General features: G+C 45.2%; 206 protein-coding genes, 4 pseudogenes and 1 riboswitch (1 of these 211 cut by a window edge). Of the genes and pseudogenes, 81 read left to right on the top strand and 129 right to left on the bottom strand.

Annotation, left to right across the window (positions count from 1 at the left end):
• Nucleotides 1-1,373: the 5' portion of a methyl-accepting chemotaxis protein gene (locus CTT30_RS16650; RefSeq protein ID WP_252037173.1), read on the bottom strand. The gene continues 58 nt to the left of window position 1, outside the view; only the first 1,373 of its 1,431 coding nucleotides appear in the window; its start codon is at nucleotides 1,371-1,373; its stop codon lies off the left edge, out of view.
• 276 nt (nucleotides 1,374-1,649) lie between these two features.
• Between CTT30_RS16650 and CTT30_RS16645 the strand changes: the two genes are divergently transcribed.
• On the top strand, nucleotides 1,650-2,114 hold the full coding sequence (locus CTT30_RS16645; RefSeq protein ID WP_252037172.1) for a GNAT family N-acetyltransferase: 465 nt from the start codon (nucleotides 1,650-1,652) through the stop codon (nucleotides 2,112-2,114).
• Here CTT30_RS16645 and CTT30_RS16640 read toward each other — a convergent pair.
• A complete protein-coding gene (locus CTT30_RS16640; RefSeq protein ID WP_239835935.1) occupies nucleotides 2,111-3,013 on the bottom strand; it encodes a DMT family transporter in 903 nt (300 codons plus the stop codon). The genes CTT30_RS16645 and CTT30_RS16640 overlap by 4 nt on opposite strands.
• A 219-nt stretch (nucleotides 3,014-3,232) precedes the next feature.
• Between CTT30_RS16640 and CTT30_RS16635 the strand changes: the two genes are divergently transcribed.
• Nucleotides 3,233-3,589, top strand: coding sequence for an acyl-CoA synthetase (locus tag CTT30_RS16635; RefSeq protein ID WP_239874949.1), 357 nt, complete (start codon nucleotides 3,233-3,235; stop codon nucleotides 3,587-3,589).
• A gap of 37 nt (nucleotides 3,590-3,626) precedes the next feature.
• On the opposite strand, the gene CTT30_RS16630 is transcribed toward CTT30_RS16635, so the two are convergent.
• Nucleotides 3,627-4,778, bottom strand: a complete 1,152-nt coding sequence (locus CTT30_RS16630; protein ID WP_252037171.1) for a tetratricopeptide repeat protein — start codon at nucleotides 4,776-4,778, stop codon at nucleotides 3,627-3,629.
• Nucleotides 4,779-5,129: 351 nt separating this feature from the next.
• Between CTT30_RS16630 and nagB the strand changes: the two genes are divergently transcribed.
• Entirely contained in the window at nucleotides 5,130-5,930 is an 801-nt protein-coding gene (nagB, locus tag CTT30_RS16625; protein ID WP_239835932.1) for a glucosamine-6-phosphate deaminase, read from the top strand.
• 61 nt (nucleotides 5,931-5,991) lie between these two features.
• On the opposite strand, the gene CTT30_RS16620 is transcribed toward nagB, so the two are convergent.
• Nucleotides 5,992-6,771 carry a PilZ domain-containing protein gene (locus tag CTT30_RS16620; RefSeq protein ID WP_252037170.1) on the bottom strand — a complete coding sequence of 260 codons (780 nt, stop codon included), beginning with the start codon at nucleotides 6,769-6,771 and terminating at the stop codon, nucleotides 5,992-5,994.
• Between the two features lie 365 nt (nucleotides 6,772-7,136).
• Between CTT30_RS16620 and rsgA the strand changes: the two genes are divergently transcribed.
• The 4 genes from rsgA (at nucleotide 7,137) to CTT30_RS16600 (ending at nucleotide 11,450) form a co-directional block, all read left to right on the top strand.
• A complete protein-coding gene (rsgA, locus tag CTT30_RS16615; protein ID WP_252037169.1) occupies nucleotides 7,137-8,192 on the top strand; it encodes a ribosome small subunit-dependent GTPase A in 1,056 nt (351 codons plus the stop codon).
• 208 nt (nucleotides 8,193-8,400) lie between these two features.
• A complete protein-coding gene (gene sstT, locus CTT30_RS16610; RefSeq protein ID WP_239835929.1) occupies nucleotides 8,401-9,618 on the top strand; it encodes a serine/threonine transporter SstT in 1,218 nt (405 codons plus the stop codon).
• Nucleotides 9,619-9,853: 235 nt separating this feature from the next.
• A complete protein-coding gene (locus CTT30_RS16605) occupies nucleotides 9,854-10,336 on the top strand; it encodes a putative pterin-binding protein (protein WP_252037168.1) in 483 nt (160 codons plus the stop codon).
• The gene (locus CTT30_RS16600) at nucleotides 10,320-11,450 is read left to right on the top strand and encodes a GGDEF domain-containing protein (protein WP_252037167.1); all 1,131 of its coding nucleotides are present in this window, start codon (nucleotides 10,320-10,322) and stop codon (nucleotides 11,448-11,450) included. The genes CTT30_RS16605 and CTT30_RS16600 overlap by 17 nt, the downstream gene beginning before the upstream one ends.
• Nucleotides 11,451-11,553: 103 nt before the next feature.
• Here CTT30_RS16600 and pstB read toward each other — a convergent pair whose 3' ends face one another.
• The 4 genes from pstB to CTT30_RS16580 all read right to left on the bottom strand — a co-directional run bounded on the left by pstB (nucleotide 11,554) and on the right by CTT30_RS16580 (nucleotide 15,093).
• Nucleotides 11,554-12,303, bottom strand: a complete 750-nt coding sequence (gene pstB, locus CTT30_RS16595) for a phosphate ABC transporter ATP-binding protein PstB (protein ID WP_239874953.1) — start codon at nucleotides 12,301-12,303, stop codon at nucleotides 11,554-11,556.
• A gap of 56 nt (nucleotides 12,304-12,359) precedes the next feature.
• Nucleotides 12,360-13,223 (bottom strand): phosphate ABC transporter permease PstA, encoded by an 864-nt coding sequence (gene pstA / locus CTT30_RS16590; protein ID WP_239835925.1) that lies wholly within the window; start codon nucleotides 13,221-13,223, stop codon nucleotides 12,360-12,362.
• A 21-nt stretch (nucleotides 13,224-13,244) separates the two neighbouring features.
• Complete coding sequence (gene pstC / locus CTT30_RS16585; protein WP_239835924.1) at nucleotides 13,245-14,177, bottom strand: phosphate ABC transporter permease subunit PstC; 933 nt, start codon at nucleotides 14,175-14,177, stop codon at nucleotides 13,245-13,247.
• Nucleotides 14,178-14,271: 94 nt separating this feature from the next.
• Nucleotides 14,272-15,093, bottom strand: a complete 822-nt coding sequence (locus CTT30_RS16580; protein ID WP_239863612.1) for a phosphate ABC transporter substrate-binding protein — start codon at nucleotides 15,091-15,093, stop codon at nucleotides 14,272-14,274.
• A 372-nt stretch (nucleotides 15,094-15,465) separates the two neighbouring features.
• On the opposite strand from CTT30_RS16580, the gene CTT30_RS16575 reads away from it, so the two are divergent.
• Complete coding sequence (locus CTT30_RS16575) at nucleotides 15,466-17,109, top strand: methyl-accepting chemotaxis protein (protein WP_252037166.1); 1,644 nt, start codon at nucleotides 15,466-15,468, stop codon at nucleotides 17,107-17,109.
• Nucleotides 17,110-17,223: 114 nt separating this feature from the next.
• Here CTT30_RS16575 and CTT30_RS16570 read toward each other — a convergent pair whose 3' ends face one another.
• The 20 genes from CTT30_RS16570 to CTT30_RS16475 are packed head-to-tail and all read right to left on the bottom strand — an operon-like array spanning nucleotide 17,224 to nucleotide 38,783.
• On the bottom strand, nucleotides 17,224-18,660 hold the full coding sequence (locus CTT30_RS16570) for a coniferyl aldehyde dehydrogenase (RefSeq protein WP_252037165.1): 1,437 nt from the start codon (nucleotides 18,658-18,660) through the stop codon (nucleotides 17,224-17,226).
• Nucleotides 18,638-18,769 (bottom strand): hypothetical protein, encoded by a 132-nt coding sequence (locus tag CTT30_RS16565; protein WP_255906777.1) that lies wholly within the window; start codon nucleotides 18,767-18,769, stop codon nucleotides 18,638-18,640. Before CTT30_RS16565 ends, CTT30_RS16570 begins: the two co-directional genes overlap by 23 nt.
• A 19-nt stretch (nucleotides 18,770-18,788) precedes the next feature.
• Nucleotides 18,789-20,528 (bottom strand): protein-disulfide reductase DsbD, encoded by a 1,740-nt coding sequence (locus CTT30_RS16560; RefSeq protein WP_252037575.1) that lies wholly within the window; start codon nucleotides 20,526-20,528, stop codon nucleotides 18,789-18,791.
• Entirely contained in the window at nucleotides 20,528-21,409 is an 882-nt protein-coding gene (locus tag CTT30_RS16555; protein WP_252037164.1) for an FAD:protein FMN transferase, read from the bottom strand. The genes CTT30_RS16560 and CTT30_RS16555 overlap by 1 nt, the downstream gene beginning before the upstream one ends.
• Nucleotides 21,399-22,622, bottom strand: a complete 1,224-nt coding sequence (locus CTT30_RS16550; protein ID WP_252037163.1) for a DUF3570 domain-containing protein — start codon at nucleotides 22,620-22,622, stop codon at nucleotides 21,399-21,401. The genes CTT30_RS16555 and CTT30_RS16550 overlap by 11 nt, the downstream gene beginning before the upstream one ends.
• A 19-nt stretch (nucleotides 22,623-22,641) precedes the next feature.
• Complete coding sequence (locus CTT30_RS16545) at nucleotides 22,642-23,106, bottom strand: DUF4266 domain-containing protein (RefSeq protein ID WP_099607987.1); 465 nt, start codon at nucleotides 23,104-23,106, stop codon at nucleotides 22,642-22,644.
• On the bottom strand, nucleotides 23,103-23,567 hold the full coding sequence (locus CTT30_RS16540) for a TlpA family protein disulfide reductase (RefSeq protein ID WP_006961597.1): 465 nt from the start codon (nucleotides 23,565-23,567) through the stop codon (nucleotides 23,103-23,105). Before CTT30_RS16540 ends, CTT30_RS16545 begins: the two co-directional genes overlap by 4 nt.
• Before the next feature lie 24 nt (nucleotides 23,568-23,591).
• Nucleotides 23,592-24,785, bottom strand: a complete 1,194-nt coding sequence (locus tag CTT30_RS16535) for a vWA domain-containing protein (protein ID WP_252037162.1) — start codon at nucleotides 24,783-24,785, stop codon at nucleotides 23,592-23,594.
• Nucleotides 24,778-25,347 carry a tight adherence pilus pseudopilin TadF gene (gene tadF / locus CTT30_RS16530; protein ID WP_252037161.1) on the bottom strand — a complete coding sequence of 190 codons (570 nt, stop codon included), beginning with the start codon at nucleotides 25,345-25,347 and terminating at the stop codon, nucleotides 24,778-24,780. The genes CTT30_RS16535 and tadF overlap by 8 nt, the downstream gene beginning before the upstream one ends.
• Nucleotides 25,337-25,771: a TadE/TadG family type IV pilus assembly protein gene (locus CTT30_RS16525; protein ID WP_043009857.1), complete on the bottom strand. Its 435-nt coding sequence runs from the start codon at nucleotides 25,769-25,771 to the stop codon at nucleotides 25,337-25,339. The genes tadF and CTT30_RS16525 overlap by 11 nt, the downstream gene beginning before the upstream one ends.
• A complete protein-coding gene (locus CTT30_RS16520) occupies nucleotides 25,765-26,499 on the bottom strand; it encodes a tetratricopeptide repeat protein (protein WP_252037160.1) in 735 nt (244 codons plus the stop codon). The genes CTT30_RS16525 and CTT30_RS16520 overlap by 7 nt, the downstream gene beginning before the upstream one ends.
• Nucleotides 26,496-27,350 carry a type II secretion system F family protein gene (locus CTT30_RS16515; RefSeq protein ID WP_252037159.1) on the bottom strand — a complete coding sequence of 285 codons (855 nt, stop codon included), beginning with the start codon at nucleotides 27,348-27,350 and terminating at the stop codon, nucleotides 26,496-26,498. Before CTT30_RS16515 ends, CTT30_RS16520 begins: the two co-directional genes overlap by 4 nt.
• Nucleotides 27,347-28,252: a type II secretion system F family protein gene (locus CTT30_RS16510; protein ID WP_239863602.1), complete on the bottom strand. Its 906-nt coding sequence runs from the start codon at nucleotides 28,250-28,252 to the stop codon at nucleotides 27,347-27,349. Before CTT30_RS16510 ends, CTT30_RS16515 begins: the two co-directional genes overlap by 4 nt.
• Nucleotides 28,249-29,586: a TadA family conjugal transfer-associated ATPase gene (locus tag CTT30_RS16505; RefSeq protein WP_252037158.1), complete on the bottom strand. Its 1,338-nt coding sequence runs from the start codon at nucleotides 29,584-29,586 to the stop codon at nucleotides 28,249-28,251. Before CTT30_RS16505 ends, CTT30_RS16510 begins: the two co-directional genes overlap by 4 nt.
• A complete protein-coding gene (locus tag CTT30_RS16500) occupies nucleotides 29,586-30,749 on the bottom strand; it encodes a CpaE/TadZ family protein (RefSeq protein ID WP_252037157.1) in 1,164 nt (387 codons plus the stop codon). The genes CTT30_RS16505 and CTT30_RS16500 overlap by 1 nt, the downstream gene beginning before the upstream one ends.
• A 2-nt stretch (nucleotides 30,750-30,751) precedes the next feature.
• Nucleotides 30,752-31,378, bottom strand: coding sequence for a CpaD family pilus assembly lipoprotein (locus CTT30_RS16495; protein WP_252037156.1), 627 nt, complete (start codon nucleotides 31,376-31,378; stop codon nucleotides 30,752-30,754).
• Between the two features lie 7 nt (nucleotides 31,379-31,385).
• On the bottom strand, nucleotides 31,386-32,795 hold the full coding sequence (locus tag CTT30_RS16490) for a type II and III secretion system protein family protein (protein WP_252037155.1): 1,410 nt from the start codon (nucleotides 32,793-32,795) through the stop codon (nucleotides 31,386-31,388).
• Nucleotides 32,796-32,813: 18 nt separating this feature from the next.
• Nucleotides 32,814-33,653: a Flp pilus assembly protein CpaB gene (gene cpaB, locus CTT30_RS16485; protein ID WP_252037154.1), complete on the bottom strand. Its 840-nt coding sequence runs from the start codon at nucleotides 33,651-33,653 to the stop codon at nucleotides 32,814-32,816.
• 24 nt (nucleotides 33,654-33,677) lie between these two features.
• Nucleotides 33,678-33,860 (bottom strand): Flp family type IVb pilin, encoded by a 183-nt coding sequence (locus CTT30_RS16480; RefSeq protein WP_006961609.1) that lies wholly within the window; start codon nucleotides 33,858-33,860, stop codon nucleotides 33,678-33,680.
• A 57-nt stretch (nucleotides 33,861-33,917) separates the two neighbouring features.
• Complete coding sequence (locus tag CTT30_RS16475) at nucleotides 33,918-38,783, bottom strand: Lcl C-terminal domain-containing protein (protein WP_252037573.1); 4,866 nt, start codon at nucleotides 38,781-38,783, stop codon at nucleotides 33,918-33,920.
• A 172-nt stretch (nucleotides 38,784-38,955) separates the two neighbouring features.
• Between CTT30_RS16475 and CTT30_RS16470 the strand changes: the two genes are divergently transcribed.
• The gene (locus CTT30_RS16470; protein ID WP_252037153.1) at nucleotides 38,956-41,007 is read left to right on the top strand and encodes a hypothetical protein; all 2,052 of its coding nucleotides are present in this window, start codon (nucleotides 38,956-38,958) and stop codon (nucleotides 41,005-41,007) included.
• 40 nt (nucleotides 41,008-41,047) lie between these two features.
• On the opposite strand, the gene CTT30_RS16465 is transcribed toward CTT30_RS16470, so the two are convergent.
• Nucleotides 41,048-41,941: a LysR family transcriptional regulator gene (locus tag CTT30_RS16465; protein ID WP_252037152.1), complete on the bottom strand. Its 894-nt coding sequence runs from the start codon at nucleotides 41,939-41,941 to the stop codon at nucleotides 41,048-41,050.
• Between the two features lie 115 nt (nucleotides 41,942-42,056).
• On the opposite strand from CTT30_RS16465, the gene CTT30_RS16460 reads away from it, so the two are divergent.
• Nucleotides 42,057-42,578, top strand: a complete 522-nt coding sequence (locus tag CTT30_RS16460) for an NADPH-dependent FMN reductase (RefSeq protein WP_239863589.1) — start codon at nucleotides 42,057-42,059, stop codon at nucleotides 42,576-42,578.
• Nucleotides 42,579-42,758: 180 nt separating this feature from the next.
• Here the strand turns inward: CTT30_RS16460 and CTT30_RS16455 are convergent, their stop codons facing one another.
• Nucleotides 42,759-43,400: a MarC family protein gene (locus CTT30_RS16455; protein WP_239835905.1), complete on the bottom strand. Its 642-nt coding sequence runs from the start codon at nucleotides 43,398-43,400 to the stop codon at nucleotides 42,759-42,761.
• A gap of 157 nt (nucleotides 43,401-43,557) precedes the next feature.
• Here CTT30_RS16455 and nfsA point away from each other — a divergent pair, with 157 nt between their 5' ends.
• From nfsA to CTT30_RS16385, 15 genes and pseudogenes are all read left to right on the top strand, one after another.
• Complete coding sequence (gene nfsA, locus CTT30_RS16450; protein WP_239863587.1) at nucleotides 43,558-44,280, top strand: oxygen-insensitive NADPH nitroreductase; 723 nt, start codon at nucleotides 43,558-43,560, stop codon at nucleotides 44,278-44,280.
• A 427-nt stretch (nucleotides 44,281-44,707) separates the two neighbouring features.
• Nucleotides 44,708-46,489 (top strand): SgrR family transcriptional regulator, encoded by a 1,782-nt coding sequence (locus CTT30_RS16445; RefSeq protein ID WP_252037151.1) that lies wholly within the window; start codon nucleotides 44,708-44,710, stop codon nucleotides 46,487-46,489.
• 163 nt (nucleotides 46,490-46,652) lie between these two features.
• Nucleotides 46,653-47,651, top strand: coding sequence for an ABC transporter substrate-binding protein (locus CTT30_RS16440; protein WP_239835902.1), 999 nt, complete (start codon nucleotides 46,653-46,655; stop codon nucleotides 47,649-47,651).
• Nucleotides 47,652-47,724: 73 nt separating this feature from the next.
• Nucleotides 47,725-48,624, top strand: coding sequence for an ABC transporter permease (locus tag CTT30_RS16435; protein WP_239836382.1), 900 nt, complete (start codon nucleotides 47,725-47,727; stop codon nucleotides 48,622-48,624).
• Nucleotides 48,617-49,840: a quaternary amine ABC transporter ATP-binding protein gene (locus CTT30_RS16430; RefSeq protein ID WP_239835901.1), complete on the top strand. Its 1,224-nt coding sequence runs from the start codon at nucleotides 48,617-48,619 to the stop codon at nucleotides 49,838-49,840. Before CTT30_RS16435 ends, CTT30_RS16430 begins: the two co-directional genes overlap by 8 nt.
• A gap of 250 nt (nucleotides 49,841-50,090) precedes the next feature.
• Nucleotides 50,091-51,038 (top strand): hypothetical protein, encoded by a 948-nt coding sequence (locus CTT30_RS16425; RefSeq protein WP_252037150.1) that lies wholly within the window; start codon nucleotides 50,091-50,093, stop codon nucleotides 51,036-51,038.
• Between the two features lie 127 nt (nucleotides 51,039-51,165).
• Nucleotides 51,166-52,128: an alpha/beta hydrolase gene (locus CTT30_RS16420; protein ID WP_252037149.1), complete on the top strand. Its 963-nt coding sequence runs from the start codon at nucleotides 51,166-51,168 to the stop codon at nucleotides 52,126-52,128.
• Nucleotides 52,121-52,411 (top strand): hypothetical protein, encoded by a 291-nt coding sequence (locus CTT30_RS16415; protein ID WP_252037148.1) that lies wholly within the window; start codon nucleotides 52,121-52,123, stop codon nucleotides 52,409-52,411. Before CTT30_RS16420 ends, CTT30_RS16415 begins: the two co-directional genes overlap by 8 nt.
• A 239-nt stretch (nucleotides 52,412-52,650) precedes the next feature.
• Nucleotides 52,651-53,022 carry a zf-TFIIB domain-containing protein gene (locus tag CTT30_RS16410; RefSeq protein WP_252037147.1) on the top strand — a complete coding sequence of 124 codons (372 nt, stop codon included), beginning with the start codon at nucleotides 52,651-52,653 and terminating at the stop codon, nucleotides 53,020-53,022.
• A gap of 167 nt (nucleotides 53,023-53,189) precedes the next feature.
• Nucleotides 53,190-53,537, top strand: coding sequence for a DUF4144 family protein (locus CTT30_RS16405; protein ID WP_252037146.1), 348 nt, complete (start codon nucleotides 53,190-53,192; stop codon nucleotides 53,535-53,537).
• 90 nt (nucleotides 53,538-53,627) lie between these two features.
• Nucleotides 53,628-54,335, top strand: coding sequence for a class I SAM-dependent DNA methyltransferase (locus CTT30_RS16400; protein ID WP_252037145.1), 708 nt, complete (start codon nucleotides 53,628-53,630; stop codon nucleotides 54,333-54,335).
• A 24-nt stretch (nucleotides 54,336-54,359) separates the two neighbouring features.
• Nucleotides 54,360-54,764, top strand: coding sequence for a fosfomycin resistance glutathione transferase (gene fos / locus CTT30_RS16395; RefSeq protein ID WP_252037144.1), 405 nt, complete (start codon nucleotides 54,360-54,362; stop codon nucleotides 54,762-54,764).
• 107 nt (nucleotides 54,765-54,871) lie between these two features.
• Nucleotides 54,872-55,024, top strand: a pseudogene (locus tag CTT30_RS23390) (GDCCVxC domain-containing (seleno)protein); the annotation flags it as partial.
• A gap of 38 nt (nucleotides 55,025-55,062) precedes the next feature.
• A complete protein-coding gene (locus CTT30_RS16390) occupies nucleotides 55,063-55,827 on the top strand; it encodes a carbon-nitrogen hydrolase family protein (protein WP_252037143.1) in 765 nt (254 codons plus the stop codon).
• A 91-nt stretch (nucleotides 55,828-55,918) separates the two neighbouring features.
• Nucleotides 55,919-56,353 (top strand): GNAT family N-acetyltransferase, encoded by a 435-nt coding sequence (locus CTT30_RS16385; RefSeq protein WP_252037142.1) that lies wholly within the window; start codon nucleotides 55,919-55,921, stop codon nucleotides 56,351-56,353.
• Nucleotides 56,354-56,476: 123 nt separating this feature from the next.
• On the opposite strand, the gene CTT30_RS16380 is transcribed toward CTT30_RS16385, so the two are convergent.
• The gene (locus CTT30_RS16380; protein WP_252037141.1) at nucleotides 56,477-59,974 is read right to left on the bottom strand and encodes an ATP-binding protein; all 3,498 of its coding nucleotides are present in this window, start codon (nucleotides 59,972-59,974) and stop codon (nucleotides 56,477-56,479) included.
• A gap of 419 nt (nucleotides 59,975-60,393) precedes the next feature.
• On the opposite strand from CTT30_RS16380, the gene CTT30_RS16375 reads away from it, so the two are divergent.
• Nucleotides 60,394-61,986, top strand: coding sequence for a BCCT family transporter (locus tag CTT30_RS16375; RefSeq protein ID WP_239863572.1), 1,593 nt, complete (start codon nucleotides 60,394-60,396; stop codon nucleotides 61,984-61,986).
• Nucleotides 61,987-62,171: 185 nt separating this feature from the next.
• Here CTT30_RS16375 and CTT30_RS16370 read toward each other — a convergent pair whose 3' ends face one another.
• Both CTT30_RS16370 and accD read right to left on the bottom strand, forming a co-directional pair.
• Nucleotides 62,172-62,903 (bottom strand): siderophore ferric iron reductase, encoded by a 732-nt coding sequence (locus CTT30_RS16370; protein ID WP_252037140.1) that lies wholly within the window; start codon nucleotides 62,901-62,903, stop codon nucleotides 62,172-62,174.
• Nucleotides 62,904-63,032: 129 nt separating this feature from the next.
• Nucleotides 63,033-63,908, bottom strand: coding sequence for an acetyl-CoA carboxylase, carboxyltransferase subunit beta (gene accD, locus CTT30_RS16365; RefSeq protein WP_252037139.1), 876 nt, complete (start codon nucleotides 63,906-63,908; stop codon nucleotides 63,033-63,035).
• A 101-nt stretch (nucleotides 63,909-64,009) separates the two neighbouring features.
• On the opposite strand from accD, the gene CTT30_RS16360 reads away from it, so the two are divergent.
• Both CTT30_RS16360 and CTT30_RS16355 read left to right on the top strand, forming a co-directional pair.
• Entirely contained in the window at nucleotides 64,010-64,915 is a 906-nt protein-coding gene (locus CTT30_RS16360; protein ID WP_252037138.1) for a LysR family transcriptional regulator, read from the top strand.
• A gap of 220 nt (nucleotides 64,916-65,135) precedes the next feature.
• The gene (locus CTT30_RS16355; protein WP_286037078.1) at nucleotides 65,136-65,690 is read left to right on the top strand and encodes a prepilin-type N-terminal cleavage/methylation domain-containing protein; all 555 of its coding nucleotides are present in this window, start codon (nucleotides 65,136-65,138) and stop codon (nucleotides 65,688-65,690) included.
• Nucleotides 65,691-65,791: 101 nt separating this feature from the next.
• Here the strand turns inward: CTT30_RS16355 and CTT30_RS16350 are convergent.
• Both CTT30_RS16350 and CTT30_RS23435 read right to left on the bottom strand, forming a co-directional pair.
• Nucleotides 65,792-66,230 (bottom strand): annotated as a pseudogene (locus tag CTT30_RS16350) (IS4 family transposase); the annotation flags it as partial.
• A complete protein-coding gene (locus CTT30_RS23435) occupies nucleotides 66,155-66,409 on the bottom strand; it encodes a transposase domain-containing protein (protein WP_252037136.1) in 255 nt (84 codons plus the stop codon). The gene CTT30_RS23435 and the pseudogene CTT30_RS16350, both read right to left, overlap by 76 nt.
• A gap of 415 nt (nucleotides 66,410-66,824) precedes the next feature.
• Between CTT30_RS23435 and CTT30_RS16345 the strand changes: the two genes are divergently transcribed.
• The 8 genes from CTT30_RS16345 (at nucleotide 66,825) to CTT30_RS16310 (ending at nucleotide 74,391) form a co-directional block, all read left to right on the top strand.
• A complete protein-coding gene (locus CTT30_RS16345) occupies nucleotides 66,825-67,760 on the top strand; it encodes a bile acid:sodium symporter family protein (protein ID WP_252037135.1) in 936 nt (311 codons plus the stop codon).
• Between the two features lie 193 nt (nucleotides 67,761-67,953).
• Nucleotides 67,954-68,487, top strand: coding sequence for a MepB family protein (locus CTT30_RS16340; RefSeq protein ID WP_252046727.1), 534 nt, complete (start codon nucleotides 67,954-67,956; stop codon nucleotides 68,485-68,487).
• Nucleotides 68,488-68,874: 387 nt separating this feature from the next.
• On the top strand, nucleotides 68,875-69,738 hold the full coding sequence (locus CTT30_RS16335; RefSeq protein ID WP_252037133.1) for a beta-keto acid cleavage family enzyme: 864 nt from the start codon (nucleotides 68,875-68,877) through the stop codon (nucleotides 69,736-69,738).
• Between the two features lie 25 nt (nucleotides 69,739-69,763).
• Nucleotides 69,764-70,441: an alpha/beta hydrolase gene (locus CTT30_RS16330; RefSeq protein WP_252037132.1), complete on the top strand. Its 678-nt coding sequence runs from the start codon at nucleotides 69,764-69,766 to the stop codon at nucleotides 70,439-70,441.
• A complete protein-coding gene (gene pcaF, locus CTT30_RS16325; RefSeq protein WP_252037131.1) occupies nucleotides 70,434-71,636 on the top strand; it encodes a 3-oxoadipyl-CoA thiolase in 1,203 nt (400 codons plus the stop codon). Before CTT30_RS16330 ends, pcaF begins: the two co-directional genes overlap by 8 nt.
• An 83-nt stretch (nucleotides 71,637-71,719) precedes the next feature.
• Complete coding sequence (gene hemB, locus CTT30_RS16320) at nucleotides 71,720-72,745, top strand: porphobilinogen synthase (protein WP_353505753.1); 1,026 nt, start codon at nucleotides 71,720-71,722, stop codon at nucleotides 72,743-72,745.
• A 3-nt stretch (nucleotides 72,746-72,748) separates the two neighbouring features.
• Complete coding sequence (locus CTT30_RS16315; RefSeq protein ID WP_252037130.1) at nucleotides 72,749-73,639, top strand: EamA family transporter; 891 nt, start codon at nucleotides 72,749-72,751, stop codon at nucleotides 73,637-73,639.
• Nucleotides 73,640-73,662: 23 nt separating this feature from the next.
• Complete coding sequence (locus tag CTT30_RS16310; RefSeq protein ID WP_255906773.1) at nucleotides 73,663-74,391, top strand: ester cyclase; 729 nt, start codon at nucleotides 73,663-73,665, stop codon at nucleotides 74,389-74,391.
• A 355-nt stretch (nucleotides 74,392-74,746) separates the two neighbouring features.
• Here CTT30_RS16310 and CTT30_RS16305 read toward each other — a convergent pair.
• From CTT30_RS16305 to CTT30_RS16285, 5 genes and pseudogenes are all read right to left on the bottom strand, one after another.
• A pseudogene (locus tag CTT30_RS16305) lies at nucleotides 74,747-74,917 on the bottom strand (IS4 family transposase); the annotation flags it as partial.
• Nucleotides 74,918-75,047: 130 nt separating this feature from the next.
• Nucleotides 75,048-75,644: a fructose PTS transporter subunit IIA gene (locus CTT30_RS16300; RefSeq protein WP_252037128.1), complete on the bottom strand. Its 597-nt coding sequence runs from the start codon at nucleotides 75,642-75,644 to the stop codon at nucleotides 75,048-75,050.
• 10 nt (nucleotides 75,645-75,654) lie between these two features.
• Nucleotides 75,655-77,346 (bottom strand): alpha-amylase family glycosyl hydrolase, encoded by a 1,692-nt coding sequence (locus CTT30_RS16295; RefSeq protein WP_252037127.1) that lies wholly within the window; start codon nucleotides 77,344-77,346, stop codon nucleotides 75,655-75,657.
• 15 nt (nucleotides 77,347-77,361) lie between these two features.
• Nucleotides 77,362-79,983, bottom strand: coding sequence for a glycoside hydrolase family 38 N-terminal domain-containing protein (locus tag CTT30_RS16290; RefSeq protein WP_252037126.1), 2,622 nt, complete (start codon nucleotides 79,981-79,983; stop codon nucleotides 77,362-77,364).
• An 80-nt stretch (nucleotides 79,984-80,063) separates the two neighbouring features.
• A complete protein-coding gene (locus CTT30_RS16285) occupies nucleotides 80,064-81,467 on the bottom strand; it encodes a PTS fructose transporter subunit IIC (protein ID WP_252037125.1) in 1,404 nt (467 codons plus the stop codon).
• A gap of 171 nt (nucleotides 81,468-81,638) precedes the next feature.
• Here CTT30_RS16285 and CTT30_RS16280 point away from each other — a divergent pair, with 171 nt between their 5' ends.
• The 3 genes from CTT30_RS16280 (at nucleotide 81,639) to CTT30_RS16270 (ending at nucleotide 83,562) form a co-directional block, all read left to right on the top strand.
• The gene (locus CTT30_RS16280; RefSeq protein ID WP_252037124.1) at nucleotides 81,639-82,286 is read left to right on the top strand and encodes a MurR/RpiR family transcriptional regulator; all 648 of its coding nucleotides are present in this window, start codon (nucleotides 81,639-81,641) and stop codon (nucleotides 82,284-82,286) included.
• A 294-nt stretch (nucleotides 82,287-82,580) separates the two neighbouring features.
• The gene (locus tag CTT30_RS16275) at nucleotides 82,581-83,240 is read left to right on the top strand and encodes a nitroreductase family protein (RefSeq protein ID WP_095571113.1); all 660 of its coding nucleotides are present in this window, start codon (nucleotides 82,581-82,583) and stop codon (nucleotides 83,238-83,240) included.
• A 31-nt stretch (nucleotides 83,241-83,271) separates the two neighbouring features.
• On the top strand, nucleotides 83,272-83,562 hold the full coding sequence (locus CTT30_RS16270) for a putative quinol monooxygenase (protein WP_252037123.1): 291 nt from the start codon (nucleotides 83,272-83,274) through the stop codon (nucleotides 83,560-83,562).
• Between the two features lie 82 nt (nucleotides 83,563-83,644).
• On the opposite strand, the gene CTT30_RS16265 is transcribed toward CTT30_RS16270, so the two are convergent.
• The 5 genes from CTT30_RS16265 to CTT30_RS16245 form a co-directional block, all read right to left on the bottom strand.
• Nucleotides 83,645-85,069 carry an aspartate kinase gene (locus tag CTT30_RS16265; protein WP_239835839.1) on the bottom strand — a complete coding sequence of 475 codons (1,425 nt, stop codon included), beginning with the start codon at nucleotides 85,067-85,069 and terminating at the stop codon, nucleotides 83,645-83,647.
• A gap of 65 nt (nucleotides 85,070-85,134) precedes the next feature.
• A complete protein-coding gene (locus CTT30_RS16260) occupies nucleotides 85,135-85,521 on the bottom strand; it encodes an ectoine synthase (protein ID WP_239835838.1) in 387 nt (128 codons plus the stop codon).
• A gap of 14 nt (nucleotides 85,522-85,535) precedes the next feature.
• A complete protein-coding gene (gene ectB, locus CTT30_RS16255; protein WP_239863552.1) occupies nucleotides 85,536-86,804 on the bottom strand; it encodes a diaminobutyrate--2-oxoglutarate transaminase in 1,269 nt (422 codons plus the stop codon).
• Nucleotides 86,805-86,819: 15 nt separating this feature from the next.
• Nucleotides 86,820-87,371 carry a diaminobutyrate acetyltransferase gene (gene ectA, locus CTT30_RS16250; protein ID WP_239865314.1) on the bottom strand — a complete coding sequence of 184 codons (552 nt, stop codon included), beginning with the start codon at nucleotides 87,369-87,371 and terminating at the stop codon, nucleotides 86,820-86,822.
• Nucleotides 87,372-88,016: 645 nt separating this feature from the next.
• Nucleotides 88,017-88,406 carry a winged helix-turn-helix transcriptional regulator gene (locus tag CTT30_RS16245; RefSeq protein ID WP_239835833.1) on the bottom strand — a complete coding sequence of 130 codons (390 nt, stop codon included), beginning with the start codon at nucleotides 88,404-88,406 and terminating at the stop codon, nucleotides 88,017-88,019.
• 148 nt (nucleotides 88,407-88,554) lie between these two features.
• Between CTT30_RS16245 and CTT30_RS16240 the strand changes: the two genes are divergently transcribed.
• Nucleotides 88,555-89,097 (top strand): nuclear transport factor 2 family protein, encoded by a 543-nt coding sequence (locus CTT30_RS16240; RefSeq protein WP_239835831.1) that lies wholly within the window; start codon nucleotides 88,555-88,557, stop codon nucleotides 89,095-89,097.
• Between the two features lie 74 nt (nucleotides 89,098-89,171).
• Here the strand turns inward: CTT30_RS16240 and CTT30_RS16235 are convergent, their stop codons facing one another.
• Entirely contained in the window at nucleotides 89,172-89,852 is a 681-nt protein-coding gene (locus CTT30_RS16235; protein ID WP_252037122.1) for a DUF1826 domain-containing protein, read from the bottom strand.
• A 405-nt stretch (nucleotides 89,853-90,257) separates the two neighbouring features.
• On the opposite strand from CTT30_RS16235, the gene CTT30_RS16230 reads away from it, so the two are divergent.
• From CTT30_RS16230 to CTT30_RS16215, 4 genes are all read left to right on the top strand, one after another.
• A complete protein-coding gene (locus CTT30_RS16230) occupies nucleotides 90,258-91,232 on the top strand; it encodes a DUF1852 domain-containing protein (protein WP_252037121.1) in 975 nt (324 codons plus the stop codon).
• 29 nt (nucleotides 91,233-91,261) lie between these two features.
• Entirely contained in the window at nucleotides 91,262-92,290 is a 1,029-nt protein-coding gene (locus tag CTT30_RS16225) for a methionine synthase (RefSeq protein ID WP_239863549.1), read from the top strand.
• Nucleotides 92,291-92,781: 491 nt separating this feature from the next.
• A complete protein-coding gene (locus tag CTT30_RS16220) occupies nucleotides 92,782-94,323 on the top strand; it encodes an ABC-F family ATP-binding cassette domain-containing protein (protein WP_252037120.1) in 1,542 nt (513 codons plus the stop codon).
• A 19-nt stretch (nucleotides 94,324-94,342) separates the two neighbouring features.
• Nucleotides 94,343-95,494 (top strand): MFS transporter, encoded by a 1,152-nt coding sequence (locus tag CTT30_RS16215; protein WP_252037568.1) that lies wholly within the window; start codon nucleotides 94,343-94,345, stop codon nucleotides 95,492-95,494.
• Between the two features lie 130 nt (nucleotides 95,495-95,624).
• On the opposite strand, the gene CTT30_RS16210 is transcribed toward CTT30_RS16215, so the two are convergent.
• Together CTT30_RS16210 and CTT30_RS16205 are read right to left on the bottom strand one after the other, a co-directional pair.
• Nucleotides 95,625-98,219, bottom strand: coding sequence for a cellulose-binding domain-containing protein (locus tag CTT30_RS16210; RefSeq protein ID WP_252037119.1), 2,595 nt, complete (start codon nucleotides 98,217-98,219; stop codon nucleotides 95,625-95,627).
• Nucleotides 98,220-98,588: 369 nt separating this feature from the next.
• Entirely contained in the window at nucleotides 98,589-99,284 is a 696-nt protein-coding gene (locus CTT30_RS16205) for a VC0807 family protein (RefSeq protein WP_239835821.1), read from the bottom strand.
• Nucleotides 99,285-99,657: 373 nt separating this feature from the next.
• Between CTT30_RS16205 and CTT30_RS16200 the strand changes: the two genes are divergently transcribed.
• A complete protein-coding gene (locus CTT30_RS16200; protein WP_252037118.1) occupies nucleotides 99,658-100,455 on the top strand; it encodes a Cof-type HAD-IIB family hydrolase in 798 nt (265 codons plus the stop codon).
• A 21-nt stretch (nucleotides 100,456-100,476) separates the two neighbouring features.
• Here the strand turns inward: CTT30_RS16200 and CTT30_RS16195 are convergent, their stop codons facing one another.
• From CTT30_RS16195 to CTT30_RS16160, 8 genes are read right to left on the bottom strand one after another with little or no spacing between them, the layout of a single operon-like run.
• Nucleotides 100,477-101,079: a hypothetical protein gene (locus CTT30_RS16195; RefSeq protein WP_252037117.1), complete on the bottom strand. Its 603-nt coding sequence runs from the start codon at nucleotides 101,077-101,079 to the stop codon at nucleotides 100,477-100,479.
• Between the two features lie 40 nt (nucleotides 101,080-101,119).
• A complete protein-coding gene (locus CTT30_RS16190; protein WP_252037116.1) occupies nucleotides 101,120-102,892 on the bottom strand; it encodes a bifunctional lysophospholipid acyltransferase family protein/GNAT family N-acetyltransferase in 1,773 nt (590 codons plus the stop codon).
• Nucleotide 102,893: 1 nt separating this feature from the next.
• A complete protein-coding gene (locus CTT30_RS16185) occupies nucleotides 102,894-103,346 on the bottom strand; it encodes a hypothetical protein (RefSeq protein WP_038160379.1) in 453 nt (150 codons plus the stop codon).
• 15 nt (nucleotides 103,347-103,361) lie between these two features.
• Nucleotides 103,362-103,799 (bottom strand): YHS domain-containing (seleno)protein, encoded by a 438-nt coding sequence (locus CTT30_RS16180; protein WP_006961785.1) that lies wholly within the window; start codon nucleotides 103,797-103,799, stop codon nucleotides 103,362-103,364.
• Nucleotides 103,796-104,542, bottom strand: a complete 747-nt coding sequence (locus tag CTT30_RS16175) for an NRDE family protein (protein ID WP_252037115.1) — start codon at nucleotides 104,540-104,542, stop codon at nucleotides 103,796-103,798. The genes CTT30_RS16180 and CTT30_RS16175 overlap by 4 nt, the downstream gene beginning before the upstream one ends.
• A gap of 3 nt (nucleotides 104,543-104,545) precedes the next feature.
• Nucleotides 104,546-105,094 carry a hypothetical protein gene (locus CTT30_RS16170; protein ID WP_019276287.1) on the bottom strand — a complete coding sequence of 183 codons (549 nt, stop codon included), beginning with the start codon at nucleotides 105,092-105,094 and terminating at the stop codon, nucleotides 104,546-104,548.
• 24 nt (nucleotides 105,095-105,118) lie between these two features.
• Nucleotides 105,119-106,249, bottom strand: coding sequence for a D-alanine--D-alanine ligase (locus tag CTT30_RS16165; protein ID WP_252037114.1), 1,131 nt, complete (start codon nucleotides 106,247-106,249; stop codon nucleotides 105,119-105,121).
• Nucleotides 106,233-106,832, bottom strand: a complete 600-nt coding sequence (locus CTT30_RS16160) for a DedA family protein (protein WP_252037113.1) — start codon at nucleotides 106,830-106,832, stop codon at nucleotides 106,233-106,235. Before CTT30_RS16160 ends, CTT30_RS16165 begins: the two co-directional genes overlap by 17 nt.
• Before the next feature lie 377 nt (nucleotides 106,833-107,209).
• Between CTT30_RS16160 and CTT30_RS16155 the strand changes: the two genes are divergently transcribed.
• Nucleotides 107,210-107,932, top strand: coding sequence for a glycerophosphodiester phosphodiesterase family protein (locus CTT30_RS16155; RefSeq protein ID WP_252037112.1), 723 nt, complete (start codon nucleotides 107,210-107,212; stop codon nucleotides 107,930-107,932).
• 21 nt (nucleotides 107,933-107,953) lie between these two features.
• Here CTT30_RS16155 and CTT30_RS16150 read toward each other — a convergent pair whose 3' ends face one another.
• On the bottom strand, nucleotides 107,954-108,715 hold the full coding sequence (locus CTT30_RS16150) for an IS5 family transposase (protein ID WP_012126577.1): 762 nt from the start codon (nucleotides 108,713-108,715) through the stop codon (nucleotides 107,954-107,956).
• 132 nt (nucleotides 108,716-108,847) lie between these two features.
• Between CTT30_RS16150 and CTT30_RS16145 the strand changes: the two genes are divergently transcribed.
• The gene (locus CTT30_RS16145) at nucleotides 108,848-109,054 is read left to right on the top strand and encodes a DUF4996 domain-containing protein (protein WP_252037111.1); all 207 of its coding nucleotides are present in this window, start codon (nucleotides 108,848-108,850) and stop codon (nucleotides 109,052-109,054) included.
• Nucleotides 109,055-109,285: 231 nt separating this feature from the next.
• Here the strand turns inward: CTT30_RS16145 and CTT30_RS16140 are convergent, their stop codons facing one another.
• The 3 genes from CTT30_RS16140 to CTT30_RS16130 form a co-directional block, all read right to left on the bottom strand.
• A complete protein-coding gene (locus tag CTT30_RS16140) occupies nucleotides 109,286-109,711 on the bottom strand; it encodes a VOC family protein (RefSeq protein ID WP_239875001.1) in 426 nt (141 codons plus the stop codon).
• A gap of 237 nt (nucleotides 109,712-109,948) precedes the next feature.
• Nucleotides 109,949-111,181, bottom strand: a complete 1,233-nt coding sequence (locus CTT30_RS16135) for an exo-beta-N-acetylmuramidase NamZ family protein (RefSeq protein WP_239863529.1) — start codon at nucleotides 111,179-111,181, stop codon at nucleotides 109,949-109,951.
• A 94-nt stretch (nucleotides 111,182-111,275) separates the two neighbouring features.
• Nucleotides 111,276-113,303, bottom strand: a complete 2,028-nt coding sequence (locus CTT30_RS16130; RefSeq protein WP_252037110.1) for a glycoside hydrolase family 3 protein — start codon at nucleotides 113,301-113,303, stop codon at nucleotides 111,276-111,278.
• Between the two features lie 545 nt (nucleotides 113,304-113,848).
• Here CTT30_RS16130 and CTT30_RS16125 point away from each other — a divergent pair.
• Nucleotides 113,849-115,795, top strand: coding sequence for a metallophosphoesterase family protein (locus tag CTT30_RS16125; protein WP_252037109.1), 1,947 nt, complete (start codon nucleotides 113,849-113,851; stop codon nucleotides 115,793-115,795).
• Between the two features lie 137 nt (nucleotides 115,796-115,932).
• On the opposite strand, the gene CTT30_RS16120 is transcribed toward CTT30_RS16125, so the two are convergent.
• The 5 genes from CTT30_RS16120 to CTT30_RS16100 all read right to left on the bottom strand — a co-directional run bounded on the left by CTT30_RS16120 (nucleotide 115,933) and on the right by CTT30_RS16100 (nucleotide 125,828).
• Nucleotides 115,933-117,090, bottom strand: a complete 1,158-nt coding sequence (locus CTT30_RS16120; protein WP_252037565.1) for a DUF1501 domain-containing protein — start codon at nucleotides 117,088-117,090, stop codon at nucleotides 115,933-115,935.
• Between the two features lie 11 nt (nucleotides 117,091-117,101).
• Nucleotides 117,102-118,460, bottom strand: a complete 1,359-nt coding sequence (locus tag CTT30_RS16115) for a DUF1800 domain-containing protein (protein ID WP_252037108.1) — start codon at nucleotides 118,458-118,460, stop codon at nucleotides 117,102-117,104.
• 198 nt (nucleotides 118,461-118,658) lie between these two features.
• Nucleotides 118,659-120,839 carry a 1,4-alpha-glucan branching protein GlgB gene (glgB, locus tag CTT30_RS16110; protein WP_252037107.1) on the bottom strand — a complete coding sequence of 727 codons (2,181 nt, stop codon included), beginning with the start codon at nucleotides 120,837-120,839 and terminating at the stop codon, nucleotides 118,659-118,661.
• Between the two features lie 254 nt (nucleotides 120,840-121,093).
• Complete coding sequence (malQ, locus tag CTT30_RS16105) at nucleotides 121,094-123,274, bottom strand: 4-alpha-glucanotransferase (protein ID WP_252037106.1); 2,181 nt, start codon at nucleotides 123,272-123,274, stop codon at nucleotides 121,094-121,096.
• 100 nt (nucleotides 123,275-123,374) lie between these two features.
• On the bottom strand, nucleotides 123,375-125,828 hold the full coding sequence (locus tag CTT30_RS16100; RefSeq protein WP_239869609.1) for a glycogen/starch/alpha-glucan phosphorylase: 2,454 nt from the start codon (nucleotides 125,826-125,828) through the stop codon (nucleotides 123,375-123,377).
• Between the two features lie 557 nt (nucleotides 125,829-126,385).
• Between CTT30_RS16100 and malT the strand changes: the two genes are divergently transcribed.
• Together malT and CTT30_RS16090 are read left to right on the top strand one after the other, a co-directional pair.
• Nucleotides 126,386-129,094: an HTH-type transcriptional regulator MalT gene (gene malT / locus CTT30_RS16095; protein WP_252037105.1), complete on the top strand. Its 2,709-nt coding sequence runs from the start codon at nucleotides 126,386-126,388 to the stop codon at nucleotides 129,092-129,094.
• A 124-nt stretch (nucleotides 129,095-129,218) separates the two neighbouring features.
• Entirely contained in the window at nucleotides 129,219-130,556 is a 1,338-nt protein-coding gene (locus CTT30_RS16090) for an IS4 family transposase (RefSeq protein ID WP_252040115.1), read from the top strand.
• 27 nt (nucleotides 130,557-130,583) lie between these two features.
• On the opposite strand, the gene CTT30_RS16085 is transcribed toward CTT30_RS16090, so the two are convergent.
• Together CTT30_RS16085 and CTT30_RS16080 are read right to left on the bottom strand one after the other, a co-directional pair.
• The gene (locus CTT30_RS16085) at nucleotides 130,584-131,507 is read right to left on the bottom strand and encodes a LysR family transcriptional regulator (protein WP_252037104.1); all 924 of its coding nucleotides are present in this window, start codon (nucleotides 131,505-131,507) and stop codon (nucleotides 130,584-130,586) included.
• Between the two features lie 15 nt (nucleotides 131,508-131,522).
• Nucleotides 131,523-132,014, bottom strand: a complete 492-nt coding sequence (locus CTT30_RS16080; protein WP_239875009.1) for a GNAT family N-acetyltransferase — start codon at nucleotides 132,012-132,014, stop codon at nucleotides 131,523-131,525.
• A 322-nt stretch (nucleotides 132,015-132,336) separates the two neighbouring features.
• Between CTT30_RS16080 and CTT30_RS16075 the strand changes: the two genes are divergently transcribed.
• On the top strand, nucleotides 132,337-135,213 hold the full coding sequence (locus CTT30_RS16075) for an alkaline phosphatase family protein (RefSeq protein WP_252037103.1): 2,877 nt from the start codon (nucleotides 132,337-132,339) through the stop codon (nucleotides 135,211-135,213).
• A gap of 52 nt (nucleotides 135,214-135,265) precedes the next feature.
• Here CTT30_RS16075 and CTT30_RS16070 read toward each other — a convergent pair whose 3' ends face one another.
• A complete protein-coding gene (locus CTT30_RS16070) occupies nucleotides 135,266-135,622 on the bottom strand; it encodes a YibL family ribosome-associated protein (protein WP_239835792.1) in 357 nt (118 codons plus the stop codon).
• A 272-nt stretch (nucleotides 135,623-135,894) separates the two neighbouring features.
• Here CTT30_RS16070 and CTT30_RS16065 point away from each other — a divergent pair, with 272 nt between their 5' ends.
• From CTT30_RS16065 to CTT30_RS16045, 5 genes are all read left to right on the top strand, one after another.
• Nucleotides 135,895-136,680: a DUF4344 domain-containing metallopeptidase gene (locus tag CTT30_RS16065; RefSeq protein WP_252037102.1), complete on the top strand. Its 786-nt coding sequence runs from the start codon at nucleotides 135,895-135,897 to the stop codon at nucleotides 136,678-136,680.
• A 38-nt stretch (nucleotides 136,681-136,718) separates the two neighbouring features.
• Nucleotides 136,719-137,105, top strand: a complete 387-nt coding sequence (locus tag CTT30_RS16060) for a thiol-disulfide oxidoreductase DCC family protein (RefSeq protein ID WP_239835791.1) — start codon at nucleotides 136,719-136,721, stop codon at nucleotides 137,103-137,105.
• Nucleotides 137,106-137,338: 233 nt separating this feature from the next.
• Nucleotides 137,339-139,000, top strand: coding sequence for a methyl-accepting chemotaxis protein (locus CTT30_RS16055; protein WP_252037101.1), 1,662 nt, complete (start codon nucleotides 137,339-137,341; stop codon nucleotides 138,998-139,000).
• Nucleotides 139,001-139,431: 431 nt separating this feature from the next.
• Entirely contained in the window at nucleotides 139,432-141,012 is a 1,581-nt protein-coding gene (locus tag CTT30_RS16050; protein ID WP_252037100.1) for a S8 family peptidase, read from the top strand.
• Between the two features lie 224 nt (nucleotides 141,013-141,236).
• Nucleotides 141,237-142,667 (top strand): amidohydrolase family protein, encoded by a 1,431-nt coding sequence (locus CTT30_RS16045; protein WP_252037099.1) that lies wholly within the window; start codon nucleotides 141,237-141,239, stop codon nucleotides 142,665-142,667.
• A 51-nt stretch (nucleotides 142,668-142,718) separates the two neighbouring features.
• On the opposite strand, the gene CTT30_RS16040 is transcribed toward CTT30_RS16045, so the two are convergent.
• Nucleotides 142,719-143,249, bottom strand: coding sequence for an AAA family ATPase (locus CTT30_RS16040; protein ID WP_239875013.1), 531 nt, complete (start codon nucleotides 143,247-143,249; stop codon nucleotides 142,719-142,721).
• A gap of 203 nt (nucleotides 143,250-143,452) precedes the next feature.
• Here CTT30_RS16040 and CTT30_RS16035 point away from each other — a divergent pair, with 203 nt between their 5' ends.
• From CTT30_RS16035 to guaD, 5 genes are all read left to right on the top strand, one after another.
• The gene (locus CTT30_RS16035) at nucleotides 143,453-144,184 is read left to right on the top strand and encodes a GntR family transcriptional regulator (RefSeq protein WP_239869569.1); all 732 of its coding nucleotides are present in this window, start codon (nucleotides 143,453-143,455) and stop codon (nucleotides 144,182-144,184) included.
• 312 nt (nucleotides 144,185-144,496) lie between these two features.
• A complete protein-coding gene (gene xdhA / locus CTT30_RS16030) occupies nucleotides 144,497-145,942 on the top strand; it encodes a xanthine dehydrogenase small subunit (protein WP_255906770.1) in 1,446 nt (481 codons plus the stop codon).
• Nucleotides 145,935-148,325, top strand: coding sequence for a xanthine dehydrogenase molybdopterin binding subunit (gene xdhB / locus CTT30_RS16025; RefSeq protein WP_252037098.1), 2,391 nt, complete (start codon nucleotides 145,935-145,937; stop codon nucleotides 148,323-148,325). The genes xdhA and xdhB overlap by 8 nt, the downstream gene beginning before the upstream one ends.
• Nucleotides 148,326-148,362: 37 nt before the next feature.
• On the top strand, nucleotides 148,363-149,214 hold the full coding sequence (xdhC, locus tag CTT30_RS16020; protein ID WP_006961843.1) for a xanthine dehydrogenase accessory protein XdhC: 852 nt from the start codon (nucleotides 148,363-148,365) through the stop codon (nucleotides 149,212-149,214).
• 30 nt (nucleotides 149,215-149,244) lie between these two features.
• Nucleotides 149,245-150,582 carry a guanine deaminase gene (gene guaD, locus CTT30_RS16015; protein WP_252037097.1) on the top strand — a complete coding sequence of 446 codons (1,338 nt, stop codon included), beginning with the start codon at nucleotides 149,245-149,247 and terminating at the stop codon, nucleotides 150,580-150,582.
• A gap of 39 nt (nucleotides 150,583-150,621) precedes the next feature.
• Here guaD and CTT30_RS16010 read toward each other — a convergent pair whose 3' ends face one another.
• The 4 genes from CTT30_RS16010 to CTT30_RS15995 all read right to left on the bottom strand — a co-directional run bounded on the left by CTT30_RS16010 (nucleotide 150,622) and on the right by CTT30_RS15995 (nucleotide 156,665).
• Nucleotides 150,622-152,727: an ATP-binding protein gene (locus CTT30_RS16010; RefSeq protein ID WP_252037096.1), complete on the bottom strand. Its 2,106-nt coding sequence runs from the start codon at nucleotides 152,725-152,727 to the stop codon at nucleotides 150,622-150,624.
• Nucleotides 152,728-152,732: 5 nt separating this feature from the next.
• Nucleotides 152,733-153,233, bottom strand: coding sequence for a putative pterin-binding protein (locus CTT30_RS16005; RefSeq protein WP_252037095.1), 501 nt, complete (start codon nucleotides 153,231-153,233; stop codon nucleotides 152,733-152,735).
• A gap of 235 nt (nucleotides 153,234-153,468) precedes the next feature.
• Complete coding sequence (locus tag CTT30_RS16000) at nucleotides 153,469-155,592, bottom strand: TonB-dependent siderophore receptor (RefSeq protein WP_252037094.1); 2,124 nt, start codon at nucleotides 155,590-155,592, stop codon at nucleotides 153,469-153,471.
• A gap of 140 nt (nucleotides 155,593-155,732) precedes the next feature.
• The gene (locus CTT30_RS15995; protein WP_252037093.1) at nucleotides 155,733-156,665 is read right to left on the bottom strand and encodes an AraC family transcriptional regulator; all 933 of its coding nucleotides are present in this window, start codon (nucleotides 156,663-156,665) and stop codon (nucleotides 155,733-155,735) included.
• 419 nt (nucleotides 156,666-157,084) lie between these two features.
• Here CTT30_RS15995 and CTT30_RS15990 point away from each other — a divergent pair, with 419 nt between their 5' ends.
• Nucleotides 157,085-158,242, top strand: a complete 1,158-nt coding sequence (locus tag CTT30_RS15990) for a hypothetical protein (protein ID WP_252037092.1) — start codon at nucleotides 157,085-157,087, stop codon at nucleotides 158,240-158,242.
• 187 nt (nucleotides 158,243-158,429) lie between these two features.
• The gene (gene nhaD / locus CTT30_RS15985) at nucleotides 158,430-159,863 is read left to right on the top strand and encodes a sodium:proton antiporter NhaD (protein WP_252037091.1); all 1,434 of its coding nucleotides are present in this window, start codon (nucleotides 158,430-158,432) and stop codon (nucleotides 159,861-159,863) included.
• Nucleotides 159,864-159,925: 62 nt separating this feature from the next.
• Here nhaD and CTT30_RS15980 read toward each other — a convergent pair whose 3' ends face one another.
• From CTT30_RS15980 to CTT30_RS15970, 3 genes are read right to left on the bottom strand one after another with little or no spacing between them, the layout of a single operon-like run.
• Nucleotides 159,926-160,255 (bottom strand): hypothetical protein, encoded by a 330-nt coding sequence (locus CTT30_RS15980; protein ID WP_370689727.1) that lies wholly within the window; start codon nucleotides 160,253-160,255, stop codon nucleotides 159,926-159,928.
• 26 nt (nucleotides 160,256-160,281) lie between these two features.
• Nucleotides 160,282-160,773 carry a methylated-DNA--[protein]-cysteine S-methyltransferase gene (locus CTT30_RS15975; protein WP_239869479.1) on the bottom strand — a complete coding sequence of 164 codons (492 nt, stop codon included), beginning with the start codon at nucleotides 160,771-160,773 and terminating at the stop codon, nucleotides 160,282-160,284.
• Complete coding sequence (locus CTT30_RS15970) at nucleotides 160,770-162,134, bottom strand: DNA-3-methyladenine glycosylase 2 family protein (protein ID WP_252037090.1); 1,365 nt, start codon at nucleotides 162,132-162,134, stop codon at nucleotides 160,770-160,772. Before CTT30_RS15970 ends, CTT30_RS15975 begins: the two co-directional genes overlap by 4 nt.
• A 154-nt stretch (nucleotides 162,135-162,288) precedes the next feature.
• On the opposite strand from CTT30_RS15970, the gene CTT30_RS15965 reads away from it, so the two are divergent.
• Complete coding sequence (locus CTT30_RS15965; RefSeq protein ID WP_239835774.1) at nucleotides 162,289-162,492, top strand: hypothetical protein; 204 nt, start codon at nucleotides 162,289-162,291, stop codon at nucleotides 162,490-162,492.
• Nucleotides 162,493-162,550: 58 nt separating this feature from the next.
• Here the strand turns inward: CTT30_RS15965 and CTT30_RS15960 are convergent, their stop codons facing one another.
• Together CTT30_RS15960 and CTT30_RS15955 are read right to left on the bottom strand one after the other, a co-directional pair.
• The gene (locus CTT30_RS15960; RefSeq protein ID WP_252040114.1) at nucleotides 162,551-163,888 is read right to left on the bottom strand and encodes an IS4 family transposase; all 1,338 of its coding nucleotides are present in this window, start codon (nucleotides 163,886-163,888) and stop codon (nucleotides 162,551-162,553) included.
• Between the two features lie 105 nt (nucleotides 163,889-163,993).
• Nucleotides 163,994-164,887 carry a LysR family transcriptional regulator gene (locus CTT30_RS15955; protein ID WP_252037089.1) on the bottom strand — a complete coding sequence of 298 codons (894 nt, stop codon included), beginning with the start codon at nucleotides 164,885-164,887 and terminating at the stop codon, nucleotides 163,994-163,996.
• 192 nt (nucleotides 164,888-165,079) lie between these two features.
• Here CTT30_RS15955 and maoP point away from each other — a divergent pair, with 192 nt between their 5' ends.
• On the top strand, nucleotides 165,080-165,436 hold the full coding sequence (maoP, locus tag CTT30_RS15950; RefSeq protein ID WP_239835772.1) for a MaoP family protein: 357 nt from the start codon (nucleotides 165,080-165,082) through the stop codon (nucleotides 165,434-165,436).
• Nucleotides 165,437-165,483: 47 nt separating this feature from the next.
• Here the strand turns inward: maoP and CTT30_RS15945 are convergent, their stop codons facing one another.
• Nucleotides 165,484-165,735, bottom strand: a complete 252-nt coding sequence (locus CTT30_RS15945; RefSeq protein WP_019277322.1) for a DUF3081 domain-containing protein — start codon at nucleotides 165,733-165,735, stop codon at nucleotides 165,484-165,486.
• Between the two features lie 242 nt (nucleotides 165,736-165,977).
• On the opposite strand from CTT30_RS15945, the gene CTT30_RS15940 reads away from it, so the two are divergent.
• The 3 genes from CTT30_RS15940 to CTT30_RS15930 all read left to right on the top strand — a co-directional run bounded on the left by CTT30_RS15940 (nucleotide 165,978) and on the right by CTT30_RS15930 (nucleotide 166,713).
• Complete coding sequence (locus CTT30_RS15940; RefSeq protein WP_252037088.1) at nucleotides 165,978-166,115, top strand: hypothetical protein; 138 nt, start codon at nucleotides 165,978-165,980, stop codon at nucleotides 166,113-166,115.
• Nucleotides 166,116-166,227: 112 nt separating this feature from the next.
• Nucleotides 166,228-166,374 carry a hypothetical protein gene (locus CTT30_RS15935; protein ID WP_252037087.1) on the top strand — a complete coding sequence of 49 codons (147 nt, stop codon included), beginning with the start codon at nucleotides 166,228-166,230 and terminating at the stop codon, nucleotides 166,372-166,374.
• The gene (locus tag CTT30_RS15930; RefSeq protein ID WP_252037086.1) at nucleotides 166,375-166,713 is read left to right on the top strand and encodes a sensor histidine kinase; all 339 of its coding nucleotides are present in this window, start codon (nucleotides 166,375-166,377) and stop codon (nucleotides 166,711-166,713) included.
• A gap of 66 nt (nucleotides 166,714-166,779) precedes the next feature.
• Here CTT30_RS15930 and ahcY read toward each other — a convergent pair whose 3' ends face one another.
• From ahcY to CTT30_RS15885, 9 genes are all read right to left on the bottom strand, one after another.
• Entirely contained in the window at nucleotides 166,780-168,063 is a 1,284-nt protein-coding gene (gene ahcY / locus CTT30_RS15925) for an adenosylhomocysteinase (protein WP_252037085.1), read from the bottom strand.
• A gap of 8 nt (nucleotides 168,064-168,071) precedes the next feature.
• The gene (locus tag CTT30_RS15920; protein WP_252037084.1) at nucleotides 168,072-169,256 is read right to left on the bottom strand and encodes a multidrug effflux MFS transporter; all 1,185 of its coding nucleotides are present in this window, start codon (nucleotides 169,254-169,256) and stop codon (nucleotides 168,072-168,074) included.
• The gene (locus tag CTT30_RS15915; RefSeq protein WP_252037083.1) at nucleotides 169,253-169,759 is read right to left on the bottom strand and encodes a cupin domain-containing protein; all 507 of its coding nucleotides are present in this window, start codon (nucleotides 169,757-169,759) and stop codon (nucleotides 169,253-169,255) included. The genes CTT30_RS15920 and CTT30_RS15915 overlap by 4 nt, the downstream gene beginning before the upstream one ends.
• A 531-nt stretch (nucleotides 169,760-170,290) precedes the next feature.
• A complete protein-coding gene (locus tag CTT30_RS15910; RefSeq protein WP_252040113.1) occupies nucleotides 170,291-171,679 on the bottom strand; it encodes an SLC13 family permease in 1,389 nt (462 codons plus the stop codon).
• A 161-nt stretch (nucleotides 171,680-171,840) separates the two neighbouring features.
• Complete coding sequence (locus CTT30_RS15905; protein ID WP_252037082.1) at nucleotides 171,841-172,689, bottom strand: alpha/beta hydrolase; 849 nt, start codon at nucleotides 172,687-172,689, stop codon at nucleotides 171,841-171,843.
• Between the two features lie 116 nt (nucleotides 172,690-172,805).
• Nucleotides 172,806-173,393, bottom strand: coding sequence for a TetR/AcrR family transcriptional regulator (locus CTT30_RS15900; RefSeq protein ID WP_171747777.1), 588 nt, complete (start codon nucleotides 173,391-173,393; stop codon nucleotides 172,806-172,808).
• A gap of 230 nt (nucleotides 173,394-173,623) precedes the next feature.
• A complete protein-coding gene (locus CTT30_RS15895; protein WP_252037561.1) occupies nucleotides 173,624-174,148 on the bottom strand; it encodes a DNA mismatch repair protein in 525 nt (174 codons plus the stop codon).
• The gene (locus CTT30_RS15890) at nucleotides 174,148-174,534 is read right to left on the bottom strand and encodes an MAPEG family protein (protein ID WP_239875024.1); all 387 of its coding nucleotides are present in this window, start codon (nucleotides 174,532-174,534) and stop codon (nucleotides 174,148-174,150) included. The genes CTT30_RS15895 and CTT30_RS15890 overlap by 1 nt, the downstream gene beginning before the upstream one ends.
• 97 nt (nucleotides 174,535-174,631) lie before the next feature.
• Nucleotides 174,632-174,943, bottom strand: coding sequence for an ArsR/SmtB family transcription factor (locus CTT30_RS15885; protein WP_239869435.1), 312 nt, complete (start codon nucleotides 174,941-174,943; stop codon nucleotides 174,632-174,634).
• 242 nt (nucleotides 174,944-175,185) lie between these two features.
• Here CTT30_RS15885 and CTT30_RS15880 point away from each other — a divergent pair, with 242 nt between their 5' ends.
• On the top strand, nucleotides 175,186-175,326 hold the full coding sequence (locus CTT30_RS15880) for an entericidin EcnAB (protein ID WP_239835760.1): 141 nt from the start codon (nucleotides 175,186-175,188) through the stop codon (nucleotides 175,324-175,326).
• Nucleotides 175,327-175,402: 76 nt separating this feature from the next.
• On the opposite strand, the gene CTT30_RS15875 is transcribed toward CTT30_RS15880, so the two are convergent.
• Nucleotides 175,403-176,308 carry an EamA family transporter gene (locus CTT30_RS15875; protein ID WP_252037081.1) on the bottom strand — a complete coding sequence of 302 codons (906 nt, stop codon included), beginning with the start codon at nucleotides 176,306-176,308 and terminating at the stop codon, nucleotides 175,403-175,405.
• A gap of 549 nt (nucleotides 176,309-176,857) precedes the next feature.
• On the opposite strand from CTT30_RS15875, the gene CTT30_RS15870 reads away from it, so the two are divergent.
• Complete coding sequence (locus tag CTT30_RS15870; protein ID WP_252037080.1) at nucleotides 176,858-178,123, top strand: RidA family protein; 1,266 nt, start codon at nucleotides 176,858-176,860, stop codon at nucleotides 178,121-178,123.
• Between the two features lie 60 nt (nucleotides 178,124-178,183).
• Here CTT30_RS15870 and CTT30_RS15865 read toward each other — a convergent pair whose 3' ends face one another.
• Nucleotides 178,184-179,128, bottom strand: a complete 945-nt coding sequence (locus CTT30_RS15865) for an NADP-dependent oxidoreductase (protein WP_252037079.1) — start codon at nucleotides 179,126-179,128, stop codon at nucleotides 178,184-178,186.
• Nucleotides 179,129-179,234: 106 nt separating this feature from the next.
• Here CTT30_RS15865 and CTT30_RS15860 point away from each other — a divergent pair, with 106 nt between their 5' ends.
• Nucleotides 179,235-180,167, top strand: coding sequence for a LysR family transcriptional regulator (locus tag CTT30_RS15860; RefSeq protein ID WP_252037078.1), 933 nt, complete (start codon nucleotides 179,235-179,237; stop codon nucleotides 180,165-180,167).
• A 68-nt stretch (nucleotides 180,168-180,235) separates the two neighbouring features.
• Here the strand turns inward: CTT30_RS15860 and CTT30_RS15855 are convergent, their stop codons facing one another.
• Nucleotides 180,236-180,607 (bottom strand): YybH family protein, encoded by a 372-nt coding sequence (locus CTT30_RS15855; RefSeq protein WP_252037077.1) that lies wholly within the window; start codon nucleotides 180,605-180,607, stop codon nucleotides 180,236-180,238.
• Nucleotides 180,608-180,707: 100 nt separating this feature from the next.
• Between CTT30_RS15855 and CTT30_RS15850 the strand changes: the two genes are divergently transcribed.
• The 3 genes from CTT30_RS15850 to CTT30_RS15840 all read left to right on the top strand — a co-directional run bounded on the left by CTT30_RS15850 (nucleotide 180,708) and on the right by CTT30_RS15840 (nucleotide 182,130).
• A complete protein-coding gene (locus CTT30_RS15850; protein ID WP_252037076.1) occupies nucleotides 180,708-181,574 on the top strand; it encodes a LysR family transcriptional regulator in 867 nt (288 codons plus the stop codon).
• Nucleotides 181,575-181,677: 103 nt separating this feature from the next.
• On the top strand, nucleotides 181,678-181,968 hold the full coding sequence (locus CTT30_RS15845; RefSeq protein WP_239835753.1) for a hypothetical protein: 291 nt from the start codon (nucleotides 181,678-181,680) through the stop codon (nucleotides 181,966-181,968).
• A gap of 24 nt (nucleotides 181,969-181,992) precedes the next feature.
• The gene (locus CTT30_RS15840) at nucleotides 181,993-182,130 is read left to right on the top strand and encodes a hypothetical protein (RefSeq protein WP_239875032.1); all 138 of its coding nucleotides are present in this window, start codon (nucleotides 181,993-181,995) and stop codon (nucleotides 182,128-182,130) included.
• Between the two features lie 81 nt (nucleotides 182,131-182,211).
• On the opposite strand, the gene CTT30_RS15835 is transcribed toward CTT30_RS15840, so the two are convergent.
• The 3 genes from CTT30_RS15835 to CTT30_RS15825 form a co-directional block, all read right to left on the bottom strand.
• A complete protein-coding gene (locus CTT30_RS15835) occupies nucleotides 182,212-183,456 on the bottom strand; it encodes a hypothetical protein (RefSeq protein WP_239875033.1) in 1,245 nt (414 codons plus the stop codon).
• Between the two features lie 236 nt (nucleotides 183,457-183,692).
• Complete coding sequence (locus CTT30_RS15830; protein ID WP_252037075.1) at nucleotides 183,693-184,436, bottom strand: phosphatase PAP2 family protein; 744 nt, start codon at nucleotides 184,434-184,436, stop codon at nucleotides 183,693-183,695.
• A gap of 489 nt (nucleotides 184,437-184,925) precedes the next feature.
• Nucleotides 184,926-185,774 (bottom strand): SDR family oxidoreductase, encoded by an 849-nt coding sequence (locus CTT30_RS15825; protein ID WP_239835749.1) that lies wholly within the window; start codon nucleotides 185,772-185,774, stop codon nucleotides 184,926-184,928.
• A gap of 98 nt (nucleotides 185,775-185,872) precedes the next feature.
• Here CTT30_RS15825 and CTT30_RS15820 point away from each other — a divergent pair, with 98 nt between their 5' ends.
• Nucleotides 185,873-186,784 carry a LysR family transcriptional regulator gene (locus tag CTT30_RS15820; RefSeq protein WP_239875035.1) on the top strand — a complete coding sequence of 304 codons (912 nt, stop codon included), beginning with the start codon at nucleotides 185,873-185,875 and terminating at the stop codon, nucleotides 186,782-186,784.
• A 69-nt stretch (nucleotides 186,785-186,853) separates the two neighbouring features.
• Here CTT30_RS15820 and CTT30_RS15815 read toward each other — a convergent pair whose 3' ends face one another.
• Complete coding sequence (locus CTT30_RS15815) at nucleotides 186,854-187,666, bottom strand: AraC family transcriptional regulator (RefSeq protein ID WP_239869314.1); 813 nt, start codon at nucleotides 187,664-187,666, stop codon at nucleotides 186,854-186,856.
• Nucleotides 187,667-187,771: 105 nt separating this feature from the next.
• Between CTT30_RS15815 and CTT30_RS15805 the strand changes: the two are divergent.
• Nucleotides 187,772-188,577, top strand: a pseudogene (locus CTT30_RS15805) (sulfite exporter TauE/SafE family protein).
• A gap of 366 nt (nucleotides 188,578-188,943) precedes the next feature.
• Here the strand turns inward: CTT30_RS15805 and CTT30_RS15800 are convergent.
• From CTT30_RS15800 to CTT30_RS15785, 4 genes are all read right to left on the bottom strand, one after another.
• Nucleotides 188,944-189,558: a YopT-type cysteine protease domain-containing protein gene (locus CTT30_RS15800; protein WP_252037073.1), complete on the bottom strand. Its 615-nt coding sequence runs from the start codon at nucleotides 189,556-189,558 to the stop codon at nucleotides 188,944-188,946.
• Between the two features lie 151 nt (nucleotides 189,559-189,709).
• On the bottom strand, nucleotides 189,710-190,372 hold the full coding sequence (gene tenA, locus CTT30_RS15795) for a thiaminase II (protein WP_252037072.1): 663 nt from the start codon (nucleotides 190,370-190,372) through the stop codon (nucleotides 189,710-189,712).
• Between the two features lie 36 nt (nucleotides 190,373-190,408).
• Nucleotides 190,409-191,239: a bifunctional hydroxymethylpyrimidine kinase/phosphomethylpyrimidine kinase gene (gene thiD / locus CTT30_RS15790; RefSeq protein ID WP_239875036.1), complete on the bottom strand. Its 831-nt coding sequence runs from the start codon at nucleotides 191,237-191,239 to the stop codon at nucleotides 190,409-190,411.
• 103 nt (nucleotides 191,240-191,342) lie between these two features.
• Nucleotides 191,343-191,440: riboswitch (TPP riboswitch) on the bottom strand.
• 98 nt (nucleotides 191,441-191,538) lie between these two features.
• Nucleotides 191,539-192,042, bottom strand: coding sequence for a lactoylglutathione lyase family protein (locus tag CTT30_RS15785; RefSeq protein WP_239835743.1), 504 nt, complete (start codon nucleotides 192,040-192,042; stop codon nucleotides 191,539-191,541).
• Nucleotides 192,043-192,256: 214 nt separating this feature from the next.
• Here CTT30_RS15785 and CTT30_RS15780 point away from each other — a divergent pair, with 214 nt between their 5' ends.
• Nucleotides 192,257-193,087 (top strand): HDOD domain-containing protein, encoded by an 831-nt coding sequence (locus CTT30_RS15780; RefSeq protein ID WP_252037071.1) that lies wholly within the window; start codon nucleotides 192,257-192,259, stop codon nucleotides 193,085-193,087.
• Between the two features lie 105 nt (nucleotides 193,088-193,192).
• Nucleotides 193,193-194,086 (top strand): LysR family transcriptional regulator, encoded by an 894-nt coding sequence (locus tag CTT30_RS15775; protein ID WP_252037070.1) that lies wholly within the window; start codon nucleotides 193,193-193,195, stop codon nucleotides 194,084-194,086.
• On the opposite strand, the gene CTT30_RS15770 is transcribed toward CTT30_RS15775, so the two are convergent.
• The 6 genes from CTT30_RS15770 to CTT30_RS15745 form a co-directional block, all read right to left on the bottom strand.
• Nucleotides 194,083-194,601 carry a VCBS domain-containing protein gene (locus CTT30_RS15770; protein WP_252037069.1) on the bottom strand — a complete coding sequence of 173 codons (519 nt, stop codon included), beginning with the start codon at nucleotides 194,599-194,601 and terminating at the stop codon, nucleotides 194,083-194,085. The genes CTT30_RS15775 and CTT30_RS15770 overlap by 4 nt on opposite strands.
• 362 nt (nucleotides 194,602-194,963) lie before the next feature.
• Entirely contained in the window at nucleotides 194,964-195,122 is a 159-nt protein-coding gene (locus CTT30_RS15765; protein WP_239869667.1) for a hypothetical protein, read from the bottom strand.
• Between the two features lie 395 nt (nucleotides 195,123-195,517).
• Nucleotides 195,518-197,395, bottom strand: a complete 1,878-nt coding sequence (locus CTT30_RS15760) for a PhoX family protein (RefSeq protein WP_252037068.1) — start codon at nucleotides 197,393-197,395, stop codon at nucleotides 195,518-195,520.
• 651 nt (nucleotides 197,396-198,046) lie between these two features.
• Nucleotides 198,047-198,874, bottom strand: coding sequence for an arginase family protein (locus tag CTT30_RS15755; RefSeq protein ID WP_252037067.1), 828 nt, complete (start codon nucleotides 198,872-198,874; stop codon nucleotides 198,047-198,049).
• Between the two features lie 7 nt (nucleotides 198,875-198,881).
• On the bottom strand, nucleotides 198,882-199,607 hold the full coding sequence (locus CTT30_RS15750; protein WP_275667359.1) for an IclR family transcriptional regulator: 726 nt from the start codon (nucleotides 199,605-199,607) through the stop codon (nucleotides 198,882-198,884).
• A 189-nt stretch (nucleotides 199,608-199,796) separates the two neighbouring features.
• Nucleotides 199,797-201,188 (bottom strand): glycoside hydrolase family 1 protein, encoded by a 1,392-nt coding sequence (locus CTT30_RS15745; protein ID WP_252037640.1) that lies wholly within the window; start codon nucleotides 201,186-201,188, stop codon nucleotides 199,797-199,799.
• A gap of 212 nt (nucleotides 201,189-201,400) precedes the next feature.
• Here CTT30_RS15745 and CTT30_RS15740 point away from each other — a divergent pair, with 212 nt between their 5' ends.
• Nucleotides 201,401-201,826 carry a universal stress protein gene (locus CTT30_RS15740; protein WP_252037066.1) on the top strand — a complete coding sequence of 142 codons (426 nt, stop codon included), beginning with the start codon at nucleotides 201,401-201,403 and terminating at the stop codon, nucleotides 201,824-201,826.
• 62 nt (nucleotides 201,827-201,888) lie between these two features.
• On the opposite strand, the gene CTT30_RS15735 is transcribed toward CTT30_RS15740, so the two are convergent.
• The 8 genes from CTT30_RS15735 to CTT30_RS15700 all read right to left on the bottom strand — a co-directional run bounded on the left by CTT30_RS15735 (nucleotide 201,889) and on the right by CTT30_RS15700 (nucleotide 209,775).
• Nucleotides 201,889-203,016: an ABC transporter ATP-binding protein gene (locus tag CTT30_RS15735; RefSeq protein WP_239835735.1), complete on the bottom strand. Its 1,128-nt coding sequence runs from the start codon at nucleotides 203,014-203,016 to the stop codon at nucleotides 201,889-201,891.
• Between the two features lie 9 nt (nucleotides 203,017-203,025).
• Nucleotides 203,026-203,760, bottom strand: a complete 735-nt coding sequence (locus tag CTT30_RS15730; RefSeq protein WP_239836368.1) for an HAD family hydrolase — start codon at nucleotides 203,758-203,760, stop codon at nucleotides 203,026-203,028.
• The gene (locus CTT30_RS15725; protein WP_252037065.1) at nucleotides 203,750-205,171 is read right to left on the bottom strand and encodes a CehA/McbA family metallohydrolase; all 1,422 of its coding nucleotides are present in this window, start codon (nucleotides 205,169-205,171) and stop codon (nucleotides 203,750-203,752) included. Before CTT30_RS15725 ends, CTT30_RS15730 begins: the two co-directional genes overlap by 11 nt.
• Before the next feature lie 64 nt (nucleotides 205,172-205,235).
• A complete protein-coding gene (locus CTT30_RS15720; protein WP_239875048.1) occupies nucleotides 205,236-206,516 on the bottom strand; it encodes an extracellular solute-binding protein in 1,281 nt (426 codons plus the stop codon).
• Between the two features lie 6 nt (nucleotides 206,517-206,522).
• Nucleotides 206,523-207,470, bottom strand: a complete 948-nt coding sequence (locus CTT30_RS15715) for a carbohydrate ABC transporter permease (protein ID WP_252037064.1) — start codon at nucleotides 207,468-207,470, stop codon at nucleotides 206,523-206,525.
• A 10-nt stretch (nucleotides 207,471-207,480) separates the two neighbouring features.
• Entirely contained in the window at nucleotides 207,481-208,365 is an 885-nt protein-coding gene (locus CTT30_RS15710) for a carbohydrate ABC transporter permease (protein WP_252037063.1), read from the bottom strand.
• Between the two features lie 106 nt (nucleotides 208,366-208,471).
• Complete coding sequence (locus tag CTT30_RS15705) at nucleotides 208,472-209,356, bottom strand: LysR substrate-binding domain-containing protein (RefSeq protein WP_239869159.1); 885 nt, start codon at nucleotides 209,354-209,356, stop codon at nucleotides 208,472-208,474.
• 74 nt (nucleotides 209,357-209,430) lie between these two features.
• The gene (locus CTT30_RS15700) at nucleotides 209,431-209,775 is read right to left on the bottom strand and encodes a DMT family transporter (protein WP_252037062.1); all 345 of its coding nucleotides are present in this window, start codon (nucleotides 209,773-209,775) and stop codon (nucleotides 209,431-209,433) included.
• Nucleotides 209,776-209,989: 214 nt separating this feature from the next.
• Between CTT30_RS15700 and CTT30_RS15695 the strand changes: the two genes are divergently transcribed.
• The gene (locus CTT30_RS15695) at nucleotides 209,990-210,637 is read left to right on the top strand and encodes a recombinase family protein (RefSeq protein ID WP_252037061.1); all 648 of its coding nucleotides are present in this window, start codon (nucleotides 209,990-209,992) and stop codon (nucleotides 210,635-210,637) included.
• Entirely contained in the window at nucleotides 210,630-211,832 is a 1,203-nt protein-coding gene (locus CTT30_RS15690) for a multidrug effflux MFS transporter (protein ID WP_252037638.1), read from the top strand. The genes CTT30_RS15695 and CTT30_RS15690 overlap by 8 nt, the downstream gene beginning before the upstream one ends.
• A gap of 84 nt (nucleotides 211,833-211,916) precedes the next feature.
• On the opposite strand, the gene CTT30_RS15685 is transcribed toward CTT30_RS15690, so the two are convergent.
• The 16 genes from CTT30_RS15685 to CTT30_RS15610 all read right to left on the bottom strand — a co-directional run bounded on the left by CTT30_RS15685 (nucleotide 211,917) and on the right by CTT30_RS15610 (nucleotide 230,503).
• Nucleotides 211,917-213,590: a flagellar assembly protein A gene (locus tag CTT30_RS15685; protein WP_252037060.1), complete on the bottom strand. Its 1,674-nt coding sequence runs from the start codon at nucleotides 213,588-213,590 to the stop codon at nucleotides 211,917-211,919.
• Between the two features lie 123 nt (nucleotides 213,591-213,713).
• On the bottom strand, nucleotides 213,714-215,411 hold the full coding sequence (locus CTT30_RS15680; protein WP_252037059.1) for an ATP-binding SpoIIE family protein phosphatase: 1,698 nt from the start codon (nucleotides 215,409-215,411) through the stop codon (nucleotides 213,714-213,716).
• A 17-nt stretch (nucleotides 215,412-215,428) separates the two neighbouring features.
• On the bottom strand, nucleotides 215,429-215,728 hold the full coding sequence (locus tag CTT30_RS15675; protein ID WP_239835725.1) for an STAS domain-containing protein: 300 nt from the start codon (nucleotides 215,726-215,728) through the stop codon (nucleotides 215,429-215,431).
• Between the two features lie 59 nt (nucleotides 215,729-215,787).
• Entirely contained in the window at nucleotides 215,788-216,957 is a 1,170-nt protein-coding gene (locus tag CTT30_RS15670) for a methyl-accepting chemotaxis protein (RefSeq protein ID WP_239869140.1), read from the bottom strand.
• A gap of 25 nt (nucleotides 216,958-216,982) precedes the next feature.
• On the bottom strand, nucleotides 216,983-218,029 hold the full coding sequence (gene cheB / locus CTT30_RS15665; RefSeq protein ID WP_252037058.1) for a protein-glutamate methylesterase/protein-glutamine glutaminase: 1,047 nt from the start codon (nucleotides 218,027-218,029) through the stop codon (nucleotides 216,983-216,985).
• On the bottom strand, nucleotides 218,026-218,673 hold the full coding sequence (locus tag CTT30_RS15660; protein ID WP_252037057.1) for a chemotaxis protein CheD: 648 nt from the start codon (nucleotides 218,671-218,673) through the stop codon (nucleotides 218,026-218,028). The genes cheB and CTT30_RS15660 overlap by 4 nt, the downstream gene beginning before the upstream one ends.
• An 8-nt stretch (nucleotides 218,674-218,681) precedes the next feature.
• Complete coding sequence (locus CTT30_RS15655; RefSeq protein ID WP_252037056.1) at nucleotides 218,682-219,536, bottom strand: CheR family methyltransferase; 855 nt, start codon at nucleotides 219,534-219,536, stop codon at nucleotides 218,682-218,684.
• Nucleotides 219,521-221,923: an aerotaxis transducer Aer2 gene (aer2, locus tag CTT30_RS15650; protein WP_239875058.1), complete on the bottom strand. Its 2,403-nt coding sequence runs from the start codon at nucleotides 221,921-221,923 to the stop codon at nucleotides 219,521-219,523. The genes CTT30_RS15655 and aer2 overlap by 16 nt, the downstream gene beginning before the upstream one ends.
• 34 nt (nucleotides 221,924-221,957) lie before the next feature.
• Entirely contained in the window at nucleotides 221,958-222,428 is a 471-nt protein-coding gene (locus CTT30_RS15645; protein ID WP_239835719.1) for a chemotaxis protein CheW, read from the bottom strand.
• Nucleotides 222,425-222,976: a chemotaxis protein CheW gene (locus tag CTT30_RS15640; protein ID WP_239835718.1), complete on the bottom strand. Its 552-nt coding sequence runs from the start codon at nucleotides 222,974-222,976 to the stop codon at nucleotides 222,425-222,427. The genes CTT30_RS15645 and CTT30_RS15640 overlap by 4 nt, the downstream gene beginning before the upstream one ends.
• A 9-nt stretch (nucleotides 222,977-222,985) precedes the next feature.
• Nucleotides 222,986-225,058 (bottom strand): chemotaxis protein CheA, encoded by a 2,073-nt coding sequence (locus CTT30_RS15635; protein WP_252037055.1) that lies wholly within the window; start codon nucleotides 225,056-225,058, stop codon nucleotides 222,986-222,988.
• Nucleotides 225,059-225,113: 55 nt separating this feature from the next.
• Nucleotides 225,114-225,473, bottom strand: coding sequence for a response regulator (locus tag CTT30_RS15630; RefSeq protein WP_239869118.1), 360 nt, complete (start codon nucleotides 225,471-225,473; stop codon nucleotides 225,114-225,116).
• Nucleotides 225,466-225,759, bottom strand: coding sequence for an STAS domain-containing protein (locus tag CTT30_RS15625; protein ID WP_239869116.1), 294 nt, complete (start codon nucleotides 225,757-225,759; stop codon nucleotides 225,466-225,468). The genes CTT30_RS15630 and CTT30_RS15625 overlap by 8 nt, the downstream gene beginning before the upstream one ends.
• Nucleotides 225,760-226,205: 446 nt before the next feature.
• Nucleotides 226,206-228,200: a tRNA(Met) cytidine acetyltransferase TmcA gene (locus CTT30_RS15620; protein ID WP_252037054.1), complete on the bottom strand. Its 1,995-nt coding sequence runs from the start codon at nucleotides 228,198-228,200 to the stop codon at nucleotides 226,206-226,208.
• A gap of 106 nt (nucleotides 228,201-228,306) precedes the next feature.
• Nucleotides 228,307-229,278 (bottom strand): ParB/RepB/Spo0J family partition protein, encoded by a 972-nt coding sequence (locus CTT30_RS15615; protein WP_239875063.1) that lies wholly within the window; start codon nucleotides 229,276-229,278, stop codon nucleotides 228,307-228,309.
• A 7-nt stretch (nucleotides 229,279-229,285) separates the two neighbouring features.
• A complete protein-coding gene (locus CTT30_RS15610; RefSeq protein WP_252037053.1) occupies nucleotides 229,286-230,503 on the bottom strand; it encodes a ParA family protein in 1,218 nt (405 codons plus the stop codon).
• Nucleotides 230,504-230,686 lie beyond the last annotated feature (183 nt).

Here is a 230,686-nt window from a genome sequence, read left to right as displayed (position 1 = left end):
GCTACGCCTTGAGACGACTTCTCCGCCACACTACGGATAGTATTAGACTGGGTACGTATATCACTCAGTTCTGAAGCGATATCGTTCGCAACAGCACTTTGCTCTTCTGCAGAGGTGGAGATCTGGATACTCATATCCATGATACCTCGCGCAGACTCCGAAATTGAGTTTACATCCTTCCCAATGTCTTCAATTAGCTCACTACTGGTTTGTGCTTGCTCAACCGTTTGTTGAGTAATGGAGGCGATGTTCTGGCTCTCCGACTGCAGTTTTTCGATCATAGACTGGATCTCCACCGTCGCCGCCTGAGTACGGCTGGCTAGAGTACGTACTTCATCTGCCACAACGGCAAAACCTCGACCTTGCTCACCGGCACGCGCTGCCTCAATCGCTGCGTTCAGCGCCAACAAGTTAGTTTGCTCAGAGATAGCATTGATTGTGGTTATCACTTCATTAATCTGAGTGGTATTGTCATTCAGAGTCGAAACTGAGCTAGACGCCTGCTCAATGTAACTAGACAGTTTTTCAATCTCGTTGATCGCGGACTGAACACGCTTGTAACTACCATCGATATGCTGAGAATCTTGCTCTGCTTGATCTGTCGCCTGCTGAGAAATATTCGACACCTCTTTCGCTGAAGCTGTCATTTCTTCCATCGCGGTCGCAACCGAATCTAAAGAGGTGTACTGGTTGGTGATCTGAGATTCACTCAATCGCATTTCTTGTTCAAAAGACGCAGACGTTTCACTCATTGTCTTCGCATTCTCTTTTACGTTGTTGACCAAATCGGTCAAGGTATCCATTGCTTTATCAAGCGCACACCCAATAGTGCCAAACTCATCTCGACCTGGGTGGAAGCCAAGGCGAGACGTCAGATCACCCTCACCAATTTTCTGAGTCGTGGTATACAACACCCAAAGAGCCCCACCAATAAAGGTAGCGACCCAGTAACAAAACACCGCAAACGGAACAGCCCAGACAAAGCTAAAGAAAAAAGTGGATAAAGCCTGAGAGCGTGCTTGCTGATCTTGTGCCTGATTGTTCATGGTCAGTTGGTAAACATTGCCATCTTTACCCGTTTGAGAAACCGTCACAATCCCATTGTTATACGTCGGTTCATCGACACTAGACACTTTGCTAATATTAGCTTGGCCCACTATCGATGCTTCAGTACCTGCACTCATCACACCGTCAAGTCGATGAACCGCAGCTGAGATCGCCGAACTTTCAATGTATTTTATTTTAGAGTAATAGTTTCCGCCTGCTATGCTGCCTACAGCGACAAGAAACAAGGCAAAAATCACCCACATTTTGTCATTAATAGACATCTTAATAAAAAGCTTGTCTATCGTTCTGAACTCTACTTCTTTCATGTTAACTCTGCCTCCTCTAACAATGGCTCCATGCCTGGGTGTTGGCTATATAAAATTATCGGCCTATAAGAGTAATTTATGAGACACGAATCAAGTAACAATGAAATGTAATACTAATGAAATGTCATTTATGAGATCCAAAACCCACTTATATAGGCCAACGTCCCGCAACAAATCGTTACATCCACAATTTTTGAGCAACTCATGGATGAATTGCGATTGAAAAAACCACCCTACAGAATTAGATTATTTTAAACCCATCGACAAGGAGGAGTGATGGATATTAAAACCGATCAACTTGATCATCCTGAAGTGATCAAACTACTCAAGGAACACCTCGCAGACATGAATGCAACCTCACCACCAGAAAGTGTCCACGCTTTGGACACTTCGGCACTGAAAGCAACGAATGTCACATTTTGGACCTGCTGGAAAGATGAGCAACTGCTAGGTTGCGCAGCCATCAAAGCGCTTTCCGCAACACATGCGGAGTTGAAATCAATGCGTACCACACCAGCGGCTCGCAATCAGGGCATTGCTTCAAGTTTACTGTCATTTGCCATCGATCAAGCAAAGCTTAGGGGTTATCAACGCATCAGCCTTGAAACCGGTTCTATGTCTTTCTTCAAACCTGCCAGGGAGCTGTATACGAAATTCGGCTTTGAGTATTGCTCCCCTTTTGCAGACTATCAGCCAGATCCCAATAGTCGCTTCATGACCTTAGAGTTAAGTAAAGTTTAGCTAGAAACCTGCTCGGCAAGCCGAGACCGTTTCAACAGTCGGGCAGGAGAGAAACCAGTGACGAGCATGGTGCCAACTAATACGAGCACTGTGCCAGCAAAGGTATTTAGGCCAATAGGCTCATCAAGAATCAAAGCTCCCCATAGAATTCCAAATACTGGGATCAAAAACGTCACAGAAAGCGCAGACGCCGCACCTTCATCCGCAACTAAACGGAAATAGAGTAAATATGCAATACCAGTACAAAGTACGCCTAGTGCTACAACCGATAGCATTTCATAGCTACTCGGCTCTCCCTGCATCGGAACAAATGGTAACAGGGGGAGAATCCACAAAACAGCCGCCCACATATTGCCGTGTGCATTTTCAAATGATGCCACTTTGGGTGCGGTTTTGGTGTAGTTAGTGGCAATACCATAACAGCATGCTGCCATCACACTTGCCACGATAGGTAGCGCCGCACTGATACCAATGTTAACCGCATCCCACCCCACTAAGATCCCAACACCTGTGACACCAAGCAACATACCAAACACGGCTTTTCTTGTCAGAATTGACTTATGCCAGACAGCACCAATCAAAGCTCCCCAGATCACAGAGGTTGAATTGAGCACCGATAATGTTGATGCGTTCAAAGTTTGCGCAGCATACGCAAATAACAAAAATGGTAGAGCGGTATTAAATAACCCGATTATCATAAAATGCTGGAAATGCTGTCTAAACGCCAATTTCTTACGTAGATAAAGAGAGATAAGAAACAAACTCAGCGCAGCAAATCCTACTCGAAACTCAATCAAATATGCCGGTCCAAAAGTATTGGCCGCTATTTTCATAAATAGAAACGACCCGCCCCAGATAGCCGCAAGACAGATTAGACGTAAAAAGCTGGCAGTAGACATGAATTATCCCTCTTATTGTTTGCGCCTAATGTGAATCAATTGTTAACTAGAATCAATCATAAAATGAGTTACATTTCCGAAAGTGGCGAATAAAAATAGAGAACTAAACACACAGATATGACACTTTCCTCATCTACTGAGAAGTCATCACATTGATCCGCTCGCTTATTAGATAAGTTGCCCTTAACTTAATTCCTTTCTCTCTGATTGAAATCTAGTATGAACTTAATCGTCAATATTAATCGGCATGTTAGAGAATATGGGTTTGAAATGGCCACAAGGCAAGCATGGCGCTGTGGTGTGAAAGCCAACCTAGTCCAACGTATTATTGGGGTTGCTAAGGGGCAGGTTGTCTGTGTCATTGAAGGGGTGAGAGCTGAATTGTCAACGCCTATGAACAACCCTCTCCACCATGAGGAAATACAAGGACGCTATATTTTTGTAGGAGGTATTGTCTGGCAACCAAACGATATCCTTGCCCCAGCTTTCCCCGAATTCATGTTCATGCATTTAAGAAATATCAGTAATAAACATAAATACATGACAGATGAACAACTGCAGGTAAATTTAGCGTAGCAAGTAACAAGAAGCCCCTGAAATCAAGGGGCTTAGTTTAGGCTTTATCGATATTGGATTGCGAGAAATCCAACTTTTCTTTCACTTCCGATTCGCTGGGTACGGCTTCAACCGATTCTTCTACAATAGGCGGCACTTCACTCACTAAATCTAACTCGATCTCCTCCTCACCTAACACATCCTGTTCTTGAAGCGGGATATTACGCTTGTATAACTTATTGAGCGCCTTGATAACCGCATGCTTACTTACCTTGTTATCGCGAATTTTTTTCAAAATCGGTTTCGACAATGACTGCAGGCCAACAACGGTATCGACTCCAATACTAAGTGCAACCTGATCTCGCAATATGCGAGCCTGCTCATGCCCTAGTTGCCCCGCTAGAAATAGCCATATATACGCAATGGAATTGCCATTAGGCCGTTGATCCATCCAAGCTTCGCCTGCGCTATACATTGCATCGGTATACCCTTTCTCAGCTGCTCGCTCTAACCAATAACAGCCTCGTGAAAAATTCGCAGTCACGCCAATTCCACGGATGTAATTAAGCCCAAGCTTCATACGACCCTCATTACTTCTCTGAGATGCCGCTTGCTGGTAATACTCCGTAGACAAGCGTGGGTTAGGCTCAGGGTTGTGAGGCGATGCAAACCAGTCACCCAAGAATATCAGTGCATCAAGGTAGTTTTGTTCCGCCGCCTGCTTCATGACTTGAATTGCTTTGCCAATATTTTGCTCAGTACCTCGACCATAAAATAAGGCCAATGCCATTTCGAATTTATGAGGAATGCTGCCTTCCATTGCAGGAATACAGGTCTGCCAAAATTTGGCTTCTTCTCTCAAAACTAGGTCCTGATTCATTTTATTACTGATACGTACAACACCGTACATACCATTGACATTATCCAGTCTTGCCGCTTTGTTGTACCAATACAGAGCTTCTTTAGGCCTTGAACGTTCTGCCTCTTTAGCCAAAAAAAGGATGGTCGGAACATGGCCATTTTCAGCTTTATAAACTCGCTCTTCCTGCTCTTGCTTGCGATTTTTTTCCATTGCTTTCCGGTAAGCAACTTCACGCTCTTTACGCTCTTGTTCCAGTCGCTTCTTACGAAGCTGCAATGCAAGCATCCACATGAACAAACAAAGCAGCAGTAAACCAGTCGCGCCAATGGCGATCCCTATAACATTCATCTATATCTTTTCTTCACCTTCAACTGGCGTTGCCATCTAAAATGCTTGTCGGCCAGTCACAACAAAAGTTAAGGAGTTATGCCTCCTTTTGTTTAAGTGTACCTCACTCCCACGATTAGTTGATGAATAAAATACAAAATATGCCACAGGAGCATATATTTGTGGCCTTAATTTTCATGATGAATTTTTTCGTTAAAAATCACGAGATGATCACTTGGCTTGAGATGATATAAAGCAGTTTGGCAAAGAAAAGGCAAAAATTGACCGAAAACAATAGCCGCCACCACAAACTTATTTTATAATGCAAATTAATGTTTCAGAGCATCACAATTCCAACATTAGGGGCAACCAATGAGACTAATCCCGTTAAACAAAGCAGCGCAGGTCGGTAAATGGGCTGCAGCACATATCGCTAAACGCATTAATAACTTCCAACCAACGGCTGAACGTCCTTTTGTATTAGGTTTGCCAACAGGTGGGACTCCTCTAGCCACTTATAAAGCGCTGATAGAGCTTTATCAGGCAGGTGAAGTCAGCTTTAAACACGTAGTGACATTTAATATGGATGAGTACATTGGCATTCCAGCCGACCACCCCGAGTCATACCGCTCTTTCATGTATAACAACTTTTTCAACCACATCGATATTCAGGAAGAGAACATCAACTTGTTAGATGGCAATGCGGTGGATCACGAAGCCGAGTGCCAGCGTTACGAAGACAAAATTAAATCATACGGCCGCATTAACTTGTTTATGGGCGGTGTAGGTAATGATGGGCACATTGCATTCAACGAACCCGCCTCTTCTTTATCTTCTCGTACGCGTATCAAAACCCTGACCGAAGACACTCGTATCGCCAACTCACGCTTCTTTGATGGTGACATCAGTCAAGTACCTAAGTATGCACTCACTATCGGCGTAGGTACATTGCTTGATTCTGAAGAAATAATGATTCTGGTCACTGGTCATAATAAAGCTCTTGCACTTGAAGCGGCTGTTGAAGGGAGTGTGAACCATTTGTGGACAGTATCTGCGCTTCAGCTTCATCCTAAATCTGTCATCGTATGTGATGCACCTTCCACTCAAGAGTTGAAAGTTAAGACAGTCAAGTATTTTACTGAACTGGAAGCAGAGAACATCAAAGGCTTCTAGGCCATTTATTCGGATAACAACTCAAAAAGGCCTAGTCTACCGGCTAGGCCTTCCTATGAAGCTAAATAGTAAATTTCTGACTCATTTGGCAAAAGTGCAAACGCTCGATCAAACTGGCAACAGAATCAATACTGTCCTTCTCAAATTGCACACCAAGCTTACCGTAGCGGCTAGTCATCTTGATATTTCTCACTACAGCTTCGAGTATCTGTGGCTCAATCACTTTATCGCTTTCGGTTTCTAAAATATTGAGGGAAATTAAATCGCCTACTTTATGGTTAGTCAGGTGGCGCTCAACCACGATCAAGCAGCCAGTACTCGAAATATCTCGGATCTGGCACTGAACATTTTGGGACTGGGGCGAAAGCACACCGTCCAAAGCCAGCTCCAAGCGAGCACTTTCTCTCAATCCGGCAGCGACCTGAGTTGCCGCTGGCAAGGTGATTAAGAACAAGCTATTACCACCAGCATCAATCACATACTCAAGCTTACTCTTGAAATATATCCTCGCCCCTTCTCCTGACTCCGAAATGACACATGCTTTAATCGCATAGCCTCGTTGAAAAAACACCGCCATTTCTTTAGGTGATGCTTTGGGTACCTCTAGCAGCATGAGATTATTCGAATGAAGGCCAATATACTTGGTTTTTCCTTTAAGATTTTTACCCGTTGGGGTAGTGATCAGAAAGGCAACCTCACTTAATGGTTTGACGTCATAAAATGCATCTTCACCATACTTAATGTTATCGGGCAACGGCTTAGAGGGCTGTTTTTTTTGTTCCGGCTCAACAGAAGAGAGTTCTATCGCTTCCGCAGTCTCACTTTGGGTCGCTTCAGTCATTACGCAGTGATATCCATATAAACCAACTCACATAAACAGTTTATAAACAACCACTCGGTATCGGCAAGAAAAGTTACTGTCTGATTGACAACTATTGATATAAAGTTCAAAAAAATAGCCTAGTAGAAAAGTATTGACGATAATCAATCAGGCTGAGTATGATCGCTTTGTAACCAAGGTAAACAAGCACTTTTAGGAGGATATGATGATTGTAGCAAGAACCCACCCGGCAGAATTAGTGAAGAAGCCTAGGTAATCATCCGTTACCCCTTCCCTTCTCTTTGCCCGGTGTATTAAAACCGGGGTCTCAAGACCCTAGCTGACTTTACAAATGCAGAAGTCTTTCTGCAAGTCTGGGGTACACAATGAATATCAATCCCAAACAGCTATTGAGCTTGCCTCAACTCGGCTGGAACAACTTATTTCAACAACAACTTACACTTGAAGAACTGGAACATAGCCTTATTACACGTGTCACAGAGCATCACCGTAGTGGCTACAAACTGGTCAGCGATCAAGGTGAAATAACTTTACCGATCCGTAAATCACTACCCATGATGACTGTCGGTGACTGGTTGTTACTGAACCAAGAGCATGGCTTCGAGCGCCTGTTAGAGCGCCAATCTTTATTTGCTCGAAAAGCAGCAGGCAGTAAAGTAGCAGAGCAGTTAATTGCGGCCAATGTTTCAACCGTATTTATCGTTTGTGCACTGAATGATGACTTTAACTTGAGCCGTATTGAACGCTATCTTGCCACTGCAAACGAGTCTGGAGTCGAGCCAGTGATTGTCTTAACAAAAGCGGATTTAGTTGCTGATGCTGAAGCTAAACGTCAACAAGTTCAGCAGCTCGACCCTTTACTTATAGTAGAGATGATCAACGCACTTGATGCTAACCAATACACACCGCTTACGCATTGGTGTAAAACAGGCTCCACTATTGCATTCATAGGATCATCGGGTGTTGGAAAATCAACGCTAGTCAATGGGCTACTTGGCGCATCTGTCCAGCTAACTGGCGGTATTCGTGAGAGTGACAGCAAAGGGCGGCATACCACTACAGGCCGTTCGATGCACTTTCTTCCCACAGGCGGGGTATTAATCGACACGCCGGGAATGAGAGAATTACAGCTGTTTGACTGTGCCGAAGGGGTTTCTGAAACCTTTGCAGACATCGAGGCATTAGCCACCCAATGTCGATTCTCTGATTGCCATCACGAAAGCGAGCCTGGATGTGCCGTTACTCATGCGATTAAAACTGGTCAACTTGAGCATCGTCGGCTGAATAACTATCTCAAGTTAATGCGGGAGCAACAGCGTAACGGAGCGACGCTCGCTGAGCGTCGTGCTGCCTACAAACAGCAGACAAAGATGTATAAGAACATACAAACGGCCAGCCGGAGCCGAAAACAAACTTCGTAAAGCAACAAGGGGCTACTCGCCCCTTTTTTAGTACAACAACGACAACATATATAACACAATATTCACATTTTAACATTTCTAATAAATGTTCATGCTAAAAATCAATTAATTCTAGACACATTATTTCAACACGCTAGTATTGTCCCACTCAGTTACCAATAACTGAAATTACTAGAAGTTCATAAAATAATTCATTGCAGGGATAACTATGCAACACAACTCTATTTTTGCCCGCTTTGCGCGCGGAAATCTGGTATTACAGATCCTAGCCGGTATCGTTCTCGGTGTCGGTTTAGCCACTGTATCACCGGAGTATGCACAAAGTGTCGGCTTACTTGGAAGCTTATTTGTCGGCGCACTAAAGGCCGTCGCCCCTATTCTTGTTTTTATTCTGGTCGCTGCATCTATTGCCAACCAGAAGAAAAACCAACACACCTACATGCGTCCTATTGTGGTTCTGTATCTTTTCGGCACCTTAACTGCAGCTTTGACGGCAGTAGTGCTTAGTTTCATGTTCCCAACCACATTAACACTGGTTTCCGGTGCTGAAGGGGCAACACCGCCTCAGGGCATTGGTGAAGTCATGAACACCCTACTGTTCAAGATTGTTGATAACCCAGTTAGTGCGCTGATGAATGCTAACTACATTGGTATTCTGGCGTGGGCTATTGGCCTTGGTTTAGCACTGCATCATGCCTCTGGAACAACAAAAGCGGTATTTGAAGATCTCAGCCACGGCGTATCTCAAATTGTTCGCTTTATTATCCGCCTAGCACCATTTGGTATTTTTGGTCTGGTGTCCTCTACATTAGCAACCACTGGTTTCGATGCTCTGGCTGGCTACGCTCAACTTCTGGGCGTTTTATTAAGTTCGATGTTGTTTATTGCGCTTGTTGTGAATCCAATCATTGTCCTTGTTAAGACAGGTGAGAACCCATACCCGTTGGTATTCCAATGCCTACGTGAAAGTGGTGTTACTGCCTTCTTTACACGCTCAAGCGCAGCAAATATTCCAGTAAACATGGCACTTTGTGAAAAGCTTAAGCTTGATGAAGATACATACTCAGTATCTATTCCGCTTGGCGCAACCATCAACATGGCTGGCGCAGCAATTACCATTACGACACTGACGCTAGCAGCAGTCCACACTATGGGCATTGAGGTCGACCTCATGACTGCATTGCTCTTAAGCGTGGTAGCAGCTGTCTCTGCCTGTGGTGCTTCTGGTGTTGCTGGCGGTTCACTGCTGCTGATTCCACTGGCTTGTGGCCTATTTGGTATTCCAAATGAAATCGCAATGCAAGTTGTCGCGGTTGGCTTCATTATTGGTGTTGTACAAGATTCTGCCGAAACCGCACTGAACAGCTCGACTGACGTCGTGTTTACTGCCGCGGTTTGTAAAGCAAAGCAAAAACAAGACATGTAACCATCAGATATTTAAATTAAAAATATTTGACAGAGGCCCGGCTAAATTAGCCGGGCTTTTTTATTGAAGTCTCATATAGCAATCGCCTGTATGCAGACCAAGCATTTCCCTTTGTCACCCAAACAGTGACGTCAAACCAAACCAACTTAATTGGCAAATTAATTTCCATGATGGATATCTGCACATATACTTAATAACATAACAGTCATTAGCGAATCATCATTAAGGAAGTTTTATGAGAGGTGTTGTTCTCGCCTTTTTACTTCTGGTAAGTCTGCCCACTCTTGGTGCTGACTTAGTCGTCCGTTTTGAAAACAGCCAACCAAAGACTTTGGCTTATGAACAATTGATTTCGCAATACCCTCCAACCTCCTTTAAAACCAAGCTTCCATGGTATCCGGATGCCAATAAATTCACAGGCTTTAGAGTCTCAGACATGTTAGCGAACTTAGTAGAAGAGGAAACAATGGCCGTATCTTTCATTGCCCTTAATGACTACGCAGCCAGTACAACGATAGAAAACATTATTAAATACGATCCGATTATCGCCTACAAAATGAATGGTAAAAAAATGAAAGTGCGAAATAAAGGGCCATATTGGTTGGTCTTTAATCTAGACAAATACCCTGAGATTGATAATGCTGCTTTTCATTCTCAAATGGTGTGGCAAATTGACGAGATCATGATTCATCAAAAAAACAATGAGAATACTGACTAGAGTACGTGGATTTAATCAAGTTTTATCAAGAGCGAAAGTACTGCTGATCTTTCTCTCTGCAATACTGATTGTGGCAAACTTATACCTTCTCTCGGCAACTCGCGACTTAGCTCGTTCCTACAACGAGCAACAAAACCAAGCCACTTGGTATCTTTTTCAACTAACTAAAGAGTTTTCTGAGCTAAAGTCCACAACCCTATTGGCTGAAAAAGATCACAATTACATAGATAAGGTATTGTTAAAATATGAACTAACCTGGAGCCGCTTTGATCTACTGCTCAACAACCGTGAAAGTGAATCGCTGATCTCATTACCCGGGGCCGAGTCATTTTTTGAATCACTTTTTCATCAATTTCAAACTTTAGAGCCCAAATTAAAACAATTCCAAGAGAGTGGCGATCCTGCGTTGAACCTGAGTCAGGATTTTGAACATCAGTACATGCTGATGATTCACTACATTAATACCAACTTTCGTGTTAAAAGCCCACTTTACCAATCTCAAATGCAGCTGGCTCAGGCACTGACACATGCTCAGTTTGTATTAATGATATTACTGTTTGCGTGTGTTGGTATCGTCAGTTATATCATTCATAAAGAAGCCGTGTTCCATAAGCAAGCCTCTGTCACCGACTCACTCACAGGCATACCCAATCGCCTCTCTTTTATGTATCAATTAACAGAATACATTGAAGAGAAGACCAGTTTCTCTTTGATATTGCTTGATCTCGATGGGTTTAAAAAGATCAATGACTCACATGGGCATCAAGCCGGTGATTTAGCCCTGCGAATCGTTTCAGCCCGCTTAATTGAGCTAATGAGCCAATACCAACTCTCTATTTATAGAATTGGCGGAGATGAATTCTCGGTCTTAACCACGCAAACTGACAAACAAGAAATAGACGCTCTTATCCAAACAATTAATCGCTGCTTTGATAAGAGTATCACTTTGCAAAACCAGACAGTTCAGCTTTCTGCTAGCATAGGGGTCGCCAGCTATCCTTATGATACGACTAGTCTCAATCAGTTGATTTCCATGGCTGACCAGAACATGTATAACGAAAAATTCTCAACTAAATCCGATGAAGGTAACGTCTTCAACTTAAAAAAACGATAAACCAAGATAACAATTCGGCATCAAGAAAAAAGCCCCTCATGAAGAGGGGCAAAGTACCATCGCTTATTGTTATAGTGATAATGCCAGTAAAACGACTCAGTGATTAACCAAAATCACCATTTACGTATCCTTTTGTACGATCATCTTTGGGATCATTAAAGATAACTTGAGTGTCATCATGCTCAACCAACTCTCCCATTAGGAAGAAGGCCGTACGGTCCGAAATTCGGCGTGCTTGCTGCATAGAGTGAGTCACGATAACAATGGTGTAGTTTTTCTTTAATTCTTCCATTAACTCTTCAATTTTGTGCGTCGCAATTGGATCAAGCGCCGACGTAGGCTCATCCATCAAGATGACATCCGGTTCCATCGCAATGGTACGGGCAATACATAAACGCTGCTGCTGACCACCTGATAGCCCAAACGCATGGGACTTCAAACGATCTTTTACTTCATCCCATAGAGCTGCGCCACGCAGTGAACGTTCCACAACTTCATCAATGTGTTTCTTGTCTTTGATGCCCTGAGCACGTAAGCCATAAGCCACGTTTTCATAAATGCTCATTGGGAAGGGGTTAGGCTTCTGGAATACCATCCCAACCTTGATACGCAAGTCTGCGACATCAATGTTGCCATAGATGTCCGTGCCATCCATGTCCAGCTTACCTGTAATCTTTACACCTTCAATCAAATCGTTCATACGATTCAGACAACGCAGTAACGTTGATTTACCACAGCCAGAAGGACCAATCAATGCCGTGACTTGACGTACTGGAATAGGAAGGTTAATCGCTTTCAATGCTTGGTTTTCACCATAAAACAGATCTAGGTTTTCAATATCAAATTTGTTCATTGTCTCAATCTCTTAAATCTAAAATTCGTGTCTGTGCTTTCAATTAAAGTCGCAGGTTAATAATTCGCAGTATTGAAGCGACTTGCGATGAGTTTGGTGATCATGTTGATCAAGAGAACAACGACAATCAGCACGGTAGCTGTACCATAAGCTTGGTTCCACTCTTCAATAGTGAACAGCTCAGTAGTCAGCTTATAAAGGTGAACTGTCAGCGTACGTCCTGAATCCAGTAACGAATCAGGAATACGTGCCACCATGCCCGCTGTCAGGAAGACAGGAGCCGATTCACCAATTACACGACCAATACTTAGAATGACCGAGGTTAAGATACCTGGCATTGCGCTAGGCAAGATCAAACGCCAGATAGTGTAGATTTTTGAAGCGCCCAAACCATATGAGCCTTCACGATAAGTTTGCGGTACTGCCATCAGAGCTTCTTCCGTGGTACGGATGATCACTGGCAGTATTAGAATACTGAGAGTCAACGCGCCTGAAAGAATCGAGAATCCCAAGCCTAAGATTGCGACGAAGAAAGTCATACCAAATAGACCGAATATGATTGACGGGATCCCCGCCAACGATTCAGTACAGAAGCGGATAACCTTAACCAGTCTACTGCCCACTTTAGCGTATTCAGTCAGATAAATCGCCGTCATAATGCCAAGCGGTGCCGCCACGGCGATGGACGCGATTACCATATAAATAGTGGCTACAATCATCGGGAAGATACCGTGTTCTTCGCCAGTACGGGTGTAATTATCAGTAATGAAATTCCAGTCTACGTGCTGCAAACCGTTCGACAAGATGTACCAGATAATCCAGAACAAAAAACCGACCGTCAGTGCTGCTGCAGCCCAGATAAAGCCGTTAAAGATATTGTCTTTAAACTGGCGTGCTTTTTTTAATTTTGCGCGATCCATAGTCATCACCTTTAAACCACTTTACTTCGCTTTTTCGCGGTTGAGATAAAGCAGGGCTGCGTTAAGCATCATGATAAACACCAGCAGAACAACACCTGTAGCGTAGAGAGCATTAGCATGCACGCCGCTTGCGTAAGACATTTCAATAGCAATGTTCGCAGTTAGCGTACGGGCTGAATCTAGGATGCCCTGAGGCATTGCAGGGGCGTTACCCATCACCATGATGATCGCCATGGTTTCTCCTAGAGCGCGACCAATACCCAGAATCACACCGGTCATGATGCCCGAGCGTGCTGCCGGAACCAGCAGCTTAAAGATAGTGAAAATCTTTGATGCGCCCAAAGCCAGTGAACCTTCTTTGTACGTTCGAGGCACAGCGCGAATCGAGGTTTCTGATACCGTGATCACGGTAGGCAGAATCATCACACCCAAAACAATAATACCGGCCAGAATTGTATTACCTGCTGGGACTGCGAAAATATCCTGAATCAGGGGAACAATGATAACTAATCCAAAGAAGCCGTATACAACCGAAGGTATACCTGCTAGCAATTCAACGGCAGGACGGATGATGTCTGCGAGGCGCTTAGGTGCGATTTCAGCAATGAAAATCGCCGTTAAAACACCCACTGGTACCCCAACGATAACCGCACCAAATGTCGATACGATGGAAGCAACAATCATGGTTGCAACACCGTAAAGTGCAGGAGGTAGCCAGTCTTGGCCTAATACGATGCCAGAAACACCCGCTTCTTGAAACGCAGGGATAGATTCTTTAACGATGAAATAGGCGATGACCGCCAGAGACACAATGCCAATAACTGCACTGGTAAGGAATAAGCCATGGAAAATACGCTCTTTCCAGTCAACACGCTTGCTCGCGCGTAGGCTAGGCTTAGAAACTTGAGTCGCTTCAGTATTCATAAGCTCGTCACTATTTGTTGCGATGGTCATAAAATTCTTACCGTTCTCACGAACTTGGTTCGTTTGAAGTCAAGAAAAGGCTCAGCCCAAAGTGGGCTGAGCAATTAAGGAGTTTTACTAGATATTAGTTAACTGAGATGTAGCCGTTGCTGTCAACTAGACCTTGTGCTTCATCAGAAACCATCCAGTCTAGGAACTTCTGAGTTTCTGCAGAAGGCTTACCTTCTTTGTATAGAACAAGGAATGGACGAGCAACTTTGTAAGAACCGTTCTTCACGTTGTCTACGTTTGCTTCAACGCCATCAATTGGTAGAGCGTTTACAGAGTTATCTACTGTACCTAGAGAAATATAACCAATTGCGTATGGGTTAGACGCAACCATAGTTTTCAGAGCACCGTTACCGTTTGCCACTTGTGCACGTTGAGAGATAGCCGATACTTTCTTGCCAGAGATTTTTTGCTTCAGCTTCATGATGTCTTCAAATGCACCACGAGTACCAGAAGCAGTATCGCGAGTGATCGCAACGATTGGCTTATCTGCACCACCAACTTCTTTCCAGTTTGTGATTTCACCTTTGTAGATTGCAGTTACTTGCTCTGCAGTCAGTGCTTTAAGGTCGTTCTTAGGGTTAACAACAACAGCGATACCGTCTAGTGCAACCGTTAGCTCTTTAAGAGCAGGTTCTTTTTCAGAATCTTTCAAGTTACGAGAAGACATACCTAAGTCAGCAGAACCGTTTTTCGCTGCTTTTACACCAGCAGAAGAACCAGGACCCTGAACTTCGATAAATACGTTCGAGTTAGTCTTCATGTATGTTTCAGAGAAAACTTCCATCAGTGGAGTTACGCTGCTAGAGCCCACTGCAGAGATAGTTTCTTTAGCAGAAACTGAAGTCACTGCCATTGCGCCTAGAAGTGCGATTGCACCGATAACTGTCTTTTTCATCACAATTTCCTTAGTTGGCAACATTGCCGTTATATTTCACTTGAACGGTGCTCACTTTAGGACTCAATTATGACAATTGTGTTTCACTTCGTTGAAGCCTATATGACAGGTGAGATTTGCTAGGAATTTTTGATGACGTTTTACTGATAAGTCCAACAGCGATGTAACAAACTGTGAAAACCAAACGAACAGATAACAAACTAGAACAATAACACTATGACTTAAAAGGAAAATAATTAAGCCACTTTTAGTGGTTATTTTATAAAATTATCATTTTCTGGATTGAATTATACCTAGGAAAACTTAGAATCATTCCTCTTAATTATAAAAACAATAACAGACAATTCATCACAATATAGAAGAGGACAATCGATGCGCCAATTACTCAGCGGGCTTTCCATTAAGCTCCAAGTAGTGGTTCCTGTCATATTCACTTTACTACTACTCGTAGTCGGGATTATTTACAGTACAACCAATCTTAAAAATGCTTTTCATCACGTTACCGTCTCAACAGAGAATGTCATTAATCATAAAGACTCGCTCTCTCAGATCATTGATAACACCTATGGTATGCGAATTAAAGCCATCTATAGCCTGTTTCGTGCTGAAGATGTTAAACAGCTAGCAACACATTTGCGGAACAAACAGCAAGAAAACCGCCAACTTCTGCATTCACTCGCCACTGTCAAAGGTCTCGAGCAAGAAATCACGGACATGAACCACGCCATTGATCATTATGTGAACTACTCAATTAACGTCATGGTCCCATTGCTTAATATTCGTCACAGTAACGACCTTCCCCCTTCTAATTTTCAAACCAAGTATGATCGTGCGGCAAGTGACTACCGAACCGCAGGCAACCAAATGGTTGAGGCAATCGATAGACTTTCGAAGAAGTTAAATACACTGGCTCTTGATGAAGTGCAGGCAAACGACAGCACCCACTCGAAAGTAATGAACAGCAGTATTGTTGGACTCTTGTTGATATTAGCGGCAGCACTCACGATTAGCTGGATGCTCGCTGGCATCATAGTGACACCGATTAAGAAACTGCAACTCGCGATGAAAGAGCTCGCACAAGGCAACCTGTTAGTCTCGGTAAAAGAAGAAGGGAACAATGAAGTCACCGCTCTATCTCGTGATTTCAACAGCACTGTAAGCCAGTTGAAAAGCACAGTTGATTCCCTAGTCAGAATCAGTGTGGACGTCGCCTCAGCTTCTACTGAACTTGCCGCAGTCATGACACAATCAAGCGCCAACTCAGATCAGGAAAAAAATGAAGTTGAGCAAGTTGCATCCGCCATCAACCAAATGGAAAGTACTGCCACGGAAGTAACCCAAAATGCCAACAACGCGGACTCTGCATCTATTAACGCAGATAAGCTCGCTCGAGAAAGTTTAGAAACATTCGAACAAAATACGCGAGCCAGTGAGAAAATGGCGCATCAGTTGTCCCAGGCGGCTGGCGTGGTCAATTCTCTGAAAGAGCAGTCAGAACAAATTGGTAAAGTGATCGAAGTGATTGAGAGCATTTCAGAACAAACCAACCTACTGGCGCTTAACGCGGCCATTGAAGCGGCACGAGCGGGAGAAAGCGGCCGTGGATTCGCGGTTGTCGCCGATGAAGTGAGAATGCTTGCAGCTAGAACTCAGGAGTCGACAAAAGAGATCCAAGTGATCATTGAAGAGTTACAACGCCAATCAGGTGTCGCTAATGATAGCATGAACTCTAGTCTAGAGATGATTAGCCATAACCAGCTTCAAGCCGCAAAGGTAAGCGAAGCGCTTGGCCACATCAGCACTTCCATTTCAGAATTGACCAGCATTAATGCGCAAGTTGCAGTCGCCTCTGAGGAGCAAGGACAAGTAACTTCCGACGTCAACAGCAACCTCAGTAATATCTATGAACTGGTGAGCCAGAACGTGACTGGAATTACCCAAGCAGCTGCCGCAAGTCATGAATTGTCTACTCTAGCGGAAAAACAAAAACAGCAGCTGGGCTTTTTCAAAGTCTAGACAAGCCAATATCGACCATGTGGTCACATTATCCAGAGGCCAGAAAAATCTGGCCTCTGGCATTACCAACTCCTAAGCAACTCAGATTAAGTAGTGTAAGCACTCGGTCTGCGGCTAGCGGATAAATAAGCGACTCAAGCCTTTCTCAGCCACTTTCCTGAAACGCAGCAGAAGGCGACTTCTCGGCAACCAAGCAGGTGAACGCAAAACCGTTTTCGCTTTAGAAAATGTTTGAAAACCTTCGAAGCCATGGTAGTGACCAATACCAGATTCCCCTATCCCGCCAAACGGTGCATCTTCCGCCGCCACATGTAACAGAGTATCGTTAATCGCAACACCGCCGCTGTGGGTCTGCTCGATAATTTGCCGCTGAAGGAGGCGATCTGTCGACATCAGATACAAAGCCAGCGGTCTTGGTTTAACGTTAATGTAATTGAGCGCCTCATTCAGATGGCGATAGCCAATCACGGGTAGCAGTGGACCGAATATCTCTTCCTGCATCACCTGCATGTTTTCTGTAACCCCTGTAATCAAATGCGGCAGCATCTGACGCTCATCCAACGTCACATCCTCTATGGTGTAAATGCAGGCACCATGGTCTTTTGCGTCCTCTAACATCGCGTGAAGACGGTCATACTGCCGTTCATTGATGATGTGGGTTACCGTTGGTGCTTTATCGCCATCTATATACAGCGCCTTATAACGTTTCAGATACAGGTTGATGAATAGCAGCTCTTTTCCTTGAGGCAGCAGAACATAGTCTGGTGCAACACAAATTTGCCCGGCATTGACTGACTTGCCAAGTAACACGGCATCAACCGCTGCTCGAAGATCAATGTCATTATCAATCACGACAGGCGACTTACCACCGAGCTCCAACGTCACAGGGGTAAGGTTTTTCGCCGCCGCCTGAGCGACGAGCTTCCCGACTGGCGTCGACCCCGTAAAGATAAGGTGATCAAAGGGGAGTTGAGAAAAATAGCTGGCGATATCCGCTTCACCCTCAATGGGGTAAATGTGTCGGTCTAAGCGAGACAAGATCTGGCTGAGTACCTGATTGGTATGATGGGTATGCTCACTCAACTTAACCATGACTCGGTTTCCCGCCGCAATCGCCGTCACGATAGGTGCAATGCTCAGCACGATTGGAAAATTCCAAGGGACAATAACTCCGACCACACCGAGTGGTTGATACTCGACTGTGATTGAAGAGGGAGACAGCAATAAGCCCGCTTTACGTCGACTTGGTTTCATCCATTTTTTTAGATGCTTGATGGTGTAATTGATGTGAGAGACCGCGGGTAGAATGTCGCAAATCATGCTGTCGAAACGGCTACGCGCACCATAGTCCTTTTGCAGAGCCTCAACCAACTCTTCCTTGTGTTCAAGTAAAGCTTGCTTGAGGATCTTTAGCCGTTTTATCCGAACGTTGTAGCCAGAAAATGGCTCACTTAAATAAAAAGCCCGGACTTCAGCATAGAGATGAAGTAACTCTTGCTGCGTTCTGATGTGTTCTTTTTGCCAACGATTAAGATCTACGACGCCTTCCATGTGCCATCATTGCCTGATTGGTTATTCTTTGCCCATAAGTATAGTAGCCAGATTCGACAGCAATGTCTTGGCTTGCACGCCCATAACGTGCATAAGATAAAGGCGACATAAATGCCGCCTTCTGTTAATTACTGCAATTGGGTCATCACAGATTGAAAATGCTCAAGCCCTGTGGCCCCAACAATTCTCTGCTGAGCAATTTCCGCTCCTTTGGTATCAAAGAAAAATACCGCCGGTGGACCAAACACATTGCGCTCTGCCAGCCACGCCATCTGCTCAGGGGTACTCTCTGTGACATCAAACTTAATCGTATTCCAGTCAGCAAACTGCTTTTGTACAGATTCATGACCAAACACTTCTTTCTCAATGACCTTACACGAGACACACCAGTCGGCATAAAGGTCAATCAGTACCGGTTTACCTTGCTGCTTCGCGAGTACTAATTGTTGATCCAAGACTTCAACAGAGCTGACTTTCTCAAATGGTAAAACTGTGGATAGTTTGTCTGATGAAACCTGCGCAACATTAAGTGGCTTAAGAGGATCGTTTGAGCCTGTCAACATGCCGACAAATAAGATCAATCCGTAGAACAAAGACATAAATGCGGCCAGTTTATGGGTCCTCGCCCAACCTGGTTGCGCTGAATCCAGCGCGCCAAAATGAATACCGCTTCCAATGGCAAGTACCGCCCACAAGAGCATCGTCAGCCAACTTGGAATAAAACGGCTCAACAACACAATCGCGACCGCCAGCAGCAACACACCGAACAGTTGTTTCACAACAATCATCCAAGGGCCGCTTTGGGGGAGCAATTTACCGCCACTCATACCAATCAGAATCAGTGGCACACCCATACCCAGAGCCATCACAAACAGAGTGACGCCGCCCAAGACCCAATCTTGCGTGGTGGAAACATAGAGTAACGCCCCAGCCAATGGCGCACTCACACAAGGTGACACCACCAACGCCGACACAGCGCCCATCACCAACACACTCGCCACTTTACCGCCGCCCAGTTTGTCTGAGCTTGCATTTAGTTTCTGTTGAATAGATGCCGGCAATTGCAGCTCGTAGAAGCCAAACATCGCTAAAGCAAGCAAGACAAACACCACCGCAAATATCGATAGCAGCCAAGGCTGCTGCATCGCCGCTTGCAGGTTAACGCCTTTAGCCAGGGTTGTGACTAAGATCCCCGTTAGCGCATAACTGGAAGCCATACCCAATACATAGGACGTCGACAAAACTAGACCTTTCCGGCCTGTCATTTTTGCGTCACCACCAATGATGCTCGACAAAATAGGCACCATAGGCAACACACAGGGTGTCAGTGACAGCCCTAACCCAAGTAGGAAAAAGATGAGGAGAGCCTGAGTTTTGGACGCACTGCCTAAGAGCTCAGACAGGCCCGCCGTGTCTTCCGCCAAACCGCCAACTTTATCCCAAATTGAGGAGCTGCTGTCATTAAGTGTATTGGCGGGCAAGTCGAGTTTGATCGTCTGAGGTAAGTAGCACAGACCTTTTTCTGAGCAGCCTTGATAACGAACCTTCAGTTGACCTTCGCCATCATAAGGTACCAGCACAGTTACTGGCTTATCGAAAACGACGACTTCGCCAAAGTACTTGTCTTGTTTCTGTTTTCCCGGTGAAGAAAATTGAGGGTCAGTCAATTCAACGCCGCTATCTGCTGAAAACTTAAATCGGCCTTTATAGAGATAATATTCAGGCTGAGTCGCGAAATGGATCTGCACACCTTGTTCACTGACCGACCATTGATAAGGAAATGCCTCTTCGACGGGCAAAAAGTCAGGCTCCTGCGCAGACGTAAAGGCAGAGATAAACAGTAGTAATGGCAGGATGAAAATTCTGATCACGCTACAAACTCCGTATCTTGATGAATAGCTAATTGATCATCGATAAATACAACGCCGACTTGTTCAGGGACTGGTAAAGTCGGCTCTAATGTCAATGCCGTACTGAGGGCGCCGGCTTCCAGTGTTGTTGGAGCTAAGACGCTGACAGAGAGCACTTGGGGATGTGTCCCACGTTGCGACAATATGTGTGAGCTTTCCTCATCGCCAAATTGGAAGCTTCGCTCGTAATGAGCGGATGTCGTCAAAGCGGCATCAGCCAGTGGCAATGAAAAAAATGGCTCATGCTTATTCTTCGGATTAAGCACCGCCACATTGAAAGGTGAACCATCTGGCTTAGTGCCAAGCGCTCGAATGTCTCCACCAAAATTCACCAGCGCAGAAGAAACACCAAATGTCTCTGCGATCATCACCGCCTGATCGACCGCAAACTCTTTAATCACTCCACCCAAGTCAAATTGAGTCTCTGCGTGAGGGATAGAGAGCGTTTTATCTGATAGAGACCAAGCATCAACGCCCATAAACGCTTTAGCACCTTCATAAGCCGCATTTCTGTCCAATTGAGGCGTGCTGGCCATCATTGACTTCACAGTACCGACCGTTGGGTCAAAAACACCTTTCGTACCGTCAACCAAACGCTTCAACACTTCAAATACAGCGTAGCTTTCATCATCCAAAACCACAGATGATGACTGACGTTGATTCACTTGCTGATTGAGCCAAGATTGAGAATCATAAAAGTTAAATTTCTGCTCTAATCTCAGAGTATTAGACTCAATCAAAGCCGCGATATCTGCGGCTTTCTCTGAGTGATACAACTGAACTTCACAAGGAACCGTCATCGCCTGAAGTCGGTGAACAAACGGCGGATTAAAACTCATAGGTTGCCCCTACTGCCCACCACTGCGCTTCAAAACCATTGGACTGCTCGTAATAAGCACCAAGCAGATTGAAGCGCAGTTTCTTGTGTACTTTAAAGCTTGCGCCTAATTCATAGGCATTGGCCGTAAAATCACCAAGACGTAAATCAGAGGTCGCATAGCCCGATGAAGCAAACGTAGGATCGCTGCCATTAGGGTCACGGTAGAAATCAGCTGAACTTTGGGTATACCAAAAATAACCCGGCGCTAAAGTTAACCAGTTATTGACCGTCCAAGAAAGTTTACCTCCAAGCTGATGAGAGGCCACTCCCCAGTCATCCTGAAACCATTTGTAACGAGGACGAACCACTAGATTTTCGGACATTGACCAGAACGCCTGAATATTCACGCCACCTGACAAACGAGTATCCGGGCGTGAGTCCTGACCAAGAAAGACTTCGTCAGTACCGATCGAACCATCGCCATCAATATCCACCTCACGCAACACCGTCAAATAGTGATTGCTAAGATAGCCAGAACGATAACCCGCATAGCCGGTGAAGACCATGTAGTAATTTGGCGAGAAGGTTTGTGAAAGCCCAGCCTCAACATTCCCTGTAAAGATGTCTTCCCAAGATTGTGGATTGGTCGAAGTTTGATATTTGCCAAACGTCATCGTTTCATCAAACAGGGTAGAAAACCCTAAACTGTATGAGCGGTTTTTCTGTGCGTCGGCGTAAATTAGCCCTTTACCATTTAAGCCAATACTGCGGTAATCCTCTTCTTTGGAAAAGTTAGCGCCGAAAGTCCACTCGTTACGCAACTCGTCTCGGTAAGTCGCGCTGCCATTGATCGATTTACGGGTATCTTCCAGCTCATATTTCTGAATTTTGTAGCCACTGCTGTGGGGATCGTAGCCAGCACGGATCACCTGATCCGTCATATTTTGAGCCTGTTGAGTTTTCGTCGCACGGTTGACCGCATCCGCTGCACTGCCAATTGGCGTAGTTGGCCCCCAAGACGGTGACGCACCAGAAACCGTGTCGTAGCCCAATTCAAGATTGATGGTCCAATCGAGACCAAAACTCTTTTCGATAGAAACAACGCTGTCGCCTGCTTCCACTTTATCGTCGTACTCTTCGTAATTTAGATAGTGAACAGAGATATGGTCTTCTGCTAGCGCACTATTCGCCACTGCCGCTGCGCTCAGCAGCGTTAAAGGTAGTTTTTTCATTCTGATTTATTTTTAGTATTTAGTTACAACCACAGCCGCCGCCACCGACGCCACTGCCACCCACTGAACCTTGCTTGTATGAGAAGACTTTCTCCGAAAATAAGTCGAACTCAGGCACCGGCCCTCCGGGTTTCATCTCTTTCTTAGCCAGCGTGCCTTTTTCCCACGGCTTAACGGGTTCGATACCCAATGCTTCGTCGACAAAAGCGAGTGCTGACTTTTCATTTGCGACGGCTTTTGGCTTATTCAGCGTTAAATCCTTAGCCTGAGGTTTGACTAATTCAACGTTGCGACGAGCACCGATTTCAGAACTGCCACTGGTGTAGACCTGACCAGAAATCACCTCTTCTTCAATGCTGGAACCACTGACAGATGTTTCCGTAGCTTGGGAAGTTTTTTTCCCTAACTGACTTAAATCCACTTTGGGTGCAGCAACGCTCAGCGCCGGAAAGCAGAGAGCAAATACAAGAACGACTGGCTTCATAGCTGCACTCCCATATCAGCCAGATCAGTGAGAATAACGTTACGGATATCGTTGATGGCGCCAAACCGAACTTTGAGTACTTGGCCCTGATAGATGTAATAGAGCGCTGGCATACCAATCGGCTTGAACTCGGCGATCAACTGTTGCTTTGGATCGTTGACGACAGGAAAGGTCAAACCTAACGATTTTTGAAACTCAAGGCCAACTTCGACCTCTTCATCGACATCCACGCCGACAACCGTCACGCCTGTCCCTTCCAGCTCACGGTAGAGCTGATTAACCAAAGGCAGTTCATGGCGACATGAAACACACCACTCCGCAAAGAAATCCACTATCGTTAGCTGGCTTTGATCCAGCTTGAGTCCCGTTGACGCTGAATCTGTGATGGTGTCTCCTTCTTTAAACGCAGATGCTGAGAAGGAAGCACATAAGGCGAATAGCACAACCAATTGTTTAATCATTATTTTCTCCATAATTTTGTTGTTTTATTTCTGTCCGAAGTTAAGCGTGGTGTCATACTGAACTTCCAATATCTTTGAAAAGTATTCATCGAGTTTCTCGGTGTTGGTTGCAGAGAAAACCTGCCCCTTGATTCCGTCTGTATTTGCGGCGTTGATGCAGCTCTGAAACTGAGCTAGGCGGCTGTCTTGGACATTGAAACCAATAAAATTGAGCTCAATAGCAAATTCATTGGCTAAACGGTCACAAAGGCCAGCATCAATCAGATCATCCAACACATAACCGCTGTCAGCCCCGTCAGTCATCAGAACCAGCTTTTGCTTAGGTGAGAGCGAATAAGGGTTGTATCCCCATTCATGGCGCCATCTGGGAATCAGTTGACGAGCTCCCCAGATAACCCCTTGATACGAGCGAGTGCCACCTGTCGTCGTCAGGGCATTAATTGCTGTTTTCACTTCGCTCATATTGTCGGTAAGCGGGACAAGGGTGGCAGAGGCACTGCAATCTGCGAGAAACTCGTCCGGTGCACGATGATTAACCGCCTTCTCGGAATGGATTCGGTCTAGGTTTTGAACGGTTTCATTCACCAATACAGAGCCGCCAGATTCTTTGGTCAGCCCATCGATACAAAAGACGCCTTTGTCATCTAACCAATCGGCATTGCGGGCAGATACCCCATCAGAAAAAGGCACGATAGAGATGCTAATTGCTCGCCTTCCATCGATTTGTACATTGTCTTGTTCAATGCGCTCTATTGCTCGGGTAAGGATGCTCTTTAATGTGTCGATTGACCCTGTCATGGAGCTGGAAATGTCCAACACTAGAGTCATTTCCGTTGGTGTCACACTGGCCGACTGATTGACGTGCGCTTGCTCCACGGAACCTGATTGTGCTGAATACGAGGCCTGTGCAAATTTCAATGATGAGAATAGCCCTGTCAGTTGATACCCCATGTTCAGCTCGCAGCCTGAAGCACTGTATATCTCGCTTTTCACCAGTTTTACGTTGGGCTGGTAATACTCCAAATAAACCTGATTAACGCTAGGATCGGAGTAGTCGGCAAATGCACACGCCAAGGAAGCCGCGTCTACGGCTTGCATCGCACGGCTGCTCAGTTGTATCTGAAAACCAATCATGATGGTCGCAGCAGACAGCACCACCAAAGGAATCAGCAGAGCTAAGAAGGATAAGGAGACGGAGCCTGTGTGTTGCTTAAGCACTGTAGCGCCTCCCTATCATGGCAGCTTGGCTGCGCATGGATGTTGGAAGCGGTAACGGCAGCCAATTGAAAATGGCACTATCCGACTCCAACGGCTCGGAGACACATAGCGTTACCTGATACAGGCTCGCAGTTTTACCACTTAACGAGGCGATCGAACTTCGGCTGACTGGGGCGAGTGTAGAAAGAGCATCTATCGTTTGTTCTACCTCGCAGTCACTGCCTGCTTTTTGGGTGACGAGCTCTGTGAGTCCAGCAGTCACAGTTCGAATTTCAAGCACCAGTCCGATACGTTCTGCTTCAAAGCCTGAGGGTAAAGAACGCTGTGCAACACTCAACAGTTGATTAGCGCTCGCATCGTCATAGGCTTTGGCGCTACCTTGTGGCACTAACGCTCTAGCAGCAGCACTCGCCATCGAATACGCCGTACTATCGACACGACTTTGAAGGTAGAGCAGCTTGTACACTGCGAACAGCCCCAAAACGATGGTTAGAATTCCGAGCACAACAAACGGAAACTCGATCACGGTTGCGCCATTTTGCTTTGACACACTACGCATCATGACTCACCAATACGGTTCGGCTTAAAGACGCCACTGAAGGAAACGTTTCAGACAGGGCTGGCACCAATAAAAAGGTAAAGCGATATCGAATGTGGTACTCGGCCATCACCGCAGTTAGAGACGTGGTCGTTCTCCCCAATGCTAAAGACTGAACGCTATCGCTATAACGTGGAGGGTCAATGTCGATCTTCTCTAGATCGAGCAATGGAAACGAGGCGATGCGATCGCGGATTTGACTGTCCAAAGTCGTGGAAGGTGGCAGTGTTCTTACATCCCTAACCGCAGCATTGACGGCAGATTCAAAGATCATGGTGACCCACATCAGGCGAGCAAATTCAAATGCCGCCAGTAGCACAATCATCAGGGGAACAATTACCATTGCAAACTCTATCGTCTGGCTCCCAGAATGACGCTTCATCACCATGCGCTAGCTCCCAGCTCAGCAAGATGCTGGTAATACGCTAAGTTGTTCTCTAACTCCGCTTTGGTCAGATCGCCCATCGCGATCGTTCGTGCAGCATCGACCTCACCTTGCAACGCATAAGATAATGCTAGATTAAGCCGCAGCTTAGTTGTCGCTTCTCCGCGTTGGTAAATTGGGTAAAGAATCCGAATACTTTGACCTGGCTGACCATCTAGCATCCAGCTCAACGCGAGGTTGTTTCGGTACTCTAAACTGTCCGGCCTAATGTTAATCGCCTGCTGAAATGCATCACGAGCATCCGTATAGTTTTTTTGCAGTGAGTAACTCACACCAAGACTGTTTAGCGCCACTTCGTCTTTCTCGTTTCCTTCCACCGCTCTGCGCAGTGATTCCGTCGCTAAACGAACATTTCCTAATGCTAAGTGCGCGCGACCTAATTCACGATCAAACTGTGGGGAGGGCTTAAGTGCACTGCCCTTTTTGAGATAATGCAGCGCTTCATCGTAACGAGCGGCTTGATTACTGGCACTGCCCGCCAGAAACAAAAGCTGGGGATCATCTGGAGTCATCTCCAGTTTCTGCTTATAGATGTTAAGCGCATTATCCGCATGACCGTTTGTCAGTGCGGTTTCAGCTAGTTGAAAATCGGATTGCTCAACCTGATTGTCCGTAGACTGGCAACCAAGAACCAATAGACAAAAACAGGCAGAAATGAATGGTTTAATCATAGTGTGTCCAAGGTATTAAACAGACTGAGAACAACAGGGGCGACAATCATGACCACGACTGGAAGCATGATGAACACCACAAGTGGGAAAGACATTTTGGCTGGAATTTTTCCTACCCATTCTTCGAGAGCGAGCAACTGGTATTGACGACTATCAGACGCAATCAGGCTCAATGCCTGCGAGAGAGGCGTACCAAACTGAAGCGCTTGAGACATGGTCACAACCATGTTGTTGATATCTGGCAATTCCAATCTCTGATCCAGATTCAGCAAAGCTTGCTGCGGAGAATCCAACACTGACATTTCCGTTGCGGTCAGTGCCCATTCTCGGGCTAAAGCCGGAGAAACTGACGTCATTTCTTCACCGACAACACGAAAAGTATTTTCCAGTGTCAGCCCAGAAGCGACGCAGACCACCATAAGATCGAGTGCATCGGGTGCCACTTTGGAGATTTCCTGACGAACCTGGTTAACACGCCATTCGAGCAGTCGATCAACCGCAATACCGCATGCGATTGCCACCGCTATATCCTGAGCAATATCCACCGCTGACCAACCTAAAGAGCGGCTAAAATGCCACAAGCCAGCGCCGCAAAGCATCAAGACAAAGCGAATCAACACAAACTGGGTTTCTGCATGATTTTGGCTAAAGCCAATTAATGCCAATTGTTTTTGACGAGCAGGGTTCGACTTCCATCGCCATTTTTCGCCTAGTGAGCGAGTGTGCAGTGTCGAAATACTGACCTGTTTCAAGCGGCGATGGATGACGTCCTGCTGACGTGCAAGCTGAAAGCAAACCACGGAGCTAATGACGCCCACCACAATCAGCAAGGTCGCAATCATAGATATCATGAGAACTTCCTATTTTTAGTCAGCGAATGGAGCGTGAAGCCGCCAAAAGCAATACTGGCTGCACAATAAATCAAAATCGACTGACCGCTTTCGGTGTAGACCAGTAACTCGAACAATGACACATCGATCCATGCAACAACGGCCACCAGTAACAAAGGCAGCAATGAAAGAAATTTTGCCGTCATTCTCGGTTCCGCGGTCATACTTTTTACCTTCTTGAGCATGGCTCGATTGTCATGCATGGTGCGGCTCAGATTGTGGAGGATTTCCCTCAACTGGCCACCGTTACTCTGATTAAGAATCAGAGCGACAGAAAAATAACGAAAAGTACGGTAAGGAAGGCGAGTACAGGCTTCATCAAGTGTTTGACGCAGTGAAATACCTAACGCCAAATTGTCTGTAATAAGCGCAAATTCCCGCCCTAATAACCCTGTTTGAGAGTTCGCCACTTGCTCGATGGCTTGAGGAACAGAAAGTCCGGCGGACACCGCACGACTAACAAGCCCCAACACCTGAACGATATTGGTATCAAACTCTTCAATTTGCTTTTTACGACGCACAACAAACAGCGTGCAGAACAAGACACCAAAACACACTAAAACAACAGCGGTTTGCCAATACCATGCCAGCGCTTGCAACCAGAATATCGTGCCAAGCGGTAAAGCGAATGCTGACAAAGCAAGCAGTAGTTTGTCCTGACGTGGCAACAAGGCGTCAGTACGATACAAGAACTCGCGCACTCTCCCGCCAGACTGGCGCGATTTAACAATCGAGCTCAAATGACTCGTACCCGCCTCAGGGATGTACTTCGATAAGCGTCGCTTTACATTACGACGCTGGCTGTAGTAATGAAGGGAAAACGCTACGGTCAGGCACCAAATCACGACCAGAGCAAGGATCATAAGTCGAGCTCCATGGCCGAACGTAATTGGCTATCAAGTTGGTAATATTGCGCTTTGGATGCAAAAGCAGGCAAGCTTCTGGCACTCATGTACTTGCCCAGCAGTTGACCCTGATGATCTTCGCCCTGAACCTCAAAGCGGTAGAGGTCGTTGGTGACATACTGCTCGCCTTCCAAGCCGATAACCTCTGTGATAGCGACGACACGACGCTTGCCATCACGCATTCTCTCTACCTGAACCACCACATCAATCGTATCAGCCACTTGTCGACGCAATGCAAACAATGGCAAGGTGGATTGCGCCATCATCAGCATGTTTTCAATTCGAACCAATGCATCTAACGAAGAGTTCGCGTGTAAGGTCGACAAAGAACCTTCGTGGCCAGTGTTCATGGCCTGCATCATTTCAAAGGCTTCGTCACCACGCACCTCTCCAAGGATTATGCGATCAGGGCGCATCCTTAATGCGTTCTTAACCAGCTCTCGCTGACTGACAGCAGCGAGCCCTTCTGCGTTTGCAGGTCTGGTTTCAGCCCGAACCACGTGCGGCTGTTGAAGCTGAAGCTCTGCGGCATCTTCAATGGTGATAATCCGCTCATGAGGCGAAATACTGAATGACATCGCATTGAGCAGCGTCGTTTTACCTGCACCGGTTCCACCCGCAATCAAGACGTTCAACCGACAACGAACAATGATGTCCAGTAAGCGCACCATACTGTCTGACATGGCGCCATTTTGCGCCATCTGATTGAGAGACAGTTTTTCCTGATTGAATTTACGAATTGAAATACACGTGCCATCCAATGCAAGCGGAGGAATCATGACATTGACCCTGCTGCCATCTTCTAAACGCGCATCAACCAGTGGAGAGCTTTCATCAATTCGACGGCCTACTTTGCTGACGATTCGACGGGCTAAGTTGAGCAACTGCTCTTCACTGCGAAACTCGACCGACGTCTTTTGCAATTTACCCAACTTCTCGATGTAAACCTCATTGGGGCCATTCACCATGATGTCACTTACCATGGGATCATCGATCAAGGGTTGCAGCGGCCCCAAACCTAATAGCTCATCTACCAGCTGTTTGACCACTAACGCGACTTCACGATTGCCCAGCGGTAGCTGATGAGTCGAAACCACGTCTGTCACCAGCAGTAAAATCCTCGCTTCTAATTCCTGAGGACTCAGCTTGATGACAACACTGGCTTCAATCGCGTTCACCACCTGAGAGTGGATCAGGTGATAATGTTCACGAATAGGATCCGATTGCGCTGCTACGGCACTGTGTGCGTGACTTACCGCTAATGGCTCTTTCGCTCTTGTCGACTTAAACATTACGCCCCTCGCTTCCAGAATCTGAATGAGCGTGATTGCTGTGTGCCTTCAACTTTATCCGCTAGGTCAGAAAACGCTTGGCTGACCTTGCGATTCCCTTTGATGGCAGACTGCCCCAATGACTCTTTAGCTAAGAAGTGATTCGGTGCAAAAGGCACTGAAACATCAATATCAACACCCAGTGCACGGTGAACGTCATTCAATGCAATCAAGGAGGCTTTGTTCGATTTTGTGTGATTGACGACTAAAAGGTTTTCTTTAGCGAGGCCAGCTTCTGCCCCAGCAGAAAGGAAGCTAAAGATTTGCCCAGCATTGCGAATTGACGACAAAGTTGGTTCAACGACGATAACGCGCACATCTGCACTTTTTAGCACGCTCATACCAACCTGATCTCTCAGAGAGAACGAGGGAATATCGAAGATAAGGTTATCAGCGTGCTCCAGGCAGTATTTACTGAAATGCTCTAACGCGTTTTTGTCCGGCCAAAACGGGTCCGTATCCAGAGGTAAATAGCCCGTGAACAAGGTTAAGTCTGGCTGAACCGCAATGCCACTTCGTTCAAAGACTACTGGCTCTAGGCGCTCTGGGTACTGCAACATTTCAACCAAAGCGGTATTGCCTTGAACATCGAAGTGTAAATCCAGATCCCCTGAGGCAAAATCAAGGTCAGCCACTGCCGTCGACTGGCCACGACTGTTCATCATTCGTGCGAGATTCGCAACGACAGTGGAAGTGCCAACGCCACCTTTAGTACCCACCACAGAGATACGTTTCCCATTTTGGTTTCCATTGTGATGGTGACCAAAATCGAAAGACGCGAACGCATCCGGTGCAATAGGGTTCACCAGATATTCGAGGGCTCCGGCCGATAGCAAACTGCGGTAATAAGTGATTTTCTCATCATCACCAATTGCGATGACCTTGCAGCCTGTACGATGAACAAGGTTACTCACAAGACTTTGAGCCTCTTCGATTGACAAACCAATCACATCTAGCGCAATAACGCTGTGGTTATGGATCAATGCCTGCTTAATGATCTGCTCACGCTCTAAAGAAACCTGGGTAAGCTGAGTGATCCCTTGCTCTGCAAATGCAAGGCTTAGATGGTAGCTGTCCAGCACCGGAGAACTTGCCACCAATACTGAAAGGTTCTGATTTTTCATTATTAGTTGCCCCCCGTATTAATCGAAATCACCGAGCCGTTATCCTGACTATTTTCATTGGTGCTTGCTGGAGCAACATAAGCATCAATGGCCGCGACGGCTTTTGCCCCATTCGTTGGACCGAGCTTTTCACCCACAACCAAATCCTTCGGGTTAGCGACCATTTGCGCTAAGGCCGCAGCATTACTGCAGCCGTATGCCTGATGGGTTTTATATTGGTTGAAGATGACCGGCTGTGATTTATCGGTACCACACCCAGGCACTTTGGCACGAAACGACTCAACGATGACCTGCACATCACCAGATTGAGTTCCGGTCGCACGTTCCGTCATAATCTGGTGCTTTGCAAGCCCCTGTCCGAGCAACAGGTTTGAAATAGGCTTAACCTGAGACTGTCCTTTAGGCGAATAGCTCACCAATTTCACTCTTAGGCTATAGGGGTTTCCACGCTGAACGATGAAGGATCGGATATCCTGTTGCTGCTGCGGAGTGAGCGATTTCTTTTCGACCGCAAGAGTAAGCTTATTGGTTACGGAGACCACATCAATGGCAGGTTGACGCGCTATTTGATCAGAAGCACAGCCACTCAGGACGAGCAAAACAGGCAAAAGTAACGATTGTAATTTCATGCGCACCTCAGTAGTAAAATCCGTTGTCGCCCAGTAAACGAGGCTTGCGGTTGTCGGTGTAAGTTGCTTTGCCACTGGTTCCGACGAAATCCTCGTCAGGCAGCGCCAACAGTCTCTCCAGATCGCTTTGTGGAATCAGAGCATCGGTAGGAATCGGCAAGTTATCGCTTCGTGTTGGCTCGACAAGGTAAGCGGTCGCGATAATGATCAGTTCTGTTTCACGGCGTTGATACTCGTTAGAACGGAAAAGGCCACCTAGAATTGGAATATCCCCCATACCCGGCAGTTTTTGCAGTTGCTCAATTTCGCTGCTTTGCAGCAAACCGCCAAGTGCAAAGCTCTGCCCGCTAGCCAGTTCAATCGTTGTTGACGCTCTACGTGACGTGAAGGAAGGCAGCACATTGCCATTTAAAACCGCTTGATTATCAACAGAGACACTGCTCACCTCAGGCTCAACTTTTAAGCTGATTCTATCTGGGCCAAGCACAACAGGTTTGAAGTTTAGATTGACACCAAATGGCTTGTACTCAACCGTCGCAGTGTCTCCTTGAATCAGAGGAATTGGCACTTCACCACCGACTAGGAAATTGGCTTCTTCACCAGACATTGCGGTCAGGTTTGGCTCTGCCAGAATCGACATATCACCAGTAGAAGCCAGCGCATCAACCAGCGCACTTAGGTTAGGTTTGCCCCAACTGCTTACATCCCAAGGTTTATTGTAAAGAAAGCTACCGACCGTATTCTCAACGGTGCTGCCATTGGTGACCAGAGAGCCCCACTTAATGCCGAGTTTATTCGATACATTGCGTGAGACTTCTGCAATTCGAATACGGATGTTAACTTGCGTTGGCATCGTCACGACCAACTGGTTAATCAGCTCGTCGCCATTCGAGTTTTGCTGGTTTTCAAAGTTACTCTCCGATGAATTACTGCTTTTTGAAGAGTCATTGTTATTGCTCTCTTGCGGAGCGACGATTGGAGACAAATACCCTTTCGCCACATTAACGATACTGTGCGCCATTGCCGGAGTCGGTACAGACCCTTTAAGCCACAGCTTGCCACCGAGTGACTCAGAATTCACAGAAGCATCAGGGAACTGAGCTTTGATTAGTTCATCCAACTCTTGTGTATCGTGGACTACACGAATTTTGTTGCTGTAAATCACTCGTTCCTGCTCATTAAGAACAGTGATCGTGGCAGTGCCAGCCTGCATACCAAACACCATGATTTTGGTATTGGTCATAGGTTGGTAGTCCGCGATGTGTGTATTGGAAATAAAAATCGACTTTGCCTTTTCTGACAGGCGAATCATTTTTGCTTCATTTATGTTTACTTCGAGGGCATTTGCCCATGTTGGAAGCGCAAAAAGCCAACCGGGAAGCAGCAACAAGCTCCACCAGCGCAGTAATGTGTTCATTGTTTCGTCCTGAAGTTGTTAGTTTTTGTCGCTGTTTGGTCGTAACTGAATCAGGTCTACGTCCGGAGCAATCAATTTGCTTTCCGGATTCAGCTGAGTCGTTGTGATGGTATGGCTTTGCGGTAATGAAAAGTCTGTTTCACCCGAACCACGCAATGAAAGAGTCAAGCGGCCTAACTGGTTAGCAAGCACAATTTGTGTTGCCTGCTCTGGCGTCACTTCAAGTGATACAGAGCTGTTATCCGGTATTTTCGCCCCGTAGTCATGACGCTTTTCCTGGAACCCTTCAGATGATGAGAGATTATTGAAAGCAAGAATACGAACGTTGGTTGCAATAGTGCTGACGTAAAGGCCTTCAACCACATTATCGTACTTCTTCAACTCGCTGACCTTAGAACCCAGCAGCAAAATATCGACTTTATCACCCGGTTGAACAAAGCCAGAATTGGCAGTCACCTGATCAACAGGCACCGATACTGCTCTATACCCAGCTCTGACTTTCAAGGCCAATGAAGCCCCACCCTGTGGTGGTATCAAGTCAGCAACAGCGATAACTTGCCCTTGTTTAATTGCAATATGTGCAATACCACTCGCTAGGTTAATGGAAGTGATCTCATCTTCCGTCACGTAGTCGACGTAATCAGAAAGCTGCTCCTCACTCAGAGATTGCCAACGAAACATATTGGGCGTGTAGACATCGCCGACACCGATATCCTGACCCGAAACCAGCACTCGCTGGAACACTTGTTCAGGTTGCTCTTTCGTCTGATGTTCTGAGTTATCTTGCCCAAGCAGCAGCAACCCTATGCCTACACTAGACAATAAGATAGACAACATCATCAATCGCTTAGCCGTCATGATTATTCCTTCAGCCTTGTCGGTTTAGTTACCAGAATCCTGAGTTTGCTCCAGTGATTCGATCACTGTCTCGTAGGCACCCACAATGGCTTTGGTTAACTTGCCATCACTACCCCCAACAAATGAAAGAAGAACAACAGACATTGCCGCTGCCAAAATCGCGTATTCAATCGCAGCTGCGCCACGTTGCTTATTTTTATTTAACATGAATAGACTCCTGAAAAAGAGAAGGTTCAGCCCCAATAAAAGGGCTGAAAGTTATTATTATTTTGAGATAAATCGGTATAGGTAAAGGCTTTGGTCTAGGACGCTTGATCTTCTGACAGCGCCATGTTCACCCGTTCCAGTATCAATAAAGTCATACTGCTTATCCGTTATCCTGTTGGTCAGATATCTTCTGGTTGTGCCAAAGTTATTCACCGCATTGTATTTGAACAACTGTGCATCGACTGGTAGTAAACCCAGTAACTCCTCTTGCGATGGAAGCCTCCAGTTGTTCAACCCGCACACATGAGACGAGCGGTGTGCAGCAAGTGCTTCATTTACCTCTCGATAGTTAACAGTGCGGGAACTGGAGTTGTCGTCTTGAAATATCTGCCAAACGGCTCCGGTAGATTCATTTCTTGCACACGATGCTTGTTCTCTACTTTGAACCACATCGCCATTGTGCGCGAGATAGGTCCAGTTAACCTGTTGAACCGTTTCACGAACTAAACGCGCTAACGTGACATCTTGGTCAGAGTAATGGCTGTGTGAGAAGCTCTCCGTCTTACCTATGCTCGCTTGACTGGAATAGTGATAAGCCATCTGCTTGTCAGCACTGTCTTCAGCACCTGACCAGTAGTAAAATGTGGCCGTTTTCTGGTCTTGATTCTTAGGATGATGGGGAAAAGCAACCAGATCTAAAGTCGCCTCTTTACCATCTAGCATGGTAGCTGTCGCTAATCCTTTTAACTGAGGTAAACTCGGTACTTGCCAGTCACTGAATCCGCAAAAAGAACGGTCGTTTCTCGCTTCTAAGTAACCACCAGCACCTAGCAAGGTTTTTATGTCAGCGCCTGCTGCATTGAAAGAGACGTGGTCGACACCACCCATTTGACCATCTTGGAGTAGAGTCCATGTTCTCTTCTTATCACCAGAACTCACATCCAATACACAACGCCAGCCCTGAGCGTATGTCGCACTTGCCGGCAAGAAACGACCAAGTGAGTCCAACTTGGCAAACCGTCCCAATACGGTCGCTTCACCCTGACTGACAACATACCCAGCGTCATGCGCTCGATTTAATCCGTCTACAATTGTGACTTTCAGAGCCGAAATATCCTGAAGTGAAGAAGCGTGTGCAACTTCCTCCGTAAGAGGGGTAATTAACAAACCAAGTGTCTTAAAGCGATCCGGAAGAGCCGCTAAATTCGTATCTAATAGTTGCTTCAAAATCGCAAGTGATTGGATTTCACTTTCCGTTTGAGCGACTAAATCGCTCAATGCCAATGACGAAGAATGAATATCACTGCCTAGACTTGCTGCCAATAAACGATCTTTTTCAGAAACAAGCTCACTATCTAGTGTATGTATTTTCGCTATTTGTTTTGCGGCTTGCAGAAGCTCTTTTGTTACGACTAAAGCATTTATGTTTTCACGAATGGTAGAAAGCTTAGTCTCAAGGCTTTTTACGTTGACCAGGAAACTAATGCTCGCCGTGTCAGTGTTGTAGCGCAGGAAGTTGGACTGTTGTTTAAAATCTTTTAACACTGATTCAAATTGCACTAATTGAGAACTGGATGGCATGATGGCCTTGTTCACAGTCTCCAGTTGATCTGAAGCGTCAGTAAGTAATATTCGAGACGTTTTGGTTTGATTCTTGAGTGCAGTAAACCAGTTAGATAAAAAATTCTCAGACTCTGTCGTTAAGGTATTTTGGTCAGATAATAGCTTTTCTGCACTAGCTAACTGAATGATTGAGTCGGCGAGCAACCTATCGCTAGATATGGTTTCCCATTTCGCATAAGCATAGTTGAGAAGCATGCCAGGCTCTTTTTCTATACCTTTTGCATAGGTCACGGGTACGCCGGACTTGTTGGCCCAAATGGACGAAGAAGCATCACTGATCATGTTGCCTCGCACTGTTGAAGGCAAAGAATCACTGTTTCTCTTCGACAGTAATGCAACTTCCTCAGCTGTAGGCAAAGTCCATTGACTGATACCGCAGTTGTTTAGTTCAGATATCACGCTCATTACTTCATCTGAAGTCGAGATAGAAACAGCAGTTGACCAGAAGATAGGTGTACCTTTACCTTCAGTATCATATTCAGCAATACATTTAACATTGCTACCTACCCAGCCATTGTAATCCGCATAACTTGGTACTTGCAGCATTGACACCATCGGAAGATACTGAATCGCAACAAACTTACCTTCCAAACTGGATGCCCAAAGAATCTCACTCGCCGGGTGTTCCAAACCTGGGAATACGCTCTTTTTAACACGCAGACCGACGTTACTCTTCGCATAAGCTTGTGTACCGATAAACTGAGGAACCGATGTAACAGGTTTCCAGCTAGCACCTTGGTCGACCGTAAATTCATAATACTCAGGCTTATCAAAGGTGACGGCTTTATCCGCAATGGTGGTCGAGAGGAAGTTCCAAGAGATTAAGTTGGGGTGTTTGGTGTTAGCTCGGTCACTACCTATAACGATGTTTCCACCTGTCAGTGCTGGTAATTTTGGCAGCTCTGTGAATACAGTATCATTACTGGCTTGTGCGCCCGCTGGCATGCCGTTTTCACCATTAGCACGAACGCGTACTTGAACCTGACCGATACTTTTGGCGACATCTCCCACTGCTACAGGTTTTTCTAGCACTGGAGCCCAATCAGTTCCCTGATTCATTGACCATTCATAGTCGGACAATGAGGTAAATCCAGTGACAAAGGTCCAGTCCAAGGTATCAGCGGCGTCATCCACTACCACACCTGTTGGCGCTGCTGGCGCATCCGGTTGCTTTGTCAGAGCCTTGGTGTTTGACAAAACAGGACTAGCAAGGCGTCCTGTGACGGGATCATACTTAACACGGATCTCTAAACTACCAACGGCATAAACTTTGTCTTCAAGTTGAAGAGGTTTGCTCTGTACGGTTGCCCAAGCTGCACCGTCGACGCGATATTCATAATCACTATCCGAATTAAAACCATCGACCCAATCCCAATTGAAGGTATTTAACGCATCATTAACCAGCCCATTCGTTGGCGCACTTGGCGTACTTGGAGTGACAGTGAATACCTTGTCTGAACACAAGTTTTCACCGACAGCATCATCGTCTGATGCTTTGATACGTACACAGACTTGTCCCACTTTTAATGCTTCATCAGGAATAGCCTGAGGCTTTGATGTTACTGGGCTATAGCTGATTCCACTATCAAGTGAGTATTCGTATTGCTCCGCGTTCGGATAACCGTCAACGTTCGTCCAGTTCAGAAGGTTGTCAGCATCGTTGATGACTGGAAGCGTCGGTGCAACAGGCTTGTTCAACACTTTGTTAAACGCGCTGCTCACCACCAGACTTTTACCAGCCGGACGGCCATTAATCGGATTCGCTTTCACTCTCAGTTGAATGGTGTTGGCTGGAATGTTTACATTGCCAATTTGGTAAGGGTTCGCTGACGCATCTTGCCATCCGCTGCCGAGATTGATTTCATAATCAGCCGCGTTATCAAAACCAGACACGTTTTCCCAAGCAAGGATATCTGAATCATCATTCGCAGAGATTAAAACCGGAGCGACAGGTGCATCAGGAGTGACCGTCATCGCGGTCTCTGATTTCACCACCAGTCCAGCAGGACGGCCTGAATTTGGGTCAGCTTTAACTCTGAGCTTCAAGTCTCCGACTGGAATCGCAATATCAGCGATGTTTTGTGGTTTGCTCACTACATCGTGCCAATTTTTGCCACCATCCAGTGTGTACTCATAGTGAGAGATAAGTTGAAAATCTGCCGAGTGTTTCCAGTCAAAGCTATTGTCAGCGTCATTGAGTGTCAAAGATGTCGGCGCTGCAGGTACAAGCGTCGCAGTGAACGCTTGAGTCGATAAAAGCGCCATACCCGATGCCAAAGATCTCGCTGGCTTTGCCATGATACGTACCTGAACATCACCAACACTTCTTGCCGCAGCACCAACATTAATGGGCTTTGACGTTGCTGGTTGCCAGCTTTGGCCTCTATCTAACGAGAATTCGTAAGCGTTAACCTCTGTGAAACCCGGAACAAATTGCCAATCAAACGTGTCAGCAGCGTCATTGACGACCCCGCCGCGTGGTGCTCTCGGTCTGGTTAGGATTTTGTCGCCATCTAAGTCTTCTGGCTTAATTTTAAGATGCTCATAGTAATCAGAACCGATCTGAGCTAACGCGTCTTCCGTATTGCTCGCGCCATGAGATAATTGATCGGTACGCATCTTTAATTGAGCAACATCTAAATTTGCGAGTCTTTGAATCGATCCTTTTCTTGCCGCTTCCTGACTCACACCATCATTGATAGAGCTTTCCTGTGCGGACTGAAGTACACGAGTAATCCCACGCGCCAGCATGTGTATATCTCGGCTTGCCTGAGAGTCGCCTGAGATATAATCAGACTTAAGCACATCGGCAGAAACACTTAGCTCGCTAGCAAGGCTTTCAGCAGACTCATCAAATGCCACTCCAGAGCTGGAGGATAAGCTAGCAATCATTGATGTCATCGGGCTAATAATGTGAGGTTGTGATGACAGCGTTTCCAGAGTGAAACCTTTAGTGACAGCTTGATTGGGGTTATCCATGTCAACCGTCACATTGGCAATGGCTTCTACCAGCAACTTGTAATTTTCGACGTTGCCTTCAAAAGGCAATGTGTACTGACCCGACTTGTCCGTCTGAACCGTTGTACCATCTCCACTATCACAGACCGCATTGTTGTTTTTATCCAGACAAACATTCGCTTTGTAAAGATAACCATCGAGTACCACACCAGATAATACTGAGCCAGAGTTGCCTGTTGCAGGCGTCTCATTTGAAGTCAGTTTTGGGTCAGATTCATTTCCTCCGCCACAGCCGAAAAGCGCCACAGAAATCGCACCGACACTGAGCTTTTTGGTCAGCATTTTCACCGCTGGATACTCCTTAAATTTGTAGGTCTAATTTAAATTTCGGCGGCGATAGTAATTTAAATGATATTTATTATCAATATCATTTGATCTTTTATTTCACATAGTGATTAAATAACAGGGATAAATGCTAGGTATTATTTTTAATTAACAAAACTATTGGTCAAACATGCTTAAAAATACAACAATATGCAGCGTAGCCCTTGCTGTATCTAGTGCTATAGCTCTAACCGCATGCGGTGGTGGCGGAGAGTCAGGCAGTTCATCATCCACTGCTATTGCCAGCACTTACAGCTATCAAAACATCGCCTCATGCGCAGATACCGACCTAGATGGCAGTTGTAGTGACTATGAAAAACATGTCGCGCTGACAAGCGGTTATTCAAGAATGCTCAATGCCAATGGCGCCATACTAACCTCTCCAGCAGAATTGAGTATCATCTCTCCGTTCACAACCTTGCTCCACAGTGAGATGCTATACAATCCAGTGACCGGTGGTAATATTGAAAAATCAAAGGCTTACTTACAAACCGTACTGGGCCAATACGTCGATGTTGACTTCACATCGGTGGACGTCAGCCATGGCCCTCAGCAAGCGACAAATCTTCTGATGGCATCGCTGAAACAAGCTCAGACCCAGGGCTCAAGCAGTTCGCCAATGGTGAATATTGCCCAAGCTCTTGATGCAATGATTGAACACAAGACGCTTGATCTTTCCTCAATAAATCTGGCAACTCAAACATCACGTCACGTCAGTTTTGATGGTTCACTGTTAATTCATGGATCACAAAGCGATGCTGGCTTGGCCGCTATGAAATCGATCGCCCTTAACCCTGCCAATAGCAGAATAATCTACGTTGATGCACGCGATAATGTCCGAGAGCTGGATACGGCCACAAAACAATCGGTTGCTATCGGCGCATCAAGTGCCTTTCGTTCTCACAGCATTACTGCTTATGACGATCACGACCACGACCACGACCACGACCACGACCACGACCATGACCATTATGGCGGCAATGCCAACAGACTTCCTGGATATCAGCAAGACACCTCCAACACATTGAAAGAAGTGATTCCAGCCCTTAACAGTATTCAATCCTATAAATTGTACGAGCCCAATGGAATTCGGAACCAAAGTTTTGTCTGCAACACCACTGGTGGTAACGGTATTTTCCTAACTAGCCTTCAGGATAAGACCGGCAACCCTAATACCAACGTCGCTAGCAAAACTGCATCAAGAAAATTGAAAATTGATGCTTATGGAGGCGCTTCTGGTAGCGATCTTCCCGTGACTCTACCAAGTACACCTCCCACCATTCCACTGTCCGCTTCTTCTTGCTACAACGACAACTTTGAATGGATGCATGCTCTTTATCAGCAGGGAATTATCATAGCGAAACTAGACGATGGCCTGAATGCAGATGGAGACCAGTTGCGCCGCTTAGACGCTACTACACTCAATATGGAGCCCATCACCTACACATTACGCTCTGACGAAAAAACCATTATCTTCTCTAAAGATGATAATGAAATTCTGATTATTTCTGATAACCGCCAGTCTCCCCCTAAACTTGTTGACACTAAGACTCTCACGGAAAGGCTAGCGCTGAATGTTACCGATGTTTTAAATGCTAGCTTCGCTGCAGGCGGACAAATAGTGATGGCGCTAGCCTCAGAGAACAAAGTTATTTGGACAGATAAAAGCCCAAATACTCAGCAACTCGACTCAATAAACCTTGATGGCCAAGCCAAGCTGATGGACTCGTCTCCCAACGGTAAATTCACTGTAGTCATTACTGCCACCAGCGTCTACCTGCTAGACAATATTAAGCGAGAAGTGACCAAACAAATCAGTTTCGATGCGAGTCAGACAACCAATCTGTTTGTCCAAAATGACAAAGCCATCACTGTTAATCGGAGTGGGGTAGATTACTTCCAATTCGCCAATATCTCAGGCCCGAAGTTAAAGGTTGCTTCGCAGTTGGTGACCAAAGAGCTGCTTGAGGAATGGGAAAAAACGTCCACCTCTCACTGGAACTCAACCAGCTTAGGATATGTGCTCACTCAAACCGGAACACCAGCCAGTGCTGCTCAGGCATTTCATGGTGTTACGCTGGACTGGAGCCCTTCAACGGCCACACAAGCCAGCCAGATCACAGGAGTCTATATAAGCGGAACTAACCGCGGCGACAGAGTTCAACTTTACAAAGCTCTATGACCAAGGGAGGCTTGGCCTCCCTACATTCATTTGTCTAGATTTAAGTGAAATGCTCTGCCATAAAATCAATAAAGGTCCTAACCTTCGCCGACATATGCTTACGGCTCGGATAGACAAGGCAAAGGTCGATTTTATTTTTGGGAAGATCGCTGAACAGCTCAACCAATCGGCCTGTCGCAACTGCATCCCGAGCATGTTCTTCTGGTAAGCGAGTGATACCAACACCTTCGAGGCACATGCTCATTTCCATATCAGGGCTATTTGCAGAAAAAACGCTATTGACTTCGACTTTGATGGCTTCTCCATCAGCGTCAATGTACTCCCATAAATTAGGATTCTTTTGGTAGCTATAAGTAATAGCTTTGTGTTGGGACAACTCTATAGGAGACTTTGGTGTTCCATGGGCTCGAAGGTAACTTGGCGCTGCTACCGTCACAGAACCTGTGGTTTTTATCCGTCGACTGATTAAACTTGAATCCTCGGCTCTGTGTACGGCACGCACCGCAACATCAATCCCTTCAGCGACAAGATCAACTCTGCGATCGCTTAAGTTTACTTCAAAAGTCACTTTCGGGTATTGAGCCATAAATTTGACTAACATCGGGCTCAATTCCACCACCCCCAAACTAACTGGGCAACTGATTCTTAAATGCCCTTGGGGCTCACTTTGTTTGCCACCTAATGCGTTTTCTATATCTTCTGCGCTTTCGACCAACTGCTTACAGCTTTCATAATACAGCTCGCCTTCAGGAGTTAGGCTCAGGGTACGGGTGGTGCGATGCATCAACCTAACCCCAAGACGCTCTTCTAACTTAGAGATTTCTTTACTGATGTAAGAAGTCGAATGGCCAGTGTTCTGAGCAGCCTGAGTGAAACTTCCTGTGTCCACAACGTAAACAAAGATCACCATTCCATCCAGCAGATTCGTTTTCATTTTACACCTTAATTACAAGTCATATGGAAATAATAATTACACATTTACCCTATTAATCAATTAAAGGAATCAAACTATAGTTAACTCAACACCAAGAGTAAGTGAGGACATGAAGATGAAAGTATTAGCCTTTGGCGCAAGCAGCAGCAAACATTCTATTAACCAAAAATTGGCATTCTACGCGGCGAAACAGATAGAAGGCGCAGACATTTCACTTATAGACATCAACGACTATGAAATGCCTATTTTTAGTGAGGACAGAGAAAAAGAACTCGGCTCCCCACAACAGGCACAACTATTTTTTAAAGCCATTGGAGAGGCTGATATCGTGGTTATTTCCTTTGCTGAGCACAACGGGTCTTACACCGCAGCGTATAAAAACCTGTTTGATTGGACTTCACGTATCAATATGAAAGTATTCCAAAACAAGCCTGTCATTCTCTTAGCAACCTCTCCAGGTGCTGGCGGTGCAAGCAGTGTTCTGAACACAGCTCAAGGTTCGGCTCCCTACTTCGCTGCTGATGTAAAAGGTGCACTGTCACTACCAAACTTTTACGACAATTTCGACATTGAGGAAGGCGTAGTAACTAACCAAGCGTTCAACCAACAGTTATTAGCTATCGTCCAAGCCTTATAATGATTCAGCTGCAGCAAGGCTCAGCTTATCATGCAGCCAACCTACCAAACATAAAAGAGTTATATCCCGATGGCTGCTGCGTTAACTCTTAAATGGGAATATAGTAAGAGCTCAATGAAAAAGAGCTTAATGAAAGAAGCCACCCTTACTGGGTGGCCTTAGTTTTATAACTCAAACAACTTAAGCCAAAACGGTTTTGTAGGCTTCGACTAGACCTTCTATTAACGTTTGAGTACCAATCACTGCCAAGATCAAACCCATCATTTTGGTGACTACATTCAATGCACTCGGACCCACCGCTTTTACCAGTTTATTACCAAACAAGAACAATACATAAGTAATGGCACACAATACACCAAAGGCTACAATGGTAATAATGGTCTGATCAAAGCCACCAGCTGTCGCGAAGTTCATCGCCGTAGCAATCGTTCCTGGCCCAGCCAGTATCGGGGTCGCTAAAGGAGACACAGCCACACTCAAAGCCGCTTGCTGCTGCTCTGGCGAATAGGCTTTTTCCTTCGTTTTGTAATGAGTTGAGTTTCCTTGCAGCATATTGAAACCAATAAGGAAAACCAAGATACCACCAGTGATACGCAATGCGTACAAGGTAATACCAAACAAATCGAAAATTAATTTTCCGGAGATCACAAAGACAAAAACTATCCCGAAAGCGATTAAGACTGAGCGTAAGGCTATCGACTTTACTGTCTGGCGATCCTCATCACTGGTCAGCCCAAGGAAAATTGGAATATTAGCAATCGGGTTCATGATAGCGAAAAAACCCATAAATACAGTCACTGTATGTAGCACTAACTCTTTCATAACCCCTTCTTATTTCTATTCATTTTCAAAACTTCATCCAGATGTGAACAATAGCTGTGAAACAGAAAAGTAACAACTCCATGATCTCTACTCGACTTTCAATAAGATACTAGATATGTTGCACATGCAACTTATATAAAGAACAAAGGACTCAGCCATGACACCAACGATAGACACCATTTTGTCTCACCGTTCTATCCGTAAATTTACCGATCAGGCCATTGACTCATCTCAGCTCAATATCATTATTCAATCTGGCCTTGCTGCTTCGTCTTCCAGCATGTTGCAAGTCGTGTCTATTATCCGTGTGACGGATAACGAAAAGCGTCAAGCTTTAGCGCATTTAGCAGGAGATCAACCATACGTAGCAAGCGCTGCTGAGTTCCTTGTATTCTGTATTGACTATCAGAGGCATTTTGAGATAAACCCGAAGGTAAAGCCTGAATTTACTGAACTCACACTGATTGGTGCAGTAGATTGCGGCATTATGGCTCAAAATTGCTTGCTTGCTGCAGAATCTCTGGGCTTAGGGGGTGTTTACATCGGTGGACTAAGAAGCTGCGCTCAAGAAGTGGATGACGTGCTTAACTTGCCGGCCAATAGCGCTGTTTTATTTGGATTATGCTTAGGTCATCCCGATCAGGATCCTGAAATCAAACCCCGCCTACCTGCGCACGTAATCGTACATGAGAATGAATACCAGCCTCTCAACCTGCAAGATATTGAAGACTACGATACGACGATGCAAACTTACTATGCCGCTCGAAGCAGCAACCAGAAACAGAGCACATGGTCTGAACAAGTGACGGGGAAGCTGGCCGGAGAATGCCGTCCACACATCAAGCCTTACCTCAATGGTAAGGGGTTAGCGATAAAGTAAATATATCCATCACAAGAGGTAATCGCTTACGTAAGGTATAAAAAGAGCAGCACGGCCAATCATGTTCGTGGGGGTTTTTGGAGCATGTTGCTTGGCTGTGCTGCTGTCTTTAGCCACTTACCAATGGCAAAGATGTATTAAAGCCAAAATAGCGGAACGTTCCAGCCAAGAGTCCGCTTTTTCCAATCTCTCATAGTAATAACAGACTAGTGGCTTCTGTTTGCTGTAATTCATCTTTTCTCTCTTAATCCTGTGTTGACCTGCTTATTATTTCTCTATAATAGGAACAGAAAAACCGAGAACTTTTATTTAATCACTTCCCTATAAAGTCATTCACAGCCTTAAATGAAACGAAAATTCACTTTTATTATTAAAATAGGGAAATGATTATTTTGTATTGTGCTTATTTTTACTATCTGGAGCCCTTGTGTCAGATTTAACCTTGTTGCGCTACTACTCCCGACTCGAGCCATTAGGAGTGGGTGAAGAAATCAAAATAGCCCTACCTCAAGTGGCTGAACTCCTGTTCACTAGCCCTCGTCATGCAAGAAATTTAATCAACCAGATGCAACAGCTTGAGTGGTTGGAGTGGGCTCCAAAGGTGGGCCGAAACCAACGCTCCAGTTTATTACTCAATCATCCACTGAATGAGCTGAAATCACAGCTGGCGGCGAAGCGCATATTGGAAGGAAAGTATGAAAAGGCCTTGGGTATTCTCGATAACGATGAAACTGCATTTGGGCGTCTGTTACAGAGCACATCAGGGGCCTCACTTAGAGAAGGCCTGCTCCATATCCAATTAACCTACAAACGCTCTTTTGAACGACTCGTTCCCCATCAACTACAGCGTTCCAGCGAGCGATACTTATTACGCCAAATCTACTGTTGCTTGGTCAGCAGTGATGCCGAAGGTAACCTTGAACCTCAGCTTGCTCATCATTGGCACTATGATGAAACACATTACCAATGGACGTTTTATCTTCGACCTTCACTCACTTTCCATAACGGGGCAGCCATAGATGCAGACAGTATTGTTAGCCTGTTTGCTAAACTTTCAACACTGGCCAATTATCAAAGTGAACTAGCCCATTTAGTCAGCGTGACGTCTCCAATGGCGAACAAGGTGATCTTCCAGCTTTCACAGCCTGATCAAGGGTTTGGGGGCCTGATCTCAGGTGTCAAATATTCGATTCAACCCACCAGCCAAGTCAATAATGCCCACAGCTATGCTGTGATTGGTTCCGGGCCTTTTCAAGTAAGTGAACATTCACGGACCCGCCTTTGTTTGGAAGCATTCGAGCGATTTTACGGGTGTCGAGCACTCACGGATCAAGTGACTATCTGGAAGCTAGATGAAAGTGAATTAACGAACAAACAGATTCAGACTAATCAGCCAGGTGCACAGGAAAGCCGCGAGTGTCATTATTACCTTTCTCATGCTGTCGACATTAAGGTCCGCAATGATACTCAGCAGTCACGTATCGAAGACGGCTGTATGTTCATACTGTTCAATCAAATAGCCTCCACCACACTGAATGATGCTCAGCGACGCTATCTATCTTCACACTTGAGTTCTGTGCGTGTGTTTGAACAGCTCAAATCAAATCAGACATTATTTGGCTGTGAAATAGCACACAATATGTTACCGATGTGGCATCCAGTTATTCGACCCGAGGCACCCAGTGTTGAATTGCCAAAACAACTCGACATTGCTGTTTACGACTATACAGTGCTAAGAAACTGTGCTTTTGCCGTCAAAGCGATTCTCGCTGAGCTAGGAGTCGATGTTCAAGTTCAAACCTACTCCTACCGACAGCTCAATGAACTGGCTCAAAATCAACAACTCAACCAGTCTATGATCATTACGAATATCAACTTAGATGACAATCGACACGCTTCCGCTTTTAGCAGCCTGTACCATAATCCGGTTCTACAAAGCTGTATTGGCCAAGACTCAAAACAATGGCTCACTCAATCGCTCAATACACTTCGTTCAAAAACGCCTCTAAATCAATATCTTGATGCTTTGGAGCCCATAGCTTCCGCATTGATCAATCAATACTGGTTAACACCACTTTTCCATCACCGCCAAACCTTGCGCTTTCATGGTGTTCTTAAGGATGTCGAGCTCACCAATTGGGGCTGGCCGGATATCCGTAATGTATGGTCAACGGATGACTCAGTAAGTGATTCGCACACTTATATTTAGTACTCTAATAGAGGGTTTTATTTAAAACCTTCATTTTATCTACAAAACCTGAAAATTAGCCATTAAACCAACATCTCACTTCTTGACATTCACAAATTAATCATTTGAACACTAATTAATTTTTTACTACTCTGTGCTTGTATACTTCAGAAAGGAATTTGAAATGAAATACGCAACTGCAGTGTTAGCCCTCATTGCCACCAACGCCGCTTTTATCTCTCATGCTTCTGCCAATGAATGTGGCAAGGTCACCATCGCTGATATGAACTGGAACTCTGCCAGCCTAATTGCCAACATTGACCGCTTTATTCTTGAACACGGTTACGATTGTGAAGCCGAGCTTATTCCAGGCGATACGATGCCAACGGGCACATCTATGATCGAAAAAGGTCAACCAGATGTCGCACCTGAGCTATGGAGTAACAGCCTTAAAGATGCTCTAGATAAAGGTGTTGAAGAGAAGCGGCTGCGCTATGCAGGGCGCTCACTGGTTGATGGCGGTGAAGAAGGGTTTTGGATTCCGTCTTATTTGGTGAAACAGTACCCTGAAATGAAAACCATTGAAGGTGTTAAAAAGCACGCGAACTTATTTGAGCATCCTGAAGATCCTGATAAATCAGCATTCTATAGCTGTCCTGCCGGTTGGAACTGTCAAATTAGCGCTGGCAACCTATTTAAAGCACTGAAACTCGATAACTCTGGCTTCGTCATTGTTGACCCCGGTTCAAGTGCGGGCCTATCAGGCGCCATAGCAAAAGCTTATGAGCGAAAAGAACCATGGTTTGGTTACTACTGGGCACCAACAGCTGTTCTCGGTAAATATGACATGGTTAAAGTTGATTTTGGTAGTGGTGTCGATGAAAAAGAGTTTATCTCTTGTACCACCAACGCCGACTGCGATGCACCTAAAGCCACAATGTACCCACCATCACCAGTACACACGATTACAACCGAAGCCTTCGCTAATCGTGCACCAGACGCTTATCAATACTTTACCAAACGAGGCTTCACTAATGCTGACATGAACCAGTTACTAGCGTGGATGGAAGACAACCAAGCGGATGGTGAAGAAACCATGTATTACTTCTTGGAAGATTACCCGCAAATCTGGACTAAATGGGTTTCTCAAGACGTCGCTAACAAAGTAAAAAGCGCGCTTTAACAAGACGTTATCACTGATATGAAGTACTCCAAAGCCAGCCTTGTCTGGCTTTGGTTTTAAAAGGAATTAAATGATGTCTACAGAAAACTGGCTGAACAGCTTTCCTGAAATGGAACGTTCTGATTTAAGAGCGATTAGAAAAACACTCGATGGTGCTTATCGAGAATTCTCTCGAGAATACGGAGAATTCATTGAATCTCTCTTTGACCCGCTCCTCTCTTTTCTCATCTGGTTTGAGAAACTGCTTCTTTCAACACCTTGGGTCATTATTCTTGCTATTTGTACCGGTCTTGTATTCCTCGCCAGCCGCTCCTGGAAACTAACACTCGGCTGTTTCGTGTCGCTGATACTCATCGGTTACTTCGGTATGTGGGAAGACACCATGCGTACGCTGAGTATTATCACCGTCTGTACACTGCTTTCCATCGCCCTCGGAATCCCTATTGGTATCGCAATGGCACGTTCCGATCGTATTCAGTCAGCGGTGACTCCCCTGCTGGATATCATGCAAACCATGCCAGCATTCGTCTATCTAATCCCCGTGGTCATGCTGTTGGGTATTGGTAAAATTCCGGGGCTGATCGCCGTCGTAATTTACGCTATTCCTCCCGTTATTCGTCTCACTAACCTTGGCATCCGGTTGGTCGATAAAGAAGTACTCGAAGCAGCCACGGCCTTTGGAGCCAGCGCCAAGCAAAGACTATGGGGCGTTCAACTTCCACTTGCCATGCCAACCATTATGGCAGGGATCAACCAAACCATTATGATGTCTCTATCGATGGTCGTTATCGCATCGATGATCGGGGTAAAAGGTCTAGGACAACCTGTACTTAAATCTATTACCAACCAATACTTTACCCTAGGCCTGCTCAATGGCTTTGCTATCGTGGCCTTAGCGATTCTGTTTGACCGAGCATCGCAAGCCTACGCAAAACGTACTCAAGCTCACCTAGGAGACATGAAACATGACTAAACCTCTTATTGAAATTAGTGGCTTGTATAAAGTTTTCGGACGCAAACCTGAGTCGGTTATGGAACGGGTAAAAGCCGGCGACAGCAAAGAGGAAGTACTTGCAGATACTGGGCATACCGTCGGCCTCAAGGATATCAACCTTAAAATCAACAAAGGTGAAATCTTCGTCATTATGGGTCTCTCAGGTTCAGGTAAGTCGACATTAATCCGTCACTTTAATCGCCTCATCGACCCAACTGAAGGACAGATTCTGGTTGAAGGCACAGACGTTATGCAACTCAATCAGAAGCAATTGGAAGAGTTTCGTCGCCATAAGATGTCGATGGTGTTTCAACGCTTCGGTTTGTTACCACACAGAACTGTCGTGGAAAACGTATCTTACGGCCTTGAAGTTCAAGGCGTAGAGAAAACCCAGAGGCGGACCAAAGCCGAGCAATGGTTAGAAACGGTTGGTTTGAAAGGATACGAGAACCAATACCCTGCGCAATTATCCGGTGGCCAACAGCAACGGGTGGGTCTTGCACGAGCACTGTGCACTGACGCCGAAATCTTATTGATGGATGAGGCCTTTTCAGCGCTCGACCCTTTGATTCGCAGTGAAATGCAAGACCAACTCATTGAGTTACAGGAGAAGTTGCATAAAACCATTGTGTTCATCACTCACGATCTTGATGAAGCTCTTCGTCTCGGGGATCGCATTGCCATTCTGAAGGATGGCTTATTGGTTCAACAAGGAACACCTGACGAAATCCTGCTCCACCCAGCAGATGAATACGTTGAGGCCTTCGTGAAAGATGTCAACCGTGCACGAGCTCTGACCGTAGAAACGGTAATGCAGCCTCCAGCATATCGCATTACTGCGACTAGCATTCAAGAAGCTATCAAACAAATGAAAGGCATCAAGCAAGACTACGCCTATCATGTGACCGAAGAAGGCTATCAGGGTATCGTCACCAAAGAGAGCTTACTAGATGCGGCAAAGGACACATCAAGCAAAGAGTTCAATGAAGAGATCTACGAAGAAGTACCAGCCATTTCTCCAGATGCTGCCATTGAAGAAGTCCTGATGGAAAGTATCTCTTGTGATTACTCACTCCCTGTGGTCGATGAAGAAGGCAATTTACAAGGGGAGCTGGAAAGAAGCGCAGTAGCAGAGATCTTCTCCGATCAAACGGAGGAAGACACCCCGTCCCCAAAGTTGGATAAGGTGTCCTAAATCTGCATAAAGCCGCTTTAGACATCTAGCTCAAATCTAAACTCCACACATTATCGTGTGGAGTTTTATTTTGAAGTAACCACAAAACGTAAAATCAGAATTCTCATCATTCATACAAATTCCGCCTCGGTATGATCAACTTTCTATCTTTATCCCAAACTTTGAACATAATCACGCTGTTGCATTTGAAATCGAAAATTTAGTCCGTATCTTGTATTGGGAAACACAAAATTACTGTATGGATAAACAGGTGTTAGCAAGCAAATTTCAGGTGCATTATTATTTTGATGATCATTCGCATTCCATGGATGCAATGGTACGTAATCAGTGTGAGTGTGAGATCATTGCCATACTGTTGGAAATTGCTAACGCACTAGAAGAGAATATTCTGATAGAAAGTGAAGCTCATCAGGAAGGCGGTTTGCGCGATATCTGGAAGGTAGCTAATGCCAATGCTGGCATGCTTTCAGTGATCGTCGGTATTGCCTCACTGGCCCTCCCTCTTCTCCCAAAATCAGACTCTGAGCTTGAACGCCTCCAGAAAGAAGAGCTACGTTTAAGCATTGAAGAGCGCAAGTTGAGAATCGAAAAGCTCAAAGCTGAAGTAAAGTCTGACAATGTCACACCTGAAACCATTTCTAAAGTTGCAGAAGTTGTTAACGAAAACTACAAGGTGATTACTCGTCGCTCGAACCTGTTTAAGCACTTAGACAATTATCCGAAAGTGATCCAATTAGGCGTCAACAGTCTCACTGAATCCGGAGAGGAAGCTTTGCCCGAATCTCACATCAGCCGATCCGCCTTTAAGCAATATGTTTTACCTACTCACCGCCTACCGATGCAAACCATAGATGATGCAGTGATAGAAATAGTTTCGCCAGTATTAAGGCAAGGCAACTATCAATGGAAAGGCATCTGGCAAGGGCAAAACATCAGCTTTACGATGAAAGATATCAGCTTCAAACAAGATGTTCTGAGCAAACAAATCAGCTTCCAACATGGCTCTTCTATCCGCTGCGTCATGAATATTCGCTCTAAGCTAGACCACATTGGTGAAATCGTGATCACCAGCTTTTCCGTGGAGACGGTTCTGGAACATGGTCATGGCGTTGATTCTCATGAAACTCCGCAGGGTAGCGCCTATCATCATCGACGAAGTTTGGAGGCGGCTCAGGGCGATCTGTTTGAAACCTCTTGAGAGCTGAGATTACTTTGCCTTTACTCACCTAAGGCTTTTCTCTCCCAAAAGCCGAACTGTATGTATATACATATTAAATTTATAAAATTAGAATCATGACTATGCAATCTAGCAGTAAGGAATAATAATGATTGAACACTTGGAGTCAGGTATCCGAGAACTGGTTGAAGGATTCATTGACGCTGGAAAACCTTGTCCTTCAGAGCAACCTGTTGAAGCAAGGCGTGTCGGTTATCAATCAACAGTTGAGCTGGCAGGCAAAGGCCCTGAGATGGCGCAGGCGTATATCGATATCGTTAACGGGCTTACGCTCAAAATTTTCAGACCCAGCGACGCTTCTCACTTGCCGATAACGATTTACTTTCACGGAGGTTGCTTTATCAGTGGAGGCTTTGACACCCATGAACAGCAGTTGCGTCAACTCGCGGCCGAATCCAACAATGTGGTGATCTGCGTTCAATACCGATTGGCGCCAGAGCACACTTATCCTGCCGCTCACGATGATGCCTACAATGCCGTTGTCGCAATCCGAGAAATGGGCTCGAAATATGGTGGTGATACTGAACGTATCTCCTTGGTAGGAGATAGTGCTGGCGGCCATCTCGCATTAGTGACAACAATGCGCCTTAAGCAAAGACAAAACTGGCTCCCTGAGCGCCAGATTCTTATTTACCCAATGCTTGATCCACATGGTTCATCGGCCAGCTACAAAGCCAATGCAACCGACTACATCATTACCGACAAAATGCTGCTATCTGGCTTTGATATGTATCTTGGTGATAAAAGTCCAGAGCACATTGATGCAAACCCTGAACTCAACCCGCTGCTATGTGGTGACTTTCGAGGTTTACCTCCAACTTCTATTATCACAGCAGAATTTGATCCATTAAGAGACGAAGGTGAGCAGCTTTACCGCCTGCTGTTGAAACATGGTGTAGAAGCGTATTGTGAGCGATATTTAGGCGTCATACATGGCTTTTATCAGCTTTCTGCTGTCAGTCAATCAGCAGTACGTTGTATTAGTCATATTGCCGCCGAGCTGGCTAGCTCGACTCCAAGTACATTAAAAAGAGGTCAGCGACATGATTGAATTGGATTACCTCGTTCAAGTCACTAAGCTACCGAACGATCTAAAGAGCGCTTCTGGGGATGTGAATCACCATCTGTACGACACCTATGAAATTTACCAACGTGTCATCGATTCTAACTTGCTGTGGCGCGTCTGGTTATTCGACGAATACGATCAGGTGTGGCTTGAAGTCAATTTCATCAACTCTGAAGGTGAGGCAGAGTTTCACACCATTAAGATCGATGAAGGCACCTACCACAAAGTGGACTTTGATCGTTACCAAGCGCTAGATAATCTTGAGTAGTTCCAGTGCAAGATTGAATCTCTGAGCTTCAAACCCTCAATTGTCCAATTACTCATTTTGATGCACACATACTCGTTTGCATTCTTACTGTTTGATATAATGGTGAATTATACAATAAACACTGAGATTCCCGAGAATTATGCCTAGAGTGTATTTCCATCGCACATAGCGACTTCGCGGGTAATCAAAGACAACAATAATCAGCAAAACGATATTCAGATTGGATACAAGGTAAAAACATGAAATGCCCAAAATGTGACTCTAACTTTGAGCAACTTCAGACACCGCTAGGTGATGTGGAAAGATGTATTGATTGTAAAGGGCTTTGGTTAGATGCCCATGAAATCGAAGCGATGAAGCCACTTGCAGATGTCATCGACAATGGTGATGAGGAAATTGGCAAAGCGTACAACGCAATCGATCGTATTCAATGCCCAATTTGCCCAAACAACCAAATGTTGAGACTCGTCGACCCAAAACAGCCACATATTTGGTTTGAAAGTTGCCCTACTTGTAAAGGTCGTTTCTATGATGCCGGTGAATTCAAGGATCTTGCGACCATTGACCTATCGGATTTCTTCAAAAAGTTTGTGATATCTGAGCGCGTCTAACACTCTCGCTCAATCAACAGATAAAAAGCGCCCCACCCAAGCAGTGGTGCGCTTTTTACTTTTAAGGTATAACGCGATAATTAGGCCACGTTAAGCTAACACCAGCAATAGTTTACTTGCCCTCTTGTTTTTAATTTGTCTAGACCAGTCAATCAAAGGAATTCATTTTGATAGATACCATCAACCACGAAAACAATGAAATCCAATGGCCCGCTTTTCTTAAGCTCGAAGGTGATAACGAACTCGTTTACCTCGCTTCACAAGATATGCTTTTTCGAGAGCTAGAATCACTGATACTCGACACCAACGATTTGGTCATCGATTCTGCTGGAAGGTGTTTCCAACTAGCGTCAGACTCTGAAACAATCGGGTTAAACATGACGCCAAAAAAATACGACTTGACCGAAATAACCGAACTAATTCAGGTACATGCATTTAGCAAAGCTCAAGTTTGTATTATAAAGATTCAATTTGATTCCATTCACGCCGCGATCGATTCATTACGCGATCAATAAAAGATCAACATTTGTTCACGCCGGACATTCGCGCTTACAATACGCTTCTCTCCTATAGCGGATTCGCTGCTCACACAAAAGGTCTCGATCATGTCTGAAATGTACACCAAACACGCTAAACAGTACGATGCTGTCGTCAAGGACAACATTTACAACGCCTTGCTCGAGCGCCCTTCAACCATGGCGCTTCTCGATGACCTTTCAGGTGCTGATGTTGTTGACATGGGCTGCGGTTCCGGCGTGTATGCTGAGTGGTTTATCAGCCAATCGGTGAAGCACCTGACTTGTGTTGATGCGTCTAGCGATATGATCGATCTTGTACAAGCCAAACTGGGCGATCAAGTCAGCGCTTACGTACAGGATATTGCGAAAGGCCTGCCTCATGAGTCAGACAGTAGCGCCGACGTCATCGTCTGCCCTCTAGTGTTGCACTATATCGAAGATCTCACACCAGTCTTCTCAGATGTGTATCGAGTTCTTAAACCCGGTGGTTACATCGTATTTTCAACCCACCACCCTTTTGCAGATTTTGAATGTTCAACCTCGGGCAATTACTTTGAACGCGAATACATCGAAGAAGAGTGGAACACGGTCGGTACGCCGGTAAAAGTAGGCTTCTATCGACGCTCTCTAATGGAAGTCAGTGAGGCAATTAGTGCGTCTGGGCTAAAGATATCTCGTATCACCGAAGGTAATCTGGATGAAAAAGTGAAATCCGCTTGTGAAGCTACCTATCAGCGTTTGAAGAACAACCCTAATTTCATTTTCTTCCGTTGTGAAAAGCCAAGCGCAGACTAATCAAATAAAACCTGTGGGGTAACGATGATAACCGGACTCAACCACATCACTCTCGCGGTAAGTAACGTAGAACGTTCGTTGGACTTCTATACTCGCGTTCTTGGCTTTGAAGGAGAGGTCATATGGGAGAAAGGCGCTTACCTCTCGATAGGAGAATTGTGGTTGTGCTTATCTCTAGACTCACCTTGCCCTAAAACCGATTACAGTCACATCGCATTTAATATCGCTGAGGAAGACTTCGCTACCTTATGCGAGCACCTGAAGGAACACAACGTTGAACAATGGAAAAGTAACCAAAGTGAAGGTTCCTCTGTCTATATTCTCGACCCCGATGGGCACAAACTGGAGGTTCACTGTGGAAGTTTGGCAAGCCGCTTAAAAAGCTTAAAATCAAAACCTTACCATGGTTTAAAGTGGTTGAAGCCCTAGTCTGATATTCGCACCTATGCTTAAATAGTGCAAACGGTGGAGGTGCAACCATGGAGGTAGTAACAGAATCCAAACTGACTTGCCCTAAGTGAGGTTTTTCAAGCCTAGAATCTATGCCAGATAACACCTGCGTTTACTTCTATGAATGTAAAAGCTGTGGCGAACTACTTAAGCCACTGGCAGGAGACTGCTGTGTATTTTGCTCTTATGGCACGGTTCCCTGTCCACCTATTCAGATTTCAGGCAAATGTTGCCAATAGCCTAGCGGCAAGCTACTAAAGAAAAGGCGTCACTTAAGATGGAACAAACACTTATCATTGGTTTGGCTCAGGCTCCAGCCAAGCGAGGAGACATTAAAGCCAATTTGCGCACTCACCTTATGCATGTGGAGCAATCTTCTCAGCTTGGTGCAAATCTCGTTGTGTTTCCCGAACTGTCTTTAACAGGGTACGAGCTGGATCTAGCCGACGAGCTTGCCTTTGACCTATCAACTCCTGCGATTAATGCACTTTCGTCCGCAGCTACTGCACATAATATTACGATCATTGCGGGCTGTCCGCTTGCAGTGCCAGACTCAAAACCACATATTGCCGCGGTTATTTGCTTTCCAAACGGAGAGATCGAGTTCTACTCCAAACAGTACCTGCATGACGGTGAAGGCACTTATTGCGCTGCAGGAAAAACCAATTACGTGCTCAACATTAATAATAAGTGCATTGCGCTCGCCGTATGTGCTGATTTTACTGAACCTGAGCACGCCCAAGGCGCAGCCGACAACAAAGCAGACCTTTATCTTGTTAGTGCCCTGATCTCACCAACTGGTTTCACCCCTGATGCTAATATTTTGTCTGGCATTGCTCGTAACCATGCGTTCCCAGTCCTCCTTTGCAATCACATATCGAAAACAGGTGGATGGGATACTTGCGGCAAGAACAGTGCTTGGAATGCTCAAGGGGAATTAGCAGGTACATCCGACAATGCTCAGCAAGGCTTACTTATTTGTACAATGAGTAAAAACCACCTTTCAGCGCAGTTTCATTCTCTTCAGGAAAGCGGCTATTAGGCGCCAATTTTGACAAAGCGGTAACTTATTGATAGTTATTGACTTAAAACATTTTTACGTCCAACATCATCTGCTTAGCAAGGAGGCTAAATTGGTGACCATCCGCCCAATGACAATCGAAGATTACGACGCCGTAATCCGGTTGTGGCTTCAGACTGAAGGCATGTCCGTAAGAGATGCCGATTCTCGTGAGCACATCGCACTCTACCTCGACAGAAACCCCAATTTAAGCTTCGTAGCGATCAGTGAAGGTCACATTATCGGCGCTGTTTTGGTTGGCACCGATGGTAGGCGGGGCTATATGCAACACCTAGCTGTCTTACCTCAGTTTCGCGGTCAGAGAATTGGCTATCAGTTGATAAGCCAATCCATTAACGCGCTAGCCAATATCGGCATTGCTAAAACTCATCTGTTTGTCCACGACGACAACCTCAATGCACAAAAATTCTATGAGAAACTGGGCTGGTTCCCTAGAGATAACATCAGGATGTATTCGTATAATTCTTCTCGTAATTCCAACGTCTGAATCAACGCAAAGAACAGAAATGCTATACAATTAAAGGTGGTTGGGTTTGCGTCGCGTACCACCTTATATCGTATATGACCATTAATAATACAGGCATTAAATCAAGCGATTCTAGCCCGCATACTACGCAAGGTAGGCATCAATTTCCCTGCGTAAACGGATATCTGAATACAGTACTTTTTTATAGATTTCAGAGATATAATTTATATTCATGCCTTCTGTTTTACGGGCTTCACTTTCAATTTTGCTAAAGAGTTCTCTTAGCTTATCAGCTCCTATATCGCCACAAACGGCTTTTAACTTGTGACTCCATTCAAATATCTCTTGTGAATTACCTTCCTTAATAGATTGACCTAATGCTTCAATATGCTCTGATGCCGTTTCTCTAAAAATCTCAACAATAGTGTGCAAAAGCTCATGGTCCCCACGCATTCTTACAAGAGCATTATCTTTATCCCATTCAGGCTCACCACCTTCTACCATCTCTTCGGAAAAACCCTCTGCTTGATTCATGGAAAGCACCTCATCAGGCAACCCCACCCACTGCTCAACTTTCTTGATGAGAAGCTCTGCATCAACGGGTTTGGAAATAAAATCGTTCATTCCATAGGAAATACATTTCTCTCGCTCACCAGAGAAAGCGTTCGCCGTCATGGCGATAATTGGCAGCTTGCCACTGCCATATGTCTGGCTGTTGTACCTTAATTGACGGGAGCAGTCGTATCCATTCATCACTGGCATCTGACAGTCCAATAAGATGCAATCGAAAGGTACCCCTTTCATAAACGACTTCTTAACAACTTCAAGACACTGCTCGCCATCATGAGCAAAAAAGACTAACGCACCGACTCGCTCCAGATAACCGCGAGCCACTTCCCTATTTATCTCGTTATCGTCGACAACCAACACTCGGGTACCGGACAGATCGATATCAATAGAGGAGGCTTCATTTTCTATGATCTCAACGTTGACATCTTTTGTTTGCTCCCCTCTAAAGGCAACCAAAAAGTCCAAATAAGTACTTGGCTTCGATATCCTAAAAGAATTAGGGTAATGCCCCGAAGCTTGGTTTAAGTGTGCGCACAGTTCAATCGCATGTAGCGGGCTATCTGTTTTAGCTCTGGCTTTAACCATTGAGATTATCTCTTGTCGCAACGGGTGAGCATCATCAAAAATTACCCTATCAGACTGTTTCAGGCTCTCTGAGGCAGTGTCTGTTATGTGCAAGACCTCTCCCCCTAATGAATGAACCGTGCGAGTAACCGATTCTAATAGAGATTCATTATTGAGTGCGATTGCCACTGCTTGTCCCGACAAAATCAACGCTTTTTCTTCCTGCTCGCACTGGCTCTCATCAAAATCAACGAAGAACTTAAAATGGCTGCCTTTATCTTTTTCAGATTCAAACTCAATCTCGCCATTCATCAGTTTGCACAACTGTCGACATATCGATAACCCCAGCCCAGTGCCACCATATTGCTCTGAAACTTCAGACTTTTCTTGAGAGAATGGTTGGAAAAGACGATGCTGATTCTCTTTCGCAATCCCTATTCCCGTATCGTAAACATCCACAACCAACCTCACCACACTGGGCTCTTGTTGAGTCACTGAGACCAGAACCTTGACTTCTCCCTCATTGGTGAACTTGATCGCGTTATTGATCAGGTTACTCGCAATTTGCTTTATTCTATTTGGGTCACCAAACACCTTTTTGTAGTCGATATCTACTGTATCTAAAATCACCTCGAGCCCCTTTTCTCGGGCTTTGACCGCACAAGTTTGCACTAGAGTTTCTAGCACATCTCTTGGTGAAAAAAGGATGTGATTAATTTCCAACTTCCCGGATTCAATTTTCGATAAATCGAGAATATCGTTAATCAATACAGCAAGCGTGTTGACACTATTTTCAGCCATAGTGAGGTAGTTACTTTGCACCGCGCTCAGGCCACCGGTCTTAATTAAACTCAACATCCCCATCATCCCATTGAGAGGAGTACGCATTTCGTGACTAATAGTGGCAATAAATTTACTTTTAGCCTGACTGGCTTCTAGCGCCTTTTCATGGGCGTCTTCTAGCTGAAAACTATACGCCTGCAACTCTTCTGTCCGCTGGGAAACTTTTTCTTCTAGCTCAGAGTTATAATTTTCTAATGCTTCTTGCGCTTTTACAGCGCCAGTGATGTTACGAATATTCACTACCAAGGAGTTACTTCTTCGCTGGCCATCAGAAACAATAGGGGCAACACTTACCTCAATAAATACTGTATCATCCGTCGTGATTTGGTCTTCTATGAGCTGTATCGCTTGTGTATTTTTAGCCCGCTCTAATACTTCGGATAAATCATGCTCAGATAATGTAACAATACTCGATAGAGGTTTATTAATCACATAGTGCTCAGCTTGGCCAAATAGCTTTTCAGCAGATCGGTTCCAAGTGGTAATGGCTCCAGAAGCATCAAGGCAGATAATCGCATCAGAAGCGTTTTCAATAACCGTTTTCGATCGAGAGTTCATTTGATTGAGTTGTAGGCTTGACTGGTATGAACGGTAGAACAATGCAAGAGCAACAAGAGCAAACACAAGAACAAACCCCACCACTAACCATAACTCGGTGAGCTCCTCTTGAACGATGTTTTGTACCGTTAGCTGATTAATCACACTATAGAGGGTAAGCTGCTTTGAAATATTGTTACCAAGATAAACCTCTTCCTTGGTTGCTAGCCAACTTCCGCTTCCAGCTTTCGACGTAATTTCAAAATATCCATTTTCGACCTCTCGAATATCGTATAGCAGATGGATATTTGCGGATGGCTCCAACTGGCGTGTAAATTGTTTTTTTTCGTTCTTGGCAGTAATGAAGTACCCATCACTATCTACCAGCCAGTTATCGTCCGCCAAAACATGTGCCTGGGTCAGATAGGTTAATAAAGAACTCGCATCGATATTAATTTTCAGCGCACCAAAGCGCTTCCCAGATTCATAAAAAATCGGCATAAAAATCCGATAAGTTGGTTGAAAAGGAAACGCTACTCGACCATGTTCACGATTCAAGTTAATCGGGGTGATGTAGATTTCGTTGAAATTAAGCGTTTTGAGCGCACCGTAGTAGGATTCTTTACTCTTACTCTGTAATTGATTGTCAGGCAAGATAAGTACTTTCCCCTGAATGCGATCAACTCGAATAAACTCTTGTCCTGACTCATCTGCCACTATCACACTCAACTGCATGACATCTGGGTTGTTCTCTATCATCCCTTTAAAAATAATACTCAGACGCGCTTTCCATTGTTCCAATGTGGTGCCATCAGCTACATCTAAACCATCATTACTGAGCGCTCTCGTGATCCCTGAAATAGGTGGTGTCGAGTGAAGAAATTTAGCAGCGGCGATGTTTCTTTCTATATGCTCACGAAAGTAGTCAGCCTTGGTCATCGCCTCCACTTGCAAAGCGTCTTTTACTTGAGAGAGACTTTTTTCTGTATTTTTGGTCACAAAGTAGTAGATCGCCAACGCACCCAGTAAGGCAAATACTAGGAAAAAAAACCATTTAGCTAGCCTTCGTTTTATTGCCATACCATCCCCATCGACTACATTAGTAACGTACTGATAATAGTAGACCATATGCGTATCTTTAGAGGCCAAGTCCAGCATTTAAAACGCTAGAATAAGGGGACTTTCACACCTTTAGGCTGTCCTTATACTTTCACCTAGCATTTTGTTAAACAGATGGCTCAACTTAGGATCGCATAAACACGGTGAAACTGGCTTGACTCATCCCTATAACATGATGTTTTGTTCCCTCTCCCAGCCAAGATAATTCAGGACGCTCAACCATAAAGAATTGCAACATGTATCACTCGCATTACGGCAAGAAACAACATCATATGGCTTACCCTATATTTAGTTAGACCTCTACTAAATACCTCCTCCACTATTTACTTAACTATTTTTAATAAACCTGATTTTCTTTAGTTTTACCAAGTATTCTGGTAACCTCTGCACGAATTTTACTTCGAGCTCTAAATAATTAGTGAGGATTAATGAGTAGTACTAAGGATAGATATAGTATTGAAAATACCGATTATACCGTCGGTCAAGACAACGTTCAGAAATGGGGGTTTGACGTACATAACCCTGTTTTTGGAGCCAGCGCGGGCCTGATCATTGTCTTTCTTGTCGCCCTTCTTATCGCCGATCCCACCGTTGCAAAATCCACTATTGATGGCGTAAAGCTGCAAATCATCGAGTCTTTTGACACGCTGTTTATGTGGTCTGGAAATGTATTCCTAATTTTCTGTATTGGCCTAGTTTTATCACCTTATGGCAAAATTCGCATTGGTGGTGTCGATGCCAAACCTGAGCATTCCAACCTTTCGTGGATTGCCATGCTGTTCGCTGCGGGTATGGGTATCGGCTTAATGTTCTGGGGCGTTGCAGAACCTGTTGCTTACTTCACTGGTTGGTTTGAAACTCCGCTGGGTGTCGAGCCATACACTGAAGAAGCAGCTAAAGTGGCACTCGGTGCAACCATGTTCCACTGGGGTCTTCACCCTTGGGCAATTTACGCAGTCGTAGCTCTGGCAATGGCCTTCTTTGCCTTCAATAAAGGCCTACCTTTATCGATCCGTTCAGTTTTTTATCCTATTTTGGGCGACCGTACTTGGGGCTGGTTTGGTCACATCATTGATGTGCTTGCAGTTCTCGCTACCTTGTTTGGTCTCGCGACCTCACTTGGGCTTGGCGCTCAACAAGCCGCCAGTGGTATCAGCCATGTTTTTGGTATCGAGAGTGGACTCGGCCTTCAACTTGGTGTGATCGCTTTTGTTACCAGCCTAGCCATTATCTCCGTTATTCGCGGCATTGATGGCGGGGTCAAAGTACTGAGTAACACCAACTTACTTGTGGCTTTTGCGCTGCTAATGTTCGTTATCATTGCTGGTTTTGCAACGGCACTCGGCACTATTCCAACTACCATCGCCGGTTACGTTGAAAATATGCTGCCACTGAGTAACCCATATGGTCGCGAAGACGAAGCTTGGATGCATGGCTGGACCGTCTTCTACTGGGCTTGGTGGGTATCATGGTCACCATGTGTCGGTATGTTTATTGCTCGTATTTCCAAAGGCCGAACAGTAAGAGAATTCCTGACGGCCGTGATTCTGATACCAACCGCTATCACTCTTGTCTGGATGTCAGCCTTTGGGGGAATCGCAATCGAACAGGTCATCAATCAGGTTGGTGAGTTAGGTCAAAATGGCCTTACAGATATTACTTTGTCACTGTTCTATGCCTTTGACGCTATGCCGATGGGGACAGTGCTTTCTGTAATTTCTATTATATTAATCATGGTGTTCTTTATCACCTCATCTGACTCTGCTTCACTGGTTGTCGACAGCATAACTTCAGGCGGAAAAGTGGATGCACCGATTCCACAACGCATTTTCTGGGCATCAGTAGAAGGCGCTATAGCGGCAATGTTGCTTTGGATTGGTGGCACAGAAGCCATTCAAGCGCTGCAAGCAGGAACCATCTCAACTGGCTTACCATTTACTGTGATTCTGCTGACCATGTGTGTCAGTCTGTTGATGGGCATGCGCACCGAGCTGCAACATCACAAGCTCAGCTACGCTTAAGTGATACCGATACCACTCGTTTAAGTCACTTAAACAATCTTGAATCCCCACTAACTTTGTTAGTGGGGATTTTTTTATAACAAGAAAACGACAAAAGGGGCTTTACTCAGTTGTATTGGCCTTTCCGCGATCATCCTCACCATCGCGCTGAAACAACCTAGCGCCGGAACGTTAGGAACGCAGACCTAGGCTTTATTTTCTGGATGTCGCGGACAATCCTCGCAGAGTTTACGTCCGTGACACTTGTATACCAAACAACAACTGGTACGCACCAGTTTCAACTCTTCACTTTGTTCATCCACGGTCAGTGTTTTAGCCAATTTAGCTGGCAACCCACACGCATCCAACCAAAGTGAAGCCTGTTCAAGCAAATAGTCATTCGGAATATCAGGGGCAAACTTACTCAGCTTGACCAGACAACCCAGCACACCATCAGCGAACAAGTGGTTGGTAAAGCCCGGACGAATCCGCGTCCACTGGCTCATTTCTTCGCGGAAAAAAGCAAACAAGGTCTGCAGTTGAATACCAGCTTTTGCTACTAACTCCGCCTCTGTGCCATGAACATGCTCTGTAGATTCGAATTGAAAGCCTGCTACAAACTCCGACTGCACTTTTTGTCCAATACGAGTGAGATCAGGCAAACCATGCAACGCATAGATCGAGATGAATGAAAGGTAAACTGGTTGCCAACAAATCAGATCCCACGTTCGGGTTAGCCAATAGGCAGAGCCAGCTTCAGGATGAGCCGCCTTAAGGCGTTCATACAAATCCTGGATATTTTCACTGCACGGATGATCGACGTGGATGATGTCTTGCTGAGGCGCATCTTCGGGGATCGGTGCAATCACACCAGCCAGATAAGGCGTTACTTGTTGCGCGTATTCGAATAGGTGATCGAAGAAAGCGTCTGAGCTCATAGTGGCGATATTTATAGAATCAAAATCAACTTGTTAGGATAGTGATAACATGAGGTTAATGCAATTGATTCTTATTACTTTGAAAAATAAGCAACTAGCCTTGCTTTGAAGAGTGCTTTGCCGGGCAAACTAGACCGCATTAGCATCATCAAGCAGTGTCGTATTGGTCATTTTCGCGATTAATCCACTGACACGCTGTCGCATCTCACGCCGATCAATAATCATATCGATGGCTCCGTGTTCTAACAGAAACTCGCTACGCTGGAAGTTCTCAGGCAGTTGTTCACGCACGGTCTGCTCTATAACTCGGCGACCAGCAAAACCAATAATCGCTCTAGGTTCACCAATATTAATATCTCCAAGCATGGCTAAGCTAGCGGACACGCCGCCAAATGTCTGGTCAGTCAGCACCGAAACATAAGGTAACCCACAACGGGACAATTGGTTGAGCGCTGCACTGGCCTTGGACATTTGCATTAAAGACATGAGTGATTCTTGCATACGGGCACCACCACAAGCAGAAAAGCACACTAATCCACAATTACCCTCAATCGCTACTTCAACCGCTTTCACAAATCGAGCGCCGACCACAGCCCCCATAGAGCCCGCCATGAAAGCAAACTCGAATGCGCATGCGACGACTGGCATCCCGCACAGAGCCCCCTTCATGGCCACCAAAGCATCGGTTTCGCCTGTCGTCTTTTGAGCAAGCGAGATACGATCTTTATATAGCTTCAGATCTTTGAAATTGAGTAAATCTTTCGGCATAAGATCACTGGCAATTTCCTCTCGATTCTCCTTATCCAAGAAGCTGTCTAATCGGTGACGCGCCTTCATTCTCATATGATGATCGCACTTTGGGCAAACCTCTAGGTTCTCTTCTAACGCCAAACGATAGAGGATTTGCTCACAAGAAGAGCATTTGGTCCAGATGCCTTCTGGGATCGATGCTTTACGAGCACTGATTTTGTTTTTTCTATTAAAGAGGTTTTCTAACCAATCCATGAGAGCCCTTTCAATAACTTGCAGAGCCAACATTGTATAAGCCAGTTATTGGTAATAAAGTGGGTAAAATGGGTTTTATAATCCAATATTTTGGGATAAATATGTTAGATAGAATTGACCAACAATGGCTCAAAAGTTTTCACTGTGTTTACGAAAACAACAGTTTCAAAAGAGCGGCAGAATTTCTCGATCTACCAACCTCCAATGTCAGTCGCCATATCGCTTTACTGGAGGAGCGCCTTGATGTTCGACTGTTTGACCGGACAACACGCAGAATCAACCCAACAGATGCAGGGGAGCACCTTTACGTCAGAACTCAATCTCTTTTAGACAAACTCAATGACGCCCTCGAAGAAGTGACCCAGCACTCTCATGAAGTTAAAGGACAGCTAAAAGTGCTGATGCCAGACTCACCCGTCTTAGCCCAAGCGGTCGTTTCATTCTGTCTGGAGCACCCTTCAATTTCATTATGCTGTGACACAAGCATTAATCCAAAGGACGATCCATTAGATGGGTTTGATATTGTTATCAGTTTTCACCGTGGCAAACTCGATGACTACAACTGGGTAGCTAAAGAGATCATGCGATGGCCCAGTGCTGTTGTTGCCTCTCCCAAATGGCTACAAACCCACCCAACTCCGTATCAAATTACCGACCTCAACTATATTCCCTGCATCACCAGTTACACAATTTTAAATGGCAGCCCATGGGTGTTTAGAAGCGCTGAGGGCGAGTTAGTGACTCAAAAGGTCAGTTCCACCTTCAAGGTCAACAGTGGCTATCTCGCCAAAACAGCAGCATTAGCTGGACTCGGCGCAGCCCTATTGCCAATTGAGAGTTGTCGACATGAGTTAGCGACTGGTGAGCTGGCCATGATAGACATGGAGCATCAGCCTGCAGACTTGGTTTTGTATGCTTTTTACGCGTCTAGAAAACATTTAGCCAAAAAGATCCCGATGTTTATTCAACATCTGAAAAATCAGTCAAGAGAAGAAACTTCTATCTAAATAAGGCATAAGAGCATTTCACCTGTGGATTGTGTATTCCTAATAAATATCTCAATATTTCAGTGGCTTTTTTGGTTTTCAATTATTAATCTTAGTAATGTAATTAGGGATTAGGCTCTGTTGTAATCAATTATTTATAGTCATAATTGCCCCCTTCTTTATAAACATTTGCATGCAGGTAACCCTGCCATGTGGTAGCAAATAAACGTAGTAGAGTTTGATGAAAAAAACTGGTTTTACATTAATCGAGTTGGTCGTTGTCGTGGTTATTTTAGGTATTCTTGCTGTCGTGGCAGCGCCTAGATTTCTTAACCTTCAATCCTCTGCTCGTGAAGCCACATTGGAAGGTATTGCCAACGCAATGGAAGGCGTGATTAATCAGGTTAGTGCGAAAGCCTACATTAACGGATTAACACCAAGTACGTCTAATCCGGGAAATCAACAGGATTATGTGTTGGATTTTGGTATCGGTACCGTTGAGGTCGATTGGGGAGCACTGTGCCCTGAAAGTGAAGGGGAATCAGGTGACGCATTGACCATGCTTGATTTTATAACTCTTGGCACAAGCGATGACCTCACAACAGCCATCGGTAATCGGCATACTGTGATTGGTTTTGAACACTCTTTTTCTGAGACTGAACTTAACAGTAGCAACATCACCACTCTGCCGCCGGGTTGCTATGTCATCTATGATTCCTTTGGAGGAAGGTCTTCTAGCACTTGTCCAGCTGAGGGCTGTGTCTGTACCGTACGGGTTGAAAATACCAACTGTTAAATCAAAGTTCGTCCTCTCTGCCAAGCAAATCCGTTTTGCTTACTTTCAGCACAAAAAAGCCCGGTCATGCCGCAACGTAGTTCACTTAAGCGCTGCTGCGTGCGATTAACCGGATAGCGGGTCTTTGATATTTTTACCGCCCTAGGCCGATTTGGCTTAGGGCGTTTGTCTATAAAAAAGACAGGTAAGTCACCACATAAGCTCTTCAGGCGCTTAGGTGTATTCTCTGGTCATATTTCTTTGCTCATTACTTTCAACTGACTGGCTATGAACTGACAAACGTATTTGAAGCTGATTTCATTCGGCGAACGACCGTGTTCAACAGCAGCTTGACTGGCCTCTCTTCTTACCAAATTATACCCAAGTAACGGCCCCCATAGTTCTTGGTCAACAAGGTCTACGGTCTTACTTCTCAGCACTAAAGCGTTGTGTTATTGAGCTTTTTATGTCTCTATAACCAAGCTCTATCTCCCACCTCTCATGGTATAGCTCAGATACCTGGTCGCGAGGCAGCGAGGTAAACACGGTTTTGGCCTTCCCTCAGCACAGACGTTCATTCGTCTTGCAACTTCAGCGATAGGTCCGTTGCGGAAGAATGCCATTCCAACGATGAGCCAAAGGACCAAGTCACCGAGTAATCGACGTCGACGAATCGTTGCTTTATCTGAGAGCACAGCGGCTTTGGACACAACGGACCCATTATGACGCAATTTTCCCATCTCGGCTGGTCGTTGAACGAGGATAACTTCAAGCTTTCTAATGATTTAGATAAGACAATACTCATTGCCGAAGTAAAGATACAGTGAGGCCAAATTAATAGGAAATCCCATCACCTGTTGAAAAAGTTAAATCTAAAGGGGTATGACATTGAATGTCGTGGATTTTCATTGGATAACTTAGTTGAAACGATGAGCGAATATCAAGCGTAATCAACATCTCTGTTTCCCTGCTACAATGATCCGATCCCATCGCCGTGTTGTTGGTGCCTAACTTTCAGCCTTTTCGACAATGAGCCAATTTGCTACACGGGTATCAAGCAAGAAGCCCAGCATACTAAAGGGTGAATTATTGTTTAGTTAGTGCACACAATCGATGTACTATTGAGAGCCAAAAGTTGAAAAGATTGAATCACTTATGCTTAGAATAATAATCAATGCGTTTCCACTCTGGGTGGTATTGGGTTCCGTTGTCGCTTACCTGCAACCTGCGATATTTACACCACTCAAACCCCAAATCGTTCCCTTGCTGATGCTCATCATGCTGTCCATGGGCTTAACGCTAACGCTCGATGATTTTAAACGTGTCACATCCAGTGTGAAGGCGGTGACGGCCGGGCTCATTCTTCAGTTCTCCGTCATGCCACTGAGTGCTCTGTTTGTTGCTCACGCCTTTGATATGGATATGGCGCTCACCATTGGTATGGTGCTGGTAGGCAGTGTCGCAGGAGGCACCGCCTCAAATGTGATCTGTTATCTCGCCAACGGCAATGTCGCCTTATCCATCACCATGACCGCTTTTTCCACCTTGATAGGCGTGGTGATGACCCCATTTTTAGTCGATGCCCTTCTGGGCGTGAACGTCGACGTCCCCGTTGGACCAATGGTGCTCAATCTGGTGAAAATCGTCATTATCCCGATCACCATTGGGATCGCCCTCAACCACTTCTTTCGTCGTCCAGTGATGACAATAGCCCCTGTGTTGCCGCTTGTCTCGATGCTCTCGATTGTCATGGCCATCGCCATTATCGTGGCCCTTAACCATGATAAGATTGCCATCGTCGGATTGGGGATCGCGCTGGCGGTCATTTTGCACAATGCCATGGGGCTTGTTTTGGGTTACTGGGTTTGCAGAGCGCTCAAGTTTGACTATGTGACCTGTAAGACGATTGCGATCGAGGTTGGCTTACAAAATTCTGGATTGGCCACGGCATTAGCGCTCAAATTTTTCTCCCCCATCTCGGCACTGCCTGCTGCGCTCTTTTCTATCTGGCATAACTTGTCAGGTTCAATACTTGCGCATTATTGGTCACGAGATAAACGCAAGCGATCGCGCGATCTCTCCGTGTCATAGACACGCAAAAAGAGGTTAGGTCAATGCGTTGACCGTCACGTCACCATACTGAGCGCCCCACTCACGCTTTTCGCGGGCGCTCTACCATTCACTTTGCCCTGCACGCCTTTGATCATGAATGTGCGCTACGGGCGTGTTTCCAGGGGAAATACTTTTGTCACAGAATTCGTATGTCCAGGCGTTGGATTGGTTTTTGCGTCACAACATCTTAGCGAATGGCTACACGTTAACCCACCCCATCGTCTTAGACCCTTACCCTCAGAATCGTCAGTATGAAGCGCTCGCGTTCTCCATTGATGGCCAACAAATCCTGTATAGAAAGGGCCACGTTACGCCCGATAGGCCGGGGCATTTCCTCACCATCTGGAAGCGCTCTCATGGGGAGGGTCCCGAGCCGAAAAAGACGAGGCCTTTTGAGAAACCGGATTTGGATTACCTGTTTGTGGAGGTCCATGATCACCAAACCTCCAAACAAGGGATGTTTATCTTTCCCTTATCGGTGCTGCTAAAGAAAGGGGTGGTCAGGTCAGAGAAAGCGAAAGGGAAAATGGCCGTGCGAGTCTTCCCTCCCTGGACTTCGAGTCGGGGTGTGGAGAAGTCTCAAGTGTTTTCTGAGTCGGCCAAGCGAACACAGCGTTGGCAATGTGAGTACTTTGTCTGGATGGAAGAAAATGTGATCACCGATTTCGAAAAATTTGCCCGTCTCTTTGGCGCGCCTTTAAACTAGGGTGCCAAGTATCTTTCACTCAGGGCTGTTGGTGAGCGCATAGGTATCGCCGCGCTCGCTCCCTTGCCATACCTGAGGCCATCCATGAATGGCTCATCCAGAACAATCATATCCTCGACATTAGCCCTCGAGTTATTGATGACCTTGTTGCCCTTCCAATTAACACGGACGTAAAAGGCTCGCTTGTGCCCGCTTCGTCGCTCATACACGGATTGTCTTCATTCTCCTCGTAACATTTTGCGCTTCCCCTGCCTCAGACGCTTCGAATCGCCGCGCCTTGCCGCTTTCATTCAATAAACCCTTCTGCGTCACCATTTTTTGGGGACATTACTTTAATTTTATACATTTATTATGAAGGTGATTGAATAATATAAACAATTGAAACCTATGGACAAATTAATTATCACCGCCGCCGTCAACGGCGGGATCACCCCAAGAAGTAAGCAACCGGCAATACCACACACACCGAAAGAGATTGCTGACGCCGTCATCCAGTGCAGCCAAGCTGGTGCTAGCGTCGCCCACATTCACGCTCGGGATGACGCTGGTCGGCCCTCCTACGACCAAGCTGTGTGGCGCGAGATCATAGAGCGAATCCGCGAACGTTCCGACATCCTTCTTAACCTCAGCACTTCGGGCCTAAACCTGCCAAAAAATAGCCCGGAAGAGGAGGCTTGGAACCACCTCGAGTACCGTCCAGAGATCGCCTCTTTCAACTGTGGCTCGGTCAATCACGGTGATAAGCCTTTCATCAACAGCCCCGCGCTCGCCAAAAAACTTGCACAGGCACTTAAAGCCAATCAGGTCATGCCGGAAATAGAGATCTACCATTCCGGTGTCATTCACGAAGCCGTCACGCTCCAGCAACAAGGCTACCTTGGTGAAAGGCTGGTGTTTGCCTTTGCGATGGGCATTCACGGTGGGGTCCGCCCAACCTGTAAAGATCTGCTGCACCTAGTGGACAGTCTGCCCGCCAACAGTTTGTGGTCAGCCATCGGCATCGGTCAGGCGCAATTGCCGCTCAACACTTACTCGATTTTACTCGGGGGTCATGTGCGCACCGGACTCGAGGACAACATCTATTACCGAAAAGGTGAGCTCGCCACCAGCAATGCCCAGTTAGTCGATCGTGTCGTCCGACTGTCTCATGAGCTGGGCAGAGACGTAGCCACCGTGAACGAAGCCAGAGCCCTGTTAGGCCTCAGCCGTCCCCCCCCCCAAGCCAACCCTATCGCAGCGGCGACAATATAACCCCTCAAGACAAGGAATAACGACTGTGTTACCTCTTCAAACTGACATTCACCCATATACAATGAGCATGAAAGGCGCACCGCTGGGTGACGACAATCCTGTAGTGATCCTTTTACATGGTCGCCGACAAACCGCCGACGACATGGCGAGCTTGATTGACAAACTGGCTATCCCAGATGCCACCTACTGCCTGCCAAGAGCCCCAGAGGCAACCTGGTATCCACGTGGATTCACTCGCGAGCTGGACGACAACCAGCCCCAGTTAGATCAGGGGCTGAAAGTCATCGACCAGATCCTTCAAGCCCTCCTCTCACAAGGGGTCGACCGCCAGCGGATCTGGCTCATGGGCTTCTCTCAAGGTGGGTGTATGGCCGCCGAGTTCGTCCGACGCGCATTGCAACCACTGGGCGGTGTCATTGTGTTCACCGGCGGCCTGTTCGGTCCTCAGTGCCCAGTGGCCCCCGTTCAAAAAGCGGTGTTTGAAGGCATGCCTTTGTGGCTATCAGGAAGTCACACTGATACCTGGGTGCCCGCCAAGCGCATCACGCAAACGGCCGCCTACTTTGACCAGCTCGGGGCACACGTCCATCTTGAGATTGCTGCCGAGCGCGAGCATCACGTGAGTCAATCGGAAATCGAACAGGCCAGAACCTTGTTAGCCGCTTGCTACGCGCCTACGCATGAGGAGGCCGCCCATGTCTAACGCCTATCTGTGTGACTTCGTCAGAACCCCCATTGGCCGATATGCTGGCGCCCTATCTTCGATCCGAGCGGATGATCTGGCAGCGATACCGTTAAAAGCCCTGACAGAGCGTCATACCACGGTCGATTGGCGTCGCGTCGACGATGTCATTTTAGGTTGTGCCAATCAAGCGGGCGAAGACAACCGCAACGTGGCACGGATGAGTTTGCTGCTCGCCGGACTGGATACTGACGTACCGGGCTCCACCGTCAACCGGCTGTGTGCCTCTGGCATGGAAGCCGTGTCCATTGCCGCTCGTACCATCAAAGCGGGCGAAGCCAACCTGATCATTGCAGGAGGCGTCGAGTCGATGTCACGGGCGCCTTACGTGATGGGCAAACCCGACGCTCCGTTTGCTCGCAATACGGAACTCTATGACACCACTATGGGCTGGAGGTTTATCAACGCGAGGCTGGAGTCGCAATACGGGGCCTGTTCAATGCCTGAAACGGCAGAAAACCTCGCGGTCAAATTTGGTATCAGCCGACACGATCAGGATGTGTTTGCCCACAGGAGCCAGACCAAATACGTGGCGGCGCAAGAGCGCGGCTTTTTCCGCCATGAAATCGTTCCAGTCGAGGTGGCGCGTCGGCGTCAGGACCCGTTGGTGGTCGACACTGACGAACATCCTAGGCTATCAAGTCTCGAAACCTTGGCCAAATTGAAGCCCGTGGTACAAGCGCAAGGTACGGTCACAGCGGGAAACGCATCGGGCATTAACGACGGGGCAGCGGCACTGTTATTAGCATCAGAGTCGGCATTGGGCGATCACCAACTGGTGCCGAAAGCGCGCATCGTCGCGACAGCCTGCGCGGGCGTTGAGCCCAGCCTCATGGGGTTTGGTCCCACACCCGCGATAAAAAAGGTGCTGGAACTGACTCGACTGTCACTGGATCAGATGGACGTGATTGAGCTCAATGAAGCCTTCGCCTCTCAAGTGCTCTCCGTGGTCAACCACTTAGGCATTGTCCCCGACGACCCGCGCCTTAATCCCAATGGTGGCGCAATTGCACTCGGGCATCCTCTAGGCATGAGCGGGACCCGAGTGATCGGAACCGCGATGAATCAGTTGACCTTACAACAGGGAAGGTATGCCTTGTGTAGCCTGTGCGTTGGCGTTGGCCAAGGCATGGCCATGATCATCGAGCGCGTCTGACTCATGCTCTTCTTCAGGCGACGTCTCGCCTCATCGCCTTTCGTCGCCTTTTTTCATTACCCCCACACTTAGGAGTCACCTCTGTGGAATCTTCCTCTATTCCTTCCCCACAACTGGGGATCACCCAACGTCTTCGCCGTTTACGCACCACCCCCATCATGCGCACTATGGTTCGTGAGCATGACGTGCAGTTGCACGATTTAATCTATCCACTCTTTGTGGAAGAGGCCCTCGCATCACCGGTGCCCATCGCTGGCTTGCCCGGGTTGACGCGGATCCCGGAGTTTCAACTGACCGATGAAATCCGTACACTGAATGCGTTGGGGATCCGCGCCGTCATGCCATTTGGGGTAAGCCACAACAAAGACGACATCGGCAGTGATACGTGGCATCAAGACGGTTTGCTCAGTCGCATGATTCGCACGATTAAATCAACATGCCCACACATGATGGTGATCCCTGATATCTGTTTCTGTGAGTACACTACACACGGCCATTGTGGGGCCCTCTCCGAGCATGACGTGGACAATGACCAAACGGTGACGAACTTAGTCAAACAGTGCATTAATGCCGCCGAGGCTGGGGCCGATATGCTCGCCCCCTCCTCCATGATGGATGGTCAGGTCGGAGCGATCCGCCAAGGGTTGGATGACGCTGGGTTTACTAAGGTGGCGATCCTCGCGCACAGCGCCAAATTTGCCTCAGCGTTTTACGGCCCATTTCGCCAAGCGGTAGAGTGTGAGCTTGAGGGCGATAGGCGCACGTATCAACTTGACTACGCCAACGGGCGTCAAGCCCTCAGCGAAGCCTTACTCGATGAGCAAGAAGGCGCCGACATCCTGATGGTCAAACCCGGAACGCCTTACCTTGACGTCTTAGCTCAGTTGCGTACTCAAACACGGCTTCCTCTGGCGGTCTATCAGGTCAGTGGAGAATACGCGGCCATTAAATGCTCGGCGCAAATGGGGATCGTCAATGAGCAGGAAGCCGTATTAGAAACCCTTACCGGTTTTAAACGAGCTGGCGCGGATCTCATCGTCACCTACTTTGCTAAACAGTTCGCGATCTGGCAGCAAGCCGCCCCCGATACCATGCCAATCGTGGAGTAAAGCATGAGCTTAAAAGATTACACCTTATGTGTGCTCATCATGGCGATCTGGGGAGTGAATTTTTCTGTCGTCAAACTGGGGTTGGAAGCGCTGGATCCCATGTTGCTGACCGCATTGCGCTTTGCGTTGGCAGCGATCCCGGCGGTCTTTTTTGTCAAGAAGCCTGACGTCCACTGGGGATACCTCGCGGCGTATGGCCTGACGGTTGCAGTGGGGGTTTGGGGGCTGTCCACTTGGGCCATTGGTGAGGGCTTATCCCCAGGTATGGCAGCCTTACTGATCCAAACCAACGTGGTGTTCGGCTTGGGGCTGGGCTGGTGGTTACTCAAAGAGTCGGTAAGCCCTCGACGCTCACTCGGTGCCGCAATCGCCTTATGTGGCTTGACGCTCAGTCTGACGGTCACTGACGGCTCTGTCACCGCTTCGGGGGTGGGACTGATCCTGGTGGCGGCCTTATGTTGGTCGCTGTCTGGGGTGATACTTAAGCGATCCCAAACGAAACAGGTATTCGCCTTCAGTGTATGGTCGATGCTGTTTGCGCCCCTGCCGCTGTGTCTCCTCTCCTATCTTCAGGTCGGCGCTCAGGGGTTTGACGCCTTGATAGGGCACATGACACTGTCAGGGGCCTTTTCCATTGTGTATCAGGCGTATTTCACCACCTTATTTGGCTACTGGATCTGGAATAAGTTGGTGATGTCTTACCATTTGTCACACGTTGCGCCGTTTACACTTCTGGTCCCCATTTTTGCCTTGTTGGGCTCAAGTGTTTGGTTTCATGAAGGGATTACCACCCAAAAAGTGGTAAGCTGTGCTCTGATTGCCTTAGGGCTGTTGATTGGCAGTTTGCCTGCCACCAAGTTCACCACGCTCGCTCTACGTCTGAGAAAAGCGTAAGCCGACGCGTACAAAAAAGGAAGGTGCGTATCTTCACTCATCGTCAACCGTGCGTTCAGACCGCACGTCAGTTCATGAATCGCATTTGGAATGATAAAGTCACAGCGGCCGTGACCGATGTGATGACCTCCCACACCGTGATCGAAAGTCCGCTGCAACTGTCGGTCGGCTCCGATTCGTTTTGTGAGACGCTCAGAGTGTGGCAGCGCGCCTTTCCCACGCTTGAATACAAGGAAAACCGGGTGGCCACTCGGCATAACAACATCGTGATAGAATGGAGCGCTAAAGGCACACATCTGGGGGAGTTTTTAGGGGTGTCCGCAACAGGCAAAGATGTCATTTATCAAGGCCAATCCCAATTGACTTTCGTCAACGATAAAGTCAGTCACTATGCTTCTATAGTGGACACACAAGGCCTACTCAGCCAGCTCATAGGCCGCGATGCATCGAGCTCTGAACCAATTAAGCCCAGCGGCGCATCGGAAGAATTGTATGCAATCATCCCGCAATTACTTTCCCCTTTTTTAACTCGCCGCCAAGTCGAATGCTTGTCGCTCTCGACCCTGAGTTTGTCTGTCAAAGAAGTGGCCTCGACGCTGAGAATCAAAGACAGTTCCGTGCAAACCCACCTCAAGCGCGCCTTCGAGTTGCTCAACGTCAGCAACAAAAAAATGTTCATGGCCTACATCTGTGACAACAACACGATAGAGCTGCTGATCAGAATGGGGCTCTACCTCAAGCAAGGTGTTTAGCGCCCTTAGTCGTCAGCGGTGCTAAAGGGACATACGAACATTTTTCTTCGGTCCCTCATTGGGATCAGGGTACGCCTACTGTGCCTTTCTTTCGACTCACTTTCGGCGCCCCGACGGCCATCCAAAGCATCCCCACGAGGATCGCGACCGAGATCATCACCTGCCACCAAGGATTCAGACCCTTCACCTCTTGGGATGGTTCACCCAAGCATAGCGCGAGCCCGAGGCAGGCGAACCACGCGAAGAGGTAGAGCGGCTGGAGCAATTGCAGCGTGCCATACAAACACAGTACCAGCAGCAGCGCCCATAACCGCTTGGATTCAGTGGAGCGATTTTGGCTGGCATACCGAAGGTGATAAAGGACCATATCACTGGGTGATCGACGTCGACGAATCGTTGCTTTATCTGAGAGCACAGCGGCTTTGGCTACCCACTTATCGGGAATGTGTTCAGAAAAGGTGGTGAGTTGGGCGACATCAACAGGGTTTTCTTCGAGGAAGTCGGCAAAGAAGTTTTGAATAGACATAAAAATCGGAAACCTATAAACAGGTTTCCGATTGTCTCTCATCAGAAGGATCGGTCAACCGATCCTTATCTGATCTACATTGCGGTCATGCCGGGCAAAACAGAGAGAAAAATCCCTAAGACTTATCGTCTTAAAGCAATAAGAACAAGAAAGCAGAAATCAGAACACCCGCACCCAAGACAAATGGATACGCATGACGACTGATATCCTTTGCCATTTCGGGTTGCTCTTCTTCTACTTCCGGTTCAGGGGCTGCTTCTGTTGACACGTCTTCTTCAGCGCCAAACAGCTGCATGACTTCTTTACTCGATTTCGCTGCCACCAACTGGTCACGGAAATCGTCATCCACTAGAGAGGAAGTGAGTGTAGTCAGCACTTCCATATGTGTTGAGCCAGCTTCCGCTGGCGGAATGGCGAGCAAAAAGATCATGGTCACAGGCTCATCGCCATCCAGACCTTTCCACATCATTTCATCTTTAACGAATGCACAGGCAAATACAGGTTCCGTGACCGCAGCAGATTTACCATGCGGCACGGCAAGATATTCACCCAGTGCTGTCGGTCCCTCGTCTTCACGCTTCAATACCGCTTCTAGAAACTGACTCTTATCCGTCAGTTTTCCTTCTTGCTCGATTTTGTCTGTCAGAGCATGAATAGCAGCGATTCGATCATCAAACGTCGCATCAAGCATGATCAGATTTTCAGAGGTGAGGTTCGCAAGTTTCATAGTGTGGCTCCTATTGCTCTGTCAGCCAGACAAATTGATACGGATTAAGAGTAAACTGTTTATCAAAGCTCTGGTCGCTGACCAGATCCTTACCACCAGCATCCAACGTGACGGATTGCGTCTGCTGAGACAAGTTGACGACGAAGCGGATCGCCTTGTCACCTTCACCACGCTGTAAGCCAAACAGGCCATCACCCAGCTCTAATACCTGCTGAGATGAACTTGGTGAGAAAGCAGATTGCTGCTGGCGTACGTTGAGCAAGCGTACCATTTCACTGTAGACGCTATTGCGCAGTGAACCTTGCTCAGCCAACTCGGCTTCGAGCGATTCGACCGAGAACTTTTTGCGGTTGATACGACGATTGATGCCAGACTCTTCCATTCCGGCCACATCGTTCTCACTGCCAAGGAAGCTGTGGTAGTAGACCGCAGGCACACCAATAAAAGAGAGCAAAATTGACTGCGCTGCGAGAAACTTCGCCGCTTTCGTCTGTGTGTCATCTTCAGGCTCAGTAATGGCACTCAAATAGTTAATGTTGAGCTCGTACGGTGACTGAGTACCATCCCCATTGTTCTTGTAGTTGACTCGACCACCCTTACGCTCAACCTGCTGACACATCATGTGGCGATCGTCGTCGCTAAGAATACCTTCCGTCGGACGTACACCAATACCATCATGGCTGGCAAGGAAGTTAAAGTAAGTCGTTTTGCTTCCAGCTCGCAACGATGCCATGGCTTCGCTTGTTAGTCCCTTCGCCCATTCGGTCAACACACTGCTGTTCTGGCTTAGGAAAGCATGCAGCGTTAAAGGTGGCAGTGGGAACTGGTAAACTATATGAGCTTCATCACCCTGACCAAAGTAAGAGATATTCTCTTTATGCGGCACATTGGTTTCTGTAATCAACAAAGAGCCCGGCATAACGTCATCGAGAACGATACGCCATAGCTTGATGATTTCATGGGCTTCCTCAAGATGAATACAAGTTGTATTAAGCACTTTCCAGATAAAGCCGATGGCATCAAGACGAATAGAACGACCACCGTTCGCTGCATACATCAGCAAAATATCGATGCTTTCCAACAGCACTTTCGGGCTTTTAAAGTTAATGTCGATCTGATCGTCTGAGAAGGTTGTCCAGACATGTGTCGTCTCACCCGAAGCCTTGGTAAACGGCGTCAGGAGCGGTAGTGCGCGGGGACGCGTAACGCTCGAATAATCAAGGCTCGGATCAGACTCTACAAAATAATCCTGATAAGCCTCATCGCCCGCGAGATAGCGCTGGAACCAGTCACTGCTCTTAGAGATGTGGTTAATCACGCAGTCGTACATCAAGTCAAAATGTTCCGCCAGCTCATTCAGCTCTTTCCAGTCACCCAAGTTCGGGTCAACCTTGCGGTAATCCACTACGCTGAAGCCGTCATCCGAAGTGTATGGGAACATAGGTAGAATATGAATATTGCTGATCGCGCCACGCAGATACTTATCAGCAAAGTACTTCATGGTATTGAGCGTCGGCTCTCCTTCACGGCGAATACTGTCACCGTAAGTGATCAGGTACGCCGTCGACTCGTCGACCCAGTCCTGATAAGACGGCGCGTGACCACGCCACTTATCAACCAGTGCCAAAATGTCCTGTGTCAGTGATGGTGCCAGCTCTTCATCGTACAGCTTGGCAACTTTATTAAAAATCTTCTCTTTCATTGTGATTCCAACCTGTTAAATCTTGAAACTAACCCGCAAGTCAATGGCATTGTTTGGTTTGACTATCCAATTCTGCTCGACACTCTGCTCTCGGTGATTGACACGCTCAACATCAGCGAAATGAGCGAACGCGGTGACATCGAGTTGCTGTTCACTGTCCGTCGCATTAAATAGGCGCACAATGACCGCATTGTCTTGATAGAATGAATGGCCAACGCTGGATAAAACCAACGGCTGGTTCAGTTCAAACAGGCTGAACTTTTTCTCGGCTTCACGGCTGTCAAATCGAACCTGAAAACGTTCGAGACGATTCTCAAAGCTGTTAAGCGACTGTTTCTGGTAGCTGAATGGGCTATCAAGATATTCACTTTCCAGCTCTCGGATTGTCTGATGCTCAGCGTTGTCTGCCAAAGCAATAGCAAAGCTGAACTGCATGGATTTTTGCAACTGAGCATCTGGCGTGTACACCACGGTGTTGTTGATGCCAGAGGCGCGACCAGGTCGCCATAACAGGTCATCTTTACCGAGCTTGCCTGTTGCCTTAAACAAGGTCAGAGCAATCAAGTCACTGGTATCACCTTTCAGGATCTGGAACTCTTTCAAACCACGACCATTAATAATCAGGGCTCGATCCTCTGCCGCTACAGCAACCGCGCCATCGGTGGTTTCAATATCTACCGGACATTCGCGGAAGCTGTCACGCCAGCCATCAACATTTGGTGCCACCGGACGAGTCATCAACGCAAATGGCTGAGTGCTGATGGATGTATCGATCTGAACATCTGAATTAATCAAAACGCGCACACGGTGATCATCAACCTGATTAAGCGTATCGATCTCTACTTCCAGCGATTGTTTACCTTGAGTAAGCGTCAAGCGAACGATAAATTCCGCTAGAACAGATTTTTCACCGTTCTGGCGAGCTTCTAGGTTTTCCGGAAGCTCAAGACTTGCTTTCAGGATCATCGACTGCTGGCTTTCGCCCACATGAGATTCAACCCAGCTTAGTTCACTAGTGTACAGTGGCGTATCGCCTTCCAGTGGTGAGAAGTCATAAGAATCTCCGTCATCGGCCTGCTCTTCAAAGCGGATAAGCTGCTCAATAATACGCTCTGAACGTTTATCTTTAAGCTTAAGCTGACCATTCTCTAACCAAAGCGCCAGTTGGCTATTTTCAATCTGAGTTACAGAAGATACCTGCACTTGGGTATCGCAATCTGTTTCCACTACCTGAAATACCTGATAACCCATTGCTGGTAGATCTGCCACATCAACATTGAGCTCAAATCGGTAGTAAGGAGGAACAGGCACTTCTTTTTCGCCATCCTTAGTCACTTCGATGACCTTACCACCATCCAGTGTTTCACGAGTGACTACTTCACTGCTAAGGATTTTCTCGCCATCACTTAGCGCGATGGATTCATACTTGGAAAACGCAACAACACGGGTAATGCCGCTAAATGGCGTCGTCTGACCGTTGAAGATCATCACTTCCGAATCATCACAGGCATTGGTGGCAATTTCTTTGACCACCAAGTTGTACAAGCCATGACAGATTTCTTCCGCCTGCTTAAGACGGTGCATGATATCAGCGTTGGTCGCATCGCTATTACAACCACCCATGCTATCGTGCGCGTGACACTCAAGGATCTTCTTCCATGCCAAGTCCACCAGCTCAGTGTGCACCGTCATGCCCTGTGCTTTAGCGATAGCAATCACCACTTCCAGCTTCTTGAGCAAGAACTGCTCGATCTCAAAGTTAAGCTTTTTGATGTCGTAACGCACAGAACCTATGGTCTTGTGAATACGTGTGTAGCGCGGTGTTTTGAACTCACCATAGTAAGTCTCAAACCCTTCACTATTGCGGCGTAGGAAATCGACGAAGTTTTCCATCGAAGAGATAGAATACACATCGCCAGATGGAGAACGCTCAGACGCTGCCGCTAACGTGGCTGGCAAATTCGGGTCGATATTGACTTGGTCGCCACCCGATGGAATCAATACTTCATCAAGGCCTGACAACGACTTGATCTTCTCAATCATTGGGAAGATTTTCTTATCCAGATGCTCAGCATCCGGCACGATGTTCTTCGCTGCACCGTAACCATGAACTAGGTTGTAAGCGTATATCTCATCGCCACCGTGAGATTGCCACATGAAATGGGATTTGCTGACATGTTGGTCATAATCAATACCGCGCCAGAAGACGATGTTGTCGATACCCATACCGCGGAATAGCGTTGGCATTTGCGCGTTATGACCAAATGTGTCAGGCAGGTAGCCGACTTTCATGCTGTGGCCCAACTCTTCTGCGATGTGCATGCCGTATTTCAGGTTACGGATGATGGACTCACCCGCTACGTTGTAGGTATCGGTCTGGGTGTACCAAGGGCCAATGAAGAGCTTTTTGTCTGCCACCAGCTGTGCCATACGCTCACGCATATGCGGCAGAACCTTCAGATAATCTTCAACAATCGCAGACTGACCATCAAGGTGATAGCATCTGTAATCCGCCTGACTTTCCAAAGTTTCAATCACTTTGGTGAAGTTGTAAGTCGCTAAAACGTCACTGTCTTGCTGAGTAAAATACCACTCACGATCCCAGTGAGTATGTGGAATGACATGTACTTTAGTCATGGGCGTTTCTCTAATCTAAATTCTGATTCTTGTTACCAGAGGCTCAATTTTGCAGAGCAGAGCCTCTGGTAAGTGACGTGTTAGGCGTTAGCGCTTTGCGGCTTGGTACACAGCAGTAGTGCTACTCCGATAAATAGTGAGCCAGCGAAGACGGAAATGGTGTAGCTGATTGGGTCTGAAGATAGGAACCAACCCCATACAGCTGGTAATGGCAGGCTTTGCCATACATCGAGTACAACCGCGAGCTGTGTGCCGATAATAGAACCCAGAATCATGATTGGAATCATCTTCGGATTCTTCAGAATGAATGGGATTGCGCCTTCTGAAATACCGATCATACCTAGCATCAGTGAGGTTTTACCCACCGTCTGCTCTTCGGAGGTAAAGACACGTTTGCGGAACTTGCCATCAAGAATCGCTGCCAGACCAACACCAATCGGCGGAATAACGATACCCAACTCACGAGCAATCAAGTCAAAGCCTTCGCCCATGCCATTCAGACCAAGTGCCACCGAGCCAGCCGCTTTGTTGATCGGACCACCAAGGTCAAACGCAGTACCCGCAGCAATCACCATTGAATAGATACCGCGACCTGCATCACCTGCCTGAGTGAACAGTTCAATCATCGCAATGTTCAAAGCGCCAAAGAATGGGTTGATCACGTATTCCATGGTCAGCACCATCACGACACCTGTGACGGCTGGAACCAACAGCATGGTCTTGAGCGTGGTCAGCTCTGACTTCACCTTGATCACATCATTGAGGTAACGAACCAGATAACCGACAAGGAAACCAATCGCAATCGCGCCAAAGAAGCCCGATGGGGCCCAGCCTTCAAGATCAAAGAAGCGCTTGTAGACCTCATCACTCATGATGCCGCCGATAAAGGCTGGAATAAGAGCTGGTTTACCCGCAATCGAATACGCCAGATACGCAGCAAAGATTGGGTACATAAACTTGATGGTCATAAAACCAAGCTTATCGAGCGTTTCGATTGGCGTGCCGGAGATATCGACAAACTCACCCGTGATCTTCGCGACTGCCATTAACAGGCCGCCAAGTACCACCACTGGCAACATGTAGCTGATGCCCGTCATGATGTGGCCGATCGCCACCTGATACGCGGAGCGTTTTTCTTCTGCTACTTCGATATCTGCGTCAGACTTCTCTTTACCGCGTAGGAAGACGGTTGGCAGGAGTTCATCTACGCGCTTAATCAATTCTTGAGTACGAACTTTCAGCGGGTTGGCATTATCAAAACGTTCCATGTCCATGATGGGTACATCGACAGCCAGAACAACGCCGTCTGCTGTCGCAATGTCATGCGCCGTCAGCTTGTTCTTAACACCATCACTGCCCTGGGTTTCCACTTTGACTTCGTAGCCCTGCTTCTCAGCCCATGCCTGAATTTTTTTCGCTGCCATAAATGTGTGTGCAATGCCGGTAGGGCAAGCGGTCACTGCAACGAGTTTTTTCTTACTCATGGTTGTTCACCGTATTCTTATCAACTCCGCCAAGTATATTTAGCGTCCACGTACCAAGGTACAGTTTCCTGATACAACCCACGTATGACGATACTTTTGTGATAGCAATCAAGGAAAATATTTGCCAGTTAGCGCCTAATAATGACAATTTCATTACTAAAATTGTATGCGATGAATACATTTAAGGGCATTGAGCGTGTCATCTATGAGTACTTGATCAGCCACGCGAGTGAGCTGGCCGAGATCTCTGCGAAAACCATTGCGAACAAAGCACTCACAACGACGACCTCAGTCAATCGTGTGTGTAAAAAGATGGGCTACGCCAGTTACACTGAGCTCAGGTACAAGCTTGCCGCTGATCTGAAAAAGCAGACGCAATCTGTTATTGAAGAAGATGACCAAATTCAACGCATCGAAAAAATCGCTCACTCATTAAATCATTCGCCTGTGGTGTATCTCTATTCCCGTGGTGCCTCGATTGTTAGTGTCTCTTACCTTTCCCGATTTCTATCCTTGGCGAATGTTCCTCACTTAGTGATCACAGATATCCACCAATTGGCCCGTGCCGAAAGTGGTACGGTTATGTTGATCAGTAAATCGGGAGAAACGCAGTCTGTGGTGGATATGGCCCACAATGCGAAACGCAAAGGCTTGAAGGTATTCGCGATCAGCCATACAGGGTCAACACTCGCGGGGATTGCCAGCACCAACTTAGATCTTGCTGAGCAAGTCGATGGTATCTCACCATACAGTCGCGAATCGCAAATCCATATTCTTGAATTGGTCGATGCCATTGGCCGCGAGCTACTAACGCGCTAGTCTACCGCCGCATAACACCCTCCCCTAATTCGCAGCTGTTGGTTTTCCCTGCCTGAAACCAGACGCATCGCATTAATCCTTGCCAAGTAATTATGGATACTTATTTCCATAATGATTGGAAGTTTTCGCTATTTTTCCCCCTTCTTTAATGTTGTTAATCTACGCCCATCGACATTGTTCATATCGAAGTCTTCGAGTTTTTGAGCTTGTTCGTTTACTTGAAATAAGGGTTCAACATCGTCCGAGCGGTTCGTGAGACCTAATGCAATTATTTAAATTCAACTAGGAGCCAACATGACTCACCCAATCATCAAAGATCTAAACACTCGTTACACAGCAAAAAAATACGACGCAAGTAAGCGTATCTCTGCTGAAGATATGGAAGTCATTAAAGAAGCGATTCGTTTATCTGCTTCTTCTATCAACTCACAACCTTGGAAGTTCATCGTTCTTGAGAGTGACGAAGCAAAACAACGTTTCCACAACACGTTTGCCAACATGCACCAGTTCAACCAACCGCATGCCAAAGAAGCGTCTCATACGATTTTGTTTGCTCACAACCCTCGCTTTACCAAAGACAACTACAAAAAAGTGGTCGATGCAGAAGTGACCTCAGGCCACCTCCCAGCGGAGCGATACAATGACATGTTAAACGGTGCGTTCGGCTTTGCGGAACTCAACACAGATGAGACAGGTTTCAACGGTAATTGGACAAAAGCTCAGACCTATATCGCACTGGGTAACACGCTCCACACGTTAGCGCGTATGGGCATCGCTTCTACACCAATGGAAGGGGTAGACCCAGAGCTGATCGGTGAAGAGTTCAAACAAGAACTGGAAGGCTTTGTATGTGACTTTGCGCTAGCACTGGGTTATCACAAAGACGGTGAGGATTATAACCACGGTCTGCCAAAAGCGCGCCTACCTCTAGAAGACGTCATCACGACACTATAAAGCATCAGAAAATTGACGAAAAGGTAAGCACATGAGCAAGTTAACGATTATCGCCAATATCATTGCCAAAGAAAGCCAAATTGAATTGGTTAAAGCTGAGCTAATCAAATTGATCGACAAAACACGCGCTGAAGATGGCTGCATCAACTACGATTTGCATCAAGACAACGACAACCCGGCGCATTTCGTTTTCCATGAAAACTGGGCTTCAGAAGCCGCACTGGATAAGCATCTCGCCAGCACGCATATCGCTGACTACGTCGCAGCTGTTGATGGCGCGGTAGAAACATTCACGATCAACCGTATGACGCATATTGCCTAACTATGCTATCAAGATAGAAAAGCCGCTTTGCGCGGCTTCAACACATCATCCTCATATTTAATGTCAAATAAGAGGGCACTCACTAGGCAATTAGCGCTTTCTTAATAGAGCTCGGCTCAAAGAATACTGAGTGCAAAGCACATATAGAGGTATGGTATTCATCATCATTAACAACGAATTGTACATTCACATTTCTCATCGATGAGTGGACAGCAATGGGGGTTATGCCTTTTTCCATCAACGCCAACAGCCCTTTCGTTAATGCTTCATTTGTATCAAACTGGGAGCCAATAGTTGATATCAAGGCCACCATTCGACCTTTAATATTGGCATCTGGGAAACGTTTCTCTGTCTTGTATAACACGGTATTCAATGCATCTGTGCTACCCGTCAGATAATAAGTCATTGAATTCGCATTCATCTCTTTACCTACCAATCTCACACGAGCATCTGTAATGATCTGCATTAAGTCATAGCTGACATTATCAACGCATCCCACCATGGTTTGATCGAAAAGGTGTAAAGCAAAAACTTTCTCTTTACCTGCAATAATTTCGACTTTATCCATGGTTGGACGGAAAACACCAGAGATCAGAGTGCCCGGGTGGTGAGGCTCAAATGTATTCTTAATTTGAAGCTCTATACCACTTTCGCGAAGACCAGCGGCAGCATTGGGATGAATAGCTTCCATACCCAAGTTCGCAAGTTGATCAGCCACATCGTAGTTTGTTTCCCCTAGTGGGAGCACTTTATCTGAGCCAACAACACGAGGATCAGCTGAGCTTAGGTGGTATTCTTTATGAATAACCGCAAGATCTGCTCCAGTTAATGACGCAATTCGGCTAAACGTCATTTCGCTGTAGCCACGATCATAGGTAGACATCAAGCCTTCTTTGCAAGACGCATAACCCGTGACGATAGGCAGCTCCTGAGTGACATCAATGTCTGAAAATGCTTCAAGAATACTTTCATCCAAACTAATGGGAGCCTGTGTATCCCAACCCGATAAGTCAACAAACTTTGCATTCACTCCCATGTTTTTCAGCTTGAGTGCCGTATTGTAGGCACTGTGGGCTTCACCGATTGAAGAAAGAAACTCACGAATTTGAGGGAGGTAATGACGAAGTGAAAACTGACCGTATTGGCACGTTTCCAGTATGTTAGAAATACATATCTTAGCTTCCGAAATCCGAGAACGAATGAACTTATCTGAGCGTAAGCGATTCATAGGATCAGCAAAAATATTCTCATTGGTGAGTAACATTCTTTGTTCAACACCATCAAGAGCTTGTTGCCAAGCATCGTCTCTTTTAGCAATCAATTGGTACACACCTGCTTTGCTGGTTTTTTTGCATTCGAGTAAAGCATCAGTGATACCTGCGTAAGCGGAAACAACAAATACACGGTTGTACATTTCCTCTTCGCTTTTCTTAATCAAAATATTATCTAAAACAGCATCAAACGCGGTCATTGAAGTACCGCCGATTTTCTCTACGGTATAGGTCATGTTAGGGCCTTTTAAACTGGAGGAGTGGGTAATAGCTAGGCCCACAAGCCTAGCTATTAGAGCTTCTAATCGATGAGAGGGTATACGCCATTTTCATCATGAGTCTCTTTACCTGTAATAGGAGGGTTGAATACACATGCCATCACCATCTCTTTTCCCTCATAGGCACGAAGATAGTGCTCATCGTGTTGATCTAAGATGTAAAGAGTGCCGGGCTTTATTGCATAAGTTTTACCACCAACGACTTCAATCTCTCCTTCGCCGCTCATGCAATACACCGATTCTAAATGGTTCTGATAGTGGATATGCGTTTCTGTATTTTCAAAAATCGTTGTGATGTGAAAAGAAAACCCCATGTTGTCATCTTTTAACAACATACGGACGCTTTCCCATGTCTCTGAAGCTACTCTGCGCTCACTATCTCGACATTCTTCAAGTGTACGAACAATCATCTTTTTCTCCCTAATTACGATGCTTTCTTAAATTGTTGCTGGATAACAAACTCAACAGAACGCTCAAAAATATCTAGCCCTTGTTTGAGTTCAGACTCCGTGATGGTGAGTGGGGAGAAAAATTTCACCACTTCGTCGTCAGGCCCAGCGGTTTCAATCACTAATCCATTATCAAAACAGGTCTTGACGATATCGCTGGCTAATTGACCATTGCTACACTCAATACCAATCATCATTCCTCGCCCCTTCTGTTTAACAAACATGCTAGGGTAACGAGCTAGAGTGGAGTCAATAACCTCTGACACGAGGGCAGAGCAACTTTCAATATGCTTTTCAAATGGTTCGCTATCCGACCAATAAGCCTTGAGAGCAGCGGTTGCGGTAACAAAGGCATGATTATTACCACGGAAAGTTCCGTTATGTTCCCCTGGTTTCCAAACATCTAATTCAGGCTTCATCAGTACAATAGCCATTGGTAGGCCATAACCACCAATGGACTTTGATAGCGTGACCATATCTGGCTTAATACCTGCGGATTCAAAACTAAAGAAGGTGCCGGTACGTCCACATCCCGCTTGGATATCATCGACGATTAATAAAATATCGTGCTGCGAGCAGATTTTGCTCAGACGCTGTAACCATTTGTCAGAAGCTGCGTTGAGCCCCCCCTCGCCTTGAACCGTTTCTACAAGTGCTGCGGCAGGTTTATCAAGGCCAGAAGAGTTATCATTTAACATCGTTTCAAACAATTTTAAGCCATCGATATCCGCATAGCCTTCAAAAGGGATACGCGTGACATTGTTTAAACTGACTCCCGCCCCCTGACGATGATGCTGATTACCAGTTGCTGCTAACGCACCAGACGTACAACCGTGAAAACCATTAGTAAACGCAACAATTGAGCTCCTTCCTTTTGCCTTTCTCGCTAGTTTAAGAGCAGCCTCAACAGCATTAGTGCCTGTAGGACCCGTAAATTGGACTTTGTAGTTAAGGCCTCGTGGCTCAAATATATTCTGCTTCAATGCATTAAGAAAATCTGACTTGGCCGTTGAGTGCATATCAAGCCCATGTGTAATTCCATCAGCTTCAATATAGTCAAGCAAAGCTTGTTTAAATATCGGGTTGTTGTGACCGTAGTTGAGTGACCCTGCACCAGCAAGAAAATCTAGGTATTTTTCACCGGATTGCGTCTCCAACCAGCACCCTTTTGCTTTGGTAAAAACGACCGGAAAGCTGTTGCAGTAAGAACGTACTTGTGATTCTTGTTTATCAAAAATATCCATGATTAGACCGTTTATCTATCCTGTGGTTTGAGTGTTTTTGAGCGGAATTCGATACAAATATTCAGTATCGTGCTCCCCTTTAAAATGTGTGTTTTGGTCGAGAAATGTTGAAATGCTTCCCTGAAGGCCATTCCGAGCATCGACCTTCTTGAACAGTGCCCAAGAAGAGCCATTATCTTGGGTAATGGTCGTTTCAATTGCCGTAATATTTTGTAGAGCATCTCTCGCTAACAGGGCATCGATCATTCTTAGCGCTAGGCCCTTCCCACGAAAATTAGGCGCAACGGCCACCTGCCAAATGAACAATGTGCTGGGCTCTTCCGGCTTGCGATAGCCAGAAACAAAACCTGAGATCTCACCTTTGTAGCGTGCTAAAAGGCAAGTTTGGCGAAAGTGGGTAGATTGCAAAAAGTTGCAATAAGAAGAATTGGTATCCAATGGCGGACACTGGGCAATAAGCTTGAAAATATCATGACCATCTTCAGCGCTAGGTACACTGAATGATCCGAAGTGCTGGCACTCTTCGTCAATCTCAGGAAAAGCAACCCAAGGAGCCACTGCGATCATAGGAATATGCATTTACTTTGTACTCTAAACAATTTCACTGCTTATTATCGTGCATCAAATAGCGAACAAAGCAAGAAAACAGCCTCAAAAACTTAATTTATGTGACAAAGGCCACACATTAAAACGAGCGCAACCAAAAAAATAGATTAGAAATCTAATGTTTAGAATTTTAAACATTAAAAGTGATAACTAACCAAAGAAAGAGTAGGATTATGTATGAAAATAAAAATGATCACGATGAAGATTTTCATCTAGTTTAGACTTAAAACATTAAAAATTAATAAAAAATTAATAATGGAAAAATGAAATACGATTGACTCTTCATAAGCCAGTCGATGATAGAGGATAAAACTTACTTAGAGGGCGAAATAATAAAATAATCGCTTTGGACGTTGAAAAACCAAAACGTTAGCTGATAAAGAGAGGTACAAAAATAATATAAATAATTGAATTATATGAGTTTTAATCCATTTCGGCGATTAACACTAAATAGACCAACCTTGAGCAATCCATTACGTTAAACTCACAACAGTGGAAGATATCGCCCTCCTAGGCAAATATCATCCTAACGAAAAGTTTACCTAACATCGCCCACATATAGAAAGGGGCTGCTCAGCGAGATTGATAACAGAGCAATGCAACACGCTAACGCTTATTTGCTCTCTCATCATAAGCTTGACGAGCACACTCTATCTCCTGCCTGTGATCATCTGCCCAACAGACTAATTGATATAGAGGCTTCACCAGTTCTCGCCCCATATCCGTTAAACAATATTCTACCTTTACCGGGACTTCAGGATAGACGGTTCTATTGACGTAGCCTTCACGCTCTAAATCTCTCAAAGTTTGAGTCAACATTCTTTGAGATATGCCTTCTATCCTAGATTTCAAAGAGTTGAACCTATCCGCCCCATCTACCAGAGCAAACAGGATGAGTAGTGACCATTTGTCGCCAATTTGGGACACAACGTTACGAACAGCACACTCTTGATTGTTGTAGAAAACTCTTCTTTCTGGTTTAGCTTGAGCTGACAATTTCTCACTCCTTGTCTTTTCAGAATACTTCATAGGTTACCAAAATGTGCCTAGCGTAGCTTTTAGTACCTTCTTGTCATGCAGGTTACTATTAATTACCATAGTAATCAATGTATACCAAAATAAGACATCAACATCAGGAGTCCCCATGTTAAAAGCAATGACATCTATTATTATTTTACTAATAAGTACAATAAGTTATGCACAGTCATCAGATAAAATAACGATTGATATAACGAGCTTGCAAAAGCCAAATTGGACAGAGCAAGAACGTGCAAATGCCGAACTGATTACTGATTTTGTGCAAAACTTAATGAACAATCATAATTTTGATTATGTTCTTGAGCACTACAACGACAGCACTTATGTTCAGCATAACCGCAACCTTCCGGATAAAGTCACCGGCTTAGTCGATTTCTTACGTGAGTTTGTTGAGGAATACCCTGACTATACCTATGACGTAAAACATATCTATGTGGATGGCAATTACGTCATTTTCCACTCTCATGCCACACTCAACAAAGAAGATAGAGGTAATGATGAGAAAGGTATGAATATTATTGATACTTGGCGACTTGAAGATGGCAGAATCGTCGAACATTGGGACTCAATCCAAGCTCTGGATTTTTCAATGAGGGTCTACTCACTGATTAGCGGAGGGGATATCCAAAACTCAAATGGCGTATTCTAATTGGTCAGTTACCCAGTTACACAGCCTAAATGGGGCGTTCTTCGCCCCTTGGGTTACTTGTCTAATCTCGTTATCTAGCCAAAGTCGAGTGTCATTATAAAGCGAGGTTGTTCAGGGTGAATGGCAGGTGAACGGTGAACTAGCGCTGTCTCTTCATTACCTTCCCAGCGACCACCTTTAAGCAAGGCAACATCACCACAATGCAGTTGCTGTACATCGGATTCGTGTTGATACAAACCAGAAAGAGAGTCAGGTTGACCATTACTGCCACGGCCCAGTTTTGAACGATCTAAAGCAGAGTTAGGTAGCCACTCAGTTGCTGCACCGTGATAGGTAGTCACAAGGCGACATGGCACTTGGTCAACATGGAATCGCGGGCACATCGCAGTACTTAATGTTGCAAATCGCACTCCTACCTCTTCCAAATCAAATAAATAGCAGAACATATCAACAAGCTGAGACATGTCTTTCAACAAGGATTCCGGTGCTTGCCCATTAGTCGCACAGTCAAGAGTCTCAAATGCATTTGAAGGGGAGGCAGTCAAAGACTTACTAATGGTTGGATTCGCAGCGATATATTGGCTGATCAAGTTGGTAAAGTCTTCATCGAAACGTCGTTGCCAGACCGCTATATTGACCCCCTCTTGATAGATATCACTTAACACAATTGGCTGTCTATCTAAGCGAGCATGAGAGCCACCAATCGTCTGAACTGCATCACCCGCTACAATGGGCTCGGCTAAAACCACATTCATTATCTCTCTCCTGTGTTGTACAAAACCAAAAAAGAAACGTTATAACATAACAATTAAGTTTACCAATAGTTGTTTTCTGACCTTAGGTTTCAACCTTGCTGCAAGCACACCCAAACTCTTGACTGGATCTTAAAACTCATAGTGAAGGTCAAGAGAGCATGATTACAGGGTTTAAAATGGAGTGGACGCTCAATGACCCAGAAAGACAAGGGAACATGAATTTCTTTCACAATGAATTTGAAGTAATACCATTGTTATTCAAGTCCAGAACAAAGTTATAAAGGAATCTACTCTTATACCCAGACAGAATTAAAAAATGAATAAATAGCTGTCTAGAGCATTCAGCAATGCAAAGAGTAAGAAATGACTTCAGCTTTCATCTAAGGAAATAGGATAACGTTCACCATGAATACAGACTTCACCTTTACTATCAAGAGCCTTAGCCTCGATGAAAATTACCGACCATCTGATAGCACACGCATAACAACTAACTTTGCTAATTTGGCAAGAGGCGAAAGTCGCCAGGAGAATTTACGCAATGCATTGAAGATGATTGACAATAATTTTAATGCACTAGCTCATTGGGATAACCCAAATGGCGATCGTTACTCAGTTGAACTTGAAATCGTTTCTGTGGATATGGATATTGAAGCTAACGGCGAAAGCTTCCCTTCGATTGAAGTACTCAAAACGTATATTGTCGACCACAAAACAGAGGAACGCATCGAAGGCATTGTGGGGAATAACTTCTCTTCCTACGTTCGAGATTATGATTTTAGTGTTCTTCTCCTTGACCATAATAAAGACAAACCGAAGTTCAGCATCCCAGACAACTTTGGTGAACTGCATGGCAAGTTGTTTAAGCACTTTGTTAATTCAGATACATACAAGCAGAATTTCACAAAGCTCCCTGTGATTTGCTTAAGTGTTTCTGACAACAAGACTTATCATCGCACCGACAATCAGCACCCTGTATTAGGCTACGAATATGAGCCAAATGAATCGTCCCTAACAGAGCTATATTTCCAGAAAATGGGGCTACAAGTGCGTTATTTCATGCCGCCGAACAGTGTGGCTCCTTTCGCCTTCTATTTCTTTGGCGACCTGTTGAATGATTACACCAACTTGGAGTTGATCAGTACCATCAGTACGATGGAAACTTTCCAGAAAATCTATCGCCCAGAGATTTACAATGCCAATGCCGTAGCCGGTAAAGCTTATCAACCAAGTTTAAAAAATAGTGACCATTCACTAACACAGATTGTCTATGACCGTGAAGAGCGCAGCCGCTTAGCAATTGAGCAGGGAAAATTTGCTCAAGAGCACTTCATCAAGCCATATAAAGCTGTGCTTGAGCAATGGTCTGCAAATTACGCGTAACAACTGATAAGAATAAAGAAAGGCTTACTATGAAAACACTATTACCAACTTCTACAGCAGGCAGCCTACCCAAACCTTCTTGGTTGGCAGAACCAGAAAAGCTTTGGTCACCTTGGAAACTACAAGGTGACGAACTTACCGATGGCAAGCAAGACGCGCTACGATTGTCGTTGCAAGAGCAACAAGATGCGGGTGTGGATATTGTTAGTGACGGCGAACAAACTCGCCAACACTTTGTGACAACCTTCATCGAGCACTTGAGTGGTGTTGATTTCGAAAACCGTAAAACCGTAACAATTCGCAACCGCTACGAGGCCAGCGTTCCAACGGTTGTCGGCCCAGTCAGCCGCCAAAAGTCCGTCTTTGTCGAAGACGCTAAATTTTTACGTCAACAAACGGATCAACCCATCAAATGGGCGTTACCAGGCCCAATGACCATGATCGATACTCTGTATGACGATCATTACAAAAGTCGCGAAAAACTCGCTTGGGAGTTTGCCAAAATCCTCAATCAAGAAGCAAAAGAACTTGAAGCAGCAGGTGTCGATATCATCCAATTTGATGAGCCAGCATTTAATGTTTTCTTTGATGATGTCAACGATTGGGGCATCGCTTGCTTAGAACGTGCTATCGAAGGACTTAAATGCGAAACAGCCGTTCACATTTGCTACGGCTATGGCATCAAAGCCAATACAGATTGGAAAAAAACTTTAGGGAATGAATGGAGGCAATATGAGGAAATCTTCCCTAAACTGCAACAGTCCAATATTGATATTATTTCACTGGAGTGCCATAACTCTCGTGTACCGATTGAATTATTAGAACTGATTCGAGGCAAGAAAGTAATGGTAGGCGCGATTGACGTTGCGACGGATAGTATTGAAACGCCTGAACAGGTCGCAGAAACACTGAGAGAGGCACTCAAATACGTTGACGCAGACAAGCTCTACCCTTGCACCAACTGCGGTATGGCTCCATTACCTCGCGAAGTCGCCCGCGGTAAACTTACAGCCCTAAGTGCAGGTGCTGAGCTGGTCAGAAAAGAGCTGTTATCTTAAATAGCCGGTGATTGAGATTATCGTTATCTAGCCACAAACCATTGGTTATCTGGTAACTTCATGTTCTTCAATTCACTCTTCTATTTATAGGCAACGAATAGAGCGAGTGTATATCATCATTGAGTGAAGGATTGACACCAGATCTACATTTGGGTATCTTCCGCCGGATAACGAATTTTGACTTCTCTACTATGCTTTATATCCTATTCAAGAATTTTGTCAGACGAGTGAGCTCCGCGCATTAACACGATGAAGTGTTGCTCGGAGCTGAAACTCTTTTAAATCTTCATCAGATATTACCGACTATGACGTTCCTGTTTTTTTTCAGGAGCCGCAGGTGTATCTGATTAAAAAGTAGAGAGCGGGCCGACGATGACCTTCATCGCCGGCCCTTATTGTTTCTGAGGTTCAGAAGCATTATTTCTTGAAGCAAATTCTTGTGACGGGGTCGGTATGAACAATACCGACCCCGTTTTTATGGATATAAGACCATGAGTATACTTACAATTCAAAATCTTACGTATCACATTGGCGAGAAAACACTCTACCAGAATGCCAGTTTTACGCTTTTTCCGGGCGAACATATCGGGGTAACCGGGAAAAATGGTGTCGGTAAGAGCACACTATTGAAACTGTTGCAGTCAGACTTATTACCTGATGGCGGTGACATCACGTGGCAGCCGGCTGTGCGAATAGGCTATTTAGATCAGCATGCTGTAATGAGCTCAGCTATGACTGTTCGTGACTACCTGCAAACTGCATTTGCCGATTTATTCAACCTTGAATCCGAGATGATGGCGATCTACGCCTGCCCTGAGAAATGTATGCAGAAGAGCTCTCTAGCCCGAGCCGCCGAAATTCAGGCAGCTCTGGAAAGCCAAGCATTTTATACCATAAACAATCGGATTGATGCGGTTGCCGATGGGCTTGGCATTATTCAGTTTGGGATGGAAACTCCGCTAGGAGAGTTAAGTGGTGGGCAACGACACAAAGTAATGCTGGCTTCTCTGCTGCTGATTTCACCTGATGTATTGTTGCTCGATGAACCAACCAACTACCTCGATACCATTCACGTTGACTGGTTGGCCGAGTTCCTGAGCAGCTTCGATGGTGCATTTATGGTGGTATCGCATGACCGAGCCTTTCTGAACCGGATCACGACAGGGATTTGCGATATTGATCATCAGCAAATTCGCAAATATCGCGGCAACGTCAACAAAGCTATGGAACAAAAAGCCAATGATGACGCCGCTCATACAAAGCAATATCTCGCACAAAAAAAACATATCGACAAGCTGGAGCGGTTTATCGCCAAAAATGGCGCTGGAGTGAATGCGAGCATTGCCAATGGTCGGAAAAAGCAGTTGGCCAAAATGACTCGGCTGAGCGCTCCGGAGCAGAAGAAGTCTGTCTCAATAAGATTCCAGTCAACTTCGCACAGTGTACATCAAGTCTTAGCTGCCACAGATCTTGAAATTGGTTATAGCAAGCCGTTACTACCTAAAATGGATTTCAATATTTTGCAGGGAGAAAAGGTGGTCATTGCTGGTTTTAACGGTATTGGCAAATCCACGCTGATCAAAACACTGGTCAGCGAGATTACGCCTATTGCTGGGAATATTGACATATCACAAGGGGTGAAACTGGGCTATTTCGAGCAAGAGTTGCATTGGTACGACCCACAGGCAACACCGATAAGTTTGGTCAGATCAGCCTGCCATGGCTTAGATGACAAAGCAGCACGACAGCACTTAGCTCGATTTGGCCTATCTGGAAAACTGACATTACAGCCAATTCACTCACTCAGTGGAGGGGAGCAAACCAAAGTGAAGCTGTGCCGCTTAGCTTTACAGCCAACAAATCTATTGGTGCTGGATGAGCCCACCACACACCTAGATGCCTGTGTGAAACAGGCTTTGCAACAAGCACTAATAGATTACAAAGGCACGTTGATTTTAGTGTCTCATGAACGAGAGTTTGTCGCCGGATGGCCAGATAAAGTGATCAATATCCAAACGATGCACAGTCACTGACTCTGCGTTAACTTAAGGAATAAAAATGAAAATTTTATTGTTTTTTATTGCATTTTTAGTCGGTGCAGATGAGCTGATGCTAGGACCAATTCTGACTCCAATAGGAAAAGATCTCGGTGTCGCTCCTGAGCGCGTCACTTTATACATCACAGCCTATAGCCTTGCACTTGCATCGATTGCTCCATATCTAGGGGCATATTCCGATCGTTATGGGCGACTTAAGATCATGATTCCAGCCTGCCTACTATTTGGTTTGGCGTCTATTGCCACTGGCCTTGTGGACAACTTTGAAGCAGGGCTGATAACGCGAATAGCCACTGGGCTGGCAAGTGCTGGCATGTTACCACTTGCCTTTGCGTTAGCAGCTGACTCCAGCGGTGAGGACGCGATGAAACAAATTGCTTGGGTGCAATCTGGTCTGACACTGGGAATGATATCCAGCCCTGCTCTGGGTGCTGTTTTAGCTGAAGTATTATCTTGGCGAGCGGCGTTTTTGCTGCTCGGTTTCTGCGCATGGTTTGTTGCAGCAGCATTGGCCTATATATCCATGCAGAAGCAAATACCTAGTCAGCAAGCGATAGAAGCTAAAAATGCCCATCACGTTGGCAAGGTCTGGCAGATACCTGGGGCTGCCGGGGCACTACTTGCCATGTGTTTCGGCTTAGGCGGTGGTATTGGGCTATTTAACTTGATTGGTCAACACCTAAAAGACACGCAGGGAGTTTCGATGTGGGTCATTGGCAGTTTGTATACGATTTTGGGTTGCATCAGCGTGATAGGAAACTTACTCATGCCTAGACTGGCTAAGCGCCTAGGAAACGGACGCCAACTCATGAGAATCGCCTTAGGAGTTTGCGTGATCGTCAGTGTATGGTTTTATCTGCTGCCAACACAAAGCCTATACGTTCTGTTATTTCCACTGGCCTTATGGGCACTGGCAGGTGGCATAGGCTCTCCCGCTTTACAAGGCTATATAGCAGAGCTGTCTACTCAGCATCGCGGTGTGTTGCTGTCGCTAGCAATGACCATGATGCACTTAGGTGTGGCCATGTGGTCTGGTGTGGCTGGCTTTGCCTACACTGAAGGGCCAATTGGTATGGCATTGTTGGCTGTGGTTCTGTTTGGGGTAGCAATGACGGCCTTGAAACCAGTGCCAAGAAACTTAGCCTAAACCTAATATAAAAAGCCGCCCTCTTCGAAGGCGGCTTTGATGTTCATCTCCTTTGAAAGTTACCTATTGAAGCAAGTCACTCAAGGAGCCTTGTTGTATTAGACAATGTGCAACGAGTCGTGCCTTGCCATTACTGAGGGTTTAAACCAAGTGTTTGCAGAACCAGCTTGAAGTTATCTTGACGCTCTTTCACTGCATGTACTTCGCCACTGACCGGACAAGTATGGTCTGGACAACCTCTGTTAACGATGCCGGATACCGCATCGATAAACTCAGTACCTTTTAAGCCTCCATCAACGTATTTTTTCAGTTCTGTGTAGTAGTTCCAGTCAGCGTAAGGGCCACCTTCATCATTATATGCCTGCACTGATGTTACCCAGTAAAACAAGCCTGCAATCCATTTGATCTCGCGGTTTTCCTCAGAGCTACAAATCAGCCCAGGGTTAGAACAGAAGTCTAGATCCGCATAGAGAGGATTCGCTGGAGGCGCTTCAACGATTACACCATTGACAGTGGTGCCAATAGTATCAGGGTCAACATGTGAGCGGCCCATGAAGTGATTCAACGTACCAAAGTTCTGACGCCCCGTCGTTTGAATAACACCACGGCCCCACCAACCACAGCCTTGGACTGTGCCGTTAGTATCTGAACCATCCCAGATAAACTTACCCGCTTTTTGCTCAGCGTAGACTTTACATTCATCACGTTCCCAAACCTGTTTAGAGGTATCAACAACGCTAGGAACCTCATTACAATGACCGTTGTTTGTCCATCGACCGACATTACCATTGACCAACAGACCTTGTTCTTCCAATACAGAATCTGGCGCTGCAAAGATAGGCGCTGGAGCACCGTACCACTTAGCATTCGTTAATGCACTGACTTCCATTTTAGGGTCACGAGGACAAGAATAAGGATGATCCTGCCCAGTCACTGGATCCATACCATAATCCGCATACTTCTGACCAAGTTGACCACAACTTGCAGTCATTGGGTAGTCGACGGGAGCACCGTATCGAACTTCAGACCAGTTGTTTTCATCACAAGCATTATAACGAATCGTCTCCTGCATACTTTGTGATAAGAAAGCGGCAATGGCGACTTTAGCGTAGATTGTATTGGTAGCGTCATCCGCTGCATCATCCAGCAGCCAGAAAGTATTACCCGCAACACCAACGTTGTGCATTGAGTTAAGCCCAGCTAAGAAGTCTGCCCATTTATACACAGTCGACGGAATCCATTGAGACTGAGGCGTTTCAAATAGGAAAGCTTGGTTATTCATTGCCGTTTCTGCACTGGCTAACTCGTTATTGAGTGACTCAATTCGCGTTAGAGGCCCGCTGGTGACACTTTCACCAACATAATAAAGCGGGACAGGTGCATTCTGGTAACGAGCAATTTTAGCGCTAAGATCAGCAGAATCAGAATCAAAAGAAATAGCAAAAATATTACTGTGAGCCGCTTTGCGAATATGGCTTTCTCCTGCAGTGTTGCCGAGGAAATAAGCTGAAGCCTGTGATGTGGGGAGAGAAGAGAGCAAAGCCGGTGTTTGTAGATAATCCGTGACTTGCTTGACATACTCCAACGCGTAATGCCATTGGTTGTCTGATAATGAAGGGGATGAGCTGGATTTAGTGAACGCAACAAAGTCTGCTTTTGTCAACGAATCCGCTTTGTACAGTTCAAAGCTAGATAGTAAATCTGATGTCGCACCAGACGCTGCATTCCAAACCGCCCTGCGACCCGAATGAGTATCGTAAGCAAAGTCTCCAATGTTGAGTACCCAACCGAAGGTGGCTTGTGGCGCCAATGTAGAGATAACAAGGTTGTACGCTTGCGCCCAGCCTTGAGCGTCATCGGTAAGCGCATTAATGTCATTGAGGTCGATTTGACTGCCCGTCGTGTCAACCGCTGACGTTAAAGCCTGCTTAACAGCAATCACACCCAGACCCTTTCCTTTATCTACTGTTGCCACATCCAACACATCGCTGTTGATGATGATTGACGTTGTGCCTGCAACCTCAACGTCTTGGATAAGTGAAACAAACGCGTTGGTTAACTTAGTGATGTCCGACAAGTTTTGACTATTGATTGTATCGACAACTAATGTAGCAGGTGTATTCAGTGTTGCGGGGCTGGTCACCACAAAATTGCTCGGCCAACCATTCACTTCAAGCCTTACTGGATCCATAGGGTTTGGCAAAGACAGTAATGGCGCAGTACCAGGAGGCGTATTGTCACAATTTAGGTGATGAGACCAACTGCCATCACTTCCGGGAATTGACGATGTCCACCAGTTTGCTTCATAAGCAATGTTGTCTTTAACCATGACATCACCACCATTTGCGTGGTCACCTTGCGTCCAGTCAGGGTAGATATTGAACTCTGAACATAAGCCATCAACGGGCCCCGGTGTCGGATCTGGCGTCGGCTCCGGAGTTGGTTCTGGATCCGGTGTGGGATCAGGTTCTGGCGTTGGGTCAGGGGTCGGCTCTGGGGTTGTATCACTAATCAACTTCCAAGGTGAGTCCCACTCATTAGCATAGTCATCAGTTGGGCTCTGCCCTACATTAACCCACCATTTGGCCTCATAAATTTGCCCATCCACCGTTACTTGCGTTCCACCAGAATAGGTTTTAGTCGCATCATACGGCTCTGCTGCAAATAAGTGCCCACTTAGAAGCACACACGCCAATGAGGTCGCTATCTTATTAATCCTAAACATAATTTTACCTTTCAGTTCATTATCTTATTTCACGTTTTATAGGAGTGAAGTGTTTACTTATTTATAAAATAATCTTCTAAAAATAAGTTAGCAGTTCTTGATAGCAATATCAGACCAAACGTTAGGATTTATATTGTTATGCGGCAAATATCACGCAGAAACGAATGAAAAGGGCTCAGTTAGTTAACAGGTTAAAATAACTTAATTACGAATTGTTCTGCTCAATGAACATGCTTCAAGTAAGCTCTAGAAAATTGAGAGGGGATCGAAAAAGAAGAAATGCAGGTGTTTGAAAGAATAGAGAATATTACTCCTTTAGCAGATGTTCGTCCGCCTGAGTTGTAATCAAGTCAGGCGGACTCTATATACTTATTTGGTATGGAATATTTGCTCTGTCTCTAAGGACGTCATAGCTCTGATTTGACGCCATAGGTAATAAAAAATACCGAACATCATTAGCATGCTTGGAATCGCAATGGCTGGGTAGCTGTACAAAGTGAGCTTGCCCAACTCTTCGTTAAATTCAGGGGTGCCAGCAGGGCTAGTAACAATCCAAGTTGCGAGGAAATAGTTCATCGCAGAAGAAAACGCAAAGGTACTGGCAAATAGATAGTTTGATGACATCAGGCATCGTTCAAACTCTTGAGATTTACCGTTTTCTTCAAGGCGTTTGGTGATCAAAGATAGGTTTAACACCGTGTCGTTCAAGAGCATCTTTTGCATTAGTGGGTAACGAGTAAAAGTAGAGCCTAATACTGCTAAGCCGATCAGGCCTGGAATCAATGCTTCTTTTAGAGCCAACCAACGCGTATCAAGCTCCAACAGACCGATACCGCCTGTCAGTAACACACTGACAAAACCAAGTGCGGAAATGAAGTTGAACTTCTTATTACGGATAAGGTCCATACCGCCGTAACCGATAGGGAAAAGCAAAGCGACCACAAGCGCCATTGCCGTGCCTAGGTGCTCTTCACCACTAAACTTCATCAATATGAATGAAGGGATGAATACGTTAAAAAGGATCTCAAATAATGGATTCGACTTTTTCGTCGTCGTGTTGCTCATAATTTCCTACTAACTCTATTATGTCGCTGTTATTTACTTTGGGGGAAGTGTTCATTGCTTAGCGCAAGATGTAAAGCGTTAAAATGTCGGGTTGTGTAACGACTTATTAAATACATAAGCAACCAATACATTGACTCAAATGATACGTAGCCCCACTCATGTCAACTCTATCACAAAGGTAAGCGTGCGACTTCTCTTCATTTCACAGCGTCAATACTCTCCAACGGTGTGGCCTGACTACCTCAGGCCACAATCTGACTGACTTCTGCTCTGCATTTCTGCTTGAGATCATCACAGTTTCCTGTACTTTACCTGATATTCGCTTGAACACTTTTCGAGCCTTTCGCTTTCTGCATTTTTAGGTAAACACAACATGTCGCTTTCAGATATCAAATTCATCGCTGCCGATATGGACGGCACTCTGCTGGATGAAAACAGTCAGCTAAACCCTGAATTCTTCGAACTATACGAACAGCTTGAACAGAAACAGATCATTTTTGCGGCGGCATCGGGGCGTCAGTATTACAGTCTCATGGAAACTTTCTCTCCAGTTAAAGATCGTATGATGTTTGTCGCTGAAAACGGCACGCTGGTCATGCACCAAGGCAAAGAGCTTTACAGCTGCACGATTGATGGCAGTGCCATTGAAGCCATCATTCAGCAGGCACGAGCAATTAGTGGAACACACATTGTGCTTTGCGGTAAAAACTCAGCTTACATCGAAACGCAAGATCCTCGAGCGTTGGAAGAGTTTGCCAAGTATTACCACCGCTGCGAGTATGTTGAAGATCTACTCAGCGTTGAAGAAGAGTTCATTAAAATCGCCATTTGCCACTTCGATGGAACCGAACAGCTCGTATTCCCGATCATGAACGAGCACTTTGGCGACAGTCATCAAGTGGTGGTGAGTGCTAAGATCTGGCTGGATGTGATGAATGCAGAGGCTTCAAAAGGCGCAGCTATTAAACATCTCCAACAAACGCTTGGCTTTAGTCATGAGCAAACCATGAGCTTTGGCGACTACCTAAATGACTTAGAAATGCTCAAAGAGAGCTACCACTCCTACGCAATGGAGAATGCTCACGACACCATCAAGCAGACCGCTCGATTCCGCGCACCAAGTAATCGAGAGAATGGCGTCCTTCAGGTCATTAAGGACAAGCTGCTTTAAAGCGCATCAATTTAAAGCCCGTCACCGTCGTTCTTGGGCTTTTTCTTTCTCCGATAGTTCTGCGAGTTGCTGCGTGATTTCTTCTTGCCTCTTGGAGCAGCGTTCAACTGCCTCTGCGGTCACCTTAAGGGCTTTGGCCATCTGAGACACATTGTGTGTTGCACTGAATACCGTATTCTGAAGTGGTCTTAGCAATAACCAGTACACGGCACCAATGATAGCGATCAAGATGACACCAACTAAAGCGACGATCAACACGATCTTCAACTGCAAATCGTCGAAAAATCGCTGACTCTTTTCACTCACCACTTGTTGCGAGTGCTGAATGGCGGCAGGGAAGTTAGCAACAGACTCTCTGGAGATGGAGACCAGCTGATTGAGGTTGGAAATAGTCTCACTCAACGTCTGCTTTTGTTGTTCAGTCAGATTATCACTGTGCGCAATACCATCGAGAGCGCCAGCAATATTATCCAATGATGCACGAGTTTGATCGATGGACTTCTCTATCCCTTCCAACTCCAGCGTCACATTAACGTCAATAAAAGCACTATCCTTTTCACTCTGTTGTTCTGCTGCCACATCGATAGATATCAGCGCTAACCACAATCCAATCCAGATCTTCATGTCTTTACTCTCATTGTTTCCATTCCCCCTATCGGAGGCTTTAATCTGATGGCTTGTTACTTACTGGCGAAGAATGAGTCTTCTGGTATGCAGCAGCGGCCTCCCGCCCCATATATTTACCTAATGTTCTGACTGGTACCGAAGTCAGGTCGACGACAATCAAGCCATCCAGCGCAAAGTTAAAGGCAGGGTCAACATTAAAGCAAACCAGCTTACCGTTCATTCCGAGGTATTGTCTCAACAACACAGGTAACCCCATGCCTTGCTCAAGGCGACTCAGCACTTTAGAGAGCAACGGTAAATCAGCCAATGAACTCAACATATCCGGACGCCAGAATTCCTGACCACTTTTTTCTAGTGGTGTGGTTGGCGATACAAGCTTTGCTTTCTCTTCATCGTAATAATGGACAGACATTACCGATGCAATCAGCTGTCTCGCGACTGGGCTGTAATCATTGCTGATACTGACCGGACCAAATAAATGTGTGTATTTCGGATGGCGCTCAACAAACTTGGCGATGCCTTTCCATAACAGGAGTAAGGAGTGCATATTGCGTTGGTATTGTTTCGACACCACAGAGCGCCCAAGCTCAATCGACTGGCCTAACGTATCAACAAACGCTTCGTCATAGTTGAACAGGCTGGTGGAATACAGCTGCTCTATCCCACCTTTAGCGATCAGTTCATCCACAAGACCTAAGCGATAAGCACCCACTAAATCTTGGTTTGCACGGTTCCAGACAAACAACTGATGGTAGTGCGGGTCAAATCTGTCGATATCGCACGATAAACCGCTGCCTTCACCGACTTCACGGAAGCTCTCTTCACGCACACGGCCAATCTCCTCCATCACGTGTGGAATCACATCCGTTGGAGCGCAGTAAACATCAAAGTCATCTTGTTCGAGGAGCTTGTATTGTTCAATCTGCGACAACTCATTCTCCAATGTGGCAACACCAACAGGGGCAATGATTGGCTCGGCATCATCCGTCTGTAGTGCAGACGTCTGTGGCTTTCCCATACTGCCCATTAAATACGTGTTCAGGCGGAAGTACTGGGTAATGTCTTCTTCATCCTCAAAACCTTTGATTTCTGAGAATGGGATAGCATTGCCGATGGAGACGGATATCGTCTGCCCTGATTTGTTGAGTAGTTCACGTCCAAGTAGCGCCGTTCTTAGCAAAGGGTGGATTCGTCCCGCTTGATAGAAGAGCTTGCTGTTCATGCCATTGATAAAAACCGGCACCGTTGTCGCTTCGGCATGCTTAACAAACTTGGCGACGGACTTACTCCAAGCTTTATCGGTGATTTTATTTTCATTCGCCTGCCAAGCAGAGACTTCGCCAGCTGGGAAGATAATCAACACCCCACCCTCTTTGAGGTGCTGATTGGCTTCTTTGATCGCTTTTCTGTTGGTCTGTCTGGCTTGTTCTCCACCAAATACGTTCACTCCAATGAACAGGTCATCCAGTTCAGGAATGCGTTTTAGCAGTTCATTCGCCAGCACTTTTACGTCCTTTCGCGCCTTAGAAATCAGAGACGCGAGAATTATCCCTTCAATGCCACCAAACGGATGATTAGCAACAATCAGTACCGAACCTTCGGCGGGGATATTTTCCAGACTGCCATGGTCGACTTCATACTGGGTGCCAATTCGGTTGAGCGCTTCTTGCATAAACTCAAAGCTGTCTTCCGGCAAGATGTCTTGCTTGTAGAGGGCGTCGAGCGTTGATAAACCCGTTGCCCACTCCACCATTGACTCACCAATACCAAACGGCGTTTTTCGCGGCAATCTGAAAGGACTATCCAACATATTAAGCTCCTTTTGCTAGCAGGTTGTTGGTAAACGTTCCTTCCGTTTTCACATCACGGATGAAGAGGAATACACCGCACGACCAAACAATACATGCCATACCGAATAGCAAACCACCGTCGTCACCAACAATCTCACCCATAGCGTTGAACTCGGGCATAACAATGCCTAGTGGAGTGAATAGGTGGAAGAAAATCGCACCTGTCATAATGCCTGCACTCATTGCCGCACCAACACCGTGTAAGCGAGTAAACAGCAGGATTGAGGCAATCAGCTCGGAAAAACCAATTAAGTAACCACCGTAAACACCAAACCATTCAATCCCTGACCATTCCCCTAGCGTGCCAAAGATATGGTCCGTCTCATAAGAGCCTGAGAACTTGAAGAACAACGATTGAATAAAAACAAAGGCAATAAACGCTGAAGGAATATGCTTAATCGGAGAAAATTTCATAGAGGGAAATCCTTGTTAGTTAACTAAAGTTGGCCAATTGATATCAGCTTGCTTGATGTGACCAGCACGGTCGTCATCCCACCAGCTTTTCACTTCTGCGTCATAGTTCAGGTAAAGCTTACCGTCGACGATCGCCCATTGTTTTGGATCCGCTGACGCAAAATCGTTTTTAGCTGAAATCGCCCACGCGCAGTAACCGCCATATTGAGGAGCGTAAGCCTCAGGGTCTGCTTTAAATTTGTCTAAATTTTCCTGAGAAGAGAAATACCAGTCAGCGCCCTCATATTCGACTTGCCACTTGCTGTCTCCTTTAACAGGTTTACCTTCGGTAAAATAGGCAACCGTGTCATAACCGCTCACTGCTTTGCTGCTGAATATTCCGGTGTAAATTTTATCTGCTGACCAAGATGGGAAACTGACTAACATGATTAAAAGGGCAAATAACTTCTTCATTTGAAGACTCCTTGTTCTACAACGTCGGCCTTCAAACAACTTTGTGTCGTTCGAAAATCAACATTGCGGTGATTGTCGATTGATTGGTAATTCATCTCTTGTTTAGTAGAAGACACGACAACTGAGGTAAAACTTACAGTGCGAGCGTCATTTCTTTCCATAAGAGGAGAAAGGTGCGGATAGCTGTCATCAAACGTCTGATGAAAGCGTTGACCTATCTCGTCATCTGGCGTCGTCAACACCAACTCGTTAAACAGACTTAGTCGATATTTTCTGGCTTCTTCGTAGTGCAAAGCCGCCGAGACTATCGGCGCAAACGCGTGTGAACGCGTAAGCTGCTCTCCATCCCATATCCACAGCACGGTTTCATTCGCCGTTCTGCGTGTATCGAAAGAAACCACTGTAAAAGGTGCAAAATGTGTCAGTCCCATTTCCAACAATCGAGCATCGACAGTCTGACTGGAACAACTGCTTGCGAGACGCTTAATGATCATGCCCCGGCTGGTCAGCGGACCTTTCGGTGTTTTCCCTTGGTAGAAGTTAAGCAAGCACACAGTAACACCGTGTTCATTGGCGGATATCCAACTGCCTCCACCCACAGGGTCAATCGGCATCACACAGTGCACACCATCAATGACCAGACTTTGTGGCTCAAGTGCTGGCAGGCGAGAACGCTGCTCGTCGCGATTGAAATAAACCTCGTAGTGGTTATTGCCATGATAAACCCAAGATAATGTACACATAGATTACTGCGCCCTTTGGTAAGTTGCCGTCGTTGGTGCGACGCCAAAATGGCTGTCTGATGCTACGCCTCTTAACGATGCCACGACTTTCGCCATCGCAAAGTGATGAGTAGCGTGGAGCGCGGCGAAAGTAATTTCGCGGACAAAGGTCGAAGTCACTTCTTCAACGTGCGTTTGAGAGAGCATCACTTCTGTTTCAACCTGAACAGGTTGATTCAGTTCATTGGCTGGTAAACCAAACAGCCACTCAATCAGCTCAGCTATCTCCTGCTTAGCGACATTAATATCTCGCTCGACGTTGTGACCACGGCGACGAACGTTGTAATCAATCTTGTCACGGTCCAAACGAATTGCATGAAATAGGTCTAGCCAATGACGGTAGTGCTCACCAATCGAGCTGCTCACATGAGGCTGGGCGATATAGGTATAATCTTCCGGTTGCAGCGTTTCTAAAAACTCGTAGCCCTGATTGAGCGTCTCAATACAGCCGACAACGGCCTGAGAAGTCTGAGATTTAGCAAGCATGGCTGAAAGCGTCGAAGTATTCTTCATAAACATTTTTCCTGCGCAGAGCTATTAATCGGTCATGGGATAAAGCTGAGTCAGCAATTTTTCTTCCCGCCACGCCCGTAGTAGCGCACCCAGAGAAGGCGTCTGATGGCCTTGCTGTTTGTGTTTGGAACCAATTTGATAAAGCAAACGGTACTGCTTAAGCAGCGTACTGAAGATATGCGACAGTGATGTGTCGCTGTCCCAGATATGCGCGGCTTCACTACTTGCACCATTGATTTCGAGAATATCGAACGCTTCACCACGCATTAGCGCATTGATATCTTTAAATTTCACATCCAGGCGACCGTAGTTAAAGCCATCAAAATCACCGAGAACTTCGTCCAGCTTTTGCTCGAGAGCCTCTGTGATAAATTGATTGCCATCGCGGAAGATACAACCACGTGAATGGCTACCCGCAAATGCCAACTGAAACTCGTCCCCTTTCGGAATAACTACATCGAGATGTTCGCTATGACGAGGCAAATACAAATGCTGAAGTTTGCCTGCACGTGGGCAGTGCTCAATCAGTTGCTTGAGTGAAGAACGTCCATCACCCGTTACACGTGGGGAATATTTAAGAGTGATGGAAATAACCTTGCCTCGCTCCTCTCCCGGTTGTCTGACATAGAATATGCCTGCTTCAGCACTGTAGTCCGAGCGAACTTGCAACAGAAAACGTCCTTGAGAAGGGAACTGAGCGATATAGTCTTTGAGTTGTTGGTCGCCATTCACCAACTTGACCCCAACCCCTCGGCAACCCAAATCAGGCTTTGCCACAAGAGGGTAAGTAATTCCTTGCTGTTTGAGTTGTTCTTTTGCTTGTGTAAACAATTGCGCTTCGTTGGTGTCAGATTTCTCCAACGTAATGAAAGGCAAAATCCACTGGCGCGTAATATCTCCAGCCGCGCTGAAAATGTCGTGTTTGGATTCTCCAACCATACCGCTAAGTTTGATCGCAGGGTTAGCAATCAGCGGCAGTGCCCAATCTCTGTGATACAGGCTTAATGCTGCACTTTGGACAACCACAGGGGCATAAACGAACCAAGCTGGTAAAAATTCAAATGGCGAGATGACTCTTTTCGGTTCATGGAGAACTGGCATTCCCGCATTGACCTTGTCTTGTGGAATCATTTCGACATTAGCGAGCTGTGTCATAAGAGCCTCTTAAGAATGTTTTTGTAATAATTTTATTGAGCATCCACATTAAGCATAGACCTGCCGGAATCAGCACCCAGCTTACGTGACTCTCTTTCAGCCAGGCCACACTGCCTAACTGGTAGAAGGAACCAAAAATCAAAGCAGTCCAAAGCCCTGTTGCACCAATTACCGCGACAAAAAATCGCATCATAGGCACATCAAGAAAACCGCTTAGCGTGAAGCCCACCGTGCGCAGGCCAGGAATGAAACGAACAATAAACAGGGTAATAAACGCACTCTGGTGAAGTTTCTTCTTCACTTGACGGACACGTTGATATTGGAAAATTCGATATCGTAGCAAGCGTACACGTTGTGCACTTTTCCCCATCAGATAGAGGCCAAGATCTCCTGTGGCAATCCCAACGAAGATAGCCGCTAGCGCCATACTCATTGGCATTAACTCTTGTACTGCGAGCGTTGCCGCGGTCACGATGGCTAAATCTTCCAGTAAGTAAGAAAGCAGGATGATGCCAACAAACAGCATTGCGACTGATGTATGCCCAGCGTACAACCATGCCTGTATCTGATTTGCTAACTCCATCTCTAACCTCAGCCATACTTCTTCAAATGTTCAGCGCTACTCGCATAGGCTGGCTAACTATCCATGGCATTTATTGCTGCGCCATGGTTAACAAGATAGGGAAATCAATGAGAAAATTTCACATACCTACAATTTAGTTGAAAAAAAACAGCTAAGGGGGCGAAAAAACAGAGTTTTCCGTAATTCGTACCACTAACGCGCTAAGCTGATGGGCTAAGCTAGAAAAAGCCAAAGATAACGCAAGTGCGATTTGGCTGGAGGGTGTATCACAATTCGATTTTATGATGTGCCAAGATATGTAGAGAGAGCCACTCAAGCGGTCGCTCAGCATTTTCGTATCCATATTCAGTAGCTTCTGCAATGCATCAAGGCTTAGTTTGCAGTCAACACATGTAGAAAAAATTCTAGAACGGCTAGAGGATGCCAACAGTCATCGAGATCACGTCATGATTGTTGCCCATAGAGGCTTATGGATTAAAGATGGCACACCTATCTATGCAGAAGGCTCTTTAACATCGATAAATAAGGCGATCGAATTAGGCATCGAAGCGATCGAGCAAGATATTCGAATGACTAAAGATGGAGTGTTTGTCGGTATGCACGATGAAACGCTTGACCGTACTACAACATGCACAGGGGAAGTCGTAGAAAAGCTTTGGTCTGAGTTAAAAGAATGCAACTTGGTTATCACGGATAACTTAGGAAAAAATAGAGTTGTAACGAATGAGAAAATTCTCAGCTTAAATCAAATCTATCAAGCGATTGATGGCAAAATTCTATTAAATCTTGATAACAAAGTTGGCGTAAATTACTTTCCTGAGATGATTGAAATGGCTCGAGAGCAAGGTGTTGAACATCAACTTTTGGCTACTATCAATCAGAATACGCCTGAACAACGCCAATCAGCCTCACAAATGCTCAATATCATTGGTGAAACAAGTGCCAACTTTCTTCCCAACCTTTATGATTCCCATGTCAATCTGGATGATGTAGAACGTTCACTTCAAGAGTATTCCCCTTCTGCTATGCAGCTGAGAAACTACCACGCTCCTGATGGAAAAATTACTATGGATGGGGGGATCTTGTTTAGGGCGTGTTGATCTTTGCTGTACATTTCGTATTCAGCAATACATCGGTAACCACATTAACATGAATGCCAGCGATAACATGCTGGCATAATTCCTTTCTAACTTGTCATATCTACTTGAAATAGCTCGATAATGCTTAATTCTCGCAAAGGCATTTTCAACCAGATGACGATACTTGTATAGACACCAATCCATACTGGTTTTGTCTATATCTTGCCCATAATTGCGTTTAGCAATTACCGTTTCTCCGCCATGTTCCTTAACAAAAGTACGGAAAGCTTCGCTGTCATATCCTTTATCACAAACGATGGTATTAACTTCATCGAGTTGTTCAACTAAGCTTTTGGCATGCAATATATCGTGGCGTTGACCTTCTGATAAATCAAAGCAAATCGGTAAGCCACCACTATCCACAGCTAAGTGAATTTTGGTTGAGTTGCCCCCGCAACTTTTTCCTATTTGCTCTGAGCTTTCAGTAGCTGCGCCTGTACTATGCTGGTGCGCTCGAACTATAGAGCCGTCAAGAAAGACCCATTCAAAATCAGCCATGCTAGATAAGCTTCTGAAAAGCTTATCTAAAACCCCTTTCTTTGACCAAAGATTAAATCGTCTGTAAACGGTACTCCACTCTCCGAACTCAGAGGGTAGATCTCGCCAAGGAATACCTGTTCTCATTCGATAAAGTATTCCTTCAAATGTCATTCGATGTTCAGTTTTATCGTAAATACGACCTGTACTTTTCATAATTTGAAGTAGCAGTTCCCATCGAATATCAGTTAGCATTGTTCTTGGCATGGTATTGGTTATGGTTTTACTTTTGGCGAAGCAAATTATAACTCTTTACCATGTTGTTCAAAAAATACTCACGAAAGATCAACACACCCTAGTCAAAAAGCAAAACAGCTCGCGAATCGATATAATTCTCATATGTGGATAAACACGCTTTATACGTATAGGGAACAAGCCGGTATGCGCTCAGGTGGACGCGGAGATGAAATGGCAGTTTATGCAAACCTTCCTAGTGAAGTTTACGGCTTTTGGGTAAACCAAGGAGTCACCATGTTTCAGACTGATGAACCTGAGTTTTTGTTGGGCTGGCTGAAAAGTAATGGTTACCGAAAACCCTATAACTGATCGGCTTCCCCATATCTATCTGGGCCATTAGCTGACATAATTTATGGGGTCGACTTGCACAATGATACAAGTCACCCCCTATCGATAAAATCTATATCAAACCGTGGTCATACCCAATGTAGCCATGAATTCCACTAGCCTGTCGGCTTGTACTGTATCCACTGCTATCTTGTTCTTTCCCACATGCTTACATGAAAGGCTCTGAGCCAGAACTCTGAGCTTGAGTTTTCATCAGATAACGAGACTGCCATCATCATTAAACTCCCAACAGTCGCCATAAGCTACTTCCCATAGATAGCCATCGGGATCGGAGAAGTAACCGCTATATCCTCCCCAGAATACGTCTTGCGCTGGTTTGACAAGCTTGCCCCCTGCCTCGACAGCGACACGTAGAATGTCATCCACTTCATCTTTACTTCGCGTGTTATGCGCCAACGTAATACCACTAAAACCTGCCCGTTTTGCGGTAAAGTCGGGCGAGACATCATCTGCTAATGCTTCAAGAGGATATAGCGCTAAACAAGTCCCGCGAGTTTTGAAAAATACAATGCCTTCTTCCGGTGTTTGAGCCGATTCAAAACCAAGCTTCGTATAAAAGTTAAACGAGGTTTTAAGCTGGCTGACGCCAAGCGTAATAATGCTGATTCTAGGTTCCATTACAGAGACTCCTTTATTGGTTTCATCCATAGTAGTGCAAATAGAATCACTGTGCTTAATTCAATATCGATTTTGTGTTTTGCCTAACCCGACATAACCGTCATTGATTAACATGGTTCGACTTTATTATGACCTGAGTAATTGCGCGGATGTGGCAAGAATCGTAAGTGAAGGTGGGAGTGAGAAATCTCAATTTGCCGCCTAATCGTGTCAACTAGGCGGCAGAGGTAACCTATTTTACTCAGGGTATAAACGGTACTTTTCACGCATACCGCGATATTCGTCTAATGCGGGCTCCCAGCTTGCTTCGATAACTTTATAGTGCGTGCCTTTATGTAGCTCTTCAAATACAGATGTAGTACCAATCAACTGTGCTAGCCATTCAGGGCGATCGATAATGCAGCGTTCCTCTAAAATATCACCTTCTGTAGGACAAACACTCAGGTAACCCAAGTCACGCATTTTCCAGTACCAACGATATAATGGCTCTAGGGTGAATTTGGTGTCTTCCGGTGGGGCGATACGGTAGCTTTCTCCCCATACGTATTCACCTTGTTGTGGCCAAGCTGCAGGATCATCCTCAATTTGAAATTCGTAGTTTATGTACAGATCTGGATCTGGGTAACCAATGACTTCAAAGGGAGTATCGGTACCACGACCGACGCTAATAGTGGTCGCTTCAAACAATCCCAAGGTTGGGTAGTATTGAACCGCTTCATCGGTTTGCAAGTTTGGTGACGGTGGCGTAGGTAGTGAGTAAGGCGTACTGTGAGTATATTCCGGCACCTCGACCACTTTCAGATCTTCATCGTTAAGTTGAATTTCGTTGGCCATCCAGCGCTCGCCATTAATCATCAGAGCCAGTTCACCCACAGTTAGGCCGTGAACAACAGGAATCGGAGCCATACCAACAAAAGACGAGTGTTCCTCTTCCATAATAGGGCCTGCGATGTAGTGCCCATTCGGGTTGGGACGATCAAGGATCAGCACTTGACGATCATTTTCAGCAGAAGCCTCCATAACATATTGCATGGTACTGATATAAGTATAAAAACGGACACCGACATCTTGCATGTCAAATACCATAACATCGACGTTTTCTAAATCTTCAGGAGTTGGCTTTTTATTATCGCCGTGCAAAGAGATGATAGGTAGGCCAGTATCTGGGTCGATGCCATCTTCGACATGGTCCCCAGCATCATGATCGCCACGAATACCGTGTTCTGGGGCAAATAAAGTCGTCACATTAACTCCATGCGCTAGCATGGTATCAATGGTATGAGTACCATCTTGAGTATGTGAGGTTGGGTTAACCACCAAACCTACCCGTTTACCTTCAAGATAAGGTAAGTATTCTTCAGTTTGATCCACACCCACTTTAATCTGAGCGTTTTCACTGACATCCTCTTCATCACAGCCGCTAACGAACAGAACGCTAGTCAATACAGCTAAGGAGAGTATTCGTTTCATGTTATTTCCTTATAGTTAAGTTCCATAGTCAGATTTGGAACGTAGGGCAATAAAAAGCCCTTCCCCGCGAGGGAAAGGGCTGAGGGCATAGTGGTTATTGTGGGTAGCTAAGTCCGTGGCCAATTTCGTACTTAAGATCGCCCATTTCACCATCTTCATTTTGCTCGAAGATGTTGACTGGCAGTTTGCCAGCTGGGTTGAGATCACCCAGAATCACACGGGCAGCTGCATCCATTGCATTGGCACCTAGATCTTCGCCATCTGCATTTGTACCGTAGAAATTATAGGTAGCGATGGCACTGTGTGACACGTCTTCGTAGTTCACCACATCATAAGGAGCTCGTAGAGTAAGATGAATTACATTTTTGTTTTGCTCATGGGCATATTGCATCGCGTTGTAAGCAATTTCGTTTTTATCAAAGCATCCATCACAGAATGGATTCACTTCATTAAATACAAGCGATCGGCTATCATTGGTTGCAGTTTTATTCTTCCCTGCATAGTGGCCTTGATCACCAACTGGAGTTGGGTTTGTAGCAAGCGTCCCAACAATAACTGTGTCTGCGTTGTCGATATAATTCGTATCGATTTCTAATAAACGACCACCAATTTGGCCTGTAGTTACTTCAGTAACACCGTATTGTTTTAATGCTGCTTCAAGCGCTTTTTCTTTCGAACCATCAGAACTTTCCGAGATCTCTGGAGCAGGCATAAGGACGTGAACTTTCCCAATAGCATCTTTATCAAGAGGTAGCATTGGGCTGCCATATTTTTGGTTTGAGATCAAAGTGACTGACTTTTCAGTAATATTTTTTTCTATTGCTTGGTGCTCATCATTACCGATGATTTCTTGAGCTTGCGATTGAATATCAGTCAGTGGTTGTGCGCCATTATGATTGAGGATATTACGCTCAAGCTTTTTGGTGATAATACGCTCAACGGAGCGATCGATATCAGCTTCAGAAAGTTCACCAAGTTCAACGGCTTCAACCACTTCATCAATCAGTTCCGTAAGCTGATTTTCACCACTTGTTGTGCGGAACAAAGTTGGCATTAAGGCGATATCCACTCCTGCTTGGAAAGTCTTGATAACCGCTTCAGCTTCGCCAAAGTAATCAGCAATACCTGCCATGTCTAACGCGTCAGTAATGGTCAGGCCTTGGTAATTGAGTTCTTCACGTAGCAGCTCAGTCTGAATTTTGTAAGACAGGGTTGCCGGTACCAGCATTTCTTTACCAGTCTCGCTGCTGGTGATAAATGAAGAATCGAGGGCAGGGTATTGGATATGCGCCGTCATGATCATGTCCGGTGCTACACCTTGCTCAATTGCTGTTTTATATGGCGCTAGGTCAATAGCATGAGCTTCTTCTAGCGTATTAAAAACAATTGGTAGGCCGTAATGAGAGTCATCCTTAGTATCACCGTGGCCCGGGAAGTGCTTGAAAGCACCAATAACATTAGCGGCTGCCATACCTTGTGCCGCCTGGCCACCAAGAATACCGACTGCTTCTGGGTCTTCACCGTAAGATCGAACATTAATTACTGGGTTAAGTGGGTTAGACTGAACATCAACCACAGGGGCAAAATTGACGTTAAAGCCAACAGAGCCTATTTCTGTTGCTAATACCTTGCCAGCATCATACGCCAATTGTGAATCACCGCTGTTAAGGTAGGCTGAACCCAGTGCCATGTTGCCTGGTAAGTTGGTCGCGTCTTCACGAGGAAGACGAACAACACTACCACCTTCTTGATCTATGGTCATGAACAGGCCAACCGGCTGCTCATCTTCAACAGCATCTTGCATATTCCAGATGAGTTCTGCTGTCTGGTCTGTATCAACAAGGTTACTGCTAAATAAAATCACCCCACCCACTTTATTGTGTTCAATGACATGGCGAACACTGTCATTTATTTCTGTCAGGCCATCCGTACACTCTGCGTTGCCATCGTCACACCAATAACGAAAAGACATAACAATTTTCTGAGCAATTTTTTCTTCAAGAGTCATTGATTGCGTAATAGCTTTTGCTTGTTCATCAATGCTCATTGTATCGTCATTACACCCTACTAATGCCAATAGACAGCTAGTAGCTAGTGCAGAGACTTTAAAGCCCTTCTTCATGGGTATTCCTTATTTCAACATCAATATTAAGTGGAGTAAATTTGATAGTTTAAATTAGATTAAAATAATCATAAGACAGTACAACGGAAAAATAATCCACTGCTTTCCACCATTTTAAAGATATGTATAACCCACTTATTTTTCTGAGAAAAAAATCACATTTTTTGCTTTAACGCCCCCTTTTAAATATTAATTATATAAACAAAAACAATCAATTATGATATCAATTTTATTAATTATGATTTATTTATATTTAATTAAATGCAAGGATTAAAATTTAATGAGTATAAAGACAACAATAAACTCAAGACATGAAATTATTTTTATCAAATTATATTTAAGTGGTTTTTACTTTAACAAACAATATATAAACACAATAAAAATAACATTTATATTGATATATGCCATGCACCATGATTTATAGAGTAAAACTAAAAACAAAAAATAATCATTATCTATTATTATGTTATCTTAATAAGAAGAAAATATTTTTTTAATAATTCCTAGATAAGATTTTTCTCTTTTTAATAAACCGTTAATGAAAAATGAAAAAAATCCTATTAGCTTTACTCATTTCGCATACTTTAACTGGCTGTGATTTCGATACAGACGACGATACACGAGAATCAGAACACAACCTTACCCAAGAGAGCACATTAAAGGTGGGTATACTCCCTGACACGCAAGCAGATGGTGTTACCGTGGCAGAGCATACTATGAGAGCCGTATTGGATAAGCACCTAGAGAATGGCGTAAATGTCGTGATCGCTGTCGGCGATCTAGTTGATCAAGGCAATCAATCTGAATTTGAAAGCTGGACTAGCATCGCGCGTGAATACCAAGAAAAAGGGCTTGAGTTCTTACCTCTTATGGGTAACCACGAAGAGTCGTATAGTTTCATGGTGGATTGGATTGACTATATGTCTGAGTTCATTCCCAAAGATGCAGTCCACCAACCTAAAAAAGAATGGATCAATTACTACGTAAAACGTGAAAATATATTGATGATTCAGATTTCTTACTGGGAACTCGCCTTTGCTTATGAATGGATAAAGCAGGTAGTGGCTGAACACCGAGATGATGTTGAACATATTTTCATCAATAGCCATGATGGTCTTATCGGGGCTAAGTATGGCCAAACTCGGGAGCTGATTGTTGAAGGGAACAAAAACGATGTACGCGGAGAGCTACTTGAAGAGCACTGGGATGAAATCAGAGAGTTCTTCTTCCAAAACGACATTATTTGGAACCAAGGCCATGAACATTTATACCAACGTTCAACAATTGATGCACCTGAATATCTGATCGATACAAAAGGCTCCACCCCAACAGGCGGTAACTATCGTATTCCTGTTTACACCCAAGTAATTTCTGGCAACGCATCATATAAAGGCTATAACTTTCGCTATGGAGAGCGAGATTTTGTCCAAAACATCATCCAAATGAAAATGGGGACTTTTGATGACACTTCAGAACATTTTGATGTCAACGCACCTCAATACACCATAAGTGGTGAACGCATAACCTATGAGGCTTTCGTTACACCTCACACCATTAAAAACAATAGTGAAGGACCTAAAGAGCTACAAACACCGGACTGGATCCTGATGGATAAATTTGATCGCACAACAAACCGCTGCGAAAAAATTGTCGATGCCATCACAATCGAAGCCAAAATGGAGACGGGAGATGCTCGTCCTGATGGGCATGATTTCTCCTTTAGAACGACGCCATGCGTTGACTCAAATCAGCTACATGCCCGTATTCTTGGTGGGCAAAATACATTATTCAATAGAGTCATTAATGCTGAAACAGCAATTGGTTGGGATGAACAAAGTCGAGCGAAAACACCAAGCGCACTATGGGCAAGAATGCATAACTACTTGTACCAAGATCATGAACCATGGACACCCAATTTTAATGCTAAAGAACGTGCTGTAGAAGGTATTATTGATAATACTGAATTTAAAATTCCACCGACTTCCATGGATATGAAAAAGCACATCACTCTAAGCTGGGATGATACCACTACCAAAAACATGCTGTCTGATGTATTAATTATATCCGGAATGACAACCCATACAGGGACCTATCAAGATGCCAATGGTGGCCGCTTAGACATTGAAGTCGAAGAAGGAGTCAAAACCACTCATGATGATTGGGATAAACCTGCCGAGCCAATGCCTAGCAACGCCACAAAGGATTGGGATATCAACCAACAAAAAGCCGTTGCGTACAGTGTAGAGTTCGCCTTACCTCAATCTCAAACAGTTGATAAGGTAGCTTTAGCCACGTATAAAGATAATCAATGGGTTCCCATGGTATCAAAAGACTGTGTGTTGACTTTACCATACGAAGACACCTACTTGGATACTCCACCCAATACAGGAACAAATTGTGATAGTGAGTTGATTGTTGGTTACGATGTCGATAAACACGCTTTTTGGACGATCTTGCATGATGATGCTGAATTAGCTTTGATAAAACAATAATCATGTCAGTAAAGACCTGTGTAATAAGCACTACACAGGTCTTAATTCTAGCTAACAAATATGAACTCGATCACTTATCGACATTACCACTTTAAAATAGCTACTTGCCATTCCATCTGATGCCTCTTCCTTTCCTCCTAACTCATCTCTACGAACTCAAATCGCAGTGCTTTCGCTTGCTGGCTGTCTGGAAAGATGGTTTCGAGTTTCTTCGAGGTGACCGATAAATGTGGGCCCAGTACCCCTTTGATCACTGAGCGTGTATCTGTGGTCGGTTTGAGATCTCGCCCTTGATATAAGTCAGCTTCCGCCAACCCTGGCCAATGGCCTAGTACTTCTCCGCCTCTAATCGCCCCACCAGCCACGAACATTACATTCGCCGTACCATGATCCGTCCCCTTGGTGCCGTTTTCACGCGCAGTACGGCCAAATTCGCTCGCGGCTATCACAACTGTCCGTTGCCATTGCTTGCCTAGCGCTTGTTTTAGAGATGCTAGACCAGCATCCAATAACTTCAACTGATTACTCAATCTACCGTTAACACTGCCTTGATTAGCATGGGTATCCCAGCCTCCCAACTCCAAAGCCGCAATATTAGGCCCTGCTGGATCCGCCAAAATTTCTCCAGTCTTCTGCGTTAGGGATTGAAACTGCTTACCCACACCTCCGTCCCCCACCAGTTTGTCGATTTTCATCATACTCTCAAAGTTAGACGACAAGGTGGCGTCAGATTGAAGCAGTTGTTCAAGTAGCTCCGTTTGACGCTCTCGTGTTTTCAGTCGGTTTGGATACCAACTGTCGACTCTAGCTTCTCCCTGCATGATAAGTGGAAGGCCAGAGTCAATGGCAATGGCCTGATTCCGGCTTTCAATACTAAGCAATCGGTTGAGCCAACCTTCCGCATAGAAGGGATCTAATGTGCCATTTTCAAGTATCTTCTGACCATCAAAGTGAGAACGCTCTCGATAAGGAGTGGCACATGCATGAACAAAACTGATCTCCCGTGCCTGATACCACTGGTGACAAGCTTTAAGAGCAGGGTGAAGACCAAAAAAGCCATCTAAGTTCAGTAACTGCCCTTCATGGAGCCCAATGGTTGGCCTAAGCGACGCATATACTTTATCACCATAAGGCACCACCACATTTAGACCATCCATCGCACCACGCAGAGATATCCAGATAAACAGGTTGTCGGAACGTGATTTGGCAAACACAGGCATGGGTAGCAATGAGCTCATACTCAGTGCAGCAGCACTTTGCAAGAAGCGGCGTCTATTAGGCAAGGTGGATGACATCATGATTCTCCTTAGCGATACTGAAACTGCGGACTGAGCCAAAATAGCGATAGCTGCATCATTGGGTTCTTGGTTTTACTCAGTACCAGCTGAGTATGTTCATCCAGGTAGGCGCCATAGAGCTGTGAGATCACGTCATCGACCATTTTTTGCGGTTGGATGTTACTCGCTTTAGCCTGCTTGACCGCTTTGGCCGCCAACATATTAGCGACTTGTAACCTCTGTGTTAGAGCAGAAGGACTATTGTAGTCTTTGTCTCGGTCTGGCCAACCTGCGGGGGAGCCCGGATTGAATGCCGGCTGCCCTAACACATTCAACACATTCATCGCTTGTTTATCACTGATACTAATTTGCGCGCTGCGCAGAACAGCAAACAACCATTCTTTAGGCGTACGAAATCGCATCGGCTCAGCGGAACCTGCTGGCTCACTTTCGATCAACACTTGGTATACAGGACGCAGCTCTCCTGCAGATTTTAAATAAGCATTAGCCATTGCCGCCTCAAGTTCAGGGTAGGAGCGACCAAAGAAATGTTGGCATAATTTAGTCGCTAGGTGCTGCGCGGTATCAGGATGCAGCGCTAACGCTTGGAGGCAAGCTTCGCCTTGTTCTATTCCTTTTTGCGCATAAGTGCGGCCCATAACCTTCACCGCCCCTGGCTCATGCATACTCGGTACAAAGCGAAAACCGATATCAGGTGATTTGAGTTTGATGCTCCAACCAGAAATCGCCTTTGCTAGTTCAATCACGTCCTGCTGCGTATAAGAGCTATCGACGCCTAGGGTATGAAGTTCAAGGATTTCACGAGCCAGATTCTCATTCAACCCTTTACCACGTCGTTTGCCAAGCTTGGAGTTAGGGCCGGTCGATGCCTGATTATCCAAATACATTAACATCGCAGGGTGCTTTGATACGCCCATGAGCATATCGCTGAAGTTACCACTCCAGTGTTGACGAACAACATCGTTCTCAATTTTGGAAGCCAGTGGCATCAAGCGTCGATTGTCGACGGATATGGCGAAATGATTGCTCCAAAACTGGATTAAGCGTTCTTGAAATCCGTATGGAGTATGAATGCTTTGTTGGTGCCGAGCTTCGATCTGCTGGCGATAGTGCTGACGATAAAAAGCCTGAAGTTGCTCTTGCAGCTCACGCTTTTTCACCACATCATTCTTAACTTTGGCGCGTTGCGCTTGGCTTTCACCAAGTTGAGTCAGAATCTCTTTGGTACTTGGTAAGGCTTGAATGCTAGGGTGAAGATAACTCACACCCTCTAGCTGATGCACCAGTGGTGAGGTCGGTCTTCCTAATTGAGGACCAAACCCAAATCTTTGTTCTGCAAGGATCTGCTCGTTTGGATAATAATTCATAACGCACTTCCTGATACGACATACTGTAAGAGTATTCTGCCTCTGTCAGGAAATGATGAGTTTTACCAAGTTTCAATCCGCCTAATGTCAATTTTTCGTTTTAGTGAAAATACCAGTTACTCACTAATCTATTAGGGAAGAAACCATCACCCGAGTATTTAGAGCGCAAATCTAGTATTTGCGCTCATCTTCCAAAGCTTACTTCAACTTGTAAAACACCGTCGCTAATGGTGGCAATCTGAGGGACAACGACTGTGGCTGGCTTTCACTCTCAACCATTTCTGTCACCGCACACTGTTTCACCTCATAACCACTACCCTTATAGCACTGGTCATCGGTATTAAGCAGCAGTTCATACTCACCCGCCAATGGCACACCCAGTCGGAACTTATCGTGAGGAACAGGGGTAAAGTTGGTAATAACCAAAATGCGCTCCCCATTATCGCTTAAACGTTCGTGGGCAAGAATGGAAGACTCAGCCGCATCCTGCAAACGCCATTCGAAACCACGTGGTTCACAATCCAGTTCATGCATCGCACGTTCAGATGTATACAACTTATTCAGATCGCGAGTGAGCGCTTGCACACCTTGATGACGTTCGAATTCCAGCAGGAACCATTGCAGTTGATCGTCGTGATTCCATTCAGCCGTCTGACCAATCTCTGCTCCCATGAAGTTGAGCTTCTTACCCGGTTGGCCGTACATGTAACCAAGATAAGCGCGCAAATTCGCCGTCTGTTGCCATTCGTCACCTGGCATTTTGTTGTGAATCGACCCTTTGCCATACACCACTTCATCATGTGACAAAGAAAGAACATAGTTTTCGCTATGTGCATAAACTAGCGGAAACGTGATGGTATCGTGGTGGTATTTTCGATGAACAGGATCTTCTTTGATGTAGGAAAGCGAGTCATGCATCCAGCCCATATTCCACTTAAAGCCGAAACCCAAACCGCCCATAAAGGTTGGAGCAGAAACCCCTGGGAATGCCGTCGATTCTTCCGCAATAGTCATCGCATTCGGGAAGTACTTATACACTTCCTCATTCATCCATTTTAGCGTTGCAATGGCATCATAGTTTTCATTGCCACCATCGACATTTGGGATCCACTGATCATGACTTCGCGAGTAATCAAGGTAAAGCATCGATGCGACAGCATCCACTCGGATACCATCAATATGGAATTGCTCAAACCAGTACAGAGCATTAGATACTAAGAAGCGACGCACGTGCTCACGGCCTAAGTCGTAAATGTAGGAATTCCAGTCCTGATGCCAACCTCGGCGTGGATCCGGATCATGGAAAAGCGGTGTACCGTCGAAATTGGCCAGTCCGTGATCGTCGGAAGGGAAATGAGCTGGAACCCAGTCTAGCACCACACCAATTTCAGCTTGGTGACACTGATCAACGAAATATTTAAAGTCATCCGGCGAACCAAATCGGCTGGTAGGAGCAAATAGCCCCACAGGCTGATAACCCCAAGAACCGTAGAATGGATGCTCAGAGACGGGCATTAACTCAACATGGTTATAACCCATATCGACCAGATAAGGAATAAGCTGATCAGCCAGTTCACGGTAATTCAAGAAATCGCCATTAGCATTACGACGCCATGAACCCGCGTGAAGCTCGTAAAAAGACAACGCTTCCTTACGCTTTTCAGTAACCGGTCGGCTTTGCCACTGAGTATCTTGCCAGTCGTAGCGAGAGTGATCATAAGTTACCGATGCAAAGGAAGGATACTGTTCCGCATATGCTCCCCAAGGGTCAGCCTTATGCGGTAGGCCTTCACCATTTGGCCCTTTCAACTCAAATTTATACTGAGTCCCTTCTTTCAAGTTCGGAATAAAGATGCCCCAAATACCATAATCGAGGCGCTGCATAGGCGTTCGTCGACCATCCCACTGGTTAAACTCACCCACCAAACTACATGCCGAGGCATGAGGGGCGTATACCAGAAAACGAACGCCCGAGATTTGTTTACCACCACGCTCTAAAGTCACAAACTGTGACCCCATGTGATGGTACATGTCTTTAGGCGTATGCAGATCATCATACTCTGCATAGATAGTATGATATTGGTAGGGATCATCGACGATCTGCTCTGAGCCTGACCAATGAACAGCAAGCTGATAATGCGTTTGAGTTAAATCTCTTTCTTGAGTCAAGATAAAACCGGACGCATCTTCGCGTTCAAGCTCGATTCTATCTTCGCCGTCAATCACTAATTCAACCTTGTCCGCACCGGGCATCCACACCCGTAACCCACCTTGCTTAGGTTCAAGATATGGACCAATAAAAGAAAATGGATCCGCAAACGAAGCATGCGAAAGTTGGTTATACAATCTGGTTTTCTTATCTAATGTTGCCGCTTTCAAGTTATTCTCTCCCTAACCTAACTTTCTGAAAATAGCCGAAAGTCTGCTTACATCTTTGAGGTGGATCATTGCGGACGGCAACGCTGACTAACAGGCGTTTAAATCGAAGCGCAACGTAAACAGCTTCTGGTTTTTATAAACAAAAGCCCGCTAAAAATGCGGGCTTAATATAGCATCTAAAAGTTTACCGCATTCCGGTTTAACATAGAGTGATAGAGTCGATATTTTTCTATGTTATCTGCGATAAGAGCCTGTTAATTACTCGCTTTTGCGCGAACTTCCGTCAACTTATGGGCAATGCGATTTACCTCTTCACGAGCAAATACTTCATCCAAATTCATTGACAGTTTACGACGCCAGTTTGGATACTCATCAACCGTGCCTGGAATGTTGACCGGCTTATCCATTTCCAACCAATCTTCTAACTGAACACTGAGCAATGTTGATGAGCCTGCAGCTACGTGCAATTGCAAAGCCTCAGCCAGATACGAGTCCATAGGAACGTACTGCGCATCTCGGCCCACACCTTCCGGAAGGTAGCCGTGCCAAGCCACAGAATCCAAAATACCTTGTTTACTTTCCAAACGATCTGCGAACAGGTTCTTCAATTGCTCTGGATCTGGGTACAAACCCAGCTCTTCGCCCATCTTTAAGTCGTCACAGTGCCAGAAGCCACGTAAAGTCGGCATATCATGCGTACATAGCGCAGACATAGACTGCTCAGCATAATGAGCTGGTGAAATGTAACCACCGTCGTCTTCTGACGTTTCGAAGAAGAACACTTTGTATGAATGAACACCTGCATCACGCAAAATCTCCACGATTTCATCTGGCACTGTACCTAAATCTTCACCAATAACGCTGCATTGATGACGATGAGATTCCAGCGCAAGAATCGCTAGCATATCTTCCACGGGGTAGTAGATGTACGCACCTTTGGTCGCATTTTCACCTTTAGGTATCCACCACAAACGCAACAAGCCCAAGACATGGTCAATACGCAGTGCTCCACAATGCTTCATATTGGCACGCAGCAGTTTGATGTAGGCATCGTAACTGGTTTCCTGAAGCACTTGCGGGTTAAGCGGCGGTAAGCCCCAGTTTTGGCCCAGAGGGCCCAGAATATCTGGCGGAGCACCGATGCTGGCGTCCATCACAAGATTGCCGTTATCAGCCCAGGTTTCAGCGCCCGAATCAGCCACACCAACCGCTAAATCACGGTATAGGCCGACAGACATACCTTTCTCTTCAGCTAATGCCTGAGCTTCATTAATTTGGATATCCGCAATCCATTGCAGGTACATGTACAGATGGACCTGATCGAGATTCTGTTCAATAAACTTTTGGACAGCGGTATTTTCAAAACGGCGGAATTCATCTGGGAAAACTGGCCAGCCCCAAACATTAGCATTTTCAGCATGCAAAGAGGCATGTAGAGCATCAAATGCGGCTTGATGCATCAGACTATCGCCCCCCTCTTCAACAAACGCTAGGAAAGCTTGAGCGCGCTCGGTGTTCTTATCCAAGTGGCGCTTCTTGAACTCATCAAACAGTAGCGGAAGGACGCTCAGCTTGAGATCCGCCACTTCGGTGTAATTCACCCAATGCGATTCACGCGCTTTTTGTAAGCGCTGCTGGAATTCAGCACTGCCAACACGCTGTTGCGCTTCGATACTCAATGCAAACTCAGGTACAGAACTGACATCAATGTATAGGATATTTAACCAACGGCGTGAGGACGGGCTATATGGGCTGGCGCCTTCAGGGTTTGCCGGGAATAATGAATGAATTGGGTTTAGGCCAACAAAATCACCGCCCCGGGAAGCAATATCAGCCACCAGCTGTTTCAGGTCACCAAAGTCACCCATTCCCCAGTTATGTTGTGTGCGCAAAGTGTAAAGCTGAATGCTCGGGCCCCACATTTTTTTGCCACTTTCGATGTCATCCTGTTTGTAACAAGCTCTCGGTGTGACAATCAGAGTCATCTCATAAGGGGACTTCCGGCGTTTGCGAGTGATCGTCAGCTTGTGGTAACCCCAAGCCAAATCACTCGGTAATGTAAACACTAAAGGGCCACCCTCTTTACGTTCATCGCGAACGATTTGAGACTGAAGATAGCCTTCAAGTACCTCTCCCTGCTCGGTATCTAAACGCCAGCTGAACTCGCTTTCACGAGCACTTGCGCCAAGATTAAGTGCCACTTCAACTGGCTCACCATCACGGACCACCAGCACTGAATCCAGCACATCTTTCTTGTGTTTTTTCTCTGCCGATCGCAGAAGAGTATCATCATTCGTCGTGTCGTAGCCTAAAGACGTCAATAAGTAGCGAATCGTTTCTTCGTCTACTTTTGCCTCATCTCCCCACGCGCTAACGTAGCTGTCGGCAATTCTTGCCATTTCAGCGACTTGTTGTAATGCGTTTTGTTCTTTCATCGCTCTCTCCGAAGGATTCAGTAACCTTCAAATGTAGGGTTTTTATTTATTTGTAATTAAGAGAGCCAAGGCTTAATAGCCTTGGCTTATTTAGGTGGAATTAGCGCTTAACCGCTTCTAATTTCCAGATATTGTTTACATAATCTCGAATTGAACGGTCTGACGTAAACTTACCAACCAAGGCCGTGTTAAGAATGGCTTTCTGAGCCCAACCCGCTTGATCTTTATATTGTTTGCCCATGTCTTCATGCGCTTGCACGTAAGAAGCAAAGTCAGCCAAACATAAGTACGGGTCACCGCCATCAAGCAAGCTGTCAAACGTTGCACGTAACAGACCAGGTTGACCTGGAGTGAACTCTTCGCCCAACAGTAGGTCAAGTGACGCTTTTAGTAGTGGGTCCGCGTGGTAGTAGTCATAAGGGTTGTAACCTTGTGCTTTAAGCGCTTGTACACCGTCAACGTCTAGACCAAAGATATAGATGTTCTCATCACCCACTTCTTCACGAATTTCAACGTTCGCACCGTCCATAGTACCGATAGTCAATGCACCGTTAAGCGCCATTTTCATGTTACCCGTACCTGATGCTTCTTTACCTGCTAGAGAGATTTGTTGAGAAACGTCAGCCGCTGGAATGATGATTTCCGCCATGCTTACGCGGTAATCTGGAATAAAGACCACTTTCAGCTTATTACCGATACGAGGGTCGTTGTTGATCTTCTCAGCAACCTTGTTCACCGCGAAGATGATCTCTTTCGCTAGGTGGTAACCCGGCGCCGCTTTAGCTGCGAAGAAACAAACACGTGGCGTACATTCGAACTCAGGTTCGTTAATGATACGGTGGTATAGAGACAAGATGTGCAGCAGATCTAGGTGCTGACGCTTGTACTCGTGCAGGCGCTTGATTTGCACGTCAAAGATTGCATTAGTATCTAGCTCGATACCCATGTTCTCTTTAACCCAATCCGCAAGACGCTGTTTGTTTTGCTTCTTAACGGCCATGAACTCTTTTTGGAATTTCGCATCAGTCGCAAACTGAGCAATACCTTCAAGCTGTTCAAGTTTAGCTGGCCACTCAGTACCAATCTTGTCTGAGATTAAGTTAGATAGACCTGGGTTACAGAACTTCAACCAACGACGTGGCGTAATACCGTTTGTTACGTTAGTCAGTTTACCTGGGAAGATTTCATTAAACTCAGGGAACAGATCTTTCTTAACCAGTTCAGAGTGAAGTGCTGCTACACCGTTGACTTTGTAAGAACCAATCACACATAGGTTTGCCATACGAACCATGCGGTTGAAACCTTCTTGGATGATAGACAGCTTAGCTTGTTTCTCACCATCACCAGGCCACATTTTACGTACGTCTTGTAGGAAATGGTGGTTGATTTCGAAAATGATTTCCATGTGACGAGGCAGTAGACGCTGAATGAGCGACTCTGGCCATGTCTCTAGAGCTTCTGGAAGTAGCGTATGGTTGGTGTAGGCAAACGTGCTTGCACTGATTTCCCACGCTTTGTCCCAAGATAGACCTTTCTCATCAATCAAGATGCGCATCAGCTCTGGGATAGCGATGGTTGGGTGCGTATCGTTTAGCTGGATAGTTTCTTGCTTAGGAAGATCGGCCAGTGCAAAACCTGCGGCTTCATGGCGACGTAGAATATCGCGTACCGATGCCGCTGAGTGGAAGTACTGCTGCATTAGGCGTAGAGTTTTACCCTTCTCGTGGTTATCGTTCGGGTAAAGAACTTTGGTGATGTTGCCAGCATCAATTAACGAGTGCTGCGCTTCAAAGTAATCACCGTTGTTAAAGCTTGCTAGTGAGAATGGTGCAATCGCCTGACATTCCCAAAGACGTAGCGGGTATACTGTATCTGATTCGTAACCAACGATTGGCAGATCCCAAGGCATTGCTTTTACTGTCATGCCAGGAACCCACTTGCGAATTTCTTTGCCATTCTCGTGGCTGACTTCTACGTGACCGTAGAAACCAATTTCTTGTGCCAATTCTGGACGAGCGACTTCCCATGGGTAGCCTTCAACACCACGCCATGCGTCTGGTGCTTCTTTTTGACGGCCTTCTTCAAAAGATTGCTTAAACAAACCGTACTCATAGTGCAGACCGTAGCCCACCGTTGGGAATTCTTGTGCCGCACAGGAATCCATAAAACATGCCGCAAGACGACCTAGACCGCCGTTACCTAGTGACGGGTCGCGCTCTTCTTCAAGTAGGTCAGTTAAGTTATGACCTAGGTCAGCCATCGCATCAGTGATCTGCTCGTATAGACCCATGCTGATTAGGTTGTTACCTGTAAGACGACCGATTAGGAATTCTAGAGAAAGGTAGTTAACGCTTTTCGCGCTTTGAATCTTTGGGTCTTGTTCAGTTTTTAGTAGATCCAATGTCGTTAGCTCAGCCAAAGCTCGACCCATCGCGAGGTACCAATCACGCGGAGTCGCAGTCGCTTCCGTCTTTGCGTAAGTAGTCGATAGATGCTGCTTCACGCTTTCTTGGAATAAAGCTTTATCAAATTTTTTCTGTTGCGTAGGTTTCATTAGAGAAATCTCACTTATCGGTTTTAATCCATCTGAGACATATCGTGCATTGACATGACAACCAAAACATCCTCCTATATCGACAGCTCATTAGGAGGAGGATGCAGGGCGTAGAGGGCGTATGACCAGAAGCTCAGTGATCTAACTCCCAAATCAATTGGGCTCAAACCTTCGCTCTGGTGATAAAGATCACACCATCAACGAAATTCACCTTAGCCTTGGTGTATGAACCTTAGGTGTCCATATTCTCAATAATTTGAACAATATGCTCACCTGATCACATATTGAGCGCTAAATTCACGCAAGTTACATAGTTTTTGGTGCAGAAACAGGTATAAGTCGCACTTATAAATCCGATTAAAATAGATTTAGATCACAAAACAAGGGCGTAGATAAGAGGAAAGTGTGAAATACGCGAAAATCTGGCGGTTGATCAATAACTGTCGCTATTGTTCTCAAGTAACATCCCTGTCATTAGGTCTGATTGACTAAGTTTTAATCAACATACTCCGAATAAAGATTGGTATTTGTGAGTATTTCAGAACAGGGAAAAGAAGATGTGGATTCCTTCGAAATTAACCCGTCCAGGGCGTTTACACAACGCAATTGTCCGCCCAAGAGTTCTCGATTTATTACAGCAAGCCCCCTGTTATAAACTCATTCTTTTCCGTTCGCCCGCAGGGTATGGCAAAACAACCATGGCATCACAGTGGTTAGCCGACAAAACCAACACGGGCTGGTACAGTATAGATGAGAGTGACAACGACTCATTCCGCTTTATCAACTATCTGATCCAAGCATTGAACAAGGCCACGCACAACGCTTGTCCGAATTCTCAGAAACTGGCTGAAAAGCGCCAGTTTTCTTCTCTTCACTCACTATTTAGTGAAGTGTTCGCTGAAATCGCCAATTTTCACCAAGAGTGCTATCTGGTCTTGGATGATTACCACCTTATCTCTAATGATGACATCCATGAAGCGATCCGTTTTTTCCTCAAGCACATGCCGGATAATCTGACGCTGGTCGTCACCAGTCGCGCAACACCACCGTTAGGGACTGCAAACCTGCGTGTTCGCGACCTCATGATCGAGATTGGCGATGACCTTTTGGCATTTGATACCGAAGAAACCACTCGCTTTTTTAATCAACGAGTGGCTGATGGCATTGACGACGCGACTGCCGACAATTTACGAAATTATGTAGAAGGCTGGCCGTCAGCGCTACAATTAATCGCATTGCAGGCGCAGCATCAACACAAAACCTTAGCTCAGTCTGCTGAATCCTTTTCTCAATTTAATCACGCTCACCTGTGGGACTATCTGGTTGAAGAAGTGTTCGATCTCTTGGATACAGAAACACGTTTATTTCTACTGCAATGTTCTGTACTTGATCACTTTAATGATGCTCTGGTATCGACTTTGACCAAACGTGATGACGCTCTTAGCATGATTGAGTCACTCAACCGCTACGGCTTATTTATCCACCCACTTGAAGGCGAACAAAACTGGTATCGCTTCCACAACTTGTTTGCTGAATTTCTCGCTCACGAGCGCTCTGCTCGTATACCTCAGCAAGAGCAAGAACTGCATCAGACTGCGGCTCAAGCATGGTTAAAGCTTTCTTCTCCTCACCAAGCACTTCGTCATGCTCAAAAAGCAGGAAACCGCCAATTAACTGCCGACATCTTGAGCCAATATGGCTGGAAAATGTTCAACAGCGGCGAGCTTCAAACTGTAGAAAAAGCGATTAACACCCTCGCCCCTGAACAACTCTATAGTGAACCGAAATTGTGCATGTTGCAGGCCTGGTTAGCGCAAAGTCAGCACAGGTATAACGATGTTGGTGACCTGCTATCCAAAGCGGATGAGCAAATGAAAGCCTTCAACGTCACATTAAGCACCAAAGAGCAGGGAGAGTTTAACGCCTTACGTGCTCAGGTCGCGATTAACCAGAACGAACCAGAAAAGGCACTGGAGCTGGCTGAACTGTCTCTTGGACAGCTCGACAGCACAGTGTATCGCAGTCGCATTGTCGCAACATCCGTTGTTGGTGAAGTGAACCACGTGTTAGGCCATCTGAGTCGCGCACTGCCTATGATGCAGCAAACCGAAAAGCTGGCTCGCCAGTATCAGGTTTACCATCAAGCGTTATGGGCAATGCTTCAGCAAAGTGAAATTCTCATTGCTCAGGGCTATGTACAGGCTGCCTTTGAAGTACAGGAAAACGCCTTCAAGCTAATCGAGGAGCAGCAACTGCAGCAAGTTCCAATGCATGAGTTCCTGCTACGTATTCGTGCACAGATTTTCTGGTGTTGGAATCGTCTCGACGAAGCCGAGGAATGCGCATATAAAGGCTTAGATGTACTGGGTAATCACAGTCCAAGTAAGCACTTACATAGCTACTCTATGCTGGCGCGAATCGCTATTGGGCGTGGTGAGTTAGACAAAGCCAACAAGTTCATTGAGCAAATTGTTCACCTGCTGAAGCAGTCCACCTACCATGTTGACTGGACGGCGAACGCTTCGTTGTCTCTGATTCTGTTCTGGCAGGCGCGAGGCGATATGGAAGCCATTCAACATTGGCTAGAAACCACACCTCGCCCAGAAAAAGCGTGTAACCATTTTACTCAACTCCAGTGGCGCAACATCTCCCGTGCACAAATCAATCTGGGTATGTTTGATCAAGCGGCTGAAACGCTTAAATTCCTTCAAGAACAAGCGAATCACAACAGTCTGGTCACCGACAATAACCGCAACCTGATTGTTGAAGCGGTACTGGCGACCACACAGCAAGATGAAGAGCGCGCCAAGTTACTGCTCAAACAAGCACTGGAACTGACAAATCAAACAGGGATTTTGGGTAACTTCCTCGTTGAAGGCGGCAAGATCGGTCATATTCTCGAAAAACTGGTCAACAAAAATGAGTTGGGTGACCTTGAACGCCACCGCGCTCAGCAGTTGCTTAAGGACATATCGACGACTCAACGTAGCCGCTCGGTTCACTTTGATGAAGAATTTGTTGAGAAGCTGGTTAACCATCCGAATATTCCAGAGTTGGTTCGCACCAGCCCACTAACTCAACGTGAATGGCAGGTACTTGGCCTGATCTATTCTGGCTTTAGTAACGAGCAAATTGCTCAAGAGTTGGATGTAGCGGGCACCACAATCAAAACTCATATTCGTAACCTGTACCAGAAACTCAATATCGCGAATCGAAAAGAGGCGATAAAAACAGCAGAAAACCTCCTGCAATTAATGGGTTACTGATACTAGGCCCTCAATCTCAGCAAAAAGCCCTGACTATCAGGCAATGTAGATCAGATAAGGATCGGTTGACCGATCCTTCTGATGAGAGACAATCGGAAATCTGTTTATAGGTTTCCGATTTTTTATGTCTATTCAACACTTCTTTGCCGACTTCCTTGAAGAAAACCCTGTTGATGTTGCCCAACTCACCACCTTTTCTGAACACATTCCCGATGCGTGGGTAGCTAAAGCAGCCTCACTGTCCGATAAAGCGACTATCCGTCGACGCCGATTACCGAGCGATATGGTGTTGTGGCTGATTGTGGGTATGGCTTTTTTCCGCAATGAACCCATTGCCGAAGTCGCTCGAAGAATGAATGTCTGTGCTGACGGTTTGGCTGATGAAGAGCTATTGGCAAAGAGCGCCTTAACCCAAGCAAGACAACGCTTAGGCAAAGCAGCACCCGAATGGCTGTTTAAGCAATGTGGGAAAACGTGGGGACTTGAGCGATACCCTGATGATGCATGGCAAGGCTTACAAGTTTTTGCTGTCGATGGCGCTCTTTTTAGAACGGCTGACACACCAGAATTGAGGGAACATTTTGGCTCTGGAAATACGTCTAGCAACAGACAAACACCTCATCCAGTATTGAGAGTTGTGACTATGATGAATGTTCGCTCTCATGTCATCGTTGATGCGGCGATAAGCCCGTATCGCCGAGGTGAAATTCCTCTAGCGATGCCTTTCATCAACGCTCTACCAGACAACTCAGTGACGTTACTGGATAAAGGTTTTTATGGTGCAGATTTACTCCTTTCTCTGCAAAACAGTGGAATAAATAGACACTGGCTTCTCCCTGCAAGGAAAGGAGTCAAATATACTCTACTGGATGATAAAGAAAGCAGTGACATGCTTGTGGAGATGAAGGTCTCACCGCAAGCTCGTAAAAAGAATCCTCGTCTTCCAGAAAAATGGACAGTCAGAGCCGTCAGTTATGAGGTTCAAGGTAAATCCAAAACGGTGTTTACCTCGCTTCCTAGAGAGCAGTATGACGCTCAATCTGTGGCAGAGCTTTATCATGAAAGATGGGAAATCGAATTAGGTTACCGTGACATCAAGAGCTCAATGCAACACAACGCTTTAGTGTTGAGAAGCAAAACAGTCGAACTCGTCTATCAAGAGCTGTGGGGGTTATTACTTGGTTATAACTTGGTGAGACGAGAGGCTAGTCAAGCTGCCGTTGAACACGGACGCTTACCTAATGAAATCAGCTTTAAGTACGCTTGCCAGTTTATAGCCAGCCAGCTCAAAATGATGAGTAAAGCGGTGTCTTTAGGTAACACGCCGAAACGCTTAAAGAGCCTTCGAGGAGATTTATCTATCCTCTTTATAGACAAACGCCCTAAGCCAAATCGGCCTAGGGCGGTAAAAATATCAAAGACCCGATACCCTGTTAATCGCTACGCAGCTCCTCTTAAGTGAACTACGTTGCTGACTATCAGGGCTTTTTTACATCTGTTCAACGCCAGAAGCATGCATCAGCTTCAAATGCCGCTGTAATGCTGCAAAGCTCTGCTCCCGAAACCATCGATGGGCAGGATCTTTTTGATGCCGACTGTGCCACAGCAGATAGTAGCTATGCTTGGGCAAATCAAAGGGCAATGGTTTTACAACGTAGTCAAACCGATTAGAAAAATAGCCCGCCAAATGCAAAGGCGCGGTAACCAGTGCGTCACTCTGACTGACTAATTCCATTGCCGCAGTGAACGATGGCACCCTGGCGATCACCTTACGCTGAACCTTGCGATGTTCAAACTGCTCGCCCACATACTGACGCATCTCTCGCATACCATGCACCATCACATGGGAAGCACTAAAATAATCATCCATTTCAAGGCTAGCGTCAGCCAATGAATGATTACCAGACATCAGTACTACATATTCATCTTCAAGCAATTTTTTGCCGTAGATATTCTCAGGAAAGTAGTCGAGTGTGGTCGCCAGTACATCAATCGGGCTGTCACCGAGAACGCTAACATGCTGATCTTGCCACAGCTCTCCATTTACCCCTGCGTTTGGGGCCAATCTAAGCAGTTCAGCAGACACCAGAGGCACACTCGATTCAGACAAAAATGCCGTGTAGGCCAGTCTGAACTCTCTTTGACAAGCATGAGGCAAAAATGCTTCCACTGCATAAAGCTCATCCAATGACCCAATCAACTCAGGCAGTTGAGCGAGTAACTGCTGGCCTCTGGCACTGACTACAAACTGTTTGCCTTCCCGAATCAAAATCGGGTCATCAAAGGCCGTTCTTATCTGACTCAAGGTTCGGCTCATCGCTGACTGAGTGACGTTGAGCTGCAGTGCAGCCTCGGTCAAGCTACGAGTTTGGAGCAGCACCAACAATGGGCGTAGCAGTTTGTAGTTATTCATATCACCTTCTTAGAATCACAATGACTTAAGCATCCATACATCACAGCCGTTGTGCAAAGTCCCCTCAAGAGGCGCAGTGAGGTGTTCAAATCCCAAGCTTTCGTAGAGTCGCACTGCCGCAGACATATTGGACAAAGTGTCCAGATAACAACGTTCAAAACCCTGTTGCTTAGCAAAGTCTAAACAGGCCAACGACAAGGTTTTTCCCAAGCCAAGCCCTCTACTCTCTTTAAGTAAAAAGAGCTTCTTCAATTCACACGTTTGCTCATTTTGCCCAAAAGGCGCAACACCACAACCGCCAACCACCTTGTCGTCTAAGAGCGCAACCAAGTACAAGCTACGGTTCTGCTCGTGATAATGCTGACTCATATTGTCGACCTCAGCATCAGACGGCCCAAACCCTTCTCCCACAGCACCATACTCTTTGCCGACCTGCTTGATTATCTGGCAGATCGCTGCGTCGTGTTGCGCTGTGATAGGCACTATACGAAGGTTTTCTTGGCTCATAGTCATCTCTCTTCAATATCATCTTGGACAGCTGCTAAGGTAAAGCCAATCAAGAATGAATTAAAATCACTTTAAGTCATACTAATCATGATAAAAAGTCATCATTTAAAGTTTAGTACTCCCTTCTCATCCCTTAGGGTTTACATTGTAAATTCATCTGAATTACATTTTCTCACTAGGATTAAATACCTGACAGCTACGACAACTGGAACCAAGTCACATTCTGACGCTATAAACTCAAAGCTTTGGTCAGCCTATTCTTGCACTCTCCCATAAGCCTGCCAGAATGAAAATCATCAGTATAATGAATGAGATATAAACAATGGCTTGGTTGAGAAAACGGCTTCTTCCTGCTGCAATTGTGGCAGCCCTTACCCCTATGAGCTCGGCTTACGCCGATATCGGTGATACCCCAGTGATCGGTGGGCTATTTAACTCAACAGAAGTACTGAAAAATCAAATCACCTCTTCATTGTCCTACTCGACGCGCTTTGCTCGTGATACGACTCTGTTTACCATTGGCGGACTGACTCTAGAAACCTACCTACTGACATTGCCACTTGATGCAAGAACGAAAGGTCGAGTCATGGCACAGATCGCTGATCCGACTTATTCCATTCCTCTCGGCTATTTTCTTTATCAGTTCTACGATCGCTACACAGGAATCAGTAGTGACGATGAATTTAAAGCCTACCTGCAAACTGTGTATGACAAACAAGCTCTGAAAGGCTTTGAGCACTCGCTCTTTGCTCTAGAAGAGAAGGTCAAAAAAGAGCCTAAGCAACACGCCAAGGATCAAGCTCACCAAGAAGGTATCCAAATTAATGGTCAGTTTATGGCAGCCATGGTGACCGTATATGACGCTTTGGTTCAGATTGGTGAATGGCAAGACATGGAACGCCTCCCTGACCAGTACACATATCTAACCAAGTCACCAGAAGATTTGGCATTGGTCGCCAAGATTCAACCAATCGTGGTTGGCATCATGCAACAAGCCGCTTCAGGGATGGAAGAAGGCGACATGAAACAAGCCATACTCGGCATTGTAGCCGATGGTGCAGCCGACAGAGCCAGCGAACCGAATAACAAAGCACAAGCGTTAACCATTACCTTAATTGATTTTGTGCGTCTCAATGTGCTGAAAGCCTATCGTCAGTTTGTCTATCAGGATGAGAGACAAGAACGCCTCAATGACTGGCTACAAAACGCGTTTGATGATCACCCTCAACAAGCAATTGAGTTTCTCGAGTCACAGCAGAACCGCCGCTTTGCTGTTCAGATAACGGTCGACGGGTTGCAACAAGGGTTAATCGAAGGGTTGGTTGATCCAGATAAGCCTTTCCTTTCCCACGCTTACCAGCAACATACCAAGAGTACTGAGCTCGGCAGCCCTGTCGCAACAAGCAGCCCAGAGCACGTTCAATCCATGCGTTTTCTTAAGGTTCTATCAGAACAAACGTATCGTGACCCATATTACTTACCGTTCTTCAAGCGACTTTACCAAAATCATACCGACTCCATTGCTCGGGTAGGTATCTCTTCCACACCGACGATTAGCGTAAGAAACCTGCCTATCATCAAAACAGGGGCAAAAGTCTCTGGCGAACAAGGAACAGGAATCCCGAATTTCCACTTTGTCGACCGAAACGAAGACAGAGCCTATTACTTCTTTGGTAATGATGCCCTTCAACTTGATCGCTTAATGCAGGCCAATCAGGTTCAGACCATGTTTGACCGACTGGTTCACTTGAAAACGCTTAACTGTAACGCCCAATATGACTGGAATGCTCACACCAGTTACGACGGTCTGGTTAACCTTGGCGCAGGCGAAGCACTGCGTGACTTTGGTGAGAAACGTTGTTTGAGAGAGCTGAATGAAAGAGCCGAAGTAGAAAACGTGCTAACGAAGCAGCGTCAGTCCCTCATCGATAACATTCAAAGCTATCAAGAGATACCGCTGTGGGACTTCTACACCAAGTTGACCCGTAAATGGAAGATTGAACAAGACATCACTACTTATGCAGAACTTGATGGACAAGGGATGCCAGATTACGCCCTGATATACAATCCATGGCCGGATCACTTTGCCCACTTCGTTGGCCCTTTTAGCGATGAAATCATTATGCCAACAGGTGAACTCAACCGCCTCGATTATTGGATACGTCAAATTGAACAAGCGTACAAGAACGCCGGCATTTATCAGCAGACACTGTGGGGAATGGCGGGGGACCATGGTTTATCTCCGGTCTACTACACCTTAAATCCGGAGAAAGCGATCTTTGAGCCACTTTCGGAATCACTCGACTACCCTCTAGTGATAAAGAAAATCTCATCTGATGAAGGCGAAGGACCAAAGATCACCAATGCATTAAATTATCCGAGTAACCAAGGTGTTGATGTGGTGGTAGCCTCTACCGCTGGCGGTAACTTCATGATGGATATGTTTAATTCGCAATCGGGCTGGCAAACACAACCAGTCTATTCAGAGCTGACCGACTGGGCACCCGTGAATGCTCCGCAAGGAGAGAAGTTGGACATCATTGCCGAGTCAATCGAAAAACTGGCAGATAGTCTCGACTATTTAGTCGTCAGAGAATCAACCTGCGATGAGATAGAGTGTCAGGTACGTTTGGTCGCTCAGCGTGACGGCACACGAATCGATGAAATCATTATCAAACAAGGCGAGCGCTATTTTTACAAAGCCAATAGAAAAACGGCGTTACTGGAAGTCAATAAACTCAATCCTTACCTGCCTTCGCCAGATCAGGCACAGCTTGAGACGTTTGCTCAGTTAGTCGCTAAATGTGTCAATCGTGCAGATATCACCAACCCACAGAGCTGGTGTGACGAAAAGCAATGGCGCGAGCTGACCCAATTTACGCCTCGGCCTGATTCAGTGGTACAACTCGCCAAGCTTTACGCCGAACCGCGAGCAGGTACAGTGAATTTGTTCCCTCGCGAAGGGATTGGTTACAACACCAAAGTACCGGGGCGCCATGCGGGCGAAAGCTATTTGGAGAAGGACGCCTTTATCGGATTTTGGGGCACTCCAATTGGCAAACAAGCTACGCCACTGAGTAGTGAGGAGAACGGCTCTCTGGCTCCGACTCTGTATCAATATCTGACCGGAGATGACGTTAAAGCCGGAGAAAATGGTTGGGGATATCCATCATTGCTTAGCAAACTCGATATTCACTAAGCCTCCTTCAATAACGGAAAGCGCCTTACGGCGCTTTTTTGTTACCTGAAAATCAGAATTTTTTCGGTGCGTAGCCTGTCATGACTTCGAGTCTCAGTTCTTTACCCAGTTTAGTCATTGGATGAACCACGATTAGACCTTTGACTGACCTTTTCAGTTTGCCCATGTCTGCTTGTTCTTCTTTCGTAATTGCGCGTGAGAATGGCATGTCAATCAAGCTCTTACGCTCTTTGTTCATGTCATATTTTTGTTTGCTTTTCATCACGTGAATTTTTTTGCTTAGCTTGTCTGCTTCGTCAGTGAACTTAGTCACCATTTCCTGATCACCACGAGCTTTCGCCGCATCCAGCTTACGCTGACACTTGTCCAGACGATTGTGAAGGTTTTGAAGTTCTTGCTTAGTGCTCATGGTATTGATCTCATTGAAACAGAAAAGGGCGGCGAGTGTAGCACAAGCTGACTCGCTGCCCTAATTTTAGTCGTTAGGAGAGTTTTTGGTCGTAATCTTTACTGACTTTCTGCAGTCACTCAGAATCAGTTTGAGTAAAATACCTCAATACTGCATTTAACGATCATTTTCATCGACAAGTCTCCTTTCGAAGCGCGATTCAACGCAAAGTAACGTTTTTTATGTCAATATTGAGTTAGCATATTAAATACACAGATAGATTGAATTTGCCTATGTTTAAACATCTTTTCCCGCTGGCTCTTGTTGTGATGACGACAGCGAGCACACCGGCAACATATGCCGCTAAGAAGAACATTCAGATCCAATATCTGCCGCCCGCTAATCAAGCCGAAGGGCAAATGAAAGCAGACCTTGAAGCAAGCGGAGTCAACGATACCGTAATAGAGCTGTCAGATACGCTGTTTCCATTCAACAAGACGTTAACCATTCAATATGGTAGTAAAGATGGGCCACTTTATGATCCAGAGCAGCACACGGTGCATGTGCCTTATCACTTCTATCAGGAAGCGCTGAATTACTTTATCAAGAACAAGTACGACGAAAAGTACGGCAAAGAGGCAAAATTTGGAGCGATGGACACGGTTTTGCATACTCTACTCCATGAGGCCGGGCACGCTTATGTCGCCGATCAGAACATTCCTATTCTCGGTAAAGAAGAGGATGCCGTAGACAATTTTGCTGCGATTTTAATGATCGAATATTTAGACGATGGTGATGAAGCCGCTATCAGCGCTGCCGATATGTTTGCTTTTGAGTCCGATGACAGGCCAGATTACTACGACTTTGGTGAATACATCGATGAACACAGTTTTGACTTGCAACGCTACTTCTCAACTTTATGTTTGGTTTACGGCAGTAACCCTGAAAAGCACAGCAACTTGCTCGATGAAGTAGAAAATGATTACTTGGCTGATCGAAAAGATTTTTGTGTTTTCCAGTACCAGTCGCTCAGCGATGACTGGCACACTTATCTAAAAGAGCCTGTGGCTGATCAATGAAGTCGCGTATACGTAGAAGATGGAAAAAGGATAAACCTATGACTCAACTTACGATTTTCTACGATGGTACCTGCCCACTGTGTGTGAAAGAAATGGAACGCCTTGCACACTACGACAACCAGCAGCATTTGATGCTGGTTGATATTCACTCCGACAACTTTCTACATTATCCAGATATTGACGCTCAACGTGCGGCTAAAATTCTTCACGCACTGGATAATAATGGAAGGCTATTGCTTGGCTTAGACGTAACTTATCGTGCATGGAAACTGGTTGGCAAAGGCTGGTTGTACGCACCATTGCGTTGGAGACTCATCCGTCCAGTTGCTGATTGGTGCTATATCAAATTTGCTGACAACCGATACACCATTTCTAAGTTGCTGACTGGAAAGCGGAAATGCGATTCCGGTCAATGTTTCAGATAAAACACAACGAATACCAAGCATTAAACGCTAATTAACCTATCAAGATTCACAGTCCTGCGTCGATAAATTGGCTAGTCTTAAAGAATAAACGTTTGGGCGAATACGCTTCTTCTGCTTGTTAATAAGAGTGATTTAGCGTGTATAGCCCAAATTAATAACAACAGGCGTTTCATGCCAGATGCAGCTCTGACAATGTAAAAACGCCAAAGACCTTTCAGAGACAGGATGTTTGTATGAGTCTAACGATTAGAAGTCGCCTATATATTTTGGCGCTTATTCCTTTACTGGTCATCGCAATAGGCATGCTTGGATTTACTTACGTAAAAACCAGTGAGCTCAATGATCAGCAAATCGAAGTTACCCGCACCAACATGATGAACATGAAGAAAGCGGAACTGAGAAACTATCTCCAAATGGCGAAATCTGCCGTTCAACCTTTTCTCGACAGAGGTGCCAGCTTAGAAGAAGCGTACCCGACTCTAAAAACATTAGAATACGGTAAAACTGGCTATGTATTTGGTTATGACTCTAAAGGTATCCGTAGAGTACAAGGTCAAAGTTCTAAAGGTATTGGTGATAGCTTCTGGAACCTACAGGACAAACAAGGTAATTACCTAATTCAAGATCTTATCCGTAACGCTAAAACAGGTCAGTTCACCACTTACTACTTCCCTAAACCGGGAGAAACCGAAGCATTACCTAAGCTGAGTTACTCTATATTTATTCCTGAATGGGATTTGATGCTAGGTACAGGTTTCTATACCGACGACATCGATGCCATTGTGGCTGAAATGGAGAATGCGACCACGGAAGCGCTACAGGAAACCCTTTCTGCCATCATTTTGTTCTGTATCGTGATCGCGGGTATCGTTGCCGCCTTCGCCGTGGCCGTGAACCGAACCATCCTGAAACCACTAGAACTGTTCGATGCTTCGATCAGTTCTTTTGCCAGCGGAGACGCTGACCTCACCGCCCGCATGGAAGACTTCAAAGCACCAGAGTTTTCCCAGCTTAGTAACAACTTCAATGCATTTGTTGCCAGCTTACAAACCATCATTCGCAGCGTGAGTGATGTCGGTCAGCAAGTCGTTGCAGAAACAAGCAACATGTCTAGCCGGGCCGCTAAAGTGGACGAGTTAGCATCAGGCCAACGTGAAGAAACCGAGCAAGTCGCCACCGCAATGACTGAAATGACGACAACGGCATCCGAAATCTCAAACAATGCTAGCCAAGCGGCGCACTCTGCTAAAGAGGCCGATGACAACGCGAAAGAAGCTCAGGGAATAGTGAACTCTGCCGCGCAATCTGTTGAAGCCCTAGCCGAAGAAGTGTCTCAGGCGAATGGTGTCATTTCACGTCTTGAAGGCGATGTACAGAATATTTCCTCATCTCTTGAGGTGATTCAAGATATTGCCGAGCAAACCAACCTGTTGGCACTCAATGCTGCAATTGAAGCCGCACGTGCTGGTGAGCAAGGTCGAGGCTTTGCCGTCGTCGCTGATGAAGTGCGTAAGTTAGCCAGTCGTACCCAAGATAGTACTGGTGAGATCCACCAAATGATTGAGCAATTGAAAGCGGCATCAGATGACGCAGTCAGAGCGATGGAGTCAAGCCAGAAAAGAGGGGCAAGCACCGTTGAAGAAGCGAACGCTGCGGCACGAGCGCTGGTTCAAATTCAGGAGTCCATTGGAACCATCATGGATATGAACTCTTTGATCGCAACCGCAACCGAAGAGCAAAGCTTGGTTGGTCAGGAAATTTCACAGCGCATAGTGGTGATTTCCGACCAGAGCTCACAATCGGCTGAACTGGCCAACGAAAACCGCTCAGGCAGCCAAGAGTTGAATCAACGCGCCAACGAACTGTACGAATTGGTAGACCGATTTAAGGTGTAACTCAACAAACTAATTGCTTTATCAAAGTCAGTAGGGCCATCCTGCTGGCTTTTTCTTTTTGTACCACTTTCTACCATAAAACATCCAATTACCTACGCCCTAATCCCACTCTTACCACGCGCTCACCCTTATCTATGCAAAATAAAACACTATTGCCTTAGCACGTAGATCCCACCTGATAGAGCAAAAGCTCTCATTTATGACTCCTATCCCACCATTCAAGAAATAGTAATAAGTCAATTTCAATAATTTTATAAACCACACGCAGATTTCTAGATTAACTAAAACAACAATATGCAACAACATGAATAAATGCATAGTTTGAAAATTGTAATCAGGTTCTCTTCGAACCATGAGAACCCATTTTGCATGCTTGTAGTTTGTAGTAGGCCATGTTCAACACTCTCTTTTACAATTCAAAGGAAGACAATATGTTTAAGAAATTATTAAGTTGTTGTATCGCCTCGACTCTTACAGTGATCTCAACCTCGGGGCTAGCACAACAAAACGAGGGAGGAGCCATCACATCAGACAACCACATGCTCGCGCCTTTAGTCACAGCGTCAGCAAAGACCGCAATTAAAAACCAATATATCGTCGTGCTCAAGCAGCCGATGACGCTCAGCAATGACGCCCAAGCACTTCAACAGTTCACTCAGCAAACCGTTTCTGGTTTAGCCAGCCAACACGCTTTAAAGATCGATAAAGTCTATGATCGTTCTTTAAGCGGTTTTGTTGCAACCCTTTCAGCTGAGCAATTGAAAGCCCTTCGTGCTGATCAACAAGTTGATTTTATTGAGCAAGACCAAGTCATCTCACTTGACCCAGTTGTCTCTGCCAATGCCACTCAAACCAATCCAGTTTGGGGGTTAGACCGAATCGATCAGCGTGATTTGCCACTCAGCAACAGCTACACCTACAACTACGATGGTTCAGGTGTGACCGCTTATGTGATCGATACCGGTGTGACCAACACTCACGTCGAGTTCGGTGGCCGCGCGAGTTCCGGTTATGACTTCGTTGACAATGACAATGATGCCACCGACTGTAATGGCCACGGTACTCATGTAGCGGGAACGATTGGTGGTTCACAATACGGTGTGGCGAAAAACGTCAATATCGTAGGTGTGCGCGTACTGAGTTGTAGTGGCTCAGGTACGACTTCAGGCGTCATTGGCGGTGTGGATTGGGTAGCGGCAAACGCTTCTGGCCCATCGGTCGCTAACATGAGCTTGGGTGGTGGTGTCTCAACCGCGCTTGATCAAGCAGTTGCCAGCGCGGTTCAATCAGGCATCAGCTTTATGCTCGCAGCAGGTAACTCCAACGCTGACGCTTGTAACTCCTCACCGGCTCGCGAACCTAGCGGTGTGACTGTAGGCTCAACCACCAACAGCGATAGTCGTTCAAGTTTCTCCAACTGGGGGAGCTGTGTCGACGTATTTGCACCGGGTTCAAACATTAAATCCGCTTGGTACGATGGCGGATACCGCACCATCAGTGGTACATCCATGGCAACGCCTCACGTAGCAGGTGTCGCAGCTCTGTATCTACAAGAAAACAACTCACTGTCACCTGCTCAAGTATCAACACTGATCAGCGAACGTGCGAGCGTAAACAAAGTCAGTGATACTAAAGGTACCGTGAATAAGCTGCTATACAGCCAAACTGACAGTGGTTGTGAACCAGATTGTGGTACGCCTTCTCCAGATGGTGAACTGACTAACGGCACACCAGTGACTGGTATCAGCGGTAGCCGCGGTGAGCAGAAGCATTACTACATCGACGTGACTGCCGGTCAGACATTGACTGTCACCACTAGCGGTGGCACAGGTGATGCCGATCTCTACGTTCGCTTTGGCGCCAAACCAACGACTAGCTCTTGGGACTGCCGCCCATATCGCTACGGCAACAGTGAGACGTGTACAGTGTCTAGCACTCAAAACGGTCGCTACTACGTGATGCTTAATGGCTACACTAGCTTTAGCGGCGTCAGTGTCCAAGCTAACTACTAATTCAGTACCTCAACACATAAATGCCTGTCAGTGTTTGCTGACTGGCATTTTTTGATCCGACACATGGACAAGCCTGTTATTTTTAAGCAATGATACTTTACTCAATTCGGTAACCGCACTGACCTAAAACTGTCATATTTCAGTGTTAGGCTGACGCGCTTTTTACACACAGATAATTTTTCTCTTACTATCGATACGTTTCGAAAAGAGGTTTCAGGGCATCCATGAAAAAGCAAACACTCTCGATTGCTGTTGCAGCAACTCTTCTCTCTGGCTGTGCTCAATTAACACCAGAAAACCAAGTTGATCTGATGATCACCAACGGTCAAGTTCTGACCATTAACGCCGATATGGACGTGATCGACAATGGTGTCGTTGTCGTTAAAGATGACACCATTGTGGCGATTGGTGGGCAGGAACTAATTGAACAATACCAAGCAAAACAAACTATTGATGCAGACGACGGCATTGTACTACCTGGTTTTATTAATGCTCATAACCATTTGCCAATGATAGCCTTTCGTGGCCTTGGAGAAGAAGGGATTTCCAACCGTCTGTTTGCCTACTTCTTCCCATTAGAAGGCGAAAAACTCAGCCGTGAATTGATTTATAACGCCACAAAACTCGGCACTATCGATCTCGCTCAAAGTGGCGTAACGACCTACGCCGACATGTATTACCATATGGATGAAATGGCCAAAGCGACCAAAGAAGTGGGGCTGCGCGCGGTATTAGGTGAGACAGTGATAAAGTTTCCCGTCGTTGATGCCAAAGAACCCTATGGTGGCATCGAATACGCGGAACACTTTATCGATACATACAAAAACGATCCACTGATCACCCCAGCTTACGCACCTCACGCCGTTTACACGGTCAGCAAAGAAAAGCTGCAACAAATCAATCAGCTGTCAAAACAACATGATGTTCCTGTACTAATCCATGTTGCCGAGTTCCCGAATGAGCAGGATCGCATCAAAGAGGAGCACAACGCCAAGTCTCCGGTTGATTACTTGGCACAGATTGGCGCACTGGATGAACGCACCGTTCTGGCTCATGCCATCCACCTATCAGAACAAGATCAACAACTGATCAAACAGGCTGATGCAGGTGTGTCATACAACCCAATGGCCAACGCCAAAGGTGCAACAGGTATTGCCCCAGCATGGGAGATGTATCGATCTGGTATACGTATGGGGCTGGGTACAGACGGGCCAATGAGCTCCAATCAAGTCGATCTCTGGCGTACGCTCAGCTATTCCGCCAACATGCAAAGGCTGAAGCATAACGACCGTACCATCATGGTTCCCCAACAAACCATTGAGCTGGCTACCATCGGCGGCGCAAGAGCCCTACATATGGAAGACCAAATTGGTTCATTGGAGAAAGGTAAAAAAGCGGACATTATTATTGTAGAAACACAGTCTGCGAACATGATGCCAAACTATGACCCGTACGCGACTTTGGTATACCAAGCTAACCCAAGCAATGTTTCAACTACCATCGTCAACGGACAGGTCGTCATGCATGAAGGTGAAATGGAAACCGTGCAGTTGGACGACATTCGCCATAGCGTTGAAGCCTTCGAAGCCGATATCAGTGAATTTGCTAAAGAACTGGCCAAGAAAGCGATTAAATCAAAAAGTCTGATGGACTAAATGTACTGGCAGGGCTTTGCGTAAGCCCTGCCCATACCGAAATGAATTGATTCAACTTAATTGCTGCAAAAACCGTTTTGCGTGTCGAGGGCTAGTCAGACGAATAAAACGAATATGCTGGTAACGCGGGTTTGTCATATCTGCTAGATAGCGTTGGCGATTAGAATGGTACGTTTTCAATGTCCATAGAATGATTGAATCACGGCTGAAAAAGGATTTCACAATACTCTCGGTATTCCCTGTCCCTGGCCATAGCTCTTTTTGCGTCAAGCAGCGATACACTGCTCGTGTCACTGCTTGATACAGCGTTCTTAACCTTGAGTAATCAACCCAGATAACCGTGTCCACCTCTTTCCACTTTATTTCACGGCTACGATTGTAATTACCGTCCAGAACCCAATACGGCTGCTGAGTGGCCTCCTCTATCTGAGCAAAAAACTCATCATCACTCGACTCTTGCCAGTCAGCTTTCCAAAATAATCGGTCCATTTCGATGTACGGATAATTCAGTGTTTGTGCTAGTTGACGGCTGAAAGTTGACTTGCCGCTACCACTGGTTCCCACAACATTTATCTTGTGCATAGCAACTCCCTGAATATCAGTTTCAAAAAAGGGGCGCGAGTAAAACACTTTATTAACAATCGCGCAAGAAAAATGGTTAGAATTTTGCGCCTTATACTTCACTTCTGTGGTTATCGACCTTGCCAATGCTAGCCACGTGTATACAAAGTGCAGTATCATTGTTTTATTAGGGAAATAAATAGGTTGAGGGTGACAAGCCGCCTATGGCAAATCTAAAAAATTCTGTGGCGAAAAACATTAAAACAAAAGTCGCCGGTCAAACGCAGGATGACGTGGTCTATTGCCACATCTTCGATGCGATACTTGAACAAAGGTTGCCACCAGCAACCAAACTGAATGAAGAAGCTTTAGCAGAGATCTTCAGCGTGAGTCGAACCATCATACGCCGAGCCTTGCTCCGATTGTCGATGGAACAGGTGGTTAGTATCAGGCCGAATCGCGGCGCGATGGTATCAGCACCGACCAAAGAAGAAGCGAAACAAATCATCAAAGCGCGTGAAGTCATGGAGCTTGCCATTATTGAGCTTGCCGTTGAACATGCAACTGCACCGAAAATAGAGGAATGCCGACGTTTGGTAGAGAAAGAAAACGAGGCTTTCGATAACGGTGATTACGGTAAAGGACTTCGACTGTCTGGGGAATTCCATATTAAGCTGGCCGAGATGGCAAACAACGCCCCACTGCTCGCGTTCCAGAGAAGCTTAGTTTCGCAAACGTCATTGCTGATTGCTCAGTATGAAACTGGCAACCATTCAAACTGTTCTCAGGATGAGCATACTCAGTTGCTAGATACGATTGAATCTGGCGATACCGAGCAAGCTATCAGCCTAATGGAAGAGCACTTATCTCATATCCGTTCCAAGCTAAACCTTGATAGTAATGCAGCTTCAAACGACCTACATGTCGTCTTTTCGGATCTATTGAAGAACAAATAATCAACTGATTTTGCATTACCTAAGTCCGGCGTCCTGTCGGACTTTTCATTTCTCACCATCAATATTGTACACAAAATAAAATACAATATTAAATTTCTTTACGTTAAAATTTTTTACGTCAACACAAACTTTAAAGTCATTACATTCATAGACTTACCTTTCCAACACCCTCTTTATTGATGTTTTAATCAGCCACATCATGTTGCAATATTGTAAAATTAAAGTTGACCTTACAGTCAAATTATCCAATTATTGACCCAAAGGTCAGAAAATTATTATTGGAACAATAGTGTCAATGCACAAGGAGGTCTCTTGATTACTTTCCTACTCAATCAAGAACTCAGACAAGAGAGTGAGCTGTCACCAAATATGACAGTGCTGCAGTACCTGAGAACACACGTACAAAAAACAGGTACTAAAGAAGGCTGTGGCTCGGGCGACTGTGGTGCCTGTACCGTGGTACTCGGTGAAGTGGTCGAAGGCCAACTTCAGTATCGCTCGGTGAATTCCTGTCTGACGTTCGTATCCGCACTACATGGTAAGCAGCTGATTACCGTTGAAGACTTGCAGAACAAAAACAAGCTTCACCCAACTCAGCAAGCGATGGTCGATTTCCACGGTTCTCAATGTGGTTACTGTACTCCAGGTTTTATCATGTCGATGTTTGCTCTGAGCAAGAACAAGCCTGCGGCGAACAAGGAAGATGTCATGGAGTCTCTGGCAGGTAACTTATGCCGCTGTACCGGGTACCGCCCTATTGTTGACGCCGCTTTGTCTCTGGCTTCTGATGAACCTTTGATGGACCAGTTTGTTGAGCTGGAAAAAGAGACCATTGCTCGACTAGAAGCTCTTCAGGGGCAACCCGCTAGTCTGAGCCAAGGCAACCTAACAGCATATATCCCTCGTAGCATTGACGAACTGGCTCAAATTTACACTGCAAATCCAAAGGCCAAGCTGGTTGCTGGCGGTACTGATTTGGCTCTTGAAGTCACCCAATTCCACCGCGAGATTGAAACTTTGATCAGCGTAAATCTGGTTGAAGACATGAAAGTGTGTGAAGAAAGTGACGATGCTCTGCACATTGGTGCTAACGTTGCGATCAGCGATGCCTACCAACTTCTGACTCAACATTTCTCTGATTTTGGTGAGCTGCTGCATCGCTTTGCTTCTCTTCAGGTTCGTAATCAGGGCACACTGGGTGGCAACATTGGTAACGCCTCTCCTATCGGTGATGCGCCACCGCTTTTGATTGCACTGAATGCACAAGTGAAATTGCGCCGTGGTAAGCAGACCAGAATCTTGCCGATTGAAGACTACTTCATCAGCTATAAAGTCACCGCTCAGCAGGAAAGTGAATTTATCGAGCAAGTGATTATTCCTAAATCAAAAGCGAACGAAACCTTCCGTGCTTACAAGCTTTCCAAGCGTCTAGACGACGATATTTCTGCGGTTTGTGGCGCATTCAATATTGAGATTGAAGACAATAAAGTCATCAATGCCCGCATCGCTTTCGGTGGTATGGCGGCAACGCCAAAACGTGCAACGCACTGTGAAAATGCGCTATTAGGCAAAGAATGGACACAAGCAACCATTGATGCCGCGATGGCTGAAATCCATAACGATTTTGAGCCACTGAGCGACTTCCGTGCCAGCAAAGAGTACCGCTCAATGACAGCAGCGAACATGCTACGTCGCTTCTACATCGAGCAGACTCATCACAACAACCAGATCGAAACAAGGGTAACGTCTTATGTCTAACGCACATCATCAGACCATGACTCAAGAAGAGATGGTCGCCATCGTAAAGCAGGATCTGAAAACCGGCGTTGGTAAAAGCGTAAAACACGACAGCGCCCCGAAGCAGGTCACAGGTGAAGCGGTTTACATTGATGACCGCTTAGAATTCCCTAACCAGTTGCACGTGTATGCACGCCTGAGCACCCAAGCTCACGCAAAAATCACCAAACTGGACGTTTCGCCGTGTTACGAATTTGAAGGCGTTGCGATTGCCATCACCCACGAAGACGTACCGGGTCAGTTGGATATCGGTGCCATTCTGCCGGGTGATCCACTACTTGCTGACGGTCTGGTTCAATATTACGGCCAACCAGTACTTGCCGTTGCCGCGGATGATATGGAAACGGCACGCAAAGCCGCGCAAGCCGCCATTGTTGAGTACGAAGCCCTACCGCCAGTACTCGACGTAAAAGAAGCGCTTGAGAAAGAGCTGTTTGTCACTGAAAGCCACCAGCAAAAACGCGGTGACTCAGCGGCTGCACTCGCCAAAGCAAAACACGTGATTGAAGGCGATCTGGAGATTGGTGGTCAGGAACACTTCTACCTTGAGACTCAGGTCAGCAGCGTGATGCCAACCGAAGATGGTGGCATGATCGTTTATACCTCGACACAAAACCCAACTGAAGTACAAAAGCTGGTCGCCGAAGTACTTGGGGTTTCGATGCACAAAGTCGTGATCGACATGCGTCGTATGGGCGGCGGTTTCGGGGGTAAAGAAACGCAAGCCGCAGCGCCAGCGTGTATGGCTGCAGTCATTGCACATCTAACCAAACGCCCAACTAAGATGCGTCTGCCTCGTATGGAAGACATGACCATGACGGGCAAGCGTCACCCATTTTATAACCAGTACAAAGTAGGATTTAACGATGATGGCGTCATTGAAGGGGCAGACATCATCGTAGCGGGTAACTGTGGTTACTCTCCGGATCTGTCAAGCTCGATTGTTGACCGTGCCATGTTCCACTCAGACAACGCGTATTATCTGGGTGATGCTACAGTGACAGGTCACCGCTGCAAAACCAACACGGCGTCAAATACGGCTTACCGTGGATTTGGTGGCCCGCAGGGGATGATGACCATTGAGCATATCATGGATGAAATTGCCCGCTATCTGGGTAAAGATCCACTCGAAGTCCGTAAAGCGAATTACTACGGTGGTGAGGGGCGTAACGTTACTCATTACTACCAGACAGTTGAAGATAACTTCCTGCCAGAAATCACTGAGCAACTTGAACAAAGCAGTGACTATCACGCTCGCCGTAAAGCCATCGCTGAGTTCAACAAGCAAAGCCCGATCCTTAAAAAAGGTCTGGCGATCACACCAGTGAAATTTGGTATTTCTTTCACTGCGACTTTCCTGAATCAGGCTGGTGCGCTCATCCATATATACACCGATGGCAGTATTCATTTGAATCACGGTGGTACGGAAATGGGTCAGGGTCTGAACATCAAGGTGGCGCAAATCGTTGCTGAGGAGTTCCAAGTAGATGTTGAACGTATCCAAATCACCGCTACCAACACAGACAAAGTACCGAACACATCACCAACCGCGGCCTCATCGGGCGCCGACCTCAACGGTAAGGCCGCCCAGAACGCCGCACTGACCATTAAACAGCGTCTGATCGACTTCGCTGCTAGTCACTACAAAGTGTCAGCAGAAGAAGTGGTGTTTAAAAACGGTATGGTCGTGATTCGTGAAGAAATTCTGACCTTCGAAGCCTTTGTTCAGCTGGCCTATTTCAACCAAGTATCGCTATCGAGCACTGGTTTCTACCGCACACCAAAAATCTACTATGACCATGAAAAAGCACGTGGCCGTCCGTTCTACTACTTCGCGTACGGTGCCTCTTGTTCAGAAGTCATTGTCGATACCCTGACAGGCGAATACAAGATTCTGCGCGCAGACATCCTGCACGATGTAGGGGCTTCTCTTAACCCAGCCATTGATATTGGTCAGGTCGAGGGTGGCTTCCTGCAAGGTGTAGGCTGGCTAACCACAGAAGAGCTGATCTGGAACGAACAAGGCCGTCTGATGACCAACGGGCCTGCCAGCTATAAGATTCCGGCGATCGCCGATATGCCTATCGAGTTCCACACTCACCTTCTGGAAAATCGAGCCAACCCAGAAGATACCGTGTTTAACTCCAAGGCTGTCGGTGAGCCGCCATTCATGCTCGGCATGTCAGTGTGGAGTGCACTGAAAGATGCCATTGCCTCAGTTGCCGTTGAAGGTGCTATACCTAAATTAGATACACCAGCAACACCAGAGCGTGTGTTGATGGCAATCAATGAGGTAACGCAAACGCAACAACAAGTAGCAAAACAGAACACGCAAGAGGTTTAAGCGGTTATTCAAGGGTTTACCGTTCAAGGAGAGACGTATGTTTAAGGACAATTGGATTCATGAACTGGCACAGCTAGAGAAAAACAGTGAACCTTGCGTGATGGTGACCGTATTGGAAGACCGTGGCTCAGTGCCACGGGATGCGGGCACAAAAATGTTGGTCACTCGCGACCGTTTGATTGCCACCATTGGTGGTGGTCATCTGGAGCACATCGCCACCAAAATGGCACGAGAAATGTTGCTTGCGGGTGAACGCTCACTGAAAGTAGAGCGCTTTAATCTCGGGGCTCGCTTAGGTCAGTGTTGTGGCGGAATGGCAACACTGAGCTTCGAGCCAATTGGTACCGCGCAAAAACATCTAGTGGTATTCGGTGCTGGCCATGTAGCCAAAGCCCTTTTACATATCGTCTCGACTCTCCCTTTCCGTGTCACTTGGATTGATGAGCGTGAAGACGTATTCCCAGACGAACTCCCTCGCAACGTAACCAAGCTGGTGAGCGATGATCCTGTCGCTGAAGTACGCGACATGTCACCCAATAGCTACTATCTGGTCATGACACACAATCATCAGCTCGATTTTGAATTGGCCAAGGCAATCATTGATCGCGACGACAGTGTGTATTTCGGCATGATAGGTTCACTAACCAAGCGCAAAAAGTTTGACATGCGTTTGGCGCAGCGAGGCTACAGCCAGCAACAAATAAATACGATGATTTGTCCAATTGGAATCAGCATGGTGAATGGAAAACATCCTGCTGAAATTGCGGTCTCGGTTGCGGGTGAATTAATCGCACACTATCAGGGAATTTCGCTTGAAGAAAAACGCCCTACGCCACACAGTAAAGAAGAACAACTGAGCGATTCATCATTGGAAGAGAAAATCGCCTAGCCCCAAAGAGGGCCTTTAAAGGAAGTAAACATGACAACTCAACGTAAAGCTTATCGTGCAAGCCTTCTGCACAGTATTGCTGACCCCAAAGACGTCGGACTGGAAAACTCGTATCAGTTTTTCGATGACGGTCTTCTCGTGGTAGAAGACGGCCACGTCGTCGATATCGGTGAGACAGAAGAGGTGCTCAAAAGGCAGCCAAAGAACCTCAACATTACCGAATATGATGACAAGCTGATCACATCAGGTTTTATTGACACCCATATTCATTATCCGCAAACCGGCATGATCGCCTCCTACGGTGAGCAACTGCTCGACTGGTTAGAAAACTACACCTTCCCAGAAGAAAGACGCTTCAAAAATCCGGTTTACGCGCATAAAGTCGCGAAGCTGTTCTTCAATGAGCTGGCGAGTAACGGCACCACCACAGCACTCGTGTTTGGTACGGTACATAAAGAGTCGGTCGACGTATTCTTTGAAGAGGCAGAGCGCCGCAACTTGCGTATGATCGCAGGTAAAGTCCTAATGGACCGCAACGCACCAGACTACCTAACCGATACGCCAGAATCTGGCTATGAAGCGTCTAAAGAGCTAATTGAAAAATGGCACAACAAAGGCCGACTGCTTTATGCGGTTACGCCTCGTTTCGCTCCAACCAGCACACCGGAACAGCTGGCGACTGTAGGTAAACTTCTGGAAGAATATCCGGATGTGTACATGCATACCCACCTTTCAGAGAACAAGAAAGAGATTGAATGGGTACTTGAACTGTTCCCAGAACGCGACTCTTATCTGGATGTCTACGACCATTACGGACTGCTGCATAAACGCTCTGTGTTTGCTCACGGCATTCATCTCTCTGATTGTGAATGTCAGCGTTTGGCAGAAACTGAATCGGCAATTGCCTTCTGTCCAACATCGAATCTGTTCCTCGGTTCTGGTCTGTTCAAACTACCTAAACTGGAAGAACATGGGGTTCGCGTCGGTATGGGCACCGATGTCGGCGCTGGTACCAGCTTCTCGATTCTTGAGACGATGAGTGAAGCGTATAAGATCATGCAGCTTCAGCAAGAGAAACTGCACCCATTGAAATCCCTGTTCTTAGCGACACTGGGCGGCGCACGTTCACTCCACCTTGAAGACAAAATTGGTAACCTTGAAGTCGGTAAAGAAGCGGACTTTGTCGTGCTTGATTTACACGCAACTCAACTGATGCGTTTCCGCATGGAACAGGCCAAAACCTTGGAAGAGAAGCTGTTTGTGCTGATGAGCCTTGGCGATGACCGCACTGTTTCTAAGACGTACATCTATGGCGAGAAAGCCTATGACGCAGAGGGACGCATCGACGCAAAAAAGTTCGCTAGTTAGCCTTAAGCGCCTCTGTGCCACAGAGGCGCTTACCATTCCTTATGCGTATCTCTCTAACATCCCCTTCAACCACTCCAACTTAAATGGTTTAGAAAGCACATTATCAAACCCTTGCTCTAAATAGTTTTGTACATCACTATCAAATGTATTGGCAGTCAAAGCAATAATCGCAGTGTCTGGAGCCAAGTTATCCTGCTTTATCTGTTTAAGAGCTTCTAACCCATCCATTATCGGCATTTGTATGTCCATGAATATTATGTCAAACCGCTCTCGGCTCAATAAATCGATGCACTCTTGGCCGTTATTAACGGTAGTCACATCGGCTTGTAAGGTCGCCAACATTTTTTGAGCAACAATTTGGTTCATGCGAATATCTTCAACCAACATGACGGATACCCCCGAAGCATTTTCCTCAGGTATCGTATTCTTTTGTGGTAGCAAATCCGCTTGATCAAGTACAGGGAGACAATGAAGCAAACTGAACAAGTCATAAGGTTTACTTAATAGGGTCATATTTTTTCTCGTGGGCAACGTTATATCAATGTTGCCGTACACAATAAGCTTTGCTTCATCAGGGCAATTCGCGTGCTTCAATGTTGTTTCCAGCGTGTCATTTGAGCTCAGATAACACAACACCGTCGCCCCTTGAGGATCGTACAACCCTGCCCTATTTAACTCTTCGATAATAAAATCAGCCGCATCATCGTTATCCGCAATCACTCTCACTGTCCCCGTTGCTCGGTTATCTTCTAATAGCGGAGTTGACTCAATGACATCAACGGGGATTTCCACCTTAAACTCACTGCCTTTCCCTAACGAACTCTCTACACTGATTTCACCCCCTAATAAAGAAACAAGGGACTGGCATATTGGCAACCCAAGCCCCGTGCCTCCGTACTTTCGGGTAATAGAGTCATCAGCTTGAGTAAACTCTTGAAACACTTTATCTAACTGCTCTTGGTTCATACCAATCCCAGTATCTCTGACAACAATATTCAATCTCTCAGCTTGCGAATTAAGGGATATTTGAATATCAACATGGCCTGACTCCGTAAATTTGAGCGCGTTGTAGCCGAGGTTGTTAATGATTTGTACAAGCTTGGTTTTATCCGATCTTATTTTGTAGTTTCGCTCTGAAAATGCTGAGAAGAATACATCCACACCTTGCTGCTTATCGAAGTTAATGAATACCGTTTTGGACACATCTATCAGTTCACTAATAAAGAACTCATCGCTTTCTAGCTTGGACTTTCCTTGCTCTATCTTGCTCAGGTCTAGAACGTTATTAATCAGCTTGAGGAGGTGCTCTCCCGAGCTATTAATCATTGAGAGAAAGTGTTGGGTTTGCTCATCAGAATCTTGGTAGTATTCTTTCTGACTCAAACCGATAATCGCATTCAAGGGAGTGCGCATTTCATGTGACATGTTGGCAAGAAATCGTGCTTTAGCCATAGAACTCTGCTCAGCATTGCGCTTCGCTTCTTCCATAACCTTGGTTCTTTCCTCTAAATCTTTAGCTAGCTGAGTCTGACTCAAATACATCCTAGAAATAACACCAATTATCAGCATAGAGCATAAGAAAATGATGCCTAAGTAGACATATTGTTTGTTATAGAAAGACTCTTTGAAATCGAGAAACTCAATCTGCTGACGTTGTACCTCAGCAACAAAATCTGCTAGGTAAATGTTCAAGCGTGAATAGGTACTATCAATTTGTTCCACGACTTGATCCGTACCCTCGCCGCTTGCCTGCGTTAGTTTGTCGATAGCATCAAAGACAGATGTAATCTCAGCAATGACTTGCTGAAGTTCCTCTAAGTTACCAAACTTGGCATGCACTCTCTGTGTTCTCTCCGCGAGAAGATCCTGTAGGATACTCGACTTATAAACTCGGGATGTAAACTTGAGCTTTGACAGGCTTTTCTTATTTTTTAGTGCCGAGAAAGACAGTACTTCAGATTTGACAAATAATAGCTTTGTTTTAGCAGAGATGTTGTTGTTAATGATGGTGACATAAGGTTCAGAGGCAATGTTTTTGATCTCTGAAACAGAATAGAAAACGTAGCCGATAACCACGATAAGCACAGCGCACAGCGCTGCAACAACCACAACAAAATGGCGCCCTCTATTCCAAAACCTCTCCATATGGGTCACTCAATAACAATCTCTCGAACCTGCCACACGGATAAACTGTAAAACAGATCCGTTTGTATTTCAGGATGGTCGGTGAAGGGAAAAACAACAAAAAATGGGCCTTTGTCATCAATGGTCATTTTAGTACCATCTTCGTGTGTCGCGAGCAATACACCATACTTCTTGATGTCTGATACTGGAATACTGACAACGTATTCATCCCAAGCTATCACTTTTACTGTCGAGCCTTGCGCTCCGACATAATCCAGTAAGGCGCTCAATGTTGGCCCTTGGTATTCAACGACATTAGACACAACATGGTTACTGGTCTTAATCACCCCATGCTCAAGTTGCTTTATCATTGCAGAATCAAATTCCACACCATCAGCAGTATTGGACTGAGTTATATCTCCAGAGACCCAAAGTATAGGGTCACCTTCCGGCACGGGTAGCGCATAAACCATACTGGCTAACACCACTCCAATAACCAAAATGCTGAACCGTGTTGCCTTGCGCATAGAGCCCCCTTACCTATCCTTTTTAGCCATTCATACTATTTATCAGTATTCAGGTTCAGTATAGACAAGGATTGATTAAATGCCTCTTCAAGCCTTTGAAGTAGCGACAGAACTTAGAACGTGATGAGGAAAAAGCGACCTAAGTCAGAGCCGCTTACTATGCGCCAAACTCGGTACCATTTGCTAAAAGCAACTTTAGTGGTAGGAGTGAACCATTAAGACTAAATAATGGTCATTAGAACTCGTATTTGACGTTCACTTCAACAGACTGCTCTGCACCAAACCAACAGTTATATTGGTTGTAGCAAGAGTAGTATTCTTTATCAAATACGTTGTTCACGATTAAATTGGCCGTTGCTCCGTTAAGAGATTCACTCACATGACCTAAATCATACCCAACTGACATATCTACCGCAGTGTACGATGGAACTTTGCCCTGAGTGTTGGCCGCATTCATTTCCATTTCTCCCACATAACGGGCACCGCCACTGATACGAGTACCCGCAAGTAGACCAGTAAACACCTTGTAGTTGGCCCAGATATTCGCACTGTGCTCTGGTACGTAGACTGGCGTGGTACCTTCTAGGTCATTGCCTGAGTCTTTGGTAATTTCCATATCAAGATAGGTATAGGATGCTGCAATATCTAGACTCTCGGATGCAAACCAACGGCCTTCTAACTCTATTCCTTGAGACACCGCTTCACCGACTTGAATACGAGGACCATATACGTTGCTTGGATCCGTCATCAACATGTTCTTCTTGGTGATATGGAACAATGAGGCCGTTGCTGTTTTGGACATATCCGCTGACATGTATTTCACACCCACTTCCACTTGTTCGCCCGTTTCAGGGTCAAAAGCTCTATTGTTTTTATCTACACCGGGCGCAGGTTCAAAACTGGTCGCGTAGCTTGCAAACGGTGACAGGCCATTCTCTAACTCATACAGCGCACCGACACGATACGTGAAATGATTGTGATCAGACTTTGTCGAGTAGTACACGCTTTCTGATTCATACTGATCGAAGCGACCACCACCAATCAGTACCAGTTGATCAAGTCGAACCTGATCTTGGAAGTAAATACCTAGCTGTTTCGATTCGCTATCATCTAAATATTCACTTGTTTTAGTCAGATCATCGCGATCCAACAAATTATTGTTTGGATTGAGCGGTTCAAACTTCCCGAACCCACTTGAAGCATCAACACCATACTCGGAATAAACCGTGTTCCCGTCCATAGACTGGTAATCAATGCCAAATAACAGATTATTTTCAATGCCCGCTATGTCAACGATACCAGACACTTGATTATCAATAACAAACCCTTTTAGCTCTTCATCTGTCGAGTAAGGAGTGCGAGTGAGCGTTCCATCAGAATTCAGTCCCGCTGTGTGGTAGGTGTTCTCTTGATACAAACTTGCATCAATGAAACGAGCGTTTTGTAGCAACGTCCAGTTTGAATTGAATTCGTGGTTGATTTTGTAACCCACCATTAAAACTTCACGTTCAAACTTACTCCAGTTTACATCCCCCATCGACACGGAAGGAGCGCTCTTTTCTAACACCTCTAATGGCATAGAAGAGTTAATGCCCATTGAAGGGTCATTCTGATAGTAAACATTAAAGTTAACCAAAGTTTTGTCTGTTGCCTGCCAATCCAAGCTCGGAGCCAACACATAACGCTCTTCTTCGGCATTATCAACTTGGCTGTCTTGTTTACGTGCCAGCGCAATTAAGCGATATGAAAAGTCACTGTCACCAATTTGACCTGTCGTATCAATCGAGGCTCGCATCAGATTTCTTGAGCCGGTGGCAACACCCACTTTGGTTGACGCTTCTTCTTGAGGTGTTTTGGCTATCATATTGACCATACCACCAGGAGGCATCGCACCATACAGTACAGAGGTGGGGCCTTTAAAGATCTCCACTTGCTGGAGCGCAATAGGATCTACCTGAGGTTGCAAGTTCCAGCCTGTTAGGTGGAGCATCGACAGACCGTCATAGTAATTGAGGTTTTTTGTCTGGAAACCACGTATGGTGAAATCATCAAACATGGTTACCGAGCTACCTCGGTTCTCAGTCGCGACACCCGGTACGTATCGCAATGCTTGATTGATAGAAGTGACACCACGCTGTTCAAGCTGCTCTCCTTCAATAATCGAGATACTTTGTGGTGTTTCTTCAGGTTCTAGCGATGTCTTGGTTGCCGTATTGCGATAGGCTTTGCCCATCACCGTAATGGTTTCTAGTTCTGTTGTATCTTGACTGACTTCATCCGCAGCCATTACGGGGGCTGAAAAGGCGGTAAGCAGCGCTAAAGTATGTGTTGAGCGCTTAAAATTTGTTGGAGTTGTCATGTGTCCCTCAAGTACCAATGCTTTTCTTATTAAGAATAAATCTCATTTGCATTCTACAAACCTGAGAAACAGGAAAGTTAACAATTTGGTGCATCTTACGCGAAATAATTTAGTTAACTATCAGTAGGTCGTTCATTTGATCATTGAGACAAGCGTTCAACAGGAATCCAATATTCCATAACTGCATCGGTATCATGTTGATTGTAATTGGCGGGATAGCATTCGAGTTCATAGCCATCAATACCTCGATAGCCAGAATTAGGTAACCAATTAAGCAGAAACCACTCCAGCGTTTTTGGCAAATGCACCACTGGGCCACAATGTTTAACAACCGCGTACGTTTGCGCAGGCACCACCAAGGTACTCAGTTCAGAAGAGATGGCAGAAGGTAGTTGAGGCAACAACAGATCATCGGTTAATTCCACCCCTGCCCAATATTCCATATTACTGCCGTCAAAATGGCTTTGAGTGATATCAATGACGCCTGTTAAAGCAAGCTGCCGCTCAGTTTCGTCTGGGATGGTTTGCTCTAGCCGGCGCCACAGTTCAGGGACTTTTTGCTGAAAGTCAGGATTGAGTGCGAATAAGCCATTAATTTCACCATGAAGCCCTTTTAGGAAAAACTCACTTTTGAATTCCACTTTCACTTCAACGAAAAGAGGACAGGCCTCTTCAGCCGTGCGTTGAGAGACCTGAATGGGTTTACGTAACCCCGTTCTGAGACCTTGTTTACGATAAGCTCTGGGACTGAGGCCAAACACTTGCTTGAACGAGCGACTGAAGCTGATTTCTGAGCTAAAGCCAAGCTCCAGAGCGATATCAATCACTCTATCAGAAGTGTCTATCAACCTTTCTGCTGCCTGACTGAGTTTGAGCTCTCGAACATAAGTGGCCACAGCCATGCCTGTTTCTGTCTGAAATACGCGCTGCAGTTGCCAGCGTGACCAACAGCTTTGACGGGCAATATCATCCAGTGATAGCGGTTCACTGATGTGCTGATGAATAAACGACAGTACCTTGCTTATCCGACTAAACGCGTTAGAAGGCTGTTCTATGGATTTGCCTGTCGTCATGCTGTATCTCAATTAAAATTGATAGGAATTCCGCTTACTTTAACAAATATGCAAATGAGAATTAATAACAATTGTAAATATCACCAATGACGGAAACCTGAAATTGAATTTTAACCCAAAAATAACAGATAAAAATTCAACTTAAGTTACAAAGATAAAAGAAAACAAGCCAAGATAAAATCCATAAAACTCACCGATTTTTATAGACTAAAAGTAGAAACGCCTGTACATGGTTGAGAGTCCAGTAAAGGCAAGGCATTCAAAAATTATATTTGATTAAGCAATCATTAATTATAAATAAGAATGTACGCAACAAAACATTAATCATAATTTAACATTTGAAAAACAAATATTAAAACTTAACGATGAAGGAGGTTAACTAACCAGTGAAGTTCATATAAAACACAAGGAAGAACACAATGAAAATGCTCGGTGTTGCTATCGCTATTGCACCTTTTATCTCTTCATTCGCTATGGCGAATTATCAGGTTCAAACGACAGAACCAAACCGCATCTCTTTTGAATTTAAAAAAGTCTCAGATATTCCCGACTTCCCAAGAGTCGTGAGTGAGAGTAATCAGGTTATTGGTTTTGTAGACTCAAATTCCACTTGGCCAGATTTACCTGACTTTTCCTCACGAGCGATGTATCGCTGGAGTGAAAGTAAAGGCGTCGAATGGCTTATTACAGAAGACATCATTAGCTCAGATCCAAAGGATATTAACAATAATGGTGACGCCACCGCTAAAGTCTGTGATGCCAACTCTTGCTACTCTGCAATTTGGACAAACAAAGGCGACATCCAAAGTTTACAAGATGAAGTTGATCTACCAATCCAACAGTTTATTGAAGAAAATGAACTGGGGTCAGCGCAACAAATGGGGCAGGATAACATTAATATAAACGAGAATGGGCAGCTTGTAGGAACAGCAGTCTTTCCTGGTCCAGCAGGGGAGCGTGCCACACTGGCTTGGCGTTGGGATGAGAAATCAGGTTTAGAGATCCTAGAAAATACGTCTGAGAATGTCATTTCTGAAGCCACTGATAATAACAACAAAGGCACAGTGGTTGGTAGTAGTTATAGCGATGAAATCAACAATGAAACCGCCACTTACTGGGATAAAAAAGGTCAAAAAAACCAAATCATACTCGAGCAAAGTGATTACCCTTGGGGCACACTTGCAACCGCAGTAAACAACTCCGGTCTTATTGCAGGCGTTGATCGTGTCAGCTATGCAAGCCCTTGGAGATATAGCATCAACTCACAGCAAAGACTGCCTATGGAAGAGTCGACCTATGGTGGAACAAGAGCCACACACGTACTAGAAAATGACTACATTGCAGGGGCAACTTCATCCAACTTCCCAGGTGGGGACGACTTATTCCTAAGACCGGTACTTTGGGACAGTAAAGGTAACATTTATGACCTTAATGATGAATTCAATGATCCTGAAAATTACTTGGCAGGCTGGTTTGGTATTAACACAAGTTTGTTGATGGCAACATCACTACGTCCGAAAAGCGGAGGCTACTATGAAGGCGCTGCTGTGTATCAGTTAGTCGTAGTTCAAAAGTAAATACTAATCCCCCTCAACATACGTGTTGAGGGGCACCAAGAGCTTTGCCAACTCAATGACTAGAATGCCTTTTTGAGAGAAACTGGCGATAATTCAAGCAGATCAAACCTATCTCACATACCAATAATCAAAACCTCTTTAGAATAGAGCCACCATAACAACGCACTTCTTTTCAAGGAATGAAAGTATGAAATTGCAGTGGTCCGCTTTTGTCGCCCTTTTATTGCTTCCCTTTTCGACTTTTGCAGCCAACAACACACATGAAACCTTACCATTAACTCAATCAACCATTGGCTATGTGGCTATTCTGATTTTCACCTGTGCATATGCATTGGTGATGTTAGAAGAATACCTGTCATTGAGGAAATCTAAACCTGTCCTGCTTGCCGCTGGTTTAATATGGGCCATGATTGGCTATGTGTACTCGCAACACGGGCAAATCGAAGTTGCCAAATCAGCACTCGAACATAACCTATTGGAATACGCTGAGCTGTTGCTCTTCCTACTCGTCGCCATGACCTATATCAGCGCTATGGAAGAGAGGCGGCTGTTTGACGCACTGCAAGCTTGGATGGTCGGAAAAGGCTTTAATTACAAGTCGCTATTCTGGCTAACAGGTATTCTGGCATTTTTTATTTCCCCCATTGCCGATAACCTCACAACAGCTTTATTGATGTGCGCTGTGGTCATGAAAGTCGCGGGTAATAACCCCAAGTTCATCAACCTAGCGTGTATCAATATCGTTATCGCTGCCAATGCTGGTGGAGCATTTAGTCCATTTGGAGACATTACGACATTGATGGTGTGGCAAGCCGGCTATGTTTCTTTCTCTGAGTTTATGCCCTTATTCTTACCTTCCGTTGCTAATTATCTCGTGCCTGCGATTATTATGTCGATGTTTGTGCCGATCACCACACCGGATGTTGTCCACCAGCACGTAGAACTTAAACGCGGGGCACGCCGAATTGTGGGATTATTCATTCTAACTATTGCCACAGCTGTCGCTTTCCACGCCGTACTGCACTTCCCACCAGTGATTGGGATGATGATGGGCTTAGCCTACCTTCAATTCTTTGGCTTCTTCCTACGTAAAACACTCAAAGCTTCTCTGCATAAAAAAGCTGCACTTGCGATTGCAAACCGAGATGATCTTGCCTTAAAAAGACTGGGGTCTGTTGTACCATTTGATGTGTTTAGAAGAGTATCTCATGCAGAGTGGGATACGTTACTTTTCTTCTATGGTGTCGTCATGTGTGTTGGAGGATTAAGTTTACTCGGTTATTTAGGCCTAGTGTCAGAAGTCATGTACAGCCAATGGGATCCAATTTGGGCCAACGTAATGGTCGGGATCCTGTCTGCCATCGTCGATAATATTCCCGTCATGTTCGCTGTTTTAACCATGGAGCCAGAAATGTCAATGGGCAACTGGTTACTGGTAACCCTAACTGCGGGTGTCGGTGGTAGCTTACTCTCGATTGGTTCTGCTGCGGGTGTCGCTCTGATGGGCGCCGCACATGGTAAATATACTTTCTTTGGGCACCTCAAATGGGCTCCCGTAATAGGTATTGGTTATGCTGCAAGTATCGCGCTGCACCTCATGCTCAACTCAGCCCTCTTTTAACGATACTGTTTACCAAAGAAGGGCAGCAAATATGCTGCCCTTCTGGGGTTTCACCTTAACGATCAATCTAACCGGCGCTGCCAGACACTCGCCAATTGATACTTCGCACATACACTGCACGTTAATGCTTCTTTATCCCCATGGATACGCATAACGATATCGTCTCTCTTTTCCTTTGAGCTATTACGCATCGTAATAGTGAGAAAATTATCCTCGACTGAGAAAGGTTTCGTAATTTCTGGAGCCCCCACACGACTAATGGTGACCATTGCATCTTTGAACAACAGCAAATCTTGTGAGTATAAATTTTCATATACTCCTTCAAACTCATAGGTTTGCTGATTGATCATTCGTTCAAGTTTTTCTTCAAAACATCCTTGCAGCATGAACATTGCTAGCAAGGAGACTATTCCTTGTTTTAACCGCATTCCTCAGGTTCCCAATGCTCTATTTTCAACAATGCTGCTTTCCTTTCCAGCCCGCCCGCGTAGCCCGTTAACTTACCACTTTTACCTATCACTCTATGGCAAGGCACAATCACCGAAATAGGGTTCTTACCGTTTGCCAACCCCACGGCCCTAACCGCTTTTGGGTTGCCTATCGCATCGGCAAGCTGCTGATAACTCCATGTTTCACCAAACGGTATTGTGGTTAATGCTTCCCACACCTGTTGCTGAAATATAGTCCCTTCTGCTGCTAATGGTAGCTCAAATTCCTTACGACTACCGGAAAAATACTCTTGTAACTGTTTGATTGCTTTAATAAGTATAGGATGATCTTTATCGTTTTTGCCTAACTCTTCAGGTTGTGTGGTCTGAGTCTCAAACCAAGCGCCCAACAAACCTTGCTCATTCGCCTGAAGAGTCATTTGTCCTAATGGCGTCTTAAAAGTGGTGTAGCTTTTGTTCATGCGTGGCTCCAGCAATGGAATGTGGCGTAACTCCCCCATGGAGATACACTTTCAATGTTCAGTTCAGGAAATTGACTCAGGGCTTTTTTCACGACTAAGTCTCCATCAAGGAAGCAGTTGGCCTCTGATTCTCCTCTTAGCCTCGCATAGTTGACTGTCCATGGCCCAATCCCTTTGACATCCAGCCATTGTTCTAAGTTTGCTTGTGGTTGTTCGACCATAAACCGTGCAAAGCGCGCTAATGTTTCTTTACGACTGTGCGGCATACGCAAAAAAGAAAGGTCCGCTAAGGCGACTTCTTGTGGAGTAGGAAAATGCGTCACCTCTTCAGGCTGTAAGGTTTGAACCAGCAAATTCAACTGCCCAATCGCAGCCTTGATCGATACCTGTTGGCCGAGAATCGCCCTGATTCCACCTTCCCAAGTGCTCCAAACTCCCGGAATACGAATTCCACTCCGTATTATCAAGTTAGGGCTAATCGAGTTCAGTTTTTGTTCTATGGTTAAAATATCCGTATCTAAGTCAAACATTCTGCGTAACTGGTTAACTAACGCCTTCAAGCGACGGGTATCAGATAACTCAAATTCGACCCGCATAACTCCGGGCTTATGATACCGAATCGAAAACCAGCCTCTCGTACCTTCGAGATCAAATTTTCTCTGGTAGCTTTCATGACTCACCCGCTCTAAACCTTCAATGGCTCTCATACGGTAAAAATCCAACATATGCTGCCAATCCAAAGGGCCTTTGAAAGCCAAATCAATATAACTATTTTCCACGGTCATCACCGTTTGCTCTTTTCTCACTTGTGTGGGCGTTAGTTTAATGACCTGCTTAAACGCATCATTAAATCGGCGCACACTTTTAAAACCACTTGCAAAAGCAATATCTGTGACAGACATAGAGCTGGAGTGAAGCAGTTGCTTGGCGAACATCAGTTGATGGTATAGCGCGTATTGCTTAGGCGCCATTCCAAGGTGGTCTTGGAAAAGCTGCCTCAAGTACCGATCGCTGATACCAAGCCGCTCCGCCAATTCACTCAGGCTGTGATTTTGCAGTTCACCATGCTCAATCATTTTCAACGCCCGAAGAAAAGTAGTCTCTACCCCTTTCCATGCCCAAGAACTAGGCGCGCTGTCAGGGCGGCAGCGCAAACAAGGTCTATAACCCGCTTGAAGCGCTTGTGCCTTCTCTACAAAATACTCGACATTTTCTTCTTTGGGCAGATTTGCTGGGCAGATAGGACGACAGAAAATGCCTGTCGTTTTGACTGCAACATAAAAGCGTCCATCAAAGCGCGCATCCCTTGCCTGACGAGCACTTTGACACTCTTGCAGTGTTATTGATGGAAGTCCATTCACACTCTCATTCCTACTATCTTTCAAACCCTTAACAAGAGTCTAATTAGCTCACAATTTAATACTAGCCATTTTCGGAAGTTAATCGAATTTACTATCAGTTTAAAATCTTCTAGAGTTAGATTTGCAGATCAAATAAATAATAAGGAAGTTGGCTATGAACCTGCACACATGCACAATAGTGCTAAAAGATAATCTCACCCTTACATATGATAGCGTCGAGCAAAGCCTCAACGTGATCGAACAACACGGTGCATCCAGCATCAACAATATTTTGATTGATGCAACCGATGGCCAAACCATACGTTCTTATCACAACCTATCAGTTGAAGAGTCGATTGAAAGTTTGATGGATTTGTAAATCCTCACTTTGCAACGAGTCTATAAAGGTAAAGGCCTCGGTATACCGACAACGTAGTTCACTTAAGAGGAGCCGCGTAGCGATTAACAGGGTATCGGGTCTTTGATATTTTTACCGCCCTAGGCCGATTTGGCTTAGGGCGTTTGTCTATAAAGAGGATAGATAAATCTCCTCGAAGGCTCTTTAAGCGTTTCGGCGTGTTACCTAAAGACACCGCTTTACTCATCATTTTGAGCTGGCTGGCTATAAATTGGCAAGCGTACTTAAAGCTGATTTCATTAGGTAAGCGTCCGTGTTCAACGGCAGCTTGACTAGCCTCTCGTCTCACCAAGTTATAACCAAGTAATAACCCCCACAGCTCTTGATAGACGAGTTCGACTGTTTTGCTTCTCAGTACTAAAGCGTTGTGTTGCATTGAGCTCTTGATGTCACGATAACCTAATTCGATTTCCCATCTTTCATGATAAAGCTCTGCCACAGATTGGGCGTCATACTGCTCTCTAGGAAGCGAGGTAAACACCGTTTTGGATTTACCTTGAACCTCATAACTGACGGCTCTGACTGTCCATTTTTCTGGAAGACGAGGATTCTTTTTACGAGCTTGCGGTGAGACCTTCATCTCCACAAGCATGTCACTGCTTTCTTTATCATCCAGTAGAGTATATTTGACTCCTTTCTTTGCAGGGAGAAGCCAGTGTCTATTTATTCCACTGTTTTTCAGAGAAAGGAGTAAATCTGCACCATAAAAACCTTTATCCAGTAACGTCACTGAGTTGTCTGGTAGAGCGTTGATGAAAGGCATCGCTAGAGGAATTTCACCTCGGCGATACGGGCTTATCGCCGCATCAACGATGACATGAGAGCGAACATTCATCATAGTCACAACTCTCAATACTGGATGAGGTGTTTGTCTGTTGCTAGACGTATTTCCAGAGCCAAAATGTTCCCTCAATTCTGGTGTGTCAGCCGTTCTAAAAAGAGCGCCATCGACAGCAAAAACTTGTAAGCCTTGCCATGTATCATCAGGGTATCGCTCAAGTCCCCACGTTTTCCCACATTGCTTAAACAGCCATTCGGGTGCTGCTTTGCCTAAGCGTTGTCTTGCTTGGGTTAAGGCGCTCTTTGCCAATAGCTCTTCATCAGCCAAACCGTCAGCACAGACGTTCATTCTTCGAGCGACTTCGGCAATGGGTTCATTGCGGAAAAAAGCCATACCCACAATCAGCCACAACACCATATCGCTCGGTAATCGGCGTCGACGGATAGTCGCTTTATCGGACAGTGAGGCTGCTTTAGCTACCCACGCATCGGGAATGTGTTCAGAAAAGGTGGTGAGTTGGGCAACATCAACAGGGTTTTCTTCAAGGAAGTCGGCAAAGAAGTGTTGAATAGACATAAAAAATCGGAAACCTATAAACAGATTTCCGATTGTCTCTCATCAGAAGGATCGGTCAACCGATCCTTATCTGATCTACATTGCGGTATACCGAGGCCTTGTTTATTATTCATCAAGTGGCAAGTCAGCCATTTGCTGTAAAGAGTAGGCTGTTATAGGGTCGATATCTTTGACTAACTCCTCAACCTGTCTGATCGCTTCTACGGATGAACTCGCCTTGCGATAACTTAAGTAGATAGGTCGGTGCCAATCCTCAACACCCGCTACTTTATATAGCTGACCACTTGTAATAAACGGTTCAACTAACGATACAGGTAAGTAAGCACTTCCTCCCTTTTCAAGGATGAAATCCATTGCAATACGTGCTGTTGATGTTCTTAGATAAGGCGCAGGAATTTTAGGATGTCGCTCAGCGTGCTCTGACGCAAACTTGGTTCCCCAATCAACATAAGCATATTTATCCTCAAATACACTTTGTAATGTATGTTCCTCCGTTGACACCAATACCAAAACGATATCAGCCACCTTTTTACAATGCAGCTCATCTGCTTTTATCTGGTCAAATGCAAATGCCATATCAAGGGTTCTTTCTTGCAAGCTGCGATTGAGAGCTTCGCGTCCCATCACTTCAGCGATAAAGCCGTAACCACCGAAAGAGTCTGTCACAATGCTCAAGCAGTTCTGCAAATAGGCATCCCAAATATTTGGCGTCCCGCCCATCGTCAGTTGTAATGCTTTTCCATTTTCCAGTGATAGTTCTAACTTTGCTTGCTGCAGTGTCGTTACCATGACGTCTGCATAACTCACCAGACGCTCACCCGATGACGTTAATTTAATGTTGTTTCGATCGCGAATAAACAGCTGGGTATCAAAATAGCTTTCTAACTGTTTAATGCGTGCACTCACTGCTGCCTGTGTGATGTACAGGTTCTCGGCCGCACGTCCGAAGTGACGTACATTGGCCAGTTCTAAAAATGTTTTAAAGACTTTGACGTCCATCGAAATACCTCAGTTAAGGGCGATAAAGGCTAACCATAATGGATTTCACTTATTTTCCCATTAAACAAACTGTTACCTAACGTTCATAAAAGTGTTTAATTGAAACGATAAAAAGGTTTTGTTTTTCTTTTGTTAAATTTACGCCTACTTTTCGTTTTAGTTCAACCCAGTAGGTTTATAGAGGCTACCAAAATGTCTGACACTCTATTTCGTCACGGCAAAAAACGTTTTTATGACAACACAAAATTTCCACGCGGCTTTGCCAAGTCTGGAGATTTTACGCTTGCAGAAGAGGAAATCCTAACGCTTTATGGGGATACCATGCAGGGTTTGGAAATGGGGATACTTGAACCTGAAAATGCGGAAGAAAAGCATTTTCTTAAGGTGATAGAAAACCCAGGTAAAGCGAAGTCAAAACTGGAGCGAGTCTGGCTGAAGTACGTGCAGTTAGCACGTGGTCGAAAGCGCTTCCACACCCTCAATGGTCGTAATAAGCCTGATGCCAGTGAGGATTATTCTGAAGAGGTCAGCTTGGCCGAAGAAGATTAACAATAAACAAAGCCCCATTCCTCGGGGCTTTCATTTTAACTAAGACATTATTTCGCGAGTGTGGCGACTTTCTTGAGGAAAGTGTCTCGCAAGTGCTCCTGATCGTATTCCAAATGATAAGTATTGTGGAAGCCAATCTTAAGCTCAACGCCATTACCACGCAGATACACACTGTACCCATCGTAGTCCGAGAAGGCTTCTACTCCTTCGTACATCTTGCCGTATTCAGTCGGCGTCCCATTTGCCATCACCGTCTCGTACGCGTGAAGTATTTTGGTCGGGTCGAGTTCGTTTTTCATCACTTGCTCTCCGTGGTTATACCTCTTAAGTATGGGTAACACGTCTACTTTTCGCCATTGTAGACCTTGAGCAAAGTCAAAAGTTCAGCAATTTATCTTTCAGCGTATAGCCCAAAAATATTCATCGCCCGCAAGAACAGTTAGATGAATTATTTGTAATGTTCAGGTCAGAAGGGATTTAGGTCCATCACGTAATCTTGTCTGGGTCAACACAATATCCCTTACAGATCGAGGATTATACTATGTTTAAATCATCTCTTGCTTTCATTTGCCTTTCACTCACTATGATCACACCAGCAATGGCAGGCGAGAGCCAAAGCGGATCAGATAGACGTCGTCGAAAATGGCAAGCTGGCCCTTATCAGGGTCATGTAGTCTGACTACGACGTCAACTTCCGACCGCATGATGCCGGAAGTCGACGGCTTACAAATGGTGAAAGCGATTCGTTCCAGTGATAAAGAGACACCTATCCTAACCCTCAGTTGGTTGATTTGGAAGTCACACTCGGAAAACTGATCCACGCCTTTAATACGCTGCTGAGAATCAACCGTCTTAAACGAGGTAGCGAAACACTCAACCTGACGCTAAATCTAATGCCCGATTTACAAGTCATGGCAAACGATGAGCTGCTGCTTTAAGTGTTATGTAATCTGATTGGTAACGCAGTAAAATTCTCCCCAACGGAGGGAAGCATTGAAATCACTACTTATGCAGATAATGGTCACACCGCATTGACCATTACCGATCAGGGTGGCGGCGTGGAAGCGCAGGGCTTAACTAAGCTCGGTCAAAAGTTCTTCAGGCAGGAAGCTAGCCGCTCAACAGAGGGCAATGGATTGGGGCTAAGTTTCGTCACCAGTGCCATAGAAAAAATGTCCGGCGAAGTTAAGTTCAGTAACGCAACTCTCAACCACCAGCGAGGCCTGAAGGTGGAGGTTAGGTTAAAAGTGTCAGCAATACGAAAAGGAGAAAACTGAGAGAGGATGCTTTAATAGTCTTGACTTTAGGATGGAAAAGCCACTTCATCAAGAAGTGGCCAAAGTCTAATAGCGGTAAAAGTCTGGCTTGAAGGGACCATTCGTAGACACACCGATAAACTGGGCTTGCTCTTCAGAAAGAACACTTAACTTAGCTCCAAGGTGCTCTAAGTGGTAACGTGCAACCTGCTCATCTAGCGTCCTCGGAATCGAGTGCACCCCAGGCGCATAGTCTTCTGCTCTGCACCAGAGTTCTATCTGAGCCAATAGTTGATTGGAAAAGGAGGTTGACATGACGAAACTAGAATGCCCTCCAACACAAGCTAAATTTGCTGGAGCCCCATTGCCCACTAAAAAGATCGACTTATCTCTGGAAACCTTGTAGCTACTGAGCGTTGTAGTTAATTCGGTTCGAGGGAGAGAGTTTAGTGTCTCCACGTCAATTTCATCGTTAAAGTTGCCCATATTACATAATACAGCCCTATCCCTCATAAATTTAAAGTGTTTAGTATCAATAACATGCCTATTACCAGTAGCAGTAACAAATATATGAGAGTTACTACAGGCATGATCCATACTTACAACTTCAAAGCCATCCATACTGGCTTGTAGCGCTGAAATAGGATCTACTTCTACAACCTGAACGCGCATCCCGTTGCCCCGCAGTGCTCGGCAACAACCTTTACCAACATCACCATAACCTATAACCGTCGCTACCTTTCCTGCGAGTAGCATTCCTGTTGCTGCTTTTAAGGCATCAACGAGAGACTCGTGACAGCCATAGATATTATCGAACTTTGATTTAGTAATAGAGTTATTGACGACGATAGCCGGAGAATACAGTTCCCCCATCTTTTCAAGCTTATTCAACTCAAAAAGGCCGGATGTCGTTTCTTCAGTAATACCTCGAATCCCTTCCCACATTTCTGGGTGTTGCTCTGAAAGATAAGACGTCAGTTCTGCACCATCATCCAAAATCATATTTGGAGTCCAGCTCGGATCACCTTTTAAAACTTGTTCTTTACACCAGTTAAACTCTTCCTCTGACTGGCCGTACCAAGCAAAGACAGGGACACCATTCTCAACGATAGCGGCAGCTGCCGCATCACAAGTGGAAAAACGATTACTCGAACACCAACGTACATCTGCACCTAAGTCAGTAAGTGCATTAATCAACACGGCAGTTTCTGTAGTCATATGAAGACACCCAGCAATACGTGCCCCTGTAAGTGGTTTATCGGTACGAAGTTCCTCTACTATTTGAGAAAGTCCCGGCATTTCGTAAAAAGCTAGATTGATATTATTTTGGCCTTCAATGCCCTGTTCAATATTTTTTATTTTATATTTCATGACGTATTTTACTGGCTATACTGAGTAGCTCTTGAGGTAGGTTTTCTAAAAAATAGACTTGCGAGAATACTTAGCAGAGCAAAGCAAGCCACTGTGATTGAAATTGAATGAGCTCCAGTTGGGAATAACATACCAACGATAATTCCTACAACAGAAGTCAGCGTAAACTGCATGAAGCCTAGCACTGCTGAAGCTTTTCCTGCACAATCAGGGAATGGAGAAAGAGCCAAACCGATAGCACTTCCTAAACAAAATGAAAAACCAAAGCTACCTACTGAAACAATAACTAAATAAATATAAATATTTTCCGGGTTAGGTATCAATAAAAATAGCACTGAAGCGATAAGAAGAAACGTCAAACCCAAGTTACATGTAACCTTAGGTGAATAACGACTAATAACCTTAGTCGCACAATAGGATGCTAAAATAATTAGCAATGCGTTTCCGCCAAATACTAGAGAAAACACGGTTGGTGTTAGACCTAGGTTGTCAATAAGTAATACTGGAGATTTAACTACGTACTGAACAATGAATGCCATGGAAGACATTGATGCCAATGCGTAAGTAAGGAATCTTTTATTAGTAACAATACTAGCGTAACTTCGATTATACTCTGCCCTACCAGATACGGTGTTTGTCTCTACCATTCGACTCCATGAGAATAATAAAGTAGTAATCGACATTACTGAAAGTAAAATAAAGCAGTATCGCCAGCCAAAACTAACAGCAATAAATCCACCTAACAAAGGAGCCAGTGCAGGTACTAAGCTTTGCGCTCCATTTAACAACGAATATATACGAGCACTTTCGGACTCATCGTAAATATCCCTAACCACTGCCAGTGCGGTTACAGCACACCCACAAGCACCAAACCCCTGTAGCAACCGGCTTACCATTAACATTTCAATACTGGTAGAGACACTTGCCAACACTGATGCAGCTACATAAACGATAAGTGAAAATATAGCAACAGGCTTTCTTCCGTATTTGTCTGACTTCGCGCCTAGTATTAGCTGCCCAAGCCCCATGCTTATCATGTAAAGAAATATCCCTAATTGAACATTATTTACAGAAGTAGACAAATCTTCAGAAATTGTTTTTACTGCTGGCAAATAAATATCAATTGGCATTGAATTCAACACCATAAATACCATTAATAACGGTAAAACCATTTTATGGTTTAATGTACTCATGCTTGCCCCATAATTCTTGATATCAGTTCTATTTTCTCAGGGAAATAATTCATTAGCTCTTCTTTATTCGCTAGCTCCCAGTCAGAGAATTCGAAGCCAGGAGACGTTGTACATCCCACTAAAGAAAACTTGGACTTATCTTTTAGCTCAGCAGCAAACCATACATTTTTGGGAACCAAAGCCTGATAAGCAGCATCAGAGTGGCTAAGAGAACATCCCAGATCTAATTTCTGATAGCCTTTATTTGGATCAAGAATATGTAGGATAACACTACAACCAGTATAATGGTGCCACAATTCATCTTGTTTTAATCGATGGAACATCGAAACATTTTCTTTTTCTAAAAGATAATATATAGATGTTTTATAAACATGCTTACCACTGAACCTCTCTGGTGGGCAGTCTAATATTTCTTCTGAACGATAATTCTCAGAAAAATACCCCCCCTCTGGATGTGGTTTTAAATTGAACTTATCAACTAAATATTTAACTTCTGAAGGCATAATCTTTAATTCTTATTAATCAGGGCGATGAATTATATTTACATATATATAAACTACAAATATAAATCATACCCACCTTCATGTAATGTGAGCCTTCAAACATTAATGAGGATATTAAATTACAATTATACTTATAAGAGTTAATTAGAAGACAATACATGCTCTAAACCCTACTCACCATTATTAGAATGATGCTTTATATAGCATTGACTGTCGGATAACGACATCGCTCGTCCACCTCGGAGGCTACCAGCTATATGAACGCATTGGTTAGCTTAAATGGGCTCGCAACCAAGCAAAATTCAATACCAAAGCACTCTATAGTCATTGCATTTGGGCCAGTTTCTGATGATGACAATCAATCGTTGATGCGAATTCAGACACTGCGACACGCTATAAGCAACCATTGTGTTCCATTGTAGATTGGCAACAGAATGAGCCATTCAACTGAGGCAATGGCTTAGAGAGAAGGTTAAATTGAAGAAATCTTAATCAGAGATAAAAAGGGAGCTTTCAACAGCTCCCTTTCTATTACGCCCAGAATGTCATGGCGATAAAGGTAAGTGCGACAATACACGCGATATTGAGGATCAGGCCGACGCGCATCATTTCACTTTGCTGAACATGCCCAGAGCCAAACACAATAGCATTGGGTGGGGTGGCGACAGGCAACATAAAGGCACAAGATGCCGCTACGGCGATCAATACAGACAGTACCACTGGCGATAATCCAAATGCTTCTGCCACGCTTGCAAATACGGGGATAAGCAGCGCCGCACTAGCGGTGTTACTGGCGAACTCGGTCAGGAAGACTACAAATACAGCGATCACTGCAACGATGAAGAAGATGCCTAGGTGTGAAATTAACTCACTCAAACCGTTGGCTAAGAAAACGCTGGTACCGGTTGCTTTAAGCACGTTGCTCAGGCAGATACCACCACCAAACAACAACAGCACTCCCCAGTCTGCCGTCTTCTCGATATCTTTCCAATGCACCACGCGAGCAAAGTTAACCGCAACAATCGCACCCAAAGCGACAACTGTATCGAACTTAGCATACCCGCCAATCAACGCATTGATTGGCTTACTGAAAATCCACAGACAAACCGTTACAGCAAAAATGCCCAAGGTAACAATTTTGCCTTTATCCCAGTTTACTGGTTCATGGTTAAGTTCAAACTGACCTTTCAGATCTGGCTTAAGCACCATAAACAGCACAGCGACAGCGATAGGCAGCAAGATGATGGCAGTCGGTAGGCCAAAGCTCATCCAATCTGTAAAACTCAGACCCACCTCTGCTGCTGCAATGGCATTTGGTGGGCTGCCAACGATGGTCGCGATACCGCCGATACTGGCGCTGTAAGCGATCCCAAGCAGGACAAACACATAAGTTTTGTGGCCACTTTCGGAATTCACTTTGCTCAAAACACCCAGCACTAACGGCAACATCATCGCAGTGGTCGCGGTATTACTGATCCACATTGACAGCGCTGCAGTCACACCAAACAGCATAAAGACCGCGACACTCATCTTTCCTTTAGCGATGAGCAACACTTTATCGGCTATGACTTTATCTAGCCCCTGACGGTGCATCGCCGCAGCCAATGCAAAACCACCAAGAAACAGAAAGATGATGGAATTAGCAAAATTATTTAGGGCCGTTTGAGTATCAAACACACCAAACAAAACTGCCATTACAGGCACCAAAATAGCGGTAACGGTTACATGCAGTGCTTCAGTGAGCCAAAGGATGGCGATAAACGTTAACATGCTCAGACCAAGAACGACCTGAGGTTCGAAGGGCAGTGTAAAGTAGAGGGTCGCGAATAAGGCGATATTGGCGAGAACAATCAGGCTGTTGCGGTTTAACAGCCACTCCCGAGTGTTTGTGGGCAATGGAACACTATCATTTCTATTCATTATTATATTTCCTCATGAGGGCCAGATGGCAATGCAAATGGTCCCACATAAGCTCATGAGGAAATATTTTTCATTTCGAAATTGTTAACCATATCAAAAACAAGGTTAACCCTGTTAACACAATGAAATAAATGGAGTTTTATTTATAGCCAATTTGTCTATTATGCAATCAATTCATCAAAACCTTGCATAACTTGAGGGCATTTCATTACTCTGCCATGGCCTTGTCCCTGAGTCGCGACCAAGGTGACATTTTCCATGTCCTGTGCCGCCTTCTGCGATACAGAGAACTTAGTAAATTTATCCCCTTCGTCATGCACTATGATGGTTTTCGACTGGCGTAATTTCAGTTTGTTGTAGGGGTCAATCGACTGAATCGGATAGCGGTATTGCTCCTCCACTTCAGAGACTACCGCACTAAACAAACGCATTGAGTAGCCTGAGCGAGCGACGCTGCCAAACAGGTTATCAAGGTAATCCAATACCGGAGCGATAAGCAGTAATGGCTTGTCGACCAATTTCTGATGGTGGCACTCAATCGCTGAAGCAGTTCCCATACTGTGGCCCACTAAACCTGCCACTTCATCAACGCTATCAAGAATTGCCTCCAAACCGTGTACAAACGCCGGAATATGCCCGTATAAGCCGCCGCTTTCACCATGTCCGGGATGATCATACGCCAGTGCGGTATAGCCCTGTGAAGCGATATGCTCCATCAATGGGAAGAACTGGCTCGCTGTACCAGACCAACCATGAGTGAGCACCCAAACCGGGCCTTGACCGAGTTGATAGGTCTTAAGCGGCCCTTCTTTAGATTCAACTTCACCCATGACTAAGCCTTCCGGTTGAACATTCTTTGGTTTCGTTCTCGCTGGCGTCAGCAGCAATTTGCGAGCCGTCTGCTTTGCGTGACTCGGTGCCAACGTATGATGCAAGCGTGTCGTCAGGTTAACCAAACTCTTCTTAACGCTAAACTTGTTCGAGGTATTAAAATAAATCTTCTCACTCATGGTCGTTATCCTTTTCGGGTTCGCCTCACTAAAAAGCGAACGACCGTGCTATTTTTAGTTAAATTATTGGCTGAGCCTAGTTCTCATTCAGACTAATGGCTCAGCCAGCTAAATGCTTATTTCCAGCTTGTCATCATGCGTTCAACACCTTGCCAGAAATGTTGGTAGCTCTCGTGCTCTCCGTGAATCGAATAGAACAGGTGAGCACTTAAATACAAACCATACAACTCAAACGTGGCCTGCTTCGGGTCAAGATCTTGGCGAAACTCACCATTTTCTACCCCTTTTGCGACCTGAATTCTCAAGTACTCGACCCAAGTCGCGATGGTTTTTTTCAATGCTTGTTGCGTTGGGTTCGCTTCTGGATTGGTCTCTTTCCATGCATCCAAAAACATGCAGCTGCCCTGAAATGAATGATTCCAACCAAGCCAATTATCCAGCAGAGTACGAATCTTTTGCTCCTGACGAAGAGCGCTTTGCTCTCTCGCTGGTGCAATCACCCGTTGGGTAAAAATCAGGTTCGCATGCTCCAAAACCGCGATCTGTAAGTTATCTTTGGAGTTAAAATGAGCAAACAAACCACTTTTCGACATACCGCATTGCTTGGCCAACTCACCGATCGTCAGGCTTTCCAACCCGTTCTCGCTCGCCAATTCAAATGCCTTACTCAGGATATTGTCTCGGGTTACTTTACCTTTGCTCATCATACTCTCACTTATTCACTCTTGTTATTTTTAGCACGTTCGTACTTTTTTGCAATCTATAAATATCTACACAAACAAAAATTCACCGTAAGAATGTAATATATGTAGAGCCGAGACTTACTAGCTCAATATCCCGTGAAAGCCCAAGTTGTTTGACCTAGGAGCCGTCTATGAATTTTGATGATAAATATCACTGGATTGATGGCCATAATGGAGGCGCTTTTGTTTAATCAGGGTTTTCTGTCCAAGTCTCGCGCCAGAATCAAAGTCAGGCCAAAGACTTGTAAAAACAAACCGATGTTTTTGTACCAAGCAATTTTTTCATTTAATTCTGCCATGACTTCAGAAAGACCAAGGTTTTTCAAATAGTACTCATCTATTTGATTACGATAGCTCTTTTGAGCCTGATTAATTTGCATCATTAATGGACTCAGATTTTCGCGGCTGATCGGCGGAACGCTTCCACCTAACCAAGCACTGAGTGGGCCTTGCAGCGCAGTTTGTAAGGCGTCATCGATCTTGTTTTCGCCAACCTGACTGAGGTGCAGCAAAATCGCTTCGCGTTTACGCTCCAAAGTTTCGACACTGTTCCACGCGAGTTGAATCGAATAGAGGTTGTCGTCTTTCTGCTCTGCAAGCGCCGCGATCTGTGCACTCAACCTATCCAACACCACACTCGACATAACTATTGCGAGTATGTTGAGAATAAGACCTACCAGAACTAACGACCATGCTGGTGGAACTTTGAAAGGCACTACCATAATTTCCCAAATGGCAGATAAACGAGGTTAAGGATGATAAGCACGGCCATCACCAAAAAGGTCAGCTTCATACCGGTAATTCGACCTTTGAGCTTCTCAGCTAATACCGCCTTAGCGTGCATAACCCTGCCAATCACAAATACAATCCCAGCCAAGTGGATCATCCAAGGGCTAGCACCGTTAAACTCAACCATCGCCATTAAAAACAAAGTGATTGGGATATAGTCCATCGCATTGCCTTGAGCACTGCGAGCCACCTGCAGGGCACTCACTCCGCCATCTGCATAAGCAACCTTAGAACTGCGACGCTGCTTGATTACCTGTATCGATAGCCATATCATCAATGCAGCTAATATCGATGCGTAAAGCGCTGTAATCATAAGTATTTCTCCCTGTAACTCTGATTATTGTAGAGAATAATTTCAGAAGTTATGGAGAAAATCTATTAAAAAGCACTGATAAATAGGCTAGATGAGCTCAAGTTTTAAAACCTGGCTCGCAACGTTCATCAGCACAGCACTCATCTTGTAAGAAGCTAATCACACCTTCAAGGCACTGATACTCTGCTACACAATAAAGCGTTCTACCTTCACGACGCTGGCTAATTAAATTCGCCGACGCCAAGCTAGAGATATGATGAGATAACGTTGAACCTGGAATAGCCAACTCCTCTTGGATAGCGCCAACAGCAATTCCCTGATACCCTGCTTTGACCACTCTTTTATAGATAGACAGGCGCGTTGGGTGGCCCAATTCTTTCAACGCCTTTGCAACAACTCCCAGCTCCATTACTCCCCCTACACAAAAGCACAAAAGTTATATTTCTAAAATAATCGAAATATATGCATTTTTCAACGCTCGCCATCTCCTTAGAAAGGCCAATCTACTTTTGTGTGGTTACACTTTCATCGACCTGCACAAAGTTCGTTCATTCACTTCGTTTTCGGGAAGGAAATCTGATATAGAGTTCCCCCTTACTCTGCTCATTTTTGATATAGTCATACAATAATGTGTTCATTAAGGGATAAAAAATGAGAGTTTCATTGATTGCGACAGTGATGGTACTACTGATTGGTGGTTGTTCTAACACATGGCAAGGTGTCAAAGAGGATTCATCGCAAGTATGGGATGACACTAAGCAAGCCATTCACGAAGCCACCGCTGAAGAGTAAATCGACGTCCTTTCTCAAAGCCAGCGCTCAGAGGCACTGTCTGATACAAGAATAGAAATGGTATGCCCTAGGGGAGTTAAAGCCGCTGTGTCACTCCCTTTAATTTTATGCGCTGGGATATGAAGGTATAAAGCCGAGAGCCTAACACTGAAGCTGATAAACCAAATAAAATCAGTGCCCCTCCTAGCATTTCTAAGTTACTCAATTGTTCATTCAAAAGTAGGCTTGAGCCGACAATACCCACTACAGGTATCAATAACGCAAAAGGTGTAACAACTGCGGTTGGGTAGTTTTTCAGTAGCCAGCCCCACAAAGCAAAAGCAGCCAAAGTTGAGATATAGCTAACGTACAGCAAAGACAACCAAGATTTTTCTGTCGTTGCTAATAACAGCGATACAGGTTGGTTTGTTTCGAAATGCCAAGAAACTAAGAACAACGGAATTGGAGGAATCAAACTCACCCAAACCATGAAATGCAGTAAGTTCACATCGCCCATTCGTTTCATGATCAGATTGGAGACTGACCAAAATCCAGCGGCACATAGAATAAGCGTTATCCCTAATGTCGTTGCATTGCCTCCCGCGGTGTAGAAGAAGAAACTAAATCCAATACAAGCGAGTACCATACCGAATAATTGAAACCGATTTAGTGACTCTTTCCACAGCAATACACTGAGCAAAATGGTGAACACAACCTGAGCTTGCAGTAATAGCGAGGAAAGCCCCGCTGAAACATCAGACTCCATTGCCACAAATAGAAAGCTAAATTTAAGGACACCTAAAAATACGCCGACACCAAGCACATTCCAAATTGAGGTTTTAGGGAATGGAATAAAAAATACCGCAGGTATAGCCACTACAAGAAACCGCAGCCCAGAAAATAAAATCGGTGGGATTTCTTCGAGGCCGAACTTAATAACAGAAAAGTTTAACCCCCAAATCAACACAACTAAAACCACACCAATCAGACTTTTGAAATCCATTCCCACCTCTGTCGTTTCTTATTATTCTGCCAAGCGTTAATATACGCCCAGTTTATCTTTTTATCTCAGATTTTCTATCGAACCCCATCAAATACAGAGCCTCCACCTCCATTGTCGTAACCTCCAAGCGATTCCATGACAGCTTTATTCAGCACTATTGGATAGTATTTATGCGTCTATTTGGGAATAAACAACACCCTCAAAATAGCTAAAGGGGCTCGAAAGCAAGATTCTTGTGAGCTCACTACCAGAACAGAGAGAAATGTCGACTCCTAAATAATTTTAAAACGGATTAGCTATTCACTGGGGTTGAAACATTTCAGTTAAAACCAGAGTCACTCCCAGCAGGAATAATTATTTCTGGATAATTAATCGATTAGCGAATAAATATCCTATTTTTAAATTTCCTGGTCGGCAAAGTGGATTTTGATTTTTATCACAATTACCCACTGACTATTCACCTACTATCTCGTCACTTTCATCCAACAACATTAACCCTGCCAAAGATACAAAGATATCTATGGACAACCTAAAAGGATAGAAATTGACATGAATGGCGGTATTATTAAAGTTTCCAAAAACACCGAGCGTGCACCCATCAATGCACATTCTTCACAAACCGTGGCCTTTTCCCACTACAACAACTTATCGGCCCAATTACCCATCATTCCAGAAACTGGGGACGTTGTTACAGGTAGCATCACAGAGCAGGCGAAGCAGTGTCTTGAAAACATTAAAGCCATCGTTGAAAGTATCGATCACAGTATGGAAGATGTGGTCAAAATCAACATATTCCTCAAAAGCATGGACGACCTAGACGTTGTCAATGAAGTTTACGCCAGTTACTTTAAGCAATCACTGCCAGCTCGTACGGCACTGGCTGTTTCAGACTTGCCTTTGAGTGATGCCCTTATTCAGATGGACGCCCTCATTTCAAACGGAGAAGGTACCGATCCGCAAGCCCCATGCGACCTTGTTAAGTTATCAAGAAACACCGAAGTCGCCCCACTGAACCCTTATTCGACTCATACCGTGGCCTTTTCTCATTACAATAACCTGTCAGCCCAATTACCTGTCGATCCAACAACAGGCAGCTTAGTGTCTGGAGGAGTAAAGCCGCAGGCACAGCAATGTTTGAAGAACCTAAAAGCCGTAATGGAAAACATCGATGTGCCGTTTGATGATATCGTCAATGTTCGAGTCTATCTGACCAACTTGGCCGATCTCGACGCCATCGATGACGTTTACACAACCTTCTTCCCTGACTCAGCGATTGCCCGTAGTGTGGCTTATATGCCAGCCAGAACCATTGTTTCTGCAACTTCTTTACCAATGGGGGCTCTGGTTCAGATGGATGTGGTGGTTTCCCATGGAGACGGTACCCCACCGCAAGAAGTTGAAGACAGACATGGTATTGTCATTCGAGCACACAATACTGACGGCGCTCCTTTCAATGCACTACACACTCACACAGTGGCGTTTTCTCACTACAACCACATTTCGGCTCAGTTGCCTGTCAATCCTACAACAAACCAGTTGGTTGCGGGTGGTATTGAGGAACAAACACAGCAATGCTTGACCAACATTAAAGCCATTATTGAAAGTATTGATCATGTGATGGATGACATTGTAAAAGTAAATATTCAGTTACGTCACATCAAAGATCTGCACCTTATAGACGACATTTACTCGTCGTTTTTTGAAAGAGAGCTACCAGCAAGAACCGTCATTGGCGTTTCAGACATCGCGATGAATGCCGATGTGCAGATCGACGTCGTCGTTTCTAACGGAGAAGGGACGCCCCCTCGAAGTTAAACAATAAGATAAACGATGATTGGAAAGCCGACTGAGACCGTCGGCTTTCTTACGTTCGAGTCAATATTTCAGCTTAGAGTCCACCGTCAGAACAATCTTTCCTACAGCTTTGTATTGTTCAGAGCGTTTATGAGCGAGCTGAATGTCCTCAAGTGGATAAACCGTATCTATCGGGATAGTTAATTGATGCTCATTGAACAGAGCAAGTACCTTATTAAGATCATCAGCGTTGTTTTCAACCCACATTCTTGTGAACGTTGCACCATTGGTGCCAGCATCACTTTCAGAGAGTTCATCAAACGTTGAAACAATTCGGCCACCCGCCTTCACACAGGGCACCGTTCGATGAAGCAAATCCATACCCCCCTTAGCAACAAAGGCGATATCGTATCTCATCGAAGAGTGCCAATCCGTTTGTGCTTCGCTATACACTTCATCAGCCCCTAGGGACTTTACATATTCCAATTTAATGTCGGAGGCTGTCGCCACAACATGGGCGCCTGCTGCTTTTGCGATTTGTACAGCGAAAGATCCGACACCTCCTGAAGCATTATGAATGAGAACCGTTTGTCCTTGCTTAATGCCAGCATGGGTATGCAAACCTTGCCATGCCGTCACAGAAGCCAATGGTAAAGCCGCGGCTTGGATGAAGCTCATCCGCTCAGGCTTTAGTACGACCAAATCCGCGTTCACAGCGACGTATTCCGCATTAGTCCCCTGCTCAGCAATAGTCGTAAATGACAGCACTTTATCGCCCAGCTCCAAGCCATCAACCTCTGTCCCAACCTGCACAACCACCCCAGAACAATCCCAACCTAGAATCAGTGGAAGAGTGTGAGCACCAGAGTCCGCCATCATGCCGTTACGTATATGAAAATCCACAGGGTTGACTCCAGAAGCCGCGACTTTTATCAATACCTGATTCGCTGAAATTTCTGGTTGATCCAACTGACCAATGTTGAGTTTTACCGCGTCTCCATATTGTTTGATGAATGCTGCTTTCATAACTTTTTCCTTATCTGTGATGAGTACAGCTTCAGTATTCAACGAATAAGCTATTTCTTCTAATTGATAGTTGATATAAAAGTTATTCCAATTAGGAATGAATTGTATGGCCAAAATTGATTTAAATCTGATTGTTATTTTTGATGCAATCATGCGCGAGCAGTCTATCACTATTGCAGCAGAGCAATTAGCGATGACCCAACCTTCAGTGTCTAAAGCGGTATCACGAATGCGTTATGCATGGAAAGATCCTCTGTTTGTCAAACATGGACAAGGAGTCACCCCTACCCCTTATGCAAGGCAGCTATGGCGAGATGTCGCCGACCCGCTCAGTAAGATAAGTCATACCATCTCTCCCCCTAAGTTCGATCCGATGACTTCTTCAACTCAGCTTAGGGTCGCGTTAACCGATGGTATCAGCTGTCTTTTCTGGCCACGGTTACGTACGATTATTGAAGACAGAGCGCAAGCGATTGATCTGTATGCCGTTCCATTTAAGGGGGATGGACAAAAGCTATTACTGGAAGCTGAGGTGGATCTGGTGCTGGATTACTACCCAACAGCGCATGAGCAAGTTTCAGTTCGCCACTTATATGACAATCACTTCACCTGCGTAATGCGCCCCGATCACCTACTGGCTGATGAAACACTCTCTCTGGATACGTTTTGCGGCGCTGATCATTTATTGGTCTCACTCTCCGGTGACCCAAGCGGCGCGGTAGACAGCTGCTTGGCACTCAAAGGACGACACCGACGCGTCGCCATGACCGTCAATAGCTTTTCATCAGCTATGGACTTACTGGAAGAATCCAACCTCATAAGCGTTATGCCTTTCACTGTGGCCAGCAAAGCAATACAGACAGGACGACTGATTCAAAAGCCGATTCCAATCTCCGTTCCTTCCCCCACCATTTCCATTGCTTGGCACCGAAGACATCAGCATAACCAAGCGTTGAAATGGCTAGTCAAAGAGATCGAAACGATTGTTGCAGCAGAACCTAACGTGTTTTCAAATCAAGGAGAGCTACATAAAGCCTGAGCGCCTACTTTCACTTCAGACATTAGTTAAGAAGAAAAGGGGAAACGCTAAGCGTATCCCCTGTTAGATTACCGCTCGCCCAGCACTTCGAATTGATCGTAAGTCAAGCGAGCTTTACCATCTTCCTGCAATGTCCACACTTCTTTATGTACCACACCAAATGCTTTGTTCATCGTCCACTTTGACGACAAGATATAGTTATTGTCATCGACTTTTTCCCATGTCGTATCTGTGTAAGATACATCGCTAAAGCCTTGGTCAATGATGTTTTGCCAAAACGCCTGAATTTGCTCGCGACCTTCAAACGTACCAAATGGCTTGGCGATCATGGTTGTGCCTTCGGCGTATTGCTCTGCACACCCTTTTGCATCCTGACGGTTAAATGCTGCTTTCCACGCTTCGATACCTGCCTGACACGCTTCTAATACTGATTGACTCATTGTGTTTCTCCTTCTTGTCTGATGGGGAGAAGTTTAGGTCTAGGATTAACTAAGAAAAACAGATAAATTAGAAACCACTGTTTGGATAAAGAGAACAATAATGAACAAGCACAAACAAATGATGATCTTCAAAGCGATTGTCGAAGCGGGTTCTATTTCGAAGGCTGCTGACAAATTGGAGTTGTCGAAATCAGTCCTGAGTACTCACCTTAAACAGCTGGAGAGTGAGCTCGCGACCGATCTGTTAAAGCGCACCACTCGTAAGCAGTCACTCACTCCTACGGGCGAAAGGTTTTATCAATATTGCATCACAATCAACGACGTTATGTCGACAGCGTGGGATGACATTCGTCAATTACAAAAAGAGCCCAGCGGCAAGCTATCTATCACCGCCCCCATTGCATTAATGGAGAGTATTGTCGTCCCGGCATTGAGTGATGCTTTTGCTCCTTTTCCCGATGTATCGCTAAACTTAGTCGCAGAAGACAAGCAGTTGGACTTAATGCAACACGACATTGATTTAGCCATTCGAGTTGGCGAGTCGCCGGACAGCAATGTAAAACAGAAGCGTATTGGTCAATTTCGCGACGTACTATGCCAATCCGTAAATAGTAGTCAAGCGCCTGAAACTGCCAAGTACATCGCTAACCACTGGCAGCCCAAAACCATCACACACCGTTTTTACGATACCCAAGGCGTCCGTTCTGCTGAGCTTAAATATATTACCCATCATAAGGTCAACACGGTCAGTCAGGTGGCTAGCCTGATTCAGCAAAATATGGGGGTTGGTTTGCTTCCTGATTTTATGCTCAGTCAATATCCGGACGTGCAACCCTGCTTTAAACAAAAGCAGCTAATACCTAATAATGTCTACGCTCTTCACCCTTATTCTAAATCCCCACCCACATCGGTCATTCGAGCCATAGAAGCGATCGAAAAAAGACTGAAATCCGTGACGGATTTTTGAACAAGCGTTTAACCAAGATCAAGCTTCATGATTATTTCACCTATTGTTCAAACTCTGTGTCCTACAATTGTAAAACGCGTTGGCTAACCACAAGGAGCACAGCATGATTTCAACATTCAGGGATTACGAATTGCCAGATCAAAACCACTTCCATGCTCATATTGAAGTCAATCCAGTAGGGTTGTTAGATGTTGATATTATAGAAAAAAATGAGCATCACCAAACGGAACTCTGTGATATTAGTTTTGAGAAACTTAACGGTAAGACACGTATTAAAGGAAAGGAAGCACAGAACCAATGGCAATTGGATCTGGATGATAAAGATGCCACTGAATTACATCACCTGATCTCAGAAGCCAATGAGGAATATGAGATTTTAATGCGCGATTTATAAAACTCATTAGTCAGGAAAAGTGCTATGTTCTGGCGCACTTTTCCTGATGTATTTGCTCATCCAATCATCTCGAGTAATGCCTCAATCGAGATATTTTTAGCGGATTTGGCCGACCACAACGCCGATTTTCTTACTGCTAAGAGTCGCTCACCAAGTGTCTAAATCATTCAATGGCGATGCTCGCTACTTTTCCCATCCAAATCGCGCAAAACGGCTCAATGACCCGTTTTTTATCGGTTATAGCTAAGGTGTAGTAGGTACTGGCGTCGCAGACTGCACTACAAACTCGTGTCCATCAAGCAAGCCTTTACCTTTCTTCAATTCATTCAAGCGCGCATTGACCACACCATCTTTACTGGTGAAATCAATCTTATAACTATCAACGTATTCCTGAACATATTTACTCGATAGGGACTTCAGTTTGTCTATATAGACCACAGCCTTATCAAAATCCCCTTGCGATATCACTTCCAGTTTAGGAGTCAAAAGCTGGACAAACTTATAGGGGTGGCCGACAAAGCCACTACCCATCACCAGAGCCGCGATAATTGGCGTCGTGATCACCGCACTTTGGAACCATTCAGAGAACATCTTATGGTCATTCACTAAGCTGCCTTTAGCGGTACGATTGTTCCACTCTTTCTTAGCACGTTTAACAACTTTCGCGAGAAGGCTACGTTGAACAAAGAAGTCCACCAGTTTGATAATACGCTCAAGAATACTGGTGATTAAGCTGATCAATGAACCAACCCCTGCCGCCGCATCACCAGCGGCTTGCAAGCCAATGCCTGCCACACCCATAGTAAAATCTTTAATGCCACCCAGTGCGCCTTTCGCAGAATGGCGAGCCAGAGCGTTCGAGATAATGCTTGGATGTCCACCCAGTAAGTCGACACCACGACCACGATAGATTTGTGAAATCAGATCTTTGGATTTTAATACCGACTTTTTCGCTGCAGAATAGAGCCCAGAAGCACTTTGCACATAGCCCCATCCAGGAATAATATTTGAGAAGGTCCCGGCAAATTCACTAGTCAGCCAAGTGCCAACTTCAGCTAGCCACTCGACACCGTGCAACAAGTCGCCATAAATGTTCTTCACTTTATCAAGCAAAGAACGAAAAAAATCAGAAAACAGCTGCATCAGCTTCGTTTTTATCGCCGATGTAACTTCACCAACTTTCTCCGCCGCCTTAGAAGCTTTCTTAGCTATTTTGCTGTTTTTCAGCTTGGTCATCGCATCGGTTTTATTAAGCAGACCCATTGCTGCACCTTTAAAATCAGCAAAGGGCTCAGTTCCAACCACAAAGGCCTCAAAAAAGTGCGCGTTCGAAATCTTCGCCACTTTAGTAATTTCAGTGTTAGCTAACATGTACATCGCCCCCATACGAGCATCTGCCATCTGTGCAACCTGAACACCTAATGCCGTATTAGTGGTTTTACCGAACATTTTGTCTTTAATCAGACGTTTTAATAGTTTTATCTGCATGCAAACCTCTGCCCAAACAGTAACGACACGTTAAATTCAATATCGAAAGTGATAATTACATAAACAAGACAAATAATAGCGAGTTTTATCAGTTATGTGGTCTGTTTTGCTACTTTAATTACAAAAAAGCATACGAAAATTAGGGATGCGTACAATATATCATCGCACAAGTAAAAGAAGCCCCGCAGGTCAGAGCATGACGTGCAGGACTAAGGCAATATCAATGAGTGATTGAATCAGGTCGTTAAATGGGACCAGCGAGAGAACAGCTTTTCAGTGATCCGATCGAATTTTGGAGCCAACATATACAACATCAGGACAAATAACACCGACCCCATCAGATCAACAGGTCGATGCATACCTAACCACAATCGGCTGTACGCCATACCAACTGCCCATACGCCTAATGCCGTAGCCAGCACGTAGCGTCGATTGTGGATAAATAACTGCCCAAAGAAAGCAAGGCAAATGGCAGCAAAGATGGTGTGACCCGATGGGAATGAATAGTCTTTCTCCCCCTGCCAATGACGTGTACGCCACGAACTCACACTGTGAGAAATGTCGTTTATCACATCTTGCTGTTGCACTGTGCTTAAATTATAGAAGTGGGATGGTTGTGGAATCAGCAGTTGATGAGTCAGAAGTTCAGTATAAGGTCGTGGACTTTCTGTCATTTGTTTAAGGCCGGTTTTGCACACAAACCCGATTAAGAGAATTAATCCAAGCTGAGCCATTTTACTCAACCACTCGATACGGTTCGGGAGCAACCGCCAAGAAATAGCGACCAAAACAAACAGAGTGATAATGGCGCCTTTCGAACCTGCAGAGTCAGTCAAGAGGGTAAAAGCTAGCCCCAGTGGGTCCGATACGGTACTCAGTAAATCAATATGGCTGGTCAATAAACTCATAGGTGCAATGAGCAAAAGAAAGGCGACTAAAAGGCCCGTACCATACTGTTTTTCGATAAGAAAATTCTTCACCGTGATATCCTGCACCGAATCTGTCAGATGCAGAATATTAGTCGACTCAAGGTGGAAAATTTATCAACTCCATGTCAATTTGATGAAAGATCGAACCGGCTTTCTCAAAGAGTCACAGTAAATCATTTTTATAAAAAATAACCAAAAACACAAACATTCACAAAAGCAATTTCACCCGTAAATTCAACTCAAAAAAACAGATATGGCAGTGATTAAATCACCTTATCTTGGCGAGAGTGCTTCCACTAGTTGCTGCATGATTTTGACTACAGGCCTTTCTGTAACTCGCAGTGAATTGGGGTCAACAGAGCTGAGTACAATCTGACAGTTCAACTATATCGTGTAACTTTCCAGTTATAGCATCACTTACTTAAATTTCATATATTTCAATGCTTTAAATATAAAAAATACTTCTCTGCTATTGTTCACCGCTTCGATAACAAGCGATAACAGCTCCCAATACACAGGAACTGTCATACTCAATTATCATTAGTTTACTTTTAACCAATCGGATAGTTTGGTTGAGGCCTTAAATGGGTGCTCTAAAGTGATGGGGTCTGGTTCTTCTCCAACATTCTCAGTGTACGACAGCAAATCGACAGCATCCAATAAAGTGTCATCACCCAATTCTTTGGCATACGCCCAAGCTTGGCTCTCTGTCATGTGATGCCGAGATAGGTTTTTTGTTTTTGCATAGAGATCAGCTGCTTCTGATATTGTGAAATATTCCGGCCCAAGTAAGGTTAATCGCTTATTGTATAGCCTAGGTAGTTTATAACTCTGCACAACAGCTTGGGCGTAGTCCTCAGCGCTAATCCATCGGATGGGCTTCGTTGACTCGCACATGGTAGTCACTGTCTCTTGATCAACTAATAAGTTTAGGGTCTCAAAAAACCAACTTGGCAGATATGCCATATATGGGATGCCGCTGTTTTTTAATAAGCTTTCTGCTTCTAGCTTTGCTTGTGTATCAACTCTGAAGCTGTTCTGTTCATACGCTGTCGCAGTTGAAATCATAGTTATCAATTGTATTGACGATTGATCAACGGCTCGGAGGATCTGCTTTGTTCCCTCAACATGATTCTGGAGATAAGACTCTGGGCTGCAACCACTAAGATTGATATGAACAGCTTCTACATACTTCAACGCAGCAGCTAGACTCTCGTCATCGAATAAGTCTGCTTCGACAAACTCAAACTGCGAGCCTTGAAATAACCCTCGAGCTTTAGACTGGTTTCTTGAAATGACGCGAACAGTATAACCATCATTAGCAAATGCTTTCACTACAGGTGAACCAAGCATTCCGGTAGCGCCGATCACAGCAATGGTCTTGAACATAATATACTCCTTATAAATGAAGCATTCATCATAAGCGCCATTGATTAAGATTATTAGTAGGATAAAATGATTACCTGCTTACCAAAAATGGGATAATAATGGATCTTGAAGCTAGCTTATGGTTTTTAACTGTGGCTAAAACTGGCTCTTTTTCGAAAGCTGCTATCGAACTAAAGGTACCCACCAGCACCGTAAGTCGACGTATTGCTAATCTAGAAAGCCAGTTAGGGACTACATTATTGGTTAGAAATACTCGAAATATGCAATTAACCCAATCAGGAATAGAATATTTAGCTCTAACCAAACAGCTCGAAATAAGTTATCAATCATTAAAAGATTGGCAAGACACTCAATCACAGGTATCTGGTACGTTACGTATCACCGCCCCATTACAATTTGTTGATTGGCCTCTCAGCGACTGGGCCATCGAGTTTAAATCGATCTATCCAACACTCAACATCGAACTGGTTGGCAGTAATGAAAACCTTGATTTCTTCGAAGATAGAATTGATATTGCATTTCGTCAGGGGCCCTTATTAGATTCCGATCTGAAACAAAGACGCTTGTTTGAATTGCAATACGGTATATATGCATCACCTAACTGGTTAAAAAAACAAGATGGTATCCAAGATTTGGAGTGGCTGCAGGGACATGAAGTAGTAAATATTGGAGTTAAAGGAAAAGGTTTGCCATGGCTCGTTCAGCAAGATAACAAACCGCTCACAATTTTTCCGAACTCTGGCTTGTTACTAGAATCTCCGCAGCAGGTAGTGCGAGCCGCAAAAGCAGGTTTAGGTATGATATATGTTCCGTATTTTGATGCCCATTCAGCAGTAAGAAAAGGTGAAATTGTGCCCGTGTGTAAAGCACTGTGGCCTAATTGGATCAGCTTCTACCTTGTATTCCATGAGTCGAGAACGAAATCAAAAAAGCTGTCGATGTTTATCGAGTTTATCTTCACCAAACAGAAAGAACTGCTAAAACTCCCAGGTATTCGTGAGCCGATGTAACAAAGTCAGTTTGATTAGATTGCTCTAAACTCAGTCTGGACAAAACTAACCCAAATAAAATATTCGTAACTAAATACTGCGATTCGAAAAGTAACGCGTAGGTGACTCACCATAAACCCTGCGAAACATAGCGATAAAGTTACTGGGCGTTGAATAACCTAAAGCATAGGCAACTTCTCCTACCGATACTCCTCGTGCCATCATTTCTAGCGAATGAATTAGTAATATCTGCTGCCGCCATTCACTAAAGCTAATGTTTAACTCACTTCGAATCAAGCGTCTTAGTGTTCGAGATGAAACCGCTCCTATGCTTGCCCAATACTCAATAGAGTGTTTGCTGTTTGGATCAATTAGAATCGCTTGAGTGATCTTTTGTAGCCTTGGATCTTTGGGCAATGGAAAATAAAGTGATTCGTGGGGGCTATTGCCAACTTCGTCAGAAATCACCGAAAGAATGCGCGTACACTTGGATGATAGATCCTCTGTTTTGCTCCATGTCGATACTCTAATCGACAAGACTTTTAAGACATCACTCATTTCGATCACGCAAGGCCTAATTGGAAACTGGCCACAGACTTCTGGCGTAAACAGTAATGAGCGACCTTTCAGAGAACCACAAAAATACACGCTATGCATAGCGTTTGGAGGTATCCAACCCGCGCGATGAGGCGGTAAGATCCAAGTTCCTTCATCGGTTTTAACCTGTATTAGCCCTTCATCTATACACAACAACTGACCACGATAATGCTTGTGCCAATTATGCGGCCGTTGCTCCAACTGATTGAAATCACTCCGTTCATGCTGCCATTCCTTAGCAATTAACGCAGCTCCATTTTGCCATTCACTGTAATCACAGTTTGGCATTTCTTTAGAGATGTTCAACTTTGTCCATTATTCATTATTTTATGTCCTTATAACGTTATCATGACATGATAGAGTTCGAGTAATCTTTTCGCATCGACCAGTTTTATCGAAGGCGGATCTATGATGAACGAATCTATCTTTATCTTTTATTACATCACAGCTGGATTAGGGGTTGGCTTTCTTGCCGGACTCGTTGGAGTTGGTGGAGGTGGTATGGCAGTACCTATTTTTGCGTTACTGTTTTCCATACAAGGTATAGCAGATTCTGAACTAATCCACCTAGCACTTGGGACATCGATGGCTTCGATGATCATTACAACATTGGGTAGTATGCGTGCTCACCACAAAAAAAGAACGTTGACTTGAGCATGGTAATCAAAATGTTGGGCGGAGTTCTGATCGGCACATTTTGCGCGACCTTAATGGCATCGAATCTACAAAGCGTACACTTAGCAGGTTTTTTCAGCGTATTTATGTTGTATGTTGCTTATAAAATGTTTCGAAGCAAAGATCATAAAAACAATAAAAGTCCACATGGAAGCATCGGTAATATCACTGTCGGCTCAGTGATTGGTTTCATTTCTGCACTGGTCTCTATAAGCGGTGCCGGTCTAATAATCCCTTATCTTATCCAGCAAAACTTTGAGGTAAGACGTGCTATTGGTACATCTGCGGCAATAGGCTTCCCAATCGCACTGTCTGGCAGTTTCGGGTACATGCTAAATGGCTGGGAAAATACAGATTTGAGCAACTTAATTTTAGGATATATATACCTTCCTGCAATGGTTTGCTTCTCCATCAGTAGCTACTTAACTACTAGCCTTGGCGTGCGATGTGCTGACTATTTTCCAAGTAATATACTCAAAAAGATCGTTGGTATTTTATGTGTTGTTCTGAGTTTCAAAATGTTGGTACAGACACTGAATTAGGGACATCCGAATATAGCCAATTACAAGTTTACAGATTGATGCGGGAATAAATCTTACCTTTTACTCATCCATTTTTTGTATACCTCAATTAACTCATTATCCGCATTGTACATAGATGCATACTGCATTTCTCAGCCGAAAGTTAAGACTGATCAGTTGAATTCGTATATCAAGGTTTAGCGTTAGCAATTTGAGTCCAAACCAATACAATAAAAAGAGCCAGTTTTTTATAAAACTGGCTCCTCGCTTGCTTAACTTCTCTCAGCGACTCTAAGTAGATTCTTAGAGATTGGATGCATGCCGTAGTGAAAAACGGTAACCAGCTACACCTCACCGTGCCTTTATTAGGAAATGAACGAATACAAGTTACGCTGCTGCCACAGTCTTTACCATATGATACTGGAAAGGAGCATAGAAGTTCGCCAGTTTGGTCAACCAACTCTCAAAATCTTTGCTAGGTACTTCAAACTCGCCAAAGTTCGGCTCAAAAATGTACACCGTATCATTGTCTGTTTTTAGGCTCCCTTGCTTTGGTGACAAGGAACGATAAAAGGCAATAGTGTGCGCACCATCAGCTCCAATAACGGTTCCAGGAAACCAGAAGGAGTAGATAAAACCGGCGTGTTGAGGTTTGGTCACGGCTTTCACAATATTTTTGATGTTAAAGTATGAATAGTCGTATAAAAGCGCCGTTTCTTTCAAACCGCGTAGTGAAATCATCATCCTATCGGCTACTTGGTAAGAAGATCCACCTTCAGACCAACGACTGGCAAACGTTTTTTGTAATACTGGGTTACCAGCCCCATCACGCACAGATAACCGCTTCATACGCTGATCCGCATTGCCTTTTTTCTCGAACATAAAACTCAGCCACTCGATACTGAAGTTATGACAAGCACCATGAGTTGCTGCTGCAGATGTCCCTTTCTTCGCCTTCATAACATCCACCTGCGAAAAATTAGCAACAATATTGTCCTTCATAGATCCTCTCCAACTTATTGTTAATAGCAATAATGCCTTTAATATTCATTCAGTTAAAAATAGCAACTAAGAGAGTAGTGACCTAATTATTTTTTAGAGTAAAAATTCAGTTTATTAGTTCGTGACCCAATCATCCGAGCCTTTATTTACGCTAGATGGTATCTAGACCTTGTTGCCAAAACGCCACCTCCATTCTGGTCGCCGTTCTGAACACCTGAATCAGGCTCTGACCTCGTTGGCTATGCGGATTGATATCTTTTAAGAGCTGATTAAAATGCAAAGCGCTCTGCGCGACTCCATTTTGAAACGACTCACCACCATACAACTCAATCCAACTCGCATAAGGATTTCCTTCCAAAACGGTCTCCTTATTGTCTAACAAAGCACTTCCAATCACTGCATAGCCTATTGAACATGGCGCGAGCGCGGCATACAGTGCAACCAAATCCCCCATCATGCCCGTATCAAGCACATAACGCGTATAGGCGATAGTCGCCACATCTTCTGGTTCGTGTTTCAGATCTGATTCTGTCAGCCCCCACTGACCACAATACGTCACATGATGATCTATTTCAGTTTCTAACAAGACTTGAACACTCGGTAATGCAAAGCGCATTTCTTCCAATGTACGAGCTTTATAGATGGCTAAAGCATGAGCACGTACATACTGTTTAAGGAATAAGAAATCCTGCTTCAAGTAATGAAGAAAACAGTGTTGATCAAGAGTGCCGTGCGCCAGTTGCTGAACAAAATCGTGCTGCGTGTATGCCTGCCAGTCCGGCTGACAAGCTTCAATAAGATCCTGATAGTTCATTGTTTCGAATCCCCTCACTAAACATCGACTCTGCCGTTAACGAACATTGACATGCCCGCAGAAAAAGTGATGGACTGGTCCATGTCCCTTGCCAACGTTGAGTTCATCAGCATGAGCAATGGCCTGTGAGATATATTGCTTACCCAAATACACGGCTTTGTGCAGCCTATTGCCCTGCGCAAGATAAGACGCAATCGCCGACGATAGAGTACAGCCTGTTCCATGAGTGTTTCGCGTTGGAAGCCGTTTGGCACTCAGAAGCTCACTCGTTTGCGCTAAGATCAGCAAATCATTGCTGTTGTCATCTTTTTCTAGATGCCCTCCTTTCAGCAATACCGCTTTGGCCCCCAAAGCACGTAATCCTTCGATCATATTGCCCATCTGATCTTCATTTTCCGGCACCGCACTATCGATCAAAGCCGCTCCTTCAGGGAGATTAGGGGTGATCAGATCCGCCATCGGGATCAACTGCTCTTTTAATGTGCTAATCGCCGACTGCTCCAGCAGAAGATCACCGCTGGTTGCGACCATCACAGGGTCAACCACCAGATGAGCAGGCTTGTACTGTCTGATTTTGTCCGCAACGACCTTAATGATCCGCGCGTCAGCCAACATCCCGACTTTAACGGCAACCACATTGAGATCCGTAAACACAGCGTCAAGCTGACTTTCAATATGCTCAAGAGGAATTGGGTGAATCGCAGTTACGCCAAGCGTATTTTGTGAGGTGATAGCAGTGATCACTGAGCAGGCGTAACTGCCCGTTGCCGACATCGCTTTAATGTCGGCCTGAATACCAGCGCCGCCGCCGCTGTCTGAGCCTGCAATGGTTAATACAATCGGTGGGGTGTCTTGTGAATGTGGCATGATGGCTCCTATTACAAGACGTACAGGAACTCTCTGCCAAATATGAAGTGATCAGTACAAGATCGAACATAGAAAGCGAGTACACCAAAGCCTGCGTATTCAAACTTCGGCGCTAATAGTTCCCTACGTCAGTGCTAACTGAATCAGGTTCTACGGGTCTCGCAATGCGATCTCAGCCCTAAGGCTCCCCGACTATTTCCCGCTGATAATAACAGTAATTAAAAAGCGAATGCACTTTTAAATTTACAATAAGTGTGAATCGTCATTTAACCACTCATACACCTAAAGAGTTGAATGGCTTACTTATAAGCACCCGCTGAGTAATGCAGCTCGTAGCTATGAGAGTAGATTTCAAGGATGTTACCGAATGGGTCTTCCATGTAAATCATGCGGTATGGCTTCTCACCTGGGTAGTAATAGCGTGGCGCTTTCATACGCTTCTTACCACCTGCTGCAACAATCTTCTCTGCCAGCTCTTCCACGTTTGGATCCTGAACACAGAAGTGGAAAATACCTGTTTTCCAATATTCGAAATTGTCTTGTGGGTTTTCCTGATTCCTAAACTCAAACAGCTCAACCCCGATACGATCACCCGTTGAAAGGTGAGCAATACGGAAACGCTCCCAACCGGCACCAAATACGTCAGTACACATTTCACCGATAGCAGAATCGTCTTCAACGATTTCGGTAGGTTCCATGATCAGGTACCAACCAAGCACTTCTGTATAAAATTTAACTGCTGCTTCTAAGTCAGGTACTGAAATACCGATATGAGAAAAATTACGTGGATATGGAGTAGACATGTAGACCTCTTCTTTACTCATGCATTGGGAACTCTCCCGTTTCGTTGAATCCATATTAGGTCACACTTAAATCAATTAAAAATTATCAATAATTCTCATTTTAATAAACTTTTATTATCAAAATAAGTTAAACACTTCTTCGTTTCCAACTTTGTATGAAACTAATTTACTGTTCTATAGTAAGAAAACTCATAAGTAAAAAAGGAGAGTGCCAATGAGTCAAGAGGCTTTAATTTCTCGTCTTAACGAGTTACCAAGGATCCAGAAAGTACTGCAAGAACTGCTTGATATGGTGAATCAGGACGAGGTTGATTTTGGCGAGCTCTCGAGAAAGATCGCTACCGATCAGGTATTGAGTGCTCGATTACTTCGCATGGCGAACTCTGCCCATTTCGGTGGCAATAAAACGGTCTCTTCCGTTAACGAAGCTTTGCTTCGTGTTGGTACTGGTCCAGTAAGAACTCTGGTAGTGGCTTCCGTACTTTCTGGTGCGTTTCCTAAGCTCAAAACACTGGATATGGACCAATACTGGGAGGACACCTTCGAAGTTTCGGTCATTGCCAGCAAGATTGCCGACGAAACGGGCATGGATTCCAACGAAGTATTTACCACAGGTATTCTCCATAACATTGGAGAACTGATGATTCATACTTTAGTGCCTGATGCTGCAGTCAAGATCCATGAACGTGCAGAGGCAGGAGAAGATGCGATTGCAGTCCAGGAAGAAGTACTGGATATTACTGCGCCAACACTGGGCGCTAAGTTGGCAAAGACTTGGAAGTTCCCAGAACCCATGGTGGATGCCATCGCGAATTATCATGATCCTAGAGATGCAGAACTGTCACCTAAAATGGCCACCACCCTGCACTTTGCTCGCTCGATCCACCGCGATTGGGATAAACTAGACAGCGATAATGCAAAAGCACGCTATCTGGCTGAGCACCCTGACTCTCGCTTGCTGCATATTTCTGCAGCCTTCGCGCCAACTGTCGATAAATTCCGCGGCAACGGCCGAGATCTCGCGACTCAGCTCAATGCAGCCTAATGTCAAATGGCGAGGTCACAAGCCTCGCCATTTTGCTCAGACTATCCAAACATCACGTTATCACATAGACTATCAAAAATAATTTTTTGTTATTAAAAGATGACTATGCTAAATCCATTGTGGCTGAAAACCTTTCAAACGTTAATCGATACCGGCCACTTTACAAAAACTGCAGAAAAGCTATTTATGACTCAACCTGGCGTCAGCCAGCACATAAAAAAGCTAGAGCAAGCATGCGGTCATGCTCTCATCGCCAGACATAACAAAACATTTGAAATTACAGAAGCCGGGCAATCTGTCTACCGCTATGCCCTAAAAATCGAACATCAACAGGCTGAACTTCTCCATTCACTCAATATAGAAGACCCGTATTCAGGCAACGTTTCCCTTTCCTGTTCAGGAGCTCTTGCGCTACACCTCTATCCACACTTACTTAATTTACAATGTAAACACCCAAACCTAGTACCAAGGATAGAGGCAGCTCCACATCATAAAATTTTGGCAGATGTACTATCTGGAGAAAGTGATATTGGGATAGTAACGCATATACCTTCCGATTCTCGCTTCGAAGCAGAGACATTAGGAATCGAACCTCTTTGTCTGATGCTACCTGCCAGTATGTCATCAAAGAAGTTAACCGCTGATGCTTTGAAATCGATTGGTTTGATTCAGCATCCCGACGCTATCCATTACCTCTCACTGTATTTCGCCGGATGTGGGGAGCCGTGCTTAGAGAATATCAACATTGATGACATTCCCGTCACTGGGTATATCAATCAGTTGAATCAGATATTGTTACCAGTTGCCAATGGACTGGGATTTACCGTTTTGCCGAAAAGTGCCCTCGATTCATTTTCAGGCAAAGACGATATTGCTATTTATCAGTCACAGAGTGAGGTTGTAGAAACTTTGTTTTGTCTGACTAAAAAACACCGCCAGCTACCGCAGCGTTTTACGACCATAATGAAAGAGATCTCTTCTCACTTTCATCGCAATTAACCAACGGTCACTTCAGTCGCTAGCTCTTCAATCACAGCCCCGCCCTCTACACCAATCAATGTGAGGCTAATAGTAATGGGATCACCAGACTCCGAATATAGTGAGAAGCTTTCAATCTTACGCTCACCATGCTGAAGAAACTGCATTTTGATGTTATAAACCGAATAATCCCAGAACCCATCTTTATCAATGCTTAAAGAGCCTAGCGTTCCCTTTGCTGCAACGATACTATTGGGGTCAAATCGCGTCTGGCGTCGGTGGCTGCCTGAAATAAGAAGTCGTCCAGAATCTATCAATAATGGTGACAATTCCCATTCTATAGCCTTGCTTGTCTCCTTACTGAGCATTTGACTGGCTCTTTCTCTTATTCCTTCAGTATGGCTTCGCAATAGTGAAATCGGCGTAGAGCGTAATAAACTTAGGCTTGCAGAAGGGTTGACATCGGTAGACAAAGCGTAGGTTTCTGTACGATGAACAGCGCTTTCAGGATGATGTGAGTTGATTGAGTGAGCCATAACCTTCTCCTATTTCCTCTAATTGCACTTGTCAAAAACGAACACATTTTTATCAAGTGAGGTACAGTCACTAATGCAAGCTATGCGCCAAAAAAATCGAAAAACAAATACGCACAAAAGTGCATATAATTCATTATGATAGAAATGAGAAAAAGACAACCGCATATAGATTTTCAATATGAGAAGCAAAACACAACAAGCTTCAGGCTCTATTTTCAATTTGCCAATAGGACATTTAATCATTCTATTCACCACACAGTGACTTAACTCAGACGTGATAAATAGGGCAGAATTGAATCGATAGAGACAAAAAAGGAGCCGTTATACAAGCGGCTCCTTTCCTCTATCCAATACAATGCAATTTATGCTTCTAATACATCTTTTCCCGCGGCTTCTGCAAGGAGAAGCTGATCCGTTTCATCTAGCTGCATACCCAAAAACGGCAAACCGTGCTGGCATATCCAGCAGGCAAAGAAAACAATGATACCCAGAGCCACTAAACTCAAAACGATCATAGCCAAACCTCCTCCTTGGTTATCAACACATGTACCGATAACTCAGGTGCAGCTTCGAAAAGCTTGGACAACTATAAGGCCTTTGTAAATACTTTATTCTTTGGCGTTTTCGATTCACTCTCAGTGGCATTTCACTGAGCCTTGTGTCTCGTATTCGTTCAGTTTTTCGTATTAACTCTGAGAGCTTACTCGGGTCTCTACACCTTTAAATTATGTGGGCACTCTTTCACTATAGTTATACCGTATACTCGGAGCAACTACATTTAGTGGTTAACAGCCAAAGGATCACAATTTTTATGCTTACTTACGCATATTTATCCCACTTGGTATTCTTAGAGGATCAAAAAAGGGGCAAACAGCCCCTTGAGTAGTGCAAATATCCCCAATGGGAATGTTTAATTTTATGCGCCGATCACGCCACCATCTTCACGAGTGATCGCAACAATGGTTGAACGTGGTTTGCTATTACCACCCGCAGGGAAGTGCGAAGGTGCCCCTTTCTCACCTGGGTGTTGAACACCGACAAACATCGTTTTGTAGTCTTCGGAGAAAGTCAAACCAGTGATTTCACAAGCGACGGGCCCCGTTAAGAAGCGACGCACCTCACCAGTCATTGGATCACCACACAGCATCTGGTTGTTCCCTTGACCTGCAAAGTCTCCCTTGTTTGAGTAGTCACCATCGGTTTGTATCCACAAACGACCCGCCTTATCAAAACCAATACCATCAGGGCTGTTGAACATATTATTTTCATTGATGTTCTCACTACCTGCGTATAGGTTACCTTTATGCACAGTTGGGTTTCCTGCAATCAGATAAAGATCCCACTCGAACCCTTCACTGGTGTGGTCGCCATTCTGTGGCACCCAGCGAACAATCTGCCCGTAATGGTTTTCTTTACGTGGGTTTGGACCACCCACAGGTTGACCTTCCTTGACGCCACGGTTTTTATTGTTGGTCAACGTGCAGAAAACATGTTGGTTGTCTGGATGCACCGCAACCCACTCTGGACGATCCATAGTAGTCGCCCCAACCTGAGTCGCTGCTCGACGGGCAAACGTCACGACTTCCGCTTGGTCATGGAAACCGTTCTCTTTGGTCAAACCATTCTTACCATACGTCAGTTCTAGCCACTGACCTTTGCCTTTTAGCTCAGCATCATCCATCTCGAATTTAGCCACATACAGCGTGCCTTCTTCGAGTAGATTGCGGTTTGCTTTGTCATTACCAGGCTGGTATTTGTTCTTCGAAACAAACTTGTAAAGGTGCTCACCACGCTCGTCGTCACCTAAATAGACGATTACATGCCCATCGTCATTGATAACCAGCGCCGCATTTTCGTGCTTAAATCGACCTAGAGCAGTACGTTTAAGCGGTGTTGATGTTGGATCATGCGGGTCAATTTCAACCACCCAGCCAAAACGATGAGGTTCATTCGGATGCTTGGCTAAGTCAAAACGCTCATCAGTGTCATGCCATTGATATTTGCTCTTCTCTGCAACAATGCCATAGCGTGCATGATCATCCGATAAGTCAGCATCACTGCTGGTACCAAAGTAGCCATTAAAGTTTTCTTCACAAGTCAGGTAAGTCCCCCAAGGAGTCTGGCCATTGGCACAGTTGTTGAACGTACCCAAAGGCTTCATACCAGTTGGATCAAGCTTAGTCTTCATCAAATCGTGACCTGCAGCTGGGCCTGTCAGCTGCATTTCTGTTACCGCTGTGATGCGACGATTGCGCTTACCATTTTTGTCCAGTTTCCATTCACCACCCGACTTGACGATTTCAAACACAGTCACGCCATGAGCTGCTTGTGCTTTCAATACATCATCTGCGGTCATCGCTTTGCCGCCATGATCAAATAAGTACTCATAATTGGTGTACTCATTATTGACTGCGATTACCGCACGATCTTTAGTGATCGGGAACAAGCTCATACCATCGGTATTATCACCAAACTGGCTGAGCTGAGCCTTAGAGTCTTGCTTACCACTCGGATCGAATTCAGGCGCATCAGCAAATATCGGATCACCCCAAGATAACAAAGGCGTTGCTTTATAGCCTTTTGGCACAATAATCGCATCGGATGTAGAGGCCGGAACAGCGTCAAAATTTAGTAACGTACTTTTCTTGTCTGCGGCGAATGCCTTAGTGATAGGGTTAAGTGACAGAAACGCGCCTGCACCTACTGCTGCGGTACCAGCCAAGAAACGGCGACGAGATAAGCCCGCCTCGATCATTTGGCTAAATTGAGAATCTTGCTCATCGCGATTCCACATTGCTGACTCCTTGCTCGAGTATGTTTTTTATTAATAGCGAGCGATAATAGACAGTAAAAATGACAATCTCGTTAAGGTATTGTTTCTCTTAAATAAAGACGATATTACAGTTTAGTTCGAATTACATTGCACTCCCATGAAAGTGAACCTACCTTCACTTTTTACAAGTAAGACGTAATAGATATGCAAAAAAATGTGATCTAGAACCTAGCGTTATCTTGATTTGGTCGCTACATTAAATCTTGTTCATGAGGAACTTGATTCACATATGCTCAATGACGAGCAAGTCATTAAAAAGTGAGGGAATATCATGAAGAAAATGAGAAAAGCACAACTTCACCGTGTCAGAATCCAATATTGGAAAGACGCCAATAAAGACACAAACAAGAAGTAACCTGCATCCTTTCAACCTGCTCTAACAGGTATCAACGACTAAGCTGGCAATTCATTGCCAGCTTTTGAATTTCTCAACTATACAAGTCTATTTATCGTAAAATTTGTCTATCAACACATAGATCATGACATAAACATTACGAGATCAGCCTCAACAATCACCGCTCTTACCTATTGGATCATATGGCGTCTTAAGCAGCATTACGCACACACTATCCATGCTCACAGTTGGCAGTTCACATTTAGTATTCGACCCAATTACGCCACTAAAGGACTTGATGGATATAAATCCGCCAGTTGGCGTAATATACTTTGTGTTTCTTTGGCATAGAGGTGTTTATCTTTATACCCAGTCAGATGAATACAACGCACCTGAGAAGAAATGAGTACTTGGCGCAGGATTCGATTAACCATGGTCACTTCGAGAGTATGGCCTGTATCTAAGTGTGAGGGCGGATAAAGACAATCAAGATCCAAGCAAATAATGAGATCATCACAATGGGAAAGAAAACTGGCAATTTGCTGCTTAACCTGAAACCGATGACCGAAACTACACTCAGGGAGTGTTAACCAATCACATCCCAGATCTTCAGCGTATTCGCATACTTTATCGTTGTGGCTTTGTTCAACAATTCCCAAAAAGAACACTCGACATTGCGCATAGCGAGATAAAGCAAAGTGGTATACCGAGCCTCTTTGTACACCCAAGTCCGGATTAAGCTCAAAGTCTCGGCCAATATGGATAATCCCAAAACTCTTTTCGGTCGATTGAAGCAAAGGCAGTGAATAGAGTAGAGTCTCGCTATTGTTACTCAATACAACAGGTAAGCATTGGCTATCCATCACCTGACTTAACCATAATACATAATCATCAACGGCTCCTTGTAAATTGAAATGACCGCCATGTTGCCATGGATAACCACTTTCCTGACACATCCACTCAAACATCTCTTCTAAGTTTTGATCGGCCACTTCAAAGTCGATTTTTGACATGGGCTTAAGGTATTCACTGACACTGGCTAACGTTAAACACTGTGGAGCGATTAACGCAGGAATACTTTGATGACGACGAAATAGCCCAAACATACACAATTTACCTCTCTGGGGGCAAAGCCCTCGCTGCCTGTAGAACATGCAAAATAATTCTTTGCTGATTCTGTTGGACACGATGAGCAGGCGCCATTACGGACACCGCCCCCATCAGCTTAGAGCCTTTCATGACTGGTGCGCTAATACCGGATACACCAGCATCAATCTCTGATGTGCTGAGGGCATAACCTTGATGGCGAATTTGATCTAACTCCAATTGCCATTGCTCAAAGCGATGGTACTCACCAAAATGACGTAGAATCTTCTCGCATCTTGGTGCAGGCATATATGCAAGCATCACTTTGGACGATGCACCTTTAAGCAACGGCTGACTCTGCCCTTCCACATAACTACATCGTAATGCTTGCATACTTTCCTTACGGCTCACACATAACGCGCGATAGCCAACTGGCACCATGTAAGCCGCCATTTCTTGAGTCTGTTTTTGTAAGCGATTCAATACTGAGTCGACCGAATCAAGGTTATGCTGCTTACTCTCGTAGCTCCTCATCAGCATCAATGCCGCCGGACCTATGATCAAGGTTTTGTCACTTGCACTTTCTTCAATCAAATTCCATTCTCTGAGCAATTTCAGATGACGATATAAACTGCTGATTGGCGTCCCCAGCTGCTCACTTAACACTTTCGCTGTGACTGGCTGTTCATTGACGGCGACCTGCATCAAAAGCTGGAGTACCTTCTCATTCACTTGCCCTGAGCTTTGCTTCATCGTGTTCACTTTCGGTTTTACCGCCTTATTGGATTGACGCGCAAATTATATTCTCACTCAATGAGGATTTATAAATAAATCAAACCTATCATTCTCATTTAATGGGAAATAGACCGCTACTCAGTCTCTTTCAGCTCACTCATTGCTGTACCAATGGATACAGTAAAGGAGCCAAATGGCTCCTTTACTTCAAGATTTTAGCGATGCTCCGTGAGTTCGGATAACGTCCTGATACCAGAAAAAGCTTTTCTTGCGTTTACGCTCTAATGTGCCGCTACCATCATCATGGCGATCGACATAGATGTAACCGTAACGCTTACTCATTTGTGCAGTGGAATTGGCAACCAAATCAATCGGCCCCCAACTGGTGAAGCCCATTAATTCCACCCCATCCAATACGGCTTCTCTGGCCTGAACTAAATGATCATTGAGATAGGCAATGCGATAATCATCCTCTATCTCCCCATTGGCGTTGATTTCATCGCGCGCCCCAAGCCCATTTTCAACAATGAATAACGGCTTCTGATAGCGGTCATAAAGAAAGTTAAGCAAGATGCGTAGCCCTTTAGGATCAATCAGCCAACCCCACTGACTTTTCTCTAAATACGGATTTGGCACACTGTCGACAATGTTACCGACCTCTTTCTGCTTGGGATCCGCACTAGCACAGCCACTCGCATAATAGCTGAATGAAATGAAGTCAACGCTGGCGCTCGCCAGTTCCTCTACATCACCTGGCTGCATGTCAATCTCAATCCCTTTTTCACGGAAATAGCGAAGCATGTAACCTGGGTAACGACCACGAGTCTGGACATCACCAAAAAACAGCCATTTGTTATTTTCCTGCATCGCCGCGATGACATCGTCAGGATTGCAGGTGTACGGATAATTGATCGCGCCAAGCAGCATGTTGCCTATCTTGGCATCTGGAATAATCTCATGACACAATTTCACCGCTTTTGCATTAGCGACAAGCTGATGATGTATTGCCTGATAAATGGCCTGCTCACTGGCCTCTTCAGCCAATCCCACACCGGTAAACGGCGCGTGTAGGGACATGTTGATCTCATTAAACGTCAGCCACAGTTTAACCTTGTTCTGATAGCGCTCAAACACGCTACGAGCATAGCGTTCAAAGAACCCAATCAGCTTACGGCTTGCCCAACCACCATAGTTTTCTACCAACGCATAAGGCATCTCGTAATGAGACAAGGTGACAAAAGGCGTAATGTCATGTTTCGCTAGTTCGTCGAAGATACGATCGTAATACGCCAATCCCGCTTCATTAGGCTCTGATTCGTCACCATTCGGGAATATACGCGTCCAAGCTATGGACAAACGCAAACAGTTGAACCCCATTTCATTAAACAGAGCGATGTCTTCTGGGTAACGCTGGTAAAAATCTATCGCCAGATCTTTGATACCATCAGTGCGTTGCTGACGTGTCTGATGTGGACTGAGAATCCCATTGGGTAACATGTCAGACGTCGATAGCCCTTTGCCATCGAGGTCAAAACTGCCTTCCACCTGATTCGCCGCAATCGCGCCGCCCCACAGAAAATGCTTAGGAAAAGTTGTCATCATATTCTCTCTCACTTCGAGCCTGAACTGAGTGTAACTTACATTTTAGGAACAAAATGAGGCTGAGGTGTCTGAGCATTATTTCCTAGTTTTACTGACTATCAACACGCGCCAACTAATGCAATTTGTCGCATTTCCGCGATCTCTTAGACAACATTTTTCGGTAATTCGCTCTATGATGAAATGAGTCAGTTCAATAGGAGGACATGGTAATGAAATATCGACATATTCTGGTCGCGCTAGAGCTTTCTGAAGAGAGCAATGTGTTGATTGAAAGAGCGGTATTTATGGCTAAGCAGCATGACGCGGAGATATCGCTCATCCACATTGATGGCACCCATGGAGAAATATATCCAGAGCTGGTCGACATTCACGCCGACGCCAGCGTCAGGCCACTCAATGAACACTCAATGGAATGGTTGCGAGCGTTCCAAGCCAAGCTAGATTTTCCTGTGAAGCATTTTTTAGTCGGGACTGGCGATCTGGGCGATAAGCTTAATGACACCATTACAGAAAACAGCGTTGATTTGCTGATATGTGGCCACCATCAGGACTTCTGGAGCAAGATCATTTCTTATTCAAGGCACCTGATCAACAAATCTCCGGTCGACATTTTGGTTGTGCCAATTCCAGATTAAATCAACGAGTAAGAGAACCAAAAAGCCATCCTTCACGGATGGCTTTGTCATTTTATGTGCGGCTACACAAGGGCTTGCTCAGTATCAATATCAAAAATATGACACTCAGAGACATTAAAATTCAATAACGTCTCTTCACCATTAAACACCATGCGATCTGCATCAAACGGCACACGAGCAATCAATTTATCTCTGCCAACTTGGAAATAGAGGTATAGTTCATTGCCCATCGATTCCACAACGTTAATAGAGTGGTGCTGAGTGTTAACATCTGAGAGTGGCGCATCATGGTTCGCCAGTTGAATATGCTCTGGGCGAATACCAAACCACACCCACTGGCCGATTTTTTGCCTTGCTAAGTCTTGCTTACTTTCTGGCAACGTCCATCGAGTACCGCTTTCTGCGAGTACATTGATGACACCATCAATTTCCTCAATACGCGCTTTAATGATGTTCATCGCCGGAGAGCCAATAAAACCTGCCACAAATTTGTTGGCTGGATAGCGGTATAAGTTCATTGGGGTATCCACTTGCATGATTTCCCCCTGATTAAGCACACAAATGCGATCCCCAAGCGTCATAGCTTCCACCTGATCATGGGTCACATAAATCATGGTTGCATTCTGCCCCTCCGCTTTGAGGTCCGAATGCAGCTGAGCAATGCTTACTCGGGTTGACACTCGCAATTTGGCGTCAAGATTCGACAACGGCTCATCAAACAGAAACACATCGGGCTTGCGCACCATCGCACGTCCAAGTGCAACACGCTGCCTTTGACCACCCGACATTTCACCCGGTTTGTTTTGCAATAAATGTTCAATCTCTAACGTTTTTGCCGCTTCAGAAATGCGCTGATCAATTTCCGACTTTGCCAGTTTTTGCTGTTTAAGACCGAATGCCATGTTTTCATACACTGACATATGTGGGTATAGCGCGTAGTTCTGAAACACCATTGAGATACCACGGTCTTTCGGCGGTAAATCGTTGACGCGTTTGTCACCGATGTAGACATCACCATGAGAAATCTCCTCCAGACCAGCGATCATTCTTAAAGTGGTCGACTTAGCACAGCCAGACGGGCCAACGAACACCATAAATTCGCCTTCGCGAATGTTCAGGTCAACACCATGAACCGCTTTGAAACCATTGGGGTAGATTTTTTCCACCCCTTTAAGCGTGACTTCCGCCATAGCTTATCCTTAAATCAACTCGTTAAATGCGTGTGGGTCAAAATGGGCTACCGATGGAATCACCAGATCCGCAACAGGCGTCAATTCGCTTTCCAATGCGGTTCCAGTCAGAACACCGATTTTCTTCGCCCCTGCATTAGTGCCAAACTCCATATCTGACACCGTATCGCCAAACATGATCACTTCGTGTGGCTCAACACCGCATTGCTGACAAAAAGCATTCAACAGTGCTGGGGCTGGCTTTGGTTCAATGTCACCGTCCGAGTAACCGACATAATCAAACATTTCGCTCAAACCAGATTGCTGCAAAGTGTAAAGTGTTGAGTCTTTGGTATCTGCGGTAGCAATGCCAAGAATCATGCCTTGCTGTTTAAGTGAATTCAGTTTTTCTGTTACCCCGGGCAGTGCTTCAATCCATTCAGGATGATTGGCGACATGATGGTTAAACGCCTCTTTGGTCACACGGGTAAACATTTCCAGAGAAACGACTGGGCGTAGGATCTCGAACCAAGCTTTGGCCGTATCTTCCACCGGATTGGACGCCAACAGACCATGGTTATCGACTGAGTCGCCCTCTACGCCGATGGCTAAGAGTAACTCCGCAACTGTGACGTTTTGATGACCCTGGTTTGTGTCACTGAAATCCTTTACCGTCTGGCACGCACTGCGTGAAGCGTTGAGCCACATATTGTGGAATTCCAGCAGAGTGCCATCTTTATCAAACAATAGTGCTTTAAACTTCATCACTATTAAATCGCTCCATAAGTTCACCCCAGGTGTTGACCAGAGGCGTAGTAAAAATAGGTTGGTCGCCGTCATAAACGGCGTTAATGCAACCTTCAAATTCATCATTCTCAGCGCGGCGGATATCGATGCGGCACCAAGAGTAGCCTGCTTCTACAAACAGCATTTGCTCAGTGCTTTGAAGTGTGATTTTGGCAACAACAACGCCATCAACAACGCATTCGGCGTAATAAGTATGCTCAACATCGTCCACAGCCAATTGGTAGCACAATGCCTGCCCTTTAGAATCGCAGCCAGGTAATAATTCACTGTTGTTGATAGCAAAAGATAAGCCGCAGCGACGCTCTAAATAGACATGTCCACTACGTAGCCCAGCGAGAATACCTTCACCACTGAGCCCATGACTAAACACAAAGGTCGACGGGTCTCCGTAGAGTGAAGGTTCTGTCGCTTTTGGGTTACGCTCATGAGGTTCTAGGTGGGAATCACTGCCGCCAATGGCGCTGATTCTATGACCGCAATTCCACATTTCGCTCAATACCTTAAGCGCTGAGTTTGTCGCTTTAGGTGATGTTGACCAAGTCGGATCGCAACACACCTCAAATGTCGATACTTTATCGAGTTCAAGTGAGGCATATTTCCAGTGCCATGGCTTCATCATCGGGTGGTTGACACTGATAGAGCTATGAGAAGCGTTGGCCAATGCCAATCCTGCTTCCATCACACTTTGGCTGCTATGCTCAACATGACGCAAATCCAGCGCAGATTGTGGACCATGAACATTGAAGTGCCCAAGGTCTGTAGTCACTTCAAGGGCAGGCATAAACAGGCATTGCTCAGACAAAGGTAATCTTGGCTGGCAGATGTTGTGCTCCGTAAGAAAGAAGAAATCTAAGCCCTGCGCTTCGACTATCTGTTTGGCTGCCACAAGGGTGTTGTGTCCATCCGATAATTGAGTATGTGCATGTAGATCACCTCGATACCAGCGAGACTCTGAGCTTAATAACCGGCTGTAATCAAAAGAAATCTGATGATCCAAACCTACAGTCGCGACACTGTCTATAGCTAGAGTATCAACCGGTTGATCAAACGCGATATTCACCTGATACTGCATCGCCCGCTCAGAGCGAAACTCACCTTCAAGGTTGTACAGCTCCAAAGACCACTCCCCAGCAACCAGTTCACCGTCAATCGCGCCAAAACCTGACTGCTCTGCACAGATATTCACCGACTTATGCGTTTTTTCAAACAATACCTTGCCGCGAAAATGACCATGACTATCGTACGCTGCTGCGTATAAGAACCCTTTAGTCACGGTCGTGCCCGTAATTTGAACGGCCTCAGCACCGTGCGGAACCCTAAACGGCAACGACACTCTGCCGAAGGTCAGTTCACCTTGAAATTCTGTCATCGGTTTCACCAGTTAAGTCCACTGTAGGATGGAGGAGCCTACCCAAGCAGGCTCCTTATCAAGATTAAGAGCGGTTGACTCTGTCCAGCGCACGCTGCGCTTTCTTCGCCGCTTGTTTCAGCGCTTTCTCAGCAGGTACGTTCTGAATTTGAATCTGATCGGCGGCCACTTTCAGCGCATCCATGATCTTGCCATTGGTTGGGTCTAGGAAATCCTGGCTGGCGAAGCTTGCCTGCTTTAACGGAATCAGCGCTTGTGGGTTATCTTTGGTGAACGCCTGATACTCAGGCACGCTTTCTACACTCATACGTACAGGGATGTAACCTGTGAACATAGACCACTTCGCTGTGTTCTTAGCGTTGGTATAAAATTCCATAAACTCAAACGCACCTTGTGCTGCCTTGTCGTCGGTCCCTTTCGGCATTACATAGACAAGAGCACCAGCTTGAGGTGCGGATGGGTGAGAACCCCAACCAGGCTGCGTGGTTGCAGCAAGTTTAGTGAAATCGAGATCGCCCTGATCACCCGATGAACCTGTGTAACCTAGGGCGTTGTCTTTCATGACATCATCAATGGTCTTGTACCAGTACTCCCAGCCCTGACCACCGTGGTGAATACGCATGATTTGGTCTTCGTGAATCCATTTACGGAAGCTGTCCCACACTTCAACCCATTGCTTTGAGTCAATCAGTACTGTTTTGCCATCATCGCTGATCACCTTAGCGCCATTAGAGAAAGCGGCGTCGATCATATTGTCCTGACCCCACATCGGTTCCCAGCCATAAAAAGTCGTGTTGCCTTTCGCATCTCGCTGAGTCACTTTCTCAGCAACTTTAGCCACACCTTGCCAGGTACTCAGGTCTTTCTCCGTAAAACCATTGTCTGCCAACACTTTCTTGTTGTAGTAAAACACCTGAGTCGTACCGTAAGCTGGTAAGCCAATCACTGTTCCATCTTCAGCCGTCACCTGATCTTTAAACGCCCCGACAAAATCCGAGAAGTTGAACTCTGCGTCCATATACGGTTTAAGATCACGACTCAAGCCGCGCTCATACATCGCCTCAGCTCGGACTGAATCAAGCAGAACCACTTCCGGAGCGGTTTTTGAAGCCAAACCTGCCTGCAGTTTCTGATACGTTTCGGTGTAGTTTCCTTGCAATGCTGGCTTGATGACATATTCATCTTGGCTGGCATTAAACTCTTCAATCAGCTGAGTCATCAGCTTCTGAGGTTTTGTACCGCCGGAATACCAGAAATTCACTTCCGTTTTTGCCAGAACGCTACCCGAGACCATTGAAGCGCTCGCTGCGCCAGCACACACTAGTGCGAGAGTTTTTAGTTTCATTTCCATTTACTCTTTTACGCCGTTATCGGCGATACCTGAAAGAATCGTCTTTTGACACAAGACGAATAGAATCAACAAAGGCAATACGGCAATCGTGCTGGCTGCCATAATTTGCGACCAGTTAAGGCCGTAATTGCCTTCGGCTATGAAGTAGTGGCGAATCCCGGTTGCAATCAGGTTCAGATCTTGTGAAGTGATCACCAGACTCGGCCACATATAGCTGTTGTAGTTCGTGATAAAGGTAATCAAGAACAAGGTTGCGACTGCTGCTCTGCATTGAGGCAGCAAAATCGCCCATAAGATTTTCAACTCACCCGCACCATCAATACGTGCCGCTTCGATCAGTGACGGATGGATTTTGATGAAGACCTGACGCAGGTAGAAAACGCCAAAAATAGACGCGGCATTGGACACCACCAGCCCCATATGTGAGTCAAGCAGCCCCAGCTTCGCCAGCGTGATGTAAGATGGAATGTAAGTCACCGCCCCCGGCAACATGTAACAGCCCATCACAACAAAATAGAGCACCGTCTTTGAGCGGAACTTCAGCTGAGTCAAGGCATAAGCGAACATCGCAGAATTGATGATCACTAGCAATGTCGTAAAAAGCGCGACACTGAAGCTGTTGAAAATGTACAAACCAAATGGTGCACTTTGGAACGTCTCAACAAAGGTCTCCCAGCGAAATTGCTCCGGAATCAAATTCAGTGGGCTGGCGAAAATCTCATCGTTCGATTTCAGAGAACCAGACAACATCCAGAGAAAAGGGAACACCATCAGTGTTCCGCATATGGCGAGGAACAGGTGCTTACCTATCGAAGTCAGTGTTTGTATTTCCAGCCGCTTACTGGCGGTTTCCTGAGTAGCCAGTATTGACTTGTTAGTTATCACCGCTTGAAGTGATCCATTTGTCTGGCGTAATCGTGGCGCGCTATCCATAACTTGTGTCGTCATATTCCTATCCTCAGTAGTAAACCCAGCGTTTACCAATGTAGGTATTTGCCAAGGCCAATAATCCAGTGATCAGGAAAATCACCAATGATGTCGCCGCTGCCGGCCCCATTTCATAACGCTCAAAAGCTTGCTGATAAAAGAGGTAAAGTAGTGTACGAGTCTCACCACCAGGCCCACCTTGTGTCAGGATCTGGAACTGGTCAAACGCCTGAACCGCATTGATGATGTTGACCACCAACAAGAAGAAAGTTGTCGGCGATACTAGCGGTAAGGTGATTTTGAAAAAGCGAGTCAGACTGCTGCAACCGTCAATCAGTGACGCTTCATAGAGAGAACTCGGGATTTTGTTGAGCGCGCTGATGTAAAACAGCATTGTCCAGCCGATGGCCTGCCAGATAGTGACAATAATCACCGCGACCATGGCCGTATCGCCCTGCTCCAGCCACGCAATCTTGTCGAACCCCATCGACATCAGTATTTGATTCGCCAGACCGGATTTGGACTCAAACACCCAAGACCAGACAATCGACACCGCAACCGTTGGTGTAATCCAAGGTGAGAAGATCACTGCACGATAAAACTGGCTGCCCGCAAAGTTTTTATGCAGCAGTAAAGCAAAGATCAGCCCCAACACCACAGTCGGAATAACCACACCAAGAGAAAACCAAAATGTGTTGAGTAACGCCTGAGTGAACTCAAAGTCCTCGATCATATACTGATAGTTTTCCAAGCCGATGAAATCGTATTCAGGCGAAATGTAATCCCAATCTGTAAAGCTTATATAAATGGAGTAGCCGAACGGCACTAACCAAAAAGCCACCAGTGGAATCAGCAGTGGTGCAGTGAACAACAGCACTTTGAGGTGGTTCGATATTTGTTGTGAGATGGTACTCATGGTTTGACCTTAGTACTTCCGTGATATGTCAATAAACTAAGTGCGCTATATGACAAGCCTGTTGGAGTGCCCCTCATTTTTTTTATGGGCACTCATAAGAAAATCTTTAAGCCAAGCCATCATCTTTGATCTGATGGTGCAGCCAGTCACAAAAGAAATTAACCTTGGCATTACGACTGTTTTTGGTGATCAGATAATGGCCCGATTCCGCTGGCATAGAGGCATCCACCGCCAATACCAGCTCTCCACTCTTTAACAGTTCTGACACCGCCAGCGACCTTACCAACAACACACCGACACCATGTTTGACCGCTTCCAAAGCATGCAGAGAGTTACTGATTTCGAGTTGAACCTTAGGCAGCACCGCATCGAACTGATTGTGACTGAGCCACTGAAGCCAATTCTCCTGATACCCCTTTACTTGCACGGCAGGAAGCTGTGAAAAATCACGCTCATCAAGCTGAGTTTGATAGCCACGTTTGAACTCAGGACTGCACACCAGTTGCCAGTGTTCCTGAAAGAGTCGCTCAGCACTGGTGTCTTCACTTTCCACTTTGCCATTGGTCAATTCGATATCAACGTTCTGGCAAGGGGTAGTTGAAGGCCAATCGACCAACTGAATATCAAGGCGAATGAAAGGGTATTTGTTATAAAAATGCGGTAAGCGGGGTAGGAGCCAGTTATGGCAAAGGGTGTGGTTTACTCTGAGGCTCAGTACGTCAGTTTCCTTTTCACCAAACAACAGTTGAGTCTGAAGTTTAAGGTGAGCTAGGGAGCCGGAAACAATCGGTTGGTACTGCTGAGCAGACGACGTCAACCTGACGCCCTTTTGTGTTCGCTCGAACAGCGTCGTATCAAGAAACGCTTCCAGACTTTTCAACTGTTGACTCACAGCGGCCTGCGTAACACACAATTCCCGAGCCGCGGCTCCAATCGAGCCAAGCCGGGCAACCGCTTCAAAAGCGACCAGAGCACGTAAAGGAGGTAGCATGGCGTTCACCTGATTGAAATAAAAGTGAAAACTACTTCAATCAGGTTGCAGATTTTCGACGCGAAGATGACAGATTAATGACTAACGGAGGTGGAGAACAGATTTATGATCACCGTCCCACACAGGATAAAGCTGATACCAACCAAAGCATACACATCCAATTTTTGCCCATAGACCAGCCAAGAAAGTGCTGCGACAAGAACAATACCTGCGCCACACCAGATCGCATAAGCCACGCCTAACGCCATGCTCTGCACCGTCAACGAAAGTAGATAAAACGCTAATCCATAACCCACTAACACGCCTAATGTAGGATACAACGCCGTAAACTTCTGCGTTTTTGGCAACCAAGAAGTAGCAAAGACTTCAAGGACAATAGCGATAATTAGGGTCATTACAGGTGGTAAGGACAACAACATATTTAACCCGCATTTATAGTGTAAATAGCACAGGGTAATGACTTTGCATGTCATTACTGTGTCGAAACTCAATAGAAAATATAAGCCAAGTACCTAAGATTGCTTAGATTAAAATAACACGAATCATACAAAAAGCTCATTTGGTGTTGAATTAATTAATGAACCAATCTACATTTATGAACCATAACATCAAATAAACCATAAATTTCTTTGTATGACTGTGTATCTTTACTCGCGGTTTTCTCCAAAAAACCAGGCTTATTCGCAACACCTAGAGCAAATGCAAGCTGCCGCTCCTGAAGCTATACATTTTCAGGACAAGGTATATGGGTATATTCCACCCATGGAAAGACCTGAATTCGTCAAACTTTTCAATGTATTAAAAGCGAATGATACGGTTGTAGTCTGGTGGCTAAGTGTATTTGGTCATGATTTTAGTCAAGCGCTTCATGTCGTAGAACGACTTTATAAAAAGGGCGTTAATGTACAAACCGTATGTGAACCATTACGACTTGAACCAAACACAATACAAGGCCAAACCCTACTCTCCTTGTTGTCTGGTTACGGACAAGTACAGACTCAACACCGCTTATTTGCCGCAGAGATGGGGCGAAAACAACTCAAAGAAAACCCTGAATTATGGAAACAAAAATTCCGCGGTCGCCCTGCTGATAAGCAGAAACACCGACAAATCGCTGAACTCTTGATGCAAGGTGAAACCCTGCAAAACGTCACCGAACAATGTGGTGTGAGCCTATCAACAGTAAAAAGAGTCAAAGCCAAGTTACAGAGCCATGATGACGAAGGCTGTCTTAAACGTCGTGTAAAAGGCCAGCCTGCTTGTGGAGAGAATGATGAGTAACACAATCCAACCAAGAACCATTCTACTCGCCTGTTTGATCATCAGTATCGGCCAATTAAGTATGGGGTTGGTATTCCCATCCTTGCCTTGGATAGCTCGCGACTTCAATATTTCTCTCGACCAAGCTCAGTTATTAGTCAGTGTGTACTTACTCGGCTTTGGACCTTCACAATTCTTATATGGTCCCATTTCTGATTCACTGGGCCGCAAGAAGGTGTTGCTGGCAGGGCTACTACTCGCGCTAACGGGCTTGATACTCATCCTCTTACTCAGCGACTCCTTCACTGGAATGGTATTCGGAAGGCTACTTCAAGGTTTGGGAACCGGTTGCTGTGCAGTGTTAGCACGCGCTTCGACCAGAGATCGCTACAATGGAGCTCAGTTGCCTACCGCCCTTTCTTATATAGCCATGGTAGCGTCAATCACGCCTTTGATCGCTCCTGTTTTAGGAGGCTTCATCAACTTCCATTTTGGCTGGAGTATGGTGTTTGTCTCATTACTCGGTTATGTGGCGATTGCTTGGGCTACTTTGGCGATATTTTTCGACGAAACATTAAGTCACACTAAACCACTGCTTTCACCGACCAGCATGCTGAGACAATATCGTGAACTGCTCACCTCTCGGTATTTCATAAGTTTCGCCAGTATTGGCTGGTTAAACTTCAGTCTGATGATCACCACAGTCTCCGTGATGCCCTTTATCATGCAAGATCAGATTGGAATGACATCCGATGAATACGCCATGTGGGCGTTAATTCCAGCGTTAGGCATGTTAACGGGGACCAGTATCTGCAATCGGATAAGACCCGTGACGGGCAGTAAGAAAATGCTCCTGTGTACACCTATATTGCACCTTGCTTCCGCACTATGGTTTTTCTTCTGTCCGCTTGAGCCGCTCTATTTAATGCTTGGCCAGCTACTGATGATCTTAGGCAATGCAATTGCCCTTCCCTGTGCGCAAGCGATGGTGATGCAGCCATACAAAAAACAAGCAGGGGTCGCCGCCGCTATGTCTGGTGGCGGTCAAATGATCATCTCATCTATCGTCAGCATGGCGCTGGTAACATTGGGCTTGAATCAAGCATGGCACTTGAGTTTTGTCATTATTGCCTTCGCTGTCATCACCCTGAGCAACATAGTGCGTGGATTCAGCACTCAGGAGGCCGTAGCTCAAAATGAGGATCAACTGGCTTAAAATCAAAACGCCCAATGAGGGACATCGGGCGTTTTAGTCTACAATATCACCCCATAATAAATGGGTCATTCTAAGCAAAAGCACTTATTCTTGCTCAAGCGCTTCTTCATCTATAGCGTAAGCACAACGAATCTCATACTGGTTAAAAGAAAATGTACTCGCACCATGTACTCGCTTAGTGATGACTTTTTCATCACCAAACTGAACTGTAACATGAGTAAAAACTTTACTTTTCACCTCAACAACATTCTCTTCAAGAGCTTGCTCAAACTCTAGTTCATGTCTATCTCGCGCCGCTTTCACTTTCTCTAACCGAGCATTCGATTCTGCCTTGAGTTTCTCGATGTTGGCTTCTTCTTCATCACTTCGTTCAGATTTCGGTGTTTTCTTGAACTCTAACTCCTTGCGAACCACATCCATGGTCGCCTCTTGAGCAAGCTTATATTGCTCTTTGTACTTTTGCTGACGCTCTTTGAAATTTTGATAACGAGCAAAGGCATTGACATAAGTCGGTGTATCACCTTCGACACCAAGGTTTACACAGGTAACTTTGCCCCCCACCTTGGCTTGCCCCCCACTTAAGGTGCCTTGCTTCTCTGCCTCATCTGATACCATTAGGTCTTTGCCACAACGGATTTCGTTATTCATGCAATGTACTGACAGGTTAATATTTTCCGCAGCTTGCAGCTCTGAGAATTGAGCATAGTTTGCAGTAATAGAGCCGCCCGCTTTTACATGGCAGCTTTTGGCTTCATCTTCTGAAACATTGTGGCCAATAATACCTTTGGCAACATCAATATTGCCCTGCGCTTGAACATCCGCAGACTCTATAAATCCACCCACAGTTAAATTACCGGTAGCTCGAACCATCATGTCAGACTCGATATTACCCGTAACAACAACATTGCCTTTGAATTTTATGTGCCCCGTAGCAACGCCTATGGTCGGTAAACAAAGCGCATCTTCAACTTCGACGGTACGCTCTTTAATCACAGGCATTCCTGACACCGCTGCAATCAGCACATTCGGGTCATCCGGAGAGATTTCTGAGCCTTTGCCGGCTTTGAGCATTGCATCATTACCAGCTTTGGGAGGAATAGGTTTGCCTTGAACTGTGACACCAGGTGTACCTTTTGTGGCCGGAATGCGCTTCATCAAACGAGCTTTTTCTTCGACCGTTACGGTTCCTCCAAGATCAAGCATATCTACTTTACCATTCTGATCTTGTGTAGGAGCGAGAACTTGCTTGGTGACGTCTTTTACGAGTGGAATAAATTTGGCGTCTTGCCCTTGAACAGGATCCTTACCTTTTGCAACAGGTTGTGTAAAAGTTTCTCCCGGTTTTAGCTGATGGCTCATCATTAGCACTTTTTTGAGGGCTAATTTATTGATTCCTTTCGTGACGTGCGCTTGAGCTAAGGCGTGTACGATCTGAGGGCCTTTAAGTGGTGACCCTCGATAAGCACCGGTGACAACCATACTGGCCAACATGTCATGCTCAGAGAGTACGACTTCGACCATTGCATCTCTGACTTCAGCGATAGGAAAACCTACCTGAGCTTCACTCTTACCTTCCTTTGCACAATTAATAAACCGAGTAATTTCTTCCTCTAATATGCAAAAGTCCGTGGCACCTATCTGCTCTAATGCCTCTTCAACACCCTTACTGTCAAAACGACCGTCAATGTTCATATCTGGTCTTAATTTAGCAATAACCTGTTGATTATCATCAGATAAGCTGACTAATTTTTCCCACATTTACAGCCTACTTAGTCAATCCCTATAACTTTAGTTTATATAATCCTCACGAATTACAGTATCAAAATTGTGACAAAGTAGGGCGTAGGTCACTTCTAGGCTCCGTTTACAGTGTAAATGTCATCAAGCAGAGCTCGGGAAGTGATGCTGAGCATCTAAACTATACACCGCTGTCACGCATTTCCCTTGTTTTGAATACTCCAAAGAGTCACATAATTCAGAAGCAAGAACTATTCCTCTCCCATGAGTGAGTGTTTTCTCATCTGGTTCACGATTTATTTCTTCATAATCGAAGCCAGTACCGTTATGCTCTAAATTCATAACCAACTGCTTCTGCTCTGGCTTATAGTCAATAGCCAAAGAAACCCACAGATCTTCAGGCAACTCTTTCAATTTATCTTCACGCATCTGATAAAAAGTAAAAAATCCGTCCGGTTCCTCCTTAATCTTAGAATCAAGTCGCAATAGACCATGCTCTATCGCATTAGCAAAGAGTTCAGAAAGAACTGAACAGACCAAATCTAAATGAGGTCCAGACATTACTCCTGTTAATATCTGACGAACTTCCGTCATGATCGTTACCGATTTTAATACTGAAGCTGGAAATTGCATCTTAGATTGAGTCGGTGTTTTACTCAGGTAAAAGCTATTTTGTTTAACAACGTGATCATTACTATTAGAGATTGGGAATTCCATATCCAGAATAGAAAGATCATCACCGACATTGCGATTAGCAAATTTTCTCACAGATTCAAACAGGGTAGGAATGAGAGCTCGCCCAGAGGTGATCGCTTCTTCCAACCTTTCTTGACCAAACTGCTCCCCAGTACCATTCCCTGCCTCAATAACACCATCTGTATAACAGACGATTTTCTGATCAGGCTCCATTTTTAAATGAATAAGGTCTGTTTCAAATTCATGAGCTTCGAGCACCCCCAGCGGCATATGCCTAGATACCAACTTGCGGACAATTGAGCCATCTTTATCAAGAAGGTAACCGTCAGGAAGACCGCCCCCCCACCAAGAGACTTCAAATCCATTAGCCCTGACCTCAAACACACTCGCGGCAAGCATCATTCCCATAGGAAGAAAGCGCACCAGTACATCGTTAAGTTCTCGCACAATCTCCCCTAACGATAAACCTTTTGAGGCCATTGAAAAAAATGCTCTCGTGGCAGGTATTGCCGATATCGCAGCGGGTAAACCATGCCCGGTTGCATCGGCGATCATGACGTAAACGCCACCATGCGGGCGATTGGCGACAACAATCAGGTCCCCGTTAAAGATCGTAGAGGGTGTAGAAATGTAGTTGACGCCATAGATGCTTTTCACTTGGGCGCTCATTTCATCCATCAAATTGGAGAAAATGGACTCAGCGATGGCATAGTCATAGCGGACCTGTTCATGGAATTTACTCAACTCATCCCTTTGCTCCTTAACCTCATTGTGCATCTTCACGGTTCGATAATGCGCCTGCACTTTAGCTACAAGTACACTTCTTTCGACAGGTTTAGGGATAAAGTCTTCACCCAAGGTCAGGCAACGCTCAAACGAGTCGTGGTCATCTAAAACGGTCAGAAAAATAATAGGGATATGTAAATTTGGAAATGCATCTCGGATTTCCTGAGCAGTAGTAAACCCATCTTTGACTGGCATCATTACATCAAGCAAAATAACGTCAGGAAGCGATGACATCTCCTGCATCGCCTCAACCACACCTTCGCCATTTTCAAACGTTGTGACTTCCTCAGCCATCTCACCAAGCATGAACCGACATAATTCTCGATTTGTCGCGTGGTCGTCAACTATCATGACGTGCATACGACCCTCCTTAACCGCTATTCAATAGCAAATTTTTTATCAAAACGAGAAATTGTCAGTATCTTTCGTACCTGTGGTAGCGTATTAGTAATACGGATCATCCCATCATCCTGTTCGAGATAGTTGTGCATATTAAGCAGCATCCCTAGCCCGGCGCTGTCGATATAGTCGACTTTGCGCAGATCGATAGTAAATTGAAAATCTCGTTTATCTGAATAACAGCGACGAAACTCCTGCACTAAGTTAAAACCAAAAGCGCCCTCAATCAGGATGGTAACGTGCTTAGCATTCACATCGACTTCCGACTCTACTGACATAGTATCTCCTTGTTTACGACAAGAGCCTTACTGGCTCATGCACACTCAAACTCACTTGCTTAAAAAAGTTCAACTTCACCTTCTTCAATACTTTCTTGGGAAGCGGCTGGCGCACCTCTATTCTCAAGGCTGTTCTTTAGCTCATAAACCGCAAGGTTAAATTCTTCACCGCTAATTTTTCCATTGGCGTATTCCACAAAGAGATGGGCCATTTGCTCAAGGAACCCGACACTCATCTTGGCATAATCGCCTTGCTGAACAATAATATCGGTAAACTGAAGAGCTCGGACACCATCTCCAACACGGCGGTGAAGGGTGACACCAATGGATTTAATTTTTTGCACTTCTTGCTCAACAGACTCATTAGCTCTTTGCACTCCCTTCAACATATCATCGACCTTATCTTTAGATTCGATGGCCTCTGTCATGTCGATGGATGCCATTTCACCAACCGTCTTATTCGCTTCCTCGACCGTGTTCTGAGCAATGTTAATCTCTTTCTCAATCTGGCTATTAAGCTCTTCGGCTTTAACAGACAGATTTCTCACTTCTTGAGCGACGACAGCAAACCCTCTCCCAGCTTCCCCCGCCCTTGCCGCTTCTATGGCTGCGTTCAGTGCAAGTAAGTTGGTTTGTTCTGATAACCCTCTAACTTGCGCTAATAATTTGAAAACCGAGTCCAACTTTTCGGACATATCATGGATACTGTGCACCGCAGAGATGCTCTTTTCTGACACATTGATTAGCGTATCGACAAATTGGCGAATAATGCCTTCAGTTTTAGGTAGGACTTGCGCAATGTCGTAATCCCCTTGCTTATTCCCAACCATGTTGCTGACGAGCGCCTCTGCTATCTCATTCTGTCCTTCAGCAAGCTTTTGCACCTCAAAGAAGCTTTCATTCAACGTTTCAACGGACTCATCCACAACGCTATGCTGGTGATCAAGTGGTTCATTAAGCTGCAAGGAGATTTTGCCGAGAAGTTCACTAATATCCTTAGCGGCTGTTTTGGTATTTTGGACCGGTTTAGTCTGTTGAATAGACGGCTTATCTTCATTGTGCTGCGCTTCTCGGCGAGGAATCACAAACCATGGAACCGCAGCAGCCAGTACCATGACAGCGACATGTGCGATCGAGGAAGAAAGGGTCATTCCAATGGACAGCAATATGACCTGCGTGCTAATCGCAATACCATATCGATATTTTGGTGCCCTTATTATTTTGCTCATAGTTCTTTCCTGACGTTGTTTCTCATCACTCAATCGCTTGCTTTAAACAGTCACAAATCTGTTGAGGTATTTTTTTCAGGCCTAATACTTTTTGCGCAGCATTAAGCTCAACAGCGACTCTGGGCATTCCCCAAACAACAGAAGAGGCTTGATCCTGAGCAATGGTCACTGCTCCTGCTTGCCTCATTCTCAGCAAACCTTTTGCTCCATCCTGCCCCATCCCTGTCAAAATGATACCAATCGCATTACTCCCCACCGTCTCTGCCACGGCATCAAACATGACATCAACTGAAGGCTTGTGCCTGTTAACCGTGGGTCTATCATCAAGCTGGCAATACAGGTGCACACCTTGCTTGACCACCACTAAGTGCTTATTTCCAGGCGCCACATACGCACAACCATTAACAAGTGGTGCTTTACTCACAGCCAGCTCCTTGACTTGAATATTGCTGTTGTCATTTAGCCGTTGTGCAAAAGACGCGCTAAACATAGCGCTAATATGCTGCGTGATCACAATTGGTGGTAATCCTGCGGGTAAGGCTGACAAAACCAACCTGATAGCTTCAGTTCCTCCCGTTGACGCGCCAATGGCGACTAACTCAAACTTGGTTTTTCCACTATGGGCATTCGCAAGCTTCGAAGGCATAAGCCTCGCTTTGTCTTGGAGCACATTCGCCCCTGCCGCCATTTTTATTTTGTCATTAACCAAATCTTTATAGGTGACCATCTCACCCGTGTTATCAACCGAAGGTTTAGGAAAGTAATCAACAGCCCCGAGCTCTAGAGCCGTCAATGTTGGTTCCGCACCATGTTGCGTCAAGGTTGATATCATCACCACTGGCATAGGGCGTAAGCGCATCAAATTCTTGAGAAACTGTACGCCATTCATTTTGGGCATTTCTATATCTAAGGTTAGTACATCTGGGTTATGAACCTTGATTAAATCACGTGCTTGATAAGGGTCTCCGGCCATCGCAACTACTTCAAGTTCAGGATCCGAGTTAATGATCTGTTCAAGCAATGCTCTAAACACTGGGGAATCATCGACGATCAACACCTTAATTTTTTTCATGAAAACAACTCCACATCGTCGTCATGAGGGCGATGGCTTTCTTTATCCAATTGACTGGCATACTTGTCTTCTTCTTGCTGAAGATGATGAACCTCGGTATAAGGGATTCGCTTGAGCCAAGCCTGACCTGTTAAGGGGTTAAAAATAATCTTTCGGGGCTCTAGCCCACCGAGATCTTGAGCAATGACATCTAGGTTCTCTTGCTTTACGTAATTTAAAATGAATGCGATGTTCTTCTCTCCAATCATAGAATGATGTCCCAGCATCTGAGCCCCACCAAACAGCTTAACTTTGAGAGATGAGCGCGTTGCCCCATAGGCAATCAATGCGTTAATTAACATTTCCATCGCATGGCTGCCATATCGAGAAGCGGTAGACACAACTTCATCAGGGCTCCACGAGTTGATTTCTGAGTGATTGTGAAATGGCAGCAGAAAGTGATTCATCCCTCCTACAGCAGCAGAGTCATCCCAAATACAAGCCGCGATGCATGAGCCTAACCCCGTTGCAATCAATTCATCTTCTTGTGTCCAATAGACCCCTCCAGGAAATACCTTAATCATATGCCTCTCTTTTTGAGGGTGATAAAAGCGATTGAAATGGCTATTTTCATATTTTGGTTTCAAATCTTTTAGCCCAATCATAATTCCCCCTACTGTTTCACATAGATGGTTTTGCCTAAGTGACGGAAGATATTGCTACACGAGCCGACACTTTCCGAATGACCAAGAAATAAAATACCATTAGGTTTAAGTTGTTGGTGAAAGCGTCGAATCAATTTCTCTTGGGTAGGTTTATCAAAATAAATCATGACATTACGACAAGAAATCAAATCAAAAGGCCGTTGCCACCCCCATCCATCTAACAGGTTTAACTGCTCAAATTGAACGTACCTCTGCAGGCCATTGGCAATTTTGATTTTTCCTTCCTGAGCCCCCCTTCCTTTAAAAAAACAGCGCTGTAGATACTTAGCCGGAATGGTAGAGATCGCCTCTTCGCTATAAATGCCCTGCTTCGCATGAGACAAGACTTTGGTATCGAGATCTGTCGCAGAAATTTCAACTTGCTGAAAACGGCTGAATGCGTTTGCACAATACAAAGAAGACACAAAACTGTAGGGCTCCTCTCCAGTTGAACACCCTGCCGACCAGATGTTCACTCTATCGATGCCTTGCTGCTGCCACTCTTCTAACAAAATTTTTTCGAGAAACTCGAAGTGATGATATTCGCGGAAAAACTGCGTCTTATTAGTGGTGAGACTGTTGATAAACCTAACGCGCTCTTTATTGTCTTGCTCTATCAGCAGCTTATATTCAGAGAATCGCGTCAGGCCAAGCCGCCTAAGCTGGCGGCTTATGCGGCCGTACACCATAGTTCGTTTTCGATCAGAAAAGTAGATACCGGCGTGTTTATGCATGAACCACTGGATAAACTTGAAATCTCTATCCGTCAGTTCAAATTCTTCACTCGGTAGCGCCCCCTCGTCTCGGCTTAGAACTCTTCCCATTCGTCCCCTTCCTCACTGGCCTTAAATCCTGAGTTTGCTACACGCGGTGTTCTTATCTCCCTAACATTACTACTCTGCCCAGAGTCTGCCGTCCTTCTGGAGTCAAATGTCGCGACGTTATCATCTGTCGCGAAAAAGTTCATTAGATGAAGCAGCTGTTTGCCTTCATCTTTCAAGGACTGACTTGCTGCCGAAGTTTCTTCAACTAAGGAAGCGTTCTGCTGTGTCATTTCATCCATCGTCGTGATGGCGCGATTTATCTCATCAATCCCCGTCGACTGCTCTAAGCTAGACGAAGCAATCTGAGCAATCAGCTCTGTGACTTTCTCGACGGCATCAACAATTTCATTCAAAGTTTCGCCGGACTCATCAACAAGTCGTGAACCCTCATCGACTTTTTCTACGCTGTCTTTAATCAGCCCTTTAATTTCTTTGGCAGCTGCGGCACTTCGTTGAGCCAAGTTACGAACTTCGCCTGCTACAACCGCAAAGCCGCGCCCTTGCTCACCCGCTCTTGCTGCTTCTACCGCTGCATTCAGAGCTAATAGGTTAGTCTGGAAGGCAATTTCATCAATTACACCAATAATATCGGCAATTTTCTTACTCGCGGTATTAATTTCGGACATAGCCGACACTGCCTGACCAACCACTTCCCCACCTTTGCTGGCTTTCTTGGTTGCATCCTCCGCTAGTGTATTGGCTCCTTTAGCGTTGTCAGCATTCTGGCGTACAGTTGCCGTCATCTGTTCCATGCTTGCCGCGGTCTCTTCTAGGTTTGAGGCTTGAGCTTCGACGCGCTGACTCAAGTCATTGTTCCCCTCTGCGATCTCAGTAGAAGCAGTGGCCACCCGAGCCGAAGAATGGGTGATTTTTTCAACCATATTACGAAGGTTAATGATCGAAGTGTTTACCGCATCAGAAAGCCTGCCGAACTCCCCTTTGTTATCGGACATGTTGGTATTGAGATCGCCGTCTGCGACGCGACTCATAACATCAATACACTGACCAATAGGTTCTACCATGGTATCCAGCAAATTATTGATACCATCACCTAGCTCTTTCATAAACCCACTGTAGACTGATGTATCAATGCGTTCATTAAGCTCACCAGAGATGGCACGTTGGATCAAAGCCTCAACCTGACGCTGGCCATCTTGTTGCTCGGTAATGTCCTCCCATTGCAGAGCTGGTCCAATATAATTGCCCTTAGTATCATGCATCGCAATGCAAGTAAGATTAAACTCAAGCCCACCGACAGCGATATTAGAACTAAAAGGAAGACGTTCAGGATTGTTGATGATATTGCGCTGATGGCTTGGGTTCTTATGGAAGACGTCGATGTTTTTCCCTACAAGGTGACTCGCATCAAAGCCTGGCAAGGCTTTTTGTAAGTCACTTTCTCGCGATTTCAATAAACTGGATAAGGCAGGATTAATATATTGGATAATGCCTTCTTTATCCGCCATCATCAGGTTGGTCGTCATACCTTTGACCGCTGATGCTAAACGCCCTACTTCCTGCTCTTTCGCTCTCTCTTCAGTGACATCACGCCATTCCAACGTGTTACCTATATAGTTACCTTTTGCATCGGTGATCGCGGCAACGTTGAGCTCAATCTTTATATCGGCAATGTCAATATCCGTTTTGTAAGGTAAGTTATTCGGCGTCGATAATAGCTGTCTCTGATGAGCAGGATTTTTGTGGAACTCATCTATACACCTACCCATTAGCCACTCTTCTGAAGCTGTAAATCCTGACCAAACCGTACGTAAGGTCGCTTCATGCTTACTAAATAATTGGACTGTCTCTTGGTTGACATATGTGATTTGAAAGTCACGATCAATCATCACCATCGCTGTTTGAGCTTGATCAACCGCCGCCTGCAACCTTGCGATATCATTTTGTTGAGCGAGTTCAGCTGTCACATCAGACCATTCCAATGTATTGCCGACATATTGCCCTTTTCCATCAATGATGGCTCCCACGTTAAGCTCAATTTTGACGTCTTTTACTGTAATCGTTGTGGTATATGGCAGATTGGAGGGGTTGGAAAGCATATGGCGTTGATGCGCCGGGTTGGCATGAAAACCGTCGATGCAAAACCCCATTAGAAACTCTTCATCAGCTCGAAAGTTGGGCCAGAGCGATTGAAACAGAGCTTCATGTTTTTTCAAAAGTTCGAGAGACTTTTGGTTGATGTAAGTAATATTGAAGTCTCGGTCAATCATCATCAAGGCTGTTTGCGCTGCATTCAATGCAGAAAAGAGCTGATCCTTCGATAACCCTTGCTCACTTGTAGGCTCATATTCTTCCATTAGGCTATCCTGAGCAGAGGCGGAAAATTGTTCCGCTGCATCAGGCTGTGGTTTCCGATTCCAAAATGCCATGAGTCACCTCTCACTGGTTGCTTTGTCTGATTTGCTAGGCCCAACTCTCTTCAGCTCGGTCAGGTACTGCTAACTCTGCCACGTCGAACAGAGCTTCAAGTTTTATTAAAATCAGATGGCCATTTTCTACAGAAGCAATACCTCTGATATAGCTATGGTCAACTGAATGCGATACGTGTGGCGCCGGCTTTATTTGTTCATCCAGCAATGAATAGACTTCTGAAACGCCATCAACGATGATGCCTAATGGATGCATCTCAGCATCATTGAGCACAATAACAACCGTGGTAGTACTTATTTCAGCAGGCGGTAATCCAAAACGCGCGCGTAAATCAACAATAGGCACGTACTCCCCACGAATTTCCAGCACCCCGAGCATATACTCTGGAGAGTTCGGAATTTCCCGAATAGAGCTCCAGCCACGAACTTCTCGGACATCAAGAATAGGCACACCGTATTCGTCATCGCCGAGAACAAAACTCAAAAACTCTTGTGGCATGATCATGTCTCTCTCCTCAAAATTCGGTCGATATTGAGAAGCTCTTCCGTGTTCAGCAAAGACATAACCTGATCACCCACATTCATCAAACCTTGTAGGTAAGGGGTAACTAGAGACTCCCCAACGCTTGGGTAGAGCTCATTTTGTCCCTGACTGACTACATCGCTGACAGCATCAACGACAAGCCCCATCAGTCGCTCACTTTCTTCGGCCCGTAGACGAAGCACAATCACAACGGTCGTAGGTAAATATTCACATGTACCAATCTCAAATCGGCAGCGTAAGTCAATCACAGGTACTATCATGCCCCTTAGATTAATCACCCCTTTCACATATTGAGGCGCACGTGGTATTGGCGTCGGTCGCTCCCAGACACGAATTTCTTCTACATCCTTTATTTCAACGCCATATAACTCATTTTCGAGTTTAAAACTTAAAAAATCGGCACTTTGCGACACACCTTCTTCACTCACTTGTTCAAGAATAGCCTGAGTTTGCGCTTCAATAACCTGTCGCGAGTCGGTGGTACTTCCTGTCACTAGAGCTGTTTCCATCCATCCTCCCTACGCTGCTAAGCCGCTATGGGCTGAATCCGAGGTACGTTTGAGAAAGTTCGTAATCAGCCCCTGAATATCGAGAATCAATGACACAGAGCCATCACCTAGAATGGTCGCACCGGATATCCCAGAAACTTTACTGTAGTTGGACTCAAGGCTTTTAATCACCACTTGCTGTTGATCAAGCAACTCATCCAGCAAAAGCCCAACTCGATTGCCAGCAGCTTCAACAAAGCACAGAATTCGTTCATCTAAAGCACCGCTTTGCCCCATTTCTAGCTCTTCTTGTAAGCGTAATATAGGAATGTTTTCCTCTCGCAGTCGATACAACTCAATGCCTCCAGAAGCTAACTTGATACAACTTGTATCGATCTGGATGGACTCCACTATGGTTAATAACGGGATCACATACACTTCCCCACCAACTTTGACCAATTGGCCATCCAGTATTGCCAGAGTTAAAGGGAGGTTGATCGTAAAGCAGCTACCAACGCCCAGTTCAGATTCAACTTCAATGTGCCCACCCAGTTCTTCAATGTTTCGCCTGACCACGTCCATACCCACACCACGTCCAGAAATATCTGACACTTCCTCTGCTGTAGAAAAACCGGGAGCAAAGATCAGATTCATGATCTGTTTGTCGCTGATGTCTTCTCGGCGAGCATCTGGCGCTAATACGCCTTTCTCTGTCGCTTTGTTCCACAACTTGTTACAATCAAGTCCAGCACCATCATCCTTAATTTCTATCACTATGGCGCCACCTTGATGGTAAGCATTGAGTTTAATGACACCTTGTTCAGGTTTACCGCGTTCTAAGCGAGTTTGAGGTTGTTCGATACCATGGTCGATACCATTTCGGACTAAGTGCACGAGAGGATCCACAATGCGTTCCAATACGGTTTTATCCAATTCGGTCTGTTCGCCCTGAATTTGTAAATCGACCTGTTTTTCAAGACGGTTAGATAAGTCGCGAACAAGTCGTGGAAAACGACTAAACGCAAAGCTCATAGGTAACATTCGGATATTAAGAACATTCTCCTGCAGATCTTTACTATTTTGCAGTAACTGCGCTAAGCCGACTTTGAGTTTTTCTAGCTTATCAATCGTAAAGTCGTTGCCAATTTCGGTAAGCATAGATTGAGTAATAACAAGCTCTCCCACTAAGTTGATCAGGCCATCGACCTTATCGATATCCACTCGAATAGAACTCACGCTGGTTTCGGATTTGGCGACTTTGGGTGACTTTGGCTCTGCTGTCGCCAGTGATGGCGGTGCTGCTTGTTGAGCCATAATTTCTTCTTCTGGTGAGCTTTCAACAGAATCTGGAGATTGCGAGACAAGTTCAATCCCTAGTTCACACTCGTCTTCAACCCATTCAAATATTTCTCGGATATTCTCCTCTTCAACCGCTGCATCAAGGCTCGCTTGCCATCGCAGGTAACACAATTCGGCTTCTATCGCCTCGATCTCAGGTAAGAAATCAGTATTTACGGTAATAACGCACGAAGGGTGAAGATCTTTGAGTTCACGTAAGATTCTGAGGGGATCGTTGCCACTGAAGAACATTTCTGGGTGAGGTTCGAAAGTCACAAGCCAGTCACCTGCATTTCCAGAAACATCAGATAAATCTTCGTCATTATTCTCCAACGAAGGCATTAATCTGCCAGATTCGGGCTCTGAATTGATCGCCTCTGCACCCAATAATCTTTGGAGTTGCGCGCTGACTTCTTTTTGCAGCTCAGTATCTACGGCCCTACCAAGCTCGTGTCCTTCCAGCATGCTTTGAATGCAATCGCCACTTTTGAGGAGTAAATCCACGGTTTCTGCGGTGAGTTCTCGTTCATTATTCCGAACCAAATCGAGATAAGCTTCTACAGAATGGGTAAATTCACTGATATCGAACAAGTTGAACGTAGCCGCACCACCTTTAATGGAGTGAGCGGCACGAAATATAGTATTAATCGACTCCTGCTCGAGAGACGTAACATCCAGGTTGAGCAGTACATTTTCCAACACTTCAAGATTTTCACGACATTCTTCGTAAAACATCTTGCGCAATTGTTCCATATCTAAAGCCATAAGCTTTTCCTGCCAGACGACGTTGTAAGTGAATTATTATTGTTTTATTTGTGTCTTAAATAACGCGTTTTAGCGTTTTAAGTAATGTTTCAGGATTAAACGGCTTGACCAACCAACCCGTTGCACCGACTAATTTTCCTTGCTGTTTTTTCTCAGTGCTGGTTTCTGTCGTAAGCATTAAAATGGGAGTAAATTTGTACTGTGGTTTATCTCTTAATGCTTTGACCAGCTCAAAGCCCCCCATAATGGGCATATTGACATCCGAAATCACCACATCAAACTTATTACTGGCAACCTTGTTTAGTGCTTCTCGTCCATCATTCGCGGTTTCCACATCGTAGCCAGCATCACGTAATGTGTGACTCACCATCTGACGAATGGAGACCGAATCATCTACTGCAAGAATCTTAGTCATTTGGATTACTCTCCGACTTTAGGTTTAACTCAAACACCTCTTGCAACCCTAGCGTCTCAATTCCCTCGAGAAGGACATCGCTCGGTTTTAGCAATTGGATCGTTCGTTGATTCTTCTTTGCGGAAATAAAAAGAGAAGAGAGGAGCTGTATGCCAGCGGCATCCACTCTGGCAACGTTATCTGCGCCGAGATGGATAGCCTCATGAGTGGCAAGCCATTCTTGATATTGAGTCGTAGCATCTAGTACCGTCGAAATGTCTAGAGACTCAGGAAGTAAACATTCCATGTTTCAACCTACACTTTTCTTATAGTTTCCTAGCCGTTATGGAAGCTTTTCGCTTAATTTTGAGTGTAGGAAGGAATAGGTATTTAGCAAACAAACCCTGACATTTTATGAATCCAAAATCATATCTTCATCATTTAATAAAATTTCAATACTTTGTTTTTTAAACACTTAAAGCTGAAATACTCCCCCAAAAAAATTTCCATACTTTTTGCAGGCCAATAGCATTTTTTATGCAAATCAAAAGCATTATTTAAGTTTGTCATCATTAACTGAACTCAAGTATCGAATGTTTACACTGTAAATAGCACATTCATAGCGAAGAGTTTTCAGCTTTATGAACACAAAAACCTCAGAAAGGAGTAATAAGAGGATGAATGAATAAGATGATTAATCACGGCAAGCAGGAAGGTGACATCAATTATTTTTACAGTGTAAATTATCGCACACTACACTAAGGTTGAATCAAGCAACGATTGAATATCGGCTCTTAACTGGAGTTCCGTTTGCTTTCTACCACTCAATTCAAACTCTTCACAGCACATTTGCCAACTACGTTGCTGTATCAATTTACGAATCATCAAATCTGAACTATTTTGTAGCGCAGCTGGTGAAGATAATAGCCATGAGGCGATAAAAGAGGCAACGCTCTCGTACCCAACTCCACCTTCACAGTAACGACGAATTAGCGTAAAAAACTCACAAATCTCAACGGAAGCATCTTCTTTACGCAATAGATTACGTACAATGTCAGTTTCAATGTCATTGAACACATTGCCTAGTAGGTAAGGCATCGAAAGCTCAAAATGACGCTCTGCACTTTCCATCCAATCAGGGCTGCCCTTTATCATAAGCACAGAATGGCATCCACTCGCTTGATCACGCTGAACACCAAGCCTGACTGGAGAGAAGCCATTCTTGCGCCAAAAATGAAGTAATTCTTTAGTCGCACCAAAGCTGGTGGAGATAAATGCCTTATCACAGTGCAGAGACAACTGCTCCAACATAGCGGAACCAATCCCTTGGCTCTGGTAATTTGGGTGAGTCGCTATACGCATAATACGTAAACTCATCTGCCGAGCAGCATCACTCAAGCCAAGTTGTGCGGCCAACATAACAGGCACGAGATGCCCTTTAGGTCGACGAACGCCTTGTTGAATGGAGTCAATCAATGATTGCTCTAATCCCCCTTCAGTAATGGTGAGTATGCAGCCAAGGCAATCCTGATGACTAAACGCAGCAAAAAGTGCAATGGAATCATCTTCCAATAACAGCATTAAATCATTAGGCGATGTTTGATAGTGCGCGTTAACTAACAAGGCAAAACAAGTACGCAACAAATCAGAGTTATTTAGGAGTTGCTTTTTATCGAGCTTTCGAAGCGTTATGCGCGCTGTCGAGGCAACATTAGCTGGCGCGATTTCCGTATTGAGGAGAAAAGTGTCAAATAGCCAACTTTCCAAAGGGTCATTCGCATTCCAACGAATAGGCTGTTCTAGATGGTAAAACACTGAACCAGCTCTTTTCTGCTTTAGCCAATGCTGAAACTTGAGCGTGAAACCTCGACCACAGCCCTCATAACCATGGACTGTCGTCGAAAATACGCAGCGATGATGGCGCTCAACCATCTTCTGCAACATAGGAATTGGAATTGCCGATGCTTCATCGACTAAGAGGAAATCACACTCTGTCCCCTGTCTGAGTAACTCATCAGGAGCGATGAATTCGAGTGAAGCGGCATTAAAGCGAACCAGGCCTTTTTTGTGCAACGCATCAGGTAACAAACGCCGAGCATGTTCAAATACAGGCGCGACAGTAGCCAAGCTTGGTGCCGTGACCAAGATACGAATATCACGGGATTGCATCAGTTCAGCAGCTGCAATCCCCAACGCACTACTCTTCCCTCTTCCTCGGTCAGCAGTCATGACCAAAGGTCGTTTACGATGGCCTTCTACCACTTTACGAATCTTCTCCACAGCAAGTTTTTGCTGAGAAAAAGGCTCTGCGTCAAAACTATCAACTAAAGGAAGTGGAGGTAATGGCCGAGTTTGATCGATATTAATTAAACGCCTCAATGCGGCACTTAACCATTGCATGGATAGCGATAAAGGGTTGGAGGTCGAAGGTAGAATCACAACTATACCTCCACCTTTGACGCAGCCTAGTGCTGCACTAAAAGAATTAGCATCAAAGCCAGAAGAGAAATCGCAAATCAACAACGAACATTCTTGACCAAGTAAACGCTGACCATGCTTGTAAGGAACACTATAGATATTGTCATCACAACTTTCTCCGCCAAGCTGAAAAATACTCGAGTTAGCGTACAAGTCTTTAATGATGGACAAGGCATTGTCTTGCCATGACAAGTCACCATTAAGTACGACGCCAAACCTATGATTTGCCTGACTAGCAGAGTGAACCAACTGAGAGAAATAATTGTGCATGACCGGTGTCAGATTTCGGGAGATAAGCGAATTATAACAATTCAGAGCGATAAATGAGAGATAGAAAAAAAAGCCGCTCATCGCGGCTTTCATCTACTGATTCTGATTACTTCAACTTAGACGAAACAAAGTCGAGAATTTCCTGCATAGTGGCGTCGTCCACTTTCTTTAGATTGAGCGCTAAATCAGCCCCTTTACGACTATAACTGACTCTTCCCTTGATCAACTCAACCTTACGGGTTGTCGAACGTTTACTTGGAGAAAACTCTTCAATCCATTGTTCGATCGTTTCAGACACATCTTTGGTGATGCGTGCCACGCCTTGAGCTTGGCTGCGTTGCCAAACAAAACCGTCAGTTGACTGGCATTTATCCAAAAGCTTAGCTCGATTTTCATCACTCAGCGCGTTAAATTGTTTATGTAACTTCACGATGGTAGGACGACCTAAGTCTGCGACATTGGGGTAGGCCTGAAGCAGAGTTAAAGGCAAATCCGCCGCTTTCAATGCTCCGCTGACCAAAGCTTCGCTGCATTGGAACATCTTCGCCAAAGCTTTCTGATCTTCAGCTTCACCACTTTCCAGTTTCGCTTTCATCTCTTTACCTTTTTCGTACAGAGATAGAGGCTTATGCGCGTTTGCAACATCTGACAGGAACTTGGCATGACCGCTATTGATGTTTTCGGCAACGTAAATCAGGAAGTCTTTTTCAGCTAGAATACAAGACATGCGACGACGACTACCATCGAGCACTTCGATCTTGCCATCTTCACGTTTGCGACCCACTGCTGGATACTGCTGCCCACGCTCTTTTAGCGTTGCAAGAACATCCGATAGAGCATGTTCATTCAAGAACGACTGTTCGCGTGCGTTTTCAGCAAATACTACGGTTTCATCAGCAACTTGGCTAGCGGGAATACGCAATAGCTCAAAGGTCACCATCTCTTCGCCCGCAACGGACAATTCAATCACCTGAGCCTGCTCTTTCGCTGCTTTCTGTGCTTCCTGCGGGGTCGCCACATGGCGCTTGTTCGTTTTACCAAACAGTCTTGCGTTTAAATCTGAAGTCTTAATTGCCATAGTCTAATTACCCCTGATTGAGTGATGACCAGTTGCTATGAAGGACACGCTCAAGCTCTAAAGCACTCTTTTGTACCGCATCTTGCGCTGTGGCTAATGTCTTTTTACCACCTTCAAAATCACCTGTCGTCAAATCAAAAACAGTACTGTAGGTATCAGCACAGGTTTCAAATGCACGGCTACGCGGAATCGTGGCCATTGTCACCTGATCACCCAACAAATAGTTCATTTCCGTCAATACAGCGACCTGCTTCTTGTTGTCATCTTCAAACATAGTAGGCATCAAGCGAACAAACTCAAGCCCCTGCCAATCGTCTGGGAACATCTCATACACTGTCGGCAAATGCTGGAAGAAGTTAACCGTTGATGCCCAGTCTAAGCGTTTCGCCGCACATGGGATCAGCAGCGCATTCGAAGCATACATCGCATTCCACACCAATGGATCAACGTGTGGACCAGTATCAATCATGATGATATCGAAATCATCAGCAATTTGATCGATGAGCTTCTCTTTTAGTAGCTTTACGATATCAAGCGATTGATTTTGCGATAAGTTTTGCCACGCCTCAGCATTAAACATTGCATCTTCAGGGAATGCCGATACTGTTTTCAGGTTTGGGTATTGAGTTGGTAACAAGACATTTTTATGTAGAAATTCTTTGTCGACTTTCACACCTTCAGGCACGTTGTCGAGCATAACATCTACAGCTGAGTAAATGTTATCGTGGTCAGTCAGACTGATTTGTGGATTAAGGAATAAACGCAGAGAGCCTTGAGGATCCAAGTCAATCAAACAGATACGGTAACGTTTATCAAGATTTAATGCTAAACAAGCGGCTAAATGTACCGCCGTCATGGATTTTCCTGTTCCCCCTTTTTGGTTTTGAACATTGATAATCCATGGTTTGTTGTCATTATTCTTCTTACGCTCATGGAACTTTGCAACTCCAGCAGCATCCATTAACATATGAGCTTCTTGCAGTGAGATCGAATAGTGGTTTGCATTATTCTTAGTAAACTGGTGACCCCTTTCTTCAAGTTTACTAATCGCATCATCCAGCTTACGACGAGTCAGACCAGAACGAGTCTCCATCAAAGCTTTCGACATTGGCGGGAAATGCTCATCGCTGCGCTCTTCTAAAACAATCTCAATTCGATCGGCCTGAACCTGAGCAGTTTGCTCAGCCAGTTGAATGAGACTTTCAATTGTCTGTTCTCTTTTCATTGCCAAGTTCCATTATTAGTGACTGAAACAATTGTACAGCATAACAAACCAAAAACAACAAAAAGGTGAACATACATTCACAGACAACAATCACATTAATAAGAGAATTTTTTATCAATTAAATGAATTTGCAATTAATTCATCATTATTCGTCTTGCTAATTTTGCGCATGTCACCCTCTAA

Source organism: Vibrio coralliilyticus, assembly GCF_024449095.1.
Classification (GTDB): domain Bacteria; phylum Pseudomonadota; class Gammaproteobacteria; order Enterobacterales; family Vibrionaceae; genus Vibrio; species Vibrio coralliilyticus_A.
The sequence above is the reverse complement of the archived record's forward strand: the minus strand, read 5'-3'. Positions and strand labels throughout refer to the sequence as shown.

What these genes read in the sequence shown, in the direction of transcription:
- CTT30_RS16645 (WP_252037172.1), top strand. Translation starts at nt 1,650, where the DNA reads ATGGATATTAAAACCGATCAACTTGATCATCCTGAAGTGATCAAACTA.
- CTT30_RS16640 (WP_239835935.1), bottom strand. Translation starts at nt 3,013, where the DNA reads ATGTCTACTGCCAGCTTTTTACGTCTAATCTGTCTTGCGGCTATCTGG.
- CTT30_RS16635 (WP_239874949.1), top strand. Translation starts at nt 3,233, where the DNA reads ATGAACTTAATCGTCAATATTAATCGGCATGTTAGAGAATATGGGTTT.
- CTT30_RS16630 (WP_252037171.1), bottom strand. Translation starts at nt 4,778, where the DNA reads ATGAATGTTATAGGGATCGCCATTGGCGCGACTGGTTTACTGCTGCTT.
- nagB (WP_239835932.1), top strand. Translation starts at nt 5,130, where the DNA reads ATGAGACTAATCCCGTTAAACAAAGCAGCGCAGGTCGGTAAATGGGCT.
- CTT30_RS16620 (WP_252037170.1), bottom strand. Translation starts at nt 6,771, where the DNA reads ATGACTGAAGCGACCCAAAGTGAGACTGCGGAAGCGATAGAACTCTCT.
- rsgA (WP_252037169.1), top strand. Translation starts at nt 7,137, where the DNA reads ATGAATATCAATCCCAAACAGCTATTGAGCTTGCCTCAACTCGGCTGG.
- sstT (WP_239835929.1), top strand. Translation starts at nt 8,401, where the DNA reads ATGCAACACAACTCTATTTTTGCCCGCTTTGCGCGCGGAAATCTGGTA.
- CTT30_RS16605 (WP_252037168.1), top strand. Translation starts at nt 9,854, where the DNA reads ATGAGAGGTGTTGTTCTCGCCTTTTTACTTCTGGTAAGTCTGCCCACT.
- CTT30_RS16600 (WP_252037167.1), top strand. Translation starts at nt 10,320, where the DNA reads ATGAGAATACTGACTAGAGTACGTGGATTTAATCAAGTTTTATCAAGA.
- pstB (WP_239874953.1), bottom strand. Translation starts at nt 12,303, where the DNA reads ATGAACAAATTTGATATTGAAAACCTAGATCTGTTTTATGGTGAAAAC.
- pstA (WP_239835925.1), bottom strand. Translation starts at nt 13,223, where the DNA reads ATGGATCGCGCAAAATTAAAAAAAGCACGCCAGTTTAAAGACAATATC.
- pstC (WP_239835924.1), bottom strand. Translation starts at nt 14,177, where the DNA reads ATGACCATCGCAACAAATAGTGACGAGCTTATGAATACTGAAGCGACT.
- CTT30_RS16580 (WP_239863612.1), bottom strand. Translation starts at nt 15,093, where the DNA reads ATGAAAAAGACAGTTATCGGTGCAATCGCACTTCTAGGCGCAATGGCA.
- CTT30_RS16575 (WP_252037166.1), top strand. Translation starts at nt 15,466, where the DNA reads ATGCGCCAATTACTCAGCGGGCTTTCCATTAAGCTCCAAGTAGTGGTT.
- CTT30_RS16570 (WP_252037165.1), bottom strand. Translation starts at nt 18,660, where the DNA reads ATGGAAGGCGTCGTAGATCTTAATCGTTGGCAAAAAGAACACATCAGA.
- CTT30_RS16565 (WP_255906777.1), bottom strand. Translation starts at nt 18,769, where the DNA reads ATGTCGCCTTTATCTTATGCACGTTATGGGCGTGCAAGCCAAGACATT.
- CTT30_RS16555 (WP_252037164.1), bottom strand. Translation starts at nt 21,409, where the DNA reads ATGAGTTTTAATCCGCCGTTTGTTCACCGACTTCAGGCGATGACGGTT.
- CTT30_RS16550 (WP_252037163.1), bottom strand. Translation starts at nt 22,622, where the DNA reads ATGAAAAAACTACCTTTAACGCTGCTGAGCGCAGCGGCAGTGGCGAAT.
- CTT30_RS16545 (WP_099607987.1), bottom strand. Translation starts at nt 23,106, where the DNA reads ATGAAGCCAGTCGTTCTTGTATTTGCTCTCTGCTTTCCGGCGCTGAGC.
- CTT30_RS16540 (WP_006961597.1), bottom strand. Translation starts at nt 23,567, where the DNA reads ATGATTAAACAATTGGTTGTGCTATTCGCCTTATGTGCTTCCTTCTCA.
- tadF (WP_252037161.1), bottom strand. Translation starts at nt 25,347, where the DNA reads ATGATGCGTAGTGTGTCAAAGCAAAATGGCGCAACCGTGATCGAGTTT.
- CTT30_RS16525 (WP_043009857.1), bottom strand. Translation starts at nt 25,771, where the DNA reads ATGGTGATGAAGCGTCATTCTGGGAGCCAGACGATAGAGTTTGCAATG.
- CTT30_RS16520 (WP_252037160.1), bottom strand. Translation starts at nt 26,499, where the DNA reads ATGATTAAACCATTCATTTCTGCCTGTTTTTGTCTATTGGTTCTTGGT.
- CTT30_RS16515 (WP_252037159.1), bottom strand. Translation starts at nt 27,350, where the DNA reads ATGATATCTATGATTGCGACCTTGCTGATTGTGGTGGGCGTCATTAGC.
- CTT30_RS16510 (WP_239863602.1), bottom strand. Translation starts at nt 28,252, where the DNA reads ATGATCCTTGCTCTGGTCGTGATTTGGTGCCTGACCGTAGCGTTTTCC.
- CTT30_RS16505 (WP_252037158.1), bottom strand. Translation starts at nt 29,586, where the DNA reads ATGTTTAAGTCGACAAGAGCGAAAGAGCCATTAGCGGTAAGTCACGCA.
- CTT30_RS16500 (WP_252037157.1), bottom strand. Translation starts at nt 30,749, where the DNA reads ATGAAAAATCAGAACCTTTCAGTATTGGTGGCAAGTTCTCCGGTGCTG.
- CTT30_RS16495 (WP_252037156.1), bottom strand. Translation starts at nt 31,378, where the DNA reads ATGAAATTACAATCGTTACTTTTGCCTGTTTTGCTCGTCCTGAGTGGC.
- CTT30_RS16490 (WP_252037155.1), bottom strand. Translation starts at nt 32,795, where the DNA reads ATGAACACATTACTGCGCTGGTGGAGCTTGTTGCTGCTTCCCGGTTGG.
- cpaB (WP_252037154.1), bottom strand. Translation starts at nt 33,653, where the DNA reads ATGACGGCTAAGCGATTGATGATGTTGTCTATCTTATTGTCTAGTGTA.
- CTT30_RS16480 (WP_006961609.1), bottom strand. Translation starts at nt 33,860, where the DNA reads ATGTTAAATAAAAATAAGCAACGTGGCGCAGCTGCGATTGAATACGCG.
- CTT30_RS16475 (WP_252037573.1), bottom strand. Translation starts at nt 38,783, where the DNA reads ATGCTGACCAAAAAGCTCAGTGTCGGTGCGATTTCTGTGGCGCTTTTC.
- CTT30_RS16470 (WP_252037153.1), top strand. Translation starts at nt 38,956, where the DNA reads ATGCTTAAAAATACAACAATATGCAGCGTAGCCCTTGCTGTATCTAGT.
- CTT30_RS16465 (WP_252037152.1), bottom strand. Translation starts at nt 41,941, where the DNA reads ATGAAAACGAATCTGCTGGATGGAATGGTGATCTTTGTTTACGTTGTG.
- CTT30_RS16460 (WP_239863589.1), top strand. Translation starts at nt 42,057, where the DNA reads ATGAAAGTATTAGCCTTTGGCGCAAGCAGCAGCAAACATTCTATTAAC.
- CTT30_RS16455 (WP_239835905.1), bottom strand. Translation starts at nt 43,400, where the DNA reads ATGAAAGAGTTAGTGCTACATACAGTGACTGTATTTATGGGTTTTTTC.
- nfsA (WP_239863587.1), top strand. Translation starts at nt 43,558, where the DNA reads ATGACACCAACGATAGACACCATTTTGTCTCACCGTTCTATCCGTAAA.
- CTT30_RS16440 (WP_239835902.1), top strand. Translation starts at nt 46,653, where the DNA reads ATGAAATACGCAACTGCAGTGTTAGCCCTCATTGCCACCAACGCCGCT.
- CTT30_RS16435 (WP_239836382.1), top strand. Translation starts at nt 47,725, where the DNA reads ATGTCTACAGAAAACTGGCTGAACAGCTTTCCTGAAATGGAACGTTCT.
- CTT30_RS16430 (WP_239835901.1), top strand. Translation starts at nt 48,617, where the DNA reads ATGACTAAACCTCTTATTGAAATTAGTGGCTTGTATAAAGTTTTCGGA.
- CTT30_RS16420 (WP_252037149.1), top strand. Translation starts at nt 51,166, where the DNA reads ATGATTGAACACTTGGAGTCAGGTATCCGAGAACTGGTTGAAGGATTC.
- CTT30_RS16415 (WP_252037148.1), top strand. Translation starts at nt 52,121, where the DNA reads ATGATTGAATTGGATTACCTCGTTCAAGTCACTAAGCTACCGAACGAT.
- CTT30_RS16410 (WP_252037147.1), top strand. Translation starts at nt 52,651, where the DNA reads ATGAAATGCCCAAAATGTGACTCTAACTTTGAGCAACTTCAGACACCG.
- CTT30_RS16400 (WP_252037145.1), top strand. Translation starts at nt 53,628, where the DNA reads ATGTCTGAAATGTACACCAAACACGCTAAACAGTACGATGCTGTCGTC.
- fos (WP_252037144.1), top strand. Translation starts at nt 54,360, where the DNA reads ATGATAACCGGACTCAACCACATCACTCTCGCGGTAAGTAACGTAGAA.
- CTT30_RS16390 (WP_252037143.1), top strand. Translation starts at nt 55,063, where the DNA reads ATGGAACAAACACTTATCATTGGTTTGGCTCAGGCTCCAGCCAAGCGA.
- CTT30_RS16380 (WP_252037141.1), bottom strand. Translation starts at nt 59,974, where the DNA reads ATGGTCTACTATTATCAGTACGTTACTAATGTAGTCGATGGGGATGGT.
- CTT30_RS16375 (WP_239863572.1), top strand. Translation starts at nt 60,394, where the DNA reads ATGAGTAGTACTAAGGATAGATATAGTATTGAAAATACCGATTATACC.
- CTT30_RS16370 (WP_252037140.1), bottom strand. Translation starts at nt 62,903, where the DNA reads ATGAGCTCAGACGCTTTCTTCGATCACCTATTCGAATACGCGCAACAA.
- accD (WP_252037139.1), bottom strand. Translation starts at nt 63,908, where the DNA reads ATGGATTGGTTAGAAAACCTCTTTAATAGAAAAAACAAAATCAGTGCT.
- CTT30_RS16360 (WP_252037138.1), top strand. Translation starts at nt 64,010, where the DNA reads ATGTTAGATAGAATTGACCAACAATGGCTCAAAAGTTTTCACTGTGTT.
- CTT30_RS16355 (WP_286037078.1), top strand. Translation starts at nt 65,136, where the DNA reads ATGAAAAAAACTGGTTTTACATTAATCGAGTTGGTCGTTGTCGTGGTT.
- CTT30_RS23435 (WP_252037136.1), bottom strand. Translation starts at nt 66,409, where the DNA reads ATGGGAAAATTGCGTCATAATGGGTCCGTTGTGTCCAAAGCCGCTGTG.
- CTT30_RS16345 (WP_252037135.1), top strand. Translation starts at nt 66,825, where the DNA reads ATGCTTAGAATAATAATCAATGCGTTTCCACTCTGGGTGGTATTGGGT.
- CTT30_RS16335 (WP_252037133.1), top strand. Translation starts at nt 68,875, where the DNA reads ATGGACAAATTAATTATCACCGCCGCCGTCAACGGCGGGATCACCCCA.
- pcaF (WP_252037131.1), top strand. Translation starts at nt 70,434, where the DNA reads ATGTCTAACGCCTATCTGTGTGACTTCGTCAGAACCCCCATTGGCCGA.
- CTT30_RS16315 (WP_252037130.1), top strand. Translation starts at nt 72,749, where the DNA reads ATGAGCTTAAAAGATTACACCTTATGTGTGCTCATCATGGCGATCTGG.
- CTT30_RS16300 (WP_252037128.1), bottom strand. Translation starts at nt 75,644, where the DNA reads ATGAAACTTGCGAACCTCACCTCTGAAAATCTGATCATGCTTGATGCG.
- CTT30_RS16295 (WP_252037127.1), bottom strand. Translation starts at nt 77,346, where the DNA reads ATGAAAGAGAAGATTTTTAATAAAGTTGCCAAGCTGTACGATGAAGAG.
- CTT30_RS16290 (WP_252037126.1), bottom strand. Translation starts at nt 79,983, where the DNA reads ATGACTAAAGTACATGTCATTCCACATACTCACTGGGATCGTGAGTGG.
- CTT30_RS16285 (WP_252037125.1), bottom strand. Translation starts at nt 81,467, where the DNA reads ATGAGTAAGAAAAAACTCGTTGCAGTGACCGCTTGCCCTACCGGCATT.
- CTT30_RS16280 (WP_252037124.1), top strand. Translation starts at nt 81,639, where the DNA reads ATGAATACATTTAAGGGCATTGAGCGTGTCATCTATGAGTACTTGATC.
- CTT30_RS16275 (WP_095571113.1), top strand. Translation starts at nt 82,581, where the DNA reads ATGACTCACCCAATCATCAAAGATCTAAACACTCGTTACACAGCAAAA.
- CTT30_RS16270 (WP_252037123.1), top strand. Translation starts at nt 83,272, where the DNA reads ATGAGCAAGTTAACGATTATCGCCAATATCATTGCCAAAGAAAGCCAA.
- CTT30_RS16265 (WP_239835839.1), bottom strand. Translation starts at nt 85,069, where the DNA reads ATGACCTATACCGTAGAGAAAATCGGCGGTACTTCAATGACCGCGTTT.
- CTT30_RS16260 (WP_239835838.1), bottom strand. Translation starts at nt 85,521, where the DNA reads ATGATTGTTCGTACACTTGAAGAATGTCGAGATAGTGAGCGCAGAGTA.
- ectB (WP_239863552.1), bottom strand. Translation starts at nt 86,804, where the DNA reads ATGGATATTTTTGATAAACAAGAATCACAAGTACGTTCTTACTGCAAC.
- ectA (WP_239865314.1), bottom strand. Translation starts at nt 87,371, where the DNA reads ATGATCGCAGTGGCTCCTTGGGTTGCTTTTCCTGAGATTGACGAAGAG.
- CTT30_RS16240 (WP_239835831.1), top strand. Translation starts at nt 88,555, where the DNA reads ATGTTAAAAGCAATGACATCTATTATTATTTTACTAATAAGTACAATA.
- CTT30_RS16235 (WP_252037122.1), bottom strand. Translation starts at nt 89,852, where the DNA reads ATGAATGTGGTTTTAGCCGAGCCCATTGTAGCGGGTGATGCAGTTCAG.
- CTT30_RS16230 (WP_252037121.1), top strand. Translation starts at nt 90,258, where the DNA reads ATGAATACAGACTTCACCTTTACTATCAAGAGCCTTAGCCTCGATGAA.
- CTT30_RS16225 (WP_239863549.1), top strand. Translation starts at nt 91,262, where the DNA reads ATGAAAACACTATTACCAACTTCTACAGCAGGCAGCCTACCCAAACCT.
- CTT30_RS16220 (WP_252037120.1), top strand. Translation starts at nt 92,782, where the DNA reads ATGAGTATACTTACAATTCAAAATCTTACGTATCACATTGGCGAGAAA.
- CTT30_RS16210 (WP_252037119.1), bottom strand. Translation starts at nt 98,219, where the DNA reads ATGTTTAGGATTAATAAGATAGCGACCTCATTGGCGTGTGTGCTTCTA.
- CTT30_RS16205 (WP_239835821.1), bottom strand. Translation starts at nt 99,284, where the DNA reads ATGAGCAACACGACGACGAAAAAGTCGAATCCATTATTTGAGATCCTT.
- CTT30_RS16200 (WP_252037118.1), top strand. Translation starts at nt 99,658, where the DNA reads ATGTCGCTTTCAGATATCAAATTCATCGCTGCCGATATGGACGGCACT.
- CTT30_RS16195 (WP_252037117.1), bottom strand. Translation starts at nt 101,079, where the DNA reads ATGAAGATCTGGATTGGATTGTGGTTAGCGCTGATATCTATCGATGTG.
- CTT30_RS16190 (WP_252037116.1), bottom strand. Translation starts at nt 102,892, where the DNA reads ATGTTGGATAGTCCTTTCAGATTGCCGCGAAAAACGCCGTTTGGTATT.
- CTT30_RS16185 (WP_038160379.1), bottom strand. Translation starts at nt 103,346, where the DNA reads ATGAAATTTTCTCCGATTAAGCATATTCCTTCAGCGTTTATTGCCTTT.
- CTT30_RS16180 (WP_006961785.1), bottom strand. Translation starts at nt 103,799, where the DNA reads ATGAAGAAGTTATTTGCCCTTTTAATCATGTTAGTCAGTTTCCCATCT.
- CTT30_RS16175 (WP_252037115.1), bottom strand. Translation starts at nt 104,542, where the DNA reads ATGTGTACATTATCTTGGGTTTATCATGGCAATAACCACTACGAGGTT.
- CTT30_RS16170 (WP_019276287.1), bottom strand. Translation starts at nt 105,094, where the DNA reads ATGAAGAATACTTCGACGCTTTCAGCCATGCTTGCTAAATCTCAGACT.
- CTT30_RS16165 (WP_252037114.1), bottom strand. Translation starts at nt 106,249, where the DNA reads ATGACACAGCTCGCTAATGTCGAAATGATTCCACAAGACAAGGTCAAT.
- CTT30_RS16160 (WP_252037113.1), bottom strand. Translation starts at nt 106,832, where the DNA reads ATGGAGTTAGCAAATCAGATACAGGCATGGTTGTACGCTGGGCATACA.
- CTT30_RS16150 (WP_012126577.1), bottom strand. Translation starts at nt 108,715, where the DNA reads ATGCCAAGAACAATGCTAACTGATATTCGATGGGAACTGCTACTTCAA.
- CTT30_RS16145 (WP_252037111.1), top strand. Translation starts at nt 108,848, where the DNA reads ATGTGGATAAACACGCTTTATACGTATAGGGAACAAGCCGGTATGCGC.
- CTT30_RS16140 (WP_239875001.1), bottom strand. Translation starts at nt 109,711, where the DNA reads ATGGAACCTAGAATCAGCATTATTACGCTTGGCGTCAGCCAGCTTAAA.
- CTT30_RS16135 (WP_239863529.1), bottom strand. Translation starts at nt 111,181, where the DNA reads ATGAAACGAATACTCTCCTTAGCTGTATTGACTAGCGTTCTGTTCGTT.
- CTT30_RS16130 (WP_252037110.1), bottom strand. Translation starts at nt 113,303, where the DNA reads ATGAAGAAGGGCTTTAAAGTCTCTGCACTAGCTACTAGCTGTCTATTG.
- CTT30_RS16125 (WP_252037109.1), top strand. Translation starts at nt 113,849, where the DNA reads ATGAAAAAAATCCTATTAGCTTTACTCATTTCGCATACTTTAACTGGC.
- CTT30_RS16120 (WP_252037565.1), bottom strand. Translation starts at nt 117,090, where the DNA reads ATGTCATCCACCTTGCCTAATAGACGCCGCTTCTTGCAAAGTGCTGCT.
- CTT30_RS16115 (WP_252037108.1), bottom strand. Translation starts at nt 118,460, where the DNA reads ATGAATTATTATCCAAACGAGCAGATCCTTGCAGAACAAAGATTTGGG.
- malQ (WP_252037106.1), bottom strand. Translation starts at nt 123,274, where the DNA reads ATGAAAGAACAAAACGCATTACAACAAGTCGCTGAAATGGCAAGAATT.
- CTT30_RS16100 (WP_239869609.1), bottom strand. Translation starts at nt 125,828, where the DNA reads ATGAAACCTACGCAACAGAAAAAATTTGATAAAGCTTTATTCCAAGAA.
- malT (WP_252037105.1), top strand. Translation starts at nt 126,386, where the DNA reads ATGTGGATTCCTTCGAAATTAACCCGTCCAGGGCGTTTACACAACGCA.
- CTT30_RS16090 (WP_252040115.1), top strand. Translation starts at nt 129,219, where the DNA reads ATGTCTATTCAACACTTCTTTGCCGACTTCCTTGAAGAAAACCCTGTT.
- CTT30_RS16085 (WP_252037104.1), bottom strand. Translation starts at nt 131,507, where the DNA reads ATGAATAACTACAAACTGCTACGCCCATTGTTGGTGCTGCTCCAAACT.
- CTT30_RS16080 (WP_239875009.1), bottom strand. Translation starts at nt 132,014, where the DNA reads ATGAGCCAAGAAAACCTTCGTATAGTGCCTATCACAGCGCAACACGAC.
- CTT30_RS16075 (WP_252037103.1), top strand. Translation starts at nt 132,337, where the DNA reads ATGGCTTGGTTGAGAAAACGGCTTCTTCCTGCTGCAATTGTGGCAGCC.
- CTT30_RS16070 (WP_239835792.1), bottom strand. Translation starts at nt 135,622, where the DNA reads ATGAGCACTAAGCAAGAACTTCAAAACCTTCACAATCGTCTGGACAAG.
- CTT30_RS16065 (WP_252037102.1), top strand. Translation starts at nt 135,895, where the DNA reads ATGTTTAAACATCTTTTCCCGCTGGCTCTTGTTGTGATGACGACAGCG.
- CTT30_RS16060 (WP_239835791.1), top strand. Translation starts at nt 136,719, where the DNA reads ATGACTCAACTTACGATTTTCTACGATGGTACCTGCCCACTGTGTGTG.
- CTT30_RS16055 (WP_252037101.1), top strand. Translation starts at nt 137,339, where the DNA reads ATGAGTCTAACGATTAGAAGTCGCCTATATATTTTGGCGCTTATTCCT.
- CTT30_RS16050 (WP_252037100.1), top strand. Translation starts at nt 139,432, where the DNA reads ATGTTTAAGAAATTATTAAGTTGTTGTATCGCCTCGACTCTTACAGTG.
- CTT30_RS16045 (WP_252037099.1), top strand. Translation starts at nt 141,237, where the DNA reads ATGAAAAAGCAAACACTCTCGATTGCTGTTGCAGCAACTCTTCTCTCT.
- CTT30_RS16040 (WP_239875013.1), bottom strand. Translation starts at nt 143,249, where the DNA reads ATGCACAAGATAAATGTTGTGGGAACCAGTGGTAGCGGCAAGTCAACT.
- CTT30_RS16035 (WP_239869569.1), top strand. Translation starts at nt 143,453, where the DNA reads ATGGCAAATCTAAAAAATTCTGTGGCGAAAAACATTAAAACAAAAGTC.
- xdhB (WP_252037098.1), top strand. Translation starts at nt 145,935, where the DNA reads ATGTCTAACGCACATCATCAGACCATGACTCAAGAAGAGATGGTCGCC.
- xdhC (WP_006961843.1), top strand. Translation starts at nt 148,363, where the DNA reads ATGTTTAAGGACAATTGGATTCATGAACTGGCACAGCTAGAGAAAAAC.
- guaD (WP_252037097.1), top strand. Translation starts at nt 149,245, where the DNA reads ATGACAACTCAACGTAAAGCTTATCGTGCAAGCCTTCTGCACAGTATT.
- CTT30_RS16010 (WP_252037096.1), bottom strand. Translation starts at nt 152,727, where the DNA reads ATGGAGAGGTTTTGGAATAGAGGGCGCCATTTTGTTGTGGTTGTTGCA.
- CTT30_RS16005 (WP_252037095.1), bottom strand. Translation starts at nt 153,233, where the DNA reads ATGCGCAAGGCAACACGGTTCAGCATTTTGGTTATTGGAGTGGTGTTA.
- CTT30_RS16000 (WP_252037094.1), bottom strand. Translation starts at nt 155,592, where the DNA reads ATGACAACTCCAACAAATTTTAAGCGCTCAACACATACTTTAGCGCTG.
- CTT30_RS15995 (WP_252037093.1), bottom strand. Translation starts at nt 156,665, where the DNA reads ATGACGACAGGCAAATCCATAGAACAGCCTTCTAACGCGTTTAGTCGG.
- CTT30_RS15990 (WP_252037092.1), top strand. Translation starts at nt 157,085, where the DNA reads ATGAAAATGCTCGGTGTTGCTATCGCTATTGCACCTTTTATCTCTTCA.
- nhaD (WP_252037091.1), top strand. Translation starts at nt 158,430, where the DNA reads ATGAAATTGCAGTGGTCCGCTTTTGTCGCCCTTTTATTGCTTCCCTTT.
- CTT30_RS15980 (WP_370689727.1), bottom strand. Translation starts at nt 160,255, where the DNA reads ATGTTCATGCTGCAAGGATGTTTTGAAGAAAAACTTGAACGAATGATC.
- CTT30_RS15975 (WP_239869479.1), bottom strand. Translation starts at nt 160,773, where the DNA reads ATGAACAAAAGCTACACCACTTTTAAGACGCCATTAGGACAAATGACT.
- CTT30_RS15965 (WP_239835774.1), top strand. Translation starts at nt 162,289, where the DNA reads ATGAACCTGCACACATGCACAATAGTGCTAAAAGATAATCTCACCCTT.
- CTT30_RS15960 (WP_252040114.1), bottom strand. Translation starts at nt 163,888, where the DNA reads ATGTCTATTCAACACTTCTTTGCCGACTTCCTTGAAGAAAACCCTGTT.
- CTT30_RS15955 (WP_252037089.1), bottom strand. Translation starts at nt 164,887, where the DNA reads ATGGACGTCAAAGTCTTTAAAACATTTTTAGAACTGGCCAATGTACGT.
- maoP (WP_239835772.1), top strand. Translation starts at nt 165,080, where the DNA reads ATGTCTGACACTCTATTTCGTCACGGCAAAAAACGTTTTTATGACAAC.
- CTT30_RS15945 (WP_019277322.1), bottom strand. Translation starts at nt 165,735, where the DNA reads ATGAAAAACGAACTCGACCCGACCAAAATACTTCACGCGTACGAGACG.
- CTT30_RS15940 (WP_252037088.1), top strand. Translation starts at nt 165,978, where the DNA reads ATGTTTAAATCATCTCTTGCTTTCATTTGCCTTTCACTCACTATGATC.
- ahcY (WP_252037085.1), bottom strand. Translation starts at nt 168,063, where the DNA reads ATGAAATATAAAATAAAAAATATTGAACAGGGCATTGAAGGCCAAAAT.
- CTT30_RS15920 (WP_252037084.1), bottom strand. Translation starts at nt 169,256, where the DNA reads ATGAGTACATTAAACCATAAAATGGTTTTACCGTTATTAATGGTATTT.
- CTT30_RS15915 (WP_252037083.1), bottom strand. Translation starts at nt 169,759, where the DNA reads ATGCCTTCAGAAGTTAAATATTTAGTTGATAAGTTCAATTTAAAACCA.
- CTT30_RS15910 (WP_252040113.1), bottom strand. Translation starts at nt 171,679, where the DNA reads ATGAATAGAAATGATAGTGTTCCATTGCCCACAAACACTCGGGAGTGG.
- CTT30_RS15905 (WP_252037082.1), bottom strand. Translation starts at nt 172,689, where the DNA reads ATGAGTGAGAAGATTTATTTTAATACCTCGAACAAGTTTAGCGTTAAG.
- CTT30_RS15900 (WP_171747777.1), bottom strand. Translation starts at nt 173,393, where the DNA reads ATGAGCAAAGGTAAAGTAACCCGAGACAATATCCTGAGTAAGGCATTT.
- CTT30_RS15890 (WP_239875024.1), bottom strand. Translation starts at nt 174,534, where the DNA reads ATGATTACAGCGCTTTACGCATCGATATTAGCTGCATTGATGATATGG.
- CTT30_RS15885 (WP_239869435.1), bottom strand. Translation starts at nt 174,943, where the DNA reads ATGGAGCTGGGAGTTGTTGCAAAGGCGTTGAAAGAATTGGGCCACCCA.
- CTT30_RS15880 (WP_239835760.1), top strand. Translation starts at nt 175,186, where the DNA reads ATGAGAGTTTCATTGATTGCGACAGTGATGGTACTACTGATTGGTGGT.
- CTT30_RS15875 (WP_252037081.1), bottom strand. Translation starts at nt 176,308, where the DNA reads ATGGATTTCAAAAGTCTGATTGGTGTGGTTTTAGTTGTGTTGATTTGG.
- CTT30_RS15870 (WP_252037080.1), top strand. Translation starts at nt 176,858, where the DNA reads ATGAATGGCGGTATTATTAAAGTTTCCAAAAACACCGAGCGTGCACCC.
- CTT30_RS15865 (WP_252037079.1), bottom strand. Translation starts at nt 179,128, where the DNA reads ATGAAAGCAGCATTCATCAAACAATATGGAGACGCGGTAAAACTCAAC.
- CTT30_RS15860 (WP_252037078.1), top strand. Translation starts at nt 179,235, where the DNA reads ATGGCCAAAATTGATTTAAATCTGATTGTTATTTTTGATGCAATCATG.
- CTT30_RS15855 (WP_252037077.1), bottom strand. Translation starts at nt 180,607, where the DNA reads ATGAGTCAATCAGTATTAGAAGCGTGTCAGGCAGGTATCGAAGCGTGG.
- CTT30_RS15850 (WP_252037076.1), top strand. Translation starts at nt 180,708, where the DNA reads ATGAACAAGCACAAACAAATGATGATCTTCAAAGCGATTGTCGAAGCG.
- CTT30_RS15845 (WP_239835753.1), top strand. Translation starts at nt 181,678, where the DNA reads ATGATTTCAACATTCAGGGATTACGAATTGCCAGATCAAAACCACTTC.
- CTT30_RS15840 (WP_239875032.1), top strand. Translation starts at nt 181,993, where the DNA reads ATGTTCTGGCGCACTTTTCCTGATGTATTTGCTCATCCAATCATCTCG.
- CTT30_RS15835 (WP_239875033.1), bottom strand. Translation starts at nt 183,456, where the DNA reads ATGCAGATAAAACTATTAAAACGTCTGATTAAAGACAAAATGTTCGGT.
- CTT30_RS15825 (WP_239835749.1), bottom strand. Translation starts at nt 185,774, where the DNA reads ATGTTCAAGACCATTGCTGTGATCGGCGCTACCGGAATGCTTGGTTCA.
- CTT30_RS15820 (WP_239875035.1), top strand. Translation starts at nt 185,873, where the DNA reads ATGGATCTTGAAGCTAGCTTATGGTTTTTAACTGTGGCTAAAACTGGC.
- CTT30_RS15800 (WP_252037073.1), bottom strand. Translation starts at nt 189,558, where the DNA reads ATGAAGGACAATATTGTTGCTAATTTTTCGCAGGTGGATGTTATGAAG.
- tenA (WP_252037072.1), bottom strand. Translation starts at nt 190,372, where the DNA reads ATGAACTATCAGGATCTTATTGAAGCTTGTCAGCCGGACTGGCAGGCA.
- thiD (WP_239875036.1), bottom strand. Translation starts at nt 191,239, where the DNA reads ATGCCACATTCACAAGACACCCCACCGATTGTATTAACCATTGCAGGC.
- CTT30_RS15785 (WP_239835743.1), bottom strand. Translation starts at nt 192,042, where the DNA reads ATGTCTACTCCATATCCACGTAATTTTTCTCATATCGGTATTTCAGTA.
- CTT30_RS15780 (WP_252037071.1), top strand. Translation starts at nt 192,257, where the DNA reads ATGAGTCAAGAGGCTTTAATTTCTCGTCTTAACGAGTTACCAAGGATC.
- CTT30_RS15775 (WP_252037070.1), top strand. Translation starts at nt 193,193, where the DNA reads ATGCTAAATCCATTGTGGCTGAAAACCTTTCAAACGTTAATCGATACC.
- CTT30_RS15770 (WP_252037069.1), bottom strand. Translation starts at nt 194,601, where the DNA reads ATGGCTCACTCAATCAACTCACATCATCCTGAAAGCGCTGTTCATCGT.
- CTT30_RS15760 (WP_252037068.1), bottom strand. Translation starts at nt 197,395, where the DNA reads ATGTGGAATCGCGATGAGCAAGATTCTCAATTTAGCCAAATGATCGAG.
- CTT30_RS15755 (WP_252037067.1), bottom strand. Translation starts at nt 198,874, where the DNA reads ATGTTTGGGCTATTTCGTCGTCATCAAAGTATTCCTGCGTTAATCGCT.
- CTT30_RS15750 (WP_275667359.1), bottom strand. Translation starts at nt 199,607, where the DNA reads ATGAAGCAAAGCTCAGGGCAAGTGAATGAGAAGGTACTCCAGCTTTTG.
- CTT30_RS15745 (WP_252037640.1), bottom strand. Translation starts at nt 201,188, where the DNA reads ATGACAACTTTTCCTAAGCATTTTCTGTGGGGCGGCGCGATTGCGGCG.
- CTT30_RS15740 (WP_252037066.1), top strand. Translation starts at nt 201,401, where the DNA reads ATGAAATATCGACATATTCTGGTCGCGCTAGAGCTTTCTGAAGAGAGC.
- CTT30_RS15735 (WP_239835735.1), bottom strand. Translation starts at nt 203,016, where the DNA reads ATGGCGGAAGTCACGCTTAAAGGGGTGGAAAAAATCTACCCCAATGGT.
- CTT30_RS15730 (WP_239836368.1), bottom strand. Translation starts at nt 203,760, where the DNA reads ATGAAGTTTAAAGCACTATTGTTTGATAAAGATGGCACTCTGCTGGAA.
- CTT30_RS15725 (WP_252037065.1), bottom strand. Translation starts at nt 205,171, where the DNA reads ATGACAGAATTTCAAGGTGAACTGACCTTCGGCAGAGTGTCGTTGCCG.
- CTT30_RS15720 (WP_239875048.1), bottom strand. Translation starts at nt 206,516, where the DNA reads ATGAAACTAAAAACTCTCGCACTAGTGTGTGCTGGCGCAGCGAGCGCT.
- CTT30_RS15715 (WP_252037064.1), bottom strand. Translation starts at nt 207,470, where the DNA reads ATGACGACACAAGTTATGGATAGCGCGCCACGATTACGCCAGACAAAT.
- CTT30_RS15710 (WP_252037063.1), bottom strand. Translation starts at nt 208,365, where the DNA reads ATGAGTACCATCTCACAACAAATATCGAACCACCTCAAAGTGCTGTTG.
- CTT30_RS15705 (WP_239869159.1), bottom strand. Translation starts at nt 209,356, where the DNA reads ATGCTACCTCCTTTACGTGCTCTGGTCGCTTTTGAAGCGGTTGCCCGG.
- CTT30_RS15700 (WP_252037062.1), bottom strand. Translation starts at nt 209,775, where the DNA reads ATGTTGTTGTCCTTACCACCTGTAATGACCCTAATTATCGCTATTGTC.
- CTT30_RS15695 (WP_252037061.1), top strand. Translation starts at nt 209,990, where the DNA reads ATGACTGTGTATCTTTACTCGCGGTTTTCTCCAAAAAACCAGGCTTAT.
- CTT30_RS15690 (WP_252037638.1), top strand. Translation starts at nt 210,630, where the DNA reads ATGAGTAACACAATCCAACCAAGAACCATTCTACTCGCCTGTTTGATC.
- CTT30_RS15685 (WP_252037060.1), bottom strand. Translation starts at nt 213,590, where the DNA reads ATGTGGGAAAAATTAGTCAGCTTATCTGATGATAATCAACAGGTTATT.
- CTT30_RS15680 (WP_252037059.1), bottom strand. Translation starts at nt 215,411, where the DNA reads ATGCACGTCATGATAGTTGACGACCACGCGACAAATCGAGAATTATGT.
- CTT30_RS15675 (WP_239835725.1), bottom strand. Translation starts at nt 215,728, where the DNA reads ATGTCAGTAGAGTCGGAAGTCGATGTGAATGCTAAGCACGTTACCATC.
- CTT30_RS15670 (WP_239869140.1), bottom strand. Translation starts at nt 216,957, where the DNA reads ATGAGCAAAATAATAAGGGCACCAAAATATCGATATGGTATTGCGATT.
- cheB (WP_252037058.1), bottom strand. Translation starts at nt 218,029, where the DNA reads ATGAAAAAAATTAAGGTGTTGATCGTCGATGATTCCCCAGTGTTTAGA.
- CTT30_RS15660 (WP_252037057.1), bottom strand. Translation starts at nt 218,673, where the DNA reads ATGATTGGGCTAAAAGATTTGAAACCAAAATATGAAAATAGCCATTTC.
- CTT30_RS15655 (WP_252037056.1), bottom strand. Translation starts at nt 219,536, where the DNA reads ATGGGAAGAGTTCTAAGCCGAGACGAGGGGGCGCTACCGAGTGAAGAA.
- aer2 (WP_239875058.1), bottom strand. Translation starts at nt 221,923, where the DNA reads ATGGCATTTTGGAATCGGAAACCACAGCCTGATGCAGCGGAACAATTT.
- CTT30_RS15645 (WP_239835719.1), bottom strand. Translation starts at nt 222,428, where the DNA reads ATGATCATGCCACAAGAGTTTTTGAGTTTTGTTCTCGGCGATGACGAA.
- CTT30_RS15640 (WP_239835718.1), bottom strand. Translation starts at nt 222,976, where the DNA reads ATGGAAACAGCTCTAGTGACAGGAAGTACCACCGACTCGCGACAGGTT.
- CTT30_RS15635 (WP_252037055.1), bottom strand. Translation starts at nt 225,058, where the DNA reads ATGGCTTTAGATATGGAACAATTGCGCAAGATGTTTTACGAAGAATGT.
- CTT30_RS15630 (WP_239869118.1), bottom strand. Translation starts at nt 225,473, where the DNA reads ATGACTAAGATTCTTGCAGTAGATGATTCGGTCTCCATTCGTCAGATG.
- CTT30_RS15625 (WP_239869116.1), bottom strand. Translation starts at nt 225,759, where the DNA reads ATGGAATGTTTACTTCCTGAGTCTCTAGACATTTCGACGGTACTAGAT.
- CTT30_RS15620 (WP_252037054.1), bottom strand. Translation starts at nt 228,200, where the DNA reads ATGCACAATTATTTCTCTCAGTTGGTTCACTCTGCTAGTCAGGCAAAT.
- CTT30_RS15615 (WP_239875063.1), bottom strand. Translation starts at nt 229,278, where the DNA reads ATGGCAATTAAGACTTCAGATTTAAACGCAAGACTGTTTGGTAAAACG.
- CTT30_RS15610 (WP_252037053.1), bottom strand. Translation starts at nt 230,503, where the DNA reads ATGAAAAGAGAACAGACAATTGAAAGTCTCATTCAACTGGCTGAGCAA.